This window comes from Komagataeibacter xylinus (genome assembly GCF_031081985.1).
GTDB lineage: Bacteria > Pseudomonadota > Alphaproteobacteria > Acetobacterales > Acetobacteraceae > Komagataeibacter > Komagataeibacter xylinus_E.
Genome location: NZ_JARWSK010000001.1, coordinates 282,950 through 505,918 on the forward strand (window position 1 = coordinate 282,950; position 222,969 = coordinate 505,918).

General features: G+C 61.7%; 241 protein-coding genes, 1 tRNA gene and 1 pseudogene (2 of these 243 only partly in view). 116 read left to right on the forward strand and 127 right to left on the reverse strand.

Features of this window, described 5'->3' with window-relative positions; all coding sequences use genetic code 11:
* The 19 genes from QEG70_RS01340 to QEG70_RS01430 all read left to right on the forward strand — a co-directional run.
* Positions 1-733: the 3' portion of a DUF1073 domain-containing protein gene (locus tag QEG70_RS01340; RefSeq protein ID WP_308718987.1), read on the forward strand. It extends 809 nt beyond the left edge of the window; only the last 733 of its 1,542 coding nucleotides appear in the window; the start codon falls outside the window, past its left edge; it ends in the stop codon at positions 731-733.
* 17 nt (positions 734-750) lie between these two features.
* Positions 751-1,530, forward strand: a complete 780-nt coding sequence (locus tag QEG70_RS01345; protein WP_308718988.1) for a phage head morphogenesis protein — start codon at positions 751-753, stop codon at positions 1,528-1,530.
* Between the two features lie 169 nt (positions 1,531-1,699).
* Complete coding sequence (locus QEG70_RS01350) at positions 1,700-3,223, forward strand: DUF2213 domain-containing protein (RefSeq protein WP_308718989.1); 1,524 nt, start codon at positions 1,700-1,702, stop codon at positions 3,221-3,223.
* A gap of 4 nt (positions 3,224-3,227) precedes the next feature.
* Positions 3,228-4,229 carry a gp53 minor capsid family protein gene (locus QEG70_RS01355; RefSeq protein ID WP_308718990.1) on the forward strand — a complete coding sequence of 334 codons (1,002 nt, stop codon included), beginning with the start codon at positions 3,228-3,230 and terminating at the stop codon, positions 4,227-4,229.
* Positions 4,226-5,266 (forward strand): major capsid family protein, encoded by a 1,041-nt coding sequence (locus QEG70_RS01360; RefSeq protein ID WP_374762540.1) that lies wholly within the window; start codon positions 4,226-4,228, stop codon positions 5,264-5,266. The genes QEG70_RS01355 and QEG70_RS01360 overlap by 4 nt, the downstream gene beginning before the upstream one ends.
* A 3-nt stretch (positions 5,267-5,269) precedes the next feature.
* Positions 5,270-5,590: a hypothetical protein gene (locus QEG70_RS01365; RefSeq protein ID WP_308718992.1), complete on the forward strand. Its 321-nt coding sequence runs from the start codon at positions 5,270-5,272 to the stop codon at positions 5,588-5,590.
* 7 nt (positions 5,591-5,597) lie between these two features.
* Entirely contained in the window at positions 5,598-6,020 is a 423-nt protein-coding gene (locus tag QEG70_RS01370) for a DUF4054 domain-containing protein (protein ID WP_308718993.1), read from the forward strand.
* The gene (locus QEG70_RS01375) at positions 6,011-6,547 is read left to right on the forward strand and encodes an HK97-gp10 family putative phage morphogenesis protein (protein ID WP_308718994.1); all 537 of its coding nucleotides are present in this window, start codon (positions 6,011-6,013) and stop codon (positions 6,545-6,547) included. Before QEG70_RS01370 ends, QEG70_RS01375 begins: the two co-directional genes overlap by 10 nt.
* Entirely contained in the window at positions 6,537-6,920 is a 384-nt protein-coding gene (locus QEG70_RS01380; RefSeq protein WP_159260033.1) for a hypothetical protein, read from the forward strand. Before QEG70_RS01375 ends, QEG70_RS01380 begins: the two co-directional genes overlap by 11 nt.
* Positions 6,878-7,438: a phage neck terminator protein gene (locus tag QEG70_RS01385; RefSeq protein WP_308718995.1), complete on the forward strand. Its 561-nt coding sequence runs from the start codon at positions 6,878-6,880 to the stop codon at positions 7,436-7,438. Before QEG70_RS01380 ends, QEG70_RS01385 begins: the two co-directional genes overlap by 43 nt.
* 4 nt (positions 7,439-7,442) lie before the next feature.
* Entirely contained in the window at positions 7,443-9,095 is a 1,653-nt protein-coding gene (locus QEG70_RS01390; protein ID WP_308718996.1) for a DUF3383 family protein, read from the forward strand.
* Between the two features lie 2 nt (positions 9,096-9,097).
* Positions 9,098-9,535: a phage tail fiber protein gene (locus tag QEG70_RS01395; protein WP_308718997.1), complete on the forward strand. Its 438-nt coding sequence runs from the start codon at positions 9,098-9,100 to the stop codon at positions 9,533-9,535.
* 1 nt (position 9,536) lies between these two features.
* Positions 9,537-10,013 carry a hypothetical protein gene (locus tag QEG70_RS01400; RefSeq protein WP_308718998.1) on the forward strand — a complete coding sequence of 159 codons (477 nt, stop codon included), beginning with the start codon at positions 9,537-9,539 and terminating at the stop codon, positions 10,011-10,013.
* Positions 10,014-10,137: 124 nt separating this feature from the next.
* Positions 10,138-12,405, forward strand: a complete 2,268-nt coding sequence (locus tag QEG70_RS01405; protein ID WP_308718999.1) for a hypothetical protein — start codon at positions 10,138-10,140, stop codon at positions 12,403-12,405.
* A gap of 10 nt (positions 12,406-12,415) precedes the next feature.
* On the forward strand, positions 12,416-13,153 hold the full coding sequence (locus tag QEG70_RS01410; protein WP_308719000.1) for a phage baseplate protein: 738 nt from the start codon (positions 12,416-12,418) through the stop codon (positions 13,151-13,153).
* Positions 13,150-13,458 carry a phage baseplate plug family protein gene (locus tag QEG70_RS01415; RefSeq protein ID WP_308719001.1) on the forward strand — a complete coding sequence of 103 codons (309 nt, stop codon included), beginning with the start codon at positions 13,150-13,152 and terminating at the stop codon, positions 13,456-13,458. Before QEG70_RS01410 ends, QEG70_RS01415 begins: the two co-directional genes overlap by 4 nt.
* A complete protein-coding gene (locus tag QEG70_RS01420) occupies positions 13,451-14,401 on the forward strand; it encodes a baseplate hub protein (RefSeq protein ID WP_308719002.1) in 951 nt (316 codons plus the stop codon). Before QEG70_RS01415 ends, QEG70_RS01420 begins: the two co-directional genes overlap by 8 nt.
* The gene (locus QEG70_RS01425; protein ID WP_308719003.1) at positions 14,391-15,050 is read left to right on the forward strand and encodes a Gp138 family membrane-puncturing spike protein; all 660 of its coding nucleotides are present in this window, start codon (positions 14,391-14,393) and stop codon (positions 15,048-15,050) included. The genes QEG70_RS01420 and QEG70_RS01425 overlap by 11 nt, the downstream gene beginning before the upstream one ends.
* Positions 15,047-15,634: a hypothetical protein gene (locus QEG70_RS01430; RefSeq protein WP_308719004.1), complete on the forward strand. Its 588-nt coding sequence runs from the start codon at positions 15,047-15,049 to the stop codon at positions 15,632-15,634. Before QEG70_RS01425 ends, QEG70_RS01430 begins: the two co-directional genes overlap by 4 nt.
* Before the next feature lie 294 nt (positions 15,635-15,928).
* On the opposite strand, the gene QEG70_RS01435 is transcribed toward QEG70_RS01430, so the two are convergent.
* Entirely contained in the window at positions 15,929-16,747 is an 819-nt protein-coding gene (locus QEG70_RS01435) for a hypothetical protein (RefSeq protein WP_308719005.1), read from the reverse strand.
* Positions 16,744-16,986 carry an Arc family DNA-binding protein gene (locus tag QEG70_RS01440; protein WP_308719006.1) on the reverse strand — a complete coding sequence of 81 codons (243 nt, stop codon included), beginning with the start codon at positions 16,984-16,986 and terminating at the stop codon, positions 16,744-16,746. Before QEG70_RS01440 ends, QEG70_RS01435 begins: the two co-directional genes overlap by 4 nt.
* 84 nt (positions 16,987-17,070) lie before the next feature.
* Here QEG70_RS01440 and QEG70_RS01445 point away from each other — a divergent pair, with 84 nt between their 5' ends.
* The 15 genes from QEG70_RS01445 (at position 17,071) to QEG70_RS01515 (ending at position 25,646) form a co-directional block, all read left to right on the forward strand.
* Positions 17,071-17,271, forward strand: coding sequence for an Arc family DNA-binding protein (locus QEG70_RS01445; RefSeq protein WP_308719007.1), 201 nt, complete (start codon positions 17,071-17,073; stop codon positions 17,269-17,271).
* Between the two features lie 19 nt (positions 17,272-17,290).
* Positions 17,291-18,223 carry a phage antirepressor N-terminal domain-containing protein gene (locus QEG70_RS01450; RefSeq protein ID WP_308719008.1) on the forward strand — a complete coding sequence of 311 codons (933 nt, stop codon included), beginning with the start codon at positions 17,291-17,293 and terminating at the stop codon, positions 18,221-18,223.
* A gap of 86 nt (positions 18,224-18,309) precedes the next feature.
* Complete coding sequence (locus QEG70_RS01455) at positions 18,310-18,492, forward strand: hypothetical protein (RefSeq protein WP_308719009.1); 183 nt, start codon at positions 18,310-18,312, stop codon at positions 18,490-18,492.
* Positions 18,493-18,741: 249 nt separating this feature from the next.
* Positions 18,742-19,242, forward strand: a complete 501-nt coding sequence (locus QEG70_RS01460; protein WP_308719010.1) for a hypothetical protein — start codon at positions 18,742-18,744, stop codon at positions 19,240-19,242.
* A gap of 190 nt (positions 19,243-19,432) precedes the next feature.
* Complete coding sequence (locus tag QEG70_RS01465; RefSeq protein ID WP_308719011.1) at positions 19,433-19,786, forward strand: contractile injection system sheath initiator; 354 nt, start codon at positions 19,433-19,435, stop codon at positions 19,784-19,786.
* A complete protein-coding gene (locus QEG70_RS01470; protein ID WP_308719012.1) occupies positions 19,773-20,993 on the forward strand; it encodes a baseplate J/gp47 family protein in 1,221 nt (406 codons plus the stop codon). Before QEG70_RS01465 ends, QEG70_RS01470 begins: the two co-directional genes overlap by 14 nt.
* Complete coding sequence (locus QEG70_RS01475) at positions 20,993-21,562, forward strand: DUF2612 domain-containing protein (RefSeq protein ID WP_308719013.1); 570 nt, start codon at positions 20,993-20,995, stop codon at positions 21,560-21,562. Before QEG70_RS01470 ends, QEG70_RS01475 begins: the two co-directional genes overlap by 1 nt.
* Positions 21,563-21,752: 190 nt before the next feature.
* On the forward strand, positions 21,753-22,844 hold the full coding sequence (locus QEG70_RS01480) for a glycine-rich domain-containing protein (RefSeq protein WP_308719014.1): 1,092 nt from the start codon (positions 21,753-21,755) through the stop codon (positions 22,842-22,844).
* A gap of 3 nt (positions 22,845-22,847) precedes the next feature.
* Positions 22,848-23,279 carry a hypothetical protein gene (locus tag QEG70_RS01485; protein ID WP_308719015.1) on the forward strand — a complete coding sequence of 144 codons (432 nt, stop codon included), beginning with the start codon at positions 22,848-22,850 and terminating at the stop codon, positions 23,277-23,279.
* Complete coding sequence (locus QEG70_RS01490; RefSeq protein WP_308719016.1) at positions 23,276-23,686, forward strand: structural protein; 411 nt, start codon at positions 23,276-23,278, stop codon at positions 23,684-23,686. Before QEG70_RS01485 ends, QEG70_RS01490 begins: the two co-directional genes overlap by 4 nt.
* A 63-nt stretch (positions 23,687-23,749) precedes the next feature.
* Entirely contained in the window at positions 23,750-24,178 is a 429-nt protein-coding gene (locus tag QEG70_RS01495; protein ID WP_308719017.1) for a hypothetical protein, read from the forward strand.
* 31 nt (positions 24,179-24,209) lie between these two features.
* Positions 24,210-24,548 carry a hypothetical protein gene (locus tag QEG70_RS01500; protein ID WP_308719018.1) on the forward strand — a complete coding sequence of 113 codons (339 nt, stop codon included), beginning with the start codon at positions 24,210-24,212 and terminating at the stop codon, positions 24,546-24,548.
* Between the two features lie 75 nt (positions 24,549-24,623).
* Complete coding sequence (locus tag QEG70_RS01505; protein ID WP_308719019.1) at positions 24,624-24,905, forward strand: hypothetical protein; 282 nt, start codon at positions 24,624-24,626, stop codon at positions 24,903-24,905.
* A 22-nt stretch (positions 24,906-24,927) separates the two neighbouring features.
* On the forward strand, positions 24,928-25,506 hold the full coding sequence (locus QEG70_RS01510) for a hypothetical protein (RefSeq protein WP_308719020.1): 579 nt from the start codon (positions 24,928-24,930) through the stop codon (positions 25,504-25,506).
* Positions 25,503-25,646, forward strand: a complete 144-nt coding sequence (locus QEG70_RS01515) for a hypothetical protein (RefSeq protein WP_308719021.1) — start codon at positions 25,503-25,505, stop codon at positions 25,644-25,646. Before QEG70_RS01510 ends, QEG70_RS01515 begins: the two co-directional genes overlap by 4 nt.
* Here QEG70_RS01515 and QEG70_RS01520 read toward each other — a convergent pair.
* Positions 25,643-25,942 carry an Arc family DNA-binding protein gene (locus QEG70_RS01520; RefSeq protein ID WP_308719022.1) on the reverse strand — a complete coding sequence of 100 codons (300 nt, stop codon included), beginning with the start codon at positions 25,940-25,942 and terminating at the stop codon, positions 25,643-25,645. The two genes, QEG70_RS01515 and QEG70_RS01520, sit on opposite strands and share 4 nt — an antisense overlap.
* A gap of 84 nt (positions 25,943-26,026) precedes the next feature.
* Between QEG70_RS01520 and QEG70_RS01525 the strand changes: the two genes are divergently transcribed.
* The 5 genes from QEG70_RS01525 to QEG70_RS01545 all read left to right on the forward strand — a co-directional run bounded on the left by QEG70_RS01525 (position 26,027) and on the right by QEG70_RS01545 (position 29,151).
* A complete protein-coding gene (locus tag QEG70_RS01525) occupies positions 26,027-26,212 on the forward strand; it encodes a hypothetical protein (protein WP_308719023.1) in 186 nt (61 codons plus the stop codon).
* Between the two features lie 19 nt (positions 26,213-26,231).
* Positions 26,232-26,486 (forward strand): hypothetical protein, encoded by a 255-nt coding sequence (locus QEG70_RS01530; protein WP_308719024.1) that lies wholly within the window; start codon positions 26,232-26,234, stop codon positions 26,484-26,486.
* On the forward strand, positions 26,483-27,325 hold the full coding sequence (locus QEG70_RS01535) for a BRO-N domain-containing protein (protein WP_308719025.1): 843 nt from the start codon (positions 26,483-26,485) through the stop codon (positions 27,323-27,325). Before QEG70_RS01530 ends, QEG70_RS01535 begins: the two co-directional genes overlap by 4 nt.
* A gap of 420 nt (positions 27,326-27,745) precedes the next feature.
* Entirely contained in the window at positions 27,746-28,546 is an 801-nt protein-coding gene (locus tag QEG70_RS01540; RefSeq protein WP_308719026.1) for a hypothetical protein, read from the forward strand.
* Positions 28,543-29,151, forward strand: a complete 609-nt coding sequence (locus tag QEG70_RS01545; protein WP_308719027.1) for a hypothetical protein — start codon at positions 28,543-28,545, stop codon at positions 29,149-29,151. The genes QEG70_RS01540 and QEG70_RS01545 overlap by 4 nt, the downstream gene beginning before the upstream one ends.
* Positions 29,152-29,802: 651 nt before the next feature.
* Here the strand turns inward: QEG70_RS01545 and QEG70_RS01550 are convergent.
* From QEG70_RS01550 to QEG70_RS01580, 7 genes are all read right to left on the reverse strand, one after another.
* A tRNA-Gly gene (locus QEG70_RS01550) sits at positions 29,803-29,873 on the reverse strand.
* 547 nt (positions 29,874-30,420) lie between these two features.
* Positions 30,421-30,786: a YidB family protein gene (locus QEG70_RS01555; RefSeq protein WP_308719028.1), complete on the reverse strand. Its 366-nt coding sequence runs from the start codon at positions 30,784-30,786 to the stop codon at positions 30,421-30,423.
* A gap of 215 nt (positions 30,787-31,001) precedes the next feature.
* Positions 31,002-31,679: an NUDIX domain-containing protein gene (locus tag QEG70_RS01560; protein WP_308719029.1), complete on the reverse strand. Its 678-nt coding sequence runs from the start codon at positions 31,677-31,679 to the stop codon at positions 31,002-31,004.
* A gap of 193 nt (positions 31,680-31,872) precedes the next feature.
* On the reverse strand, positions 31,873-34,827 hold the full coding sequence (locus QEG70_RS01565; RefSeq protein WP_308719425.1) for a glycosyltransferase: 2,955 nt from the start codon (positions 34,825-34,827) through the stop codon (positions 31,873-31,875).
* A gap of 102 nt (positions 34,828-34,929) precedes the next feature.
* Entirely contained in the window at positions 34,930-35,832 is a 903-nt protein-coding gene (locus QEG70_RS01570) for a DMT family transporter (RefSeq protein ID WP_308719030.1), read from the reverse strand.
* Between the two features lie 80 nt (positions 35,833-35,912).
* On the reverse strand, positions 35,913-36,407 hold the full coding sequence (locus QEG70_RS01575; RefSeq protein ID WP_308719031.1) for a YbaK/EbsC family protein: 495 nt from the start codon (positions 36,405-36,407) through the stop codon (positions 35,913-35,915).
* 102 nt (positions 36,408-36,509) lie between these two features.
* Positions 36,510-37,211, reverse strand: coding sequence for a YoaK family protein (locus QEG70_RS01580; protein WP_308719032.1), 702 nt, complete (start codon positions 37,209-37,211; stop codon positions 36,510-36,512).
* A gap of 906 nt (positions 37,212-38,117) precedes the next feature.
* Between QEG70_RS01580 and QEG70_RS01585 the strand changes: the two genes are divergently transcribed.
* Positions 38,118-39,467: an amidohydrolase family protein gene (locus tag QEG70_RS01585; protein WP_308719033.1), complete on the forward strand. Its 1,350-nt coding sequence runs from the start codon at positions 38,118-38,120 to the stop codon at positions 39,465-39,467.
* Positions 39,468-39,654: 187 nt separating this feature from the next.
* Here the strand turns inward: QEG70_RS01585 and QEG70_RS01590 are convergent, their stop codons facing one another.
* The 3 genes from QEG70_RS01590 to QEG70_RS01600 form a co-directional block, all read right to left on the reverse strand.
* The gene (locus QEG70_RS01590; protein ID WP_308719034.1) at positions 39,655-40,227 is read right to left on the reverse strand and encodes a cupin domain-containing protein; all 573 of its coding nucleotides are present in this window, start codon (positions 40,225-40,227) and stop codon (positions 39,655-39,657) included.
* 122 nt (positions 40,228-40,349) lie between these two features.
* Positions 40,350-41,489 (reverse strand): PQQ-dependent sugar dehydrogenase, encoded by a 1,140-nt coding sequence (locus QEG70_RS01595; protein WP_374762525.1) that lies wholly within the window; start codon positions 41,487-41,489, stop codon positions 40,350-40,352.
* A 36-nt stretch (positions 41,490-41,525) separates the two neighbouring features.
* The gene (locus QEG70_RS01600) at positions 41,526-44,039 is read right to left on the reverse strand and encodes an HWE histidine kinase domain-containing protein (RefSeq protein ID WP_308719035.1); all 2,514 of its coding nucleotides are present in this window, start codon (positions 44,037-44,039) and stop codon (positions 41,526-41,528) included.
* Between the two features lie 505 nt (positions 44,040-44,544).
* Between QEG70_RS01600 and QEG70_RS01605 the strand changes: the two genes are divergently transcribed.
* The 3 genes from QEG70_RS01605 (at position 44,545) to nagA (ending at position 48,985) form a co-directional block, all read left to right on the forward strand.
* Complete coding sequence (locus tag QEG70_RS01605) at positions 44,545-47,100, forward strand: EAL domain-containing protein (protein WP_308719036.1); 2,556 nt, start codon at positions 44,545-44,547, stop codon at positions 47,098-47,100.
* 209 nt (positions 47,101-47,309) lie between these two features.
* Positions 47,310-47,744 carry a hypothetical protein gene (locus tag QEG70_RS17010; RefSeq protein ID WP_308719037.1) on the forward strand — a complete coding sequence of 145 codons (435 nt, stop codon included), beginning with the start codon at positions 47,310-47,312 and terminating at the stop codon, positions 47,742-47,744.
* 137 nt (positions 47,745-47,881) lie between these two features.
* Complete coding sequence (gene nagA, locus QEG70_RS01615; RefSeq protein ID WP_308719039.1) at positions 47,882-48,985, forward strand: N-acetylglucosamine-6-phosphate deacetylase; 1,104 nt, start codon at positions 47,882-47,884, stop codon at positions 48,983-48,985.
* A 35-nt stretch (positions 48,986-49,020) separates the two neighbouring features.
* Here nagA and QEG70_RS01620 read toward each other — a convergent pair whose 3' ends face one another.
* Positions 49,021-50,247, reverse strand: coding sequence for an MFS transporter (locus QEG70_RS01620; RefSeq protein ID WP_308719040.1), 1,227 nt, complete (start codon positions 50,245-50,247; stop codon positions 49,021-49,023).
* A gap of 512 nt (positions 50,248-50,759) precedes the next feature.
* Between QEG70_RS01620 and QEG70_RS01625 the strand changes: the two genes are divergently transcribed.
* From QEG70_RS01625 to QEG70_RS01650, 6 genes are all read left to right on the forward strand, one after another.
* Complete coding sequence (locus tag QEG70_RS01625; protein WP_308719041.1) at positions 50,760-52,082, forward strand: ATP-dependent DNA helicase; 1,323 nt, start codon at positions 50,760-50,762, stop codon at positions 52,080-52,082.
* Between the two features lie 931 nt (positions 52,083-53,013).
* On the forward strand, positions 53,014-53,640 hold the full coding sequence (locus QEG70_RS01630; protein WP_308719042.1) for a Crp/Fnr family transcriptional regulator: 627 nt from the start codon (positions 53,014-53,016) through the stop codon (positions 53,638-53,640).
* Entirely contained in the window at positions 53,637-55,961 is a 2,325-nt protein-coding gene (locus tag QEG70_RS01635) for an EAL domain-containing protein (protein WP_308719043.1), read from the forward strand. Before QEG70_RS01630 ends, QEG70_RS01635 begins: the two co-directional genes overlap by 4 nt.
* A gap of 30 nt (positions 55,962-55,991) precedes the next feature.
* Positions 55,992-57,734: a putative bifunctional diguanylate cyclase/phosphodiesterase gene (locus QEG70_RS01640; RefSeq protein ID WP_308719044.1), complete on the forward strand. Its 1,743-nt coding sequence runs from the start codon at positions 55,992-55,994 to the stop codon at positions 57,732-57,734.
* Between the two features lie 6 nt (positions 57,735-57,740).
* Positions 57,741-58,157: an RrF2 family transcriptional regulator gene (locus QEG70_RS01645; protein ID WP_308719045.1), complete on the forward strand. Its 417-nt coding sequence runs from the start codon at positions 57,741-57,743 to the stop codon at positions 58,155-58,157.
* A 331-nt stretch (positions 58,158-58,488) separates the two neighbouring features.
* On the forward strand, positions 58,489-58,902 hold the full coding sequence (locus QEG70_RS01650) for an RrF2 family transcriptional regulator (RefSeq protein WP_308719046.1): 414 nt from the start codon (positions 58,489-58,491) through the stop codon (positions 58,900-58,902).
* A gap of 135 nt (positions 58,903-59,037) precedes the next feature.
* On the opposite strand, the gene QEG70_RS01655 is transcribed toward QEG70_RS01650, so the two are convergent.
* Positions 59,038-59,373, reverse strand: a complete 336-nt coding sequence (locus QEG70_RS01655) for a hypothetical protein (protein ID WP_308719047.1) — start codon at positions 59,371-59,373, stop codon at positions 59,038-59,040.
* Between the two features lie 776 nt (positions 59,374-60,149).
* On the opposite strand from QEG70_RS01655, the gene QEG70_RS01660 reads away from it, so the two are divergent.
* From QEG70_RS01660 to QEG70_RS01695, 8 genes are all read left to right on the forward strand, one after another.
* Positions 60,150-60,536, forward strand: a complete 387-nt coding sequence (locus tag QEG70_RS01660) for a glycerol dehydrogenase (protein WP_308719048.1) — start codon at positions 60,150-60,152, stop codon at positions 60,534-60,536.
* A 17-nt stretch (positions 60,537-60,553) separates the two neighbouring features.
* The gene (locus QEG70_RS01665) at positions 60,554-62,740 is read left to right on the forward strand and encodes a pyrroloquinoline quinone-dependent dehydrogenase (RefSeq protein WP_308719427.1); all 2,187 of its coding nucleotides are present in this window, start codon (positions 60,554-60,556) and stop codon (positions 62,738-62,740) included.
* A 150-nt stretch (positions 62,741-62,890) separates the two neighbouring features.
* Positions 62,891-63,484 carry an NAD(P)H-dependent oxidoreductase gene (locus tag QEG70_RS01670; protein WP_308719049.1) on the forward strand — a complete coding sequence of 198 codons (594 nt, stop codon included), beginning with the start codon at positions 62,891-62,893 and terminating at the stop codon, positions 63,482-63,484.
* A gap of 43 nt (positions 63,485-63,527) precedes the next feature.
* A complete protein-coding gene (locus tag QEG70_RS01675; protein ID WP_308719050.1) occupies positions 63,528-64,106 on the forward strand; it encodes a DNA-3-methyladenine glycosylase I in 579 nt (192 codons plus the stop codon).
* 240 nt (positions 64,107-64,346) lie between these two features.
* Positions 64,347-65,951, forward strand: a complete 1,605-nt coding sequence (locus tag QEG70_RS01680; protein WP_308719051.1) for a flavin monoamine oxidase family protein — start codon at positions 64,347-64,349, stop codon at positions 65,949-65,951.
* Complete coding sequence (locus QEG70_RS01685) at positions 65,951-66,376, forward strand: c-type cytochrome (RefSeq protein ID WP_308719052.1); 426 nt, start codon at positions 65,951-65,953, stop codon at positions 66,374-66,376. Before QEG70_RS01680 ends, QEG70_RS01685 begins: the two co-directional genes overlap by 1 nt.
* 4 nt (positions 66,377-66,380) lie before the next feature.
* Complete coding sequence (locus QEG70_RS01690; RefSeq protein WP_308719053.1) at positions 66,381-66,893, forward strand: RidA family protein; 513 nt, start codon at positions 66,381-66,383, stop codon at positions 66,891-66,893.
* Between the two features lie 297 nt (positions 66,894-67,190).
* Positions 67,191-67,595 carry a hypothetical protein gene (locus tag QEG70_RS01695; RefSeq protein ID WP_308719054.1) on the forward strand — a complete coding sequence of 135 codons (405 nt, stop codon included), beginning with the start codon at positions 67,191-67,193 and terminating at the stop codon, positions 67,593-67,595.
* Positions 67,596-67,751: 156 nt separating this feature from the next.
* On the opposite strand, the gene QEG70_RS01700 is transcribed toward QEG70_RS01695, so the two are convergent.
* Both QEG70_RS01700 and QEG70_RS01705 read right to left on the reverse strand, forming a co-directional pair.
* Positions 67,752-68,210: a c-type cytochrome gene (locus QEG70_RS01700; protein WP_308719055.1), complete on the reverse strand. Its 459-nt coding sequence runs from the start codon at positions 68,208-68,210 to the stop codon at positions 67,752-67,754.
* A 186-nt stretch (positions 68,211-68,396) separates the two neighbouring features.
* Entirely contained in the window at positions 68,397-69,251 is an 855-nt protein-coding gene (locus QEG70_RS01705; protein WP_308719056.1) for an acid phosphatase, read from the reverse strand.
* A 227-nt stretch (positions 69,252-69,478) separates the two neighbouring features.
* Between QEG70_RS01705 and QEG70_RS01710 the strand changes: the two genes are divergently transcribed.
* The 3 genes from QEG70_RS01710 to QEG70_RS01720 all read left to right on the forward strand — a co-directional run bounded on the left by QEG70_RS01710 (position 69,479) and on the right by QEG70_RS01720 (position 72,584).
* Entirely contained in the window at positions 69,479-69,952 is a 474-nt protein-coding gene (locus tag QEG70_RS01710) for an RNA polymerase sigma factor (RefSeq protein WP_308719057.1), read from the forward strand.
* A complete protein-coding gene (locus QEG70_RS01715) occupies positions 69,937-70,881 on the forward strand; it encodes a FecR family protein (protein WP_308719058.1) in 945 nt (314 codons plus the stop codon). The genes QEG70_RS01710 and QEG70_RS01715 overlap by 16 nt, the downstream gene beginning before the upstream one ends.
* A 104-nt stretch (positions 70,882-70,985) precedes the next feature.
* Positions 70,986-72,584: an alkaline phosphatase D family protein gene (locus tag QEG70_RS01720; protein WP_308719059.1), complete on the forward strand. Its 1,599-nt coding sequence runs from the start codon at positions 70,986-70,988 to the stop codon at positions 72,582-72,584.
* A gap of 153 nt (positions 72,585-72,737) precedes the next feature.
* Here the strand turns inward: QEG70_RS01720 and QEG70_RS01725 are convergent, their stop codons facing one another.
* The 5 genes from QEG70_RS01725 to QEG70_RS01745 form a co-directional block, all read right to left on the reverse strand.
* A complete protein-coding gene (locus QEG70_RS01725; protein ID WP_308719060.1) occupies positions 72,738-73,013 on the reverse strand; it encodes a hypothetical protein in 276 nt (91 codons plus the stop codon).
* 74 nt (positions 73,014-73,087) lie between these two features.
* Positions 73,088-73,450, reverse strand: a complete 363-nt coding sequence (locus QEG70_RS01730; RefSeq protein ID WP_308719061.1) for a hypothetical protein — start codon at positions 73,448-73,450, stop codon at positions 73,088-73,090.
* A 75-nt stretch (positions 73,451-73,525) separates the two neighbouring features.
* On the reverse strand, positions 73,526-75,526 hold the full coding sequence (locus QEG70_RS01735; protein ID WP_308719062.1) for an FUSC family protein: 2,001 nt from the start codon (positions 75,524-75,526) through the stop codon (positions 73,526-73,528).
* A gap of 231 nt (positions 75,527-75,757) precedes the next feature.
* Complete coding sequence (locus tag QEG70_RS01740) at positions 75,758-77,416, reverse strand: carbohydrate porin (protein WP_308719063.1); 1,659 nt, start codon at positions 77,414-77,416, stop codon at positions 75,758-75,760.
* A gap of 107 nt (positions 77,417-77,523) precedes the next feature.
* Positions 77,524-78,042, reverse strand: coding sequence for a hypothetical protein (locus QEG70_RS01745; RefSeq protein ID WP_308719064.1), 519 nt, complete (start codon positions 78,040-78,042; stop codon positions 77,524-77,526).
* A 176-nt stretch (positions 78,043-78,218) separates the two neighbouring features.
* Here QEG70_RS01745 and QEG70_RS01750 point away from each other — a divergent pair, with 176 nt between their 5' ends.
* From QEG70_RS01750 to QEG70_RS01770, 5 genes are all read left to right on the forward strand, one after another.
* Entirely contained in the window at positions 78,219-78,761 is a 543-nt protein-coding gene (locus QEG70_RS01750) for an iron transporter (RefSeq protein WP_374762527.1), read from the forward strand.
* Positions 78,762-78,774: 13 nt separating this feature from the next.
* Complete coding sequence (locus tag QEG70_RS01755; protein WP_308719066.1) at positions 78,775-79,911, forward strand: ABC transporter substrate-binding protein; 1,137 nt, start codon at positions 78,775-78,777, stop codon at positions 79,909-79,911.
* Positions 79,898-81,001 carry a FecCD family ABC transporter permease gene (locus tag QEG70_RS01760; RefSeq protein WP_308719067.1) on the forward strand — a complete coding sequence of 368 codons (1,104 nt, stop codon included), beginning with the start codon at positions 79,898-79,900 and terminating at the stop codon, positions 80,999-81,001. The genes QEG70_RS01755 and QEG70_RS01760 overlap by 14 nt, the downstream gene beginning before the upstream one ends.
* The gene (locus QEG70_RS01765; protein ID WP_308719068.1) at positions 81,001-81,780 is read left to right on the forward strand and encodes an ABC transporter ATP-binding protein; all 780 of its coding nucleotides are present in this window, start codon (positions 81,001-81,003) and stop codon (positions 81,778-81,780) included. The genes QEG70_RS01760 and QEG70_RS01765 overlap by 1 nt, the downstream gene beginning before the upstream one ends.
* A 756-nt stretch (positions 81,781-82,536) precedes the next feature.
* A complete protein-coding gene (locus tag QEG70_RS01770) occupies positions 82,537-83,046 on the forward strand; it encodes a Ros/MucR family transcriptional regulator (protein ID WP_308719069.1) in 510 nt (169 codons plus the stop codon).
* 119 nt (positions 83,047-83,165) lie between these two features.
* Here QEG70_RS01770 and QEG70_RS01775 read toward each other — a convergent pair whose 3' ends face one another.
* From QEG70_RS01775 to QEG70_RS01785, 3 genes are all read right to left on the reverse strand, one after another.
* Positions 83,166-83,951: a sulfite exporter TauE/SafE family protein gene (locus QEG70_RS01775; RefSeq protein ID WP_308719070.1), complete on the reverse strand. Its 786-nt coding sequence runs from the start codon at positions 83,949-83,951 to the stop codon at positions 83,166-83,168.
* Positions 83,952-84,143: 192 nt separating this feature from the next.
* A complete protein-coding gene (locus tag QEG70_RS01780) occupies positions 84,144-84,377 on the reverse strand; it encodes a hypothetical protein (RefSeq protein ID WP_308719071.1) in 234 nt (77 codons plus the stop codon).
* Positions 84,378-84,574: 197 nt separating this feature from the next.
* Complete coding sequence (locus tag QEG70_RS01785; RefSeq protein ID WP_374762528.1) at positions 84,575-85,522, reverse strand: nucleoside hydrolase; 948 nt, start codon at positions 85,520-85,522, stop codon at positions 84,575-84,577.
* A 254-nt stretch (positions 85,523-85,776) separates the two neighbouring features.
* On the opposite strand from QEG70_RS01785, the gene QEG70_RS01790 reads away from it, so the two are divergent.
* On the forward strand, positions 85,777-86,976 hold the full coding sequence (locus tag QEG70_RS01790; protein ID WP_308719072.1) for a cytochrome-c peroxidase: 1,200 nt from the start codon (positions 85,777-85,779) through the stop codon (positions 86,974-86,976).
* 19 nt (positions 86,977-86,995) lie between these two features.
* Here the strand turns inward: QEG70_RS01790 and acpA are convergent, their stop codons facing one another.
* Entirely contained in the window at positions 86,996-88,483 is a 1,488-nt protein-coding gene (gene acpA, locus QEG70_RS01795) for an acid phosphatase (RefSeq protein WP_308719429.1), read from the reverse strand.
* Between the two features lie 304 nt (positions 88,484-88,787).
* Between acpA and QEG70_RS01800 the strand changes: the two genes are divergently transcribed.
* Positions 88,788-89,285: a hypothetical protein gene (locus QEG70_RS01800; RefSeq protein WP_308719073.1), complete on the forward strand. Its 498-nt coding sequence runs from the start codon at positions 88,788-88,790 to the stop codon at positions 89,283-89,285.
* Between the two features lie 201 nt (positions 89,286-89,486).
* Here the strand turns inward: QEG70_RS01800 and QEG70_RS01805 are convergent, their stop codons facing one another.
* Positions 89,487-89,966, reverse strand: a complete 480-nt coding sequence (locus tag QEG70_RS01805) for a DUF3574 domain-containing protein (RefSeq protein ID WP_308719074.1) — start codon at positions 89,964-89,966, stop codon at positions 89,487-89,489.
* 100 nt (positions 89,967-90,066) lie between these two features.
* Positions 90,067-90,450 (reverse strand): VOC family protein, encoded by a 384-nt coding sequence (locus tag QEG70_RS01810; protein WP_308719075.1) that lies wholly within the window; start codon positions 90,448-90,450, stop codon positions 90,067-90,069.
* Positions 90,451-90,651: 201 nt separating this feature from the next.
* On the opposite strand from QEG70_RS01810, the gene QEG70_RS01815 reads away from it, so the two are divergent.
* A complete protein-coding gene (locus QEG70_RS01815) occupies positions 90,652-91,344 on the forward strand; it encodes a YfdX family protein (RefSeq protein WP_308719076.1) in 693 nt (230 codons plus the stop codon).
* Between the two features lie 114 nt (positions 91,345-91,458).
* Here QEG70_RS01815 and QEG70_RS01820 read toward each other — a convergent pair whose 3' ends face one another.
* The gene (locus tag QEG70_RS01820) at positions 91,459-91,929 is read right to left on the reverse strand and encodes a hypothetical protein (RefSeq protein WP_308719077.1); all 471 of its coding nucleotides are present in this window, start codon (positions 91,927-91,929) and stop codon (positions 91,459-91,461) included.
* 307 nt (positions 91,930-92,236) lie between these two features.
* Here QEG70_RS01820 and QEG70_RS01825 point away from each other — a divergent pair, with 307 nt between their 5' ends.
* The 3 genes from QEG70_RS01825 to QEG70_RS01835 all read left to right on the forward strand — a co-directional run bounded on the left by QEG70_RS01825 (position 92,237) and on the right by QEG70_RS01835 (position 93,552).
* On the forward strand, positions 92,237-92,611 hold the full coding sequence (locus tag QEG70_RS01825) for a con-10 family general stress protein (RefSeq protein ID WP_308719078.1): 375 nt from the start codon (positions 92,237-92,239) through the stop codon (positions 92,609-92,611).
* Positions 92,612-92,709: 98 nt separating this feature from the next.
* A complete protein-coding gene (locus QEG70_RS01830; protein ID WP_308719079.1) occupies positions 92,710-93,243 on the forward strand; it encodes a DUF4142 domain-containing protein in 534 nt (177 codons plus the stop codon).
* Positions 93,244-93,366: 123 nt separating this feature from the next.
* Positions 93,367-93,552 (forward strand): hypothetical protein, encoded by a 186-nt coding sequence (locus QEG70_RS01835; RefSeq protein WP_308719080.1) that lies wholly within the window; start codon positions 93,367-93,369, stop codon positions 93,550-93,552.
* A gap of 48 nt (positions 93,553-93,600) precedes the next feature.
* On the opposite strand, the gene QEG70_RS01840 is transcribed toward QEG70_RS01835, so the two are convergent.
* Positions 93,601-94,257, reverse strand: a complete 657-nt coding sequence (locus QEG70_RS01840) for an immunity protein Imm33 domain-containing protein (protein WP_308719081.1) — start codon at positions 94,255-94,257, stop codon at positions 93,601-93,603.
* Positions 94,258-94,482: 225 nt separating this feature from the next.
* On the opposite strand from QEG70_RS01840, the gene glgA reads away from it, so the two are divergent.
* From glgA to treY, 6 genes are read left to right on the forward strand one after another with little or no spacing between them, the layout of a single operon-like run.
* Positions 94,483-96,117 carry a glycogen synthase GlgA gene (gene glgA, locus QEG70_RS01845; RefSeq protein ID WP_308719082.1) on the forward strand — a complete coding sequence of 545 codons (1,635 nt, stop codon included), beginning with the start codon at positions 94,483-94,485 and terminating at the stop codon, positions 96,115-96,117.
* 57 nt (positions 96,118-96,174) lie between these two features.
* Entirely contained in the window at positions 96,175-98,394 is a 2,220-nt protein-coding gene (gene glgB / locus QEG70_RS01850; RefSeq protein ID WP_308719083.1) for a 1,4-alpha-glucan branching protein GlgB, read from the forward strand.
* A complete protein-coding gene (gene glgX, locus QEG70_RS01855; RefSeq protein ID WP_308719084.1) occupies positions 98,391-100,520 on the forward strand; it encodes a glycogen debranching protein GlgX in 2,130 nt (709 codons plus the stop codon). Before glgB ends, glgX begins: the two co-directional genes overlap by 4 nt.
* The gene (gene treZ / locus QEG70_RS01860; protein WP_308719085.1) at positions 100,517-102,298 is read left to right on the forward strand and encodes a malto-oligosyltrehalose trehalohydrolase; all 1,782 of its coding nucleotides are present in this window, start codon (positions 100,517-100,519) and stop codon (positions 102,296-102,298) included. Before glgX ends, treZ begins: the two co-directional genes overlap by 4 nt.
* A complete protein-coding gene (gene malQ / locus QEG70_RS01865) occupies positions 102,291-104,366 on the forward strand; it encodes a 4-alpha-glucanotransferase (RefSeq protein WP_308719086.1) in 2,076 nt (691 codons plus the stop codon). The genes treZ and malQ overlap by 8 nt, the downstream gene beginning before the upstream one ends.
* Positions 104,359-107,100, forward strand: coding sequence for a malto-oligosyltrehalose synthase (treY, locus tag QEG70_RS01870; RefSeq protein WP_308719087.1), 2,742 nt, complete (start codon positions 104,359-104,361; stop codon positions 107,098-107,100). Before malQ ends, treY begins: the two co-directional genes overlap by 8 nt.
* 1 nt (position 107,101) lies before the next feature.
* On the opposite strand, the gene QEG70_RS01875 is transcribed toward treY, so the two are convergent.
* Positions 107,102-107,653, reverse strand: coding sequence for a hypothetical protein (locus QEG70_RS01875; protein ID WP_308719088.1), 552 nt, complete (start codon positions 107,651-107,653; stop codon positions 107,102-107,104).
* Between the two features lie 94 nt (positions 107,654-107,747).
* Here QEG70_RS01875 and QEG70_RS01880 point away from each other — a divergent pair, with 94 nt between their 5' ends.
* From QEG70_RS01880 to QEG70_RS01890, 3 genes are all read left to right on the forward strand, one after another.
* Positions 107,748-107,927 (forward strand): hypothetical protein, encoded by a 180-nt coding sequence (locus QEG70_RS01880; protein ID WP_308719089.1) that lies wholly within the window; start codon positions 107,748-107,750, stop codon positions 107,925-107,927.
* Positions 107,928-107,997: 70 nt separating this feature from the next.
* On the forward strand, positions 107,998-109,239 hold the full coding sequence (locus QEG70_RS01885; RefSeq protein ID WP_308719430.1) for an FAD-dependent oxidoreductase: 1,242 nt from the start codon (positions 107,998-108,000) through the stop codon (positions 109,237-109,239).
* A complete protein-coding gene (locus QEG70_RS01890; protein WP_308719090.1) occupies positions 109,239-109,679 on the forward strand; it encodes a c-type cytochrome in 441 nt (146 codons plus the stop codon). Before QEG70_RS01885 ends, QEG70_RS01890 begins: the two co-directional genes overlap by 1 nt.
* Before the next feature lie 18 nt (positions 109,680-109,697).
* Here the strand turns inward: QEG70_RS01890 and QEG70_RS01895 are convergent, their stop codons facing one another.
* Positions 109,698-109,907 (reverse strand): hypothetical protein, encoded by a 210-nt coding sequence (locus tag QEG70_RS01895; protein WP_308719091.1) that lies wholly within the window; start codon positions 109,905-109,907, stop codon positions 109,698-109,700.
* A gap of 324 nt (positions 109,908-110,231) precedes the next feature.
* On the opposite strand from QEG70_RS01895, the gene QEG70_RS01900 reads away from it, so the two are divergent.
* Entirely contained in the window at positions 110,232-110,462 is a 231-nt protein-coding gene (locus tag QEG70_RS01900; RefSeq protein WP_308719092.1) for a hypothetical protein, read from the forward strand.
* A 101-nt stretch (positions 110,463-110,563) separates the two neighbouring features.
* On the opposite strand, the gene QEG70_RS01905 is transcribed toward QEG70_RS01900, so the two are convergent.
* Both QEG70_RS01905 and QEG70_RS01910 read right to left on the reverse strand, forming a co-directional pair.
* On the reverse strand, positions 110,564-110,872 hold the full coding sequence (locus tag QEG70_RS01905; RefSeq protein WP_308719093.1) for a hypothetical protein: 309 nt from the start codon (positions 110,870-110,872) through the stop codon (positions 110,564-110,566).
* Between the two features lie 260 nt (positions 110,873-111,132).
* A complete protein-coding gene (locus QEG70_RS01910; RefSeq protein ID WP_308719454.1) occupies positions 111,133-111,345 on the reverse strand; it encodes a hypothetical protein in 213 nt (70 codons plus the stop codon).
* 36 nt (positions 111,346-111,381) lie between these two features.
* On the opposite strand from QEG70_RS01910, the gene QEG70_RS01915 reads away from it, so the two are divergent.
* The 4 genes from QEG70_RS01915 to QEG70_RS01930 all read left to right on the forward strand — a co-directional run bounded on the left by QEG70_RS01915 (position 111,382) and on the right by QEG70_RS01930 (position 115,733).
* A complete protein-coding gene (locus QEG70_RS01915; RefSeq protein ID WP_374762529.1) occupies positions 111,382-112,014 on the forward strand; it encodes a hypothetical protein in 633 nt (210 codons plus the stop codon).
* 96 nt (positions 112,015-112,110) lie between these two features.
* The gene (locus tag QEG70_RS01920; protein WP_308719094.1) at positions 112,111-112,416 is read left to right on the forward strand and encodes a hypothetical protein; all 306 of its coding nucleotides are present in this window, start codon (positions 112,111-112,113) and stop codon (positions 112,414-112,416) included.
* Positions 112,417-112,509: 93 nt separating this feature from the next.
* On the forward strand, positions 112,510-112,968 hold the full coding sequence (locus QEG70_RS01925; RefSeq protein WP_308719095.1) for a hypothetical protein: 459 nt from the start codon (positions 112,510-112,512) through the stop codon (positions 112,966-112,968).
* Between the two features lie 287 nt (positions 112,969-113,255).
* Positions 113,256-115,733, forward strand: a complete 2,478-nt coding sequence (locus QEG70_RS01930; RefSeq protein WP_374762530.1) for a mechanosensitive ion channel family protein — start codon at positions 113,256-113,258, stop codon at positions 115,731-115,733.
* Between the two features lie 52 nt (positions 115,734-115,785).
* On the opposite strand, the gene QEG70_RS01935 is transcribed toward QEG70_RS01930, so the two are convergent.
* The 4 genes from QEG70_RS01935 to QEG70_RS01950 all read right to left on the reverse strand — a co-directional run bounded on the left by QEG70_RS01935 (position 115,786) and on the right by QEG70_RS01950 (position 120,376).
* Positions 115,786-116,091 (reverse strand): hypothetical protein, encoded by a 306-nt coding sequence (locus tag QEG70_RS01935; RefSeq protein ID WP_110569323.1) that lies wholly within the window; start codon positions 116,089-116,091, stop codon positions 115,786-115,788.
* 142 nt (positions 116,092-116,233) lie between these two features.
* Positions 116,234-117,601: an Nramp family divalent metal transporter gene (locus tag QEG70_RS01940; RefSeq protein WP_308719096.1), complete on the reverse strand. Its 1,368-nt coding sequence runs from the start codon at positions 117,599-117,601 to the stop codon at positions 116,234-116,236.
* Positions 117,602-118,428: 827 nt separating this feature from the next.
* Positions 118,429-118,908 (reverse strand): RcnB family protein, encoded by a 480-nt coding sequence (locus tag QEG70_RS01945; protein WP_308719097.1) that lies wholly within the window; start codon positions 118,906-118,908, stop codon positions 118,429-118,431.
* 307 nt (positions 118,909-119,215) lie between these two features.
* Complete coding sequence (locus tag QEG70_RS01950; RefSeq protein WP_308719098.1) at positions 119,216-120,376, reverse strand: acyl-CoA dehydrogenase family protein; 1,161 nt, start codon at positions 120,374-120,376, stop codon at positions 119,216-119,218.
* 489 nt (positions 120,377-120,865) lie between these two features.
* On the opposite strand from QEG70_RS01950, the gene QEG70_RS01955 reads away from it, so the two are divergent.
* Positions 120,866-122,203 carry a hemolysin family protein gene (locus QEG70_RS01955; RefSeq protein WP_308719099.1) on the forward strand — a complete coding sequence of 446 codons (1,338 nt, stop codon included), beginning with the start codon at positions 120,866-120,868 and terminating at the stop codon, positions 122,201-122,203.
* Between the two features lie 18 nt (positions 122,204-122,221).
* On the opposite strand, the gene QEG70_RS01960 is transcribed toward QEG70_RS01955, so the two are convergent.
* Positions 122,222-122,785, reverse strand: a complete 564-nt coding sequence (locus QEG70_RS01960; protein ID WP_308719100.1) for a hypothetical protein — start codon at positions 122,783-122,785, stop codon at positions 122,222-122,224.
* A 103-nt stretch (positions 122,786-122,888) separates the two neighbouring features.
* A complete protein-coding gene (locus QEG70_RS01965; RefSeq protein WP_308719101.1) occupies positions 122,889-123,869 on the reverse strand; it encodes a hydrogen peroxide-inducible genes activator in 981 nt (326 codons plus the stop codon).
* Positions 123,870-124,011: 142 nt separating this feature from the next.
* Here QEG70_RS01965 and ahpC point away from each other — a divergent pair, with 142 nt between their 5' ends.
* The 3 genes from ahpC to QEG70_RS01980 all read left to right on the forward strand — a co-directional run bounded on the left by ahpC (position 124,012) and on the right by QEG70_RS01980 (position 127,807).
* Positions 124,012-124,575, forward strand: a complete 564-nt coding sequence (gene ahpC, locus QEG70_RS01970; RefSeq protein ID WP_308719102.1) for an alkyl hydroperoxide reductase subunit C — start codon at positions 124,012-124,014, stop codon at positions 124,573-124,575.
* An 84-nt stretch (positions 124,576-124,659) separates the two neighbouring features.
* Positions 124,660-126,243 (forward strand): alkyl hydroperoxide reductase subunit F, encoded by a 1,584-nt coding sequence (gene ahpF, locus QEG70_RS01975; protein WP_308719103.1) that lies wholly within the window; start codon positions 124,660-124,662, stop codon positions 126,241-126,243.
* Positions 126,244-126,415: 172 nt separating this feature from the next.
* Complete coding sequence (locus tag QEG70_RS01980) at positions 126,416-127,807, forward strand: NAD-dependent succinate-semialdehyde dehydrogenase (RefSeq protein WP_308719104.1); 1,392 nt, start codon at positions 126,416-126,418, stop codon at positions 127,805-127,807.
* A 29-nt stretch (positions 127,808-127,836) separates the two neighbouring features.
* On the opposite strand, the gene QEG70_RS01985 is transcribed toward QEG70_RS01980, so the two are convergent.
* From QEG70_RS01985 to QEG70_RS02000, 4 genes are all read right to left on the reverse strand, one after another.
* Positions 127,837-129,327, reverse strand: a complete 1,491-nt coding sequence (locus QEG70_RS01985) for a glucoamylase family protein (RefSeq protein WP_374762541.1) — start codon at positions 129,325-129,327, stop codon at positions 127,837-127,839.
* Positions 129,328-129,541: 214 nt separating this feature from the next.
* Positions 129,542-131,050, reverse strand: coding sequence for an efflux transporter outer membrane subunit (locus tag QEG70_RS01990; protein WP_308719105.1), 1,509 nt, complete (start codon positions 131,048-131,050; stop codon positions 129,542-129,544).
* A gap of 5 nt (positions 131,051-131,055) precedes the next feature.
* Positions 131,056-132,582: an MDR family MFS transporter gene (locus QEG70_RS01995; RefSeq protein WP_308719106.1), complete on the reverse strand. Its 1,527-nt coding sequence runs from the start codon at positions 132,580-132,582 to the stop codon at positions 131,056-131,058.
* Positions 132,579-133,709, reverse strand: a complete 1,131-nt coding sequence (locus tag QEG70_RS02000; protein WP_308719107.1) for an HlyD family secretion protein — start codon at positions 133,707-133,709, stop codon at positions 132,579-132,581. The genes QEG70_RS01995 and QEG70_RS02000 overlap by 4 nt, the downstream gene beginning before the upstream one ends.
* Before the next feature lie 129 nt (positions 133,710-133,838).
* Between QEG70_RS02000 and QEG70_RS02005 the strand changes: the two genes are divergently transcribed.
* The gene (locus QEG70_RS02005; protein ID WP_308719108.1) at positions 133,839-134,480 is read left to right on the forward strand and encodes a TetR/AcrR family transcriptional regulator; all 642 of its coding nucleotides are present in this window, start codon (positions 133,839-133,841) and stop codon (positions 134,478-134,480) included.
* Here the strand turns inward: QEG70_RS02005 and QEG70_RS02010 are convergent, their stop codons facing one another.
* The 5 genes from QEG70_RS02010 to QEG70_RS02030 form a co-directional block, all read right to left on the reverse strand.
* Positions 134,481-135,089, reverse strand: coding sequence for a YceI family protein (locus QEG70_RS02010; protein ID WP_308719109.1), 609 nt, complete (start codon positions 135,087-135,089; stop codon positions 134,481-134,483).
* A 37-nt stretch (positions 135,090-135,126) separates the two neighbouring features.
* Positions 135,127-135,933, reverse strand: coding sequence for a DODA-type extradiol aromatic ring-opening family dioxygenase (locus QEG70_RS02015; RefSeq protein WP_308719110.1), 807 nt, complete (start codon positions 135,931-135,933; stop codon positions 135,127-135,129).
* 195 nt (positions 135,934-136,128) lie between these two features.
* Entirely contained in the window at positions 136,129-136,386 is a 258-nt protein-coding gene (locus QEG70_RS02020) for a hypothetical protein (protein ID WP_240906385.1), read from the reverse strand.
* Between the two features lie 135 nt (positions 136,387-136,521).
* The gene (locus QEG70_RS02025) at positions 136,522-137,694 is read right to left on the reverse strand and encodes an OprO/OprP family phosphate-selective porin (protein WP_308719434.1); all 1,173 of its coding nucleotides are present in this window, start codon (positions 137,692-137,694) and stop codon (positions 136,522-136,524) included.
* 152 nt (positions 137,695-137,846) lie between these two features.
* Positions 137,847-139,781: an N-acyl-D-amino-acid deacylase family protein gene (locus tag QEG70_RS02030; protein ID WP_308719111.1), complete on the reverse strand. Its 1,935-nt coding sequence runs from the start codon at positions 139,779-139,781 to the stop codon at positions 137,847-137,849.
* Between the two features lie 278 nt (positions 139,782-140,059).
* Between QEG70_RS02030 and panS the strand changes: the two genes are divergently transcribed.
* Positions 140,060-140,971 (forward strand): ketopantoate/pantoate/pantothenate transporter PanS, encoded by a 912-nt coding sequence (gene panS / locus QEG70_RS02035; RefSeq protein ID WP_308719112.1) that lies wholly within the window; start codon positions 140,060-140,062, stop codon positions 140,969-140,971.
* 66 nt (positions 140,972-141,037) lie between these two features.
* On the opposite strand, the gene QEG70_RS02040 is transcribed toward panS, so the two are convergent.
* From QEG70_RS02040 to QEG70_RS02080, 9 genes are all read right to left on the reverse strand, one after another.
* Positions 141,038-141,226 carry a hypothetical protein gene (locus QEG70_RS02040; protein WP_308719113.1) on the reverse strand — a complete coding sequence of 63 codons (189 nt, stop codon included), beginning with the start codon at positions 141,224-141,226 and terminating at the stop codon, positions 141,038-141,040.
* A 123-nt stretch (positions 141,227-141,349) separates the two neighbouring features.
* Entirely contained in the window at positions 141,350-142,279 is a 930-nt protein-coding gene (locus QEG70_RS02045) for a 2-hydroxyacid dehydrogenase (RefSeq protein ID WP_308719435.1), read from the reverse strand.
* 19 nt (positions 142,280-142,298) lie between these two features.
* The gene (locus QEG70_RS02050) at positions 142,299-143,060 is read right to left on the reverse strand and encodes a 2-keto-4-pentenoate hydratase (RefSeq protein ID WP_308719114.1); all 762 of its coding nucleotides are present in this window, start codon (positions 143,058-143,060) and stop codon (positions 142,299-142,301) included.
* A gap of 87 nt (positions 143,061-143,147) precedes the next feature.
* The gene (locus tag QEG70_RS02055; protein ID WP_308719115.1) at positions 143,148-144,536 is read right to left on the reverse strand and encodes a sodium:solute symporter family protein; all 1,389 of its coding nucleotides are present in this window, start codon (positions 144,534-144,536) and stop codon (positions 143,148-143,150) included.
* A 4-nt stretch (positions 144,537-144,540) separates the two neighbouring features.
* Positions 144,541-144,750 (reverse strand): DUF3311 domain-containing protein, encoded by a 210-nt coding sequence (locus tag QEG70_RS02060; protein WP_308719116.1) that lies wholly within the window; start codon positions 144,748-144,750, stop codon positions 144,541-144,543.
* Between the two features lie 48 nt (positions 144,751-144,798).
* Positions 144,799-147,252: a TonB-dependent receptor plug domain-containing protein gene (locus QEG70_RS02065; RefSeq protein ID WP_308719117.1), complete on the reverse strand. Its 2,454-nt coding sequence runs from the start codon at positions 147,250-147,252 to the stop codon at positions 144,799-144,801.
* Between the two features lie 150 nt (positions 147,253-147,402).
* Positions 147,403-148,902, reverse strand: coding sequence for an NAD(P)/FAD-dependent oxidoreductase (locus QEG70_RS02070; RefSeq protein ID WP_308719118.1), 1,500 nt, complete (start codon positions 148,900-148,902; stop codon positions 147,403-147,405).
* A 12-nt stretch (positions 148,903-148,914) separates the two neighbouring features.
* Positions 148,915-149,913 (reverse strand): LysR family transcriptional regulator, encoded by a 999-nt coding sequence (locus tag QEG70_RS02075; protein ID WP_308719119.1) that lies wholly within the window; start codon positions 149,911-149,913, stop codon positions 148,915-148,917.
* Positions 149,889-150,158: a hypothetical protein gene (locus QEG70_RS02080; RefSeq protein WP_308719120.1), complete on the reverse strand. Its 270-nt coding sequence runs from the start codon at positions 150,156-150,158 to the stop codon at positions 149,889-149,891. The genes QEG70_RS02075 and QEG70_RS02080 overlap by 25 nt, the downstream gene beginning before the upstream one ends.
* On the opposite strand from QEG70_RS02080, the gene QEG70_RS02085 reads away from it, so the two are divergent.
* Both QEG70_RS02085 and QEG70_RS02090 read left to right on the forward strand, forming a co-directional pair.
* Positions 150,157-150,564 (forward strand): hypothetical protein, encoded by a 408-nt coding sequence (locus QEG70_RS02085; protein ID WP_308719121.1) that lies wholly within the window; start codon positions 150,157-150,159, stop codon positions 150,562-150,564. The two genes, QEG70_RS02080 and QEG70_RS02085, sit on opposite strands and share 2 nt — an antisense overlap.
* Positions 150,561-151,142 carry a peroxidase-related enzyme gene (locus QEG70_RS02090; RefSeq protein ID WP_308719122.1) on the forward strand — a complete coding sequence of 194 codons (582 nt, stop codon included), beginning with the start codon at positions 150,561-150,563 and terminating at the stop codon, positions 151,140-151,142. The genes QEG70_RS02085 and QEG70_RS02090 overlap by 4 nt, the downstream gene beginning before the upstream one ends.
* A gap of 98 nt (positions 151,143-151,240) precedes the next feature.
* Here the strand turns inward: QEG70_RS02090 and QEG70_RS02095 are convergent, their stop codons facing one another.
* The 5 genes from QEG70_RS02095 to QEG70_RS02115 all read right to left on the reverse strand — a co-directional run bounded on the left by QEG70_RS02095 (position 151,241) and on the right by QEG70_RS02115 (position 155,791).
* Positions 151,241-152,230, reverse strand: a complete 990-nt coding sequence (locus tag QEG70_RS02095; protein WP_308719123.1) for an ABC transporter ATP-binding protein — start codon at positions 152,228-152,230, stop codon at positions 151,241-151,243.
* Positions 152,227-153,252, reverse strand: coding sequence for an ABC transporter ATP-binding protein (locus QEG70_RS02100; protein WP_308719124.1), 1,026 nt, complete (start codon positions 153,250-153,252; stop codon positions 152,227-152,229). The genes QEG70_RS02095 and QEG70_RS02100 overlap by 4 nt, the downstream gene beginning before the upstream one ends.
* Positions 153,242-154,216, reverse strand: coding sequence for an ABC transporter permease (locus tag QEG70_RS02105; protein WP_308719125.1), 975 nt, complete (start codon positions 154,214-154,216; stop codon positions 153,242-153,244). The genes QEG70_RS02100 and QEG70_RS02105 overlap by 11 nt, the downstream gene beginning before the upstream one ends.
* Positions 154,213-155,208: an ABC transporter permease gene (locus QEG70_RS02110; RefSeq protein ID WP_308719126.1), complete on the reverse strand. Its 996-nt coding sequence runs from the start codon at positions 155,206-155,208 to the stop codon at positions 154,213-154,215. Before QEG70_RS02110 ends, QEG70_RS02105 begins: the two co-directional genes overlap by 4 nt.
* Before the next feature lie 142 nt (positions 155,209-155,350).
* Complete coding sequence (locus tag QEG70_RS02115; RefSeq protein ID WP_308719127.1) at positions 155,351-155,791, reverse strand: hypothetical protein; 441 nt, start codon at positions 155,789-155,791, stop codon at positions 155,351-155,353.
* 108 nt (positions 155,792-155,899) lie between these two features.
* Between QEG70_RS02115 and QEG70_RS16965 the strand changes: the two genes are divergently transcribed.
* Positions 155,900-156,091 carry a CPCC family cysteine-rich protein gene (locus QEG70_RS16965; protein WP_374762531.1) on the forward strand — a complete coding sequence of 64 codons (192 nt, stop codon included), beginning with the start codon at positions 155,900-155,902 and terminating at the stop codon, positions 156,089-156,091.
* Positions 156,092-156,095: 4 nt separating this feature from the next.
* On the opposite strand, the gene QEG70_RS02120 is transcribed toward QEG70_RS16965, so the two are convergent.
* The 8 genes from QEG70_RS02120 to QEG70_RS02155 all read right to left on the reverse strand — a co-directional run bounded on the left by QEG70_RS02120 (position 156,096) and on the right by QEG70_RS02155 (position 162,284).
* Positions 156,096-156,560, reverse strand: a complete 465-nt coding sequence (locus QEG70_RS02120; protein WP_308719128.1) for an Imm30 family immunity protein — start codon at positions 156,558-156,560, stop codon at positions 156,096-156,098.
* Between the two features lie 60 nt (positions 156,561-156,620).
* On the reverse strand, positions 156,621-157,889 hold the full coding sequence (locus tag QEG70_RS02125; RefSeq protein WP_308719129.1) for a D-mannose isomerase: 1,269 nt from the start codon (positions 157,887-157,889) through the stop codon (positions 156,621-156,623).
* Positions 157,882-158,742 carry an SDR family oxidoreductase gene (locus QEG70_RS02130; RefSeq protein ID WP_308719130.1) on the reverse strand — a complete coding sequence of 287 codons (861 nt, stop codon included), beginning with the start codon at positions 158,740-158,742 and terminating at the stop codon, positions 157,882-157,884. Before QEG70_RS02130 ends, QEG70_RS02125 begins: the two co-directional genes overlap by 8 nt.
* Positions 158,743-158,847: 105 nt before the next feature.
* Entirely contained in the window at positions 158,848-159,021 is a 174-nt protein-coding gene (locus tag QEG70_RS02135; RefSeq protein WP_308719131.1) for a hypothetical protein, read from the reverse strand.
* A 167-nt stretch (positions 159,022-159,188) separates the two neighbouring features.
* A complete protein-coding gene (locus tag QEG70_RS02140; protein WP_308719132.1) occupies positions 159,189-159,323 on the reverse strand; it encodes a hypothetical protein in 135 nt (44 codons plus the stop codon).
* Between the two features lie 387 nt (positions 159,324-159,710).
* The gene (locus QEG70_RS02145; protein WP_308719133.1) at positions 159,711-160,733 is read right to left on the reverse strand and encodes an MYG1 family protein; all 1,023 of its coding nucleotides are present in this window, start codon (positions 160,731-160,733) and stop codon (positions 159,711-159,713) included.
* Between the two features lie 78 nt (positions 160,734-160,811).
* Entirely contained in the window at positions 160,812-161,498 is a 687-nt protein-coding gene (locus tag QEG70_RS02150) for a phosphoribosyltransferase (RefSeq protein ID WP_308719134.1), read from the reverse strand.
* An 84-nt stretch (positions 161,499-161,582) separates the two neighbouring features.
* Positions 161,583-162,284, reverse strand: coding sequence for a pirin family protein (locus QEG70_RS02155; protein WP_308719135.1), 702 nt, complete (start codon positions 162,282-162,284; stop codon positions 161,583-161,585).
* Between the two features lie 181 nt (positions 162,285-162,465).
* Between QEG70_RS02155 and QEG70_RS02160 the strand changes: the two genes are divergently transcribed.
* Entirely contained in the window at positions 162,466-163,392 is a 927-nt protein-coding gene (locus QEG70_RS02160) for a LysR family transcriptional regulator (RefSeq protein WP_308719136.1), read from the forward strand.
* Between the two features lie 45 nt (positions 163,393-163,437).
* On the opposite strand, the gene wrbA is transcribed toward QEG70_RS02160, so the two are convergent.
* Positions 163,438-164,037 (reverse strand): NAD(P)H:quinone oxidoreductase, encoded by a 600-nt coding sequence (gene wrbA / locus QEG70_RS02165; protein WP_308719436.1) that lies wholly within the window; start codon positions 164,035-164,037, stop codon positions 163,438-163,440.
* Between the two features lie 184 nt (positions 164,038-164,221).
* A complete protein-coding gene (locus QEG70_RS02170) occupies positions 164,222-165,187 on the reverse strand; it encodes a sensor histidine kinase (protein WP_308719137.1) in 966 nt (321 codons plus the stop codon).
* Positions 165,188-165,408: 221 nt separating this feature from the next.
* On the opposite strand from QEG70_RS02170, the gene QEG70_RS02175 reads away from it, so the two are divergent.
* Entirely contained in the window at positions 165,409-165,645 is a 237-nt protein-coding gene (locus tag QEG70_RS02175; RefSeq protein ID WP_308719138.1) for a hypothetical protein, read from the forward strand.
* A gap of 28 nt (positions 165,646-165,673) precedes the next feature.
* Here the strand turns inward: QEG70_RS02175 and tmpT are convergent, their stop codons facing one another.
* The 4 genes from tmpT to QEG70_RS02195 form a co-directional block, all read right to left on the reverse strand.
* Positions 165,674-166,315, reverse strand: coding sequence for a thiopurine S-methyltransferase (gene tmpT / locus QEG70_RS02180; RefSeq protein WP_308719437.1), 642 nt, complete (start codon positions 166,313-166,315; stop codon positions 165,674-165,676).
* A 76-nt stretch (positions 166,316-166,391) separates the two neighbouring features.
* Positions 166,392-166,709, reverse strand: coding sequence for a hypothetical protein (locus tag QEG70_RS02185; RefSeq protein WP_308719139.1), 318 nt, complete (start codon positions 166,707-166,709; stop codon positions 166,392-166,394).
* 125 nt (positions 166,710-166,834) lie between these two features.
* Positions 166,835-167,020 carry a hypothetical protein gene (locus QEG70_RS02190; protein WP_308719140.1) on the reverse strand — a complete coding sequence of 62 codons (186 nt, stop codon included), beginning with the start codon at positions 167,018-167,020 and terminating at the stop codon, positions 166,835-166,837.
* Between the two features lie 167 nt (positions 167,021-167,187).
* Positions 167,188-167,685 (reverse strand): 2-thiouracil desulfurase family protein, encoded by a 498-nt coding sequence (locus QEG70_RS02195; RefSeq protein ID WP_308719141.1) that lies wholly within the window; start codon positions 167,683-167,685, stop codon positions 167,188-167,190.
* On the opposite strand from QEG70_RS02195, the gene QEG70_RS02200 reads away from it, so the two are divergent.
* From QEG70_RS02200 to QEG70_RS02225, 6 genes are all read left to right on the forward strand, one after another.
* Complete coding sequence (locus tag QEG70_RS02200; protein ID WP_308719142.1) at positions 167,684-167,992, forward strand: hypothetical protein; 309 nt, start codon at positions 167,684-167,686, stop codon at positions 167,990-167,992. The two genes, QEG70_RS02195 and QEG70_RS02200, sit on opposite strands and share 2 nt — an antisense overlap.
* A gap of 99 nt (positions 167,993-168,091) precedes the next feature.
* Positions 168,092-168,229, forward strand: a complete 138-nt coding sequence (locus QEG70_RS02205; RefSeq protein ID WP_308719143.1) for a hypothetical protein — start codon at positions 168,092-168,094, stop codon at positions 168,227-168,229.
* Positions 168,230-168,309: 80 nt separating this feature from the next.
* Positions 168,310-169,683 (forward strand): dGTP triphosphohydrolase, encoded by a 1,374-nt coding sequence (gene dgt / locus QEG70_RS02210; protein ID WP_308719144.1) that lies wholly within the window; start codon positions 168,310-168,312, stop codon positions 169,681-169,683.
* 158 nt (positions 169,684-169,841) lie between these two features.
* The gene (locus tag QEG70_RS02215) at positions 169,842-170,951 is read left to right on the forward strand and encodes an acyl-CoA dehydrogenase family protein (RefSeq protein ID WP_308719145.1); all 1,110 of its coding nucleotides are present in this window, start codon (positions 169,842-169,844) and stop codon (positions 170,949-170,951) included.
* Complete coding sequence (locus tag QEG70_RS02220) at positions 170,948-171,676, forward strand: PIG-L deacetylase family protein (protein WP_308719146.1); 729 nt, start codon at positions 170,948-170,950, stop codon at positions 171,674-171,676. The genes QEG70_RS02215 and QEG70_RS02220 overlap by 4 nt, the downstream gene beginning before the upstream one ends.
* Complete coding sequence (locus QEG70_RS02225; protein WP_308719147.1) at positions 171,673-172,281, forward strand: class I SAM-dependent DNA methyltransferase; 609 nt, start codon at positions 171,673-171,675, stop codon at positions 172,279-172,281. The genes QEG70_RS02220 and QEG70_RS02225 overlap by 4 nt, the downstream gene beginning before the upstream one ends.
* Before the next feature lie 64 nt (positions 172,282-172,345).
* Here QEG70_RS02225 and QEG70_RS02230 read toward each other — a convergent pair whose 3' ends face one another.
* Positions 172,346-173,443 carry a glycosyltransferase family 2 protein gene (locus QEG70_RS02230; RefSeq protein WP_308719148.1) on the reverse strand — a complete coding sequence of 366 codons (1,098 nt, stop codon included), beginning with the start codon at positions 173,441-173,443 and terminating at the stop codon, positions 172,346-172,348.
* A 605-nt stretch (positions 173,444-174,048) separates the two neighbouring features.
* Between QEG70_RS02230 and QEG70_RS02235 the strand changes: the two genes are divergently transcribed.
* Positions 174,049-175,476, forward strand: a complete 1,428-nt coding sequence (locus tag QEG70_RS02235) for a sugar porter family MFS transporter (protein ID WP_308719149.1) — start codon at positions 174,049-174,051, stop codon at positions 175,474-175,476.
* A gap of 187 nt (positions 175,477-175,663) precedes the next feature.
* A pseudogene (locus tag QEG70_RS02240) lies at positions 175,664-176,418 on the forward strand (IS5 family transposase); the annotation flags it as partial.
* Positions 176,419-176,514: 96 nt separating this feature from the next.
* Here QEG70_RS02240 and QEG70_RS02245 read toward each other — a convergent pair.
* The 6 genes from QEG70_RS02245 to QEG70_RS02270 all read right to left on the reverse strand — a co-directional run bounded on the left by QEG70_RS02245 (position 176,515) and on the right by QEG70_RS02270 (position 178,821).
* On the reverse strand, positions 176,515-176,922 hold the full coding sequence (locus tag QEG70_RS02245; RefSeq protein WP_308719150.1) for a hypothetical protein: 408 nt from the start codon (positions 176,920-176,922) through the stop codon (positions 176,515-176,517).
* 66 nt (positions 176,923-176,988) lie between these two features.
* Entirely contained in the window at positions 176,989-177,222 is a 234-nt protein-coding gene (locus QEG70_RS02250; protein WP_308719151.1) for a hypothetical protein, read from the reverse strand.
* Positions 177,223-177,351: 129 nt separating this feature from the next.
* Positions 177,352-177,657, reverse strand: coding sequence for a hypothetical protein (locus QEG70_RS02255; protein ID WP_308719152.1), 306 nt, complete (start codon positions 177,655-177,657; stop codon positions 177,352-177,354).
* 171 nt (positions 177,658-177,828) lie between these two features.
* The gene (locus QEG70_RS02260; protein ID WP_308719153.1) at positions 177,829-178,053 is read right to left on the reverse strand and encodes a hypothetical protein; all 225 of its coding nucleotides are present in this window, start codon (positions 178,051-178,053) and stop codon (positions 177,829-177,831) included.
* Positions 178,050-178,331 (reverse strand): putative hemolysin, encoded by a 282-nt coding sequence (locus QEG70_RS02265; protein WP_308719154.1) that lies wholly within the window; start codon positions 178,329-178,331, stop codon positions 178,050-178,052. Before QEG70_RS02265 ends, QEG70_RS02260 begins: the two co-directional genes overlap by 4 nt.
* Positions 178,332-178,404: 73 nt before the next feature.
* Positions 178,405-178,821 carry a hypothetical protein gene (locus QEG70_RS02270; protein ID WP_308719155.1) on the reverse strand — a complete coding sequence of 139 codons (417 nt, stop codon included), beginning with the start codon at positions 178,819-178,821 and terminating at the stop codon, positions 178,405-178,407.
* Between QEG70_RS02270 and QEG70_RS02275 the strand changes: the two genes are divergently transcribed.
* From QEG70_RS02275 to QEG70_RS02305, 7 genes are all read left to right on the forward strand, one after another.
* A complete protein-coding gene (locus QEG70_RS02275; RefSeq protein ID WP_308719156.1) occupies positions 178,820-180,106 on the forward strand; it encodes an Hsp70 family protein in 1,287 nt (428 codons plus the stop codon). The two genes, QEG70_RS02270 and QEG70_RS02275, sit on opposite strands and share 2 nt — an antisense overlap.
* 8 nt (positions 180,107-180,114) lie before the next feature.
* Positions 180,115-180,531 (forward strand): hypothetical protein, encoded by a 417-nt coding sequence (locus tag QEG70_RS02280; RefSeq protein WP_308719157.1) that lies wholly within the window; start codon positions 180,115-180,117, stop codon positions 180,529-180,531.
* A gap of 153 nt (positions 180,532-180,684) precedes the next feature.
* Positions 180,685-182,748, forward strand: coding sequence for an esterase/lipase family protein (locus QEG70_RS02285; RefSeq protein ID WP_308719158.1), 2,064 nt, complete (start codon positions 180,685-180,687; stop codon positions 182,746-182,748).
* A gap of 26 nt (positions 182,749-182,774) precedes the next feature.
* Positions 182,775-183,755, forward strand: a complete 981-nt coding sequence (locus tag QEG70_RS02290) for an Lnb N-terminal periplasmic domain-containing protein (protein WP_308719159.1) — start codon at positions 182,775-182,777, stop codon at positions 183,753-183,755.
* A gap of 293 nt (positions 183,756-184,048) precedes the next feature.
* Positions 184,049-184,429: a hypothetical protein gene (locus tag QEG70_RS02295; protein ID WP_308719160.1), complete on the forward strand. Its 381-nt coding sequence runs from the start codon at positions 184,049-184,051 to the stop codon at positions 184,427-184,429.
* Positions 184,430-184,791: 362 nt separating this feature from the next.
* Positions 184,792-185,469 (forward strand): M48 family metalloprotease, encoded by a 678-nt coding sequence (locus QEG70_RS02300; RefSeq protein WP_308719161.1) that lies wholly within the window; start codon positions 184,792-184,794, stop codon positions 185,467-185,469.
* Positions 185,470-185,642: 173 nt separating this feature from the next.
* On the forward strand, positions 185,643-186,707 hold the full coding sequence (locus QEG70_RS02305) for an alkene reductase (RefSeq protein ID WP_308719162.1): 1,065 nt from the start codon (positions 185,643-185,645) through the stop codon (positions 186,705-186,707).
* 67 nt (positions 186,708-186,774) lie between these two features.
* Here QEG70_RS02305 and QEG70_RS02310 read toward each other — a convergent pair whose 3' ends face one another.
* The 5 genes from QEG70_RS02310 to QEG70_RS02330 form a co-directional block, all read right to left on the reverse strand.
* Positions 186,775-187,434: a sulfotransferase family 2 domain-containing protein gene (locus tag QEG70_RS02310; protein ID WP_308719163.1), complete on the reverse strand. Its 660-nt coding sequence runs from the start codon at positions 187,432-187,434 to the stop codon at positions 186,775-186,777.
* Between the two features lie 410 nt (positions 187,435-187,844).
* Positions 187,845-188,273 carry a DOPA 4,5-dioxygenase family protein gene (locus QEG70_RS02315; RefSeq protein ID WP_308719164.1) on the reverse strand — a complete coding sequence of 143 codons (429 nt, stop codon included), beginning with the start codon at positions 188,271-188,273 and terminating at the stop codon, positions 187,845-187,847.
* 27 nt (positions 188,274-188,300) lie between these two features.
* On the reverse strand, positions 188,301-188,912 hold the full coding sequence (locus QEG70_RS02320; RefSeq protein ID WP_308719165.1) for a YceI family protein: 612 nt from the start codon (positions 188,910-188,912) through the stop codon (positions 188,301-188,303).
* Between the two features lie 184 nt (positions 188,913-189,096).
* On the reverse strand, positions 189,097-189,555 hold the full coding sequence (locus QEG70_RS02325; RefSeq protein WP_308719166.1) for an SMI1/KNR4 family protein: 459 nt from the start codon (positions 189,553-189,555) through the stop codon (positions 189,097-189,099).
* 4 nt (positions 189,556-189,559) lie between these two features.
* The gene (locus QEG70_RS02330) at positions 189,560-190,531 is read right to left on the reverse strand and encodes a helix-turn-helix domain-containing protein (RefSeq protein ID WP_308719167.1); all 972 of its coding nucleotides are present in this window, start codon (positions 190,529-190,531) and stop codon (positions 189,560-189,562) included.
* 389 nt (positions 190,532-190,920) lie between these two features.
* Between QEG70_RS02330 and QEG70_RS02335 the strand changes: the two genes are divergently transcribed.
* The gene (locus QEG70_RS02335) at positions 190,921-191,286 is read left to right on the forward strand and encodes a hypothetical protein (protein ID WP_308719168.1); all 366 of its coding nucleotides are present in this window, start codon (positions 190,921-190,923) and stop codon (positions 191,284-191,286) included.
* Positions 191,287-191,406: 120 nt separating this feature from the next.
* Positions 191,407-191,961: a hypothetical protein gene (locus QEG70_RS02340; RefSeq protein ID WP_308719169.1), complete on the forward strand. Its 555-nt coding sequence runs from the start codon at positions 191,407-191,409 to the stop codon at positions 191,959-191,961.
* 43 nt (positions 191,962-192,004) lie between these two features.
* Here the strand turns inward: QEG70_RS02340 and comJ are convergent, their stop codons facing one another.
* Positions 192,005-193,048: a competence protein ComJ gene (gene comJ / locus QEG70_RS02345; protein ID WP_308719170.1), complete on the reverse strand. Its 1,044-nt coding sequence runs from the start codon at positions 193,046-193,048 to the stop codon at positions 192,005-192,007.
* Here comJ and QEG70_RS02350 point away from each other — a divergent pair.
* The 3 genes from QEG70_RS02350 to QEG70_RS02360 all read left to right on the forward strand — a co-directional run bounded on the left by QEG70_RS02350 (position 193,047) and on the right by QEG70_RS02360 (position 196,380).
* Positions 193,047-194,120 carry a DMT family transporter gene (locus tag QEG70_RS02350; protein ID WP_308719171.1) on the forward strand — a complete coding sequence of 358 codons (1,074 nt, stop codon included), beginning with the start codon at positions 193,047-193,049 and terminating at the stop codon, positions 194,118-194,120. The genes comJ and QEG70_RS02350 overlap by 2 nt on opposite strands.
* 23 nt (positions 194,121-194,143) lie before the next feature.
* The gene (locus tag QEG70_RS02355) at positions 194,144-195,187 is read left to right on the forward strand and encodes a DUF4272 domain-containing protein (RefSeq protein WP_308719172.1); all 1,044 of its coding nucleotides are present in this window, start codon (positions 194,144-194,146) and stop codon (positions 195,185-195,187) included.
* Between the two features lie 101 nt (positions 195,188-195,288).
* Complete coding sequence (locus QEG70_RS02360) at positions 195,289-196,380, forward strand: hypothetical protein (protein WP_308719173.1); 1,092 nt, start codon at positions 195,289-195,291, stop codon at positions 196,378-196,380.
* A gap of 172 nt (positions 196,381-196,552) precedes the next feature.
* On the opposite strand, the gene QEG70_RS02365 is transcribed toward QEG70_RS02360, so the two are convergent.
* The 37 genes from QEG70_RS02365 to QEG70_RS02545 all read right to left on the reverse strand — a co-directional run.
* Complete coding sequence (locus QEG70_RS02365) at positions 196,553-197,350, reverse strand: DNA adenine methylase (RefSeq protein WP_308719174.1); 798 nt, start codon at positions 197,348-197,350, stop codon at positions 196,553-196,555.
* A gap of 51 nt (positions 197,351-197,401) precedes the next feature.
* The gene (locus QEG70_RS02370; protein ID WP_308719175.1) at positions 197,402-197,836 is read right to left on the reverse strand and encodes a hypothetical protein; all 435 of its coding nucleotides are present in this window, start codon (positions 197,834-197,836) and stop codon (positions 197,402-197,404) included.
* Positions 197,833-198,099 (reverse strand): hypothetical protein, encoded by a 267-nt coding sequence (locus tag QEG70_RS02375; RefSeq protein WP_308719176.1) that lies wholly within the window; start codon positions 198,097-198,099, stop codon positions 197,833-197,835. Before QEG70_RS02375 ends, QEG70_RS02370 begins: the two co-directional genes overlap by 4 nt.
* Positions 198,096-198,437 (reverse strand): hypothetical protein, encoded by a 342-nt coding sequence (locus tag QEG70_RS02380; protein ID WP_308719177.1) that lies wholly within the window; start codon positions 198,435-198,437, stop codon positions 198,096-198,098. The genes QEG70_RS02375 and QEG70_RS02380 overlap by 4 nt, the downstream gene beginning before the upstream one ends.
* The gene (locus QEG70_RS02385; protein ID WP_308719178.1) at positions 198,434-198,859 is read right to left on the reverse strand and encodes a hypothetical protein; all 426 of its coding nucleotides are present in this window, start codon (positions 198,857-198,859) and stop codon (positions 198,434-198,436) included. Before QEG70_RS02385 ends, QEG70_RS02380 begins: the two co-directional genes overlap by 4 nt.
* A gap of 3 nt (positions 198,860-198,862) precedes the next feature.
* The gene (locus QEG70_RS02390; RefSeq protein WP_308719179.1) at positions 198,863-200,227 is read right to left on the reverse strand and encodes a glycine-rich domain-containing protein; all 1,365 of its coding nucleotides are present in this window, start codon (positions 200,225-200,227) and stop codon (positions 198,863-198,865) included.
* Positions 200,227-200,868, reverse strand: a complete 642-nt coding sequence (locus QEG70_RS02395) for a putative phage tail protein (protein WP_308719180.1) — start codon at positions 200,866-200,868, stop codon at positions 200,227-200,229. Before QEG70_RS02395 ends, QEG70_RS02390 begins: the two co-directional genes overlap by 1 nt.
* Entirely contained in the window at positions 200,865-201,938 is a 1,074-nt protein-coding gene (locus QEG70_RS02400; RefSeq protein ID WP_308719181.1) for a baseplate J/gp47 family protein, read from the reverse strand. Before QEG70_RS02400 ends, QEG70_RS02395 begins: the two co-directional genes overlap by 4 nt.
* The gene (locus tag QEG70_RS02405) at positions 201,935-202,402 is read right to left on the reverse strand and encodes a phage GP46 family protein (protein WP_308719182.1); all 468 of its coding nucleotides are present in this window, start codon (positions 202,400-202,402) and stop codon (positions 201,935-201,937) included. Before QEG70_RS02405 ends, QEG70_RS02400 begins: the two co-directional genes overlap by 4 nt.
* 53 nt (positions 202,403-202,455) lie before the next feature.
* Positions 202,456-203,028 carry a phage baseplate assembly protein domain-containing protein gene (locus tag QEG70_RS02410; RefSeq protein WP_308719183.1) on the reverse strand — a complete coding sequence of 191 codons (573 nt, stop codon included), beginning with the start codon at positions 203,026-203,028 and terminating at the stop codon, positions 202,456-202,458.
* Positions 203,025-204,383: a phage baseplate assembly protein gene (locus QEG70_RS02415; protein WP_308719184.1), complete on the reverse strand. Its 1,359-nt coding sequence runs from the start codon at positions 204,381-204,383 to the stop codon at positions 203,025-203,027. The genes QEG70_RS02410 and QEG70_RS02415 overlap by 4 nt, the downstream gene beginning before the upstream one ends.
* On the reverse strand, positions 204,380-205,768 hold the full coding sequence (locus tag QEG70_RS02420; RefSeq protein ID WP_308719185.1) for a DNA circularization N-terminal domain-containing protein: 1,389 nt from the start codon (positions 205,766-205,768) through the stop codon (positions 204,380-204,382). The genes QEG70_RS02415 and QEG70_RS02420 overlap by 4 nt, the downstream gene beginning before the upstream one ends.
* Positions 205,765-208,077: a phage tail tape measure protein gene (locus QEG70_RS02425; protein WP_308719186.1), complete on the reverse strand. Its 2,313-nt coding sequence runs from the start codon at positions 208,075-208,077 to the stop codon at positions 205,765-205,767. Before QEG70_RS02425 ends, QEG70_RS02420 begins: the two co-directional genes overlap by 4 nt.
* Positions 208,078-208,082: 5 nt before the next feature.
* A complete protein-coding gene (locus QEG70_RS02430) occupies positions 208,083-208,217 on the reverse strand; it encodes a hypothetical protein (RefSeq protein WP_308719187.1) in 135 nt (44 codons plus the stop codon).
* A 2-nt stretch (positions 208,218-208,219) separates the two neighbouring features.
* Positions 208,220-208,723, reverse strand: a complete 504-nt coding sequence (locus QEG70_RS02435; RefSeq protein ID WP_308719188.1) for a hypothetical protein — start codon at positions 208,721-208,723, stop codon at positions 208,220-208,222.
* Positions 208,720-209,079 (reverse strand): phage tail tube protein, encoded by a 360-nt coding sequence (locus QEG70_RS02440; protein WP_308719189.1) that lies wholly within the window; start codon positions 209,077-209,079, stop codon positions 208,720-208,722. Before QEG70_RS02440 ends, QEG70_RS02435 begins: the two co-directional genes overlap by 4 nt.
* 13 nt (positions 209,080-209,092) lie before the next feature.
* On the reverse strand, positions 209,093-210,565 hold the full coding sequence (locus QEG70_RS02445; protein WP_308719190.1) for a phage tail sheath subtilisin-like domain-containing protein: 1,473 nt from the start codon (positions 210,563-210,565) through the stop codon (positions 209,093-209,095).
* Positions 210,566-210,572: 7 nt separating this feature from the next.
* Entirely contained in the window at positions 210,573-210,800 is a 228-nt protein-coding gene (locus tag QEG70_RS02450) for a hypothetical protein (protein WP_308719191.1), read from the reverse strand.
* Positions 210,797-211,399 (reverse strand): hypothetical protein, encoded by a 603-nt coding sequence (locus QEG70_RS02455; RefSeq protein WP_308719192.1) that lies wholly within the window; start codon positions 211,397-211,399, stop codon positions 210,797-210,799. The genes QEG70_RS02450 and QEG70_RS02455 overlap by 4 nt, the downstream gene beginning before the upstream one ends.
* Positions 211,399-211,818 carry a gp436 family protein gene (locus QEG70_RS02460; RefSeq protein ID WP_308719193.1) on the reverse strand — a complete coding sequence of 140 codons (420 nt, stop codon included), beginning with the start codon at positions 211,816-211,818 and terminating at the stop codon, positions 211,399-211,401. Before QEG70_RS02460 ends, QEG70_RS02455 begins: the two co-directional genes overlap by 1 nt.
* Before the next feature lie 3 nt (positions 211,819-211,821).
* The gene (locus QEG70_RS02465; RefSeq protein WP_308719194.1) at positions 211,822-212,064 is read right to left on the reverse strand and encodes a hypothetical protein; all 243 of its coding nucleotides are present in this window, start codon (positions 212,062-212,064) and stop codon (positions 211,822-211,824) included.
* A gap of 13 nt (positions 212,065-212,077) precedes the next feature.
* A complete protein-coding gene (locus tag QEG70_RS02470) occupies positions 212,078-213,016 on the reverse strand; it encodes a Mu-like prophage major head subunit gpT family protein (protein ID WP_308719195.1) in 939 nt (312 codons plus the stop codon).
* A 12-nt stretch (positions 213,017-213,028) separates the two neighbouring features.
* Entirely contained in the window at positions 213,029-213,472 is a 444-nt protein-coding gene (locus QEG70_RS02475; RefSeq protein WP_308719196.1) for a hypothetical protein, read from the reverse strand.
* Positions 213,472-214,458 (reverse strand): phage protease, encoded by a 987-nt coding sequence (locus QEG70_RS02480; RefSeq protein ID WP_308719197.1) that lies wholly within the window; start codon positions 214,456-214,458, stop codon positions 213,472-213,474. Before QEG70_RS02480 ends, QEG70_RS02475 begins: the two co-directional genes overlap by 1 nt.
* A gap of 208 nt (positions 214,459-214,666) precedes the next feature.
* Positions 214,667-215,188 (reverse strand): phage virion morphogenesis protein, encoded by a 522-nt coding sequence (locus tag QEG70_RS02485; RefSeq protein WP_308719198.1) that lies wholly within the window; start codon positions 215,186-215,188, stop codon positions 214,667-214,669.
* 98 nt (positions 215,189-215,286) lie between these two features.
* Complete coding sequence (locus tag QEG70_RS02490; RefSeq protein WP_308719199.1) at positions 215,287-216,573, reverse strand: phage head morphogenesis protein; 1,287 nt, start codon at positions 216,571-216,573, stop codon at positions 215,287-215,289.
* The gene (locus QEG70_RS02495) at positions 216,566-218,296 is read right to left on the reverse strand and encodes a DUF935 domain-containing protein (protein ID WP_308719200.1); all 1,731 of its coding nucleotides are present in this window, start codon (positions 218,294-218,296) and stop codon (positions 216,566-216,568) included. The genes QEG70_RS02490 and QEG70_RS02495 overlap by 8 nt, the downstream gene beginning before the upstream one ends.
* Positions 218,296-218,541 carry an acyl carrier protein gene (locus QEG70_RS02500; RefSeq protein ID WP_308719201.1) on the reverse strand — a complete coding sequence of 82 codons (246 nt, stop codon included), beginning with the start codon at positions 218,539-218,541 and terminating at the stop codon, positions 218,296-218,298. Before QEG70_RS02500 ends, QEG70_RS02495 begins: the two co-directional genes overlap by 1 nt.
* Positions 218,538-218,708 carry a hypothetical protein gene (locus tag QEG70_RS02505; RefSeq protein WP_308719202.1) on the reverse strand — a complete coding sequence of 57 codons (171 nt, stop codon included), beginning with the start codon at positions 218,706-218,708 and terminating at the stop codon, positions 218,538-218,540. The genes QEG70_RS02500 and QEG70_RS02505 overlap by 4 nt, the downstream gene beginning before the upstream one ends.
* Positions 218,705-219,037 (reverse strand): hypothetical protein, encoded by a 333-nt coding sequence (locus tag QEG70_RS02510; protein WP_308719203.1) that lies wholly within the window; start codon positions 219,035-219,037, stop codon positions 218,705-218,707. The genes QEG70_RS02505 and QEG70_RS02510 overlap by 4 nt, the downstream gene beginning before the upstream one ends.
* A complete protein-coding gene (locus tag QEG70_RS02515; RefSeq protein ID WP_308719204.1) occupies positions 219,037-219,267 on the reverse strand; it encodes a hypothetical protein in 231 nt (76 codons plus the stop codon). Before QEG70_RS02515 ends, QEG70_RS02510 begins: the two co-directional genes overlap by 1 nt.
* Positions 219,267-220,841: a hypothetical protein gene (locus QEG70_RS02520; RefSeq protein WP_308719205.1), complete on the reverse strand. Its 1,575-nt coding sequence runs from the start codon at positions 220,839-220,841 to the stop codon at positions 219,267-219,269. Before QEG70_RS02520 ends, QEG70_RS02515 begins: the two co-directional genes overlap by 1 nt.
* Positions 220,838-221,413 (reverse strand): phage protein Gp27 family protein, encoded by a 576-nt coding sequence (locus tag QEG70_RS02525; protein ID WP_308719206.1) that lies wholly within the window; start codon positions 221,411-221,413, stop codon positions 220,838-220,840. Before QEG70_RS02525 ends, QEG70_RS02520 begins: the two co-directional genes overlap by 4 nt.
* A 3-nt stretch (positions 221,414-221,416) precedes the next feature.
* Positions 221,417-221,725 carry a hypothetical protein gene (locus tag QEG70_RS02530; RefSeq protein WP_308719207.1) on the reverse strand — a complete coding sequence of 103 codons (309 nt, stop codon included), beginning with the start codon at positions 221,723-221,725 and terminating at the stop codon, positions 221,417-221,419.
* Between the two features lie 2 nt (positions 221,726-221,727).
* Complete coding sequence (locus tag QEG70_RS02535; RefSeq protein WP_308719208.1) at positions 221,728-222,045, reverse strand: hypothetical protein; 318 nt, start codon at positions 222,043-222,045, stop codon at positions 221,728-221,730.
* Positions 222,046-222,053: 8 nt separating this feature from the next.
* The gene (locus tag QEG70_RS02540) at positions 222,054-222,440 is read right to left on the reverse strand and encodes a hypothetical protein (protein ID WP_308719209.1); all 387 of its coding nucleotides are present in this window, start codon (positions 222,438-222,440) and stop codon (positions 222,054-222,056) included.
* A gap of 75 nt (positions 222,441-222,515) precedes the next feature.
* Positions 222,516-222,969 carry the 3' portion of a glycosyl hydrolase 108 family protein gene (locus tag QEG70_RS02545; RefSeq protein ID WP_308719210.1) on the reverse strand. It continues 167 nt past the right edge of the window, so only the last 454 of its 621 coding nucleotides appear in the window; its start codon lies beyond the right edge, outside the window — the gene reads right to left on this strand; it ends in the stop codon at positions 222,516-222,518.

Genomic DNA, 222,969 nt, shown 5'->3' on the forward strand with positions numbered 1-222,969 from the left:
CGATAATTGGGTGCGCACACGTCAGTCCGTGAGCGACCTAATCAACGGCTGTTCGATTGTCAGTCTCAAGACTGACATGGTGTCCGTATACGAAAATGCGGGCATCGGCGGCCTGATCGATCGGGTCCAGAATTTCATCAAGTTCCGCGATAACCGTGGCGTGTTCCTGTCCGACAAGGATAGCGAAGAACTCCAGATTTTGTCTGCGCAGTTGGCCGGTCTGGACAAACTCCAAAATCAGGCGCTCGAGCAGATTTGCGTGGTCGCGCAGATGCCGCTTGTCAAGTTCTCGGGCATATCCCCGTCAGGCTTGAACGCATCGGCAGAAGGTGAAATTCGCGTTTGGTATGACCGCGTTGCGGCCTATCAGGAGGCGTTTTTCCGACCCGGCCTCACGCATGTCATGCACGCGGCCATGCTGAACATATGGGGAGAGATCGATAAAGATATCGATTTCAGGTTCATCCCCCTGTGGCAGTTGGATGAAGCCGCAAAGGCCGCGATCGCAAAGACGCGCGCTGACACGCGTGCCGTCTACGAGGAAATGGGCGCGGTCAATAACGACGAGGTGCGTTCTTCCCTGCGCACAGATGAAGATGGGTTGTTTGACGGGGCCGATCTTGGTGGCCCCGGATATGAGCCTCTGGCCGAACAGGAAGGGAAAGACCCTGAAAACGGGGGAATTCACCTGTTCAATAATCCAGCCGCCCATACGGATAATGACGGTGTTTGATGGCCGGAAGAACCAAGATGCTCAAGCCGATCCGCCCGAATGCTGGGGTGGGATCGGCTTATGAGCGGAGCCTTATCGCGCTTATTGATGAAATGGAGCGGAGCATTCGACGCTGGCTGCGAGCCAGGTATCGAAAGGTCGAGGACCGCATAACGCAGGACGCAAGCCCGGCGGCAGAATTGCAGAGCCTGATGGACAAGCTGACCGAACGTTGGCGGTCGCGGTTCGATGAACTGGCCGAAAGTCTGGCGCCACGCTTCGTGGACAGGGCCACGGCCAGTATCGATCGGACCTATAAGCGGGAACTGGACCGGGCCGCAGGGTTCACGATCCAGTTCCGGCCGACCGAGGGCGTGACCGATGCGATGAAGGCATGCGTCAATGAAAACGTATTGCTGATCAAGAGCATCGGCGAGCATCACCTGAGCGAAGTGAACCAGATGGTGATGCGCGCCGTGGCGCATGGCGGTGATCTGGGGGAACTGACAGATGGCCTGCAACAGCGTTTCGGCATCACTCGCCGCCGGGCCGCGAACATCGCACGCGACCAGAACGCCAAGGTGACAAGCGCCATCAATAAGCAGCGCCAGATTGAGACCGGTCTGTTTGAGTCGGAATGGGTTCACTCGGCAGGCGGAAAGCATCCGCGCGAAAGCCATGTGGAGGCCGGGCGCAAGCGCCTGCGTTTCGATGTGCGCGAAGGTGCGCTGATTGACGGTGAACGCATATGGCCGGGGCAACTGCCGAATTGCAGATGCTCAAGCCGGGTAATCCTTCGAGGGTTTAACGATAAATGATCCCCATAGCTGCGTTTTATTTGGTGCTCACTTATTGGGGCACGCAGATGATCACACTCCCAATGAACAGTGGGGAGTCGTGTCAGAAGGCGGCATCTGAATACATGAGGGAAAGATCATCCATGTATGAGTTTTCAGCCCGCTGCTTGCCATCTGGATTTTCTGAAAAATGACCAACATCCTCGCCTATGACCGCATGGGGACCGTCCGCACGACTGACGTGGAAGGGCGGTTGCGTGTAGCCAAGACACCGATCAGCAAAGCCAACATCTGCCCGTATATGGGAAAGGAAATCCCGGAAGGGCAGAAGCTAGGCCTTGATCCTGAACGAATATACCAGATGTTGCGCGATCCTGACGAACTGAAAAAGGCCGCGCCGAGCTTTAATGGCCTCCCTGTTCTTGAGGAGCACTTTCATGTCACGGCAGCAAATCCGCGCCGTGATCTGGTGGTGGGCACGACGGGGAATGAAGCCGCGTTTGACGCGCCCTATCTGATGAACAGCCTTGTGGTGTGGGACGGTGAAGCCATCAGCCGGATCAAAACCGGCGAACAGCGCGAACTGTCCAGTGCCTATCGCTACACGGCTGACATGACCCCCGGTGAATACGAGGGGCAGAAATACGACGGCGTGATGCGCGACATTGTCGGTTCTCACGTGGCGGTCGTTCCCACAGGACGCGCCGGACCGGACGTTCTGGTTGCAGACTCCCAAATGGAAAACACGAACATGAAGTATATCCCCCGCGCTTCGCGGCGTGCGATGTTCGCAAAACTGCGCCCGTTTCTGGCGCAGGATGCCGATATTGACGCCGCCAAGAAGGCGCTTGATTGCGATGAAATGGGCAAGGATGACGCATGCGAAACGCTGCGCAACCTGCTCGGCGGCCGCGTTCCTGACGAAATCATGGACCAGGTTCTTGCCCTGTTCGAAAATGCGTCCACTGGCGGCGCGCTGAACACGGCGCAGGATTCCGACGAAGCGGAGCGGCGCGAAAAGCTGCGCGCGGCAGGCCTGTCCGATGATGAGATCGACAAGGTGATCGCCTCCCTTGCCGATGTGGCAGAGGACGATGACGACGACTTCGCCGAAATGGCGGAGAAGATGCGCAAGGCCGGGATGTCGGAGGAGGACATCGAAGCGTGCCGCGCCCTTTGCGCACCGCAGGCCGCACAGGACACGGACCAGACCGAAGCGGATCGCGCGCGTGAGGCCGCAGGTGCGAGCGAGGCCGACAAGGCCCGTGCGGAACGTGAACGCAAGGACCGTCGCGATGAGGCGGAAGGCGCGCGTCGCGCCGATGAGGAGCGTGCGGAGCGTGAGCGGCGCGACCGTGAGCGTGAATCCGCCGGGGCCAAGGCCGCGATGGACGCCGCCATCAGCAAGGCGAAGTCGGACGCCGTGGCGGAAACGATGGCCGCCATGCGGGAGCTTCACACCGCGCAGGACGCCGTGAAGCCGTTCGTGGGCACCGTGGCGATGGACAGTGCTGAAGGCGTCTACCGCTTCACCCTGCGCCAGCTTGGCTACGACCTGTCCGGCATCCCCGCGACCGCATACCGCTCCATGTTCGATCAGCATGCGCGTCGCGCCGATAGCGCCAAGCGCCCGACCATCGCGGCGGACAGCAAGGCCGGGCTTGGGCTGCTGGACAAGTTCCCCGGCCTCAAGGCCGTGAAGATCAAGGGATAATCACATGCCTTTCCAGAATCAGGTTTATCAGGAACCCGCATATGGCGTTCCGGGCACGTATGCCTCCAACAACCCGTCGGCCAGCGTGCTGGCGGGTGAGGGCGCGCTTGTCGCGGGCACCGGCGGATGCACGATCGCGGCGTTCGGGTGGATTCAGGGGGACGGCCAGACCGTCCTGAACGCACCGCCCGGAACCAGCGTTGGCAGCGGAGCGACTGCGACCGCAACCCTCGGCACCGAGGTGATCTATACCGTTTCGGCTCTGGCTGTGAACGCGGCAGGCACCGGGTACGCTGTTGACGATACCGTGACGTTCACGGGCGGCACGGCGACGGTGTCCACCATCGGGACCGGCGGCGCAGTCACGGCGGTTACGCTCAAGACCTCCCCGGCCCAGACCACGGACCCGGCGGCGACCGGCGTTGCGACCACGACCAGCGGAAGCGGAACGGGCCTGACGCTGGATGTGACAGCGACCCCCGGCACATCGTCCAACGGCGCCGTTGCATCTGTCACGGTGTCGGCTGGCGGTTCAGGCTATACCGCTGTTCCCACCGTGACCATTTCGGGTGGTGGCGGCACGGGCGCCACGGCTACGGCCACGATCTACGGGGGCGCCGTGACAGGCGTGACCGTGACCGATGGCGGCTCTGGTTACACATCCGCCCCGACCGTGACCATCACGCAGGAGGCCGTGACGCCCGGCGCGCCCGATGGCTTCGTGTTCAATGACCGCAGCGCGTGGATTGCCGACATCTACGACGAAGCGACCATGGTCATGCCGCAGGGCTACATGCTCGATCTCAAGGCGCAGGGCGATTATTTCGCTGTGTCCACGACCGCATCCACGCGCGGCCAGAAGGTCTTTGCCTCCACCACGGATGGCACGATCAGCACGGCGGCTGCTGGAAGCACGGTTTCCGGTTCCCTTGAGACCGAATTTTACGTCGCAATCGGCGGGAATGCCGGTGAGACGATCACCATCAGCACGTGGGATCACAACTGATGCCTTTTGAAACCGAATTCGCGCTCCTTGCCGAGCGCGGTTTTGTCATGCCCGAGGGCGCACACATCCTGCCGAGCGATGATGTCATCGCGTCCGACCGGCTGGCGATGGATGCCGCCCCGACCCTGTCCACCACCGCCAATGCCGGTATCCCGGCTTTCATGGCGACCTATGTTGATCCCAAGCTGATCAATGTCGTGTTCTCCCCCATGCGGGGCGCGGAACTGAACGGAGAGAGCAAGAAGGGGGATTGGGTCACGCCGACCGCGATCTTCCCGATGATTGAAAGCACGGGTCGCGTTGCCAGCTATGGCGACTGGAACAACAACGGCGTTGTTGACCTGAACGCCAACTTCCCGGACCGGCAGTCCTATCACTACCAGGCGTTCGCGCGCTGGGGCGAGCGAGAAGTCGAAATGGCGGGGGCGGCCCGCATTTCGTGGGTGGCCGGTCTGCGTCAGGCTGCTGCCCTGAAGCTGAACAAGTTTCAGAACCAGTCCTACTTCTATGGCGTGAAGGGGCTGCGCAATTACGGATACCTGAACGACCCGCGCCTGCCCGCGTCGGAAGTGGCGGCGGCCAAGACGGCTGGCGGAACATCATGGAACAAGGCGACGCCCGAGGAAGTCACGGACGACGTGATTGACCTCATCAATCAGCTTCGTTCGCAGTCCGCCGGTTACGTGGATACGGATTCCGAAATCACCATCGGACTTTCCCCCACACGCGCTGGCATCATGACCAAGCCGAACATGTACGGCCTGTCGGCATGGGACCAGCTTAAGAAGCAGTATCCGAACCTGCGCTTCGTTCAGGCCATCGAGTTTGGCGACGCGGCGGGTATGACTGTGCAGTCCATGATCGCCATCGCCAAGGAGATCGAGGGGCAGCAGGTTGCCGAAGCAGCCTTTACCGAAAAGCTGCGCACCCATTCCGTGGTCGTGAAGGCGTCGGGCTGGGAGCAGAAGATGTCGCAGGGCACCTGGGGCGCAATCATCTACATGCCGCTGGGCGTGGCAACCATGACGGGGATCTGATCCATGACCATTGCAAACCCTGTCACGGTCGGCTGCAAGCTGCCCAACGGCCTCGTGCTGCGCTCCGGCGAGCATAAGGTGGTGCTGTCCGGCGCCAATTCCTCCCGCGTGATTGGCGGTTACGGGCTGACTTCCGTGCCGTCCGACCTGTGGGAAGATTGGGCGAAGCGCCACGCTGATACCCCGTTCATCAAGAAGCGCATCGTGTTCGCGCAGGCTACTCCGGCCAAGGCTGAGGGGCAGGCCAAGGAGCAGGAGGGCGTACGCACGGGTCTGGAACCTCTGGACCCGGACAACGAGAAGAACGGCATCAGCAAGCTGTGAGGGCACCATGGCGGTAGCGACGTTCGATTATGCCACATGGTCGGCGCGCTACCCCGACCTTGCGGCGAAGGTTCCTGAGACGCTGGCTGACCTGTATTTCGGGGAGGCCCAGCTTTATCTGGACAATACCGAGTGCAGCCCCGTGCGTAACATCATGCAGCGCACGATGCTGCTCTACATGCTGGTGGCGCACATCGCATACCTGAACCTGCCGACAGCCAGCGGCGGGAACGGGGCGGGTCTGGTGGGGCGTGTGTCGAACGCCACGCGCGGCTCTGTTTCGATTGGCACGGACATGGGCGCGCAGCCCGGTTCGGCGCAGTGGTTCCTGCAAACGCAATACGGAGCCGCGTTCTGGCAGGCCACGATATGGCTGCGCACGGCGCGATACGTCCACATCCCACGGATTCAGAGGCAGACATGGCCGTAAACTTCAATGGTGGTTCGAAACTGAAGGCGGCGCTGGAAAAGCTGTCGCAGAAGGTGAAGGACGGGGGGCATGTGAGGGTTGGCTTCCTTGAGGGTAAGTCATACCCGGACGGAACGCCTGTTGCGCAGGTGGCCGCGTGGAATGAGTTCGGAACTAAAACGGCTCCTCCCCGACCATTTATGAGAAACACAATATCTGCTCATTCTGGGCAATGGGGGGATGCGCTATCGGCGGCCTTGAAGAGCACGGATTGCGACGCGAAAAAATCGCTTGAAGTCGTGGGAATGGTTATTGAGGGGCAGATTCGCGACGAGATTTCGAACCTTAACGACCCTCCCAATGCCCCCCTGACCAACCTGCTGAAGGATCGTTTCCCAAGGGGGGATTATTCAACTGAAGATTTCCTTCAGGCGGTTCACGACCTGAAAAATGGCGAGACAGCGCCCGAAGGAAAGCCTCTGGTCTGGTCGGGCCTCATGAGGCAGGACGTATCTCACGAAGTCAAGGACGGCCCCGATGAGTCTTAACATCTTCGGAGCAGCCGGTAACGTCTGTCAGGCCGTCAACCCGCATATCACCATCCCGATCCGGTTTAGCACCGGCAGCACGGATAATGCCGATGGCTCACCCAACCCGACCTACTCAACCGCGTCTGTCGAAGTCGAGGTTCAGGCGGTCAGTTCGGAAGACCTGAAGCAGATTGAGAACATCAATCAGCAGGCGGACATGCGCTCTGTTTACGTGTTCGGCGTGCTGAATGCGCTGAACAGGCCGCTACAGATCGGCGGCGATATCCTGACATTCTACGGGTCGGACTGGCTCGTAACCCAACAGCTTGAAGAATGGGGAGACGGCGAATGGACGAAGGTTCTGGTGACACGGCAGATTACTACGTCATAAGCCCTACCGAAAGCGAGATCTACACAGCCATGCGTGCGTGGCTTCTGGAAATCCTGCCGTCTGGCATGCGGGTCATCCAGGGTCAGCAGAACCGGCAGGCCGCCCCGCGTGACCCCTTTGCGGTCATGACCATTATCGGGCGTGAGCGGATTGCCACCAACGGCTGGACCTATGACGGGACCAGTACCCGGACAGTGACGGAACAGATCCGCATCACGATGCAGATCAGCCTGTTCGGACCGGCATCCAGCAACCAGATGCAGCTTGTAACGGCCCTGTGGCGCGACATGCAGGCGGTTGATTATTTCCGCAACCAGTCCGTTCCGGTTTGCCCCCTGACCACATCAACCACCCGGCAACTCGGCTTTATCACCGGCGAACGCCAGTACGAGGACTGCTGGTCCGTTGATCTGTCCATGCAGGTCAACCTGACCGTCAAAATCCCCCAGACGTTCTCAGGCCAAATCCCATCAATAGAATTGAACGAGGCCACTACGGGCGCTCGCACAACGGAGTAATTTCATGGCATCCATCCCCATTTCCCAGGTGGTGAAGGTCACGCCCGGCGTGCTCGCCGCCGGGTCTGGCCTCGATGAACTGTCCGCCCTGTTCGTCACGTCCGCGTCGTCTGCACTGGCCGCCGGTTCGGTCCAGTCGTTCACATCCGCAAGCGATGTAGGGACGGCATTTGGCACCACGTCCGCTGTGTATAAAATGGCCGAGGTCTATTTCTCCGGCTATGAAACGGCGGTCATGACGCCCGGAACGCTGTATGTTGGGGCAATCAACTCGGCTGGCTCCGGGGCGTCCGCCACGGCTGTCCTCGGCACAACCAGCACTTACACCGTTTCTGCCGCCGCGATCGATGCCGCTGGCACCGGGTATGCCAAGGGGGATACCGTCACATTCACCGGCGGCACGGCAACCGTTTCAGCCATCGGGACCGCTGGGGCCGTTAGCTCCCTGACGCTCGGCGCGACCACGGCACAGGCAATTGACCCCGCCGGGACAGGTCTGGCCACCACGACCAGCGGCAGCGGCACAGGGCTTACGGTTACGACCACGTCCACCACGGCGAGTGCCTCGAACGGAACCGTAGCATCGATCGCGGTTTCTGCCGGTGGGTCCGGTTACGCTACGGCCCCGACCGTAACGCTGTCCGGTGGTGGCGGAACAGGGGCAACGGCTACCGCGTCTGTCTCTGGCGGTGCCGTGACCGGCTTCACCGTCGCCAACGCCGGTTCTGGCTACACATCGGCCCCGACCGTGACGCTGACGCCCGCCAGTGTTGCGGATATCGGCACCCAGCTTGACACCCTGCGCGCGGCAGAAGGTGGCTGGAACGGACTGGCATTTGACACCGAACTGTCCGCAGACGACAAGGAGGCGGCAGCACAGTGGGTCGGAACGCAGAATGACCAGGTGTTTGCGGCCATCGTGGATAGCGACAGCAGCGCCACGACCAACGATAGCCAGACTGCATTCGGGGTTTGGCTGGGCAACCAGTCCATCAACGGCGTCACGGCAATTTATTCCACATCCGTCCTGCCGGGCGCGCTGGCCATGGCATGGATGGCTTCCCTGTCTTTTGATACGGCAGACGGGCGGCAGACGCTGGCATTTGTCGAAGACGCTTCCGGCCTGATTTCCGCTGACGTGACAGATGGCGCTACGGCATCGACCCTGATCACGAATGGCTATTCGTTCTACGGGCAGTATGCCAACGGGGCCAGCCAGTTCATTTTCATGCGGCCCGGTCAGGTATCGGGCAAGTTCCTGTGGGCGGATAGCTTCGTCAATCAGATCTGGCTCAATTCCAACCTGACCAGCGATATGATTAATCTGCTGCTGACCACGGGCAATATCCCCTACAATACCGAGGGCGATACGCTGGTTGAGGCCGGTATGAAGGACACCATCACGCAGGCCATTTCCTTCGGCATGATCCGCTCGGGCGTCAACCTGACCACGCTGCAAAAGCAGCAGATCAACAATGCCGCCGGGGTCACGACCGCGGCGGATAATGTGATCAACTACGGGTATTACCTCAAGCCGGGGATCAGCACCGCTGCCGCGTCCTATCGCGTGAGCCGAACAACCCCGCCCGCACAGCTTTGGTATTCCGACGGCCAGAGCGTGCAGTCCATCAACCTGAGCAGCATTGAGGTGCAGTAATTATGGCTGATCTTGATATCACGGCGGCCAATAGCATCTTTGTGATAACCGTCACGTCGCTGCTGAACGCCCCCGTCCGGCTGGAAAACTACGCGGCTGATCGCGCGTGGGATGCGCCGGAACTGGAAATGGCAGAAACTGAGATGTCTATTGACGGATATCTCAATGCGGGCTGGGTGCCGAACCCGGTTGACCAGACCGTATCCCTGTCCGCAGCCAGTTCCAGCGTGCCGGTGTTTGAGGCGATCATCGCAGCCCAGCAGACTGCACGCTCCCTCTATCGCATCGGCGGCGAAATCACGCTGACCAGCACGGGGCGCAAGTATACCATGGTCAATGGCCTTCTGCGCGCCGCCAGTGTGCTGCCCGCCGCCGGACGCGTACTGGAAACCCGGACATTCGCCATCCGCTGGCAGTCCGTAACTGCGGCAGGGGTGTGATATGGCCCGCAAGGAAGTGACTGTCACGTGCCCGCATGAGGGCGCGGACAAGGGCAAGCGGTTCATCATCACCCGCATGTCCGCCGTGGATGCCGACCGCTGGGGGCGTCACTGCCTTCAGGCGGCAGCAGCCTCTGGTGGCGATATTCCCGGCGTGGTTCAGGGCGGCGGGGTCGCTGCCGTCGCGGCGGCGGGCATCGGCATCTTCGCTGCCATGGACCCGGTGCGCATGGACGCGCTGATTGACCGGCTCATGCAGTGCATCGAGATGCAGCCCGATCCGGGCAATCCGGCCACGCGCCTGAACTGGACCATCGCGCAAACCCAGATTGAGGAAATACCCACAATCGGCTGGCTTCAGTCCGAGGCATTCAAGCTGCATGTGGATTTTTTCAAGGGCGCAGGCCGCTTGTTCTCCCTCATATCCCTGATGCTGGGGACGGAAGAAAGCGCCCCTGTGCCCGTGTCCGAAACCTAGACGAACGGCACGCAGCCGTGATTATGGAGGGGCTGGCAACCCTCCATGAACTACAGACCATATATGATAGCGAGGACTTCGAGGACTTGCTTGAGGCCGCGATTGTGAAGAGGTTTAACGGGTAATGGCCACTGTAATTGACGCCCTTGTTGTCACGCTCGGCCTTGACCCGAAAGGGGTGCAGAAGGGGCAGAAAGAGGCTGACACTTCGTTCGGAAAGGTCAAGTCTTCTGCCCAGAATATGGGGAAGAGCGTTGACGCCGCAGCCACCAGTGGCGCGCAGGCCATACGCACCATGTCGCGCGAGGCCCTGTCGTTCTTCGCAGTCCTGACGGCGGGCAAGAGCCTGAAGGCGTTTGTGCAGGACAACACCCGATCCAACGTGGCGCTTGGCAACCTGTCGCGCAATCTGGGCGTGTCGGCGCAGTCCCTTGGTGCGTGGCAGAAAGTGGCGCAGTCGTTCGGCGGCACGGCAGAGGACGTGTCCGGCTCAATGCAGTCCCTCGTTTCGCAGTTCCAGACTGTGGAGGGGCGCACGAATCTGGCCCTGACATTTGGGCAGATGGGCGTGCGGCTACAGGGCGCCAACGGCCAGTTGCGCGACATGAACGAAATGCTGCCCGATCTGGCCCGCGCGGCACAGCGCCTGGGCCCACAGATGTTCTCTGCCCTCGGTTCTCAGGCCGGACTGTCGCAGGGATTCATCAATATGCTGGAGCAGGGGCCGCAAAAGATCGAGGCCATGTATGCGGCCCTGAAAAAATACGCCCCCACCAAGGCGGATACACAGGCATCCGGCCAGTTGATGATGGACTGGACCAAGCTGACGGCACAGTCCGAGGCATTTGGCCGCACCATCATGACCAGCCTGACGCCGGAACTGCATCATCTTCTGAGTTTGGTATCCGGTCTCGTGGACAAATATCAGGATACAATCCGAACACATATTGATGATTATGTGAAACGGATTGGTGATGCCGTTGAGGCGGTAGACTGGAAGTCTGTAGGCGACCAGATTAAGCAGATGTGGGATTATCTGCGCTCCATCGACTGGAAAGCGGTAGGGGACGGCATCAAGAGTTTTGCATCTGGTGCGAATACGGCAGCCCAAGCTGTTGGCGGCTGGTCCGAGGCAGTTCGTATCCTGTTTGATCTCTGGCTAGGGTCCAAGTTCATCAAGGTTATAGCCGCAGTTCGTCAGTTCGCCGCTCTCGGCGGGTTTGGCGCGAAAGGCGCTCAGGGAGCCTTGGGGATTGGTGGTGGAGTTTTAGGTGGAGTGCTTGCTACCGGAGCATCGGGGGCATTCGCTACCTATCAGGGTCTGAAGCTGATTCAGGAAATTGACCACGACACGTCCGACGAAGGAAAGCAGGAAAACCGCCGGAAGATCTACAATAGGCACGACCCGTATTATTCATCAAACCGATACACCGATCTGGAGCAGGCCCAGCGGCGGCAGGCACTGACGGAATACGGCACGAAAACACTGCACCTTGACCCCAAGGAAGTGGCTGATCTGATCAAGCGGATACAGGAGCAGAGCGGTTTCAACACGCAGGCCATCGGCAATAATGGCCGCACTGTCGGCATGTTCCAGTGGGGGCAGGACGAGGAAAACTGGATCGAGCAGCAGTCGGGCCAGTCCGCTATGTCAATGTCCGCAGAAGACCAGATGAAGTGGGACGTTGCAGCGCGACAGCCGGGCGGCTATGTCCCGCGCGGCGTGCGTAACAACAATCCCGGAAATCTTGAATACCAGGGGCAGCGCGGCGCGCGCATGGAAACGGGCGTTGCCAGGCCACGCTACGCTGCATTTCCCACGATGGAGGCCGGGATTCAGGCGCTCCGCGATCAATTGGTGCTGTATAAATCCCGTGGCATTGATTCGGTCGATGCCATTATCTCCAAATACGCCCCAAAGGAGGAGAACGACACCGCCGCGTATATCGCGCAACTGTCGCGGCATATGGGGGTGTCACCCGACGCTCATCTTGACCTGAGAAATCCTGCAATCCAGAAGCAGATGATCGCCGGTATTGCGGGGGTGGAGATAGGGCACGGACAGATCAGCCAGGCGCAGATAGACCGCGCCCTGTCCATGGGCCAAAATCGGGGCGGGAATTATAACGACACACTGACCGCGCAGATTTATTCCAAGGCCATGGGGAAGGCGGCGCACGACAGCGCAAGGGCGGCTGTGGATGCCACGGCACAAAACCTGCAGGCCGCGCAGGACAATTCCACATCAAACAGCACGGTGAACAACAACGCCCACATCACAGGGAATTATCATATGGTCTTTAACGGCGCAGATCCGCAAACGACGCGCCGTGCGGTAGAGGACAGCCACAGCAACCTTGCCAGACAGGCAAACAGCGCATTCCCGGCATAGGAACCCAAAAATGGTCATGACGCTGGTAGCCCAGCCCACAACGGCAAATGTCGGAACGGGCACGGGCGTTCCCAAACTGTGGTCAACGGTCATGTCGGATGCCGAGGCGGTGGCGTCCGTTGAACTGGACACCCTGCTGCAAAGCTATCTGGTCAGCAATGCTGCCACGCAATGGGGGCTGTTCAACACCTACAGCAAGCCGGTGCTGACGGCGGCGCGGGTGCGGGCGATTGATATCCGGTCACAGTATCGCAAGTCCGATGCCCCGCAGGAGAACGGCGGCTTCATGTCCTATAACAAGGTCAAGATGCCCCGACAGGTGATGCTTGAGGTGCTGTGCGATGGCACCGCCATGAGTTACGGCAACGTAAGCGCCATCACCAGCCTGCTGTCGGTGGCAGGCATAGGCGGCACGACGCAGGGCGTGACCGTGCGCAAGCAGTTCCTGGCTGCGCTGGACTCTCTTGTCGCGGACCTGAACACCTATCTGGTGGTTACGCCAGAGGCTACATACTCGAATATGAATGTGATCGGCTACGCAATCAGGCGTGAAACGCATCGCGGCGTAACCATGGTCCGGGCAGAAATCATGCTTGAGGAAGTCCGGTTGCAGCACAGCAAGTCTGTCTCTGTCACCAGCCCCTCACAGCCGTCCGGCGCCAGCCAGACAAACGGCGGCAATGTGCAGTCACAAAGCCTGACATCCGCGCAGACAGATACCTACGCCAATGGGACCACCACATCATGACCGCCGCCGTCACAATACCCGTCAGCGCAGTAGCGAGTCAGACCCTGACCGTGCCGCTGTCCAGCCACACGGCCAAGCTGAACATATACCAGCTTGATACCGGACTGTTCATGGATATCTATCTGGATGGTACCCTGATCATGGCGGGCCTGCTATGTCAGGACCGGACATGGATCATCCGCAAGGCATATTACGGCTTCCCCGGTGATCTGGTCTTTATCGACAGTCAGGGCACGACAGACCCGGACTATAGCGGCCTGAATGACCGATGGTGCCTGTATTATCAGGAGGGCAAAAATGTCTGACAGAAGTTTCACACGCAAGCGTCTGCGGGTGAAATTCCTGATTCATGAGGAGGCAGGATATTCCGCCATAACCCTGACGGATCTGCGCGTAGCCTGCCAGGTTGCCAATGCAGGTCTTGAGGGCGGCGTAATGTGCTCCCTGCGCATAGAGGGTGTAAACATCAACCACATGAATCGCCTGTCCATGGTTCAGGCTGGCGTGGTGGCCCAGAATGCAAACACCGTTACGGTGGAGGCGTGTGATACTGGTGACGATGTGTGGCAGATGGTGTTTTCCGGTGGCGTGGTCGGGGCGTTTGCAGATTTCAACAGCGCTCCGAACACCGCTTTTATGGTTACGGCCCAGAGCATGGCGCAGCCATCCGCAATGCCGATCACGCCAACGGCCTTCAAGGGCAGTGTGGCGGTGGCCGATATCATGAAAGCGATAGCCGAGAAAGTTGGCCTGTCATTTCAGAACAACGGCGTGACGGCAGTCATGAACGGCAGCGTCACGCTGAATGGGTCTGGCGCGGACCAGATTCAGGCCATCGCACAGGCTGCGCAGATAACCTATATCGTCGCCACGAATGTCCTGAGCATCTGGCCCGCAAGCGGCCCGACCAGCACGACCGCGCAGGTCACGATTTCATCTGAAACAGGCATGATAGGTTACCCGGCCTATGCGCAGTATGGCGTAACGCTGCGCACGCTGTTCAACAGCGCCATAGGCTTTCAAAGCGTCATCAAGCTGGAAAGCGAATATGCCCCGGCTGCATGGGTTAACGAAATGGGGCAGCTTAACCAGTTGGGCGGGAATAACATCTTCCCGGCATCGAATGGCATATGGGTAGCCTACCGCGTGCAGCACGACCTGCAATCTGAAATCCCCGGCGGGGAATGGACCACCTACATCGAGGCGCAGCGTCAGGATCTGGCAAAGGGGACGGTATTTGCCCGATAACACATACATAGGAACGAACCGGCCCGAGGACGCGGGCTGCACGTTCAACGTGTTCAACGCCATGATCCGCCGCGTAATGGGACGGATGGGCGCGAACCTGCCAGTCAAGGTGCTGGCGGTTAATGGCGTGGGCCTGAACCCGGTCGGGTTTGTCGATGTTCAGCCGCTTGTGCATCAGGTTGACGGGACAGGAAAGCCGACCCCGCGTGGTGTGATCTATGATGTGCCCTACATCCGCATGCAGGGTGGCAGCCGGGCCATCATCTGTGACCCGCAGGTGGGCGATATCGGATATGCAATCGTGTCTGGCCGCGACATATCCAACGTCAAGGTCAACCGGGCGGCGTCGGTTCCGGGATCATACCGGCATCATGATGTGTCAGACGCCGTGTATGTGGGCGGCCTGCTGAACGCCGCGCCGACCGAATATATCGGCTGGGTGGGCGATGACGTGCATGTCCACACGGCGGGGAAGTTCATTGTGGACGCCGCCAGCATGCAGGTGAATTGCGCCATCACCACCACCGGCGACATTACGGCGCAGGGCACCGTTACAGGCCAGACAGACGTGAAGGCCGCAGGCATTTCCGGCAAAAGCCACACGCACCCGGTCACAGACGCGCCGGGAACGACAGGAGCCCCAGAGTGAAGAAGGTCGAACCATTCACCGTCGATGTGTCGCTAGACTTTCAGCCGGATATTGCTGAGCGCGAAGACGGGTTTCATCTATGGCTAGCCAAGGAAAAACGCGCCCTTGTCGATGCGGCTTATGCCGAAAATCAGGCCGCAGCCGACCGGATGAAGGGCCGGGCGTCCTCCCTGCTGGGCTGGAGCGTCACCCTTACAACCGGGGCGCTCGCCGCAACGCAATATGACGGGCACAGGGCTATGGCATGGGCGTTTGTGGCTGGCTTTGGGGGGTGCGCTTTCTGCTGTATCCGCACGCTATATTCGACCCCATGGCACACGAAAAATGTCGCTCCCGATGTTGTGGACGACGTGCTGCGCGACATTGCCGGGCGCACCGAAGCAGCAGGGACGGAGCGGATGGCCCATGCCATTGATGCAGTCAATTTCCTGAACCGGGAGAGCCTGACTTATGATCGAAGATGGCTTAAGGCATCTTGGGTTCTAGCAGCGATAACGCCAATTGTTGCCATCGCAATTACCGCTGCGGGCTCCTCGGCTGCACTCAAGGCTTATCAGCTTCTTTCTTCAGCGATTCATCCATAGCCATAGGCGGGGTGGCTTTGGTCATGCGCTCCAGCAATTCAGTGCGAGCGGGTTGCTGCGCCTTGGCCTGACTATTCGGTACTGGATTTTTATCGCTCAAGGGTGCCTCCATAAAAAAGGCACCCTCCCACGCGCCCCAGAGTCGGGATTATAGAATATGGCGGATAGGGGCTATTCAGCCGCCACTGTATTGAACGTTAAGCGGAAGATAGCAAGAGATTAGCCGTCTTCGGACCGATCCACATCGCGTAGGCGTGTTTCATAGCTTCTTCTATTCAGTATTAATTATATATATTATTTTAATAAATAAACAGGAATTCCAGATTCTTTTAGTTGGTCATAGAAACCTTGATGAATTATTATATTGGAATAATCAACGCACAATGGAACGTATTCTCCTGATACGCTTTGTGTGCATTTAAAAATAAATTTTTGACGATACCCAATTATATTTTCATCAGAAATTGAGTTATTTACTAGGGTTGGTATTGGTGAAAAATAAACCTCTCCATGAGTTTTTTTGTATTCTAATAAATACACCTCTTTTGAGGCGTCGTATAAGTCATTGCCATATGGTGTGGATGGTGAATATGAATGTATATCTTTATACATGGCAAATAGTTTTTTATATATTTTAGACTTTTCTGGATCACCAACAAAATGAACACACGCTATTACCCTTTGTGCATATAAATCTTCAATTTCCTTACTATTGTTCTGGTCCTTATTACCTGATGATTTTATTATCTCGTAAGAGAGATTTGAACCATAAAGTAACGCATTATATATATACCAATCGTCTGAATATCTTATTGGTGCCTGAGCCTCTATTGAGAGTATCTGCTGGATTCTTTGTGCCATCTTAAGGGCGCTTCCAGGGGCTAGCGGGTCCATATTTCCCCACGCTATTTTTTCGAATACAGTTCCTTTTATGTAATCATCATACCACATAAGAGCCTTTACTATTCGGTTTTGATCTACTGAACCATCAGCGGGCCCGATTGGCTCGCAAGTTGATGTGGGCTTTAAATCAGATATTGAATCACCCGCATAAGCATGAGACGAATATGGAATAGATATTGATGCCGCCAATAACACATACCTAAATATCATTTCTCAGTTTTCCCCTGCGCATCCTTCGCCCTCTCAAGAGCCTCAAGCGCGATCTTCTTAATCTCTGCCAGTTCGCTATCCCGCGTGGCGATTTCCTTCTGATAGCCGTCGCGCATGAACTCGATCATCCAGACGAGTTCGGCATTCACAGATCTGCCGTTTCGGGCAGCCTGTTCATCAAGCCAGCGCTTTAACTCGGCTGGGAAACGGACATGGAACTGTGCAGCTTTCTCTCGCATGCAACCACAGTGTACCAAAAAGGTATTGACGACAATTCTACCTTATTGGTAGGAAGTGGTATGGGTAAACACATGAGAGAGGTCATGAAACAGAGAGACCCGCAAATTCACGTCCGCATCCCGCAGTCCATGAAGGACGCATTGGAAGCGAACGCAAAGGCAAACTGCCGATCCGTCAATTCAGAGATTGTTTTTGGATTGAAGTTTTATGCTCAACATCTTGAGCAAGCAGAAAAGGCGTTGGGCATCGCCGTGCAAAGCCAGCCCAACGCCCCTCAGAAATGACCTTACAAGGAACATCACTATGACCGCTCTTACCACAATCGACTTCCACGGTTCAAACCTTATTGCGATCCCCGGTGATCGTCCCGAAACAACGCTGGTGGCGATGAAGCCGGTGGTTGAGGGGATGGGGCTGTCATGGCAGCCACAGCACAGGAAAATTATGTCTCATTCGGTGCTTAAAAAGGGTATCACCATGACGGTGATACCTTCTGACGGCGGCGAACAGGACGGAACCTGCCTCTCCCTCGACCTCCTCAACTTCTGGCTCGCCACGATCCACCCCGACCGGATCAAGAATGAAGCAACCCGCGCGAAGGTCATTGAATACCAGACCGAATGCGCCCGCGTTCTGTTCGATCATTTCTTCGGTAAGGCGCTAGCACGTGGCGCTCAATCCGCCCCTCATCACCTGACGGCGCAGGAAGTCGGTGGCATCGTGAAGGGTATCGTCAATAAGCGTGTGTCCGAGAGCGAAAAGCGCCTGGAAGAGATGTCCAGCATGTTGGCGGCCCTCAATGTGGAAATCCGCGAGAAGCTGACACCGACACAGCGGGAACTTTCCGACCATGCCGTTGCCGTGGTGCAGGAAAAGGTTGCCGAAAAGCAGGCTCTGGTCGAAACCCGCGTGCCCGGCCAGATCGCAGCCTTTCCCATCCCGGCTAACCTGATCCCCAAGCGCCGCCCGAACACCGGAACGTGCCGTCTGCCGGTTGGTGAGATCGGTCGTCGCCTTGGCATTGGTGCTGCGAAGGTCAACGCCATGCTGGCCGATCTTGGCTTGCAGTCGACTGGCACGACAAACCAGCCATGGATGGTCACGGACAATGGCGAGTTCTTCGGCATTCATCATACCAAGCGGCAGATCCTGTGGTCGGCCCGAACCCTTGACGTGCTGCGCTGGCGCATGGAGGTGCGCCCTTTCGCCAAGGCCAAGGAGCGAGCCCCGGCGTAGCCCTGACAGAAAACCCCATCAGCGGACACCTGCCGCCAGATGAAGAGCTTCTTATCTGGATGGCGGAGTGTGAGGGATGGGAGCGTGTGAACGCGGACAAGCCACGGGATATGGAAGCGCTCATGCATATCAACCTGCTCAGGAGGTGGATCAGGGACCGCCGGGGCATCCGCTCCTATGTTGAACAGGCCCGGCAGAACTGGTTGCAGAAGCGGCGTGTGGTGACGTTGAGGGCGCGGAAGGTAGAGGAGCGTGAGTTGATCGGGTAGACAGAAGTTAACTTGACGGCTGCCCTTCAAGCAACCAATGTGCAGTCGAAGGGCAGTCGCAGACGTTAATTGATTGGGAGGGGAAAATGCTCAAGACTTATTTTGCGCGGTCGATCCTCGCCGCCTTCGGTGACCTTCTGAATTTTAGTGCACCCGTAAGGCATTACAATGTCTCAACGGCTGATGAGATCAATCGCAGCGCTTGGGAGGCAACCGGCAGATCCATGCGCTCAGCAATGCAGCAGGTTGATGGAGAAATCCACTCCGACGGTAGATTCGTCGCCAATCACTAATCCATCCCATATTCCGCAAAACCCAACATATGCTCCGACGATGATAAACGGGCAGGTGGTGGTTGCCGCTGCCCAGCGCATTTCTGGACCCATTCCGGCCGCATCTGAAATGATGGGGTATAAGGATGTTGGTGAGGATCTGCCAGACCGCATAATGAAAATGGCTGAACTCAACGCGGTAACCGAAAGGAAGCTGCGGGAGCGGAATCAGATTTTTCAGTTTGCCGATTCCGCTCTCCGGCGGCTTATCGCCCTCCTTGCGCTACTAGCGATGCTTGGCATGTCTGGATGGGTCATTCAATCCGGGCATGGTGCTGCGGGCGCGTTCCTTGGCGGCTCAACCATCGTCGCAGTGATTTACGCTTTTGTACGGAAAGACGGAAGCGAGAATGAACCGAACACGAAAAAACCAGATGCGTCGAAACAATCCGACGATAATCCATCCGGCGAAGGGTAATCGCAATAAAGCGATAGGCTGGACGTTGAGTTGATCGCGTAGGAAACACGCTGGCCGCTCTATAAAAGCGGCCAGCAAACTTCACTTGTACTTTTCGAAACAGACTGCTAGATTTCAAACACACTGCAACAAATGCGCCAAAGCCGCCCCTTATCCGGGCGGCTTTTTGCGTTTATGCCCCCGAGAAAACATGAACACGCTCCTTCTGGACCGCTCAACGTGGGATCTGCTGCTTGATGCCAGCGGCAACATAGCGGTGGCGTCGGACGTGTATGCGATCGCGCAGGACATATCGTCCGCCGTGCGCGTGTTTCTGGGGGAATGCTGGTACGACACCACTCAGGGTATGCCCTACCGGCAGAATATCCTGGGCCGCAGCCAATCCGTGGCAGCATTCGAAAAGCAGGTTGAGCAGGTGGCCTTGACCGTGACCGGCGTTGCCGACGCGCAATGCCTGGTGTCCGGCCTGACTGCATCGCGGCAGATGTCCGGAACAATTCTCTTTACCACTACCAGCGGAAGCACTGGCAATGTCAACCTCTGATACCGGAACCACGTCCGTTCCCGCGCCATCCTTTACGGATGCAGGCTTCGCAGCCCCGGCTGAGACGGATATTCTCTCCGGCGCACTGGCTGACCTCAATGCCGCCATGGGTGGAAACATGAATACGGCCCTGTCCACACCGCAGGGGCAGCTTGCCACCTCCTTCACGGCGGCGTTAGGGGATGCCTATGCGCAGATCCTCAACGTCCTGAACGGTGTTGACCCTGATCGTGCGTTTGGTCGCCTTCAGGATGCTATCGGCAACATCTATTTCATGAGCCGGAAGGGAGCGACCGCAACGGTTGTGACGGTCGTATGCACCGGCGCATCCGGCACGGTCATACCTGAGGGGACTCTGGTTCAGGATGTCAGCGGCTACTACTATGCGGCTGATGGGGCGATAACCATCGCGGCCACCGGCGCTGGAACAGGAACATTTTCCTGCACCACCCTTGGCGCGATTGACTGTGCGGCCAATAGCATCAGCGTCTATCAGGCTGTAACCGGCCTTACGTCCGCCACCAACCCCGCCGCTGGTTCAACCGGATCGGCGGAAGAGGGGCGGGCGGCATTCGAGGCAAGGCGCGCCGCCTCTGTAGCATCAAACAGCGTAGGGACGCTTGATGCTATAGCGGGGGCGGTAAGCGCGGTTGATGGTGTGACGGCCAGCTACGTCGCGGATAACAGCACATCAACCGCCGTTACGACTGGCGGTGTCAGCCTCGCCGCGAATAGCCTGTATGTGTGCGTCAATGGCGGAACGGATGAAGCCGTTGCCCTGGCTATCCTGACCAAAAAACCACCGGGCTGCGGCTATACCGGCACAACTACGGTAACGGTGGCGGACCCGAACAGCGCATATCAGACCGCTCCGACCTATAGCGTGTCGTTTACACGGGCCACTGATACCGCCCTGTATTTTGTCGTGACGATCAAAAGTGGCTCTAGCGTTCCGTCAACAGCAGCCACCGATATACAGGCCGCTATCGTGGCGGCCTTCACGGCAGATGACGGGGATGGCTCCATCATCGGCGGGACCGTCTATGCCAGCACCTATTACTCGGCTGTTGCTGCGCTCGGTTCATGGGTCAGGATTGTTGAAATAACGGTTGGCACATCGGCCAGCCCGACCGGGTTTACCGCGGCCCTTGATATCGACCAGATCCCCACGCTCGATGCGTCCGACATAACCGTGACGATTTCCTGATGGAAAACATACAGCAGACAGTTCTATCGCAATACGCGAACAGCCCGGCGCTATGCACGATTATCAACGCATGGAATCAGTGCATCGACCCGTCCAGTCTCATCGACCAGTGGTATGACCTGATATGGAACGTGCAGACGGCGCAGGGATATGGGTTGGACATATGGGGCCGGATTGTTGGCGTATCACGTGTCCTGACAATTTCATCGACGGATTATCTCGGGTGGAGGGAGGCAAACGACCTGACGGAAGTCGGGTTTAATCAGGCCCCTTGGTATTCGGGAAAGGCCGCGACTACGAACTACAGGATGTCAGATGCAGGATTTAGGCAACTGATTTATGCCAAGGCACTCGCCAATATATCCGACTGCTCCATCACCTCTACAAACGCCGTCTTGATGACTTTATTTCCAGATCAAGGGGACGTTTATGTGAAGGATAACATGGACATGACGATGACCTACGTTTTCGATTTCGTTCCTACTGATGTCCAGGTCAGCATTATTCAGAACAGTGGTGTGCTGCCTCGCGCTGCTGGTGTTGCAATCTCCTACCAAATCAAGAGCTAACATGAAAAGCACCGACAGCCTGAATAAGTTCGGCACCCTGATCGGGGCTTCCGCCTCGTCGTCTGATATTACAACAATCCCAGCCACTCAATCAACGGCGGGTGATGGATCAGCCTCAATCGCGTTAGCGTTTCCGCCTGAGTCATTTATCGCACGGGCGGCTGGGGGCGAGCCGCCGAACGGAAAGGATATGAACGGGTTCCTAAACCTGATTTCGGCGGCCATACAGCCGTTACAGGCCGGGTATCTGGGGCCGTTTGACGCAACCTTTGCCGCAGAAATAGGCGGATACCCCTCTGGAGCAATCGTTTCTGGATCTACGGTTGGCGTCTTCTGGGTTTCTACTGCCGATAACAACACGACAACGCCCGGCGATGATGGTGCGGCATGGCAATCCCTATTCAATGGATACGCATCTCAGGCGTGGGCCAATCTGCAATATTTGCGCCTGTCATATTCATCTACCCAGACCGTGACCGGCCCGGTGGCGTTCGACACATCTCCCACTGTTCCTAATGCCACGGCGGCGCAGAACCCTGTGGCCCTGGGCCAGCTTGCCACCCTGACGCCGGGGCGGCTGCTGAAAGTCCAACGCTTCAATACGGCAGGAACATCCACATTCACCCCGACATCCGGTGCAAACTTCTGGCGTGTCCACGTACAGGCAGGAGGCGGTGGTGGTGGCTCCGCCGCTTACAATGAAGGCGACAGCGTATCAGTGGCTCATGCGGGCGGTGGTGGAACATACGCCATGGCCGAATACACCGCATCCGACATGGCAAGCGCCATCGCGGCAGGCATAACCGTCACAGTGGGCGCAGGCGGTGCCCGTCTGGTCACATCTGGGGCCATCGATGGACTGCCCGGAAATAACGGTGAAGCCAGTTCGTTCGGGTCGCTTCTTACGTGTCCGGGTGGCTTAGGTGGGAATGCGGGCACATGGTCAAACTCCGGTCAGTGGGCATCGGCCAATAGCATCCAGTCCGCAGCGGCGACCGGAAGCGGCATCGTGCAGCAGATCCGGGGCGGCTCTCCCGGCGCATCCACCAGCTACGCATTCTCACAGGCGGGCCTCCTGTCGTGGCCGGGTGGCGCGAGCGCTTTTGGTCCGGGCGCTCCGGCTGTCGATGGCGCAAGCGGAAATGTCTACGACGCCATCAACCCCGGCTCGGGCGGCTCTGGCGTCTGCCTGCCTCAGAACAGCGCCAATGCGATGCCTGGAGGCGCGGGGGCGGATGGCCTCGTCTGGGTCGAGGAGTGGATACTGGATGAAAGCGAGTAACCCATGACAGCAAAAACCTATGCCTGGATCGACCCGCAGGGCCTTGTCGGGCAAACCATAACGACCGATGCCGATCTCTCAACGCTCTACGCCCCCGACTTCGTGGCGGCGTGCGTGGATGTGACCAGCGTTACCCCCCAGCCTGCCCAGCACTGGACGGCTACGAAATCGACTGCAGGGGTGTGGTCGTTTGCAACGCCTGTTGCGGCCACGGTTTCTCTGGCGACGCAGGCAAAAAACGCCCTGACCGCTGCTGCATCCGCCACATGGGAAGCCTACGGCATGTATGGGGAGACAACGCCTGCCGATGTCGTGACCTATCTCAAAGCCCTGCAGGCCATCGCCAATGGCACGGACACGACCAGTACGGCATTGCCTGCGGCTCCGACCGACCTGAACGGCACGACCACCACGACGACAGGAAGCACGACATGACCCCGCGCGGCATCCGCAACAACAACCCCGGCAACCTAAACTTTGCCCACCAGCCCGGCGCGTATCTGGAAACCGGCGTGAGCAACCCGCGCTTTGCGGCATTCCCGACCATGGCGGATGGCATCCGCGCCCTGCGCGACCAGCTTCTGCGCTACGCGGCACGCGGCCTGACCACGGTTTCCAGCATCATCTCGGTCTATGCGCCCTCAACCGAAAACGAGACCGCCGCCTACATCACCACCCTGTGCCACCACATGGGCGTGCAGGCCGATACCGTGCTGGACCTGAACGATCCGGCCACGATGGCGGCCCTGATCGGCGGCATCACGACCATCGAGAACGGCCCCGGCCACCTCACGCCAGCCCGGATTGACCAGGCGCTTGGCGTAACACCTGCCGCAACCTGACCGCCCCGCACAGTCCGCGCCTGCCATGCCGCCCACCCGGGCGTTTTTTTTATGAGAAAACGAATGAACGAAACCACACCCCTGACGCAGGGCGGCCCGGTGGCAACCGTCCGCTGTGCCACGGTCGAGGATCTGGCCCGTGTGCGCGAGCGGCTGGCCAAGGTTGAGGGCGGTCACGACAACCTGCGCGACGGGCTGAACACGCTCTCGCAGCAATTTGCCGATCTCAGGCGCGACCTCACGCAGTCCGTCACGGAAAACGCCGCCCAGACCCGCCGCGAGATCATGGAGCGCGTGGACGACATGACCGACACGGCCACCGAACGCAACAACGAGATATCGGGCAGGCTGGCCCGCATCGAAGGCGGCATCAAGCTGACGTCATGGGTCACCATGACCTTCATCGTGCTCGCCACCGGCCTGCTCGGCTGGGGGCAGATTGGCGATGCGGCGTGGTCCTTCTGCAAGCGCGCCTTCGGCTACGGCCCCTGACCGGCCACCATACATCCCATCGAGGCATGACATGATCACAACCGCAAAACTCGGCGGCCTCGGGGCCGTCATCACGCTCCTGCTGACCGAGGTGCCGGAACAATACGCGCTGTATGTTGCGATCTTCGTGTTCGCGTGCAGCGCCGCCGCCGCCATCATCCCGCCGCCGCATGCAGGCAGCCGGTGGGCCGTGGCCTACCAGCTCATGACCACCATCGGCCTGAACATCGGCTGGGCGGAGAACCACTTCAAGCCGGGGCAGTCGGGCGTGCGGGTGCCGCTGGCCGACAAGCCTGCGGCCAAGCAGGCCGTGACCGCAGCGGGCATTCCGGTCCTGAACAAGAAGGGGCGCCCTGAAACCCCTACGTGACTGGCCGGTCCCGGCTCGATCATCCTGATTCCCCGACCGCCCGCGAGGCGGTTTTTTCATATGGAGGCGGCAGACATGCCTGATACGAACATCACCACCATTCCGGCCCTTGAAGGTCTCGTTGAAACCGCGCTGGGCAAGAAGGACTCGGCCACGACGCAGGCCGATATCGCTCTGGCAGGCAACCTGTTGCAGACGCTTCTGCCGGTCATCGTCGAGAAAGCCGCACCGAACCTTGATCTGTCCGGCATCGACGCGGCTCTGACCCAGATCCTGAGCGGCATTTCCAATCTCAAGACAGCGATCGAGACGAAGCCCGCGACGACTGCGACCCCGACCGTCACCACTGTTTCCTAACTGATCAACAAAGGAAAACACCATGAACCAGAATATCTCCCGCCGGTCCCTGCTGCGTGCCGGGGCTGGAACGCTGGCGGCTGGCCTGCTGGCAGCCTGCACCGTGACCAAGAACGGCACGACCACCACGCTGACCCTCAACGTGGCCGAGGTCACAGACTACGGGAACGCGATCCTGTCATTCGCCAACACGGCCATCAATGTCTCGTTCGTGGCGAGCGCGATGGGGACCGCGAACCTGGCACTCGCAAACACGGTGATTGCGTCGCTGAAATCGGCCCTGTCCGCGTTCTCGACTGCCGCCGGGTCGAGCACGTCCGTCAGCTACGACAGCGCCAGCGTGAAAACCGCGTTCGACAGCATCCTTGCCGATGTGGAGAAGGTGGACACGCTCATCATTTCCACGATCACAGGCACGGCAGCAAACCTGTCCAGCAGCGTGGTGTCCGAGGCCAAGACGGCGGCGGGTGCGGCTGAAACGCTGATCTCGCTGCTCAAGGCCATGATCGACATGACTGGCCCGCGCCTGCGTGGTGTGTCGCCCCTGAGCGGTGATGCGGCCATCGGGCAGATTGCCGTTTTCTCGGCCTCGCAGGGATGACCACCCACACGCTCGCCGGTCTAGGCCTGTTCCTGACCGGCGCAGCGTTCTCGCAGGTGCTGGCTTTCGGCATCGCCGCGTGGCGGGAATACCGGCGCGAACGGCAGATTGACGACACGCTTGGGCCTCCTGCGCCCTAGTCTGGGTCTATATCATTTAGGTGGGTTATTTTGATCTGATGGCCCTTTGTGGGATGGTCAATAACCTTCAAACCCACGGTAATATTACCCTGCTTGTCGCGGAATGGTTTTTGGGGTGCTGGCGCATCCATACCACTCAAGGTCAGATCCATTTTTGTTGAAGGATTAACGCTTTCTTCCAGACGATAAACGACCTCGGCGTTCATGGAACGTCCGTTCGCTTTCGCTGATTTCTCAAGCGTTGCCTTTAGTTCGTCCGACATGCGGACATGAATCATGGGGTCGCGTCTAGCCATACGAACTATTTATAACACAGTGATATTGACTTCAATGATAACACGGTGTTACCTATGATTTGTAACACGGTGTTAGGGGAGAATATGGCACGCCGCGATCCAATGATCCACATTCGCTTGGCAACGGAAGTTAAAGATTTCCTTGCTTACCGAGCGAAGAATCAAGAGCGAACGATGGGCGCTCACATCACTTTCTTGCTCAAGCAGGAAATGGAAACAGAAAAGGCACCGGGCCGCCTGGCAGCTAGTCCCGATGCCTCTGAACAGTAACCGCAAGGAAACCATTCCTATGAGTGACATTATCACATCAGGCATCACGCCTGCAATGATTCCGGGCATTCGCAAGGCCATTGAGGTTTGTGAGGAATATGCAAGTGAAAATGCCTTCATCTGCATGGATGAAGTGGACCGTCTTTGCCAATCAAACGCTTGGAAAGATCCCTCAAAGCACGAATTGGCGGCGATTCATCGTCATCAGTCCAATCTATGCACACGCATAGCTGATCACTTCCGCACATTGATTGGTGAAGGAGTAGAGGTATGACCCAGAATATCATTCCCTTCGCGTTCAAGGGGCATGAAATCCGTACCGTTCTGGTTGATGGCAAACCTGCCTTTGTTGGAAAGGATGTGGGCGAACGTCTCGGATATGCCGACCCTACCAACGCTATGAAGCTGCATTGCCGTGGGGTGGTAAAACGCCACCCCATCGTTGATTCCCTTGGGCGCACCCAGAACGCACGCATCATCTTCGAGCCTGACGTACTGCGCCTTATCATCAAGAGCAAGTTGCCCGAGGCGGAAGAATTTGAGCGCTGGGTGTTTGATGAGGTTCTGCCTTCCATCCGCAAGACTGGAAGTTATGGTGCCATCAAAGCCCCGGAACAGAAGCCCAAGCGCATCCGCAAGCCTGCCTTCGATGTAGCCTTCGAGCGCTGCCTGCGTGTCGCATCGCACCTGTCCAATCTGGATGAAAACCAGCGCCTTCTGATGGCCGCTCGCGGCACGAAGGAACTGTCCGGTGTCAATCCTCTGGAATTAATGGGTGTCACGTCCGTTGCCGCGCCGACGCAGGATAATTACCTGACGCCCACGCAGATCGGCAAGGAAATCGGCCTGAGCCCGATTGCCACGAACAAGCTGATTACCACCATTGGATATCAGGTGAAGTCGGTCGGTTCCAGCGTTTCGAGCGACTATTCAATGACCGATGCAGGCGCGAAGCATGGCCGGATGTTCGACACGACGCGTCGCCACGGCAAGGGATCGCAGCAGCAGTTGAAGTGGTCGCCCAATCTGGTGGGTATTCTGCGCGCCGCCATGCTGGCGGATAAGGATGCGCCGCGCCCTTTCGCCAAGGCCAAGGAGTCGGCCCCGGTGTAGCTTCGACGGCAAAGCCCCTCACCAAATCGCACCTCGGCTTTCTCGCTGGCCGTTCATCAGATTATGCGATGGACTATCTGGCCGGGCATCGGCCTGCCGAAGTGGTCTGGCAGACCATGACCGAGTATGTGCAAGCCGTGGCGCGTATGATCGCGGACAGGGAAGGGAAGTCACGACCGCCCGCTGCAATGCGGTTGATGGTGCCGGGGTGCGACATGAAACGGCTGGAAATAGCTTAACCACAAGGCGGTTCTTCGGAGCCGCCTTTTTTATTGGAGAAATCATGACAAAACGCTTTCTCGGGTGCCTGCTTCTGGCGGCCATTTTTCTTTCGGGATGCGCGACATACAAGGATTGTCGTTCTGAAAATATCCCCAAAGGGCAGTGCATTTTTGTAACTGTGTTTGAGAACATCCAGCCATGACCAATCGCAAACTCGGCTGCCGCCCGGCTGAACACCGACCCGGCCAGCCGCATCTGTCCGCCATGCGGGGCTTCTGTACCCGGCGTGCTCCGGCGCGGCTGATCCGCGACCATATCGACCCACACCCCGGCATGCTGGGCAATGATGCTCTGGGCGATTGCACAAGTGCTGGCATCGGCAATCACCTGCACGCCACGGCAGCGCTGGGCGGGTTTGACGTGGCCGTGACGCCTGACGACGCGGTACGGTTCTACAGCCGCTCCACCGGCTACGTGCCCGGAAACCCGAACACAGACAATGGCGGCGTTGAGGTCGATGTGCTGACCGCAGCTTCCCGAGACGGATACGCGCTCGAAACCCAGACCCTGTATCCGTGCTGGGGGAGCGCCGACCCGGGCGACCTGAACGGCATCCGCAATATCACTGCTGGCCTGTCTGCCGCCTATCTGGGCGTGCAGCTCGCGCAGTCGGATATGTGGGAAGATCAGGACGGCAATCTGCCGCCAGTGTGGGACACGGACAGTCCGGCCAATCACGGCGATCCGACACCGGGCAGCGCGGGAGGCCACTGCCTGCTGCTGTGGGATTACGCGGGCACCGCCGACACCGATCTGGTCACGCTCCTGACATGGGGCAGCAAACAGAAAGCGACATGGCGATGGGTTCGGTCCCGCATCATGGAGGCGCACGGGCTGGCATGGGGGCAGTTGCACGCGCCCGGCGCCCTGTATCCGGCTGGTGACGACTGGACGGCGCTGGTCGAGGCCAATGCTGCGTATCTGCGGGGCGTGTCGTGAGGGCAGTTCTGGGGCTGCTGTGTGCTCTTGGCCTGTCTGCCTGCGCCCATCAGGTACCCGTGCAGACCACGATTCCGGCAGCTATGGCTTCCATTCAGTCCAGCCTAGCGCAGGCCGGGGTGGTGTCGGTCTCGCATGCCGGAGAATGGACGGCGGAGCAGGACGCCCGGTTCACGCGCGCCGTGCGTGCCGACCAGTGCAGGCAGCATACGCCCGACCCGGTGGTTGGCACGATTGCAGGCGATGTGACGCTGCAGCTCTCCGGCCAGTTCACGCAGGGAGGGCAGTTCAGCGTAGGTGCGGCCACCACAGTGCCCACGTTCGGGGTGCAGGCCGATGCCAGCCGGACGCGAGGGCAGGCCATCAGCCTGCCGGTGGCCTATGCGCCGCTTTCGTCCATGCCAGATGTGGAGATGGGGCGGCAGCTTGGCTACGAGGCGTCCATGTTCGCCCAGAACGATGATGCCCGGCATGCTGAGGCCAAGCGCCTTATCGCCGACCGCGAGGAACTGCGGGGAAGGGTGCAGGCGACGATTGATACCTGGACCGAGGGCGAGTGTGCCGAGCGTGCGCCGGTCGCGCCGTTCGTGGGTGTGCGGCGATGATCTGGCGCTGGCTACATCGGCTGTTCTGTTTGCGGAGAGGGTGTCGGGAAAATCCCCGAGACCATTCTGGCGATGCCACTGGAAAGGTCAGAGGAAAAGTCGTGAAAGTGATCGACAAACGCCTTTGATGTTAACGATTGATCGACAACGCTAACATGTCCGAACCTTGTGTTAGCCAGATCGGCATTCGGTTAACGCAACTGACTTTGCATTAAAAACGGCAGGAACCCGAAGGCCCTGCCGTTCTGTTGCCCCGTTGGTAGCACCGGGGCGGCGGTCTCTCCCTGCTGTCACGCCTCTGGTTCCGTATAGGTTCAGACCTTACGGCCAACTGTGCGGGCGTCCGCATCTTTGTGCCGCCGGGAGCGAACCCCAGCGTTTGTGCCGCTTTTCGCTACGGCGCGACCTGTGAATTATCCGGTATTTCCGGACAACTGAAACTGGCTCCGGCGGTTCATATGCTGAACCAGACAGGGCTTCGGACCTCTAGTGGCGTTGATAGCCAAGGCCCTACTGGCTTCCCCGTCATGCGCCTAGCACCGGAATAGTGCGGGGCTTCCACCCGCCGCTCACCGACTACTCGGCTATCTGATGGCTGCTTGAGTTCAACCAACGAGCACTCCGACTGTATACCGTCCGCCGGACGACCGTTTGCAGGGGCAGGGTTCGAACCTGCGGCTTGTGATATGGCGGTCACCTATTTTGAACTAAACTACCCTACACCAATGTGCCGCGACGGCCGGGAGCCATTCACCACCAACGGAGATAGGGACCGTCGCGGCGTGGGCATTATAGGGAAGGACGACTCAGGGTACAAGGGAAAGGTGGAGCAACCGAATCGGTGGAAAATCCGTGAACTTTCCCGATAATATGTTCTAACTATATGATTTTATTGTATAAAAAAGGATAGATAACTTCCTTGACATGGTAGGGGTCACAGGTTCAATCCCTGTTGCGCCCACCATCGTCCCTCGATCTTATCCCCTGATTTTCCTATAGAATATGTGTAACCGCTCATCGCAGCGGAGCGCGTAGGTAACACGCAAACAACACGCGTTGCGGCGTTATCAATCGGCTGGCGTATGTGTTATCGCCCTGATTTGTGGAAAATCCGTGGAGTTATTTCTGCTCCCGGCGCGCAATGTCAGGACCGTGTGCCCTGCCGTCATTTCTGGCAGCACCTTAAAAATGCAAGGCGGTTCATGCTGCATCATGATCAACTTGCCATGAAGAAGGGGTCGGTCATATGTGACCGGCCCCGTTTTGCGTTCAGGCGGTTTTAGGGGCTTCCCCGGCAGCCGCCGGGGTCTGGGCGTTGACGGCCTCGGGCAGCAGATGGGCCAGAACGGGCAGGATGGTCGCGGCGGGCAGGCCGGTCTTGTCCACCATGGCCTGAACCTGCTGGTTGCTCAGCAGCGAGCGCAGTTCATCGGTCGAGATGGGCAGGTTGTGGCCATCGCCAATCCATGAGCGCACCTTGTCGCCCAGCCCGGCCTGTTCTGCCTGGGTCAGCAGGTTGGTGATGGTGGCGGGGGTAAGAAGCTCGGCCAGGTAGGAATGCACCTGCTCCGACAGGCCCGCCGCACCGGCCAGATCGCTCAGCTTGCCCATAACATCATTGAAGATACCGCTCATTCTGCTTTGTTCCCGTCATGTCATTTGGTCTGTGCCGCATTATACTACACGACATAGAGTTATAGGAAATTTATATAAAACAGGACAAAAAAAAGCGGTGCATATGCACCGCTGAGTTTAGGGAGGAAACGTCCAAGAAGCAGTTGCACAAGGCAGGTCTGCTTCCCGCCGTTATGACAACCCTCACATTGTTGTGTCAACAAAAAAACGTATGTTCATTTTCGTGCCTGATACATGTGCCATGAAAGCAACGTTTTGGCGTCCGTCATGCCAATATGGGGCAGGTCCGCCATGTCGATCACCCGCAGGCGGATATGTTCATGCTCGCAGGCAAGCCCGGTCTGCCGGTCCGTCAGGTTCTGGGCCAAGGCCTCGTCTATGCGCAGTTCGGTATAGTACAGGCCAATCGCCTCGTCACACCCGCCCGGCGAGAGCCAGACATGCGTCAGTTCCACCAGATCTTCGGCGCGCACATGCAGGTCGGCTCCCACTTCCTCCGCCAGTTCGCGTAGTGCCGTGCTGACAAACGCGCCGCCATCAAGCATGCCCGCGGGCAGGGCAAGCAGGTCAGGTTGGGCGACCGGCACGCGGGCCTCACGCGTGAGGATGGTGCGGTCAGGGTAGCCGGGGCATTGCAGCACGACCATGACCGATACGGAATCACCCCGCAGCAGGGCGAGGCCGGGCACGGCCTTGCCTTCATGCAGGGCATCGGCCTCCACCAGTATGAAGCCCATGCGCTCCGGGCCAAAGGCCACCGCATCGCGCACCAGAACATGGCGTAACGTGAAGCGGGTGCGCATGGCCTCATGCCACCGGCGGAAATGCGGGGCGGCCAGCACGCGGGCCTGCAGGGCGGCATCAATGCCTTGAGCAAAGGAAATATCGGTCATCCGGCCTCTCCATGCCATAGGCCAGCGAAAACGGTCGGCCTCAGTGACGGTTAAAAAGTCAGTTCAGCCAGCATCCTGCAATGATGAAAAGTTTTTGGGCGCCGCCTTTTTTCAAAAAGGCGGCGTTCTGCGAAGCGTTGTGAAAAAAGCTTCACCAAAAACTTCCTTATGATTGACGGCTGTTAAAACAGTCTCAGTCTGGCGTGAACAGGCTGTGCATGATTTCAGCAATCCGTTCCTGATAGGCATCGGGGGCGTGTTCGGTGGCAATGCGGTGCAGCGCATTGTCACGCACCGTATTCCATAGCGTCTGGTCACGATACAGCCGGATGACCTGCGCTGCAAAGGCGGCGGGGTCGGTTATGTCGGCGCAGAGCATGTCATGCCCGTCCTGCCAGCCTGCCTGCTGGCACAGAAGTGGCGAACCGACCACGGGCAGGCCATTGGCTGCCGCCTCGTGCAGTTTATAGGCAATGCCCGCAGCAAAACGGGTGGGGGCGACAAACACGCGAAACCGGTCATAAATGGGGGCCGTATCCGCCACCTGGCCCAGCATGCGCACATTGGGGTGCTGGCGCAACGGGCCAAGATCGACGCGCGGGTTGACATGACCGCACACGCCAAAGCGGATATCCGGCCCGAGTTCGGCCACGAGCAGGGGCAGCACTTCGGCGCTGAACCAGGCCAGCGAGTCAAGATTGGGGGCCTGCTGGTCATGCACCGCGCCGAGGAACAGGATGTCCCGGCGCGCGTCCCACCCCGGTCCCGTGGCGCGGGGCACCTGCACGTGGCCCAGAACGGAGACATTATCAAAGCCCGCCTCACGCAGCAGGTCGGCTTCCGCTTCGTTTACCGCCACCACACGGCGGGCAAGGAACAGCGGGGCCAGTTCTGCCGCCAGCCGCGCGGCAAAGGGCTGGGGGCTGGCAAGGCCGTACAGGCGCTCGTAGGCCACGTCGCGGCAGGTTGCCAGGGCCTCGGTATCGACCACGATGCGGTCGGTGGGAATGCTGGAAGCGGCCTCGTTGAAGATGGAGGCGAGGCGGGCCGCATTATGGGTGCGGGCGATCCAGATGGCATCGAAGCAACTGCGGCGCTTGTGCAAAAATGCACCCAGTTCGGGCAGTTCGCGATCATGAATGACCTCGACCTGATCGGGGAAGGCCGCCCGGATCGTGGCCAGATCCTCAATCGGGCGGAAAATGGGGTAAACCGTGACACGGTAGCCCAAACCCGCCAGCGCCGTGATGATATCATTCGAGCGCGTGAAGCCTGAGCCCAGATAACGCAGTGGCAGCCTGTCCTCGATGAACAGCACATGCCTGCTTCGTGCATCAGCATGGCGGGCACGGGCCTGGAGCGGGTCGTGCCGCAGGGGCCTGCGCCGCAGTTCGGGGCCATGGCGGCGCGTGAACAGGGCGCTGTTGCGCGCGATCAGGCGCGCGGCACTCGTGGCGTCCGACGTGCCGCATTCATAATGCACCAGACACACGTTGGGGTCATACAGAATGCGGTAGCCCTGCGCGCGGATGCGCAGGCACAGATCCGTCTCCTCGAAATAGGCAGGGGCATAGGCTTCATCAAACCCGCCAAGGGCCTGCACCACATCGGTGCGGACCATGAGGAACACGCCCGAGCAGAAATCAACCGCGCGCACGAATCCGGCTTCAGGCACGGCGGGGTGGGCGTCGCGCATGTAGCCCTGCACCGAGCCGTCGCGCCAGACGATGCTGCCTGCCTCCTGCAATACGCCATGGGTGCGGATGATGCGCCCGCCCACGGCCCCGGTCGTTTCATCGGCCATGAGGCGGGCCAGCGCATTGGCAATCGCGCCGTATTGCAGGTCCACGTCGTTGTTGAGGAACAGCACCGCAGGGGCCGCCACCCTGGCAAGGCCCGCGTTGCACCCGCGTACGAAGCCGATATTGCCCGCAAAGCGCAGTACCTCGATGCCTTTTACATGCTGCTCGATATGGGCCACGCCATCACGCGAGCCGGAATCCACCACGATCACCTGAAGCGCGCCCGCGTAATTGGCCCGCAGCGAGGCCAGCGTGGACATGGTCATGGCAAACTGGTCATGCGCGATGATGATGACACTCAGCGCGGGCGGTCCGTCGGCACTGAAATCAATGCCCGCCGCCAGCAGCAGCGGCAGGCGCACGGCGCACATGTGGCGGAACAGGGCGCGGGCCTGCGGCTCGGTTACGGGTGGCGGCGCGGCGGGGCGCAGGTCGGGGCGGGTCGCAAGGTAGTGGCCAAAACCATCGCGCGCGCGGCCTGCGTTCACGTCGGCCTGAATGGCGGGGTCGCGCATGTACTGCGCCAAGTCCAGCATCGAGCACGGCTTGCGCAGTTCATGCACGCCGTGGCGCAGGAAGTGGGCATAGCCGTTGCGCAGTTCGCCCCGCTCCACCGCCTCGAGCACGTCAGGGTTGACGGCGCAGTAGAAAGATTCGGAAAACAGGGGGCCGGGATCAAATTCCAGTGGCGTGGCATTGCACAGGTAATGGTGCAGGGCGGATTGCCATAATCCCTCTGTAATTTCCGCCTGCACGTCGGGATAGGTGCGCGCGTACCATTCGGCATCGAAATAGGGCGAGAGCGTGCGCCACGGCAGGGCCGCCGCCCCATGCAGCAGGTAATGGGCAAAAGGGTGGGCGAGGGCGCTGCCTTCTCCCTCCGGGGCCTCGGCGAGATAGGTGGCGGGGTCAAAAAAGCACGACCCGGTGCGCATCTGTGCATCGCCCGTGCGCAGGTAATGGTCGTAGCCATTGCGGTAGCCGGCCTGCTCGAGGCTGGCCTGCGTCATGTCGGGGTAGGCGGCGCGGTAGGCGTGCTCGTCAAACAGCCAGTGGGGGTTGTGGTCGTTCAGGCCCGCGTTCAGGTAATGGTCGAACCCGCTACGCCATACGCCCTGCGCCACGAGGGCCGCCACGTCAGGGTAGGTGGCGCAGTACCATGCCTCATCAAAGAACGGGTTGGGGGCGTGGTGCAGGGCCGCGCCATGCTCGTGGTAGAAATCGCGCGCCTGTGCGGGTGTTATGCCCATAAGGTCCAGCACCGCGGCGTAGCGGGCGTGGTACCATGCGGCATCGAAACTGGCCCAGCGGGCAGCCATTTCCGCATGATCGGGGGAAACAGCCATCATCAATCCCTGTCTCGTTCCTGTTCACGGCGTTATGCCCGCAAAAGGTTAAGAGACGGTTTGAAACGCCGGTTTTTGGAACAGGCCGCCCATCATGCGGCATCAGCCCCGTGCCGCGAGCCGCCGCGCCGGGTGGCCCCATGTGTTCATGATCACGACCCCCAGCATGACCACGCCACCGCCAAGCAGCGTGCGGCCTGCGGGGACTTCCCCCGTGAGCGCAAAGGCCAGCAGCATGGTGACGGGGGGCAGGGTATAGAGCAGCGCGGAGCCACGCGCGGCCCCCATGTGGCTGATTACGAAGGTCCATGCGCCATAGCCCAGCGCCGCGGGAAAGACGGCGAGTTCCACCACCGCTGCCATGCACGACCACGGCGCATGGACAACAACCACGCAGGCGCGGGGCAGCCACGGCAGCAGCAGCAGCCCGCCTGCAATGAGGATATAGGCAATGGTGGGCAGCGCCCCATAGCGCGGCATGAGCTGGCGCAGCATGATGGTGTAGATGGCCGAGCACAGGGCGGCGCCCAGCACCAGTGTCGCTCCGGAGCCAAACGCGATGCCGCCTGCCTGCCCCCCCGCGATCAGGATCACGCCCGAGAAACTGAGCAGCGATCCCGCCCACCCCCACGCGGTCAGCCGCTCGCCCAGAACGGGCATGGCGATCAGCGCGGTCATGAGCGGACACGAACTGATGAGCAGGCTCGCCGCCCCGGCCGAGACCGTGAGCTCACCCATGTTGAACAGTACATTATAAAGTGAAATGCCAATGCCCGCGCAGGCGAGTATGCGCGGCACGTCACGCCAGGCAGGGGGCGGTATGCGCCTGCAGGCCAGCCACAGGGCCGCAAGTACTGCCGCTACCGCGTAACGGATGGCGGCCAGCGGCACCGGCGGCATGTCGCGCAACGCAATGCGCACCACAGGGTAGGCGCTGGCCCACGACAGGATGGCCGTTGCCACGGCAAGCGGCAGCATGCGGGTTGCCAGGGTCTTGTTGCTCATGCTTTCCGCATAGCAGGGTTTGAAACGCAAGGGGAATGGATTTACGCCCGGCGCTGATCTGCCCTGCCATGAGGGGCAGGTCAGTCCTTGCTGGCGGGCGGGGCCGAAATATCGGCTACCCTGGCGGCGACGGCTTTCTGGGCATCAGCCGGGGCAAGGGCTACGACCAGTCCCTGGTCGCCCGCATTGATATAGACCGTGGGTTGCGTCATGGCCGCAGCCGAGAGCACGACAGGCATGGGGCTGGCCTGGCCGAACGGACTGGTGCCACCGGAGCGGAAGCCGGTCAGCTCTGCTGATTTCTCGGGCGGCATCATGCGTGCATTGCGCCCCCCGAACAGGGCCGCCACCGCCTTGAAATTCACCTTGTGATCGGCTGGCACCACAAGGCAGACTGGTGTTGCGCGGTCCACCTCCACCACCAGCGTCTTGAGCACGCAGGCGGGGTCCGCCCCGATGGAAGATGCGGCCTGCATGCCGATCAGCCCGCCACCGGGCGCGTATTCATACTGATGCACTGAAAACGGCACGCCACTGGCGGCGAGGAATTCGGTAGCCTTTGTCTGTTGTGTCATGCTGTCTGTTTTTCATCCCCTGTGGGGCGGTCCATGCCGCCTGCTGCAACGCCAAGAATAAAATGGCACCCGCATGCCATGCAACAGCAGGTGGCCCGCGCGTTATGCCCGCCCTGCGCCCCGCACAATGGCAGGCAGCGCGAGCACGATCAGCACGGCTCCCAGCCCCATGAGCGATCGCGTGCCCCAAAACGCATAACCCAGCGCGCCTGCGCTGCCCCCCAGCACGAAGGAGGCGATGATCGCGCCATGGAGGCGCAGCCGCGTTGCCACGTCAGGCGAGGGGGGCGTGCGGTTCCCCATCCACTGGGCCAGTTCCAGCCCGAGATCGGTCAGCATGCCGGTCATGTGCGTGGTGCGCACCCGCGCGCCCGAGATATGGGTGACCGTGGCGTTCTGCATTCCCATGAGGAAACCCAGGCCATAGCCCAGCACCCCGGCGCCTGGCCCGGCAGGCAGCCAGCCCGTCATCAGCCCCAGCGCCATGAGCGCCACGCCTTCCAGCACGATGATGCGGGCATGCATGCAGGCCACGCCCCGCCTGCATCCCGCCATCAGGCGCAGCGTTGCCACAATTGCTCCCACTACGAAGGCCGCCACCAGCCCCAGGCCACGCAGCATGGTCATGACCCCGCCCGATGCCAGCCCTGTCGCCACGACAGAGAGGTTGCCGGTCATGTTCGCGGCATAGGCGCCGAACGCCAGGAAACCGGTCACATTCACGCCACCTGCCACCGCGGCGAGCGTGCAGCCCAGCCTGATGTCGGTTCTGATAGTGCGTGATGGGCCTTCGTGAACCAGCATATCCGTCTTCCGCGTGGTGCGGGACAGTCCGCGCCATGACGGTGGTATCGGCCAAGGGGCGCGGCAAATGCAACCTGCAATACCAGTACGCCCCCTTGGTTGGATCCGGCAGGATCACATGGACGCGAGACTTCAGAAAGAATTTTGCAACCTCGGGTAGTGTTTTCTGGTGGTATCAGAAACATTTCTTATCGCGGCGCTGCGTGCCCCCCACGCGCTCACGTCCCGCCATTAGGATCTGGTGCCGGGCGCATGCCCTGCCTGATTTCTGCCATATTTCCACAGTCGTTTTTAACCGGACCATTTGATTATACGATTATGGTAAGCCTGAGCGCGGACGCTTTCATGAATGTTGATAGCGTATATATGAATATATGTTCATAATTCGATAGCTTTTCAAGGTCATGATCTTGCCATTCCGAGGTATGGTCTGTGTCTATGCCAGCCTTGTCCATATTATAGGAAGATATACCTAAATGTTAATTTCCCTCTCAGAGTCTAAGTATTTTGAAAATTAATGGAGATATGTTAAGTGATTTTTATGGACTTTAATGAATAAAAATGTAAATCATAAAATTAATATATGTTAACTTAATATTTTGTTTCAGCTTTTTGCAAGAAAACTCGATTTCCGTGTTAATTCTATCCCTGTCATACAACCTGAAAGGGAAAGAGGCTGGATTTTTCAGGTCTGTTTTTGCAATCGCGGGTTGTTATTCTCATTTTGCCACTTCAATATTCTGATCTATACATATGGACAGGCACGCATGATGATGGCATGTTCCGAAAAAATACCTAATGAATTTACTTAAGTGATGATGAAGCGTTTACGCCTCCAGAAAACCGGGATGCAGCGGGTCTGTTTTGAGCCTGCGCGTATCGGCACTGGGGCAGCATGGGTAAGTAATGATCGATATCCTGATTTGTGATGCCCACCTTTATGTTGACCGTGAATGGGAAATTCCTGATGGCTGGATTGCGATCAGGGAAAACCGCGTCCATGCCGTTGGCGCGGCGGGCGATCCCCGTCCCGCAGCCCGTCGGGTCATAAGTGCGCGCGGCCGGCTGGTCACGCCCGGACTCGTCAATGCCCATCATCACATGGTCCAGAACCTGACGCGTTCATACGCGCCGGTCACGCGCTGCAAGCTCTTCACGTGGCTGCAGGGACTCTACCCCCTGTGGAGCGTGCTTGATGAGGAGGCAACCTACCTTTCCACCTACGTGGCCATGGTGGAACTGCTCCTGGGCGGGTGTACCACCTCGATGGACCATATGTATGTCCATCCCCGGCCCCGTCTGATCGATGCGCAGTTCAGCGCGGCGCGTGACATCGGGTTCCGTTTCTACGCGACACGCGGCAGCATGACCCGCTCGGTGGAAGATGGTGGCCTGCCCCCCGGCGCCCTCGTGCAGGATGAAGAGGCCATCATGGCCGATTGCGAGCGGCTGGTCGGCCTGTTCCATGACCGCGCGCCCGGTGCCATGGGGCGGGTGGCCCTTGGCCCGGCATCGCTGTTCTCGGCCTCCGAGCGCGTCATGAGGGAGTCCGTAACGCTGGCCGACCGCCATGACCTGCGCCTGCACACCCATCTGGCCGAGGACATGGAGGAAGATGATTACAGCCTGAGCGTTTATGGCTGCACCCCGACCGAGCATTTCGAGCAGATGGGCTGGGCCAGCCCGCGCTCATGGGTGGCCCATTACATCTATCCGTCTTCATCCGAGATCGACCGCCTCGCGCAGGCTGGGGTGAGCGTGGTGCAGTGCCCCGGCTCGAACATGATGATTGGCGGCGGTAGCGCCGACGTGCAGAACCTGCAGGAGCGCGGCATGCGCGTGGGGCTGGGCTGCAACGGTTCGGCCACGACCGATCATGGCTCGATGTGGATGGAAACCCGCAACGCCATGCTGCTTGGCCGCATGCGGGGTGGCCCGGAATCCATGGGTGCGCGCGAGGCGCTGGACATGGCCACGCGCGGCGGGGCCGCCTGCCTGGGGTGGGAGGACGAGATCGGTCACCTGCGCCCCGGCGCCTGCGCGGATCTTGTTATCTGGCATATGTCCGATGTGGCGCTGGCGGGTGCCCTGACCGATCCGGTCGAGGCCTGGCTGCGCTGTGGCCCCGCCGTGGCGGGCACCACGATTGTCAATGGCCGGATATTGGTTGAGAACTGCGAGCCCTGCCTGCCGGGGCTTGGCGGGATCCTGCGCGATCATGCCCGACAGGCGCGCCGCATCCAGCGCCTCGACTGACGGGGCGGCCAGCATGGAGGCAGCGCCCCCTCCATGCGTGGTCTCACCTCTGTGCGGAACGGGACCTGAAACCATACGTCCTTTTTAAAGATCGTTTATTTTAAAGCATGAATGAAAATCTTCATGTTTTTTCCACAGGGTTATCTTTCTGACTATCCCCGGAATCTGTGGATAAGGCCACGCCCCTCTAATTATAGCGGCAGGGCTGGTTCGTAACCGGCGGCGCATCGGACTGGATCACCATGAGCGTGACCGGGCCATCGCCTATATTGCCCGCATCATGGCCTTTCTTGCCGCGAAAGGGGCCATTGGCCATGGGGCGCACGGCCTGGTCCTCGCCAAACAGGATATCGCCGGGGCCCATTTCCGCCCGCGTGCCATCCATCGCCTGCACATACCACCGCCCCTGTAGCGGAATGATCCATTGTGGCCTGGGGTCGGGGTGCCAGGTGCCATTCCAGTGCGCGGGCTGCACCGTCATCATGATGGTTGCCATCTGCGGGGCCATGGGGTCCTGCCATTGCGGCCCGGCAGGCGGCGACATGCTCTTGAGAAAGAAGGCGTGCACCGGGCAGGTGGCGATGTGGCTCACGCCCCTGTCATCAGCCCAGAGATGCCGGTAAACCCGCTGCGGCGGGGCCGGTTGGGTCGTATCGGGCAGGATGGCGGGCGCTGGTGTCGTGGGGGGGCTCGCAGCCCACGCTCCCATGCCGGGCAGAATGAGCAGGGCGGCGAGCATGAGCGTTTTGCGCATGGACATGACATGCCTCCTTGGCTGGACTGGATGGGCCTGCGGCACGCCTCCGCCGGGTTGTGGCGCGCCGTTGCGCAAGGCACGGGCGCGGCATTCCTTCGGCGGAGGGGGCAGGCTGATGGTGCGGTTTACGGCGTGGGTGCGGCCCCGCCATAGCTCAGGCGATAGAGCGCGCCGGACAGGTCATCGCTGATCAGCACGCTGCCATCGGGCAGGGGCAGCACATCGGCTGGCCGCCCCCATGCATGCTGCCCCTGCCGGAACCCACCCACGAGCACCTTTGGCGTCATGGGTTTGCCATCCGCGCCAAACGCCACGTTCACGACCTGATAGCCCGCAAGCTGGCTGCGGTTCCATGATCCGTGCTCGGCAATGATCAGGTTGCCGTGATAGGCGGCAGGAAACTGGGTGCCTTCATAAAACCGCAGGCCGAGTGCCGCCACATGCGCGCCAAGCAGCAGGGCGGGCGGCGTGAATTCGGAGCAGGCATGCTGCTTGCCGAATTCGGGGTCCGGCACGTTGCCCTGATGGCAGTAGGGGTAGCCAAAGGACTGTCCGGGCGTGTCAAGCCGGTCGAGTTCATCCGATGGCATGTCATCGCCCATATTGTCGCGCCCGTTATCGGTAAACCACATGGTGCCGCTGCCGGGCTGCCATGTAAATCCGACGGTGTTGCGGATGCCGAATGCCACGTCGCGCCGGTCGGTACCATCAGGGGCCATGCTGATGATCTTGCCAAAGTCATGCCCCACGTCACAGATGTTGCAGGGCGCGCCGATGGGTACATACAGTCGGTTATCCGGCCCGAAGGCAATGAATTTCCAGGAATGGTCGCCAATGCGGTAGGGCAGGTTGCCTGCCACGGTTTCGGGCCTGGGCGGCTTGTCGAGGTGGTTTTCAATATCACGCAGCACGACAATGCGCTGTGAGTCGGACACATACAGGTCGCCATCATGGTAGGCTACGCCCACCGGCAGGGTCAGGCCCTCGGCAATGGTGCGCACCACCACCGGGCCGCCCCCATCCACGCCGGTAATGGCATAGACCTTGCCCACCGCCCTTGTGCCCGCAAAGATGGTGCCTCGCGCGCCACGGGCCAGTTCACGCGCGTTTGGCACCTGGTCCGTCACCACGCTGATGTGAAATCCCGGCGGCACCTGCAGGGACTCAGGCTGGGGGGCTGCCTCGGCGGGAACGCACAGGCTGAGTGCTGTCATGCAGGCCATGCCGGAGAACGAAGCGCGAAGAAGGCCGGAAAGACGTTTCATCAGTGGAGAATCTCCTTGAGGCGAATAACGTTCCGATCACGATACGATCTGGCGTATTCTTTCGGCAAGGGCACGCGCTGAATAGGGCTTGCGCTCGACCGGCACGTCGCGCAGTTCGGGCGGGATCATGGTGCGGTCGGCATAGCCGGTGGCGAAGATGAACGGCACGCCCCGCGCACGCAGGATGCGCGCGACCTCAAGCGAGTTTTCACCACCAAGGTTTACATCGAGTATCGCCACGTCGGGCACCCGCGAGCTGATGGCATTCATGGCTTCATAGACGGAGGCGACGGTGCGGACCTGCCCGATGTTGATTTCCTCGATCGCGCTTTCGGCTTCCATGGCGATGAGGAACTGGTCTTCCACCAGAAGGATGTCAGCATCGAGCACGGGATTCTCCTTTGGGGGCAAGGCGTGGGACGAAGCAGGGGGCGCATCCGGGGTTTCCATCTCCGGGGCGGGCCTGACATGGCGGCAGGGCAGGTGCATGACCATTTCCAGCCCGTCGGGATGAAAATGCGCATGGGTGGCCCCGCCAAGTTCATGCGGGAAGCCACGCTCCAGCAGCACCGAGCCAAAACCCCGGTGCCGGGGCCGGGTCATGGCCGGGCCGCCACTCTCGCGCCATGTGATGCACCATTCATCGCGTGCCGGGTCATGCGACCACGCCACATCAAGCCGCCCGCGCGCCTGGCCCAGCGCCCCGTATTTGACCGCGTTGGTGGCCAGTTCATGCACCACCAGCGCCAGCACCGACAGCGCCTGGCCGGTAAGCCAGATGCGCGGGCCGGTGCAGGTGATGAAGCAACGCTCGCGGTAGGGTGCAAGTTCCGCATCAAGCAGGGCGCGCAGCAGGCCGCCGCCATCGCTGCGCACGGCCTGGTCATGCGCCAGCCCCAGCGCGCGGATGCGCCCGCGCAGGCGCTCTACATGCTGGGCGGCGGTCATGTCGGGTTCCACCGGCTGGCTGACCAGCGACTGCACCACGGCAAGGATGTTCTTCACCCGGTGGTTCAGTTCCTCGTTGAGCATGCGCTGGCGCAGGTCGGCATGCGCGCGTTCACGCAACTGCAACTGGTGGTAGGCCCCCATGACCTCGATCAGTGCCGACCGGACCAGCGTTGCCGCCTCCATGTCATCGCCTGACCACGGCAGGCAGGTGCCGGTGACCTGCTGGGTCCAGACCGCAAAACTGCTGCGCGGGCCGAAATAGCCGTCTTCCTCCTCGCTCCGGGGCGGGGCGGCGGGGTCGGCGGCCCATTTCATGCTGCGTATTTCCTCGCCACGGAACACAAACAGGTAATCGCCCGGCTGCGACGAGATCGGCACGATCATCACGCCTGCCGCCTCGCGCACGTAGTCTTCGGCATCGGGGATGTAGGCGGCAAGGCAGCTTGTATGCCAGATCTGGGTGCCTGCGCGGGTGCGGGCGAGTTCCAGCACGGCCGCCATGGCGGCAGGCGGCGGGTGCTGGCCGGTATAGGTCCACTGGCCGCCCACCCACAATGCCGCGCCATCGCACTGCACGAAGGTGAGCATGTCGGTCAGGTGCGCCATGAGGTAGGCGGGCATGTCCGCCACGGGGGCGGCGCCCTTGAGAAAGGTCTCGATCAGCCCGTGGGTCTGGCGCGTCATGTCCAGCCGCTTGGTACGCAGCAGGTTGGTGATCTGGAGCGAGACGAACTCGCCAAACATGCGCGCCACGATGCGCTCGCTCATGTTGAGCACATGGGCGCTGTAGTGATGGCACACGATCATGCCCCACAGGCGGCCATCCACCATCAGCGAGACCGATGCGCAGGCGGCGATGCCCATGCCGCGCATGTAGCTGTAATGGCTTGGCGTGCCCGCGCGCAGATGGGTGTGCGACAGGTCGGGCGGCAGGGGATTGCCCGGCGAGATTACGGGCACGGGCACGGCCGCCACGTCGCCGATGACGCGGATGAGGTTGGTGCTGTACAGCCTGCGCGAGGGGGCGGGCATGTCGGAGGCGGGAAAATGCTGGCCCAGGAAACTTTCTAGGTTGGGGCCGTGATGCTCGGCCTCGACCTTGCCTGACCCGTCCTCGGCAAAACGGTAGAGCATGACGCGGTCATAGCGCAGCACGCCCGAGAGCAGGCGCACGACGGTGCGGAACAGCCGGTCGAAATCGCTGATCTCGCGTATGCGGTCGATCATGGTGCGCAGCAGCGACAGGTGCGCCCCGTCGCGTTCGCTCAGCGCTGGTTCCCATTCCAGCATGATGTCGGGGCCTGCGGTATGGATGGCCACGTCATACCGCCCGCCACCGGGCAGGGCCTGCCCGAAGACCAGGGCCGGCCTGCGATGGGCCTCGCCATGCATGGCCAGCGCGTTGCGGATGTTGTGGGTGGCGTCGCGGCCGATCACGTCGCGCAGCGGCAGGCCTGCCTCCAGCCCCTCACGCCCCAGATGCGCCGGGGCGTTGGCCGACCAGCGCACGATATGCCCCAGCCGCGCATCGCATGCCAGCAGCCAGCCATGGGGCTGGATGCCTTCGTCGCCTGCCTGAGGGGATGCCTGTTCAGTCATGCTGCGTCATTTCCCTTGTGCCCCGGCGGGTCATGCGGTGGGGGACAGAACCGGACAGGGCGGCCTGCCCGGTGGGGTAACGGGACCTTGATTGTGCCATACAGGCTCCTGCATGTGGGGCGGGGTATTATGATAGACCTGCGGTACCGGTTTTTCCAGCAATGCACGCGACCCCACCATTAAGTGAGGTGATGCGCAAAAAGGGTGGAACGCGCTGCGTGCTGCTGCCCGGGGCTGCGTCGGGCCTGTCATCCGTCGCGGTGGAGCCTGGCCGGATATTCCCGCCCTTGCATGCCGTCCTTCCTGCCTGCACGGCCCCTGTTTATTACTGCATCATTGGTACAATGTTTTATACGACGTGGCATATACTCTTTATTAATACAGTCATGGGTATGAAACATCATGCTGGCTGTCACTTATTACAGTGGCCCGGAACATAAAATCAGGTGTCACGATTTCAGCCTCACCCCCGTTCGCTTTCAGCCAGCCGGAGACCTACAGCCAGATGCCCCGCGACATGATAGACGACATGCAGGTAACCGTCCTGCCCGCGCTGGAACAGACCATTCTTGGCGTTGTCCTGATTGATGAACATAACACCGTCACCTTTTTCAACAAGGCGGCGGAAGGCCTGTGGCACTGTTCGCGGCAGGATGTGATCGGGCGCAACGTCAACGTGCTGGTGCCACGCAACATCCGCTCCACCCATGATGACCTGATCCGCCACAACCGCGAGACCGGAATCAACAAGATCGTCGGCACCAGCCGCGAGGTGTGTGTCGAGCGCTTCGATGGCACGACTTTCTGGGCCAACCTCTCGCTGTCGCGCATCGCGGTGGATGGCAAGATCGGCTACATGGCGCTGATCCGCGATATCTCGCAGGAAGTTGATGACCGCGAAAAGATCCGCCTGCTCTCGCTCGTGGTGCGCGAGACCGACCGCGGCGTGGCCATTCTCGACCCCGAATTCCGCATCATCTATGTCAACCGCGCCTTTAGCGACATGTTCGGCTTTGGCGCCGAGCGGGTGACGGGGCATGGCCTGTCGGTCATCCTTGCAGGCGATACGACCGATATCGGCATTCTCAACCAGTTGCACGAGGGCGCGCGCAACGCCAAGGGCTTCACGCTCGATATCCGCGCCCGCCACGCCAGCGGCCGCGATATCTGGGTCTCGGCGGCCATGAACCCCGTGTTCAATGATAGCGGCGAGATCGAGAACATCGTGGTGGTGCTGACCGATATTACCGAGCAGCACTTCCTTGACAGCCTGCAGCGCGACACGCTGGAAGCGATTTCAAGCGATCTGGGCCTGCATGAGGTGATGGACTTCATCTGCCGCCGCATCGAGCATTACATCCCCGATGTCATGCCCGCCATCTACCTGGTGGAGAAAGACGACCGGCTCAAATGCAAGGGCCGCGCCAGCCTGCCGCTCTCGCTGGTCAAGCTGTATGACACGCTGCCCATCGGCCTCGATGCCGCCTGCTCGGGCGTTGCCGCCAGCACCGGCTCCATTGCCGAAAGCCCGGACATTGCCCACGACCCGCGCTGGCAGCACATGCGCGAGCAGACCCTGCATAACGGCATCAAGGCCGCGCGCGCCACGCCCATCATCCTGCGCAACAACCGGGTGGCGGGCGTGTTCACCTGCTACTCGCGCACCAGTTCGCTGCCCGATGCCTCCTGCCAGAAGGCCGTGGCCACCAGTCTGCACCTGTGCACCCTGGCCATAGAGCGGCACGAGGCGAAGGAACATATCAACCGCCTGTCCGACTTTGACCTGCTGACCAGCCTGCCCAACCGCCGCTGGCTGCGCCAGAACATGCCGCGCATGCTGCGCCGCGCCGTGCGGGGCAACCTCATGCTCGTGACCGTGGGCATAGACAACTTCAAGCATATCAATGATGTGTTCGGCCATACGGCGGGCGATGACCTGATCGCCCGCATTGCCGGCCTGCTGCGTGAGGTGCTGAGCATAGACGACACGCTGGTGCGCAGCGGTGGCGACCAGTTCACCATCGTGACCAATGGCGAGCAGCAGCATGCCTCCACGCTCAGCGCCCACATCCTGCGCGTGCTGGCCGTGCCATCGCATATTGGCGATGTGCCGGTCAGCCTCTCGGCCAGCCTTGGCGTTGCAGTTCACCCGGAAAATGGCGAGGACGGCGACACCCTGCTCAAGAATGCCGAGACCGCCATGTTCCAGGCCAAGGCGAATGGCGGCGGGCATTGCTGCTTCTTCAGCCCGCGCATGAACCAGCAGGCCAGCGACCGCCTCATTCTGGCCGCCGCCCTGCGCGATGCCATTGCCCATGACCGGCTGCGCCTGTTCTACCAGCCGCAGGTTCATGCCAGCAGCGGCAAGCTGTATGGCGTGGAGGCGCTCTCGCGCTGGATCGACCCCTCGCTGGGTTTTGTCTCGCCCGCGCGCTTCATTACCGTGGCGGAGGAAACCGGGCAGATCGAGGCCATTGGCAAATGGTCGCTACGCGCGGCATGCCGCCAGATGGCGCAGTGGATTCGCGATGGTGTGGAGGTGCCGGTGGTTTCGGTCAACCTTTCGCCGCTGCATTTCCGCGATGAAACACTGCCGCAGTTCGTGACCGAACTGCTGGCCGAGACAGCCATCCCGCCCGAAAGCCTGACCATAGAAATTACCGAAAGTACCATGATCGACAATTACGAACGCACCATCCGCGTGGCCCAGAAGCTGCGTGAAATGGGAGTTGGCATGTCGATGGATGATTTTGGCACCGGTTTCTCCAGCCTGTCCAACCTTGCGGGCTTGCCGGTCAACGAGGTGAAGATCGACCGCAGCTTCATGACCGGGCTGGAAAGCATCGAGAAGGTGCGTGCGGTGGTGATGGCCGTGGTGCGTATTGGCCAGAGCCTGGGCATGACCGTGGTGGCTGAAGGCGTGGAACATGAAGAACAGCGCCGCCTGCTGGCTGACATGGATTGCGACGTGCTGCAGGGCTACATGTTCTCCAAGCCGCTGCCAGCGGAGGAATTGGCGGCCTGGTTCTCCGCCTATCAGCCAGGCGGCGTGGCCAACTGAGGGGCGCACGGGCGGGCCGCGCTGGCCCGGCCGTGGCGCGTAAAGGATAACCGGAGCGTTGCTGGCATGCGCTTCCTGCCCGCGCTGGACGGGGCGGGGTCATCGCCTTCGCGTGGCAGCAAGGCTTGTTGGGCTTGAAGTTGCCCAGGCATGGTTTGAGGCATTGGACTGTTGATTGGGGAAGATCACGGCTTTAGCCTGCTTCAATAATGACGGAATTTGTAAAAATTCTGCATTACAGCGAAGACAATATCAGGCGCGAGGCCATTTTCAGCTTTCCGGCACAATACCCTTATGAAGATCTGGTCGATTTCATGCTGTTTGACATGCCGGATCGAAAGGCCCTTCGGCCTGATGGTGACGACGGGCTACAAGGTCAGGTCTCGTATGCTGTTTCCTGCTGCCGCAAAGTCAGGGTGCTGGCGGGGGCGTGGGCACCGGATGGATCATACGGAACTGGAACCGATGGATCTATCAGGACTGCGCCATCGGGGATGTTCTGCTTGCAGGTGGATATGAAACCGGCCCGGCCGTCCTGTGTGCATGACACGCGCTTTTGTCCGTGCATTGCGCATATGGGTGGCGCATCTCATGGCGCGGGCAATATGAACCCGTCATGTAATGGCCATATTCTTTATACGTAGGAGATTTATTGTATCTGATACATATCTTATTCTGCTCCGGGGTGCGGGCTTATCACGCAACATATGGCATTTCATTGTGTAGTGGGTTAACAGAGCCATAATGTCTTCACCCCTTGCCTGATAGGGAACGCCACACCGTGAATATTGATGGCCACATCGTACTGCCAGACCGGGTCATGCCGGGGCGTGTCGTGTTTGATACGGCCATTACCGATGTGCGCCCGCTCTCGCTTGTGCCCGATCGCTACATCCTGCCCGGCTTTATCGACGGGCACGTGCATGGCGGCGGGGGGGCTGACATGATGGATGGGGTGGATGCCATCCGCCATATGGGCATGTTCCATCTGGCGCATGGCGTGACCACCCTGCTGCCCACCACCATCACGGCACCGTGGGTTGACGTGATGGCGGCGCTGCATGCCGTGGCCGATGTCATGCACATTGGCATTTATGGCGGCCCCAGCATTCCCGGCGCCCATCTGGAAGGGCCGTTCATCAACCCGCACAAGCGCGGCGCGCAGCCGCCCTTTACCGTATTGCCCACGCCCGCGCGGGTGAGTGCCGTAATCGAGACCGGCGCCATCAAGGTCGTGACGCTGGCCCCGGAACTCGAATTGGTCGATGCGGCCATCCAGAAATTCGTCAATGCGGGCATAAGGGTCAATATCGGTCATACGCTGGCCGGTTACGAGCAGGCGGAGCGGGCCATATGCCGCATATGCGGCATGGGGGGCACGGCAGGGGGCACGCATCTGTTCAACGCCATGCCGCCGGTCATGGCGCGCGCGCCGGGGGCGGCGGCGGCCCTGCTGTGCAGTGACACGGCCTATGCCGAGATGGTGTTTGACACCCACCATGTCCACCCCGCGCTGTTCCGGCTGGCGCATCGGGTCATGGGGAACCGGCTGGTCTTTGTAACCGATGCCATGCGCGCCACCGGCGCGGGCGATGGCCCGAGCGAACTTGGCGGCCAGAACGTGATGGTGGCCGATGGCGTGGCGCGGCTGCCCGATGGCACGCTGGCGGGCAGCGTGCTGACACTGGACCAGGCGCTGCGTAATGCCATGCAGGCCGGGGCTTCGCTGCCGCAGGCGGCTGCACTGGTCAGCACCCATGCCGCCAACTGGCTTGGCCTGCATGACCGTGGCGTGCTCATGCCCGGCCGCCGGGCCGATATTGTGGTGATGGGGGCTGACCTGAGCGTGCAGGAAGTGTGGGTGAACGGCCGCCGTTGCGCCTGAGGGCAATGCTGGCGAACATCCTGAAAAATTTTTGGTCACGGGTCTGTTTTTGAAATAGGCCTTTGTGCCTGCAGGCTTACCAGCACGGCAGCAAAGCCGGAGGCCGCCGCCAGTCCCAGCCCCCAGCGTGGGCCAAAATGATTGGCCACCCACCCCACGACCGGCGCGCCCACCGGCGTGCCGCCAAGGGCTACGGCCAGGCGGATGGCCATGACGCGGCCCCGCATCTCGGGTGTGGCTGAAAGCTGCATCAGGCTGTTGGTGGTTGTAGTAAAGGTCAGGGTTGCCAGTCCCACCAGCCCGAGGGCTGCGGCAAACAGTCCGTAACCGGGGGCGATGGCGGCCAGCAGGCACCCCACGCCAAACAGCAGCGCGCCCGTGCGCAGGGTTGCCATCGAGACCTTTTCGCGACCCGCTGCCAGCACGGCACCCATCATGGTGCCTACCGCCATGCACGCACTCAGCAGCCCGTACTGCCCCGCGCCGACCTGAAACACGCTGACCGCCATGGTGGAAATGAACAGTGGAAAGTTCAGGCCAAACATGCCAATGAGCAGAAGCATCAGCACGATGGTGAGCAGGTCGGGCTGCCGCCACACATAGCGGAACCCTTCCAGCAGGCCCCGTGTGCCCCGCTTTGCTGGGGGTGTCACGGCCCTGCCGTTCAGCGCCAGCAGCGACATGAGCACGGCAATGAACGAAATGCCGTTGAGCACGAACGCCCACCCCGTACCCACCGCGGCAATGCATGCCCCCGCTGCGACCGGCCCCAGCATGCGCCCGGCATTGAAGGAGACCGAATTGAGCGCCACTGCATTGGGCAGGTCATCGCGCCCGACGAGTTCCGATACGAAGGTCTGGCGTGCCGGGCCATCAAAGGCGGCCACGCTGCCAAACAGGAAGGCAAAGACATACATTTCCCACAGCCGCGCCGTGCCGCTGACCGTCAGGATGCCCAGTCCCAGCGACAGGGTACCCATCAACCCCTGTGTGAGCATAAGCAGGGCGCGGCGGTCAAAACGGTCGGCGGCATAGCCCGTCCAGGGCAGGAACAGCAGTTGCGGCGCCATCTGGAAAGCCATGGTCATGCCTACCGCCGTCGCATCATGCGCGGTCAGTTGGGTCAGTACAAGCCAGTCCTGCGCCGTGCGCTGCATCCAGGTGCCAATGTTCGACAGGACAGCCCCGCTGGCCCAGATGGCGTAATGGCGATGGCGCAGCGAGCGCAGGGCGCGGGTGCCAAAAGCGAAGGAAAGCGGCATGGCAGCTTATACGCTCGTCATGCCGGTTTTTTCGTTTTGGGCAAGTCGGCCGCGCGTGCCGTTGGCATGGATGCGGGCATTGCGGCCAGTCATGGCGTAAAGGGGCTGCGGGGAACGGGCAGGGTTATGGGCATGAGACGCCTGCATGAAAAATGAGCGGGAGGGGCCGTCAGTGTGACAGGGATGCGGCAGGCGTCGGGGCATGAAGGCGCGGAGCACGTCGCCTGCGCGACAGATGACCGCGCCGGTTTCAACATGCTGGGGGGCAGGGCACATCATGTGTCTTGTAACGCATTCCGTCAGGACCGGTTCAGCGTAACGAGGGGGATCGTGACGCGTCAAGCCATGTCCATTCTTCATGGGAGTGCCGGGGCCTTTCATCCATCAGTGATGCATTTGTGCTGGCCCGTTTGAAAGGGGCGGCTTAATACTGCCCCGGCCATGCCCTGCCCAGAAGGAACGCTTCCCCCCTTGATGCGCCCGTCCTGCTCCCCCAAAGGCTCCCGCCTGCCATGTCCCGCACGGTCCTGACCGCGTGCCAGGAGCGTGCGCTGGCTGAAATCCTGGCCGCGCGCGGGGTCTCGGCCACGCATCTTCTGACCGGTTACGCGGGCACGGGCAAGACCACGCTCATGCAGCAGGTGGCCCGCGCGCTGCACAAGCAGGGGGCGGATGTGGTGTTTACCGCCGCCACCCACAAGGCCACCGCCGTGCTCAAGGCGCGGGTGGGCAAGCTTGCGCCGTGTCGCACCATTCATAATGTGCTCTCGCTCCAGCCCGGCGCGCAGGATGGCCGTGAGGTGTTGCAGCGCGCCGATCGACCCGAGCCGATCACGGCGGATGTCATCATCATTGATGAATGTTCCATGGTCGGTTCCGAACTCATGCGCTGGGTGCGCGACCTCGTGCCAGACCGCTTCGTGCTGTTTGTGGGCGACCCGGCGCAGTTGCCACCGGTGGGCGAGGCGATCAGCCCGTCCTTCGCCATCCGCTCGGCCTCGCATCTCGAAACCGTGGTGCGGCAGGCGGCGGACAACCCGCTCGTAGCCGCCGCCACCGCCATCCGCGAAAGCCAGGGCGGCCCGCTGGACTGGTCATGGTGCCGCGCCAGCCACCATGAGGGCGCGGGTCTGTTCGTGCCACGCACGCCTGATGCATGGATGCAGCGTGCTTTCACCTCCGATGCCTTCCGCGCCGATAGCGATGCGTTCCGCTACCTGTGCTGGACCAATGCGCGGGTCGATGCCGTCAACCGCACCGTGCGCCGGTGGGTGCACGGGGGCGAGACGCCGATGCCCTTTGTGGCGGGCGAGCGCGTGATTGCCCGTGTTCCGGTCATGGATGTGGAAGGCCGCCGCGTGATGGTGGCCACCAACGAGGAGGCGGAAATTGCCGATATCCGCCCCGGCGTGCTGCGTCATGCCTTTCCCGCCACATCAAAGGTGCCCGGATGGACTACCGACCTGCCGGTGTATGATGTGGTATTGCGCACCCTGGCGGGCGATGAAACACCGGTGGCCATCCTGCGCCCCGGGGCGAATATGGGGGCGATCGAGCAGCGCCTGAAGCGCGAGGCTGTCCTTGAGCGCGCGCGCTGGCAGCACCGCTTCGTGTTCCGCCGCAATATTGGGCGGCTCCAGGCGGTTTACGCCATGACCGTGCATACCGCGCAGGGCAGTACGTTTGGTCGCGTGTTCGTGGATGTGGGTGATATCAGCCGCCGCGCCGCCACCAATGTGCTTGAAGCGCAGCAACTGCTCTATGTCGCGGCCACGCGGCCCACCACGGCCATGATTCTCACCGGCCTGCCCACAGGGGCAACAGGCCGGAAGTGACGGGCAGGGGTGGATAAAGGACTGTTCACGTCCTGTTGTTCAAAAAAAGGACCGCTGCGATACGATTTTGGAATTATGGCGGTTTTGCGCGATTTTTATAAAAATACCCGGTCTTTTCAATAAGATGCATATTATACGCCCTATATTTTATATTTTGGAAATTCCTGAAAACTTTCATAAAATCTTAAATCATCACCATGAGACTGAAGGCTCATGGTTGCACCATGGGGGAGGGGGATGAACCGCCTGACCGCTACGTCCCGGGCCGGGTTGCCCGGCATCGTGGCAGGGCTGTTTCCTTCCCGCATGCAAGACATGGCGGTGCGCTGACAGGCGCATTCGTTCCGTTGCACACTGACCACGCGGGTGTGCGCGGCCAGGCCCCCGGTCCGACAGGCCATGCAGGGGGCGGCAGAACGCCACGGGGCCCATACGCCTTGCGGCATACAGGCGAGGCAACGCATCAGGTGCCGGATAACGGGTTATGTCCCGCCCGGCCCTGACAGGAGAAGGCAGAGGCGACCCCGGTTCCTTCAGGATGATATGGACCTCATCCACCTGACAGACGGCAGCAAGCCTGTCGCAATGATAGGAATCAGTGATAACACACCCATGCTTATGGCATGCCGTGCGCGATACGGATTGGGCGCAGGCCGCACGCAAAGGCGTATCTGTTCACAATCTGGTCAGGTCGTGTCGCGTCATGCCCCCAAGGGCTATCGCGATGGGGGAAGCGAAGTCCCGGCCCATAACGGACGCTTACATCATATGCTCTGATATCCTGTTAACCATTAACTGAAAGTATAAACTGTCAGGAATGGGCCAAAATCCGGGGCGGATATTCTGTATCTATTTTACAAATTAACTTATGGCGAAAATATGTCATTAATGAGATCATTCGTAATCGCGTTGAGAACAGAAAAAAATTAACATGTCTCTTGTGCAGCCTTCTCTGTCTTCTGATGGAACGAAACGGACATTTTCCGAACGTCAGGAATTCATGACGGAAGATATGCCCGCCAGCATGCATTTCCATGTGGTGTCCGGAGGCGCGCGCCTTTTCAAATCCCTGCCTGACGGGCGGCGGCAGATTATCGGTTTTGCCCATAAAGGCGATGTGCTCCCCGCCTATCCCTGCACCCGCTACCATTACAGCGCCGAAGCCATGCGCAGCCTGCAGGTGGTGTGCGTGCCCGCGCCCTATCTGAGCCACCTGCATGAAACCTCGCCCGGTGCTTGCGCGGCTTCGCTGAATTCCGCCCGCCAGTTGCTGGTCAGCCTGCATGCCCGGCTGCTCATGCTTGGCCGCCAGACCGCGCGCGAGCGCCTGGCAACCTTCCTGCTCGGTCAGGGCACGCGCATGGGGCCGGGTGAACTCTGGCCCGTTGATCCGTCCATTTCACGTGCGGACATGGCCGATTTCCTTGGCCTGACCACCGAGACTGTCAGCCGCCTGCTCAGTGCCTTCCATCGGGAGCAGCTTATCTGCCGGGAACGGCGCGCCATCCATATTCTCGATCCTGACCGCTTGCGGGCGATCGTGGCCCACCCAGAATGACAGCGAAGAAAGACAGCACGACGATGCCCGACATCACAGCCCTCACCACAGAAATCCTTCTTCCCGCCCTTGAGCAGGCCATTGATGCAACTGTCATCATCGGGCAGGAAAACGAGATCATCTTCTATAACCAGGCGGCGGAATCCCTGTGGGGCATTCCCCGCGCCGACGTGATCGGCCGCAATGTCGACTGCCTGGTGCCCACCCGCCTGCGCCATGAGCATGACCGCTACATCGACCGCAACCGCGAGACCGGGCATAACCGCATTGTCGGCACATCGCGCGAGGTGGAGTTCACCCGCGCCGATGGGGAATACATCTGTGGCGAGCTTTCGCTCTCCAAGGTGCAGATCGGCCAGGGCGACAAGCGGCTCACCTACTACATGGGCGTGATGAAGAACGTCACGGAGGAGAGCCAGCGCCGCAAGATCCTGATCCTGCAGAACGACGTGCTGCAGGCGCTGGCCAGCGACATGCTGATCCAGGATATTGGCGAGCTGATCTGCCGCAAGGTTGAAGCCTTCGTGCCCAACTCGGTCGCGGCCTTGCTGGTGCTCGATGATGCGCAGCCTTGGCGGGTGATCTGCACCTCCGCCCTGCCGCCGCGCATCCGCAATGCGCTTGAAACCACCGTGCCGTCACCTTCGGATGTGGAAAAGCTCAAGGCCAATGCCTCCTATACCGGCCACCTAGTGTGGAACAACTACCAGTCCATGTGCCGCTCGCTGGGGCTGCAGTCGTGCTATGCGGCGCCGGTCATGGCTGGTGACGGGCGGGTAACGGGCATCTTCGCACTGTACCTGCGCGAGCCCAACCAGCTTGGCGCGTGGCCGCAGCGCCTTGTGGGGGCGTGCCTGCCCTTCTGCGCGCTGGCGCTGGAGCAGCACGCCACCAAGACCCACCTGACCCAGCTTGCCCGCTATGACAGCCTGACCGGCCTGCTCAACCGTGGCGCGCTGCATCGCGTGATGGAAGACATCATCGCCCAGCCCGGCAACCGCACGCTGGCCATCTTCATGCTCGATATCGACCGTTTCCGCGATATCAACGATGCGCTCGGCCATGTCTATGCCGACCAGTTCCTTGTCGAGATCGCAGGCCGCATCCGCTCCATCGCCAAGGACGATTACGTGCTCAGCCGCTCGGGTGGTGATGAGTTCGTGGTGGTCGTGCCGGATTGCGAAGGCAAGCAGATCGAGGAAATTGCCCACAAGCTGCTCGAAACCATCGGTCGCCCGCTCCAGATCGGGCAGAATACGCTGTCTATCTCGTGCTCGATCGGCATCAGCACTTTCCCCGCCAACGGGCCGGACAGCGAATCCCTGCTCAGCCATGCCGATACCGCCATGCGGCAGGCCAAGGAAGACGGGCGCGGCATCTTCCGCTTCGCCAATCTCGAGAAAAACCAGGTGGCGCAGGACCGGCTGGTGCTCGGCTCGGCGCTGCGTGATTCGCTGGCGCAGGGCATGCTGCAACTGCATTACCAGCCGCAGGTGCGCACCCACACGCTCGAACTCAGCGGTGTCGAGGCGCTGTCACGCTGGCATCATCCGCATCTTGGCAATATCTTCCCCTCGCGCTTCATCGCCGTGGCGGAGGAGACCGGCCAGATCGAGGCCATTGGCCGCTGGTCGCTGCTCGAGGCCTGCCGCCAGATCGTGAAGTGGGACCGCGACGGCATCCATGTGCCCACCGTGGCCGTGAACCTGTCTGCCGTGCATTTCCGCAACCGCGCGCTGCCCGAGCACATCGCGGCGCTGCTCAAGGACCATAACCTCAAGCCTTCGCGCCTGACGGTGGAAATTACCGAGAGCGTGATGATGGATAACAGCCGCGACACCGAGGAAGTGCTCCAGTCGATCCGCAATATCGGCTGTGGCCTGTCGATGGATGATTTTGGCACCGGGTATTCATCGCTCTCGCGGCTCACGCGCCTGCCACTGACCGAGATCAAGATCGACCGTAGCTTCATCAACGATTTTGAATACGACACCAACGCCCAGGCCGTGACCATGGCGGTGATCGGCATCGGCTCGCGGCTGGGCATGACGGTCGTGACCGAAGGCGTCGAGACCGAGCAGCAGCGCGACCTGCTGGAGAAACTCAACTGCGACGTGATGCAGGGCTACCTGTTCGCCAAGCCGCTGGCGCCGCAGGATCTTGAATCCTGGGTGCGCCGTGGCGGAGCGCCTGCGGTCATTCGTGAAATTGAGGCAGCCCGCGCCAAGAAGGGTGGCAAGCCCGAAAGCAGCGGCAAAAAAGACGGTGCCCCTGCAGCCAAGCCTGCTGCTGCAAGCCCCGCAACCCCCGAAAAGTCCTGATCTGCTACGGGATAGATGGAGCCATACGCCATGTCACTCAAGCACGATGATCGCCTGCGCGCGCTGACCCACCAGGATTCGGATTTCTGGGCCGATGTTGTGGACAATGTCCTGATCGTGGCCATTACCGATGTGCGTGGTGTGATTACCTATGTGAATGACCGCTTTTGCGAGATCAGCCGCTACCCGCGTGAAGAACTGCTGGGGGCGACGCATCGCATCGTCAATTCCGGGTATCATGATGCGAGCTTCTTCAGGCAGATGTACCGCACCATCCGGGGGGGCGAGATATGGCGCGGCAATATCTGCAACCGGGCCAAGGATGGCACGCTGTACTGGGTGGCCACCACCATCATGCCCAAGCACAACTCGCTTGGCGCGGTTGAGGGCTATGTCGCGACCCGTTTCGAGATTACCGAACTGATGAACACCCGCGACCGGCTCAAGTCGCTTGCCGCGACCGACCCGCTGACGGGGCTGTTCAACCGTGGTGGCTTCAACAACGTGCTCCAGACCGCAGTGGAAGATAAATCGCAGAACATTACCCGCGACATCATGCTGGTCATGTTCGATCTCGATGGCTTCAAGCAGATCAACGACATTCATGGCCACCATGCGGGCGATGTGGTGCTGAAGGTGATTTCCAACCGCCTTCTGGCGCTTGTCCACCCTGAAGATGCGGTCTGCCGGCTGGGGGGCGATGAGTTTGCGCTCATCCTCAACCATACGCTGCATAAATTTCCGCTTTCCCTCATGCTGGAGAAGCTGCTGGCCGAGCTCGAAGCGCCGATCGAGGTGGGCAACACCATGGTCAACGTGTCGGGCAGCATCGGGGTCACCCCCATCGCCAGCCAGGAAAGTGCCGAATCGCTGCAGAAAAATGCCGATATCGCGCTTTATGCCGCCAAGCGCGCGGGTGGCCACCAGGCGCGCATGTTTGACATGACCCTGCACCAGCATGCGCTGGAGCGGGCGCAGATCCTCAATGATGCGCGTGAAGGGGTGATGAAGGACCAGTTCGAGCTTTACTACCAGCCGATCATGAACTTCAGCACCGGCAAGTGCGACCAGATCGAGGCGCTGCTGCGCTGGCACCACCCGCAGCGCGGCCTGCTGGCGGCGGAAAGCTTCCGCGATGTATTCCTTGATGCGGCTCTGGCGCAGGTCATGAGCCCGCGCCTGGTCAAGTCCTTCCAGAATGACATGCGGATGTGGAATACAAGCCTCGACGCGTATCCCAACCTGACCATCAATCTCTCGCGGCTGGACCTGCTCAATATCGGCTTCCAGAATGACCTTGAGGCTGAAATAAAGCGGCAGGGTGGCAAGGCGGCCGATTACGTGCTGGAAATATCGGAAAGCGTGCTGGCGGGCAGGCGCTCCGATCGTGTGCTGCAGCGCCTGCAGGAACTGAGCGAACTCGGCTTCCAGCTAACGCTCGATGATTTCGGGCTGGCGACGCTGCCAATCTCGGTTCTGCGCACGATTTCCTTCACGCAGGCCAAGATATCACGCAAGCTGGTCAAGGACATTGAAACCAGCCCGCAGGCGCGCGGCGTGGTGGCGCATCTGATTGGTCTGGCACATGCGTTCGGGCTGAGCGTGACCGTGAGCGGCGTGGAAACCAAAGGCCAGATGGAGGTCCTGCGCGAGATGGGTGCCGACCGAATTCAGGGTTTTTATATTTCTCCCCCGATTTCTGCTGCGAATCTTGTGCTTGCGGAGCACATCATTGCGCCAGATCATACCGAGATCACGTTACAGGCGTCATGACACGCCATGCGCCTTACTTTATACACCGACTACTCCATTCGAACCCTTATCTACCTTGGGCAGAACCCGGGTAGACGGGTTGCGATCCAGGAGATTGCTGCGACGCACCGCATTTCCCAGAATCATCTGGTCAAGGTGGTGAACCGTCTGTCCAGCAACGGTGTCATTCTGGCGCGGCGCGGGCGCAGTGGCGGCCTGGAACTTGCCGGTGCGCCGCACCAGATCATTATTGGCGATATCATCCGCCTTATGGAGGCGGATATGGGCAAAATTGTGTCCTGTAATCCTGAAAACGGGCAGGCGTGCGTATTGGCTGATGCATGTCGCCTGCAAGGACTGTTTGCCAAATCGGTCAATGCCTTCATGTCGGTACTCGATCGCATTACGTTGCATGATATCCTGCATGAGCCTAAGAAACTGTAAAATCAGGCTCATGCAGGCAGGCTGAAGGCATGTGACCCGCTGTGCATGCGATGCGCATGGGATTGAAAAATCGCGCGTATCGGAATGCTCAGTGTCATCCAATGATAAGCCTGACTTATGATGAGATAATATTTATCTATAAGTCAGGAAGGCTACATTTTCTGGTTGCAATAAGGACGGCATAGGTCTTTTTTGGTGTGGCATGAGGAATTTGGCTCACACAGTGTAATAACAGGAACACCATGCCCCGCACGCCGTTGCCTTGGCCTACCGTCTGCTCCTGCATCATGCAGGCGGCCTTTAAAAGACAGGGAGCCAGAGCCGAGATACTATGCGCCTGACCCTTCATACCGACTATGCCATTCGTGTTCTGGTTTATCTGGGGCAAAACCCTGGTCGACGCGTTTCAGTGCATGAAATTTCGGAAAATCATGGCATTTCCCATAATCACCTCGTCAAGGTGGTCAATCGGCTCTCTACCAACGGGGTTGTCGATACCCGTCGGGGGCGGGCAGGGGGGCTGGAACTGCCGCGCATGCCGCATGAAATCGTCATAGGCGACATCGTGCGCATGATGGAGGCGGACATGCTCTCCATGAAAGCCTGCCAGCCAGAATACGGTCAGGCCTGCGTGCTTGCCGATATGTGCCGCCTACGCCATCTGCTGGCCCGTTCGTTGACTGCTTTCCTTGATGTGCTGGACCAGACCACGCTGCATGATCTCCTGCCCCGCAAGGCAGCCTGACATGACAGCGCATGATGAGGGACAGGTCTGGCATCGTCTATATACGTACATATATAGACGATGCTGGTCCGGCCCCGCCGCCCATGGGCCAGCCTCCGAGGGCTGGTCTGGTTTGCTGCTTCATTGGCAGCCGGGTCAGTTATTGAAGAAAAACACGATCCGCACCCTGTCGAGCCCTGAAGTGCCGCGCGCGATGTGCAGCAGGACCGGTACTGTTTCTGCCCAGAAAAAGCTGGTCGCGGCATAAGCGGGGAGATGCCATGTCGCCCGTGCGTCAGTGTCTGCATGTTCCGCCAGAAAGGACACGCGCTCCTGGCCGGGCGAAAGGGTGTGATACTGTTCAGGCAGTTTTTCCATTATGCCTGTACTGACATGGCGAATGGAGCGACCGATTATGGCGGCGCAATAGTTGCCCGGTGCTTTTGCCCTGTTATTGTCGGCCCATGTCGCCCATCCCTTAAAGTTGAGCAAGCCTCCTGGCCGCACGCTATATGTCCGGTCATAATCCAGCAATTCCCGTAGCGTGAGATAGGAATGGCCATGCCCATCCGCGCCCCGTTCGGCCACGAGCTGACGGTATTGGGTGTTGCATCATCAGGTATGCTGCGTGGGGGGGGCTGACAGGCATGATATCTGCCCCGCTGGCACGGGGATAACCCAGGATGGTGAAAAGAGTGCCGTTTCGCCCATCATAAAGGCGGGTGTCGCAGTCTATGTAAACCTGTCATAGGCCTGCCACGTGCCATCTGGCTTACGGTTATCAATAAAAAAGAAAATATTTGTACCCCTCTGCAACGCCATCCTTTGGTATCGTTTTTAATGCCTGCATCATGCAATCGGCCATCGCATGCCAGTTCTAAGGGAGGCGTTATTTGCGTTATGTCTTTGCAGAACCATTTGAAAACACCGGATTTTATCGCTCCTGACACTCCGGTGATCTGGTAGCGCAACACTGTTCCGTAACTACAGGCATGACCCGTTGATGCGGCCAATGGCGGGCGACGGTTTTACGGTAAAGCCGGAATGGTTCCATCGGGAGGCACTCCGAAGTAAAAAATATTTCTCCACTACGCTTCTCTTGCAGGGCAGGTTGCCGAAAGTGGCATGAGTCTACCGTTTTTTTGGCGGATTACTGTAGCTATTGATACAATTATAATAAATCCGTTACCAACCTCACGATTAAGTTTTTTCATGCGTGATATTAACAGGATTAGCTTCCGTTACATGATACTGGAGGAATATCCATCATGTCAGCTTTCATAAAACCACAGACCCCCGCCGCGTGGGCGATCCTAGGTCTTGCGGTTGTCATCGTTCTTCTGGGGCTGCCCCTTGCTTATATGGGTGCCGAACTCATGTTCCTTGGCGGGTCATGGTATTATGTCATTATTGGCATAGCCGTCACCGCCGCCGGGGTGCTCATGGCCATGGGCCGGGCCATGGGGGCCATGCTGTATCTGGCCGCTGTTGGCGTGACGTGGCTGTGGGCCTTCTGGGAGGTCGGGTTTGACGGCTGGGGCCTGCTGCCCCGCGTGTTCGGGCCGAGCATCCTCGCCATTGCCGTTGCTCTGTGCCTGCCCGCCCTGCGCCGCATGGAAAACGCTCACTCAACATCCGTGCGGGAGGTCGCATAATGTCCGCCAAAAGCCCCATGCTCCGCACATTGCTACTTGGCGCCACCATTATCGCGGGCACTGCGGCTTCCGTAGCACTCGCACAGGTGCCGCCGGCCGATCAGCCGCCCGGTAACGGCAATGCTACGGTTTCGCCCGGCACGCCCACGCCGCCGGCCGATGCATTTTCGCCGCCTTCAGCCAATGCGCCGCAGGCGCCTGGTGTGAACGCTGCCAACATCCCCGACGGGCCGCCTGCCGAGCCAAGCGAGGCCACCCCCATGGTGGACCAGGTCACGGCCAACCCCGCGCATGATGACTGGCCCGGCTACGGGCGTGATGACAAGGCAACCCGCTTCTCGCCGCTTGACCAGATCACGCCTGCCAATATCGGCCACCTCAAGCGCGCCTTCATCTACCACACCGGCAGCAAGCCGGGGCCGGGGCAGACCAATAAATGGGCGGCGGAGACCACGCCCATCAAGGTGGGTGACGGCCTGTACATGTGTTCCGCGCTGAACGACATGATGCGCATCGACCCGGCTACCGGTAAGGAAATCTGGCATTTCCACGCCAACGAGAAATACGAGAGCATCCCCTACACGGCGGCGTGTAAGGCGGTGGTGTATTATACCTCCTCCACCGTGCCCGAAGGCGAGCACTGCCATCACCGTATTCTTGAAGCCACGCTCGATGAACGCCTGATCGAGGTGGACAGCGAGGACGGCAAGGTGTGCGAGGGCTTTGGCTGGCACGGCATGGTCAACCTGATGAAGGGCATGGGTGAATCGGTGCCCGGCTTCGTGGCCGAGACCGCGCCGCCGCCCATCGTCAATGGCGCGATCATCACCAACCAGGAAATTCTCGATGGCCAGCGCCGCTGGGCGCCCTCGGGCGTGATCCGTGGGTATGACGCCGAGACCGGGCGCTTCCTGTGGGCGTGGGATGTCAATCGCCCGCATGAACATGGCGAGCCGAAGGAAGGCGAGCATTACAGCCGCGGCACCCCCAACTCCTGGGCCGCCATGATTGGCGATAATGCGCTGGGGCTGGTTTACGTGCCTACCGGCAACTCGGCGGCTGATTACTACAGCGCCATGCGTAGCCCGGAAGAAAACAAGGTCTCCTCCGCCGTCGTGGCGATTGACGTGAAGACCGGCGAGCCGCGCTGGGTGTTCCAGACCGTGCACAAGGATGTGTGGGACTACGACATCGGCTCGCAGCCCACGCTGATGGACTTCACCAAGCCCGATGGCTCGACGGTTCCGGCCCTGATCATGCCCACCAAGCGTGGCCAGACCTTCGTGCTCGACCGCCGCACGGGCGACCCGGTGCTGCCGGTTGAAGAACGGCCCGCGCCCTCGCCGGGCATGGTGCCGGGTGATACGCGCTCGCCCACGCAGCCCTGGTCGGTTGGCATGCCACGCCTTGGCTTTGCCCCGCTCAAGGAATCCGACATGTGGGGCATGTCGCCGATCGATCAGCTTTACTGCCGCCTGAAATACCGCCGCGCGCATTACGTGGGTGAGTTCACCCCGCCCAGCATCGACAAGCCCTGGCTGGAATATCCCGGCTATAACGGTGGCTCGGACTGGGGCAGCGTGGCCTATGACGAGAAGACCGGCATCCTGATCGCCAACTGGAACAACACGCCGATGTATGACCAGCTGGTCAGCCGCAAGAAGGCCGACAAGCTGGGTCTGATGCCGGTGGATGACCCCAACTTCAAGCCCGGCGGCGGTGGTGCCGAAGGTGCTGGCGCCATGGCGGAAACGCCCTATGGCATCGTGGTCTCGCCGTTCTGGGATGAATATACGGGCATGATGTGCAACCGCCCGCCCTATGGCATGATCACCGCCATCGACATGCACACCCAGAAAGTGCTGTGGCAGCACCCGCTTGGCAGTGCGCGCGCCAATGGTCCGTTCGGCCTGCCCACGCACCTGCCGCTGACCATCGGCACGCCCAACAATGGCGGCCCGGTCATTACCGCTGGCGGGCTGATCTTTGTTGCGGCCACGACCGACAACATGATCCATGCCTTCGATATCCATACCGGCAAGGAAGTATGGAATGACGTGCTGCCCGGTGGCGGCCAGGCCACGCCCATGACGTATGAATACAAGGGCAAGCAGTATGTCGCCATCATGGCCGGTGGCCACCACTTCATGATGACGCCGGTGACGGATGACCTTGTGGTCTATGCGCTGGATAACGTGAACTGACCGGATCTGTCATAACCTGACTGACCCGACCGGGGCCGTGTAATGCGGCCCCGGTTTTTTTGTGCGCCGTGGTGTGCAGGCTTCATCTCGCTCATTGTATGGCGCGAAAGCTGGCCCTATCCCTGATGATCGAACATGAGGGGACAGAGCATGAAAAACATCCTGCTTCTGAACGGCGGAAAAAAGTTTGCCCATTCGCATGGTCGGCTGAACGACACCCTGCAGGCTGTCGCGGCACAGACGTTGACTGCGGCAGGCTTTGTCCTGCGGCAGACCAAGATTGATTTGGGCTATGATATCGAGGCGGAGGTGCGGAACTTCCTGTGGGCCGACCTTGTGATCTACCAGATGCCGGGGTGGTGGATGGGGGCGCCGTGGATCGTCAAGAAATACATGGATGAGGTCTTTACCGCCGGTCATGGCGTGCTGTACGCCAGTGATGGCCGCAGCCGAGCTCACCCCGAGCGCAAATATGGCTCCGGCGGCCTGCTGCAGGGCAAGCATTACATGCTTTCATTGACGTGGAACGCCCCGGAAGAAGCCTTTACTGACCCCGCGCAGTTTTTTGAGGACAGGGGGATCGATGCTGTCTATTTTCCCTTCCACAAGGCCAACCAGTTTCTCGCGCTCTCGGCCCTGCCAACCTTCCTGGCGACGGACGTGATCAAGAACCCGTCCATCGAGGCGGATATCGCGCGTTATCGCCAGCATCTGGCTCACACGCTGGCATTTACCCTGCCATAGGATCGGGAGCGGACAGCATGCCATTCGGCGCATGGAATCAGACATGAACAGACCCGATCCCGCCCGCCCACGTTGCAAATGGGCGCAGGCCGATGCCATGATGATGACCTATCATGATGAGGAATGGGGCGTACCCGTGCATGATAGTCGCCAGTTATGGGAGATGCTGGTGCTTGAAAGCTTTCAGGCGGGACTGTCATGGCGCACGATCCTGCGGCGGCGTGAAGGGTTTCGCCGTGCCTTCATGAGGTTTGATCCTGATCGTGTCGCGCGGTTTACCGAGGCCGATGTGACCCGCCTCATGGCCGATCCCGGCATTATCCGCGCCCGCCCCAAGATCGTGGCGGCGATTGGCAATGCCCGTGCCTATGTTGCCATGCGGGCAGCGGGTGAGGACTTTGCCACCTTTGCCTGGGGCATGTTGCCCGGCGGCAAGCCAGTGCATGAACCGACACCTGTGGTTCAGGCACAGTCACCCCTGTCGCAGGCCATGGCATCGGCGCTGAAGGCGCGGGGCTTTCGTTTTGTCGGTCCGGTTACGGCCTATGCCTGGATGCAGGCCGCCGGCATGATCCATGACCATGAGGCAGGCTGTTTTCGTCATGCCGGGGCAGGGATGTAAGGGGTGCGGTCCCGCATGCATGCAGTGCGTCCTGATACAAGAAAATTTACGGTAATATCAGCATTATTTTCCATCTCGGTGGGAAGGGGCTGCCTGAAAGGCGCGTGGCTTCAGGCTGATGTTGCATAATGGCAACATCAATCGTTTCGATAAGAAATTATTCCGGAATGGATATGGTTAAGCCCCTGTTTGTTGGCTAAGGGTAGAGAGCTGTTTTCGTTGATTGCTTGGGATTTCTTGATGACAAACGCTCATCCGCGTAAAGCCCCCACGCGTAGGCAACTCCTTACCCGTATCGGTACGCTGGCCGGTAGCGCCGCGCTGTATCAGGCCATGACATCCATGGGGCATGCTCAGGGCACGGATTTTACCGCGCCACCTGTCCTGTCAGGTGCAAAGCGTGGCACCCGCGTGCTGGTGCTTGGTGCGGGGCTTGCGGGCATGCTCGCTGCCTACGAACTGCGCAAGGCAGGCTATCAGGTCCAGATACTGGAGTTCCAGGGCCGCGCCGGTGGCCGCAACATCAGCCTGCGTGGTGGCGACACGGTGGCCGAACTGGGCGGCGCCACCCAGAAAGTCGGTTTCGCCTCGGGCAACTACATCAATCCCGGCCCATGGCGCATTCCCTACCACCATCAGGGCCTGCTGCATTACTGCCGCGAATTTGGCGTGGAACTCGAGCCGTTTATCGAGCTCAACCACAACACCTGGCTCCATTCCAGCAAGGCATTTGGCGGCAAGGCAGTGCGCTACCGCGAATATGCCGCTGACTTCAATGGCTTTACCGCCGAATTGCTGGGCAAGGCGATCGACCAGCACAAGCTCGATGATGCGGTCTCGCCCGATGAGCGCGAGCATGTGCTCACGGCCATGCGCCAGTGGGGCAACCTTGATTCCGGTCTGAACTACCGCAAGGGCATCATCAGCTCCGAAACCCGTGGTTATGAAAAGGCGCAGGGTGGCGGCCTGAATGGCGAGCCCGTACCCTCTGATCCGTTCGACCGCAAGGATGTGCTGTCTTCGGGCCTGTGGACATGGATGGCCTTCCACGAACGCCTCGAGATGCAGACCACCATGTTCCAGCCCGTAGGCGGCATGGACATGATCGGCAAGGGCTTCAACCGTCAGGTGCATGACCTCATCACGCTCAACTGCAAGGTCACGTCCATTCACCAGGACGACAAGGGCGTGAGCGTTACCTATAACGACATGAACCATGGCGGCGCCGTGCGCGAGGCCAAGGCCGATTACTGCGTATGCACCATTCCGCTGCCCGTACTCTCGCAGCTTGACGTGCAGGTCAGTGCGCCGCTCAAGGCTGCGATCATGGCAGTGCCTTATGGCTCTTCCGTCAAGCTCGGGCTGGAGTTCAAGCGCCGCTTCTGGGAGGAAGAGGACCAGATTTACGGCGGCATCAGCTTTACCGACCAGCCGATCAGCCAGATCTCCTATCCCAGTACGGGCTACTTCTCACGCGGGCCGGCGGTGCTGCTTGGCGGCTACATGTTTGGACCGGCGGCCTACGATTTCGCGGGCATGACGCCGCAGGAGCGTATCGAGCGCGCGCTGGCGCAGGGCGAGGTGTTCCATCCCAAGCATTACCGCAAGGAATTCTCCAACGGCGTCAGCTTTGCCTGGAGCCGCGTGCCCTGGTCCATGGGCTGCTGTTCGATGTGGAGCGAGCAGGCCCGCAAGACCCACTACAAGGCGCTGTGCACCATGGATAACCGCGTGGTGCTGGCCGGTGAGCATGCATCCTATGTGGGCTGCTGGCAGGAAGGCGCCATCCTTTCCGCCCTCGATGCCGTAACCCAGTTGCACAAGCGCGCGCAGGGAGCCAGCTAATGCGTAAGATCCTTCTTCTGGCCGCCCTTTCGGCCCTGCCGCTGCTTGCCGCTCCCTCCGGCCCGGCGCGTGCCGATAGTGCCGCCGCCGTGGTGGGAAACGTGCAGCCCATGACCACGGGCGAGGATGTGTACCGTCATGTCTGCCAGGGCTGCCACATGCCTGATGGCAAGGGCGCGATGGGCGCGGGCGCGCAGTTCCCGGCTTTTGCAGGCAACACCAAGCTGCAGAGCAGCGCCTACCCGATTTATGTCATCCTGAACGGATATGGCGGCATGCAGTGGTTCTCAGGCATGCTGAAAGATGACCAGATCGCCAATGTGGTAAATTATATCCGCACCCATTTTGGCAATCATTACACCGATGCCGTCACTGCGGCTGACGTGGCCGCCCAGCGGCCCCCCGCAACACCAAAGGAGCAGTAAGAGAATGTTCGACCTCAGGAAAACCGTTGCCGCCGTGGCGGTTCTTGGCGGCATGGCGGCTGCCATGCCTGCTCATGCCGATGATGGCATCGTGCGTCATGTGGAGGGGAAATTCCCCATTTCCACCGCCATTGAGGTGCCTGCGGGGGCAACCACCGTCTATCTCAGTGGCATGGGCGCGCCGGTGCAGGACAAGAAGGCCGACCCCAAGAGCCTCGCGGCCTATGGCGATACGCAGGCCCAGACCTATGCTGCCCTGCAGCGCATTAGCGATGAGCTGAAAAAACTGGGGCTGGGCATGGGCGACGTGGTGCAGATGCATGTCTACATGGTGGAAGACCCCAAGTTGGGCAAGCTCGACTTTGAGGGCATGATGAAAGCCTACACCCAGTTCTATGGCCCCTCGGCCAAGCAGCCCAACCTGCCGGTGCGCTCGGCGTTTGGCGTGGCGCATCTGGCCAATCCGGGATGGCTGATTGAAATCGAGACCACGGCCGTGCGCGCGCCGGGTAAATAAAAAATTATTGAAAACAGTAATGGTGTCTGGGTGCCGCCGCTTTGCCAGTGGCGGCATTCTTTTTGATATTTTCAGAAAATTTTATGGGAACCGTTCTTTTTCCTGTAGCGTGTTCCCCGCCAGAGCAATTCCACTGAACTCCGGTTCAGTGGAATTAATTTAACTCATTGCTTATAGAGCATCTTCACCAGTTTGAATGTGTCCATTCAAACTGGATATGCTTCAGGCGCATGTTGTCAAAGACAATGGTGGCCATGTTTTTTCAAATATGAGAATACGCATTATATGGCAATGGTCATGAAAGTAGAGAATAAAGATCCGGTCAAAGTGGATAATTTCTCTAAAATAGAAAAATCGCTCAGGTCATTAAAAAGCTATGGGCCATGCTCTTATGCTATTTTAGAAAATGATGATGGCTCTTACATACAGGTTGCGGGTGGAAGGGTCACATGCGTTCTTGAACTTCGAGAAAAAAATCAAGACAGGCAGTTTCGGGCTTACCTGTCCGTTCCGCATGTTTGTTATACTGGCGAACAGACTTTGATGTTTGGGGCCGGACAAGTAAAAATACAGCCCGATGAAATTTTATTCATAGATGATGTTGTGGCGGCTTTTAAGGCGTTTTTTGAAAAGACACCATTTCCGCTCAATATCAAGTGGCGGGAGATGTCGCATATTTTTGGTGCGCCCTCTCTGCCATGAAGCAGGACGGTATGGTTGTCGCTTTTTTCAAAAACGTCTTTATGATTTGTGGATGTTTTCTGAGCTAACGTTTCAGACAGGCTTTAACATTGTCGTATTCAGGGCATATGCCTGAAAAAAAGGGGATCGGCTGGATCCCCTTTTTGTGTCAGTGGCTCAGGGCAGCGGGTGCTGCGCGTCAAGCGCCTTGCGCTTTTCAACCACCGCAGGCGGCGTCAGGGCTTCCTTGCGGCCTGTTGCAACGTCTTCAGCGGTAAACACGGTTGCATCAGGGCCAGAGGGCAGGCCTGCCACGTGGTTCAGCACGGCGGCGATCTGGTCATCGGGCAGCGTCTTGAACGGCGGCATGAAGCTTGCATAGGTATTGCCTGCGGCTGTAATCGGTCCCATCAGGCCATTCAGCGCCACGGCGATGACATACTGCCTGCCTTCCGGCGTGGCGGCAATCTTGCCTACGCGTCCGGCCAGCGGCGGGAACTGACCGGGCACGCCCTGGCCATCAGCCTGGTGGCAGGCGCTGCAATTGGTCTGGAACAGGGCTGCGCCATCAGCCGCAAGCGCGGGCGCTGCGGGAAGGGAAAGGGAGAAGAGAGCGGCCAGCAGTCGTTTTTTCATCGATCGTTTCCAAGTAAGGCAATTATTTGAATCCTGCCCAAAAACAGGCTTTTCAATCGTTTCCCTGTCGATCCTATTATAAAGCAGGCGCGCTGCCTATATCGCAGCCCCTGCAGGCGGCGGCTCCCGCGTGGTTTGCCTCGCGCCTGTGTTCACAAATCCACATCCGGCAAAAGACAGATTGCCTTACAGGGGCGAATGCTCGGCGGCCTCCTGCTCAAGGGCGCATGAATGCGCAGTGGCTTTGGGCGCCGTGCGGCGCAGGGCGGCAAGTTCCGTTCGAGCTGCATCCATATCCGTGCGGAAGGCAGGGCTGCCATGCAGGGCGGCAATCTCGGCCGAGCCCAGCATGTAGCCTGCCTGCACGTCACTTTCCCAATGCACGCCGCATATGATCCGGCTCTCCCCAAACACCCGGCCGCGTTGCAGGATCTGCGTGGCGCGCTCTGGCAGCAGTTCGGCCAGCACAAGTGCCGTGCTCCAGCCCAGCATGGTATGGCCCGATGGATAGGCGCCTGACGTGGCCAGATGCGCCCGATCCTTTTCGGTGCAGATGGGCTGGCTGTTGCCTACAAAGGGGCGTGGCCGGTGCCAGTAAGCCTTGCTTTTACGCATGTCGGCAATTTCCGACACATCCATCTTGTGAATGAGCGCGCTCAGTCCTGGCGCATTTGTGGTGCTCAGGGGCAGGCCCGCCGCACAGGCAAAACTGTGCAGCAGCGCGTTTTCATGCAGGTCGGCATCCGCTGTGGCCAGCGCCCAGCGCAGGCTGCCGCGTAAGGCGCGGGTGGCGGTGAAAGCCTGGTCATCATTCGCCTGCCGCACTGTACCGGGCTGAGGTGGGGGTGGCAGGTAGGCCGTTGCGTCCGGCTGGGTGGCGGGGGTGAAATATCCCGGCTCGGGTGTTGCAGGCTCAAGCGGGTCGGCCGCGCGGGCAGGCGTGCTGGCAAGTGCTGCGGCCGCAAGCAGCCCCGCCAGAAGGGGCAGGCCCATCCGTGACGCAGGGCGGAAAAAGGGGGCGGTAAGGCTGGATCGGGTCATGCTATGGCTTGGACAATTCAGGGTTGCGACGGGTGAAAGGGGTTCCTGCCCGGTGAAGATTGACAGGCGGATCATGACACAATGGCACGCGCAGGAAACGCGCGTCCCGTCATGAACATGCAATTTTCATGAAACTGTCACAAATGTTTCCTTTTAAAATCCCTTACACAGCAACGATCTTTTTCAGCAGCCCAGATGGGACGAGAAAGCCGTTGAGTGAAAAATGGTTGCCCTGCCGGCAGGAGTGGCTTCGCCTCTACCGGCGCGTACGATCCCTGACGCACCGCGATGATGCGGAAGATCACCTGCAGAGTGCCTTCGTCAATTATCTTGAACGCCCCGATGGCAGTATTGGCCACCCGGAGGCCTATATTACGCGTAGTGCCGTCAACCTGTCCCACAATGCGCGCAGGCGCGAACAGGTTGGCTGCATTGCACCTGGCGGCTGGGATGACATGCTTGGCGATGTGCGTGATACCGCGCCCACGCAGGAGGAAGCCTATCAGGCGCGTGAACGCCTGATCCGTTTTCATGCGGGCTGCCAGCGCCTGCCGCGCCGCACCCGGCAGGCTTTCGTGCTGCATCGCGTGGAAAAAATGACCTATCGCGAGATTGCCAGCCAGATGGGCATCAGTGAAAGCAGTATTGAAAAACACATTGCAAAGGCGCTGGTCTTTCTTTCCACATGGATGGAACAGTGAGCCTGTTGTGGTGGCGTGGCTCGTCCATCAGGTATCAAGCAGCACGCTGGATGGCGCGCCTGCATGCCGATGACTGCACGGATGCGGAAAGGCAGCACTTCCGCCGGTGGTTGTACAGTAACCCGCGCCATGCCCGCGCCTTCGAACAACTGACCGAATTATGGGAACTTGGCGGCAGCCGCAGCCCTGCATCCGTGCCGCATGCGCCCGCCCGCACTCTGCGGCCCACCCGGCGGCAGGTGCTGGCCGGCCTTGCGGGTGCCAGCCTGCTGCTGCCCCCCATGCCCCGCCGCGCCCAGGCCGCCCGTGTTCTGCAGACCCCGGCAGGCAGGCTTTCAGGCATTACGCTGGAAGGGGCGGTGCGCTGCGAACTTGATACCGATACAAGGCTGGTTCTCTTGCCTGACGGCCAGTGCGGCCGGTTGGAAAAAGGACAGATCGTGCTCTCGGCCCTGGGGCAGGCGCCGCCGTTATGGCTGTTCACAGGGCCGGTCAACCTGCGTCTTGGCGGGCAGGGGGTGGCCAATATCCGGCTTGATCCCGATTGCGTGCATGTCACTGCCGTGCACGACAAACTGCTGGTGCATGATCCCTCGCTGGCAGGTGGCAGGACGTGGCTGCCACCGGGGCAGAGGCTGTCCTTTTTCGCCAATGGCCCGTTACGGCAGGATACCCCGGACCTTGATGCCCTGCTGGCCTGGCAGCAGGGGCGGATTGTGTTCCGTAACTGCCCGTTGGGTGAGGTGGTGGCCGAGATCAATCGCTACATGCCGCAAAAGATCATGCTCCGCGCGCCCCTGTTGAGCGGGCGGCAGTTGAGCGGGGTCTATTACATCAGCCGTGGCGACAGTTTTCTGCAAATGCTGCCCCGCCTGCTGCCGGTCCGCCTGGTGCGCGCGCCCGACGGGCTGGAAATCGCGCCTGTATGAAACTTTGGTGACAAAATCCGCCCGGCGCACGCGCGTAAGCCCCCCTGTTTGTCATGACTCGATAGGGGCCGTGCAGTCGGCCGGGATGCAAAAGGATATGTTCCATGGTGTTTATCAGGCGCAGGCAGATGCTCGCGGGGCTTGGCACGGGGTTGCTGTTTTCGGCGCAGGTGCGGGCGCTGCGGGCGGCAACCCCGCGCAATCTGGATGAAAAACCGAAATTCGACATATCGCCCTTCCAGCTTGGCGTGGCGTCAGGCGATCCCGCGCCTGATGGATTTGTCATCTGGACCCGGCTGGCCCCGCGCCCGCTTGAACTGGAAGGTGGCATGAACCGCAATCGCCCCGTGCTGGTGGACTGGGAAGTGGCGGAGGATGAAAAACTGGGCCATGTCGTCAGGAAAGGGCAGGCGCTGGCGCATCCTGAACTGGCGCATTCGGTTCATGTCGAAGTCGCGGGACTCAGGTCGGACCGCCCGTACTGGTACCGTTTCCGCATCGCGGGGTATTACAGCCCTGTCGGCCGCAGCCACACCTTTCCGCTGCCCGGCGCATCACCTGCGCGGGTGCGCTTTGCCGCCGCAGGCTGCCAGCATTATGAGGAAGGATATTATACCGCCTGGCGCAACATCGCCAATGAGCCGATCGATTTTGTCTTTCATTATGGCGATTACATTTACGAAGGCCCCGACAGCAAGGGCCGCGTGCATGACATGAACGGCCGCCCCTTCCAGGCGCTGCGCCGCCATGTCGGGCCGGAATGCTATTCGCTTGATGAATACCGTCGCCGCTACGCCCAGTACAAGACTGACCCCGACCTGCAGGCCGCCCACGCCGCCGTGCCGTGGATCGTCACCTCCGATGACCATGAGGTGGACAATAACTGGGCAGGCGACACCGACCAGGACGGCACGCCGCCCGAGATCTTTCGCCTGCGTCGGCAGGCCGCCATGCAGGCCTATTACGAACACATGCCGCTGCGCCTTTCAGCCCTGCCCGATGGCAGCCACATGCAGCTTTATCGCAGCCTGCGCTATGGCACGCTCATGAACACCTTCGTGCTTGATACGCGCCAGTATCGTAGCGATCAGGTCTATGGTGATGGCGTGGCAGCGCAGGGGCCCGATGTCTGGTCACCCAACCGCACCATGATGGGCGCTGCGCAGGAACAATGGCTGTTTGACGGGCTGGGCAGGTCCGACACGCGGTGGAACCTGCTGGCGCATCAGGTGATGATGATGAACCTTGCCCATAGGCACGCCCCGCAGGGTGAACTGCTTTACAGCATGGACCAGTGGTCGGGCTACATGTACAGCCGCAGGCGCCTGCTTGAGTTCATTGGCACGCACTGCCCTGGCAACGTGGTGAACGTAACGGGTGATGCGCATCGGCACTTTGCGGGGGACTTGCTGGCTGATCCGGCCCGGAAGAAGCCGGTCTCGGTCGAGTTCCTGGCCACATCCGTCACGTCAGGCGCGGATGGCGTGGGCGATGATGACAGTTTCAGCCGCTCCGTCCGGCGCGAAAACCCGCACCTCAAGGCCACGACCGACCAGCGTGGCTATGTGCTGTGTGATGTAGGGCCGGATGTATGGCGCGCCGACCTCAAGGTGCTCGACAAGGTGATGGAACGCGATGGCAGATTATCCACCTATGCCAGCTTTGAGGTAGAACGCGGCCAGCCCGGCCTGCAGAAAGCCTGAACGGAAAAAGGACGTCCCGCCGGGGGGCGGGACGCCAAGTTTAGGGATTGGGAGACGTTGTGGTGTCACGAAAGCCACGCCTCATTAACTCCATTTATGGATAATGGTTTTCCTTAAATTGAGCCAATATGGAAAAATAATTGTCCCTGCCGTTCAGGCCGGGTGAATCATTACATACTGCCGCGCAAAGGGCAGCATGACGCCAATGCTCAAAAGGCCGAGCACAATGGTCATGCCCACGAAGGTGGCCATGTGGTGTGGATAATCCTCGGTGTAGAGCAGCCCGCATACCCAGAATACAACGGCTTCAACGGCCAGCGCCACGCCTAGTGTGGGCATGTGAAAGAAGGGGCCAGCCAGCCACCCTATGCAGCCTGCCACCAGCACAATGGCCAGTGTCGAGCGGAACAGGAATGTAATGGCGCGCATGGCGGTCCTTGACCGTGTGGGGCAGGGGAGCAGTATCCGCAGGCAGCATGGTGCCTGCCTGCGGACCTGGCGGTTTACATATTCGCGTTGCCCTGCGGCGCGGCGGTGGTGGCCGGGGTGTCTGGCGTCATCTTGCCCGGCGTGGTCGAGTGCTCCACGTCATAGGCTGTTGCCTTCTCCATGTAGGTCCCCTTCGAGCCGGGGTGTTCCTGATCATACAGCTTGGCTTTGGCCTTGGCTTCCTTGCGGTATTCGTGGCGCTTGTACATGCCGGTCACGCAACCAGCGGCGGCACCGAGCACGCTGTGGCCACCGGCCACATGGCCGCCCACGGCCCCCACGGCGCCATATTTCAGGCAGCCGCCGGGCTCGGCCTGCGCGGTAGCGGTGACGCATGTAATGGCCGCGATGGCGGCAGCGGTAACAATCTTACGCATGAAATGACCCCTTTTGTGCATGAATGCGCATAATGCGTTCATGGCATATCCGATACGACATGTTTTGTCACCTTGCTAGGGCACGCCCGGCTCATGTTCGTGCAGGCTTGCGTCAATGATGTGCAGGCAGGCCAGGGCCTCGGCCAGGCTGGCGCGGTCGCGCGCCGGATGGGGGCGGGCCTGTTCGTGGTGCAGCCAGGCCAGTACATGCGCGGTGGTGGGGCCAGCCTGTCCGCGCTGCCACCGTGCCAGGAAAAGGGCAATCATGCGCGTGGCCCGTGGCGGCAGGGCGCCCGTGCGTAGCATCTCGCGCAGACGGATGATGTACAGGCCCACCGTCATCGCCCCGATCTGCTGGCTCAGGCAGGCATTGACGGTGGACGGCGGCACGGCTGTGGCCTGGTGCAGGATGCGCACGAGGCTCGCGGCACAGGCGCCCAGCCAGGCCGGGGCGCTGGTGCGGTCGCGGGTCTGGGCCAGATGGCGCAGCCGCCGGTTCATGGCTGCGGCGGTGCGGCGAATATGCACGTCAAGCCGGAAAGGAATGACCAGCCGGTAGGTCAGCAGCACGAACACGATACTGGCCACGAAGGCCAGCGCGTTGTTGAGAAAGCCGACCTCGTCATACCGCCCCTGGTTCATCGGGCCGATCAGCACGGGCAGGAACATGTTGAACGAGAAGGCATAGCCCGCAAGCTGCGGCCGGCGCGCGGCCAGCCCGCCAATGGTCATGGGCACGAGCAGGGCTGCAAGCAGCATCTCGGGCGTGGTAATGGCAGGGATGACCCACAGCGCCATGACGGCGGCGATGGCCGTGCACCACAGCCCGCCCTTGAGGAAGGGAAGGGTCGCGACCAAAGGGTTCTCGCGCGTGGCCATCAACCCGTAGATCAGCGCCACGAACGAGATGAAGGCCGGGCCATGGTGCCATGCCGTGATCTCCCACAGCACGGCCGCCACCATGATGGCCACGCTGGAGCGGATGCCGTTATGCATGGCCTCACGCGCATGGCGGCGCGAGGTCAGGCTGAAACGGAAGTTGTCGCCAGGGCGGGTGGCGTGGCAGGCCAGCATTTCATCATGCACCCGTGCGGTTTCATGCGTAAGGGCCGCGGCAACCGGCTGCCAGGCGCTGGCAGCCATGCTGTCAGGCCCGGGTGGGGGCGCGTGGTCACGTAGCCATGTGGCCAGCGCGCGCTCGGGTGCTTCATGCGCGGGCAGGGCGCTGGCATCGGGGCGGGGGGAGAGGATCTGCAACGCGCGGGCATGGGCCAGCATGACCAGCATGCCCGCAAGCGCCCGGCGGGCGTGGTCGCCCACCCGGTTGCGCGGCCCGAGTTCAAGGGCCGCGAATTCGATCTGCCCGCTGAAGGCCATGATCCGGTCGAGCAGCCTGCCGGTTGCGGCCTGCCGCGCAGCGGGCGCGGTCATGCCCAGCAGGTGCGGAATGGCGGCGCAGGTGGCGCTGAATGTATCATCCAGCCGGGCCAGTAGCTGCGCGCGGGTGCGTTCGACCATGTTGGGCATGAACAGCACGGCCAGCACCGCTTCGCACAGCACGCCCAGTATGATGTAGCTGCTGCGCGCGACGCTGACGGCAAAGACATCATTCGGCTGCACGATGGCCCCGGTTGCGATGATGGCGGAGGTGAACCCTGTCAGCACCAGCCCGTAGGCGCGATACTGGTCGAGCAGGGTGGCAAGGGCGCAGCACAGCCCGATCCAGAGTGCCAGGCAGACAAAGAACATGGCCGGGGCCTGCGGGAAGGCGGCCATGAGCGTAATCGCGGCGACGCTGCCCGCCAGCGTGCCCACAATCCGCCATCGCGCCTTTGACAGGCTCTCCCCGCGTGAGGACTGCGCCACGACCCAGACGGTAAGCGGCGCCCATTGCGGGCTGTCGAGTTCCATCCACATGGCGATAAGCAGCGAGAGGATGGCGGCGCATGACGTGCGCACCGCAAAGCCCAGATCAGCCAGCGACGGCGCATATATCCACGAAAAACGCCGGATATGGCGCAGCAGGCCCGTATCAGGCGCGTCGTGCAGGGGAAATGCGGTGCTCTGTCCCCCCATTGGTCTCATACCTTTACATCATGTGCCTAGTTCAGCCTGAAGGGCTGGGTGTGGCGGAACATGAAGGCAGGCTTATGGAAGGGTCCAATCGTTTGTCATGATATTTTGATAAATCCTGCTTATGAAACGCTCCAGACACCAAAAACGCCGCCTTTTGAAAAAAGGCGGCGCTCCAGAGCGGTCTTATAGATTGAAGGCTGTTTTCAGGACTGCGTGTAAAAAAACAGGTTGTCAGAACGTAATGCTGCTGTGCAGGCCAAAAATGGCCTCGTTGCCCACACGGCGATTGTAGCTCACGCCATAATCGGGCACGCCCCCCGAGGGGTTCCACACGTACTGGAAGTCAGGCTGCATGACCATCCACGGCGTGACCTGTGCCTGGTAGGTCAGTTCAAGGTGGTTTTCATTGCCCTGCACAGGCGTGTAGGCGCTCAGGGCCGAGTTGCGGTCGAACTGGCGCTCGCCCGAACTCGCCCGGCCAATGCCCCAGCCCAGACCGATCGTGTCGTTATCGCGGCCCCTGAACGGGGCCTTGAGGTTCAGGCCCGCATCAATGGCGAAGCTGATCAGGTTGCGGTCGCCGCTATTGCCGGTAGCGCGCACGAACAGGCCCAGCGACCGCGCTGACGTGATGGAAGGCCGCCAGAGCATCTGGTCGATGATGCCATACACCATCCAGTTGCCCCGGTCCCAGCGCGGTATGCCGGTGGTGTCATTCGGGCTGCCGAGCGCCTGGCCCAGATTGTTGTAGCGGTAGTCGGCAAACTTCGCGGTATCGTAGTAGCCGCCCAGCTTGTACACGCCCGGCAGGCCGGGGTTCTTGGTCGCGTGCGCCATATCGGCGGGCTGGGGGTTGAGCGCGTATTGCAGTTCGGTGATGAGCAGCGCGCCGGTGCCCATGTTGAAGTTGGTACCGTTGGCGCCGTTATAGGTCTGGCTGGTGGGGTCGGAGTTGCTGCCGGCCGCCGAGCCGGTGGCCTGCTGGATGGGCAGGGAGTTGTAGCGGTTGCCTGGCGGGTTGTCGTCGGCTGCGGCAAACATGAAGGTGAACTTCTCGCTCGGCCGGTAGCGGATGCGGATGGCAGGCGACGACAGCGGCCATGACGGGCCGCCGCCATACAGGTTGACCGAAGGCGCCATGGGCCAGCCAAAGTTCGCGTTGAGGTAGAGCGAGGCGTAATCGCTGATCAGGAATTCGGTATCAAGATCCTGCTGGCCGATCTTCACATCAAGTTTGCCCTTGAGGAAGGACTGCTGGTACCACAGTTCGAACAGGCGGGTGGAGCGGTCGGCCTCGAACCCGCTGACGGGGTTGAAATTGGCCAGATGATCCTGCGAGATCGAGCGCCCGCGCGTCTGCAACGCGCTGACATTGAACAGGCCGCCCTTCAGCCCGAACAGCTTTTCGGTATCCACGGTGAGCGTGGGCATGGTCACGCCATCATAGGATGGTCCCGTGCCCGAGCCACTGGCGCCATCATTGCCCGATGGCGTGCCGCCGGTACCGTTGCCCCACACTTCATCGACTTCCTGAATGTCGAAGCTGATGCCGTGCTTGTACAGCCATGGCCGCGCGCCCCACATATTGCCCAGCAGGTTGCCGCTGGTGTCGAGCCTGTCGCCATCGCCTGCGGCTTTTTCCTCCGCTTCGGCGGTGGCGCGTTCTGAATCGCGCACCGTGGCGGGGTCGATCTGTTCAACGAGTGGGGTGGAGTTGCCGAGGCGTGCCCGGTCTTCCTCGATCTGGGTCTGGACCTGCGCGAAGCCGGTTGCAGGCAGCACCAGCCCGAAACAGACCAGACACGAACCCGCGCGCAGGCGGTGGCGCGTCAGGCTGGAGGGGAAAAGGGCATGTTTGGCAATGGCAGTCGCGAGGGATGAGGGGCTCATTGGGGGTCCGCCGTATTGAGAATCAATATCATTAATAATGGTTCTCAATCACATTTTGATACGAAGCCGTCAATTCAAACCGCCATGCGCGTGTTGCAATACTGCCATTATCTTAGGAATACCTTGGGCACGCCCTCGCTGTTGAGGCAGGACATGATCATCACGCCGCTCCACAGCAGCAGCGAAAGACTGGCCCCGATGCGCCCGCGCATGCTCATGGCGGCATTGCCACGCAGCACGGGCAGATAGACGCTGCGGTGGCACCACAAGGCGTTGAGCATGGCCAGCGTGATGAGCAGCAGTTTGGGGGTGAGATACGCGCGGCTGCCGATATGCACCGGATCATAGAAGAACAGCACCACGCCCGAGACCATGGCGATGGCAAACGTGACGTGCAGCGGCCGCACCATGAGCTGGGCTGCGGGGGCGATCCGGGCGGCCATGCGGGGCCTGAGCACGCCAAGGTCGAACAGCATGTCCATGCCAAAGAACATGGCCATGCTGATGATGTGCACGATGCGGATCAGGTAATGGACCGGCTGCAGCCAGAAGTGGAACATCCGGCTGTCGAGCGCCATCAGAACCGCATAGGGCAGGCGCATGAAGGCTAAGGGGTGGGTGATCATGGCGGGTGGCTCTCCGTTACCTTGAGGAGGGCATACCATCCGTTGACAATGATAACAATTATCATTAACAGAACCGGGAGATCACTCGGATGGGAAGCTGCGATCAGGCCCGTGCGCGACTGCAAATAACAACATCAATGCTAGCTGGCGCACGGACTTCACTTTTTATCGAAGTTATGGAAACCGTCATCATGAACAAGAAATATTCCATTCTGGCTCTTGCCGTAGCAGCATTGCCTGCCCTCGCTACTGCTGCACAGGCGCGTGAATACCCGATCGGTGGTCCGGTCCATGCACATGACATGGAAATTGCCTCAAGCTACCTGACCGGCATCATGGTCGACCCCATGCCCGCTGGCATGATGGACAACACCAAGCCCGACACCATCCACCTTGAAACCGACGTGCATGCCACGGCTGATAACGTGTGGGGCTACCCCGATGGCGCCTGGGTGCCGTATCTGAACATCGGCTACAAGCTGACCAAGGATGGCACGGCGTGGAAGGCCGAAGGCACCATGCACTTCATGACCGCCAAGGATGGCCCGCATTATGCCGATAACGTGCAGATGAACGGCCCGGGCCGCTATACGGTGGTGCTGACCTATTCCTCGCCCGAGCAGAACGGCTTCCTGCACCATGTGGATAAGGAAACCGGTACGCCGGGCTTCTGGCAGCCGTTCAGCGAGACCTTCAACTTCGCCTATCCCCAGAAATAATCAGGGCATCATCATGAAACGGATACTGGACGGATGGCGTGCCGTTGCCTGTGGCGCGGTCATGGCCATGGGGCTCGCGGCCCACGCGCCTGCCGCGCGGGCTGATACCGTGACCGACCTTGCAGGCCGCAAGGTGGACGTTCCGGCCAGTGTCCATCGCATCATACTGGGGGAAGGGCGGCTGATCTACGCCCTTGCCCCGCTGGAAAAACAGCACCTGTTCGACCGGATCGTGGGCTGGCAGGGCGAGTTCCGCGGTGCGGATACGCAGAGCTATGACCAGTATGTCGCCAGCTTTCCGCAGGCGGCCAATATTGCGCTGATCGGCAAGACCACGGCGGATACCGTCAGCCCCGAGCGCGTGCTCGACCTGCACCCCGACCTTGCCATCCTGACCGTGTCGGGCCACGGGCCGGGCAAGGCGAGCGAACTCGTAAGCCAGCTTGAAAGCGCGCATGTTCCGGTCATCTTTGTCGATTTCCGCGCCGACCCGGTGATGGATACCATCCGCTCCATGCAGATCCTGGGCCAGGTGCTGCACCGCGAGCACGAAGCTGCTGATTACCTTGACTTCTACCAGTCACACCTCAAGCGCATTACCGATCGTGTCGCCCCGCTGCCCGAAAGCCAGAAGCCAAAGGTGTTCATTGAAATGCTGGCCGCCATGCGCGAGAGCTGCTGCCACACGGCGGGCAAGGGCAATATGGGGGCGTTTATTGCAGCCGCTGGCGGCCAGAACATCGCGGCCCCGCTCCTGCCGGGCTATATTGGCGATATCGACCTCGAAAAAGTGATCGCCTCTGACCCCGACATCTATATTGCCGATGGCACCAAGGGGCCGAAGGCCAGCGGCCCGGGCGTGCGCATGGGGGCTGAAGTAACGCCGGACGTGGCGCGTGCCTCGCTGCTGAAAGTCATGGAACGGCCCGGCATTTCATCGCTGCGTGCCGTAACGGACGGGCATGCCCATGGCATCTGGCATTCGTTTTATGATTCACCGTACAATATTCTTGCCATCGAAGTCATGGCGAAGTGGTTCCACCCCGACCTGTTTGCCGATATCGACCCCAATGCCACGCAGAAGGAGCTGTACAGCCGCTTCCTCCCCGTAAAGCAGGAAGGGACCTTCTGGATTGATGCGCGTCCCTGATGAATCGGTTGGCACGCCGTCTGTTTCTCCTTCCGCTGGCCTGTCTGATTATGCGCGTGAGGTGCGTGGGCGCTACCAAGGCCTGCTGCGGCGGCGCATGGGGCTGCTTGGGCTGCTGCTTGCCCTGATCGTGGCCTCGGTGGTGCTTGATTTCTCGCTCGGGCCATCGGGGCTTTCGCCTTCGGCCCTTATCCGCACCCTGCTGCATCCGCATCATGTGCCCGCAGGCCAGGGCGTGATCGTGTGGCAGATCAGGCTGCCCTATGCGCTCATGGCCGTGTGCGTGGGCGCATCGCTCGGCCTGGCGGGGGCGGAAATGCAGACCGTGCTGGCCAACCCGCTGGCAAGCCCGTTTACGCTCGGGGTCTCGGCTGCGGCGGCGTTTGGCGCATCGCTCGCCATCATTCTGGGCTGGCGGCTACCCGGCGTGCCCGATGCATGGGTGGTGTCGGGCGATGCATTCGTCTTTGCCATAGGCTCTGTGCTGCTGCTCGACATGGTCTCGCGCAGGCGTAATGCGGGCACCGGCACGGTGGTGCTGTTTGGCATCGCGCTGGTTTTCGCCTTTCATGCGCTGGTGTCGCTGCTGCAGTTCGTGGCTAATGAAGATGCGTTGCAGGACCTTGTGTTCTGGACCATGGGCAGCCTGACACGGGCGACATGGCCCAAGCTGGGCCTCCTGGCGGCTGCCTGCGTGGTTGTTGCTCCCCTTTCTTTCGCGGCTTCATGGAAGCTGACCGTGCTGCGCATGGGCGAGGAACGCGCAGCAAGCCTGGGCGTGGACGTGCCGCGCGTGCGGCGTGGCGCGCTGCTGAGGGTGAGCATCCTGTCAGCCCTGGCCGTATCATTCGTGGGCACCATCGGCTTCGTGGGGCTGGTAGCCCCGCATATCGCCCGCCGCCTGCTGGGCGAGGACCACCGCTTCTACCTGCCAGGCAGCATGCTGGTGGGCGCGTTGGTCATGTCGCTCTCATCCATCGCGGCGCGTAACCTGCTGCCGGGCGTGGTCATTCCCACCGGTATTGTAACGGCGCTGGTGGGCATCCCGTTCTTTCTGGGCATCGTGCTGCGCAGGCGGAGCATGGGCTGATGGAGGGGCTGTACTGTGAGCACATGACCGTGCGCTACGGCAGGCGCACGGTGCTGGATGACATCAGTGTCGGCCCGTTTCCGCCCGGCCGGGTCTCGGCGCTGCTTGGCCCCAATGGCAGCGGCAAGTCAACGCTGCTGCGCGCGCTGGCCGGGCTGGGCGAGGCGACGGGCAGGGTCATGCTGGGCGTTGATGACCTGACACGGCTCAATCTGGCTCAGCGCACGCGGCGCTGCCTGTACCTGCCGCAGGCCCTGCCTGCCATGGTGCACCTGCAGGTGCTGGAATCCATGCTCGCGGCCCAGCATGCCACCGGTGTTGTTCCATCCGATGTACAGGGCGATGAAATCGATGCCGCCCTGCATATGCTCGATGTGTTTGGCATAGCCGATCTGTCCATGCGCTATATGGATGAACTCTCGGGCGGGCAACGGCAGCTTGTGGGGCTGGCACAGGCGCTTGGTCGCCACCCCGATGCCCTGCTGCTTGATGAACCGCTCAGCGCACTCGACCTGCACCACCAGTTTGCGGTGATGGAGATATTGCGGCGCGAAACCGCTGCACGGCAGATCGTGACCGTAATGGTGCTGCATGACCTCAATATTGCCGTGCGAATGACCGATTACGACGTAATTTTGCGCGAAGGGCTGATCATTGCCGCAGGCGCGCCCGAGGCTGTCATTACACCTGCAACACTGGCCCGCACTTATGATATTGTGGCGCGGGTGGAAAAATGCAGCCGGGGTCTTCCACACGTTATGGTTGATGGGCTGCGTTAAGCCGGGATTCGAAGCCCGATAGAAATTACAATTCGTGACATAATGGATATTTCGCCAGCCTGCCTGTGGAGGGCAGGGGTGAATCATAAGTAACGCACAGCCTGTCATAACAACATTGAAGGGCAGGCCCCGATGGGCAATGCCTGCAAGGCAGCCCATTATATTGTGCATTACAATAGCGTGAACCTGCCCAGGAAGCGGGGGGCCTGTATTACGCGCGCGGGTGTGGGTGGCATGGTGCGGTTCCGAATACTGTATTCAGGCGCGATACTGGAAAAAGTGCTGATATGTAAAAGCATTCTGGCAAGATGTGACGATGGTCGGGCAGGCGATTACAGGCGTAGCCTGCTGCGTTTCATTGCAATATAAACCATAAACACTAAAATTTGTCGTAACATCCTGTGTTTATACTCTGTTCCTGTTATTGATACGGATACAATGAAAATTCCTTAATGCAAAAGCAGTAACCTGCCCTTTGCCGGGCATGTCATGTCTGATTATTATAAACAAAATAATTGCATATGTGTTGGGAGCAGGATAATGGTTGGATTATTATGATGTAGTCATGACCTGCAAGAAAAGCATGGCACGCCCTATGCAACCTATGCAGGGGGTAAAAGCAGGCGACGCTGTAATGGGGGTGGCGTAAAAATTACGGATTAAAATGCTTTATTGTGGTTGCATAATACACGCATGATTATTACTCATAGGGTCAATCATCCCCTGATGACCCGACCACCAAGGAAAGTACCGACATTGGATAATAAAGAAATCCCGCATACCGAACTGGTATCCATGACCACCGAGATCGTGGCCGCGCACACCAATCATAATACGGTGGCTATTGACCAGATCCCCACCCTTGTCGAAACGGTTTATACTGCACTCAAGGCGCTTGGCGCTGAAAAGGCGGTTGAACCCGCACCGTTGCAGCCTGCCGTGCCCATCAAGAAGTCGGTCTTCCCCGATTACATCATCTGCCTTGAAGATGGCAAAAAGCTGAAAATGCTCAAGCGCCACCTGCAGACCGCTTATGGCATGACGCCGGAGCAGTATCGCGAGAAATGGGGCCTGCCCGCCAACTACCCCATGACCGCCCCGAGCTATGCCGCGCACCGCTCGTCGCTGGCCCAGAAGATCGGGCTTGGCCGGAAAGTCGTGGTGGAACCCGTGGCCGAGGAAGCCGAGGAAGCACCCGCTGCAAAGCCTGCCCGCAAGACCCGCACGCGCCGCAGCAAGAAGAACGCGGACGGCACACTGGTCTGAGCCAGCCCGTTACGTCAGTACAAAACACCCGCCCCGGTAACGGAGCGGGTGTTTGTTGTATTGGGGCAGAAGAAACAATCCGATTGAACCCGACATGACGCCCGGCCTGCACATGCCTGTCAGATAACTTTGAGGCCCACGGTCAGGAGGATGGCGGCGAGGATGATCCGCTGCACCCGGTCAGGCACAAGCCCGATGCACAGGCTGCCCAGTATGATGCCTGGAACAGACCCGCAGAGCAGGGAGGTCAGCAGGGGCATGTCAATATCCCCGATCCACCAGTGCCCCATGCCCGCAATGGCCGTGAGCGGCACGGCGTGAGCAATGTCGCAGCCCACGAGGCGACGGATTTCCAGTCCGGGGTAGAGAAAGATCAGTGCCGCCATGCCAATCGCGCCCGCACCGACAGAGGACAGCGTAACCATGACGCCGAGTATCGCGCCAAGCAGCGTGGTCAGGCGCGCGGTGGTGGCAGGGGCGATGGCAGCAGCCTTGCGGCGTGAAAGATCCTGCAACCTGTGCCGGAACAGCACGCTCGGCGCGGTAATGAGCAGGGCAATGCCCAGTGCGACCGAAATGACATGCGTGACCGCGGGTGAGGGGCTGCCTGCCCAGTGCAGGGCGGCAATGGTCAGCAATGTTGCCGGTATGCTGCCCAGTGCCAGGAGGCCCACCACATGCCATTCCACCGATTGCTTGCGCCCATGCACCAGCGTGCCCACCGTCTTGGTCAGGGCGGCATAGAGCAGGTCGGTGCCCACGGCGGATTGTGGATGCACCTTGAACAGCAGGATCAGCAGCGGCGTCATGAGCGAGCCGCCGCCTACTCCGGTCATGCCCACGAGGAAGCCAACGCCAAGGCCGGAGAGAACATAAAGCAGGTTGATGGATTCAAGCAGGGGCATGATGGCGGGTTATCCGTTTCTGATCGCCTGGCGCTAAAAATACGACAAAATAAAGTGAATAATTGATCGCATGATCAATTTTCTACGTGGAATTATGGCCATGCACAAGCCTGATCGTTAATAAGCTGCCCCGTCATTTTTGCAGGTATCGTGTAAAATAGAAAAAACCCGGCGCGAGGCCGGGTTCCATCATCAGTAAGGGTAGGAATAGGGCGGGGGCGGCGGTGGTGCGCGCCAGGCCCACCGGGGCGGCGGCGGGCGGTCATAACGCCAGCCACTTTCGCGCCAGTAAGGGTGGCGTGGTCCATCGCGATAGGGTGCGTGCCAGCGTGGCCGGTCATGTTCCCGCCAGGGCTGGGCCTGCGCCCCACCATGGGCACCGAGTAGAAGCAGCGCGGTAAAAACAGCCAGAATCATCTTTTTCATGCCGTCCTCCTGCTGACAGGAAAGCCCCGGATTGCGGCAGGATCACGATGGTTGTTTTACACAATGCAATAAACACGCCGGGAGGCGGCATGCGGGCAGGAGCGTGAAAAGCCGGCCCCGAGAATATCCTGAAATGATAAGGGTTTCGGGTGAAGCTTTTTTTCCAAAAGGTTCAGAAAACTGTCGCTTGCCAGACTTCAGGGCAGGCGTTCCAGATGCGCCAGCAGCAGTGCCCATAGCCCGTTACTATCCACCTCGTTGAGGAAAAGCGCGTTACGGGGCCGGTCGGTCACATGCCACCAGTCAATGGCGGTAGCGCCCTGCATGAGCGGACTGCCCACCTCAACCGACACGTTCACCTCGCGGCCTGCAAACAGGTGGGAGGCGAGCAGCCAGCCAATGGTGCAGGGGTCGTGCAGGGGCGCACCGTCCCACCCATATTTGGCCAGGTCAAACCGCCCCGAAAAACCCAGCATGGCCGCGGCCGTCCGGGCGCAGCGCCCGTTCAGCGCGCTGAGCTGCGCCATCCGGGGTGGCGTGACCAGAAAGCGATGGGTTACATCCAGCGGCACAAGCGTGTGCGCGGTGGCGTGGCGCAGCACGATATCGGCGGCATCGGGGTCGGCATAGACATTGAACTCGGCGCTCGGGGTGATGTTGCCGCCTTGCGCCCATGCACCGCCCATGGAAACGATGCCAGCCATACGCGGCGCAATATCGGGCGCCTTGACCAGCGCCATGGCCAGGTTGGTCATAGGCCCCAGTGTCACCACCGTTATGCTGCCCGGCGGGTGCGCCCTGATCGTATCGATCAGGAAATCCACGCCATGCTGCGCGCCAGGCTGCATGACGGGGTCGGGCAGGGCGGGGCCATCCATGCCGGTCTGGCCATGCACGTGCGCTGCGGTAACGGGCGTGCGGCGCAGGGGGCCAGCACAGCCTGCATGCACTGCAATGTCGGTGCGTCCGGCCAGTTCGAGCACCTTGCAGGCATTGGTGGTCGTGTGCTGCACCGACACGTTGCCCGCCACGCTGACCACGCCCAGCACGTCAAGGCCGGGGGCAGCAAGGGCGAGCATGATGGCAATTGCATCGTCCTGCCCCGGATCGGTGTCGATGATGATCTTGCGTGGGGTCACGGTCATCCGGTCCTTCATGCTCTACGGCGTTTGCCTGCCATACGTAGCCTGATTGAATCGGAATTGGCAAAGCCACGCTCATCTCTCCCCGCTTGATCCGCCCGCGCAGGAGTGAGAAAAAGAAAGCCCACTTGAAAACCGGCAGAAGCAGAGCATTGAAAAAGAAAAAAGGGTTCTGGTGCCGCTTTTTTTCAACAAGACCGCATGGTTGCGCCGTCGCCAGCCGGGCATTGTATCGTGCCAATCTGCATGGACTGGCCATGGCGGTCGCCCTGTTTGGCGGCGGGGCTGCATCATGGGGGCAGGGGGTGGATGGTACCAGCCCCGTCCTGTCGCGCCCGCAGGCAGGCGCCCGCGCGCAGGCGCTAGGCCAGTTGGGGCGTGACCTGTTTCATGATCCCAGACTGTCGGCTTCGGGGCATATGGCCTGTTCATCGTGCCATCAGGACAATGCGGCGTTTGCGCAGGGCAATGACCTGTCGGTGCAGCCAGGGGGGCACCGTGCGGTGGCATCGCTCACCTATCTGCAGGCCGTGCCGCAGTTCACCGAACATTTTCATGATTCGGAAGATGAAGCCGATGAAAGCATCGATAACGGCCCCACCGGCGGCCTGACATGGGATGGTCGGGCCGATACCGCGCAGGGTCAGGCCAGCATACCGCTGCTTTCCCCTTACGAAATGGCCAATGCCAACCCTGAAGCCGTGGTGCGCCGTGCCAATGCCGCAGGCTACGGCCTACGCCTACAGGCCCTGCTGCCGCCCCGGCCGGATGATACGGCCACCCGTTTTGCCCTGATTGCCGAGGCCCTGGCCACCTACCAGCAGGATGCCCGGCTGTTTTATCCCTATAGCAGCAAATATGATGCGGTGCTGGCGGGTAGGGCCCGTCTTACCGCGCGTGAGGCGCAGGGGCTGGCGCTGTTTGAACGGGCGGACAAGGGCAATTGCGCCTCATGCCATGTCAGCGCGCCGGGGCATGACGGCACGCCGCCGCAATTCAGTGATTACGGGCTGGTGGCCCTTGGCGTGCCGCGTAACGGCGCCATCGGCCTCAACCGCAACCCGGCCTATTACGATATGGGGTTATGTGGCCCCGATCGCACCGATTTCAGGGGGCGCGACGACTATTGCGGGCTGTTCCGCACGCCGTCGCTGCGCAACGTGGCGCTACGGCATGTATTCTTTCATAACGGGGTTATTCATACGCTGCGGCAGGCCGTGGCGTTTTACGCGCTGCGTGATGTGCGCCCCGCGCTTTGGTACCCGACTGGCCCGGATGGCAGGATACAGATCTATAACGACCTGCCTGCCCGTTATCACGCCAACATCAACATGGACCCGCCTTTCGGCCCCCGCCCCAAAGGACGGCCCGCCCTGTCGGATGATGAGATTGATGCGATCGTGGCCTTCCTCCATACCCTGACGGATGGTTACTTCAGCCTGATGTCGCGCCAGTAGAAAATTTCACCAGCAGCTTTTATTGCTTCAGGTTCAGTGCGCCCGTCAGGTTGCCAAGAGGGTGGCCGGTAGCCGCCCGTATGGCGCGCGCGCGGGTCATGGCGCCATCAAGCGGGCGCAGGCTAAAGCGTTTGGTCAGGAACATCAGGATCGAGGTTGTATCCTGCACCGTATGGTCGACATATCCGCGCCGGGCATAAGGCGAGATGATGATGGCCGGAATGCGCGAACCCGGCCCCCACCGGTCGCCTCTGGGCGGGGCCACATGGTCCCACAGACCGCCATTTTCATCGTAGGTGACAATAACGAGCATGTGCGGCCACTGGGGGCTTTTTTCCAGATGGGCCACAAGGTCGGCAATATGATGATCGCCTGACTGGATATCGGCATAGCCTGAATGTTCGTTCAGGTTGCCCTGTGGCTTGTAGAAACTGACCTGCGGCAACTGGCCGTGGTCAATGGCCGCGATAAAGCCTGCGCCAGCCAGCCCCCCATCGCGCAGGTGTTCGTCGCGCGCGGGCGTGCCGGGGGCGTAGGCGGCATAGTAATTATAGGGCTGGTGATGGTACTGAAAGTCCGGGGCAGGGTAATGATTGCCGTGCGCCAGCACATCGCCCCATGCTCCGGCGTACCATGCCCATGTGATGCCGCGCTCGCTCAGCCGGTCGCCGATGGTGGGCGCGGTCTGTGCGGGCAGGGTGGTGGCGTGTGCGGGATCGGCATAATGCGGGTCCTGCCCGGGGGCTGCGGGGTTGGCGCTGGGCTGGTAGGGGGGCTGCATGGTGTTGACGGCATAAAAATCAGGCGTGAGGTTGCCATCGCGCACGAATTTGGGAATGCCCTCCAGCGCCGAATGCGGTGAATCGGCCGCCACGAGCAGGGCCGTGCCCGATGGCGCTACGGTGGAAATGACCGGCCGCGCTGCGCTGGTATCGGCCTGCGGGTAGAACGGCGCACACGCACAGGCCAGCCACTGGTGGTTGAGGAACGAACCGCCAAACGCCCCCATGAAGAAGTGGTCGGCCAGCGTGTAACGGCGGGCGATCTGCCACATTTGCATATGCGACCCATCCCACTCGCTCATGGGGAGGGCGCCTGAATCGGCCCAGGCCACGAACCTGTCGTTACGGCCGCCGTTGATCTGCATCTGGTTCTGATAGAAGCGGTGCCACAGGTCCTGCGTGAGCGTGCTGAGCGGGCGGTTGAAGCCCTGAGGGTCATCAATGTGGAAAGGCTGGTTGGGCAGGTGCGCGCTCATGGCCTGGGTTATGGGATCGGCCGCACCGCGGGCTGTCAGGCCACCCCATACGGGCGGCAGTTCGCGCAGCACGCTGCCATCACGGTCGCGCTGGGGCCGTAACCGCGCCACTCTGGCGCCTGATGTATCCGCGCCGGGAAAGCCGTTATAGAGATTATCGAAGGACCGATTCTCGGCAAAAATGACCACGACCGTTTCGATCTGTTTCATGCCCGCAGGTCTGGCCTGACCGGTGCAGGCACCCAGCATGCCTGCCAGCAGGGCCGTAATGGGGGTGAAACGGAGCAGGGTGCGGGTCAGATGGGCCATGAAGTCTCGAATGCTGTCAGCGTAACGCCTGGTGTATATGAAAGACCTGTTGGAGGAAGGAAATGCAGGGGGGCTGCCTTTCATGAAAAATTCATATAGCGGCGCGGATCGGCTTGGCTGATGCGCACATGGCGAACTCCGCGCATGAAATGGGCCGCCCCGGGCCGGTGATGAGCCCCATGCCGCGATCCTGTAATGTCATATAAATATGTAATGTTACGGTATTCATAAATAAAATTATGATATGAACGTCGGCATAAAGGTATATATATTATTATTACTTTTCTTGACTGCAGATGCGCAGTTTTGGGAAAAGATGAAACTCTTTCCCGAAATGAGACTCCTCACAATCCTTGTCGATATGCGTGAAAAAAGCATGTATTGGCTTATCCGCGCGGCAGAATATGGCATGTGCAACGCCATGGAACAACTGGCCTATCTCTACTGCTCGGAAGGGGGGCTGTGCCTTGTCTATCATTACAAACCGGGGTTGCGCTGCAAGCCTGATCTGCCTGTTGCAGCGCTGTTTTTGATGGCGGCCCTCAATGGCATGTTGAGTATCTTTGTTCGTCCCAAGCAGGCTATGTGGCGCAATCGGGCCTATTTTGAAAGGCATGCCCATGAACTGACAACAGTTTATGAGGATGATGAGCCACTCATATTGCTCAGCTGCGTTGTGCGCCTGCGCGGGCAATGCGCCATAGCGCAGGACTATTTTGAAACAACGTTTTTCCAGTTATAGGCATGTAATCGCAATAATATATTTTTTAAAAGCAGATTATTAATAAATAAAAAAGTTTTTGGTTAAGCTTTTTTCAAAAAGCTTCAAATCATGTCGCCTTATTTGAAGCAGGGGGGCACCTGAAAAAATTTATTATTTATCAATAAATTGGTTTCAAACAATCTAAAAGAATTGCCAATCATAAAGTCCAAAAATATCGCTTCAGAACGCAGCGCAGCCCGGTGTGATGACCAGCCCCACGGAATCCTGCCCGAAGCGCTGGCGATAGGTCTGGCGTATCGCCTCAAGCCGCAACCTGAGATCGGGAGTGAGAGGGGTTGCCACCCATATGATGCGCGAAGGTTCGCGTATGATGCGCCCGCTGTGTTCATCCCGCCATTGTCCGGTCATGCGCAGGACCGAAAAACCGTCGGGAAAACGCGGGGTGACGACGTCACGCACAAAACGGGTCCAGTCATGCTGGCTGACATGGCTTCCATCAGGGCGGTTGAGACCAAACAGCAGCGAGACCTGCACCATTGGCGTTGCCTGCAATGTCGTGCAGGCGACCTGTAGCGGATCGGGGGCAGGCATCTGTGGTGCGCCTGCGTGGCCGGGTTGGCACCATGCGACCGTACTGGCCACAATGGTGGCGGCAGGCAGGCACCATCGCCTTGAAAAAACAATGGGCTGGCAACTCATGGTCTGTATTCGTCCTGCCCGTTATGGGGCGTAGCGCAGTAGAAAGATTCAAAAGAACGCCGCCTTTCAAAAAAAGCGGCGCCCGATAAGCTGGCCGGGATCAGGACTGGACGCGATAAAGCGCACACAGCTTGTTGCCGGTCGGGTCGCGCAGATAGGCCAGGTACAGGTCGCCATTGGGCATGTGGCGGATGCCCGGCGGGTCTTCGCAGGTGGTGCCGCCATTGGCCACGCCCGCGGCATGCCATGCATCGATGACTTCAGGCGAGGGGGCGGCAAAGCCGATCGTGCCCCCGTTGGCGGCCGTGGCGGGCTGGCCGTTGACCGGCTTCGTTACGAGGAAAAAACCCGTATCGCCATTATAGACCAGTTTGCCCCTGGCATTGACGGTGGCGGCGGGCACGCCAAGGGTTGCAAATATGCTATCGTAGAATTTCTTCGCGGCTTCAATGTCGTTTGCGCCAACGGCAATATGGCTGAACATGCATTTTCTCCCTGAACGATAATAGTCCGGGGCAATCATGGCACGGCGTGCTGCGGGCCGACAACCGCCCCAACGCGATGCGCGTCGTAACGATGGGAATAGTCATGGACCCCGCATGCCATTTTTTGTAACATTCCGCCCAGGCCCGGATATCCGGGCCACGGAATACATGACAGACAGATTGCTCTGAAAAGGGAAACCATGCGTTTTATCGCTTCACTGGCCGCCGTGGCGGGACTGCTCGCTGCACCACTGGGTGCCCACGCGGCATCGGTGCATACGGATTGGGAAAAGTTCAAGGCCACCCGTGCGTTCAATCATCTCTCGGCTGATGGGCAGCGCGCCATGCTCGACGTGCTCAACGCCAAGCAGGTGCTCGATGCAGGCCAGACCGATGCCGCCATTCCCGCGCTGTATGACGCGACCAAGCGCCTGACCGCCGCAGGCAAGGCCAGCACGCAGTTCATCGCCGCCGAAACCAGCCTTCACCCCGCCCCGCAGCACCCGGCGGCCCCTGGCCATGTGGCTGGCACCACGCCCGTGACCTGGATTCCGGTTGGCGGTGAAATCATTGGCAGCGAGACACTGGCCCCCGAGAAGAAGGCCGCCATTGCTACCGCCAACACCCAGCTCAAGGCAGGCCAGACCAAACAGGCTGCGCAGACGCTGCAGGTCGTGGGCGAGGATGCCGATTTCATCATGGCGCTGACCGCCCTTGAACCCACGCAGGGGGCGATTAACCGCGCCACCGTCTTTACTGAGGCCCGTCACCCGCAGGAGGCTTCCGCAGCCCTCCAGCAGGTGCTTGATAACGTCGTATTCATCTCGGAAGATGTGTCCGAGACGCTGGCCCCTCCCGGCGCCAAGGCCCCGGCGGCACCTGCGCAGAAATAACCTGCTCCGGATGTAAAGGCCGTTTGGATCATTAAGATAAAGTTTCTGGGTGCCGCCTTTTTTCAAAAAGGCGGCATTACTTTTGAAACGCTCAAGCCCCAAAGGCCAGGGTGGTTATTCCTCCCCGCCACCCACCTTTTTCTTTTCACGCTCGGCATCCACGCTCATGCGCTGGAATGCCCCAAGCGCAAGAACAATGAAGGTAGCCACCACCAGCAGGCTGGCAGGGTAGAGAATGGCAGCCGGTTCGCTTGTACTGGTCTCGAAAACGCCAACCAGCCCCTCAATGAACACCGCAATGATAATTGTGGTGATGAACTTGGTCAGGCTGGCCCGTGCCTCGCCCAGGCTTTTCTTGCCGCTGGTCTGGATTACTTCTTCTTCCACGAAGTATTTGGCCACGTCAAATACCGCCACCGCAATCACGACATAGCTGATGGCCTGCAATATGGCGTTGCGCCCCATATGCCATGATTGCCCCAGCGCCCTGAGCAGGTCGAACATGCCAAATGTCAGCAGGAAGAGGGCCAGCATCATGAGCAGCAGGCTGGCGCAGGCAAAGGCGAGGCGGGACAGGTGTTGCATGTTTCTCTTTATCCTGATGCGGTAGCCCACGGGCATGGACTTCCTATCGCATGGTGCGGAGACGGGTTGCGGGCAAAGTTGGGGCTGCCGCTTCGCTTTATTATGGATCTGGCCCATATGAGGCGTTTCTGGTCCTGAATATTTATTTTTTATTTTCCACGGTCATGCCGAAACCGCCTGCCGGTTGCCCCGTTGAACCCACCACAGCGCATATTGCCGGGATTGCTTTCTCACCACGGCCCCATGAGGCGGCGAGAAAAAACAAGGATTCCGTATCCGTGCTGTAATCTGAAAAAGGTGAATGATCATGGCTTATCGCATTCCCATGCAAGAACGCACCCGTACTGCCTCCTTCGCACCGGCTGACAGCCGGGGCGGTGGGGGTGCCGGGCATAATCCCGGCAACTTCGCCAATGACCGCAAGAAAGCCTCCGAGGCGGGGCACAAGGGTGGCCAGCACAGTTCGGGCAATTTTGCCAAGGACCCCGAGCGCGCAGCCGAAGCGGGCCATAAGGGGGGCGAGCACAGCCCCGGCAATTTTGCCCATGACCCGGCAAGGGCCGCCGAGGCAGGCCACAAGGGCGGCCAGCACAGTGACGGCAATTTTGCCAAGGACCCCGAACGTGCGGCGGAAGCCGGGCGCAAGGGCGGCCAGCATAGCCACGATCACGATAAGTCCTGACTGATGCGGGGGCGCGGAATCCCTGCCGGGTTCCGCCTCCTGTCATTGCCCGGCGGGGCCGGGATAACACGGATTTCTGATCCATCTGGAGCAAAACAATGAAAAAAAGCATGATGGTGATACTCGGGCTGATCGCCTGCGTGCCCGCGCCGGTCCTGGCCCAGTCCATACCCGAAAAGGCAGGCATCAATTCGCTGATGGGTGTTGCGCCCCGCACGGAGGACTTCATCAAGATTGCCACTATCAGCGACATGTTCGAGATCCAGTCCAGCGAACTGGCATTGCAGGGCAACGACCCCAAGCTGGCCGCCTTTGCCAACCGGATGATAGAAGACCACAAGAAAACATCCGCTGCCCTGAAAGACCTCCTCCAGAGCAGTAACGTGCAGGTCAGTCCGCCCACTGGCATTGACGAGGCGCATCAGGACAAGCTCGATCACCTCAAGACCCTGCATGGCCGCGACTTCGCCCTGCAGTACCGCGCCGACCAGATCGCGGGGCATGAAGATGCCGTCTCGCTCTTCCGCCGTTACGCGCAGAGCGGTGATAACGCAGCCCTCAAGACATGGGCAGGCAATACATTGCCCACGCTTGAAAACCACCTGCAGATGGCCAAGGATCTGCCCCAGTAAACACCTAAGTAAAGAAACCTAGGTAAAAAAAACCTCGGTCAAAACCCCCGGTAAAACATCAGGCACGCGCTTTTCCTGTTCGGGAGGCAGCCTGTATCAACGTCTGCCAAGGGAGTGTTTCCGATGCAATACGGTCAAGACAAACAGTTGCGCGGTGGGGCGGCGAGCGACCCGCGCCGTGATACGCCCCTCGCCACCCCGGCGGAAAAGCGGCATGTCTTTATTGTGGGGGGCATGGTGGTGTTTTTTGTAACGCTTATCGTGCTGACATGCCTTTTCGCGCCCCATATCCCGCTGCCACGGTTCTGATCGTGGCAGCCTTGGCTGTAAAGCCGCCTTTTTTCAATCAGGGCGGCTTTATCCTTCCTGTCCAAGCCGGCTGGCTTCAGGGTCAAAGGCAATGTCGTTCCACGCTGTATCGAACCGCCATCCGGGCGGCAGGGCCAGATACCGCGCAAGCTCAGGCCGTGCCGCGGTGACATGACAGGCGTGGACGGTTTTCAGGCTGGCGATGTCATCATCATAGCGGTCGGTGGTGATCCACCAGCCTGACATATGGGGTGGGGACGCATAGCGCACGCCCTGTACTTCATCGCCCTCATAAACCCCATCGGAGATGACGATCAACTGTTCGGGCCCAGGCGGGGTGAACACGGCCTGTACGCTGCGGCAGGTGGCGTGCTGTTCTTCCCAGTAGGTCACGCAGGCATCCACGCCGCTCTGTTCCTCCAGCCCGAAGGTGGGGCAGGCGGGCACGGGTTCATGAAAATCAAGGTAGCCGTCAGCCGCAAGCGCGCCACACGTGGCCCAGTAGCCGTAACGGATCGGGTCGTCCGGTTCTATGGGCCTGTGTTTTATGGTGATGCGCTCGATGGCGTGGCACAGGAAGTTTTCACACCCGGCAAGCAGGCGGGGCTGCGATACGGTGGCGCGTAATTCATGGCCGTTACTGTCGAGCAGTCCCGATGTGTGCAGGCTCAGGCCGTTTTTGATGATTTTTATGGTTGCGGTCATATCCTGCCATTTGCATGTGGTGCCCTGTTGGGGACAATAATAACCACATCCGTATATATTGCAAATAATGACATGAAATTGCCACTTTTATTAAACCGGGCAAGTAAAACGACTCCATGGACAGGATCACTTAACCGTGTGGGTGAGACTAGGGGTTTAATAACCCGTTAACCGATACAGATCCAGAAATGGCACCGGTTTCTCCTCCTGCAAGGAAACAGGCCGATGATGAATGCGGTTACGCCTTTTTCAACCCCGATCCGCCTGCTTTCAGTCGCGGCAGAGATGTTTCCCTTCGTCAAGACCGGCGGGCTGGGCGATGTGGTGGGTTCCCTGCCACACGCGCTGGCCCCTTATGGCGTGGAGGTGACAACCCTGCTGCCCGGCTACCCCGCCGTCATGGCGGCATTGCCTGCGCGCGTGTCCGTCATGCACCATCCTGACCTGCTGGGGCACGAGGCCACGCTGTGGTCGGCCCATGTGGCCGGGCTGGACCTGCTGGTGCTTGACGTGCCCGCCCTGTTTGATCGTCCTGGCAACCCCTATCTCGGCCCCGAGGGGCAGGACTGGCCCGATAACGGCATCCGTTTCGCCACCCTTGCCCGCATGGCGGCGGATATTGCCTCAGGCCGCACGCCGCACCCGCGCCCCGACCTTGTGCAGGCGCATGACTGGCAGGCCGGGCTTACCGCAGCCTACCTGCATCATGACCAGCAGGCGGCTGAACGTGGCGGCCTGCCCGTGGTCACCCGCGTGCCGGTGGTCCAGACCATCCACAACCTTGCTTTTCAGGGGCGGTTTCCCGCCGGGTGCCTGACCGAATTCGGCCTCCCACCCGAGGCGTTCTCGGTCGAGGGATGCGAGTGCTATGGGGCCATCAGCTTCCTCAAGGCGGGGCTGTACCATGCCGATCGCATCACCACCGTCTCGCCATCCTATGCGCAGGAAATCCAGACGCCCGAAGGCGGCATGGGCCTCGATGGCCTGCTGCGCCATCGCAGCGACCGGCTGGAGGGCATTCTCAACGGCATCAGCACCGACACATGGAACCCGGCCTCCGACCCGGCAGTGCATTTTCCCTACATGGTGGGCGATACCGTGGGCCGCGCGCCCAACAAGCGCGACCTGCAGGCCGAATTCGGCCTGTGGGCTGACCCCGATGCCTTTGTGGTGGGCGTGGTCAGCCGCCTGACCGCGCAGAAGGGTATCGACCTTCTGGCTGACGTGACCCCGCGCCTGCTGGAAGGCAACACCCAGCTTATCGTTGTGGGCGAGGGCGACCGCGAGATCGAGCGCCGCCTCGCTGGCCTGCAACGCCAGTTTCCCGGCCGGTTCGCCTGCCATCTCGGCTATAGTGAATTCCTTGGCCACCGCCTGCCTTCGGCGGTTGATGCGCTGCTCATTCCCTCGCGCTTCGAGCCCTGCGGGCTGACCCAGCTTGGCGCGCTGCGTTATGGCGCGGTGCCGATTGCCGCCCGCGTGGGCGGCCTGGCCGACACCATTGTCAACGCCAATCCCGCAGCCGTGGTCCAGGGCGCTGCGACGGGTTTCCTGTTCACGCCCGTTGATGGCGAGACCCTGCTCGCTACCGTGGCGCGCGCGCGCCAGCTCTATCGGCGCAACCGCCGCATGTGGCGCCAGCTCCAGCTTACGGGTGCGGCCTATGACGTGTCATGGAACGACAAGGCCGCCCATTATGTCAGGCTGTTTGCCGAGATGCTGGGCCTTGATGCGGGCGGCCGGGCGGATTCAAACGTGATCAGCCTGCCAGCAGGCCAACGTGGCCTGCGTGAGGGCCGCAGGCGGCGCATTGCGCGCAGGCCGCCCCGCCTGTCACGCGCGCTGGCCGTTCCCCATTGATGCGTCTGGCCCCCAACGTTCACAGCCAAACCCCTACAGCACAGTAAAGGCCCCGGCATGCGGATCAGGCACGATGCAGCCCACTATGTCCTCCCCGATGGTATTGATGATCTTGTGCATGGGCGCAGTTCTGATCCGTTTGCCATTCTTGGCCGCCACAACATGGGGCGTGTCGATGTCATCCGCGTGCTGTACCATGATGCGGCGCGCGTAAGGCTGGTGGTCGAGCGCCCGCGCGCCAGCCCGATCGAGCGCCCCATGCGGCGCATGAACGAGGCGGGGCTGCATGTCGGCACCATTCCCGCAGGGGCGCGCTATCACCTGAAAATCGTCTGGGCCGACGCGGTGGAGGAAACCGCCGACCCGTATTCATTCGGCCTGCTGCTTGATGAGGCGGAGCTGCGCCTGTTTGCCGAAGGTAGCCACCGCCAGCTTGATCACCTCATGGGCGCGCAGCCCATGGTGGTTGACGGCACGCCAGGCGTGCGCTTTGCCGTGTGGGCGCCCAATGCGCGGCGGGTTTCGGTCATCGGGGATTTCAATTTCTGGGATGGCAGGCGCCACCCCATGCGCCTGCGCCACAGTGCAGGGGTGTGGGAGCTGTTCATTCCCGGCCTCGGCCCCGGCGAGCGCTACAAATTTGAGATCATGACGCGCGAGGGCCATATCCTGCCCCACAAGGCCGATCCCTTCGCCCGGTTTGCCGAGCGCCCGCCCGCCACCGCCTCGGTCGTGGCATCGCTTGCACCTTTTGCCTGGACCGATGCGGACTGGATGGCCACGCGCGGGCGCGCTCAGGCTACCGATGCGCCGCTGGCCATATATGAACTGCACGTCCCCTCATGGCGCAGGCCCCAGGGCGACCCGGACCGCATCATGTCGTGGCGCGAACTTGCGGGCGAACTCATTCCCTACGTGCAGGCGGCGGGCTTTACGCATGTCGAACTCATGCCTGTCATGGAATATCCGTTTGGCGGCTCATGGGGCTACCAGCCGCTCGGGCTGTTCGCGCCCTCCGCCCGGCATGGCACGCCGGCTGATTTTGCGGCCTTCATCGATGCCTGCCACGCAGCGGGCATCGGCGTGATCCTGGACTGGGTGCCCGCCCATTTCCCCAATGACGTGCACGGGCTGGCCTGTTTCGATGGCTGTGCGCTGTACGAGCATCAGGACCCGCGCGAGGGGGTGCACCGTGACTGGAACACCCATATCTATAATTTCGGCCGCCACGAGGTGCGTGGCTTCCTCATCGCCAGCGCGCTGATGTGGCTGGAGCGCTTTCATATCGACGGGCTGCGTGTCGATGCCGTGGCCTCCATGCTGTACCGCGACTACAGCAGGCGGGAAGGGGAGTGGATCCCCAACATCCATGGCGGGCGTGAAAACCTTGAGGCCGTTGCCTTCCTGCGCCAACTCAACGAGACCGTGCGCGAAACCTGCCCCGATGCGATGATGATTGCCGAGGAATCCACCGCCTGGCCCGGCGTGACCCGCCCGGTGGCGCAGGGGGGGCTGGGCTTTTCCTATAAATGGAACATGGGATGGATGCATGACAGCCTGCGCTTCTTTGCGCGTGACCCGCTGTGGCGTGGCCATCACCTCAATGAAATCCTGTTCGGGCTGCATTATGCCTTCAGCGAGCATTTCATCCTGTGCCTGTCGCATGATGAAGTGACCCACGGCAAGGGCTCGCTGCTGGCCCGCATGCCCGGTGATGGCTGGCAGCGCCATGCCAATCTGCGGGTGTTTTTCGCCTTCATGTGGGCCCATCCGGGGCGCAAGCTGGTGTTCATGGGGGCCGAACTGGCGCAGGAGGCGGAATGGTCACATGAGGGCGAGCCGCCATGGCGCAGCCTGGATGATCCGCTCAAGGCGGGCATGCTGGGTCTCATCACCGATCTCAACCGCCTCTATCGCGATCTGCCCGCCCTCCATGCGCTTGACAGCGACCCCGCCGGTTTTGCGTGGGTGATTGGTGATGACACCGCCAACGCCGTGCTGGCCTGGCTGCGGCTGGCGCCGGGCCATGCCCCGGTGCTGGTGGTGCTCAACCTGACCCCCGTGGTGCGCCATGGCTACCGCGTGGGCGTGCCGGTGGGCGGGCCGTGGCGCGAGCGCCTCAATTCCGATGCTGAGGCCTATGGCGGCAGCGGCGTGGGCAATGGCGGTGGCGTCATGGCGCAGCCCGAACCTTCTCACGGCCAGCCCTGCTCGTGCGTGCTGACCCTGCCGCCGCTGGCAGCGCTTTACCTTCAGCCTGCGGGAGAAGGATCATGATGCGCTTCCCGCCCGCGCTTTCGCCCGGCAGCCCCACCCGCCTCGGCGCGTGCTGGGATGGGCTTGGCGTCAATTTCGCGGTGTTCTCGGCCAATGCGCAGCAGATCGACCTGTGCATTTTCGACCCGCGCGACCGGCGCGAGATCGCGCGCTTTCGTCTGCCCGAATATACCGATGAGATATGGCACGGCTACCTGCCCGATGCCGAGCCGGGGCTGTTATACGGCTTCCGGGCCTTCGGGCCATACGACCCCGCCAACGGCCACCGCTTCAATCCGCACAAGCTGCTGATCGACCCCTATGCCCGCAGGCTCACGGGGCCGGTTTCATGGTCGGACACGCAGTTCGGCTACCGCCTGCACTCGCCGCGCGCCGACCTGTCCTTCGACCGACGTGACAGCGCGCCCTCCATGCCCAAATGCGTGGTGGTGAACGATGCCTATGAGTGGGAGGATGACATCCTGCCCTGCGTACCGTGGGCGGATACCGTCATCATGGAGGCGCATGTCAGGGGCCTGACCATGCAGCGCGCGATGGAGCGCAACCCCCAGCCCGGTACGTTCCAGGCCCTTGGCGCGCCCGAAATGATCGCGCACCTGCACAGGCTGGGAGTGACCACGCTCGAACTGCTGCCCATCCAGTGCTTTGCCCCCGAGCGTTACCTGATCGAGCGCAGGCTGACCAATTACTGGGGCTACAACACGCTGGCGTTTTTCGTGCCGCATGCGGGCTATCTGGCCAGCGGCTCGGCGCATGAACTGCGCGCGGCCATCAGACGGTTGCACAAGGCGGGCATCGAGGTGGTGATGGACGTGGTCTACAACCACACCTGCGAGGGCAGCGAACTCGGCCCCACCCTGTGCTACCGCGGGCTGGACAACGCCACCTATTACAGCCTCGTGCCCGGTGATGAGCGGCACCTCATCAACGATACCGGCTGCGGCAACACGCTCAACCTGTCGCACCCGCGCGTGTTGCAGATGGTGCTGGACTCGCTGCGCTACTGGGCGGGCGAATTCCACATTGATGGCTTCCGCTTCGACCTCGCTCCGGTGCTCGGGCGCGAGCCCTATGGCTTCGATCAGGGATCAGGCTTTTTCGATGCCATCATCCAGGACCCCTTGCTGTCCACCCGCAAGCTGATTGCCGAGCCATGGGACCCCGGTCCCGGCGGCTACCAGTTCGGCAACTTCCCGCCCGGCTTTGCCGAATGGAATGACCGCTTCCGCGATACCACGCGGCGCTTCTGGCGCGGCGATGGCCAGCAGCAGGGCGATATCGCCGCCCGCATCGCAGGCTCGGGCGACCTGCTCGACCATAGGGGCCGCAGGCCGTGGAGTTCGGTCAACCTCATTACCGCGCATGACGGCTTCACGCTCGAGGACGTGGTCAGCTACGCCGAGCGCCATAACGAGGCCAACGGGGAAGATGGCCAGGATGGCAGCGCCGACAACAACAGCGCCAACTGGGGTGTGGAAGGCCCGACCGATGACCCCGCCATCCTCGACCTCCGCGCCCGCGTGCAGCGTGCCATGATGGCGACCCTCATGTTCTCGCACGGAACCCCCATGCTGCTGGCGGGCGATGAGTTTGGCCAGACCCAGAACGGCAATAACAACACCTACTGCCAGGACAACCCCACAAGCTGGCTGGACTGGAAGCGCGCCGCCTCGCCGCAGGGCCAGTTGATGACCGCTTTTGTCGCCCGCCTTGCCACGCTGCGCCGTGCCCACCCCTCGCTGCGGGCAGCGCGCTACATGCATGGCCGCCACAGGCCGCTGCCTGACATGCCCGATATCGGCTGGTTCGACCATGATGGCACGCCCATGGGGGTGGAGCAGTGGAATGACGAGACATTCCACCTGCTTGGCGTGCGCCGCGCCAGCACCGGGGCCGATGGCGCGGTCGACATCACCTACATGCTGCTCAACCCCGGCGGGAGCGACGTGAACGCGACCCTGCCTGCACCCGGAGGGCAGTGGACCCTGCTGCTCGACACCACGCAGCCCGAGCGGGCGGAACAGGCGCTGGGTGCGGATGTGCATGACATTACCGTGCCCGCCCACGGGCTTGTGCTGCTGGCTTTCGTGCCTGGCAGCGATGATGAGGCGGAGGATGCCGCATGAGCACCCATTTCCAGTCTGACCGCTACGTCGGGGCCACGTTGCTCGATGCCGGGCATACCCGCTTCCGGTTCTGGGCGCCCTCATGCCACACGGTCCTGCTCGAGGCGCAGGGCCACGCGCCTGTTGCCATGGCCCGCGACAGGGAGGGGTGGTTTGAATGCGTGTTCCCCTGCGGGGCGGGCACGCGCTACCGCTACCGCGTGGCCCGTGACCTTGCCGTGCCGGACCCCGCCTCATGCTACCAGCCCGACGACGTGCGCGGACCAAGCGAGGTGGTCGATCCCGCCGCCTATGACTGGCAGCACGCCGCATGGCCGGGCCGCCCATGGCATGAGGTGGTCATATACGAGGTGCATGTGGGCCTGATGGGTGGTTATGAAGGCGTAGCCCGCGACCTGCCGCGCCTTGCCGCCCTTGGCGTGACCGCCATCGAACTCATGCCGCTGGCCGAGGTGCCGGGCGGACGCAACTGGGGCTATGACGGCGTGCTGCCTTTCGCCCCGGAATCCGCCTACGGGCCGCCCGATGCGCTCAAGGCGCTGGTTGATACGGCGCACGGGTTGGGACTCATGGTGTTTCTCGACGTGGTGTACAACCATTTCGGCCCGGACGGGAATTACCTGGCTGACTACGCAACGCCCTTCTTCAGGTATGACACGGCAACGCCGTGGGGGGCGGCGATTGATTTCGGGCAGGAGGCGGTCAGCCAGTTCTTTATTGATAACGCGCTGTACTGGCTTATGGAATTCCGCTTTGACGGCCTGCGGCTCGATGCCGTGCAGGCCATTGTGGACCGGGACTGGCTGATGGCGTTGCCTGCCATCATCCGCAACCATGTCGAGCGCGGGCGGCATGTGCACCTGATCGTTGAAAATGAAAACAATGATGCCGGCCTGCTGCGTGCGGGCTATCGGGCCCAGTGGAATGATGATGCCCATAACGCCCTGCATGTGCTGCTGACCGGCGAGGACGAGGGCTATTACGGCAATTTCGCTCCCGAACCGGCGCCTGCGCTGGCGCGCGTGCTGGCCGAAGGTTTTGCCTTTCAGGGCGAGGTGCAGCCGGTCAATGGCAAGGCGAGGGGCAGCCCGAGCGCTGACCTTGCACCGGACCGCTTCATCATCTTCCTGCAAAACCATGACCAGATCGGCAACCGCGCACTAGGCGAGCGGCTGGGCGTGCTGGCCACGCCACAGGCCCTGCGCGCGGCCTACGGGCTGGTGCTCCTGTGCCCGCAGGTCCCGATGCTGTTCATGGGCGAGGAATGGGGTTCGCGCCAGCCCTTCCTGTTCTTTACCGACTACAACCCGGCGCTCGGCCGGATCGTGCGCGAAGGGCGGCGGCAGGAATTTGCCGGTTTCTCGCATTTCGCCTCGGCGGAAAAACGCGATACTATCCCCGATCCCAACGCGCCTGAAACCTATGCCGCCTCGCGCCTCGACCCCCTCGAGCGCGATAAACCGGCCCACAGGGAATGGAACGCACAGATTGCGCAGCTCCTGGCCCTGCGCCACGCCGAGATTACGCCCCGCCTGCCCGGCGCGCGTGCCATGGGGGCGCAGGTGCTGGGCAGGGGGGCGGTTTTTGCCCGGTGGCGCATGGGCGATGGGGCGGTGCTGTCCATTGCCCTCAACCTGGGCGATGCGGCAGTGCCGCTGCCAGACATGCCGCAGGGGCGCTGCCTGCATGCGGTGCTGCCGCACGGGGTGGACCTGTTCTGCGCAACCCTGCCCCCCTGTGCCATGATGGCCTGCCTGAACGAGGCCGAGGATGAATAACCGCACCCTTGTCGAGCGCGCCCGCCATGCCGGGCTGAGCCTGCGTTGGCGCGATGCCGCGGGCGAGATGCACCGCGTCTCGAACGAGAGCCTGCGCCGCCTGCTGGCCGTGCTGGAAGGTCATGCCCCGCCGCCACGCCCGCGCGGGGCGCTGCCCGCCATGGTGGTGGGCGTTGCAGGGCAGGCGACCGTGCTGCCCCTGCCACCTGCTGATGCCGGGGGCCGGTTTCGCCTCGTGCTGGAAAATGGCGCGGAAATTGAAGGCAATTTGCGCCTGATGCGTGGCCACCCTGCGCTGCCCCCCGTGGGCGTGTGCGGCTACCACCGGCTGGAAGTGGGCGACACGCCCGCAACCTTGGCCATTGCGCCCCCGTCCTGCCCGCGCGTGAGCCGGATTTGCGCAGGCGGCAGCGTGCGGGCATGGGGCCTGGGCGCGCAGGTTTATGGCCTGCGCATGGCGGGCGATGGCGGGATTGGCCATTTTGGCGCGGTTGAAACCCTGGCCCGCACGGCTGCGGCACGCGGGGCGGATGCGCTGGCCATCAGCCCGGCCCATGCCATGTTTGCAGCCCGCCCCGGGCAGTACAGCCCGTATTCGCCTTCCTCGCGCCTGTTCCTTAATGGTTTGCTGGCTGACCCGCATGCGGTGTTCGACGCGGCAACCGTGCAGGCCGCCGTGGTCAGGGAGGGGGCGGATTATGTCGATACGCTCAGGCAGCTTGAGGATGCGCCGCTGATTGACTGGGCGCGGGCCAGCACATGCCGCTACCGGTTGCTCAGGCGGCTGTATGATGAGCGGATCGCGGCCAGTCCGCCACAGGCCATGCGCGACTTCCGCGCGGCCGGGGGGCGGGCGCTCGAGCAGCATGCCCTGTTCGAGGCGCTGCATGCCTATTTCTCCACCCGTGGCGAACGCGGCGGCGACTGGCGGCGCTGGCCTGTGCCCATGCGCCAGCCAGACAGCCCGGAAGTGGCGCGGTTTGCGCAGGAATTCGCCCATGACGTGACATTCCATGTGTTCGTGCAATGGCTGGCGGCCACCAGCCTTGCCCGTGCCTGCGCAGGCGCGCGTTCAGCGGGCATGCGCATCGGCCTGATCAAGGACATGGCGGTGGGCGTGGACCCCACGGGCAGCGAATGCTGGGCGCGCCAGTCCGAGTTCCTGCTCGGTGCAGGCATTGGCGCGCCGCCCGATGCGCTCAGCCCGCTGGGGCAGGACTGGGGGCTGACCACGTTTTCCCCCGCCGGGCTGCGGGCCACGGGCTACCGCGCCTTTATCGACACGCTACGTGCGGGCTTCGCCCATGGCGGGGGCTTGCGCATCGACCATGTCATGGCGCTGGAACGGCTGTGGATCATACCGCAGGGCGGCGCTTCGGCTGAAGGGAGTTATCTGTCCTTTCCCGTGCGCGACCTCATGCGGCTCGTCGCCCTTGAGGCCATGCGGGCCGATGCCATGGTGATTGGCGAGGATCTGGGCACTGTCACCACCGCGTTTCGCAAGGCGGCGGGCGCGCATGGCATCATGGGCATGAACGTGCTGTTTTTCGAGCGCACGCCGCAAGGGGTGTTCAAACCACCCGCCACATGGTCGCCCCAGGCCACCGCCATGACCACCACCCATGACCTGCCCACGGTGGCAGGCTGGTGGCAGGGAACGGACATTGCATGGCGCGAGAAACTGCATCAGCTCCCCGTGGGCCTCGACCCCAATACCGTGCGTGACGAGCGTGAAAATGACCGCACCGCCCTGTGGTCCGCCCTGATGGACGACCGGCCTGCATCCGCCGCGCGGGGCAGGGGTGGGGAGAAGCCACCGCCAGATCCCACGGGAGCGGCAAGGGTGGTGGAGGAGGCCATCGGCTTCGTGGGCCGGGCCGCATGCCCGCTTGCCCTCATGGCGGTGGAGGACATGCTCGGCCTTGCCGAACAGCCCAACCTGCCCGGCACCACGAGCGGCCACCCCAACTGGCAGCGCCGCTACCCTGGCATGACCGCAACCCTGCTGTCAGGGCATGATACGCGCCGGCGCTTCAACCGCCTGCGCGCGGGGCGTGCCCATGAATAGCCGTGAGCCTGCCGCCCTAGTGCGGGCCACGCTGCGGCTGCAGTTCCGCGCGGGCATGACAATCGATGACGCAACCGCCCTTGTGCCGCAATTTGCCCGCCTTGGCATAAGCCATCTTTACGCCTCGCCCCTGTTTGCCGCCCGCCCCGGCTCGACCCATGGCTATGATACCGTGGCCTATGACCACATCGACCCGGCACTGGGCGGCGAGGCGGCCCTGATCCGCCTGGCTGACCGGCTGCATGCCCACGGCATGGGGCTGATCCTTGATATCGTGCCCAACCACATGGCCGTTGATGCCCATAATGCGTGGTGGATGGATGTGCTGGCCTGGGGGCAGGCTTCGGCGCATGCCACATGGTTCGACATCAACTGGCATGACCCGGATCTGCGCGGGCGGGTGCTGCTGCCCTTCCTTGATCGCCCGCTGCCCGAGGCAGTGGCGGCAGGCAGCCTTGTCCTGCGCCATGACGGGGATGGGGGACTGTTCCACATCCATCACCATGAGCACAGCTTTCCGCTCAGCCCGGCCAGCTATGCAGCCCTGCTGGCGCAGGTGGAGGCCCCCGGCGCGCTGCTTGCGGCGTTTACCACCGTGGCGCTGCGCGGCGGGCCGGGGGCGGAAGCGGATTGCGCGCTGGCGGCCCTGCGCCACTGGGCGGCAACACAGCGCGGGCAGGCGGCCATGGCGCGTCTTGCCAGCCTGCATGATGGATGCGACCCCGCAGGCCGCCTCCGGCTGGAACGCCTGCTGGCCGCGCAGCCCTGGCGTCTGGCCTGCTGGCGTGAGGCTGCGACACGGATCAACTGGCGGCGGTTTTTTGACATTACCGGCCTTGTGGGTGTGTGCGTGGAGCGCGCGGAGGTGTTCGAGGCGGTGCATGGCTATCTGTTCTCGCTGTATCAGCGCGGACTGGTTGACGGCGTGCGGGTCGATCATATTGACGGGCTGACCGCGCCTGCCGCCTACTGCCAGCGCCTGCGCACCCGACTTGACGCACTGGCCCGCCTGCGCCCCGAAAGCGCCCTGCCGGGGGCTGCCATTTACGTGGAAAAAATCCTTGCCACCGATGAGAGCCTGCCTGCTGCCTGGCCGGTTGAAGGCACCACGGGCTATGACTTCATGGATCAGGTCTCCGCCGTGCTGCATGATGCGCGCGCGGCCCCTGTGCTGGATCGGCTGTGGGCGGCGTGCGGGCCAGATGCGAAAGCCTGCGGCCTGATTGCGCGCGCAGCCCGCGCGCAACTGCTGGCCGGGGGCTTTGCCGCCGAATTCGGGCACCTGACCCGCCTGCTGGCCACGGCGCTGAAGGCGCGGGGGGCGGACTGCATGCCTGCGGCAGACCTGCGGGCCGTGCTTGAGGCCGTGCTGGTCTCCTTCGCGCTCTACCGCACCTATTTTGGCGATGAGGTGATGCATGACCATGCCGAAGATGGCGCGGCCCTGCACGCGGCCAGCACCGCCGCCCGGCCACGGCTGGCAGCCCAACTGCAACCGGTGCTTGATACGGTCGTGAGCATCCTGTCAGCCCGGCCGGAGCATGCGCCTGCGGCCTGCGTGCGCCGCGCCGAGCAGGCATTCGAGCACCTGACCGCGCCGCTGGCCGCCAAATCAACGGAAGATACGGCCTTTTACTGCTACGGGCGCCTGATCTCGCGCAACGAGGTGGGGTCCGACCCGGCACGGCTCGGCCTTGCGGTTGCGGATTTCCATGCCGGTTGCACCACCCGTGCCCGCGCGCACCCCGCCGCCATGCTCACCACCGCGACCCACGACCACAAGCGTGGCGAGGACAGCCGCGGCCGCTTGGCCGTGCTGAGCGAGATGGCGCCCGCGTGGCATGGACAGGTCAGCGCGTGGTTTGCCCAAAACGGCGCGGAAACGGCGATCGGGCCAGACCGCATTGATGAACTGATGCTGTACCAGACCATGCTCGGTGCGTGGCCACTCACCCCTTTCGCCAGCGAGGGCGTGCGTGAGGCGTGGTGCGAACGCATCGTGCAATGGCAGACCAAGGCCCTGCGCGAGGCCAAGCGCCATACGAACTGGCTCGACCCCGACATGGCGTATGAGGAAGCCTGCACGGCCTTTGTGCGCCGTCTTGTCGCCAACCCGGCTTTCATGGCGCAGATGGAGCGGGTGGTGGCGCAGATTGCCCCGGCGGGCGCGCTCAACGGGCTGGCGCAGACCCTTCTGCGGCTGACCACGCCCGGCGTGCCGGACCTGTATCAGGGCTGTGATTTATGGGATTTCAGCCTCGTTGACCCCGATAACCGCCGCCCGGTTGATTTCGGCCTGCGCCATGCGCTGCTCGAACACGCTGGCAGTTTTGATGCCTCCGCCGCCACATGGCGCACGGGCCAGGTCAAGCTTGACCTGATCCGGCGCATCCTGTCGTTTCGGGCACGCTATCCTGACCTGTTTGCCAGGGGGTACTACCAGCCGCTGGCGGTGGAAGGGGCGGACCGCGACCATGCCATTGCCTTCCTGCGGCAGCATGACGGGTTCAGCCTGCTGGTGGTGGCCCCGCGCCTGCCACTGGGCATGGAAATACAGGCCGATACGCTGGCGCTGGGGCGTGATATGGCGCTGCGCGTGACCCTGCCGCAGCCAGTCGGCCCATGGCACAGCCTGCTGGGTGCCTTACCGGTGCAGGCCGCCGTGCCGTTTACGCGCGGGCAGGTGCCCCTTGTCTGCCTCGTGCATGATGCGGGTGGTCGGGGCTTGCCCTGAATCAGGCGGTGGCGAGGGAACGCAGTTCGGTAAAGAGGATTTCCTTGCCGTCATAAACCGGCCGGTCGTAGCGGAAGCCGGTCAGGCTTTCGATCACGCTGACCGGTATGTCAAAAAACACATCCACGTTCTTGCACGTGCCCGCCTCGGCGCGGGCGGCTTCGATGATGGCGCTGCTTTCAGGGGGGAGGGTGCCGGTGCACTCAAGGTTATCGTGCCCCTTGGCGGCCTCGTGGGAAATGTTCCACCTATTGTACATTTTCCCCTGGTCGTCATAGTCATGCCCGAAGCCGACGCTCATCATGGTTGTTTCCAGCACGCAGCAGCCCACGATGCTATGCCTGCACCTGAAAGGCAGGTGAAGCGGCTCACTGTCTGGCAGGTATTCACACTGGCTGGACCACAGGATGGTCCACCCCGTTGGCATGTCGGCGATGGAAAAATCGGCCTCGCGTGCTTCGTCCTCGATCCCGGTATCCTCAAATTCCATAAGGGCCAGTATTTCTTCACGGCGCACGCCATGGAACGCCAGATAGGATGCATTAAAACCCATTACTTAAATCCTGAATATTATATTCAACATATATAAAATGCCATAATATTAATAATCACGCAACCATGCCCATTACCTGTGCCTGCATGACGTAATGAGTGCCGAGCGCGTTTTTGCCCGGCTCTGGTTTGACGGCGCGACAGGGAAAATTTACTCTGCCGCGTCATACATGTATCAGGCCATGATGACGGATTTGAAAAAGCGGCATACAGAATATTTTCAAAAACGGATTTGCATGAATGATCCTGTCATGAAACTGGTGGATTTTTCGTGACAGGCACCCGGCAAGCAGAGGTTTGAACGTGAACGGTTTTCCTGACGACCCGAAAAACATGCCCCCCCGCCTGGGCCGGAGGGGGCTGTTTGCCGGTTCCCTGGCCCTTGGCGCGCTCGCCGGTGGCCGGTGGGCGTCTGTGCCTGCCGCCGCCGCGGCCCTGCGGCGCACGGCGGTGCCCGGCACGGTGCCCCTGCTTGTGCCCATGCGCCCCCATGCCGACCAGATAACCGATATCAAGGTCTGCCTGCGCCCGTTCCGCGCCGCAGGCCCGCGGCTCGATGTCGAGCGCGTGGGCGAGAAGGTGGTCATCCACAATTACGGCCATGGCGGCAGCGGGTGGTCGCTTTCATGGGGCTCGGCCGAGATGGCGGTGGGCAAGGCGGCGGCCCTGTCGCCCCGGCGCGTGGCGGTTGTGGGGTGCGGGGTGATTGGCCTGACCACGGCGCTGACGGCGCAGCGCGCAGGGCTTGATGTCACGATCTATACGCGCGACCTGCTGCCCCATACCCGCTCGGTCCGTGCCAATGGTAGCTGGACGCCGGATTCACGCGTGGCGCTGACCGCCCCCGCAGGGTCGCAATTTGCCGACACGTGGGAGCGGATGGCCCGCTATTCATGGAAAAGCTATCGCGATTACCTTGGCCTGCCCGGCAACCCGATCGACTTCCGGGACAGTTATGTGCTGTCCGACACGCCTTTTGACGCGCCGGAACCCGAGCCTGAAAATCCGGACCACAAGGGCGACTATGCCACGACCGGCATGCCGCAGCAATCAAGCGAGTTTGCCAGTTATGGCGAACGGATACGCGATATCATTCCAGCATCCGAACTGCTCTCCGCGCAGGAAAATCCGTTTGCGGTGCCCTATGCCCGGCGCGCGCCGCTGATGATCTTTAATTTCGGGGCGTATGGGCATCTCCTGCTGTCCGAATTTTATCAGGCGGGGGGGCGGATCGTCATCCGCGAGTTCCATACACCGGCCGACATGAAGAGCCTGCCCGAGCCGGTCATCATCAATTGCCCCGGCTATGCGGCGCGTGACCTGTGGGGGGACCGCTCGCTCATTCCCGTGCGTGGCCAGACCGCGTGGCTGCCGCCGCAACCCGATGTGGCTTATGGGGTGCGTTACAAGGGGGCCTCGGCGCTTTCGAAAAGTGATGGCTTGATGATACAGGGGTTTGACATGTCGGGCTTGGGTGAAATGGACGGCGTGGGCAACAGTTTTGAACATGCCGACCGTAGCGAGGCGGAAAAGGCGATTGGCATATTTGAAAATCTTTTTGCCCGTTTTCCCGCGGGGCAGGGCTGATGCGCGGCCTGCTCGCAAGGCTGCGTGATGCCGCGCTGGGGGCAGGGCTGCTGGCGCTGAGCGTGCAGATGGCCCATGCGGCACCGGCGCGGGCTGGTACATCCTATTACACCCCCGCGCAGGCCGGGCGGGGGGCTACGGCCTACCAGCAGTTCTGCGCGGTGTGCCACGGGGCGGATCTGGGCGGGGCCTTTGACGTGCCGCCGCTTGTGGGGCGCTTTGCCGCCAACTGGTCAGGCGCACCGCTGGGCCAGTTGTTTGACTACATGTCAAAAGCCATGCCGCTTTTTGCCCCCGGCACGCTGACACCTGCGCAGAATGCGGATCTGCTGGCGTTCATGCTGCGTGAGAACGGCGCGCCCGCAGGCAGTCGTGATCTTACCCCCGAGAGGGTGAAAACCATGATATTTCCTAAAATGACTGCCGCCACCGTGAAGTAAAGACAGGGCAGGGCGCGGCTAATGGTGAAGCATGCCCATGCCCGCCTGCATGGCGGTATGCAGCATGTCAGACCACAGGCCGTTCCTGCCGCTCGGTGGCCCGCCTTCGGCCGGGGTGTCCATTTCCCGGCCGTTTGTAACGGGCAGCCCGTCATCATCAAGCGGCACGGAACGGGCAGTACAGCCGGCCACCATCATGAAACAGGCCAGCATGGCGGCAGCCCGCATTCAACCCGGCCTGTTGATCTGGCTGTCTGATACAGCCATTGTCTCTGTTGCCCTGCGAACCAGGAAAAACATGCACGCTCCACGTCATTGCCCACGATTGACGCGATCTTAACGGGTGCGGCTGCGCAACAGCCGTAACGAAACGTGATGTTTGATTGCGTCGTGTAAAAGGGGGCTGCATCACGGTACAGAGAGATTGCAGCCTCAGGCCGGAACCCGTGCTATGCTGCGACGTTGGATACGCGTGGCGGGAATACCCCACCGCACCAGCATAAACCTCGTGACAGTTCCAATACCCACAACGCAGATGCAAGGGAGATGGACATGCCGAAGTCAGATCATGATGTAAACATTCAGGAAGTTGAACTGCGGGCGATCAGCCTGTGGAACAAACAGCACCCTGACCGCCCGTGGCGGCGGCTGAGCAACCTGCATCGCTACCGCAGGACCACGCATGCCCTGCAGGGCATGCCCGCCTTTCCTGAAGAACAGGCGCAGTTCCGCTATCTCGCCACCCATGCCATGACCATGTCGCAAGCGAAAAGCTGCACGTGAAGCTGGGGCAGGGTAAACTGTTTCCTGTTTCTGATTGAAGCGTGACAAAGCGGGGCTGCGCGCAGCAGCCCCGCAAAAGGCATGTCATGATGCGTCACGCCCTATTGCAGGGCGGACGGACTGCGCAGGTTCTGGTGGTTGGAAGACATGCCGGGACTGTCCGGGCCTTTATTGGCGGCGGGTTGGCGGGTCAGGGGCTGGTCGGGCTGGTTCGTGGGGTCTGGCCGTTCGCTCTTTTCGGGCAGCGGCACGGTCTTGCGGGATTGTGGATGCGCCCGTTCTATGGATGAGGGGGAATTATCTCCCGGCAGGTCCACGCTTTTGTCGGTCGGGTGTTTCTGGGCCAGGGCCACAGGCCCGCTGGCCATGAACACCACGCCCGTTACTGCAAGGGCAGAAATAATACGCATGTTGTCCTCTTTTCTTGTGTAAAGAAGCACGCATGGGTGAAAATGGCTTCGGGGCAGGCGCCCTGCTGGTCGTATCGTGCAGGCGCGGGCACAGTTCCGGTTGCGGCCTGAATATTATGGAATATGATTTTCCCAGAAATAATTTGAAACTTCATGAATGCGATCATGTTTGTGCTGCCATATCCACGCCTTGGTGACAGCGTATGTCATCCATCGTCTGCCACCCCTGAAATGGTAATGGAGAGCAAGACATGACAATATCAGAACGGGAAAAAACGGATTTCTTTGATTCCGATTTCTGCCAGCACAAGAATTTCTGGCAAAAACGTAAGGTTTCCGTCCTGACGGATATGGTATTTGATTTTCATAACCGGAAGTATTCCCGCCATGTCAGGAATATTGCCCGCAGGCAGCCGGTGCGCAGAATTCTTGTTACATCCGTGCGGGTGCCAAAACGCGAGCGCATACTGCATGATGTGTTCAGGCGGCTGAGAAATACAAAGCACAAGGTGGATTTCGTTACAGCCCAGATGCGTGACAGGGGCAAGTTTGTCAATATCAATACAGCCCTCGCAACAGTAAAACTCCAGGATTATGACTGGGTGGTCATTACTGATGATGATGTTGCCCTGCCGCCGCGTTTTCTCGATGGGTTCATATCGCTCTGCGAGGTCATGGGGCTGAAAATATCCCAGCCCGCCCATCGTTACCATTCCTATACATCCTTTACGTTCAATTATCGCAAATGGAACAGCCTCGGGCGCATTACCCGGTATGTGGAAGATGGGCCGGTCACCGCCTTCCACCGTGATGCCATGGCCTATGTCTATCCTTTCCCCGAATTGCGCTGGGCGTGGGCGACGGACATCGCGTTCTGCAACGCGGCACGCCACAATCACCATAATGTCGGCATTGTGGATTATACGGCCATAGAGCACCTCAAGCCCGCAGGGCAGGACTACCCCATGCAGGCGGCCAAGGCCGAGGCGCGGGAATTCCTGTCGCGCCAGGCGTTGCGGCCCGACCGGCGCGAACTGTTTCGCAACGTGGAAATCCTGCGCGATATCCAGCCCGACCACCTGACCTATGATGTACCGTGTCAGACGGGCCTGCCCGCCACATGGCCTGTGGCCCGGCCCTGATGCGGCATCGGCCTTTTCAAAAATACCCTGGAATTGTAAACGTTCCTGCCAAAGCTTTTTTGCAAAAAGCCTTATGGATCAGGATATGAAACCGACATGACCCAGGGCCACGACCCGCTGCCCGCGCTCGAAAAGGAGCGTCTGGCCGTGCAGATCTGGCAGAATGCCTTTCGTGCAGCGGTGCTGGATCTTGATGAAGCCCAGCGCGCGGCGCTGCTGCGGCGGCTCGGGCAGTTCGGGCAGGTCATGACAAAAGGCCGCGACGGCGCCAGCCGCGTCAACACCCGCGCCGTGCGTGACCATGCGCTTGGCGTGCTGGCTGAAGTGACGCGGGCTGCCCGTGAGCCGGTGCCCCGCGCGCATGTGCCCCAATGGTGCCGCGATGCGCCCGATTGTGACTGATGCTGCATAACCATATGTATTCACACGGCTGTTGTCTGCCTGAGCCTGCCGGGCCATCATGGCGCGTGTAGGCATGATGAATGGAGGCAGGGCGTGATTGACCGTGAGTTGCAGGGGCAGTTGCTACGCCACATGGCCGATCAGGGCGGCATGGCCACCCTGCGGCCCGTGCAGGCGGCTGATGAAGAAAAATACGCCCGCAACCTGATGGACCTTGAATTGCAGGGCCTGTGCAAGGGCGGGGTGGGCATACGGCCCACGGGCCTTGGCATTACGGGCGAAACCAGCCTGACGCCTGCCGGGCGCGCTTACCTTGACCGGCCTGATGACATGCACGTCACGCTATCGGGGCCTGAAACGATAAAAGCGCTGCGCCAGCGCATTGTCGATGATCCCGACCTGTCTGATACGGAGCGGCGCAGCCTTGATAGCGCGGTCAAGACCATGCACCCGCTGGCGCTCAAGGCGCTGGGGCAGGACCTGCTGACGCGGGCGGTGCAGCATGACCCTGAAGCCATACCACTTATTCGCAAGCATGTGGGCAAACAGTAAAGGCACACGGGGTAGATTGATTTTGCGGATATAAGATACATTGGTATAGAATTATTGCATAACTATTATGTAAATAAAAATTAAGTATAGCAAGTAATTTTGACTGATACAAAGTATAGGACAAAAGGGTAGGGCAATTTATTGCATATCTGCCCGGCTTCCCCGAGCCTGCGCTTTTGCATGCATCTCTGCGATAAAACGCGCCATCTGTCCGGGTGGCGGCGCATTTCTCGCCGTGTCTTCCCGGCGGTATCGGCAGGATCGAGCAGTCGGGACGGAATTTTAAAATGCGCCATTCAACACAGACCGGCCAGCGGGGCGAGGCGGGGCATTTTTGCCCACGGGGCCGGTGGCGCAAGATCTGTGCAGCCCTGTTGCGCGCGGCTGTTCTGGGGCTGCTGGTCATGCTGGGAAGCTATGGGCCACACGCGGCCTGCGCGGCGGATGACGCTGCGGCACCTGCACCCACGCATGGCATGACCCCCGATCAGGCGCGGCAGGTGCTGGCAGTGATCAATGACCCTGCCCGTCGCGCCGAGTTTGAAAATACGCTTGCCGCTATTGCCTCACAGCTTCCCTCAGCACCTGCCCCGGCCCCCGCAGCCCCTGCGCACGCGGCTGCCCCGGCGCAGGAACTGACCGTGCAGCCTGACAGCCTGGGCAGCGACCTTGTGCAGGACACCGAAGCCCTGCGGGCCAGCCTGATTGTGCAGGCGCAGCATTTTGTCGCCCTGTTCGGGGACCTGGCATTCGTTGTTCACTGGACCCATACCATCTTTGCCGACCCGCAATCACGCGGCATCCTGCTTGATGCGGTGGGAAGGGCGACGCTGATCCTGCTGCTGGCGCTGGCGGCCGAGCATGGCGTGTCATTGCTGCTGCGCAAGCCGCTGCGCGGGGTGACGGCACGCGCGCTGGCAACTGAAAAACGCCTCAACCTGCCAGATGCCGCAACGACTGCGCCAGCTCCCGCCGCAACAGCCGGGCCTGACGCGGAAGGCACCGGCCAGCAGGCTGCCACCGAGCAGGACATGCAGGCCCAGCACGCCACCCTGCGCCTTTTGGCGCGCGTGCCCTATTCACTGATGCACCTGCTTATCAAGCTGGTGCCGGTGGGGCTGTTCTTTGGTCTGGGCACCGGGTTTGCCTATGTGCTGACCACCACCCACCAGGCCATGCTGGTCACACTGACGCTGACCAACGCCTATGTAGTGGCGCGGGTGGTCTACCTGCTCATGGAAACGCTGTTCGTGCCGCACTCGCCTGCCATCCGGCTGTGCGGCGCCAGTGACCAGACGGCCTTCATGGTCACGCGCTGGCTCAACTTTCTGGTCGCCGCTCCCTCGGTCGTGGTGTGCCTGTCCACGCTGGGCGGCGTGTTTGACATGCCAGCCCGCGGCACGGAGGCCATCATCCGCTCGGTCGTGCTGATCGAGCACGTGCTGGTGGCCATCTTTACGTGGCGGGTGCGCAGGCATGTCGCCTCGGCGCTGCAACCTTCGGCGCACCTGCTCCAGCAGCCGTTCTGGGCGTTCATGGGCCGCCTTGTGTACCTGTGGTGGGTGCCGGCCATGTTCTTCAACTTCGCGCTGTGGCTGATCTGGGCCACCCACATCCAGGGTGGCTATGCGTGGATCATCCGCACGGTCATCCTGACCACGGCGGTCGTGATCCTGTCGCGGCTGTTCTCGGTGCTGGCCTATAATGTGCAGAACCGGCTGTTCCAGATCTCGCCCGCCATGGAGGCGCGTTACCCCGGCCTGCAGGCGCGGGTGAATTATTATTACCCGACCGCGCGCAAGATACTGTCCTTCCTGCTGTCATTCGCCACCGCCATCCTGTTCCTGCAGGCACTCGGGCTGCCCGCCATCAACTTCCTGTTCCACGGCAAGCTGGGGCAGAAAATTATGGGCACGATCAGCTCGGTCATCATTGCCTATACGGTGGCCGTGTTCATATGGGAGGCGGTCAATGCGGTGTTGCAGGGCCAGATCGCGCGCTTCGAGAATTCATCACAGCAGGGGCGCGCGAGCCGCCTGCGCACCGTGCTGCCCATTATCAAGACCGTGCTGCTCGCGCTGATCATCATCATCGTCGCGGTGACTACGCTTTCCCAGATCGGCATCAACGTGGCGCCGCTGCTCACGGGTGCTGGCATCATGGGTGCGGCCATCGCCTTTGGCGCGCAGAGCCTGGTCAAGGATTTCATCACCGGCTTCTTCATGCTGGTGGAAAACGCCATACAGGTGGGCGACTGGGTTACGGCGGGCGGCGTGTCGGGCACGGTGGAGCATCTGTCCATCCGCACCCTGCGGCTGCGCTCGGTCAATGGCGACCTGCATATCATCCCGTTCTCCGGGGTGTCGTCCATTGCCAATACTTCGCGTGATTACAACCTTGTTGTGGTCGATGTCATGATCGACCTCAGCCAGGATACGGAGCAACTGACCAGAATACTGCAAGAAGAGCTGGCCGCCCTGCGCAAGATCCCGCGTTTTACGCACCTGATCCTGTCTGACTTCACGTTTCTGGGCATTGAACAGGCTGATGGCAATGGCGCGCGCTTTCTTGGCTCCATCCGCACGGCGCCGGGGTCGAAATGGACCGTGTACCGGCAGTATTACAGCCGTGTTGCCGTGCGCATGAATGCCGAGGGCATCAAGTTCCCCGTGCCAAGCTATCTCAACTTCGTGGATAACTGGGCAGGCAACGAACTCAAGATCGATGCCGCGCCCAAGGCGCCCCCACAGCAGGGCCAGGGCTGACAAAAAAAGCCCCTGCCACGAACCGGGCAGGGGCCTTGCAGGTTGTGCTGCGTTACGCGACGCGCAGCGTTACCTTGTGCAGTTCTTTTTCCACCTTCGCATCGGGGTGGCCTGCATGGAAGGCTTCAGCAGGCAGCAGCTTGAGGTCGGTAATGGTGTCGAGCGGCAGGACACTCCATTCACCCATGGGGGGCACGCGTTTTTCGTGGGCATCCTCGCCACGGTAGATCAGCACCTGCGGCTTGCCGTCGCGCTCGCCGAGTGCGTGGGGGGAGCCGATGTAGTTCTTGGCATCGAAAGTAAAACCGACAACGGTTTTCTTGCTGATGGCGTCACGAAGCATGTTTTCAACGGACATGGCTGTTTTCCATTCTGGCAGATATTGACACGTTCCCGCATGTTATAACGGGATGTGAGCGTTATAGCCTGTCTGGCACGGCACAGAAGAGGCAGGGGCGGTTCATTGTTGCAATACTGCCCTGCACGGGTCCGTGCCGTATTCAGGAAACCGTATCGAACAGCAGCTTGAAATTGAGTACGAGGATAACCGCCGTCACGATCCATGACAGGAGGGCCACGGGTCGCGATATGGCAAAAGGACCCATCTTGCGCCGGTCGGATACGAACATGACCAGTGGCACGACCGCAAAGGGCAGTTGCATGGACAGGACGACCTGGCTGAGCATGAGCAGCCGCCCCACGCCCTGGTCGCCATAAAGGGCGGTTACCGCCAGCACCGGGGCAATGGCCAGCCCGCGCGTGAGCAGCCGCCGCGCCCAGGGGGGCATATGAAGGCGCAGAAAGCCTTCCATGATGATCTGGCCTGCCAGCGTGCCGGTAATGGTGGAGTTGGTGCCCGCCGCCAGTAGCGCCACTGCAAACAGCGTGGACGCAATGCCCAGCCCCAGAATGGGGGAGAGCAGGCGGTAGGCATCCTCGATCTCGGCCACGTCCTGATGGCCGCTGGTGTGAAAGGCCGCTGCCGCCACGATGAGGATGGCGGCGTTGATGAACAGCGCCAGCATGAGCGCGATCGTGCTGTCCCATGTAGCCCAGCGGATTGCGTCGCGCCGCCCCGGCTCGGTACGGGGAAAGGCGCGGGTCTGCACGATGGAGGAATGCAGGTAGAGGTTATGCGGCATGACCGTCGCCCCGATGATGCCGATGGCGATATAGAGCATCTGGCTGTTGGTCACGATCGTGGTGCGGGGGATGAACCCTGCCAGCATGGCGGCGAGCGGCGGGTGGGCTGCAATAACCTGCACCGCAAAGCACAGGGCGATGATGCTGAGCAGCCCGATCACGAAGGCCTCGAGGTAACGGAAGCCCCGGTTCATGAGAAAGAGCACGATAAAGACATCAAGCACCGATATGACCGCCCCCATGAGCAGGGATAGGCCAAACAGCAGTTGCAGCGCCACTGCCGTGCCGATGACTTCCGCCAGGTCACATGCCGTGATGGCCAGTTCGCACGCTAGCCACAGCACGATGTTCACGGCAGGGGGAAAGTGATCGCGGCAGGCCTGCGCCAGATCGCGCCCGGTGGCGATGCCCAGCCGGGCCGAGAGTGATTGCAGCAGCACGGCCATGAAGTTTGACAGTCCGATAACCGCCAGCAGCGTATAGCCAAACTGTGCGCCGCCCTGCAGGTCTGTGGCCCAGTTGCCGGGGTCCATGTAGCCGACCGAGACCATATAGCCCGGCCCCATGAAGGCCAGCAGCCGCCGCAGCCATGAGGCCCCGGCCTGCGGCACCTGCACGGAGGCAAACACTTCGGGCAGGCTGTTCTGGTCGGGGCTGGATGTTTTTTCAAACCGCCAGGCGGTGTGTTGGGTGGAGCGGGGCGGGGCAGGGTGGTCAGGAGGCATGGAGTGAGCTAATCGTATCCGCTCACAATATGCAATACGCTATATTAAATAGCACAAGAAAATATTATCAGGCTATGGTATGTTTAGGGGCAGGCGATACATCCCTTGTAAAACATGGTTTTTTCTGCCTTGGCGCAGAATGAAAATCCTGCAAGGATTATATTCGGCTGAATATTGTAAATATATTTTATAGAGAGACAGAATATGAAAAAATAAATAGAAATTTTTTATCAGGAAATTAGGTCACGCACTGGTCGAGGCGGTCGGGGACGCATCAAAAAAGACGCTTTTGTATGTAGAAGGCGATGAAGGATATATTTCTGATGCCATTTACTTCCTCAATGATCATGGCACGATCGAATTGAGAATGTGCTCTGACGCATTGGAGGATTTACTGTCTGATTTCTGGTATGAATGCAAAAATAACGATACGCAAAATGTATGGAGAATAATTCTATATAAAATAGAAAATAAAAAGATAAAGTTAGAATTCAGATAACGGATGAAGTCAATATTTATGAATATAATACTTATCGTCGCGATGCAGTAAAAGATTTTTTTGGGAAATCGGACGTCGATTATTCGTATATTTTACAACAAATGGAAAAATGACAGCCATTAAGCGCATGTGGGGAGGTAAGCCCCAATCATGCTGATGAAGAAACCGGCCGTAGCAGGTCTTACGTAATGCGCGTATATTTCAAAAAATAGCTGTATTTGCGATTATTCTGTAATCAACACTTAGGGTGCTGCCAGCCTGTACGGCTAGGCATCCATATGGCCACGGGGCATGGGTCTGCCGCGTGGCCATATGCGTTCTGTTGCTTTTAGCGCATGCCACTGCCAAGCGTGGCGCTGACCACGCCCGCGATCACGCCGGTGGTGACAGCAGTCAGCAGGTACTGGTTGCCATAGCGCATCCACTGGTAGCCTGAAGGCGGGGCGGAAAGGCCACGGTGGCTCTGCCAGTCATTGACAATCCAGCGGCTGTTGCGCGGGCCATCATAACGCTCACCCTGATGCCACACGCGGTTCATGTCCGGGTTATTGTCATGCCAGCCGCCATCACGGTTGCCGCCGGGGCCTGCCATGCGGTGGTCGGGACCACCATGCGGGGCAGGGCGGGGCGCGGGGCCGCGATGATCGGGGCCTGCACGGTGTTCTTCATGCGGGCCTTCATGGCCAGCGGAGCCACCCATGCCGCCCGGACCGGGTGCCTGCGGCCCCCCAAAAGGCTGGGCCTGGGCAGATGTGGCAAAGCCCAGCAGGCATGCTGCGCCAAGCGCCAGAAAAGAGTGTTTTTTCATTATGTTTACAGGCCTGATCCTGAGTGTTGGGTCAACCCTGATCCTGCGCAGTGCAGGCAGGGTTGAAAACGATTATGATTGCCGCATGGTCATGCTGCCATGCCGTCTGCTGCCCCGTGCAGCGTCATGCGGACATCACGGCAGGCGAGAGGAACAAGGTATCAGCATTATTCACTCAATCCGTTGCCATTGCGCTAATATATACAGGTATATTCATATCTGAAATATGGCAATTTCAATAATTTTCGTAATAAGACGTGTCTGCTGTTATCATACGTGAATAAAATGGCACCCGTGCAATATCTTTTTATCGCCCCGTGTCGAGCGCGATCCGCCCAGCGGCGGCCAGCGCCACATCGGCCTGCGGGGTATGAATACGCGCGCAGAGCACATTGCGGTAATGCCGCTCGAGCGGGTTATCCTGGCTCAGCCCCGGATTGCCAATGGCGGCAAGGCCGAGTTCAACCGACTTTATGGCGTTTTCCGTGACCACGTACTTGGCCAGATTGGCCTCATGCGCGGGGTAGTTGCCGCTTTCGGCTCTGGTCAGCGCGGTTTCAATCAGGCTTTCATTGACCATCAGCAGGGCATCGATCTCGCCCAGCAGGGTCTGGAAACGCGGCAGCGTGGCCAGCGGCTTGCCCAGCGCGGTTGGCACGCGCTCATGCAGGAACGTAATCAGCCAGTCACGTGCTGCGCGGGCCACGCCATCATACAGGCTGGCAATGGCCAGTACATGCCCAAGCACCAGCGAGCCGTCGCGGTTGTGCCATTCTTCAGGCGCGCGCAGGTCCACCAGCGCCGTGTCGGGCAGTTCCACGTTATCGAACACGACCGTATGGCTGCCGGTAGCGCGCATGCCCATCTGGTTCCAACTGCGCTCTATGCTCACGCCGGGCAGGTTCAGGTCCACGAGCACCTGCCCCACGCGTGGCTCCGGCTCATCGGTCGCAGCCCAGACCGTGCCCCAGCGCAGGGCGGTGGACCCGGTGGAATAGATCTTACGCCCGTTCAGCTGGGGTTTGCCATCAACCCAGGTAATGCGCGTGCCGGGCAGCCCCCCGCGTGAGGGCGTGCCCAGTTCAGGCTCGACCCGCAATGCATTGATCAGCGCGCCCTCGCGCAGGGCGGTCTCGATCACCTGCCTGCGCGCGGCCTGAGGCCAGTTGGTGGCCTTGGCAATGACGGCATGCTGCAGGTAATGCATGCCAACAATCAGTGCCGTAGTGGGGTCGCCTTTCGCCAGCGTGCCAATCACCTCGACAATCTGCCGCAGGCCGCCCCCCTGTCCGCCATCGGCGCGGGCTATGGTCAGGTCCAGCAGGCCCGCGTCGCGCACGTCATCAAGGTTGTCGGTTGCAATCTCCCCCGACCGGTCATAAGCCGCCGCGCGCTGCGCAAAACGGGTTGCCATGTCCGTCAGGGTGGCTTTGCTCCATGCCGGGGTGGGGGCGGTTGTTGCGTTCATGGATCACCTGTTTCCTTGCTACGGCTGTTCATGCCTGCGTGTGGGTGAAAGCACGCAGATGGTACCAAATGCCCCCTTTGGCGGGGAGAAGAAGCCTGGCGTGACAAGCGCCATATCTCGTGCCTGAACAGATACGGCAGAATTATAACACTATCAATAGTGATTTTATGGTTTCACCATAATTAATGGTTCCATAAGGAGTGCCGTTTCGGCCCGGTCGGGCTGAAATCATAAAAGTATGCGGGCAGGCCGGGGGCTGCAAAGCGGAAAAAAAGATTATACGCCCAAACGACAACAGCCCGAAAACGCTTATGTTCCGGTCACTTTTCCGCCTGCCGGGTCATCAGGGCCGCAGCGCGGCAGGCTGCGGGTCTGTTGTTTTTACGATATGACAAGGCAAGTAAAAAAATATCCGTTGCGCGCATATTGTCCTGCCGATAGGGCAGGGCGCGTGTTATACAGTGCTGCATTTATTTTGTGGGTGTTCTGGTGGTCCTGTTTTTTTCTGGCCTGATTGCGCTTGTGCTTCTGGTCGCGCTCAATATATTTATTTCGCTATCGGAAATATCATTTGCTGCCGCCCGTGATGCCCGCCTGCGTTCCCGCGCCGAGGCAGGGGACGAGCGGGCTGTCGCCTTCCTGAAATTGCGGCGCAACAGCGGGCAGGTCATGACCGTGTTGCAGATATGCCTCAACGGCGTGGGCGTGCTTGGCGGCATGATCAGTTCGCAAATGCTCTCGCCCTCGCTCACGCATGGCTTTACGCAGTGGGGCCTGAGCGAGGCCACGGCCGGGACGCTGGCCTCCGTGCTGGGGTTCATGCTTGTCACCGGCCTGTTCGTGCTGTTTGCCGATCTGCTGCCCAAACGCATCGCCATGAACGCGCCCGACAAGATCGCGCTGGCCGTGGGGTGGTTTCCCGCCCTGGCCTTGCGGCTGCTCTTTCCCATCGTGTGGGTGTTTTCCAAGGTGTCGGATGCAATCCTGCGCGCGCTGCGCATTCCCGCGGCCTCGGCGGTGGAACCGGTCACGCCCGAAGACCTGCGGGCCATCCTGGCTGCCGGCACCGCCTCGGGCGTGCTGCTTGAGCAGGAGCACCAGATGATCCAGAACGTGCTGGGGTTGCAGGACCGCTCCATCACCTCCGCCATGACCCCGCGTGACGAGATCGTGTTCCTCGACCTGCAGGAAACCACCGAGATGCAGAAGGTCAAGGTACGCGCCAAGCCTTATTCCCGCTATCCTTTATGCAATGGCGGGCTGGACAACGTGGTGGGCTCCATCCGGGCGGAAGACGTGCTGGCCGCCGTGGTGGACCGCGACCCCGCCAGCCCGCTGCCGCCCGTGCGCAAGGGTGACCCTTCGGCCGGGAGCCCGATCTTTCAGGTGCGCCGCGACGTGCTCTCGGTGCCCGAAACCATCAACCTGTGGGACACGCTGGCCCAGTTCGACATCCACGGCGTGGGTTTTGCGCTGGTGGTGAATGAATACGGGCTGGTAGTGGGGCTGATCACCTTCAAGGACATCATGGGGGCGCTGATGGGGGGCGTGGCCAACCCGTTCGAGGAGCAGTTGATCGTGCGGCGCGATACCAATTCGTGGCTGATTGATGGCGCGGCCTCGATCGGGGATGTGCGGCGTGAACTCGACGCCAGCGACCTTGATGAAGCAGGGCCGTTCGATACGATCGGCGGCTTCATCATGCACCGCCTGCGGCGCATGGCGCGCAAGGCGGACCGGGTCGAGACGATGGGCTTCCGCTTTGAAGTGGTGGACGTGGAAGGCTTTCGCATCAACCAGCTTCTCGTAACCCGCCTGAACGGGTAGCGGGCCTGCCCGCAGGCGTCAGTTATCTTTCTGGAGCATGGTGATGGACTGATACTCCAGCACCGGACCGTCGTGAGGGGTTGATTTTATCTTGCCCGTCAGCGTGACCGACTGCCCCAGATAAGACGTGAACTCGCCGATTGAATTCTTCGGGTCATGTTCCGTGATCGGGAGGAACGTCGTAGGCGTTACGTTGCTGTCGTCAATGAAGTCGCCTTCTCCCGTGTTTTCAACTTCCTTGAGCCGGTAAGGCGTATCCGTTTTCAATACGGCGTATTTATAGTAAGAACCTGAGTGTTTGTCCCTGGTTTCAACAAACTCTATTGTGCCCTTGAGCGTAATATCGGCTCCGTCATCTACAGTAGTCGTGTAGTTTGGTGCGGAGTATTTAATAACCAGACTGGTGTCATTATCAGTGCCCGCATGGCTCGGGCTTGAAAAACCACAGAGAACGCAAGCAGGAATGATGAATGACGATGTGAAGATATTAGCCCATGAGACAACAGTGCGGCGCATATCAGGTTCCGGGCTTGTGTTGAAAGGAAGGGGCGAACCGAACACCGGCAGACGGCGCTCATCCACGTGGCAAAGCCTACTCTAAACGGAATTCCCTGATTGTCCAACGCGCTGGCGCCAAAGCCATGCGGCCTTTACTGCGCCTGTAGCCTGTCCCTGCATGGCCCCATCAGTCCTTCTGCGGCATGTCAGGCTCGGGGGGCTGGCAAGTTCTGGCGGGGAAATGCGGCAGCGGGGTACAGCCTTCGGGCGTGTTGTTGCGCAGGCATGTGGCGAAGTCGGCAAAGGCGGCCCCGCGCGGGTCGGATGCGCGCCAGACCAGCCCGATCGTGCGGCTTGCGGCGGGAATGGGCTGGACCGTGATCAGCCCTTCCCACTCGCCACGGTTGCGTAGGGCAAGGCGGGGAATGAGCGAATAGCCTTCGCCCGCGCCAATCATGTGCCACAACATCTCAAGGCTCGCGGCCAGGCGCTCGGGCTCGTGGCTTGTTGATGACATGCCGCACAGGGCGAGTGCCTGGTCGCGCAGGCAATGCCCGTCTTCCAGCAAAAGCAGGTCCGGCCCCTTCAGGTCGGGCATGGTCAGGTTTTTGCGCTCGGCCAAGGCATGCTCGGCGGGGAAGGCGGCGAGGAACGGCTCGCTGAACAGCGGCACGCTGTGAAAGCCCTCGCCGCTGACCGGCAGGGCCCCAAGCACGATATCGAGTTCATCATGGCGCAGCATGCGCAGCATGATGTCGGTCAGGCTGTCGGTCAGGCGCAGTTGCAACTGCGGGTAGTTGCGGCGCAGCAGCGGCAGCAGGTTGGGCACGTAATAGGGGCCAAGCGTTGCAATCACGCCAATGCGCAGCAGCCCTTCAAGCGGGCCGGTGCGCACGCGCGCGGCCTCGATCATGGCGCGGGCCGCTGCCAGCACCTCGCGCCCCATGCCGATCAGCCGCGCGCCATCGGGCGTGGGGGCGACGTGGCGGCGTGAGCGTTCGAACAGGACCACGCCCAGCAGGGCCTCGAGCTTGCGCACTTGCTCCGACAGGCCGCCCTGGCTCACGCCGCACCGCTCGGCAGCGCGTGAAAAGTTGCGCAGGTCGTCCACCGCCACAACATATTCGATATCACGCAGGGAGAGGCCGGAGAGAGGAATGTAGGTCATGCGTATAGATAGAACCTATTTTGACCCATTTGTAAAAAGGTTTTTCCTATCACAGACATTGACAGAAACTGTTTCTGCGCATTTCGTGGGCGTGGGATAAGACCCCGTCGATAACTGACACGCGAAACCAAGGAGCATTCCAATGGCACGCATCAATGACTCGCTGAAACCGTTTACGACCGACGCTTTCCATAACGGCCAGTTCATCAAGGTGACCGATGCCGACGTGAAGGGCAAATGGTCCGTCTTCTTCTTCTATCCGGCGGATTTCACCTTCGTCTGCCCGACGGAACTCGAGGACCTCGCTGATAATTACGCCGCCTTCCAGAAGCTGGGCGTGGAAATCTACTCGGTCTCGACCGACAAGCATTTCACCCACAAGGCATGGCATGACACGTCGCCCGCCATCAGCAAGATCAAGTATGTCATGCTCGGCGACCCGACGGGCCATATCGCACGTAATTTTGATGTGTATATCGAGGAAGCGGGCGTGGCCGATCGCGGCGCGTTCCTGCTCGATCCCGAAGGCAAGATCCAGTACATCGAGATCACGGCAGGCAGCGTTGGCCGCAGCGCCACCGAACTGCTCTCCAAGATCGAGGCGGCTCAGTATGTCGCCTCCCATCCCGGTGAAGTCTGCCCCGCGAAGTGGAAGGAAGGCAGTGCTACGCTGACCCCCTCGCTCGACCTCGTAGGCAAGATCTGATCCCGGCCTCTGGCCCGGCCCCGCGCAGGCGTGGACCGGGCCAGAACCCCGCACACCCTGCCTGAAAAAGTGGAGAGACGTGCCATGTTGCAAGATTCCATCAAGACGCAGCTCAAGGGTTACCTCGCCAGCCTCGCGCACCCCATCGTGCTCGAAGCCTCGCTGGATGACACCCCGCCCTCGCGTGAGATGCATGAACTGCTGCACGAGGTCGCCGCCCTTTCCGACAGGGTGCAGGTCAGTGAACAGGGCGAGGCCACGCGCAGACCCTCCTTTGTCATCAAGCAGGCCGGGGCGAAGACGGGGGGCGTGAGCTTTGCCGCCATCCCCATGGGCCATGAATTCACGTCCTTCGTGCTCGCCATGCTGCAGGTGGGGGGGCATGCGCCCAAATTCTCCGATGACATGGTGGCCCAGATCCGCGCCCTGCCGGGGGAATACAATTTCGAGACCTACGTGGCGCTGTCATGCCAGAACTGCCCCGACGTGGTGCAGGCGCTCAACGCCATGAGTGTCATCAACCCCAACATCCGCAACGTGACGATCGACGGTGCGCTGTTTCAGGATGAAGTGACGGCACGCAACATCATGTCGGTGCCGCAGGTCTACCTCAACGGCAGCCTGTTCGAGACCGGCCGCACCGATGCGGGCCAGATCCTGGCGAAGCTGGATGCGGATGCACCAAAACGCGCTGCGGCAAAACTGAAGGATATCGCACCCTTTGACGTGCTGATTATCGGCAGCGGGCCTGCCGGGGCCTCGGCGGCAATCTACGCGGCGCGCAAGGGCGTGCGCACCGGGCTTGTGGCCGAGCGTTTTGGTGGCCAGATGATGGATACCGAAGGCATCGAGAACTTCATCTCCGTGCCCGAGACCACCGGCCCCAGGCTTTCGGCAGCACTCGAAGCCCATGTCCGCGCCTATGATGTTGATGTGGTACCGGGCGAGGTTGCGACCGAACTCTTTCCCGCAGCCCACCCTGGCGGCCTGCATGGCGTGGCGCTGGAAAGTGGCGCGATCCTGCATGCCCGCACCATTATCGTGGCCACCGGTGCCCACTGGCGCCACCTTGGCGTGCCGGGTGAGGAGGAATATCGCAATAAAGGTGTTGCCTACTGCCCGCATTGCGATGGCCCGTTCTACAAGGGCAAGCGTGTGGCGGTGGCAGGCGGTGGCAATAGCGGGGTAGAGGCGGCCATCGACCTTGCCGGTATCGTGGCCCATGTCACGCTGTTGCAGCGTGGCTCGCACCTCAAGGCCGACAAGGTGCTGTGCGACAAGCTCGCCACGCTGCCCAACGTGACCGTGCTGACCGAGGCGCTGACCACCCGCATCGAGGGCAATGGCCGCAACGTGACCGGCCTGACCTATCGCGGTGGCGACGGGGCGGACCATCATGTCGATCTGGAAGGCGTGTTCGTGCAGATCGGGCTTCTGCCCAATACGGACTGGCTGAAGGACACGGTGGAGCGCAACGCGTTTGGCGAGATCGTGGTCAATGACCACGGCGCGACCTCGGTGCCGGGCGTGTTTGCCGCAGGCGATGCCACCACCACGCCCTACAAGCAGATTGTCATTGCCATAGGCGAAGGTGCCAAGGCGGCGCTCTCGGCATTTGACTACCTGATCCGCGTGCCGGCGCCGGTTGAGAAGAAGGTGCCAGCCTGAACAGGGCTGGCCCTAAAGAAGTTTCCGTTGCCAGTCATATGAAGGCAACCCGCGTAGCTGCCTGCCGTTGGGCCAGAACAGGCAGCATGCAGGGGCCATCCCGTGCCCTCTCATCGGTCAATCGGGGCGCTGCTGCACGAAAGCCTGCATCATTTCGTACGGAGGCAGAGCAATGGCCTACAGGACCGTCAATCCGTTTACCAACGAGACCCTCGCCACATTCCCTGACCTGACAGATGCCGAACTGGCGCAGAAGCTTGATTGCGCCCAGGCAACCTATAAACAGTGGTCAAAACAACCCTTCAGCGCACGGGCGGCCATTGTGGGGCGCGCGGCCCAGCTCCTGCGCCAGAACAACGACCATTACGCCCGCCTGCTCACACTCGAGATGGGCAAGCTGTACCGCGAGAGCCTGGCGGAAGTCGAACTCTCGGCTGATATCCTGCAATATTACGCCGATCATGCCGAAGAATTCCTCGCCCCCCAGAAACTGACCGAAAAAAGCGGCCGGGGCGACAACGCCATGCTGATCAGCCAGCCGCTGGGCATCGTGTTTGCCATCGAGCCGTGGAACTTCCCGTATTACCAGCTTGCCCGCGTGGTTGGCCCGCAGTTCATGGCGGGCAACGTGGTGGTGGTCAAGCATGCCTCCAACGTGCCGCAATCGGCTGCCGCTTTCGAGCAGCTTTTCCGCGATGCCGGTGCGCCGGAAGGGCTGTACACCAACCTGTATGCCACGCGCGACCAGCTTGGCGAGATCATTGCCGATGACCGGGTGATTGGCGTGGCGCTGACCGGCAGCGAGGGGGCAGGGGCCATTGTGGCGGCGCAGGCGGGCAAGGCACTGAAAAAAACCACTATGGAACTTGGCGGGAGCGACGCCTTTATCGTGCTGGATGATGCCGATATGGAGAAAGCCGTCAAATGGGCGGTGTGGGGGCGGATGAATAATGGCGGACAGTGCTGCGTTGCCTCCAAGCGCATCATCGTAGCGGATGCGATTGCCGATGAATTTCTTGACCGCTTCGAGACCGCCCTCGCCAAACTCGTGCCCGGTGACCCGATGGATGAGAAAAGTGGCGTGCCGCCCCTGTCATCCCAGGCGGCGGCAGACCAGTTGAACGATCAGGTTGCACTTGCCGTCAAGCATGGTGCCATCGCCATCCGCGTGGGCGAGGCCCCGCCCGAGACCGGCGCTTTCGTGCAGACAACCATCCTGACCGGCGTCACGCCGGAGAACCCGATCTTTCATCAGGAACTGTTTGGCCCTGTGGCCATGTTCTTCCGCGTGCGCGATGATGATGAGGCCATAGCGCTTGCCAACGACAACCCGTACGGGCTGGGCGGCTCGGTCTTCACCAGCGATACCGCGCGCGGCGTGCGGGTGGCCGAACAGATCGAGACCGGCATGGTCTATATCAACCACCCGACATGGACCACATGTGACCTGCCCTTTGGCGGCGTCAAGCGCTCGGGGTTCGGCCGCGAACTCTCCTCGCTCGGCATTCAGGAATTCGTCAACAAGAAGCTGATTGACGTGGTGCCGATTGACGCGGCCCCATGATCTCCTGACAAAAACTGCGGATGCTGCCTTTACGACGGATGGGGGGCAGCAGGCAGCACCGCACTTGCATGCGCGCCATCCATTGCCGCGGGCTGTGTCTTGGGCTGCGGGGCGGTGGCGGCAACGGGGGGCGCAGGCAGCCAGCCGCCTTCAAAGCCCGCGCGTTCAAGTCCCGTGCGGACATAGGGGCTGCGCTTCATCACGTTCCACACCAGCCCGCTGCGCCAGTTTTCAATCATGAGCAGGATCGGCCCCTGGTCGATGCCAAGATATTCGTGGTCGGTCCAGAATGTCTTTCCATCGTGAAAGCTGGGGTTGAACGCATCCACAAAACCATATTTGCCGTAAATCTGCTGGCCGTACCGCACCTTCATGTCGCGCAGGGTGGGGAGCACGATCTCGGGCGCGAAGGCTATGGAACCGGCCGCGGCAGTCGGCGCAATGGTGCCGTCATCAAGCGTGTAGTCACGCCCCGCGCCACGGGCGGAATAGGCCAGGAAATGCCGTGGCTGCCCATCAATCTGCTGCGTGGCGTCACCTGGGCCATCACACGCCGTCAGGCCCCACATCGTGGCGCTGTAGCCCTGCCATTTGCCAGGGTTGGCAATGGCATAGGCCTGCTGGGCATAGACCGCGCGGCGGCTGTTCTCGAAATAGTCGATCTGCTTTTCGCGCGTCCAGGCATCATGCAACCCGCGAAAGTCGATCCATGCATGGGTGTACTGGTGGCCGAATAGCGGGGCGAAGTTGAGAAAGGTCTGGCCGTAATAATCGCCCCAGCGCTGGTTGTTGGTGGCAAGCCAGGCCTGCCACGAGGCGGGTTCCAGCCCGTGGGTTGGCGCGCCGAGGGCAAGGATATAGGCCATCATGCCCTCGCTGTAGCCTTCCCAGTAATTGGGGATGAACTGGTGCTCGGGACTCCAGCCCATGCTCAGACGGTTATCGGGCCTGCGCATCCACTGCCAGTCCACGCGCGTGTACAGTCTATCCGCCAGGGTGCGGATTTCACGCTCGGGGGCGGTATCGCGGGTGTAATAGGCCTGCGCGAACAGCACGCCCTGCATGAGCAGTGATGTGTCGATGCTGGAGAGTTCGATATCGCGGTTGAAGCGCAGGCCGGTCGTGCGGTCGAGGAAGTGGTAGTAAAAGCCGTGATAGCCAGCGGCCCTGTCCGGGCTGTCATTCTGCGGGCTCTGCATCAGGTAGCGCAGGGTGGCAAGCGTGCGCTGCACCGCCTGCGTGCGGGTGATATAGCCACGCTCGGCCCCGATGCCATAGGCCGTCAGCCCGAAACCCACGGACGCGACACTGCTCAGGGTCTGGGGCGAGGGGTAGCGGTCGGGTATGAGGCCGGTGCGCGGGTCGCCTGAATCCCAGAACCACTGGAAGGTGCGCCGTTCAAGGTCATTGACCATGATGGTGTCGGCATTCCCGGTCGTGGCGGGCGTGGGGGCGGCGGTCTGTGCAGGGACTGCAGGCGTCGTGGCCCAGAGGGGAGGAGTGGACGCGCAGCACAGCATTGCCGAGAGGGCTACGGCTGCATAGCCCCGCATGTGGGTAAATCGCAAAGCCCGGTCTCCTGCCTGGTGCTATTGCATGCCGTTATGAATTCAGATCAGGCATGCTGGCAAGATGCGGGCATGGCTTTCGGTGCCGGAGTTGCATTGCAAATTGTAACGACTTGCCACGTGCTTCATGCATGCCCCGGCATGAAGCACGCAACAGGCACATCCATCAATGCGTGGTGGCCGGGGCGGCAGGTGCTGCCTGCCAGCCCAGGCCGAGTGCCTTCTGCACGGCGATGTAATCCGTGGTCATGCTGGCGCGCGCCTGCGCCTGCTGCTGTTCGATCTGGATGCGCTGGCGTTCAACATCCAGCGCGTCGATGACCGAGAGCGTGCCCGCGCGCTGGCGCTGCTGGGCCAGTGTCCATGACTGGTCGGAAGCGGCGCGGGCCTCATCGAGCTTGAGCACGTATTCGCGCTGGTGACCAAAGCGCGACAGGCTGCCTTCCGCATCCTGCAGGGCCGCGAGCACGACGCTCTGGTAATGCGCCAATGCCGCGTCACGCCCGCCCTTCGCCTGCCCCACGCGCGAATTGGTGCGGGCAAAGTTCAGGATGCTCCATTCCAGTGTCGGCCCGCCCATGTAGGAAAAACTGTCACCCGAGAAGAACCGCTGCCCGTTCGCCCCGGTAAAGCCCACCGTGCCAAACAGGCTGATTTTGGGAAAATACTGGCCAATAGCCTGACCGATCTGGGCATTATTGGCGGCAATGTCGCGCTCGGCCACGCGAATGTCAGGCCGCCTGCGAATCATGTCGGCAGGGTTGCCCACCGGCACGACCGCAGGCGGCACCGGCACGGGGGCCGGGCTGGCCAGCATGGCGTCAAGCTGGCCGGGCTCGCGGCCCACAAGGGTGGCGAGCGCATCCATATAGCTGGCCTGCTGGGCCTTCATCGGGGCAATGGCGCCCTCGACCTGCGCAAGCTGGCCTGCAAAGCGGGCCACGTCCTCCTGCGATACGGTGCCCTGCGCGCGGCGCTGGCGGGTCAGGTCGAGCATCTGGCGCTCGATCGTGATCGTGCGCTCCATCAGCGCCAGACGGTTCTGCACATCACGCAGGCTGACATAGTTGCGGGCCACATCGGCCACGAGCCGCAGCCTTGTATCGGCCATCTGCGCCAGTTGCGCCTCGCTTTGGGCGCGCGCGCCTTCATAGCCGCGCCGGTTGCCGCCAAAGGGGTCGATTTCCCAACTGGCGTCAAAACCAGCGCCATAGGAATCGGACTTGATGGCCGGTGGCAGCGTCATGGCCTGTTCGGCCCCGCTGCCGCCCAGCACGGAGGTGATATCGCCGGTGGGGATGCGCGTGCGGTCCCAGAAGGCGGCCGCCCCGCCACCGGGGAAGAAGCCCGCAAAGCGCTCGCGCTGGGTAGCGCGGGCCGTGTGCAGGCGGGCTGCGGCCTGCTTCACGTCCGGGCTGTTATGCAGCGCGGTGGTGATGAGCGTGTTCAGGATCGGGTCATTGAGTCCGGTCCACCACTGCGCCAGCGGCTCCTGCGCCGGGGTGCGCGTGGGGTCAGCGCGGTTGAAGGCCCGTGCGTGTTCCGCCACGGGGGCCACATGGGGCGGCCCCTTGTAGTCCGGCCCGACCGAGCAGGCGGCAAGGGGGAGGCTGGCAGCAACACCCAGCGCGAGGCAGCGTGGCGTGCGGCACAGGGAGGGGAAAAGGCGCGTCATATCTATCATCCCACCGTCATGCCGGCGTCTTTGGGGAGGGGTTTGATCAGCATGACCAGCGGCAGCATGGCCAGCAATGCGATGCCAAATATCCAGAACAGGTCGCTATAGGTCATGACCGTGGCCTGCCGGGTAATGAGCGCGCTGAGGCGGGCAAGGCCAAAATGCTGCACGAAGTCCTGCCCGACCAGGGAGTTGGCGGTGACTGTTTCCTCGAGGCGGGCGGTGTGCAGGTCCAGCCTGCGGTCATGCAGGGTGGCGACCGCCGCCAGCCCGAACGAGCCGCCAAGATTGCGCGCGGCGTTGAACAGGCCCGATGCATCCTCGGCATACTGTATGGGCACGGCACTGGTCGCGGCCTGGTTGAGGAACAGCAGCGAGAAGAACTGGGCAAACCCGCGCACGATCTGTGACCAGAAGAAGTGCTCGCCCGCGCTGTCTGGCGAGAGATGGGCGTTCATGAAACAGCTCACCACATACAGGAACATGCCAAAGCCGATGGCGAAGCGGATGTCGAGCTTGCGCACCAGAATGGGAAACACCGCCAGCATGAGCAGCGTGGGCACGCCGCTGATGGCCGCGACCATGCCCGATTGCTCGGAATTGTAGTCCGGCACGGCGGCAAGGAACTGCGGTATGAGGTACAGGATGCCGTAAAGCGCCCCACCTACGCCCAGGCTGAGGATGAAAACGCCAAAAAAGCTTTTTTGCAGCAGTATTTTAAGGTGAATGACCGGCCGGGGCGAACGGAATTGCCCAATGACCAGCAGCACCATGCCGATGGCGCACATGACGCTGAGTTCACGGATCATGTCGGATTCAAACCAGCGTTCGCGCTGCCCTTCCTCCAGCACCACGGTCAGGCCGCCAAGGCCCATGATCAGGCCAGCCAGCCCGTAATAATCCGTCTCGCGAAACGCGCCCCAGTCGATCTTGCCCGCAGGCAGGCCCACGAACAGCAGCACGCCAAGCCCGATGCTGATGGGCAGGTTGAGGAAGAAGGCATAATGCCAGCTCAGGTTCTCGGTCAGCCAGCCGCCAATCACCGGCCCGATCACGGGGCCAAGCACGGCGGTCATGCCAAACAGCGCAATGCCCACCGGGCGCTGGGCGGGCGGCAGGCGGGTGGCCACGATGGTCATGGCGGTGGGGATCATGGCACCCCCCGTAAAGCCCTGGCCCACGCGGCCGATGATCATGTGCAAAAGATTGGGCGACAGCCCGCACCACATGGAAAAGATGGTGAACAGCACGGCGGCGATGAGCAGGAAGTTGCGCAGCTTGAAAATACGCTCGAACCAGCCCGCCAGCGGAATCATGACAATCTCGGCCACCAGATAGGCGGTGGTGACCCATGTGCCCTCGCTGCTGCTGGCCCCGATCTCGCCCTGGATGGTGGGCAGAGCAGAGTTGACGATGGAGGTGTCAAGCGTTGCCATGAGCGCGCCGATGGTGCCTGCCGCAACCGCAAGCCAGGCGGCAGCATCCGCCTTTTCGGGCGGGGCCTGCTCTTCAGCCGGGGCGGCGGTCATGGCCCGCCATCCGCCGCAGGCTCGACCAGCGTATCAACCGCGGCGGTAACCGACAGGCCGGGCACCAGCACGGCGCGTTCGCTGCCTTCAGGCTGGATGCGGATGCGCACCGGCACGCGCTGCACCACCTTGGTGAAGTTACCGGTGGCGTTATCGGGCGGCAGCAGCGCAAACTGCGCGCCGGTGCCCGGCGCGAAACTCTCGACCGTGCCCTTGATTTTCGTGCCACCCAGCGCATCGACCGAGACTTCAACCGGCTGGCCGGGCCGCATGCGGCGGATCTGCGTTTCCTTGAAGTTGGCCACGAGGTAGAGGTCCTGCACCGGCACGATGGTCATCATGCGCGTGCCCACGGTGGCGTACTGCCCCACGCGGGCGGTCTTGTCGCCCACGCGGCCATCAATGGCGGCGCGGATGGTGGTGGCGTCAAGATCAACCTGGGCCGTGCGCTGCTGGGCAATGGCCTGCTCGATGCGGGCCTGCGCCTGAAGGATCTCGGCGCTGTAGGTGGCAAGCTGGCGCTGGGCCGATTGCAGGCCCGCCGTGGCCTGGGCAAGCTGGGCATGGGCCTGCGCGCTGCTGTTGCGCAACTGGTCGTAATGTTCGCTGGTTTCGGCGCCGGTTGCGGCAAGGGCGCGGTAGCGGGCCACCTCGCGGTCGGCAAAATCGGCCTGCGCCTGGGCCGCCTGCACGCGGGCCTGCGCCTGCGCGATCTGGGCATCCTGCGCATCGATCTGGGCCTTGGTCTGGGTAATCGCGGCCTGTCCCTGATCGGCGAGCGCGCGGGCCTGCTCGAAGCGCGCGCGGGGGTCGCGCTCATCAAGGCGCAACAGGACCTGGCCCTTGCTCACCTTCTGGTTCTCGGCCACCAGCACCTCATCCACAAATCCCGCCACACGGGTGGAAACCGTGACCTGGTCGGCCTGCAGGTAGGCATCATTGGTGGACTCGATGAAGCGCCCATGCATCCACCAATGCACCAGCCATATGGCAAAGGCGATGAGTGCCACGCCGCCAATACCGGCGAGCACCATCTTGCGCATGGTGGCCTTGCGCGGGTCTGCCGGTTTTTTGGGTGTGGCAGGCTGGCCTGCGGGGGAAGGATCGGTCGGGGGGGTGTCAGGCATGCGCCACCATTTATGGAACGGGTCGGTACGGTTCTGTTAGGATGGACAATACGCTCCGGTCAAGCCACATAAAGCGCGGAGCCTTTGCCCTGACCGCCGCAGACCGGAAGTTTCACGATGTCAAACGCCATGACCCGACCGCGCCGTTCAGGCCGCCCCACGCCTGCGGATTCAGCCCAGCTTGACCGTTACCTGCTTGAAGTGGCGGGCGGCCTGTTCATCGCCCATGGCTATGCGGGCACGTCAATGGGGCAGATCGCGCGCGCGGCAGGGGCAAGCAAACAGACGCTGTATCATCGCTATGCCTCGAAGGAGGCGCTGTTCAAGGCGGTGATTACCCATTTATGCGCGCAGCTTCTGGAGCACGATACGCAGGTTTCGCTGCGTGATCCGCTTCAGGCCCTGCATGCGGTCTGCCGCATGCTGCTCGACTTCATCATGCAGGAAGACGTGATCGCGACCTACCGCATGATGATTGCCGATGGCTACCGCTACCCGGCCCTGATCGACCATGCGATGAATGAAATCGTGGCGCCCTTTCACCGCCGCATCATCAACCTGCTACGCGCGGCGGGGGCGGCGGGGCAGATCCCGCCCGGCCATGATACTGAACACACCGCCCGCCTGCTGACCGGCCTCATGACCGGCTGGGCCATACAGCAGCGCCTGCTCGGGCGTAACCCGCTGCCCGATACGGCCACGCGCGCGGCTTATGTTGATGAAACGTGGCAATTCTTCCTGCACGGCCTGGGCGGGCGGGCAGGGGCATGATCAGTCCTGTTTTTCAAATGCGCCAGCGATGGACAGCGTGACCTCGTCGCCCACCATGGGAAGGTAGGTATTCATGCCGAACGCGCTGCGCTGGATGGTGGCTGTAGCCTGGAAGCCGACCGTATAGGCCTTGTCGAGCGGGTTGATGCCCGCACCCACATACTGCACCTGCAATACCACGGGGTGGGTGACGCCATGCAGCGTCAGGTCGCCGGTAACGCTGGCATGGTCGGCGCCGACCGGCACCACGCGGCTCGAAACAAAGGTGGCGGTGGGGTAGCGGGCGGTATCGAACCAGTCCTGCCCCTTGAGTTCGGTGGTCAGCACGGGGCTAGTGGTGATGATGCTGTCTATCGGGACGGTTACGTTCAGGCGTGAGGCGGCGGGCAGGGCGGGGTCAAGCCGCAATGTGCCCGATGCCCCCGCAAGCAGGCCCGCATACGGCGTAAAGCCCATATGCAGCAGCGAGAAAGCAATCTGCGTGTGGTCTGGCTCGACGCGGTACTGGCCGGGGCGCACATCGGCCGCAGGGGTTGCGGCGGCAAGCGGGGCAGAGGGCAGGGCAATGGCCAGCGCCGTGAGCAGGCAGAGGGGGAATTTCAGGCTCATGGGCATCCTGTCCTTACAGGCGAAGGGGAAGCACGCCTTAGCCAAAGCGGAAGCCGGACAGTGCCTTGCCCATGATCGTATCACTGTAGTCACGCCTGCCAAGGTCATTTCCTGCCGCCCCGGCGGCGAAGACCAGCGGCAGAAGGTGCTCTGGCGTGGGGTGGCAGATACGCGCGCCCGGTGCCTGCGCCCAGTGGGTCAGGGCCTCGGCGCGGATGGGGGGCGGGGATTCCACCGCCCGCGCAAGCCATGTGTCGAACGCGCGCGAAGGGGCATCGGATTGCGGGTCGCGCCCCATCAGGTGGCGCACGTTGTGGTAGCTCATGCCGGTGCCCACGATCAGGATATTGCGCGCCCGCAGTGGCTGCACGGCGGCCCCCATGTGCAGGGTATGGGCCGCGCTGCATTCACGCGGGAGCGAGAGTTCCACCACGGGAATATCCGCCTGCGCGAAGGCCAGCATGAAGGGAATGAACACCCCATGGTCAAACCCGCGCCCGGCATCGGCCTCACCGGGCATGCCCGCGCGGGCCAGCAGGTCAAGCACCTCGGCAGCGAGCGCGGGTGCGCCGGGGGCGGGGTATTGCAGGTGGTAGGTGTGGGGTGGAAAGCCGTCATAATCATAGATCAGCGGCGGGTGCGCGGCTGAAGTCACCGTTGGCACCCCCGTCTGCCAGTGGCCGGACATGACCACGATGCCATCGGGCCGGGCAGGCAGGGTGGCGGCAATGCCGCGCAGATGGGCGGCCATGTGGTCCCACGTATCGGGCCAGTCCATGAAAAAGCACGGTCCACCGCCATGCGGCACGAACAGCACCGGCTGGCGGGGTGGGGATGGTTCCATGAGGGCGTTCTCCCGCTGTCGGGTCATGACAGGATGCTGTTTGAAAATAACCTGTTTCGGAAAAAAGTCTCAGGTGGCGCGTCTGTTCACCAGAAACGTTTTTGACACCATGCAGGTTCTCTCAACGGCAGGCCATGCGGAGCGCACTCATGGCAGACAGGGCCGGATAAGCAATACCGGCCCTGTCACGGGATTTTACTTGCCGCAGCTTTTTTCGAACTCGTTATGCACGTCCTGCTCGTTGATTTTTATTTCTCCGCGATAGACCGACTGGGGCTTGAGGTCCACGCGCGCGCCGCCAACCGTGACGGTGGTGTCGGAATTGATTTTCCACTCTCCCGAAGGCTCCTTGGACACGGACTTGCAGTAATCGGGGTGGCCCTGTGCGAAGGCCGGGGTGGCCAGCGCGATGGCTGCTACGGTGGCGAGAATGGAAGCAGAGCGGATCATCATGGTCAGTCTTCCTCATTTATTTGCTGGTTATTGTCGATTCATCGACCTGATGAGTGTGCATGGGTAAATGTGGCGAGTGTTTGGCAACAAAAAGTTACAAACCTCATATTCAGGATAGGGCCGTCCCGCTACCGCTCAGAATTTGATCTGGAAAAGCGACATGACGGCATGAAAATGCTCAGGCGCCCTGCCGCCGTTTTCCTGCCCGTATTCATACTGCACGGTGGTGCGGATGATGGCGGTGGGCCACCAGTTCAGGGCGAGCGAGCCAGTCTGCTGGCTGCCGCCATGCACGGTGGCTGAATCCAGATTGACCTCGGAATAGCGGGCCGCGACTTCCAACACGCCATAGCCGTTGCACAATACATCCTGCCCCCGCGCGCATGTGGGGGAGGAAAAGGCGGCGCTACGCCCTTTCCACTGGCGCGGCGCGCCATTGATCGTATAGGCCAGCATGCCATACCAGCCATGAAAATTCAGGTTCTGGCTGCCAGCAGCAGGGCTGGTGTCGAGCATGATGTCATAACCCTCGCCCTGAAACAGCAGCCGCTTCCACGCCACGGCGACCTCCGCGCCAAAGGCCCCGGCGGATGTGGCGGCAAGGCGGCCGGTATTGAGGTATTTCGAGACCGTGCCGGTATTGAGTTCAGGGTTGTCAGATAAGGCAATGGCCGGGGGGCTATGCGTCATGGAAGCCGGGCGGAACACCCATTCCCCCGAAATGCCGGCATGCACCACCACGTCATGGCTGCGCACCGGCAGCCCCACAAGGCGGAAGGCCATGGCGCGCTGGTTGCCATCCTCGCCCGGGCCTGCGGTGCCAGCCGTGGCGGAAAGGGCAAAATGGTAGCGCCTGCCATAGGCCTCCGCCTGCACGGCCTGGCGTTCGATACCGGTGGCGAGGTTGCGGGTAATGGTGGAAATGCTGGAGCGCTCGACAAAAACCGTATCGCCCTGCGCCTGCATGGATTCAAGGCCAAAGCTGGGTTTGAAGATACCGGCGGTAAAGACGAAATGCCTCAGCCCCGTATAGGAGACCTGCCCCTCGAACAGCCGCATGGGGCCATTGGGGGCTGGCCCGAAATCCCATATCGCGCCAATTTCCACCTGGTCATGGATATTGACGCGCACGCCGTTGCGCAGCCGCGCCCCGCGCGCGCCGGTGCCGGGGTGGGCGGGGCCAGCCGAGACAAAGCCCCCCGTATCAAGCTGGTCGGTGGCATAGGGCCGGATTGTCACGCCATGCAGCCTGACCACGGGCACGCTCTGGGCATGCGGGGCCGCCACCGGCACACAAGCTGCCGCCATTGCCACCGAGAGGGATGCCAAGCATCCGGTTTGCAGCCGACATGCCAAGGTGCGTGCTTTCTCCAGCCATGACCGATGGGGCGGGATAGCATGACAGGCAGGGCAGGGTATCTATCAAAAAATTGCGTGGACGGCCCGCGCGTGGGTGAAGGTTACGTGATGACCGGCCTGTCATTGACCACGCGCCCGTCCACCGCGCAGGCCTGCTGATGCTCGAGCGGGTGGTCACTGGCGCGCAGCACCCTGCCGTGGCGTGTCGTGCCAAAACCGGGCTCATAACGGCCTTCGGTCCACACGGGCTGGCCCGCAATCATGACGTGGCGCACCACGCCTGTGGGGCGGTTGATGACCTGTCGGCAGCCAAATTCGGAGCGGTGCACGAATTCATAGGTTTCCTCCGGGTTCCATCGCCGCAGGGCCTCGGGGTCGATCACGCACAGATCGGCCTGCGCGCCCACCCGCAACCTGCCTGCGTTGAGGTTGAAAAAGTCAGCCGGCAGGCCGGTCAGGCGGTGGATGGCAAGCGCCACCTTTTCGGGCCCGTCAGGCTCGGCGATCTTGAGGAAGCGCAGGTTACCATCATAAAACGCGATATTGGCCAGATGCGCCCCGCTATCGTTGAATCCGGGCAGGGTCTGCGGGTTGAACAGCAGCTTTTTCAGTTGCGCGGGATTGCGGTTGGCGAAAGTGGTTTCCCACCGCAGGTCCGTATCCCACTGCCGCAGCAGGTGCAGGAGGAAGGTGGCATCATCGCGCACGGGGTCGGGGAAGGTGGCGAAGAATGCAGCCTCCGCCGTATTGGCGGCACCCTGGCGGCCCTTGGTGTGCTGCCAGCGCACAAGGCGCTCATAGGGGGCAAGCAGCGTCTCGCCCTGCCAGTTGGCAAGCGGGCATTCGGCCACTTTCATGTCGGCCAGGCTGCGGGTCAGCACGGTTTCTTCCTGGCGCATCAGGCGGCGCAGGCGGTCGAATGTCCAGCCAGACTTGCCCTTGAGCCACATCTCGCGAAAGCCCGCGATCCATTCCGGGTCGTTGAGAATGCGCGCCCGCCCCGCGCGGTCATCAAGTTCGAGTTCATTCAGGGCGCGCAGTTGCGGTATTTCATCGGCAATGGGGTTGATCGCCCCGTCACTCCAGATGCGGAACGAGGCGGCCAGCACCTGAAAGCGGAACATGCCGCCGAGCAGCCTTGAATTGAGTATGGCCGAGAGCATGAGACACATCGAGACGGCAGCGCGGTTGGTCTGCAGGTCGATCGCGGCGAGCACCGTGGTCTTGAGCGGGCGGCCAAACAGCCTGCCGCTGGTGAGCAGGAAGCTGCGCACGGCATCGACAATATCATCCTTGGGCGGTGTGGCCTGCCACACGCGCCCGTAGCGGCGCACGACCCCGGTCAACTGCTTCAGTTCGCGGAAGCTGGCATATTGCGTGGGAATCTTGCGTTTCTTGTGCGGGTCGTTCGCCAGGAAATGAAAGGGCAGGGCATCGGTTGAAAAACCGGCATAACCCTGCGCCATGCCCGCATCGACCAGCCGCTCCATGCGCGCGCGCTCGCGCCGTGTCGGGCGGCGCGAGATGGAATCGCGCAGGCCCATCACTTCGATGCGCAGCATGGAATGCGGAATGAGCGGTACCACGTTGGGGCCAAGCTTCAGGCCCGAAAGATGATCGAGATAGCTTTGTGAATCCGACCAGTCACATGCATCGGCCACCTTGGCCAGCACGCTCTTGGGCATGTTCTCCACGCGGGCAAAGCAGTCCACGATCGGGTCTTCACCCTCGCGGCGCTGGTTGCCATAGGTCACGCCAATGGAGCAGTTGCCGATCACGACCGTGGTGGTGCCGTGGCGCACGACTTCGGGCAGGGCGGGGTCGAGTTCAAGCTCGAGGTCGAGATGGGTGTGAATGTCGAGCAGGCCGGGCATGAGCCACAGGCCGTCGCAGTCGATCTCGGTCGTGTGGCTGTCGGCAACCAGCATATGGCCTATGGCGGAGATCCTGCCCGCTGATACGGCGATGTCGGTTCGGGTGGGGCTTGCGCCCGTGCCATCGAAAAACAGCGCATTGCGGTAGATGGTATCGGGCACGCAGGTCTCCAGGGGGATAAAAGGCAGATAACATGACGGGACAGTATTGCGGCGTATTGATGGCATTGCCCCGGCTCATACCCCTGTTTCAACCGCCAGCGGGGCGCAGGGTTGCACGCCGGGGTGCTTGCGTAAACCACCGTAACGTCAGGATCGGCGCAATACAGGCTGTTCACGCGCAGGGCGGGCCGCTATGCACACCCCCTTGGTCGATGGGCGTGGGGCAGGACAATGATGGCGATGGATGTCGGGACAGGGCGAACGTACGGGGTAGGCGCATGCTGACGCGGCTTTTTCCCGTCTGGGCGGTGCTGGTTTCGCTCGCGGCCGTTCTGGTGCCCGGCCCCTTTTTGCGCGTAACGCCCGCCATTACCCCGTTGCTGGCCTTCATCATGTTCACCATGGGGGTCACCCTCACGCCTGCTGATTTCGCACGCATCGCGCGCAGGCCCGCGCCGGTGCTGGCGGGGGTGGGGCTGCATTACCTTGTCATGCCACTTGCGGCATGGGGTATTGCGCACATGCTGCGCATGCCGCCCATGATTGCCACGGGCATGGTGCTGGTGGGCTGTGTCTCGAGCGGCACGGCATCGAATGTCATGATCTATCTTTCACGCGGCGATGTGGCGCTTTCGGTCAGTATCAGCACGCTGTCCACGCTGGTGGGCATCATCGCAACCCCGCTTCTGACCCGGCTTTATGTTTCGGCGGGCGTGAGCGTGGATAGCTGGGGCCTGTTTCGTAGCATCATGGAGATGGTGGCCCTGCCGGTGTGCGGCGGTGTTGCGGTCAATACGCTGTGCCCGCGCTTCATCCGCCGCATCTCGCCCGCGTTGCCGCTGGTGGCCATGGTGTCGATCATGATCATCATTGGCAGCATCGTGGCTGGCGTGCGGCCCGCCCTGGCCAGTGTCGGCCCCATCGTGCTGCTGGGCGTGATACTGCATAACGCCATCGGGCTTGCGGGCGGTTACTGGGGGGGCAGGCTGCTGGGCTTTGATGAAAGCGTATGCCGCACGCTGGCGCTGGAAGTGGGCATGCAGAACTCGGGCCTGGCCGCGACACTGGGGCGGGTCTATTTCTCGCCGCTGGCAGCGTTGCCCGGCGCGGTCTTTTCGGTCTGGCACAACATATCCGGCTCGGCGCTGGCGGCTTTGTGGGCCGGGCGGCCGCCCCGCAAGTCGGAATAACCTTCCGGGTGCAGGCCGCGACAGGGCGGAGCATGCCGCAACACATGCCCCGCCCGTATGGGATGGTCAGGGCATGGGTGTTGTGTTCGGCGTGTGGAACAGCAGGAACAGTGCTACGATCAGGATGATGATGGGCAACAGCCCCAGCCCGTTGAACCCCGTACTTCGGGGGCCGCCGTACCAGCCGGAGCGATAGCCATACCCACCCCCGCCAATGGCGAAGATGATGAGTGCGATGATAAGAAGAGTCAGCATGGGATGTACTCCGCAAAATGCCTGCTGACCCAACGTGGTCCCATATGGATGGTTCCGCCAAGCTGCCGGTGGCACAGGGGCGTTTTCCGTTTTTCAGTACTGCATGCCTGTTGGGCAACCGGCTCAGACAACAGGGGTAGGCAGGGGTTTGCCAGTAAAGTGGGCGGCAAGGTTGGCTACCACCAGTTGCCCCATGGCCAGCCGGGTTTCGACCGTGGCGCTGGCGCGGTGGGGTTGCAGCACGGTGCGCGGTGATGCGCGCAGGGCCTCGGGCACGTCGGGTTCATGCGCAAAGACATCCAGCCCCGCGCCGCCCAGCGTGCCTGCCGCCAACGCGGCCACCAGTGCTGCTTCATCCACGATCGACCCGCGCGCGATATTGATCAGCACGCCATCCGGCCCAAGGGCCGCGAGCACGGGCGCATTGACCAGATTGCGCGATCCTGCGCCCCCTGATGCCGCCACAACCAGCGTATCCACGCCCTGTGCAAGCGTGAGCAGGTCCGGCACGAACACGCAGCCCGGCAGGTGCATGTCATGGCGGTCGGTATAGGCAATGGCCATGTTGAATGCCCGTGCCCGCGCGGCTATGGCCTGGCCCACATGCCCCATGCCAAAAATGCCCATGCGGCGGCCCGATACCCTGTGGCCCAGCGGCGGGGCCGGGTCGTGGCCCCATGCGCCCGCGCGCACGTAGCGATCCGATTCAGGCAGGCCGCGCAGCAGCGACAGCAGCAGCCCCATGGCCATGTCCGCCACGTCATCGGTCAGCACGCCCGGCGTGGTGGTGACCCGGATGCCCCGCCTGCGGGCTTCAACCAGATCGACCGCATCGGTGCCAATGCCGTTGATGGCGATGATTTCAAGCCCCGGCAGGCTGTCCATCACCGCACGGGGCACGCCCGTGCCGCCCCCGGTGGCAATGCCGCGTATGCGCCCGGCCACATCCGCCGCCACCCCGGCAGGCCCAGGCCGGTACACGACATAAGCGGCCTCAAGCTGTTTCTCGATGGCGTCCATCATGGGTTCAAGCAGCAGGATTTCGGGCTTCATGGCCATGTCTTCCGCAGGGTCAGGCAAGGTGGGCATGCACCGTGCCAATGGAGGGAAAGCTTGCGCGCACATCGGTGTCATGCACCACGAACATCGTGCCGGTTGTCGAGCCGGTCGTGACCAGGCACCCCGCCTCGATGCCCGGCCCACGCCGCGCGGCATGATTGGCCAGCCACACCAGCAGGCGCAGCGGGTCACCCGCACTGTTGCCGCCCACATGCTCGACCACCGTGCGCCCGTTTATGGTCAGGCTGACGGGCTCGCCGGTGGGGTTGACGCCGCGCCAGTCCGCAAGGCCGGGGCCTGCGATCAGCGCGCCATGGCTTTGGTGGTCGGCGGTGTGGAGCAATTTGTGCTGCGAGCCGGGTTTTTCAAACCGCGTATCTACAATCTCGATCATGGGGTGGATCGAGCCGATGGCCGCCATGACCTCATCCGCCGTCCATTCCGCCGCGCGTGGGGGGAGGGCCTTGGCAAAGCGGTAACCGATTTCGGCTTCCACGCCCAGGTGGCGGCAGACATAGGCGGGCACGGTATCGCCATCTTCAAAGATCGTGGCGGCATGGATGGGGGCTGCGAACGGCTCGGACTGCGGGGTTTCGGCGCCCACCTTCCACCCCCGTATTGGCCCGAGATGCAGCCCCACCGCATCCTGCACCGCATAGGCATCGGCCAGGGTGCGCGGGGTCAGCGCTTCATGCACGCTGGCGAGAGGATCGGTTTTGCGCTGCCTGACCGCAAGAAACAGGTCGGCCAGACTGGTCGGGGCAGAAGGGGGCATGGGGTCTCTTTTCCGGGTCGCCGTTATGTTTGTGACCGGCATGGTGGCATATCGCCCCGCGCAAGACCATACATCCCCCCCGTCCGTTTACTTTTGCAGGCACACGGGCAACGGTGCCCTTGTGCGCATGAGCATGGAACCTGCCACCATCACGGCCATATTGACCGCCACGCCAATAAAGCCCGGATTCATACCCCACAGGTCCAGCGGCCACGCCATCAGCCCGACACTGACAATAACCCCCGCGATCAGGCCCGCCACAACGGCCTCGCCCTTGATGCCCCTGAAGAACAGGAAAGCCAGGACCACCGGAATAAGCTGGCTCTGTGCTGCGTAATACAGGTTGATGACATGCGAAACCAGTTGTGAGGAAAGTGATGCCCCTGCAACCGAAAGCAGCAGGTAAACCGCAACCGTAAGGCGCGTGCCGCGTCGCTGCTGGTCTTCATTGAGGTTCTTGAGCAGGTTGCGGGTCATGATGGGCCCGATGGCGATGCACAGCCCCGCCAGCAGCACCAGCCCTGACAGCGCCGCCCCTGCCACCACGATGCCGACCAGCCAGGGTGAGAAGAGCGCACGCGCCAGCGCCATGAACACGTCATTGGCGGAATTGACGGGGATGTTGCTCCATTTGGCGAAACATGTGGCAATGATAAGCACGGGAAACATGAGCATGTGCAGCGGCATCAGGATCTGGTTGCGCCGGATGGTCCGGTCCGAGCGCGCGGTAAACAGGAAGGTGAAGCTCTTGGGCGCAATATTGAACGCCACGGCCTGCATGATGATGGTGGTGATGGCAAAGACCTGCTCATGCGCGTCAAGGCTTGTGGCATGGAATGCGGTAGGTTTTACATGGCCCGTCGCCAGGTTCCAGATCGCCACGCCGCCCACTGCGATGACCGAAAGCAGCAGGATCCCGTCCTTCATCACCGATACATAGGCAGGGGCGCGAATACCGGCAAACGCCACGTAACAGAAGGCAAGCAGGGCGGCGCAGCCCAGCACGCTCCATTGCGGCAGGTGAATATCAAGGCTCTGCAACGCCAGGATGAGCCCGGTAAACTGCATCTGGCCCACCGGTAGCATGATCAGCAGACAGAAAATGCCGAAGATAATCTCGAGCGCCCGGCTGTTGAAATGCGCACGGATCAGGTCGGGCAGGGTAATGGCGTCGTACTGCCTGCCAGCGCGCCATATCCATGGGTTCAGAAAATAGCCCACGCAGTAACCCAGTAGCATGTAGCCCAGAAACCACACCATGGAAGCCGGGCCATGCGCATAGATGCCACCGGGCAGGCCAATGACGGTGCCAATGCCGTAACTTTCACCCACCGACAGGAAGAACAGCAGGAAACCGCCAAAGCCGCCCGATGCAATGAAAAACTCCTTCGCGCTCGCATGCCCATGCCCGCGGGCAGCAAACAGGGCGAGCGCCAGTGAAAGCGCGATAACGATGGAAAAGGTCAGTAAAGCCATGGTGTCAGCCTTTTTCGTCGGTGCGCGCGTCAATGAAATACCAACTGACCGCCATGCACAGGCTGGACAGGAAAAGCCATGCGAACACCCACCACATGATGATCGGCAGCCCGATGAACACCCGGGTGCTGTTGCCCAGCATGGGAATGGCGCCAAGCACCGCGACAGAGGGCAGGACCAGGCCGCACAGCACCGAGAGTATGTTTTTCAGCATGGCATGTTTCCCGCCAGTTGCATGTGAAGGTATTGCCTTATTTCAAAATCAGAACCGGATCGATGACTTTATGTAATAATATCCGCCAAAGAACCCGTAAGGCGACGAATAGGGATAGATGAAGGCTCCGGAATAGGATGCCGCCGCCGCCTGTGACGTATGGTTGGGATAATAATTGAACAGGTTGTTGGCACCCGCCGCGATATGCCACCGGTCAAATACGTTGTAACCGACCTCAAGGTTGGTGATGTAGCCCGGCCGTGTCAGCGTCCAGTCCTTGGTGGCAAGCGAGGGAGAGGCGATGAACACGGTCTGCCCGTAACGCTGCTCCTGCACCGAGACCGACAGCCTGCCGATATTCCACAGCACGCCCAGCGTTTCACGGTTGCGGGGCGAGGAATCCAGCAGCACGCTTTTCGCCACGTTGTTGAAATAGCTCAGGTTGAGGTTCTGCAGCACCGAGGGCGTGGCATTATAGCTGCCGATCTCGGTATCCGAGAAATTCACGCCAACGTTCACGCGCACCGTGCCCGCGTGCCTGGGGTGGAAAGTATAGTCGAGATTGACATCGCCACCATTGGTGACTGTATTGACCGGATTGGCGAAATACTGGACATACTGCACCCCGTTGATGCCCTGGCCTGCAAGGATGTTCTCCACTGCGCTGCCGCCGAATTTGGTTGTATTGGCGATACGGTCATTGATGGCGATACGGTACAGATTGGCGGTAATATGCATGTTGTTGACGGGCGTTGAATCAATACCGATGCTGTAGCTGCGCGAATACTCGCCAGACAGGCCGCTGGAACCGAGCGCGCGCGCACCATTGCTGTTGCTGGGCAACTGGGCCGAGGCATAGGTGGGCGAGGTAATGGTCAGGTAATAATTCATCTCGCCAAGCGTAGGCGGCCTGTATCCGGTGTTGAAATTGGCGCGTATGGCAAACCGTCTGGTAAAATTGTAGCGCGTCGCAACAGAACCGGTCTCGACCGTGGCCATGCTGGAATAGCTGGCCACGCGCCCGCCGAGCGACCATTCCCATTTCGGGGTGAGGTAAAAGTCGAGGTTGGCATGCCCCTCATAGATATCGCGTGAGGTGGCGCTGGCATTTTCAGGCGATGTGCCGATATGGCCCGATGCGCCTGCCGTGGTCGGGTTGCCGGCATGGGGGCCATCAAGGATGGCCACGCCACCATTGGCCCAGGACTGTGTCTCGCCCGCGATCAACTGGTAGCTTTCATGGCGGTAGTCGCCGCCAAATTCGAAGTTGATGGGCTTGGGCAGCAGCGCGGTATTGAAATTGCGCGAGATCTTGAAACCTGAATCGAATTCCGAGTTGACGTAGGAGCCATCATAAAAATTCTTCTGCGAGGCCAGGCCGTAGGTCGGATTATCAGAGTTGAGGGTGCTGTCGCGCTCGTCATCGCGGCCGAAGGTCACAAACGCATCCCAGTGCCATGCCTTGCGAAAGCTGCCCCGCACGCCACCCGTTACCTCGAAATCGTTTTCCGTCATGCCCATCTGCGGCGCGAAACCAAGCGGATAAAGGGCCCGCACGGTGGAATCATTGGACTGGGTCCGTACGGCCTGGGGAGTGGTGACATCACGGTGGGAATATGTGTCGGTGGTGTAGAGTTCCATGTTGTGGCCCAGCGGCAGTGCACCGTTCATGCTGAATGTTTCGAGCATGGTGCGGCCCGAGCCGAGAATGCGGTTGATGTCCGTGCCCATTGCCGCAGCCCGGGGGTCGGGGCTGCCATTGGCCAGTGGCAGGAAGGTCGATCCGGTATAGGGGCCCGAGCGGTTTGCAGGCTGGGTGTGGGTGACCTGCCCTGCGAAGTCGAGGTAACCGCCGGAATGCCCCAGCTTTACGGCATAATCTGCCGCACCATCCACGCCCACGCCATCACCGGCATAATAACCGCTATCCTGTATGGAAAATGAGCCGCCCGAGGTATTGTGCTTGAGCACGATATTGACCGCGCCCGCAATCGCATCCTGCCCGTACAGCGCGGTTGCCCCTTCCTCGATGACTTCCACATGATCGATGGCGCTCATGGGAATAAGGGCGAGGTCGGCCGGTTCCGTTCCGTAATTGGGGCCTGAGTTGATGTTGACGTTGGAACTGCGGTGGCGGCGCTTGCCGTTGACGAGGATCAGCGTCTGGTCGGCCGAGAGGTTGCGCAACTGCATGGTGCGCACGAACCCGTTGGCACCAATGCCGCTGAAAGAGGGCGAACTGACCGAGGGCGCAAGCTGTTCAAGTGCCGCAATCACATTCGTCTGGCCGGTATTTTTCAGTTCATCGGCTGAAATGACCTGCACGCTCGTGGTGCTGTGCTGGCGGGTGCTGACCGATCCCGCGCGGTTGACCGTCTGGCTGCCCGTAACGGAAATGCTTTCCGCCTTTGCGGACGGGCTGGCCTGCAGCGCCTGTGCCCTGGCCTGTGTGCCCGTCGTGGCCGTGGCGGCTCGGGCAGTGGCGCCCTCCGTGGCGACCATGCCAGCCAGGACAGTAGTTGTAAGAACAGTTATGCGATACCCTGACATCCCGGCCTCCTGTTATCCAGACTTCATGACTGTGATGAATTTGCAAGTTATTACAGTATCGTAATGATGTGGGCGCAAAAATATGCAGCCGTAGCCATGGGTTCAGGATGAACCCATGGCTGCCGTTTCCGTAACGGGGGCGTCCGCATCCGTCCATTCATCGCCCTGCAGGTCCGGCACGGCAAAGTTGCGCAGGTTTTCAAAATGGATGGCGCGATCTTCAACAAACAGGCTGCGCACCACCCCGCGCGCCAGACGGTCGGCGCCATCACTGATGGCGGGAATGTCACCACTCACCTTGCCATGTGACAGTGTTGCGGGGAACGTGAAGCAATAGACATGCTTCAGGCCGGGGCAGGCACCGGGCACGTTTTCCTGAAACGAGAAATCGGGCGCCAGGTCCGGCGAGGCCTTGAGTTCCATATCGGCCTTTCCCTCAAGCGACCCATCGGCAGGCGGCACGAAGCGCTCTCCCCAGAAGCGGATGAAGGGGGCGATCTTCTCCAGTTCCGGGCGGGATTTGATATCGACCCAGAAACCGGTTGCGAAGATGATGAAATCCTCATCATACGTGCCTTTGGGCGTGGTCAGGCGCACATGCCCGCCTTCCTCGGCCAGCGTGCGGATCGGGCTGCCCAGATGGAAATGGGCGTTCGCATGCCGTGACACGCGCAGCACGCTGGCGCGTGGCGGCGGCGTCTGGGCCGAGAGCGTGTAATCAAGGAAGCGCCATTTCCATTCATCAGGCAACCCGGCAAAGCCATGCACCACGCCCTGGCTGCCGATGCCGTTGAACTTGTGCACGCGCGGGAAGTCGGGGCGGCGCACAAACATGTCCAGCCGCCCGCAGCCGGTCTCGAGTGCCGTGGCGGCGTTATCCATGGCCGATGCGCCCCCCCCGATTACGGCAACCCGCTTGCCCTTCAGCGCCGCGAAGTCGATGTTTTCCATCGAATGGGCCCAGTAGCGCTTGGGTATGGTCCGGGCGATGGCGGGAATATAGGCCCCGCCCATGCCATCACGCCCGTTGGCCAGAACAACCCGGCGTGCCAGCATCGTTTCTTCCCCGGTGCCGGTTGTAATCGTCAGGCGCACATAATCGGGGTTGCCTGCATCGATCATTTTAACTGTCGTGTCGTTGCGCACCGGCAGTTCCAGAACCTTGCGCACCCAGACCAGATACTCCATCCACATCGCGCGCGGAATCTTGTCGAGCGCGCGCCATGCCTCCAGCCCGAACCGGGCTTCATACCAAGCCCGGAAGGTCAGCGCGGGCAGGCCCATGGCGGGCCCGGTCAGGTCCTTGGGCGAGCGCAGGGTTTCCATGCGGGCGTAGGTGATCCACGGACCTTCCCGGCCTGCGGGCGCGCGGTCAAGCACCACCTGGTTATGAATACCGTAGCGTTTGAGCATCGCGCTGGCCGTAATGCCTGCCATGCCGCCGCCAATCACCACGACATCCCATATCCGTTCGCCGTCCACCGTGCGGGGGGGCACCCATTCCTTTGCCGGGATCTGGAGCCATTCCATATCCTGCCGCAGGCGCGCTTCAAGCGCGGGCAGGCCGGATGGGGAGGCGGGTTTGTGTGCCGTATCGTGCATGAGCAATTCCTTTTACAAGGTCACGTTGGTGCCGGAGCAGGCATCGGGGTCAAACTGGCGGCGCATGATTTCTTCGAGGCGGGAGAGGGGGTGTTCCATGAAATCAGGCAGCATGGCGGCGGCTGTCTCGCGCAGGGCATCGGACAGGCGCGCCAGCAGGGGCGAGAGTGGCCGCCCGCCCGAAGAAATGGCGCCAAAGTAAAAGGGGATGTCGATATCAAGGGGCCTGATCACGACCCCTTCAATCGGCAGGCCCCAGGCCGAGACCGGATCAATGACCGCCACACCCAGCCCGGCGCGCACGGCCGCGAGGGCAGTCACGCTGGCGTTCGTGTCGATCATGGAATCAGCTGAAAGGCCTGCAGCGCGAAACGCGGCATTAATGCGCGGCCGCAGGCGGAACGGGTTGGCCGTGGCGATGAGGTGGTGGTGCTGCAGATCGAGCAGGCGCACCTTCTTGCGTTTGGCCAGCGGGGCATTGGCGGGAAGGGCCGCGACGCAGGCTGCTTCCCCGATCCACTGAATATCGACGCCGGGATTATCGATAGGCAGGCTGGAGACGCCAAAATCGGAATTGCGCGAACTGACCGCCTGGACCACGCTTTCGGCGAGCATGGAATGGATCTGTATCTTGCGCGGAACGACGTCGCCATCTGTCATCCGCACCAGTGCCTGCGGCACCAGTGAGGCGCAGATGGCGGGAATGGCGGCGATGTCGATGGGACTGACCTCGCTCAGGGCAATGGCTTCGGCACGTTCCTTGATGTGGTTCAGCCCCATGAGGAAGCGTTCGACCTCGGCATGGAACTGCACCCCCTGATCGGTGGGGAAGATGCGCGGACCATTACGGTACAGCAGCGGAAAGCCAAGGTTGGTTTCCAGGTCCTGTATGGCCCGGCTCATTGTGGATTGCGAACGCCCCAGCAGGCGGGCAGCATTGGTGATGCTGCCGGTGGACATGACCGCCGCAAACGCATCGAGCTGTTTTATGTCGAGAGTCTCAATATCCATATTTGCATAGTAAGATGCGCATCATGATAATCAATAATAAAATGCAGCATGCGGGCATTTAATGTATTGCGATGCAGGAAGCGCATGATAGCCTGCGCCCATACCCCACTGTCGCTCGCCTGCGGGCAGCGGCCCATCAAGAAGTGGAAAGCAATGTCCAACCCATTCTCGACATTCGGTTCTTTGTCGGAACGATCCTGTTCCGCTGAGGTAAAGGCGGCGCTGGCGGAACGCGCGAAGATCATGCAGTTGTGTGATGCCAGCGGGCAGGCCGTCGTCACCCCCGCCGCGTGCGGCAACCTGCCCCATGCCCAGCGCTGCGCCATTGCCATCCGCATTGCGCGGGCCAATGGCAGTGAAGAACTGGCCACGACATACGCTACCCTGCTCGCCACCATGCAGCCCGCCCCCGCGGTCGCGGCCATTGCGGATGGTGCCGGGGGTGCGGATGCGCGGGAGGCGGCCATCCTGTCCTATGTTGATACGGTTACGCTCACGCCAGCCAAGGCCAGCCGTGCGCATATTGATGCCCTGCTGGGCGCGGGCCTGACCGATAGCGACGTGGTCAGCCTGGCCGAACTGGTCGCGTGCATCAATTTCCAGGCCCGCGTGCTGGCAGGCGTCCGCCTGGTCGAGGAGACATTCGCATGAAGCCCGTTACCCGCTTTACCACCGACACGCTTGGCTGGGAGCCGTACATCACCCCGGTGGATTATGACACGGCAACCCCTGCGCAGCGCGAGGCTCTGCAGGAAACCCCTTCGCACCGCAAGGTCTCGAAATACACGCTCACGCTCGCGCATGACCCCGAGAGCCTGAAATACCGCTCGCCGCTGTTCAACCTGATCATGTACGGCAAGGCCGGCCTGCCACGCGCGGAGCGCGAACTTGCAGCGGTGGCGACATCGGTGGTGAACCACTGCATTTACTGTGGCTCGGTCCATGCCGCGCGTTATATCGAGCTGACAAAACGCCCTGAGGTGATGGATGCGATCTTTACCGATGGCACCAAGGCTGAAATCGATGAATATTCACAGGGCCTGTTCGACTTCGCGGTTGCCCTGTCCAAAACGCCGGTTGCGGCCACGCAGGCTGACATGAACCATGTGCGCGATCTGGGCTTTACCGCCCTGCAGGCGCTCGACCTTGTGCTGGCCAGCGCCATTTTTGGCTGGGCCAACCGGCTCATGCACACGCTGGGGCAGGCAGTGGAACCTGCCGAATCCTGAAAAAAACGGATAGAAGTTTTTGGGTGCCGCCTTTTTTCAAAAAGGCGGCATTATTTGAAGCTTTTTGAAAAAAGTCTCACCAGAAACCTTGTTCTGTTTCAAACCTTCCGGTGTTCCCCGCCAAGCGGGTAGTGGCAGGCCACTTCATGGCCGGGGCGGATGGCGCGCAGCAGGGGTTCCTCCACGCCACACCGCACCTGCGCCTGCGGGCAGCGCGTGTGAAACCGGCAGCCCGCAGGCCGGTTGACGGGGCTGGGCACGTCGCCGCGCAGCAGCATGGCAGGGGCGGCTCCCACCACGGGGCGCGGCACGGCGGCGGTCAGGGCTGCGGTGTAGGGGTGGGCGGGTGCATGCAGCACGGCGTCCGTCTCGCCACATTCCACAATCGCACCAAGATACATGACCGCGACACGCGTGGAGATCTGCCGCACCACCGCAAGGTCATGCGCCACGAACACATAGGTCAGCCCCAGCCGCGCACGCAGGTCGGCAAACAGGTTGACGATCTGGGCCTGCACCGAAACATCAAGCGCCGAGACCGGTTCATCGGCCACCACCAGCCGGGGCGAGAGCGCAAGCGCGCGGGCAATATTGATGCGCTGGCGCTGCCCGCCCGAGAAGGCATGCGGATACCGCGCAAGCGCCGAGGCAGGCAGGCCGACCAGCGCCATGAGTTCGTGCAGCCGCGCGGTGATCGTGGCCGCCGTGCGTCTGCGCCCGTCGGGACCAGGGTGCACGCGCAGCGGCTCGGCCAGCAGGTCGCCAACGCGTCGGCGCGGGTTAAGCGCTGCGGTGGAGTTCTGGAACACCATCTGCATGCCCGGACGCAGCGGGCGCAGCTTTCGTTCGCTCAGGGTGGTGATGTCGCGGCCTTCAAACAGCACCTGCCCTGATGAAACATCATCGAGGCGCAGCATGCACCGCCCCAGCGTGGATTTGCCGCAGCCTGACTCGCCCACCAGCCCCAGCATCTCGCCGGGCATGACGCGCAGCGATATGCCATCAACCGCCTTGAGCTTCTGCCCACGCGGCAGGCGGTAGGTCTTGCGCACGTCGCGCAGTTCCAGCACGGGGGTGAATGGGGTCATGGTTGCGTGGCCTGTGCGGTGGCGCGGGGTGGCAGGGGCGTGCCCTCGGCGGGGAGTACGCAGGCCGCCTGCTGCCCCGGCCCGATGCTGGCCAGGGCTGGCGGGGCAGGCAGGCAGGTGGCATGCACATGCGCGCAGCGCGGGCCGAAGGCGCAGCCTGCCGGGCGCTCCCGCGGCGTGGGCGGCAGGCCCGCAATGGCGGGCAGGCGGTGCGGGCGCGGGCCGTAAAGCGGGGGGATGGAGTCCAGCAGGGCTGCGGTATAGGGGTGGGCAGGCCGGGCGAACAGGGTGGCGGTCGGGCCGCTTTCCGCCATGCGGCCGGAATAGAGCACGAGCGTGCGCGCGCAGGTCTGGGCCACCACGCCCATATCGTGTGTGATGAGCAGCACGGAGGAGCCGTGGCTGTGGCGCAGGCCACGCAGCAGCTCAAGGATCTGGGCCTGCACGGTTACGTCAAGGGCGGTGGTTGGTTCATCGGCAATCAGCAATGTGGGGTTGCATGACAGCGCCATGGCAATCATGGCACGCTGGCGCAACCCGCCGGAGAGCTGGTGCGGGTAACGCTGCGCCGTGCGGGCGGGGTCGGGCACGCCCATCTCGGCCAGCAGTTGCACCGTGCGTGCCCGCGCGGCCCGGCGCGAGAGGCGCTCATGTGCGCGGATCTGCTCATCAATCTGCCAGCCAATGGTATAGACCGGCGTGAACGCCGTCATGGGGTCCTGAAAGATCATGGCGATGTCACGCCCGCGCAAGGCCCGCAGGGCGCGCGGGGCCATGCCCACCAGTTCCTGCCCGCGAAAGCGCGCCGAGCCACGGACCTGCACCCCCGGGCTGTCGATCAGCCCCATCAGCGCCATGGCAGTGACCGACTTGCCCGAGCCGGATTCACCCACCAGCCCCACGATTTCGGCTTCATCCACGCAAAAGGACACGTTCTCCACCAGCCTGATCATGCCGCCATTGGCGGGCACGCTCACGCACAGGTTGCGCACATCAAGCAGGGGCATGGGATCAGCGGGCATCACGCACCCTCGGGTCAAGGAGTAAATAGACCATGTCCACCACCGCATTGGCCACCACCACGAAAATGGCGGAATACATGACCGTGGCCATGATGACCGGCAGGTCGAGATTGGTGAGCGCCCGATAGGTCAGCCGCCCTACGCCGGGCAGGCCGAACACCACCTCGGTCAGCAATGCGCCGCCGCCCACAAGCTGCGCGAAATCCAGCCCGAACAGCGAGACGAACGTGACAAGTGCTGTGCGCAGCCCGTGGCGCAGCATGACCCGCGTGGGCGATAGCCCCTTGGCCCGGGCCGTGCGCATGAAGTCCTCGCCTGCAAGGGCTACGAGATCAGCCCGGAGCACCCGGCTGTAGATGCCGATGAACATGACCGCAAGCACCACCCACGGAATGACCAGCGCGCGGAACCAGCCGCCCGGGTCCTCGCTGAACGGCACATAGCCCAGACCTGGCACCCATGAGAACAGCCATGTGTCATGATAGCGGCTCTGCGTTATCAGGTTGGTGACCTGCCCCAGCCAGAACACGGGTATGGAAATGCCCACCAGCCCCGCCAGCATGAGCGTGCGGTCCACCCATGTGTCCCTGAAGGCCGCAGCCAGCGTGCCCATGATGATGGAAGCACTCACCCAGATGAACGCGGCCCCGCACACCAGGCAGGCCGTGACCGGGGCGGCCTGCTCGATCTGGGGCACCACAAGCTCGCCCCGGTCGGCATAGGAGGCGAGATCGCGGGTGATGAACAGCTTTTTCATCATGGTCATGTACTGCACCGGCAGAGCGCGGTCGAAGCCGTATTCACGGCGCACTTTTTCCATGATCTGCGGCGAGGCGTTACGGCCTGCGATGCGCGCGGTCGGGTCGGCCCCCGGTGTTGCAAAAAACACCGCGAAGACCAGCACCGACACGCCAAACAGCACGAACAGCGTCTGGCCCAGCCGACGGAGCAGGGTAGGGATCATCGTGCGCCCTCGCGCCCGTCAAGCGCATCACGCAGGCCATCGGCCACGATATTGAGCGCCAGCACAACCGCCACGATGGCAAGCCCCGGGGCTACGGCCACCAGCGGGCGGGTATAGATCAGGCCCTCGCCATCCTGAATGATGGTGCCCCATGAGGCCTGTGGCGCCTGCACGCCCAGCGAGAGGAAGGACAGCGCGCTCTCCGCCAGCAGGGCCAGCGCCATGAGCAGCGGGCCGAGCGTTGCCAGAGTGGTGCTGATATTGGGCACGATGTCCAGCAGCATGATGCGCCATCCCGGCACGCCAAGGCTGCGCGCGGCAAGGACGAATTCCGCCTGCCGCAGCGCCAGCACCCGCCCGCGTATGGGCCGGGCGGCATAGGGCACATAAACCAGCGCTATGATGAAGATGGGAATGAGCAGGCTGTCCGCCCCCAGCGTAAACGGGCCAAGATGGATGGTCTGGCTGACCATGACGATGGAAAGCGAGATGGCAAACAGATAGACCGGCACTGCCCACATGATGTCCATGATGCGTGACAGGACAGCATCGACCACCCCGCCGCAGAAACCGGCCACGATGCCCGTCACTGTTGCCGCTACAAGGCACAGCACGGCGGCGCAGGCTGCAATGAGCAGGGAGTTACGCCCGCCATAGAGCAGGCGGGCGGCAAGGTCGCGCCCCTGGCTGTCAGCACCCAGCAGGTAGGCTGCATGCCCCGTGGGGCCTATGGGGCTGAGGCCGAGATGCAGCGGGTTGTCATTGGGCTGCATGATGTCCACCTCCTGCCCGCCCAGCACGATGCTGCCCGCCACGTTTGAGGCGAACGGATCGCTGTGGGCCACGTCATGGGCATAAAGCGGGGCCAGCAGGCAGGCGCAGGTGATGAACGCCAGCACACCCAGCGCGCCCATTGCCGACCTGTTGCGCCCGAACGCACGCACGGCCTGCCGCCACGGGCCGGATGGAAGCGGGGGGGAAGACGAAGACATGGTTGGCGGCGCACCCCGATGGCTTGCAGGACTGGTCCTGCCACTATAACCCGACCTGACCCGCATGCGGGAGTGCCTGCCATGATTTTATGTCACGCGCGCTTCTGCGGCCTCGGACCGGGGCAGGGCGTGAACGCCGTTTTCAGGCCAGAAGGCGGCGCATTTCCGTGCTGAACTGCTGCATGGCGTGCAGGTCTGTCTGCCATGTGGAAATCTTTTGTCCGTCTTCATCAGTAAATTCCATCTCTTCCAGATCGGTATGGAAAGAGAGAATGTCATTCAGGCAATGCCGATCGGCAGAAATGATTTCATTTTGGATATAAACTGTTCCATCAATTACGGAACAGGGCCAGGACATAAAGAAATTGGCCATGTCGGGGTCATAAACATTTACCAGAAAATACGATTTCCCGTTTGTCAGCACCCTTTCCGCTGCCGCAAGCCACTGTTCCTGATACTGGCGTGCATTGAAAAATATATTATTGGAGAAGAAATTTTCAGAGAAAGTGCCAATTTTTATGGTGCCATAATATCCTGTTTCACCGAACATATGGCCTTCGCCGGTAAAAGAAAGATCAAACATGACTGCGCCCTTGTATATGACCTGAAAATATCTTTCAGAAAGTATCCTGTTATCATAAAACCGACCCTGCTAACAAAACGGTTTCTGCTTTATTGATAGGAACAGGCCATGACGGAACTGCTACCATGCCCGTGCTGTAAATCATTGGAAATTTCAGGGTATGGGGATTATGAAATCTGTCGCGTCTGTAATTGGGAAGATAACCCCGTGCAGTCAGCAGACCCGGACTATTCAGGCGGGGCCAATAAACTCAGCCTGAACCAGGCAAGGGCCTGTCATCAGGCTGAAGCACAGATTTAACTTTTCAGACTTCGCAACAGGCGATGACAGCGCGGGTTCTTTCCATAAAATCAGGCGATTCATCATTTATCCGTCTGCATGTGGCAAATACTGTTTCCTTGATGCTTTTTGAGGCCAGGCTGAGCTGAGATAGGAGTATTTTCTTGCACTTCTGGTTATTTATCACTCTTAATAACGGCAATGTAGACCACTCAGGGGCAATTTTTATTAATTCAGGGAAGAATTCCAGAAGTTTTTTTATATAAACATGCTCATCCAGATCTTCTGCGGCTTTGAGTATCAGGAAACTGGCTTCATCCCTTTCGTCTTTGTCTGACAGTAACCCCAACATATCTGGAACAAATTCAGGAACGGTGATAAAGTTTTTATGAAGTTCCGTAACCAGTTGATCTACAGCCAATGTATCCGGATTCTCCACTTCAAGCTGCTTCTTCAATGCAGCTGTGGTTGATCCGTAAGTTCCGTTCATATGCTCATTTCCTGAAAATCGCCAGCAAAGGGCTTTATGGCATGGCGTGCCTTTCAGGCCCTAATTTTCCAGTAATGATATGGCTGTAGCAAAGCTTGGCGCAAGCGGCAGCAGCGGAGTGATGGTGGCCTGCCAGGCGTGGTACAGGTCGGCCTTGCCTGCATAGACCACGGCGGATGGCCGGTTGTTACGGTCAAGTTCCTGTATCCAGCCACCCCGTTTGCGGTCGATCATGTAAAGGTCGATATAATCCCATATCGTGCGGTACCACTGTTCATACTGCGCGTGCCCCGTGCGCTTGAGCAGGGCGGCGGCGGCGGTCATGGCCTCGGCCTGGCACCAGTGGGGGCGGTTATGCACCACGGGCTGGTGGTTCCAGTCGATGGTATAGACCAGCCCCGGCGCGCCATCGCGCGCCCAGCCTGTTTTCATGCCACGGTGGAACAGGGCCACGGCATCATCCAGCAGCCACGATGGCGCATTGCCCTGCGTGCGCAGCAGGGCGGCTTCCAGCTTGAGCAGAAGGTGCGACCACTCCACAAAATGCCCCGGCGTCATGCCATAGGGGCGCAGGGCGTCAGTTGGGGTGTCGCGGTGGTAGTCGGGCAGGCGTGTCCAGTTCCGGTCGTAATGTTCGGGCAGGAAATAGTCGGCCTCGCGGGCCAGTGTGTGAATGAAGCGCTCCACCACGCGCAGCGCGCGCTGCCGCCACACGGGGTTGCCCGTTACGTCAGCCACCGCCATGCAGGCCTCGACCGAGTGCATGTTGGCGTTGGCGCCGCGATAGTTTTCCTCATCCGACCAGTCAGCGGCAAAACTTTCACGAAAGACGCCTTCCGCCTCGCTCCAGAAATGTTCTTCCCATACTTTCAATGCCGCATCGAGCAGCGCGCGTCCCTCCGGCACGCCCGCAACGGTTGCGGATGAGGCGGCAAGCGCCACGAAGGCGTGCAGATAGGCCTGCTTGCGGGCATCTTCTGGCTGTGCGCCATCGGTGGGGGGCGTAAGGAACCATCCATCATGCCCATGGTCGCGCAGGGGGCCGAGCAGGCACGCCACGCCATGGGCAGCAAGCGGGCCGCAGCCCGGCAGGCCACGCCCTGAAGCCACGGCATAGACATGGGTCATGCGTGCGCTGAGCGTGCTGTCCGCCGTGGCGGGGGGCGGCAGGTTGCCGTCGTCATCAAGGGCGGCAAACCCCTGCGCCACGCGTGATGGCTTGGAGAAATCAAGCAGGCGCTGGCCCTGCATGTCGAGCCAGCGGCGATGGGGCGAGAGGCGCAGCCATGATGCGGCAGGCAGCATCAGGGCGGGCAGCGGCTCAGCCATTGACGATCATGCCGCCATTGACGTGCAGGGTCTGCCCGGTCACGAACGATGAATCCTGCGCGGCCAGATACACATAGGCTGGCCCCAGCTCGCTGGGCTCGCCCACGCGGCCAAGGGCGGTCTTGTCACCCAGATGGGCAACCGAGTCCGGGTCAACCGGCCCCCAGCTTGCCGGTTGCAGCGGGGTCCAAACCGGGCCGGGGGCCACCGCATTCACCCTTATGCCTTTCGGCGCAAGCTGCAGGGCCAGCGCGCGGGTAAAGCCCATTTCCGCGGCCTTGGTGGTGGTATAGGCCACGAGCGAGGCATTGCCTGCAAACGCGTTGACCGAGGATGTGTTGATGATGGTGCTGTCACGCCCCAGATGCGGCAGGGCGGCGCGGGTGAGGTAGAAATAACCGTTGATGTTCACATCCATGTGGTGCTGCCACACATCATCGGTAATATCGGTCAGATCCTCGCTGACATACTGCACGCCTGCGTTGTTCACCAATATGTCGAGGCCGCCCAGCGTATCGACGGTCTGCTTGACCGCATCATCGCACACGGCGCTGTTGGCCACATTGCCGCGTATGGCCAGCGCCCGCACGCCCTCGGCCTTGGCCAGGCGCACTGTCTCGTGCGCGTCTTCATCTTCTTCAAGGTAGAGAATGGCAACATCGGCACCCTCGCGGGCAAAATGCAGCACGGCGGCCCGCCCGATGCCGCTATCACCGCCGCTGACCAGGGCGCGGCGTCCCTTCAGCTTGCCGCTGCCGCGATAGCTCTCGCGGATATGCTCGGCCTGCGGGTTCATCAACCGCTCGACGCCGGGCTGGTGGGGCTGGCTCTGGGGGGGAATGGTGGTGGTCATGCACGCGCTCCGTTGTGGTGGAGGAAAGGCAGGGCCATGCCCCGCCTCCACCTAACGCATGCACCGTGCAGGATGTTGCCTGCCTTCTGTCCGTCCGGCGTGGTGCTACCACCGCCCGCCGGGGCCGCCGCGCATGCGCGCGCCATGCGGGCCGTAGCCATCATCGTAATGACCATCCTGCCATTCCCGATGGTGGCGGTGATGATGCCGCCCATCGGCGCAACTGGTCATGGACAGGGTAAGGGAAAGGATCGCGAGGATCTGTAGGGTCCGGCTCATGGGGATCTCCTGTGACTGCCGGATGGCAACGTGGCAGGAGGCGGAAGGTTTGAGCCGGTGCGAAGGAATATCGGGCACACCCGCTATCCTGCACTTGGGCAAACCAACGCAAAACGGGCCTGCCCGGCTTTTCCTGACCCGGCAAGCCCGTTGTAGAGACCTTTTGCCTAAAGCAAGAAGATCATCGCCGTCGAGAGCGCGAAGGCGATGGCCAGCAGGGCAGGACCCATGATGTCCCACCGGCTGGCATGACCGGGGTTATCCGTGCCGGTAGAAAAGGCACGACGGAGATGAAGCTGCATTGACGCCTCCTGTATCCGGGGCATGCGGATGATCAGGCATGCCTGTCGGCCTGCGTGTTCAGATGAAGATAAAGGACAGCCATAACGCCAAGGTCAGCAGGACCATGCCAAGGCCAACCAGATCCATGACACCGGGGTTTGTGCGGTACCGTGTTCCCATATTCATGGCAACCTCCCTTGCGGGGGGACATGTCCCACCCGCTGGAGATCACGTGGGATGCGCCGGGGCTGCCGGAAAGAGGGGGAAAGGCCGGATGACAGGCCCATTCCATCACGTTTGCGGCATCATCTGGTGCAGGCGCGTGGCCTGTGTCCGCCGCCTTTTTCAACAGGGCGGCGGATGGCCGCAAAAGGCCGTGCCCCTGTGGTTCAGGGGCACGTGCTGGTTCAGCTTTTTGCCTGTGCGGCGTCGATTTCAAGGGCAAGCTGCGCCATTTTCAACGCGCCCGCGCGGCTTGCGGCCCCGCAGATGAAGCGGGCCGGATGGGCGAAGACCGCATCGGCCACGCCTGATACGCTGGCCAGCGTTGCGCCATCAAGGCCGCGCCACGCCTCAGGCAGGGAGACGCGCTGGCCAAAGTCACCACGCACGGGCGGGATGGCCTTGACGTTCCAGCGATCGGGTGCGGCGGGGGAAACCACATAGACCACCGGCAGGTCGTGGTCGAAAATGACCTTCTCGGTCGGCATGCCGGTTTCCATGAGCAGGATGCGCTTGTCTTCCGCCTGCGCGTAGGCGGCCAGCACGCGGCTTTCCGCCTTGAGGCTGGCGCGCACGCGGTCGATCATGTTGACGAGATGCCCCGCCACCGCCACCGCCGCGTTGGCGAAGCCTTCGGTCTCGCGGGTTTTGGCGGCATCGGGGCCGTACAGTTCTACCGTATCCCATGTGGGGCGGCAGGCGGAGACGATATCGGCCAGCGAGAGCTTGCCCATCTTGGTCACGCCATTATCATCAAGGTCGATGGGCAGCACGAGCGAGCGGTCAAGGCTCTGCCAGATGGCGGCAACCTCTGGTTCCGGCACCGGGTTTTTGAGGATGCTGCGGATCGCGGCCATGCCGTAATCCTTCCACAACAGCCCGGCAGCACTATAGGGCGTGCCATCCTCGCGCAGGGGCTTTTCCTTCATGTGGTGGTCGTAGCGGCCCGTGGCGGGGTCGTATTTACCGCCCACGTCAAAGACGATATCGGCTGCGGCAATGCGCTCGGGCGAGCGGGTGCGCGCAAACGCCAGCCGCCCGTCGGGGCCGGTGCCCGTCACGCGCCCGCGCAGGTCGCCATCGGGTGCAAGCGCGTAATGCAGGATCACATAGCCCAGCGTCTCATCAAGGTGGAAGTTACCTGAATGCGTCACCGCGCTGACGGGAGCGGTGGGGTTTTCAAGACCGATGGGCGTATGTTCTGACATAAGGCGACCTGCTGCGGGCAAAAGTGAATTTGATAGTGTCGTCATGCCGCAAACCCCCCGGCAAGACAATGGGCAGTTTCAGGTGCCGGGCAGGGGATGCCAGCCATCGGCCTGCCTGCCAAAGAGCGGAATATGGCCCAGCGCGTGCACCGGTGGCACGGGGGCAGGGCAGGCTGCCACCAGTGCCGCCCGCCAGGCCCAGCCTTCGGTCAGCACGGCTGCAATGGCCACCACGGATGCCCCCGCGCGCTCGAGCAGTTGCACGGCAGCCGCCGCCGTGCGCCCGGTGTTGAGCACATCATCAATCACCACCACGCGCCTGCCGCGCACGCGGTCCACCAGCGCGGGGTCAATGTAAAGATGCTTGGTCTGGTCAGGGCTGGTTGATGAGGTGAGCGGAATGGCAAGGCTGTCATCATACCAGAATTTGCGTGAGTGCCCCAGCGCCACGTAGTCACCCATGCCAAGCTTTTCCGCCACGGGCCGGGCATAGGCCAGCCCCATGGTGGGCACGCCAACAATCGCCTCGGGCGCCAGCGGACTGACCATTTCAGCCAGCAGGCGGATGAGATGGTGCTCGACGGCAAAACTGGTCTGGTTGGCCATGAGCAGGGCAATGGCCTGCGCGTCGCCGGGCAGGGGCCGCAGCGGCAGGGTCAGGGTAGAGCCATCATGCAGTCGCACCGGATAGGATGCATCATAAGGCGGAGTGGCAGCGGGCGCGCCATCAGGCGACCATGTGGCGTGGTAGGCGGGAAGGGTCACGGATCAATTGGTCCCGGTCATGGAGTGAAACAGTCCGGGGCATGATACCGCGCCCCGGACTGCATGATACACACCCCTGGCGGTTCAGGCGATGGTATCGACCAGAATGATCTCGGCATCCTCCAGCGCGCGCACATGCACGGTCTCGATGTCGGACAGGGCCGCGCCGTCACGCTCGCTTACCCGCACGCCGTCTATTTCCACTGCGCCGCGCGCAGGCACGAGGTAGCCCAGCCGATCGGCACCCAGCCTGTAGGTGGCTGTCTGCCCCTTGGCGAGGGTGGCGCCAAGCACGCGGGCGTCGGCGTTGATGGGCAGGGCATCGTCATCGCCCGCCCGCCCCGAGGCCAGCACCACGAACTGCCCGGCACGCTCATGCCGCGGGAAGGCGCGCGTGCCCCATGAGGGGGCATGGCCCGTGCGGTCGGGCATGATCCAGATCTGGAACAGGCGCGTGGCGACAGTGTCGCGGTTGTATTCGCTATGGCGGATGCCGGTGCCAGCCGACATCACCTGCACGTCACCCGCCTCGGTGCGCCCGGTATTGCCCAGGCTGTCGGTATGGGTAATGGCACCTTCGCGCACGAAGGTGATGATTTCCATATCCCGGTGCGGATGGGTGCCAAAGCCGGTGCCGGGTGCGATCATGTCATCATTCCATACCCGCAGCGCGCCCCAGTGCATGCGGGCGGGATCATGATACCCCGCAAACGAGAAATGATGCCGTGCATCGAGCCAGCCATGGTCGGCGTGGCCCAGTTGGCCAAAGGGTCGGACTTCGATCATCGGGTTTCTTCCTTTCTGTTGCCCTCATGGTATCGGACCGGGTCCGGTGTTGATATGGAAATGAATGAAACATTTCATTTCCCATTTTTGCATCATCAACGCACGACAGGGCGGGGTAGAGACAGGAGCATGCAGATAGGTTAGGGAAACACATGGCCCGCACCCTTTACCGAGTTTGCCGATGAGACTGCCGGATTTCGAGGCCTGGGCCATTTTTGCAAAAGTGGCGGAACGCGGCTCGTTTGCCCGCGCGGCGGAGGATATACAGCTCTCCAAGCCCACCGTATCAAAAGCCATCAGCCGGCTTGAGCAGTCGCTTGGCGTGGCCCTGTTCAACCGCAATTCGCGCCAGATGTCGCTGACCGAAACCGGTCGCCTGCTGCTCGGCCATGCCAACACCATCGTGGCCGAAGCCGAGGCCGCCGAGACACAGGCCCGCGGCGGCACGCGCGTGCCTTCGGGGCTGATCCGCATGGCGGCCCCCATGACCTTTGGCATACAGCACCTTGCCCCCGTGCTGCCCGAATTCCTGCGGCGCTACCCTGAAATCGATCTCACCATCGATTACAGCGATGCGCTGGTCGATCTGGTGGCGGGTGGCTACGATCTGGCGCTGCGGATTGCGGCGCTGGCCGATTCATCGCTGCGTGCCCGGCGGCTGTGCAGCGTGCGGCTGGCGCTGGTGTGCACGCCAGCCTATCTGGCGCGGATTGGCGCGCCCGATGATCCGCATGCGCTCGAGGGGCACAAGAGCTTTGTCTATACCAATACCGCTGCCCCCGGCATGATCCGCCTACGCCATGAAGGCGATGGGCGGGAGTTCGTGCTCTCGCAAACCGCGCGGCTGCGGGCTGATAATGCGGCGGGCTTCCTGCCCGCGCTCGAGGCGGGGCTGGGGTTCGGGCTGTTCCCCGAATTCATGGTGTGGGAGGGGCTGAAGGCGGGCCGCTTCGTGCGCATGCTGCCCGGCTGGGAAGCGCCGCCGGTGGGCCTGTACCTGATCACACCCGCAAGCGGGCTGCGGCCCATACGGGTCAATGCCTTTATTGATTATCTGGTAGGCGCTTTTGGCCACCCGCCCTGGGCACAGGATGGGGACTGCGCTTAGGCGGCAGGAGCTCCCCCCGGCGCAGCAGGCCGGGGGAAGGGAAGATCAGGCGGAAAGCTTGCGTGCAAGTCCTGCCACGTGCTGGCCAAGATAATGGGCGCCATCAAGCTCGGTGGGGCTGGGCTGGCGCGAGCCGTCGCCTGCCGCGATGGTGGTGGCGCCATAAGGGGCGCCGCCAGTCACTTCATCGAGCCGCATCTGGCCCTGAAAGCTGTAGGGCAGGCCGGTAATGACCATGCCATGATGCAAAAGGTTCGTTATCAACGAAAACAGCGTGGTTTCCTGCCCGCCATGCTGTGTTGCGGTGGAGGTGAACACCGCGCCCACCTTGCCGACCAGCGCGCCCTTGAGCCACAGCCCGCCGGTCTGGTCCCAGAAATTGGCCATCTGCGAAGGCAGGCGGCCAAAGCGGGTGGGTGCGCCTACGATGATCGCATCATATTCCGGCAGTTCCGCCGTGGTGGCCAGCGGGGCGGACTGCTCGGTCTTGAAATGATGGTTTTTGGCAACATCCTCGGGCACGAGTTCCGGCACGCGCTTGACCACGGCTTCCAGCCCGGCCTCGCGCACGCCTTCGGCCACGGCATGGGCCATCGTTTCCACGTGGCCGTAGGATGAGTAATACAGTACGAGAACCTTGGGCATCGTCATGACCTTCCGCTATGTTGCACGTAGCACTACCGGCTGAGTCCGGCAGGAGCCTCGACAATACGGCCCTGTGGGCCTGCCGATACGCCAAAATTGGAAACGCTTCATTTCCGGGAAGTGAAGGGTGCCGTTGGGCAGAAATATATTTCCTAATAAATTGCTGATAATAAACAATAAATTTTCATGACGGCAGGGGCAGGAACATGGTGGCCGTGACCCCGTCCTTACGCCAGTGCATGTCGAACGTGCCCGCACAGGCCTTGACGATGCGGCCGATCAAACGCAGGCCCTGGCCGCGCGCATCAGGTGTTGCCAGGGGGGCGGGCAGGGCTGGATGTTCCACCCATTCCAGCCGCACTTCGCCCGGCTCGCCCCGCCAGTGCAGGCTGATGCGCCCGCCTGTGCTGACCGCGCCGTATTTGGCTGAATTGACGCATAATTCCCCGACCACCAGCGCCACGGCATCGGCCGTGCGCCGGTCGAGGGCAAGCCCGGGGGGAATATCCAACGTGAAACAGTCTTCCGCCGCGCCGCAGAAGGGGGTGACCAGCACCTCGATCAGTTCCCGCAGGTCGGCTGCCGTCGTGTCATCATCAAACAGGGACTGCGCGCGGGCCAGCGCCATGATGCGCTGCTCCATATCCGCCACGAATTCACCAAGCCGGGGGTCATTGCCAGAAAAGCGGCGCAGCAGGCTGCACACGATGGTGTAGCTGTTGCGCAGGCGGTGGCGCATTTCCCCGATCATGACCCGCAGGGCTTCGCGGTCGTTCTCGGCCTGGGTCACATCGCGTGATATGCTCAGGAAACCGATTGGCCTGCCGCCATCATCGCATACCTGCGTTATGCTGACTTCCCACCAGCGCGGGTCGTTTTTGGCCGTGGGGCACGCCCCGCGAAAACGGGCGGTCTCGCCTGTGCGGGCGGCGCGCAAGGCGCTGTCTATATCGGCCTGGAGCGCATCGGGCCATAGCGCGGCCCATTGCATGCCCGCAACCTGTGTAAAGGAGTCAATCTCCATGGCGCACAGGCCATTGGCATTCATCCAGATCAGGTTGCCATTGCAGTCAAGCAGTTTGACGCAATCCGTGCTCTGTTCAAGAACGCGAGCCAGATCCGTAGCCGTAAGCGAAGCGCGTGTTAACATCCCCGCACGCTACAGCAAAAAAATCAGTGGCGGAAGGCACGCCACCGGGGGAAACGGTTTTTACACGGGCCTGTTCATGGAAGTGACTTCCGGCCCCGCGGGCTTTATAGAAAGGGGCAACACGGGGGCCGGGCGTGGGTGGCACGCACCATCAGGGTTTCTGGCCTTCATCTGGCCCGGTCGGATACGACCCCGGCACCCATACGGATACAGGCGGAATCATGCGATCGATTATAGAACACGTCAGGCAGATCAACGCGGAGCGCACACCGGTGATGAATCTGTGTGCCTGCCTGTGCGTTGTGGTCATGCTGGGGCTTGCCAATCTGGTTTGTCACTACGTGCTGCATACGGACATGTCTTTCCTCATGCCCTGGATGCTGGCGGCCACGGCGCTGTATTTCTTCATACCCGCGCTGGTGTTGTGGATTGCAACGGGCAACCCCTCGGGCAAGTAAGGATGGATGGCAGCCCCCCGGTGCAGACTCAGGGCCGGGGCGTGAGGGTCCATACGCTTTCCCAGGCCGGGCAGGCGCCTTTCAGGCCGCCGGGCACGGCGTGCCGGACCACAAGGGTTGGCAGGAATGTCGTGGCGTAATACTGGCGCACCATCGTTTCATCCACCGCGAAGGGTGGCCCCGCCCGGCATGACGGCTCATATTCCAGGCAGATGAGCAATTGCGGCGCGGCATGGGTCAGGGCAACGAGGTGGCGGGCATAGGCCACCCGCATGGGAGCGGGCAGGGCGATCAGTGCCGCGCGATCATAAACGGCATCCACCGCCCCAAGCCGTGCCGGGGTGAGGTCAAGGATATTGCCAACAAAAACGCAGAGCTTACCTGCCTCGAAGCGTTCAAGTGGGCCAAGGGGCGTGACATGCGGCTCCAGGCCGAGTGCCGCAAAAAGGCGTGTGACGGCAATGCGGCTGAGTTCGCAGCCCACCACCGCGTATCCCTGGGCGAGCAGCCAGTGAATATCGAGGCTCATGCCGCACAGGGGCACGAAAACCTGCGCGCCCGCAGGCAGGTGCAGGGTGGGCAGGTAGCGGGTCAGCAGGGCATTGGGGCGGGGTTCATGAAAGCCGGTCTCGCCGCGTTCCCACTTCGCCTGCCAGAAAGCTTCGTCCATCATATGCGCCTTTGTGCCAGCAATAATGCTGCCTGTGGTAGCGCGTTCCCTCCGGCGTGAACAGACAGGCCCTGCCTTATTGCCATGCGCCGGCCTGTGTCATGCATTCTGCAAAAAAGTTGCGGTGCGATGCCTGGCTGACCCCGACGGTCGTTGCCGTATAGTCACTGCCAAGCGAACGGCCCTCGCATCTGGCCTCGGCGTTACGGTAACGGCTGCTGTCTGTCGGGATGGCGGCCCGGTGCCCCGTCATGTACCCATAAACTGAATTGGCATGGTTATGGGCGCGCAAGCGCGCGGGCAGGCCGATATGATAGCTGTGGCTGGCCGCGGGCCGGGGCAGGGCGGCAAGCATCGTGACGGACAGCGCCACGACGGTGATCCTTTTGAGCATGAGCAATACCTCGATTGGGTTTGCACCACTTGTAAGGAAGCAATGTTACGGAATTATATGCCGGTATCGCTTTTTTGTTTCAAATGGATTATATATTATTCATCTTGCAGCAATAAAAGCCGGTCCTACCAGCCCATATTACCCGGTCCGCTCCAGCCACCGCCCAGACTGCCCCATTCGCCCTGCGGGCCGCCATTGCCGTGATCCGATGCCGCGCGCGCATTGTCATCAAGGCGCGGATTGTTGTCCGCGCAGGCAGTCAGTGCGGCAAGACAGGCAAGGAGCAGGAAAAAGCGCGGGGCCAGACGCATGGCAGTTGCTACTGGCTTGTCCCGCGCACCGGACGCAACCGGCGGGTGCGACCCCGGCGCAGGTGGATGGCCGGGCAAGCCGGGGCCGCGGGCAGCATGATACGTCATGCCTGTGCGGCACTGTGTGAATAAACCTGACCAAACGTAACAGACTGTAGGCCCTATCATCATGGCAGCGCGCAATCCATCCTGGCGGCGACAAGCGCAAATTGCGCGGGTGCATAGACACTCACCCCGTGCTGGCGCAGGAGGGCTGCGGTCACTCCCGCCCCGGCATGGCGCGTGCCGCTGAATGTACCGTCATAAATAAAACTGCTGCCACATGAAGGGCTGCCATCCATAAGCAGCGCGAGGGTACAGTGATGCCTCCGGGCCAGGGCCAGTGCAAGATGAGCACCCGCCACAAACGCGGCCGATACATCCTGCCCTGTCGCTTCATGAACCTGGCCCAACCCCTCCAGCACGGCGGCGCCATCGCGGCCCTGCACAATTTCAGCCGGGGGCCGGGGGGTCATGAGGCCTGCCTGCGTTTCAGGACAGCAGACCGTTACGCGCCCTTCCGCCTGCCATCGCGCCAGGCCACGCTCCATCAGGGGGCGGGCCGAGCCATCATACCGCACGGGCAGCCCCGCCAGGCAGCCGCTGATCAACAGGTTGGGTTTCATGCGCCCCACCGTGCCACGAACGGGCGGCAAGGAAAACCGCCATAGGGCACGTGGGCAGGGGCAGGGTGGAAAAACAGAAACGGCAGGAGCCGAAACTCCTGCCGCATGGTCTTTCTTCATCACGGATGTGTCGACCAACACATACCATTTAGTTTATGGTTGTTATGACATGATGTCATATGAAAAAAATGCAGCCCTACCATCCGTTAAGGCCTTGTTGGAAAAGCGCATCCTTGTCTTGCGCACCAGTCGTTCCGATTCAGGAACATATACTTTTGCAGATACAACCTGTAGCCTGATAAGGTAGCATTGCTTGCGCGGGGCAATAAATGCTGGCAAATCAAGGCGTGAGGGTGCACACGCATATCACGAAGCAAGAATTCCTGGCTCGAAGGAACAATGACGCGTGACCCAATGGAATATGATTTATCAGATTTCCATCGTAATCCGTAACGGCATCCTGCTGTGTTTTTTAACATGGGCGGTGATGCGGCTGGCCATGTGGGCAATCGAATTCCTGTTCGGCTCGGGTGGTGATGAGTAAAGGCCGTGCGCCTGCTTCTTGACCGGGGCAGGGGCAGCACGGATGATGGCGCGCATATTGCCACCAGGGATTGACCGGGCATGCAGTGGAACACGCTTCTCAGGACCGAACGCCTCAACGACCCTGACTACAGGCAGGAAAAGCACCGCCCCGCCTATATGCAGGACATGGACCGCATCCTGTTCTCACCGCCTTTCCGCAGGCTGGCGAACAAGACCCAGGTGCATCCGCTTTATGATAATGACCATGTGCATCATCGCCTGATCCACAGCCTGGAGGCCGCAACCGTGGGGCACTCGCTGGGCACCGAAGTAGGGTCATGGCTGGCCGATGACCTCAAGGCGCTTACGGCCGATCAGGTCAAGGTCGTGGCGGGCCTCGTGCAGACGGCGTGCATGGCGCACGACATTGGCAACCCACCTTTTGGCCATTCCGGTGAAGAAGCCATCGGATCATGGTTCAAGGAAAAATTTGCAGCAGATCACGATATCATGGGCGATATCCCGCCCCTGCAGCGTGTTGAATTCGAAGCCTTTGAGGGCAATGCGCAGGGTTTTCGCATCCTTACCCGTACCGAGATGTACAGGAACAAAGGCGGCATGCGGCTTGCGCTCGGCTCGCTTGGGGCTTTTACCAAATATCCGGTTTCAGCGCCTGTGCGGCTTGAGGCAGGGGCTGAGGGGCTGGTGAAAGGCACGCCCTATATCGGCCTCAAGAAATATGGATTTTTTGAAAATGACGTGCCCACCTTCGCGCATGTCGCAACTGAACTTGGCCTGCGGCGCACGGATATGCGCGACGGCAGCGGGCAGGTTATCGGCTCATGGTGGCGGCGGCACCCGCTGGCCTTCCTGATGGAGGCGGCGGACGATATCTGCTACAACATCATGGACCTTGAAGATGCCTTCCTTTCGGAAGATATCAGCTTCGAGGTAGCAACCGGCCTGCTTGGCGCGCTCACCGCCCGCTCGGGCAAGGAATACCCTGAACGCAGCCGTGCCGACATCGTGTCCATTTACCGCGCCAAGGCCATCAGCGGCGCGATTGCCGCCTGCGTGGACGCCTTTCGTGAGAATTACGCGGCCATCATGGATGGCACTTTCCCGCGTTCACTGGTCGAAGCCTCACGGCTGGGCGAAGAATTCCAAGCCATAAGGCAGGTGGCGCGAACCGAGATTTTCAATGCGGCGCGCAAGACGGAACTTGAGGTTTACGGGCGCAATGTCGTCTACCGCATTCTTGATGGCCTGCTGCCACTCTTCAATGAACTGCGCGCCGTGGAATGGGACTGCACCCGGCTGAGGGCCTATCACGCGCAACTGGTGCGCGCCCTGCGGTTGCCGGTCGCCCATGTCACCAACGCCTATGATGCGCTGCATGCGCTGACCGATTTCGTATCGGGCATGATCGATCGCTATGCCGTGAAAGTGGCGGACATGATCGGGCGGCGCTAGCCTGACTGGCGCGGCCGGGCATTGGCAAAGCCTGCGCGCATGATCTGAGGGGAACCAATCACGCTTTGGCGCTGTTCTGCAGGCAGGGAAGAGGGCTGACGGGTTGATCCGGTTGCTGCGTTTTCCTGTTTTTTTTCGGGAATACGGAGCATGCCTGCATGAGTTTTCCCTTTGAGGCCCTCGCGGCCTGTCGTGCTGAACTCGAGGCAGAAGCCAGCACGAATGACGCGCAGGCAATTTTCCCCACGCACGGGCTGGCGCGGCTGCAAGCGCTTGGTGTCCTTTCAGCAGCGCTGCCAGTCGCACTGGGTGGCAAATGGCCCGATGCAACGCCTGCGGCTGCTAACGGCCTGCTGCGCCTGTTGCGTTTGGTGGGGCAGGGCAGCCTGGCGCTTGGCCGGGTAGTGGAGGGGCATGTCAACGCGCTGCGCCTTGTCAGCCGGTATGGTTCTGCGGCCCAATGCGCTGCTGTTGCAGCCGATGTGCGCAGCGGCGCCCTGCTTGGCGTGTGGGTGACGGATGGCGCGCATCCCCTGCATCTTGAACAGACAGCACAGGGCCTGATCTTGCGGGGGCAGAAAGCCTTTGCCTCAGGCGCGGGGCATGTGACACAGGCGCTGGTTACAGCCCGCACGCAGGCGGATACGACGGTGATGCTGCGTGTTGCTGTAAGGCAGGGCTGTGTCATTCATCCTTCTGTCGGCGGGTTGAGCGGCATGCGGGGGGCAGGCACGGGGCAGTGCGATTTCGCGGGGGTGGCCGTCACTCCCGAGAACCTTATCGGGCAGGATGGGGACTATCTGCGCCAGCCGGAATTTTCAGCCGGAGCCTGGCGGGCCATGGCCGTGGCCCTTGGCGGGATTGAACGGCTCACCACCGTGCTGCGCGCGCAGCTTGCCGCGCGCGGGCGGGCACAGGCCCCGGCCCAGCTCGCGCGCATTGGCCAGGCGCTGATTGCTGCCCAGACCGCCATGGACTGGACGCGCAGGGCCGCTCATGTCGCCACCATGCAGGACCGCTACGAGGCGGGTGATGTCACCGCCACCGTCAATCTGGCGCGCATTGCGGTGGAGCGGGCAGGGCTGGAGGTGATCGGGCTGGCCCAGCGCGGTCTGGGGCTTTCGGCCTTCATCAAGACAAACGTGGCCGAACGGCTGACCCGCGACCTGGCCACCTATTTGCGCCAGCCCGCCCCGGATGAAGCATTGTGCGAGGCGGCTGCATGGTTCACGCAGCGCGACCTGCCCCCCACGGAGGCATGTGCATGAAAGCCGCCAGCATGCATGCGGCGTGGCGCAACCTGCCGCTGGCCCCTCTGGCCACCATCGCACCCGGCAGGGCACTGATCCTCGCCCCGCATGCCGATGATGAAAGCCTGGGCTGTGGAGGACTGATTGCCGCATGTTGCCAGGCCGGGCGGCCGCCCATTGTCGTTATCGTGACCGATGGCGCGGCCTCGCACCCCCATTCACGCCAGTGGCCTGCCGCAAGGCTGCGGCAACAGCGCCGGCAGGAGGCCGTGCGCGCGCTGGCCTGCCTGGGGCTGGAGGCCGGGCGCGTGGTGTTCCTCAACCAGCCCGATGCCGCCACCGCGCATGAGGGGCCGGTTTTTGACCATCTTGTGCGGGAACTGGCCCGTCTGGCTGTGCTGCATGGTTGCAGCACGGTTTTTGCGCCATCGCCGCTTGATCCACATTGCGATCATGAAGCCGTATGGAAAATGGGCTTGGCCCTGCGCCACCGCCATGCCCTGCCGCTGCTGGCCTATCCGGTCTGGGGCTGGCTTGTTGCGGCGGAGACGGCGCTTGACCTTGGCCCGCCCGTGGGCGTGCGGCTGGACATTACGCCCTACCGCGCGCTGAAGGCCCGTGCCGTCAGCGCGCATGAAAGCCAGTATGGCGGCCTGATTACCGATGACCCCACCGGATTCAGCCTGCCCGCCAGCCTGCTGGCGGCGCTGATAACGGATTTTGAAGTGTTTCTTGCGCCATGAGCGGGGCAAGCTGGCCGCGTGCCGTATTCGAGCGCATTCATGCACGGAGCACCGACCCGTGGGGCGTGGGAAGCCGCCCGTATGAGCGCAATAAATACCGCCACACCCTTGCGCTGCTGGCGGGCCAGCGGTTTCATCATGCGCTGGAACTCGGGTGTTCCATTGGTGTCATGACCGCCCGCCTGGCGCGGCAATGCGACCACCTGCTGGCCGTGGATGTGGCCGAAGCCGCCCTTGCGCAGGCACGGCGCCGCTGCGCGGAGATGGAAGGGGTGAGGTTTTATCGCGGGCAATTGCCTGATGACTTTCCTGACCTGCCAGCAGCGTCATGTGACCTGATCATTATTTCGGAACTGCTGTATTTCCTTTCACGCGCCGATATTGCGCGGCTTGCGACCCATTGCCTGCATGTGCGGCAGGCCGCAGCGCCTATCGTGCTGGTCAACTGGACCGGGCCGACCGACACGCCATGCAATGGCAACGAAGCCGCCCGCTATTTCATAGCGACCTGCCTTACCGCCGGGCTGCAGGTGATGCATGCCCAGCATCATGCACATTACCGGCTGGACATGCTGGGCCCTGTTGCAAAAGCGGATAATCAATAAAACAGCAGTGTGTAGTGCAGCTTTTTTTCAAAAAAGCTTCAAAAAATGCCGCCTTAAACCGCCATCACCCACCAAGCGCGGGCAGAACCGGAGCCTGTGCCGGTAACAGGCGCTGCACAATCCGGGCCGCCTGCTGGTGCTCGGCTGCAAGATCGGTACGCCGGACGGGGCGGCGGCGCAGAAGGGGGCTTGCTGCCTCAATTCTGTGCCATGCCAGGCCAAAAAATGGTTCAGCACAGGTCGCGATCAGCGTGGCGGAGGGCAGCATCAACTGGCGTGCAAGCGTTTCAGCCCGTGCCCGCCAGGAACCATGACGGCCCCATAATGGGCGCAGGGCCGCGCGGGCCTGGGCGCGGTGCAGGCAGGTCATGGCCGGTTCAAGGCTTTCATCGAGCATTTCGTCCTGACGGATCATGCGGCGGGCCATGGTATCGGCCATGCCGCCGCGCGCGCGTCCCGCAATCCGGCCTGATACGCTCACCCATACATCAGGCGCGTGGCGGATGGCGGCGTCCACGCGGCGCAGGGCCGCCAGAAATTCCCGGTCCTCGCCAAGTGGCACGGCGGGAATGCCGCCTGCGCGGTGGTACAGGCCAACCCGCACCGCAATACTGGCCCCCGAATGCTCGACATGGCGTGGCCACGGATCATGCGGATCAGGGTCGGCAAGGTCATGAATCCGGTCAAGCATGGTGGCATAGGCAGTTTCCGCCCGGTCATCATCATGCAGGCAGGCGGGCAGGCAGGCAGCTTCCACCGGGTCGATCAATGCGCGGCCACACACGGCATCGGCCCCTTTGGCAAAGGCGGCAAGCGTCTTGGCCAGCCAGTCCGGCGCCACCACGGCATCGGCATCAGTCGTGAGCACGATGCCCTGCTGCCCCGCAAGTTCAGCCGCGCGGGCCATGGCTGCGCGCCGTGCGGTGCCGGCATGGGCCATCGCGGGCGGATAGGTGCGTTCAAGCACATGCAGGCCGAAAGGCAGCCTGCTGCCCAGCGCCTTTACGTTGGGTAATGTCGCATCGGTGCAGTTGTTGAGCAGCAGCACCACATGGCTCAGGCGGGCTGCGTGCTGGCGGGTGAGCGCAAGCAGGCAGGGGCCGATGCGCTCAGCCTCGTTCCGCACGGGAATGGCCGCGACAAGAGGGCAGTCAGGCTGCATGGGTCACCTGTGGGTAAGGAGAACGCTCAACGCCCGATGGACCTGCCCGGTTTCATATGCGCAGATCGCGACCATGCGGAATGGAAGCCGCCCGGTCAAACGCGGACACGGCGGCCGCGCGGCTGATTCTACTGACCTGCAAGGTTATAATTGATTGTCAGATCAATATGAAACACGGTGCCCTTTAGGGGCGGGTTGTCAGGGAGGCGAAAAAAATCAATAAAGATGTTTTTATAACCTTTTATTTTTACGATTTACTTTAACATTATGATAATTACTATTTTAATATTATTATTAATAAAATATAAAATAAATCATAAAATAGAACAAGTTGTTTTAAACGTGTAAAAATACGGGGCCCATTTTCGGTCAAGCCGACATGCCCGGCGTGAACCGACGTCATGACAGGCCTGTATTGCCAGATCTAATGTGCCTGCCTGTAAGAATCATTGTTTTCTGGCACTCTCATAACACTATATTCAAGGCAGAGCACAACAGAGTACCTCGCGCCTTGCCGATCATGGATGAGTGACCACATTCAATAGAACTATTTTTTATAAGGAGCGTTTTATATTGTAACTATAACGATAAAAAGGCTTTTCATCGTGAATGACGATACATTGAAGCATGATGACCTGTCCTATCGGGACAGCGTGCAACAAGGACGCCGGAACGCCTTTCTTTTTGCAGGGGCCGCCGGGCTTGCCGGGCTTATGTTTGGCCTCGACACCGGTGTCATTGCCGGTGCGCTCAAATTCATGGGCATTGACCTCGGGGCCAATGAGCGCGCGCAGGAATGGATTGTCTCCTCGCTCATGCTGGGTGCCGCAGGGGGTTCGCTGCTGGCCATCCCGGTTTCGCATTACCGGGGGCGGCGGGGGGCCATGTTCTATGCTGGCCTGCTGTTCCTGCTTGGCACCGCCCTGTGTTCGCTGGCCCCGTCCATTCCCGTCATGATTTCAGGGCGTGTCTGCCTTGGCATTGGCGTTGGTTTCGCGTCTTTTTCAGCACCGCTCTACATTGCCGAAATTACGGAAAAGAGCCAGCGCGGCACCATGATCTCGCTCTACCAGCTTGTCATTACCGCAGGCATGCTCCTGGCCCTGCTGTCAGACAGCCTGCTTTCTTATGGCGGGCACTGGCGGTGGATGCTGGGCATTCTGGCCGTGCCCACGGTGTTCTTTATCCTGGCAACGACGCGGGTGCCTTATTCACCGCGCTGGCTGGCCATGCATGGGCGCAGGCGCGAAGCCCGTGGCGTGCTGCAAAAAGTGCGTGGCTCCCGCGAACGCGCCAATAACGAACTTGACCGGATTGAACAGAACCTTCGCAAAACCGAGGGAAATGGCTTCCAACTCCTCAAAACCTCAAGGGGTTTTCGCAAGACACTGGCCCTAGGCATGGCGCTCCAGATGTTCCAGCAACTCGCGGGCATCAATATCTTGCTGTATTACGCCCCGCATCTGCTTGAACATCTTGGTTTTTCGGCGCAGGCAGCAGTATGGTGCACGACATTGCTCGGCCTTGCCAACATGGTGGCGACCGGTGCTGCCATTGTGCTGATCGACCGCTGGGGGCGCAGGCCGTTGCTGCTGCTCAGCACGCTCATGGCCTCGCTCAGCCTGTGTGCGTTCGGGTTCGTGCTGTTCGCGCATGTGGGGGGCAGCATGGGCAGTATTGCCATCATCGGGCTGCTGGTGCTGTTCACGCTGGGCTATGCCCTGGGTGAAGGGCCGGTACCGTGGACCATGTGCACCGAAATCCAGCCCCTGCAGGGGCGCGGGCTGGCCATAGCGTGCTCCACCTTCGCCAACTGGATGACCAACTGGCTCATCAGCAACGTTTTCCTGTCCGTGATGAGTCTGATCGGGGATTACGGTATCTTCTGGCTTCTGGCTGGTTTCAATGCGGTTTTCTTCCTGATTGGTTACTTCCTTGTGCCTGAAACGCGCAGCTGCTCGCTTGAAGAGATCGAGCAGCGTGTCAACGCGGGTTACCCCTTGCGTGAAATCGGGCAGCCGCGAGGCTCATGAAAAAATTAAGGACTGATATAAGTTTTTGGGTGCCGCCTTTTTTAAAGGCGGCGTTCTTTGAAGCTTTTTGAAAAAAGCTTCACCAAAAACTTCTGTCTTTTAAATTCCAACCTAGGCTCAGGACCTATTAATTTATTGAACTGAGCGAGACATTGTGATTCACAGGCTTACCGATGGAGGTGAGGCTGTGAGTGAGGTATTTTTACTATCTGAGAGCCAGATGGAGCGGATTGAGCCGTTTTTCCCTCTGGCGCACGGAGTGCCACGGGTGGATGACCGGCGTGTTCTGAGCGGGATCGTTTATGTGATCCGCAACGGCCTTCAGTGGAAAGACGCCCCGAAAGCGTATGGTCCGCACAAGACTTTGTATAATCGCTTCATCCGGTGGAGCCGCCTGGGTGTCTTTGACCGGATCTTCGTCGCCCTGACAGAACAGGCTGGCCGTTCGAAGCGCCTGATGATTGATGCAACACATCTCAAGGCGCATCGGACATCGGCCTCCCTGCTCAAAAAGGGGCTTTTCCCCGCCATATCGGACGGACAAAAGGCGACCTGAACTCAAAACTTCATGCCGTGTGCGATGGTCAGGGTCGGCCTGTTCGCCTGCATCTGACAGCAGGCCAGGTCAGTGACTTCAAGGGCGCAGACGTGCTGCTGGCAGTTCTCCCCGACGAGACAGAAGAAGTCATCGGGGACAGAGGCTATGACAGCAACCGGATCAGGTTATCGCTTGCAGAACGCAATATCACTGCCTGTATTCCTCCGAAAAAGAACCGGAAAATAAAGCTGCCTTACAACTGGCATCTGTATAAAAAGCGTCATCTGATCGAAAACATGTCCGCAAAGCTGAAAGACTGGCGACGTGTGGCGACCAGATACGACCGCTGCGCACATACATTCATGTCTGCAATCCATATCGCAGCAAGCTTCATCTTCTATCTTAAAATGAGTCCTGAGCCTAAAAAAAAGCCTGCCCACCGGGAGGAAAACATCCCGGTGGGCAGGCTGAAAAACCAGTGGCCCTGAGTGCCGCGTGTGTCAGTGCAGGTTGGGGTCAGCCGTGTTTTCAGGCTGCCAGCCTGCGCGGGCGTTCACTGCCCGGTGGCGGATGGCCGAAGGCAGCATCTCGCGCAAAATCTTCATCGCGGCCTGTGAGGAGAGCCCTGTCTGGGTGGAGAAACGCTCGAGTTCCGTCGGGCGGAACAGGGCAATGATCGTGCTTTCATCGGCATGCGGGGCCGTGTCGTGCTCCTGCCATGTACGGATTAGCGGCAGCATGCCTGCTTCCTCCGCACGATGCTCGAGCATGCTGGGCTCGTCTGGCGCGGGCAGGGGGCCAAGAATGTCATTGAGCACCGACAGTGCGCCAGAACGGTCGCCCTGCGCGCCTGTCAGGAAATCACCGATGCGGGTGGTCATGTCGGTTACGTTACGTGAAATCGTCATGTGAACCTCCGGGAAACGGTAGCGGGGCGTCGCCAGGCCATGGCGTGCCCCGGTCACGGGACGGTGTTATTTACCCTGCACGGTGTCCCGGCATGCAGGCGACAGACGGGTGACCTTGCGGTGCATGCAGGCTTCAACCTGTCTTGTATCCGGTATGTCCAGCGGGCAAAGCCGCAGGGCATCGGCCTTGCAGGCCGCGACCTGCTGCGGTGTTGCCGGATCATCGGCATAGACTTGTGTAGCCATCCCGATCCCCAACCCTAATGCGATGGGGAGGGCGGGAAGAACGGTAAACCGCATCCTGTATCCTCCTTAAGTTTTTTCAATAGGGTGGCAAGGGTCAAACGCGCCCGGCTTCAGGGGGTTTGCCCCGCCTGAAGGGATAAAAAACACGTTGCCGTGAATAATCGCGCAGCCCTCGCCACGGTATTACATGCCCGGCGCGCTGGCGGCACCGGGGCTTTGATCCTGTCCTGCCTGCTGGGGCGAGCCGGTGGGACCGCCCACGCCTTCACCCACGGCATTGCCTGAGGGGGCTGCGGAATCGCGCGGAGGCGCTTGCGTTTTCTCTTCCGATTTTTCCGCCGAGCAGGAAATGCAGGCATCCTCCCCAATGCGGCCACTACAGGCCGTGAGCGGCAAGGCAAACCCGATGCCCACCACAAGCGCGCATGAACGGGCAATAACCCCAAGGGACATGAAGCGGGGCGGGTTGCTGGTCGCGGCTACGGGCACGGGTTCCTCCTTGTTGCTTCAGGAGGCTGTTTCACAAAATACCCTGCCGGGCCATGAACAGCTCAGTCCTGCCACAGACAGGGACCGGCCAGCAGGGGACTTTATGAAACAGCCTGTCTAATTCACAACGGGTAACCCGGGGCACAGTTGCATGCGGCGTGCCCGCAGCGGTTATGGCGTGCTGCGATGGCGTGGCACGATGCGCGCGCCAGCCACGCCTGTGCCCGGCGGCAGGGTGCACAGCCCGGTGCGGCCATCAGGCGTTACGCGCCATGTTCCGCCGCGCTGTCTGCAGTCCTGGGCGGGTGGCAGGTTGCGCGCCATCAACGCATCGCCACAGCCCGCAAGCCCGAGCAGGCCCAGCAGGGCGAGACAGGCAGGGCTGCGTGATTTCACTGCGGCCGGGCGGAATGATGGCTGCGGAACAGGGTCCATTCCTCCATCACGGTACCATCAGGCAGGTGGCACCAGCCCGTTGTGCCCTGTGGGGACGTGCGCAGTTCAAGCCTGCCACCCAGATGCACGCAATAGGCGGAAGCCGGGTTGGGCATGCCGATCCGCGCCGCATGCGCCGGGTCATGACGGGCAGTGCAGGCCCCCAGCACAACAGTTGCGCCAAGGGCTGCAAGCCGCATCAGGGCGCTGCGGACCGGGGTGGGGAAGAGGTTCATCATCTCGTTTCGTGCCACATGCAGCAAAAAATGGTTGGGGTGTTGATAACAGGCCCAGGCCCATTGGCCAAACCGGTCAGGGCGCGTGGGCGGCGGGCGGCAGGGCGGCCTGCACCGCGCCGAGTGCCGCGCCATGGCCTAAGGCGCGCAGCATGACGGCCAGGTTGGCATGGTCCATCACCGCGCTGTTGGTCAGGCGCGGCAGGCCATGGGCGTCATACCACATGAGCCAGAACCGCGCACCTTCCGGCCCGCGCACATATTCCAGCCACAGCGTATCGCCGGTATCTGCCTGTGTGACCAGTGGCGCGGGCAGCACGCTGCCACGGACCTGCCCCGGGCCGTGCGGGTGGCCGTGGCGGGTATCGGTGCGATAGCGGGCGTTGGCGCAGGTAAACGGCTCGGTCATGATGCCAACCCCTACGCCACCCCACGCAAAATGTGAATGACCCCGATGGACACGGCCCGCATCGGCGCGTATGGGAGGCCGCATGTCTTCCATAAAGCCCCCCCATGGCGTGCGGCTTGGCATAGATTTCGGCACGACCAATACCGTTGTGGTGGTGCTCGACGCCAAGGGCCAGCCGCAGCCCGCGCGCTTCCATTTTCCCCATCATCCGCCCACCGAGACATGCCGCACGCTGCTATGCCTGTGGCATGACGAGATGCAGTCCCGTGGCGCCGCGCTACAGGAAGCCATTGGGGCAGCGGCGGTGGATGCCTACCTTGAAGACCCGGCGGAAAGCCGCCTCATCATGTCCATGAAGTCTTATCTGGCGCAGTCGTCCTTTCGCCAGACGCGGCTTTTGGGCCAGGTGATGACGCTGGAATCACTGGTGGCGCGTTTTCTGTCATGCCTGATGCGTACGCTCGATATCGACCCGGCCCAGGTCAGCGCCACCGTGGGGCGGCCGGTGCATTTTGCCGGTGTCCGCGCCGATGACGCCTTTGGCGAGGACCGCCTGCGGGCAGGCTTTGCGCAGGCGGGCTTCCATCATGTTGACGTAGCCCTCGAGCCTGAAGCGGCAGGCTGGCACTTTGCCCAGCGCCTCACGGCCCCTGCCACCGTTCTGGTTGGCGATTTTGGCGGCGGCACGAGCGATTTTTCCATCCTGCGTTTCGACCCCGCAAACGGGCAGGGGGCGACCCCGCTGGGCTATGCGGGCGTGGGCATTGCAGGCGACCAGCTTGACTACCGCATCATCGACAACGTGATCGCCCCCGAACTGGGCCGCAACACCACCTACCGCGTCATGGGTGGCCAGCCGCTGCCGGTGCCCGCCGAATGGTATGCAGCCCTTGGCCGGTGGCACCGGCTGGCGCTGATGCGCACACCCCAGACATTGCGCGACATGGCGGATGTGGCCCGCACCGCCGCCGAGCCAGAAAAGATACAGGCGCTGATCGATATCATCGAGGCCCAGCAGGGCCAGGCGCTGTACCGCGCCGTAGGCCAGGCCAAGCGGGACCTGTCCAGCGCGCAGAGTGCCATGCTGGATTACGAATATGGCGATGTGCGCATTCACCGCACCATAACCCGTGCGGAATTCGAGGGCTGGATCGCGCCTGACCTCGCGCGGTTTGATGAGGCGGTGCAGGCAGCACTCGAACGCGCAAATCTGCCCGCAAGCGCCATTGACCGCGTGTTCCTGACCGGCGGCACATCATTCGTTCCCGCCGTACGCGCGCTGTTCACCCGCCGCTTTGGCGCAGACAGGGTGGACATGGGCGGTGAGTTCGTATCCGTGGCGGAAGGGCTGGCGCTGATGAACGGGTGAGGGCACCCATGGTGCCCATGACATCGCAGGGCGGCAGCGTGAAGCACATCAAGGTCATGGCGGATTATGCATGCTACCCGCTATGGCATGCTGGCCCCCGCGCGGGGGACGGCGATTTTGATCCCGCTACCCTGCCGATTTCCGATGATCTGAAGCAGGCTCTCGATGCATGGCAGCGTGCGTTCGATGCCATTCTGGACTGGGACGACCCCGGTGGCCCCAATACCGGGTTTGAAACGCCAGACGCCCGTGATGCTTTTGACCAGCAGGGGATTGAACTGGCCGCGTGGCTGCAACGCGAACTGGGCACGCAATATCAGGTGAGCATAGTGACCTGCGGGGCGGGTTATGTCAGGAGCCCTTCAAGGGGTTCGGGGCGTGGGTCCACCCCTGATTTCACCGAATTCCTGATGGTCAGATGGTAAAAGGCGGATCCTGCCCCGATTTTACGCGCAGGCCGAGTGCATCTCCTGCAGGATTGACCCTGTCGGGCAGGTAGGGCCGAAATATGTGTCTCGAAGGGCATGCATGGCGATTGTCTGTTCCCTGCAAGCCGAAGGGGTGCTTAACCTGCGGAGATGAAACCGATTGCCCCCGGCCTGCCGCCTGCAGCCCCCGCCCGTATCAACCGCCGCCTGCGTTGCGCCAGCCTGCTGGCCGCAGCCCTGCTTGCAGGGTGTGCCGGGCCGGTCAGCGTGCGGCAGGTCTCGCTGGTGCACAGCTATCGTGCCGCCACGCGCACGGCGCTGGCGGGGCGCGAAGCAAGCGATACCACGCTGATCGTGCTGCGCCGCCACGGGCTGTTGCCGCTGTGGCGCCGCAGGCCCGACAGCGCCATAGCCACCCTGCGCACGCAGGCGGCGGGCCGCGATGATGAGGCCGATGTGCTGTTTGCGTTAGCCGAACTGAGTTACCGGCAGGGCCTGCGCCACCACCATGCACAGGATTTTCTGGCAGCCAGCCTCTATGCCTATGCCTTTTTGCAGCCGGGGCAGGCGGATGGTCCCAGCCCGTATGACTTACGTTTCCGGCAGGCCTGCGATCTGTACAATCTTGGTCTCGCGGCAGCTTTTCCGGCCCCGGTCAATATTGCCAGCCAGAGCCGCGCGCTGCCATTTGGCACGCTCGAGTTGAGTGCTGACCCCGCCCAGTTGCGCTGGCATGGGCGCGTGCTGGACAATATCCGCCCCACCGCGACCCTTGGGGTGGGCGGCATCAATAACGTCTATCACACCCCCGGCCTTGGCGAGGCCCTGACCGTGCTGGCCCGCGCCACGCCCGATGCGCCCGCCCGCCCGGCCAGCAGCGGCCAGACGCTGCAGCACGCAGGCGCGCACGCGCCATCCGCCGTGGCTGACATCGCGGCACCGGCGCAGGATGACGCGACGCGCAACCGCGCCGTGCCCCAGAACCAGCCAGAGCCTGAAGGCACGCCTGATGGCAGCTTCGTCATATCAGAAAAGCTGCGCCTGCCCGCAAGTCTGGTGCTGGAAATGGATAACCCGCGCGCGCAGGTGCTGGGCGAACACCCCAGCGGGCGGCTCATGCTGCGCATAATGGATGAAAGCCCCGATACCCCCATAGCCCATGCCCGCGTGCCCGCCGCCTATGACCAGACCACCGCGCGCGCCCTGAGCCTGGTGGATACCGCGCTGGGCACCAAGGAATACCGGGGGTTCTTTGACGGCACGACCTATGACGGCACCCGCCCGCGCCTGATCGCCATGAACCCGCACCACCATGGCAGCATGCCGGTGGTGTTCATACACGGCACCGCCTCCAGCCCGTACCGCTGGGCCAGCATGGTCAATGACCTGCTGGAGGACAGGCGCATCCGCGACCATTTTGATTTCTGGTTCTTCTCCTATGCCACGGCCAATCCCATCCCGTATTCGGCGTGGCAGTTGCGCCATACCATTACCGAGGCCGTGATCAGCCTGGGCGGCGTGCAGGCCGACCCCGCGCTGGGGCACATTACGCTGATCGGTCACAGCCAGGGCGGGCTTCTGGCGCGCATGCTGGTCATCAACCCCGGTGACAGGCTGTGGGATGGCACGGCGGGCCGACCGCTTTCCAGCTTCCACCTCAATGCCGATACCATGGCGCTGATCCGCCAGACCATGTTTCCCACCCCCATGCCCGAGATCGACCGGGTGGTGTTCATCTCCACCCCGCAGCATGGCAGTTACCTTGCGGGCAAGTCGATCGCGCAGTTCGTGGGCGGCATGGCCAGCCTGCCGTTGCGGGTGACTGAAACGGCGCGTGAGATCGTGACCGGGTCGGGTGACAGCACGCATGTCGATAACCGCATTCCCCGCCTGGGCAGCGTCTATGCCATGTCGCCGCACAGCGCGTTCATGCGCACGTTGCCCACCATTCCGATCATGCCCGATGTGCATGTGCATTCCATCATTCCCGTATGCGGGGCAGGGCGGGATCTGGCTCATGCCGATGATGGCGTGGTCTCCTATGCCAGCGCGCATATTCCTGATGTGGAATCAGAACTGGTCGTGCGGCATTCGGAACATTCCACGCAGTCCAATCCCTTCACCATAGCCGAAGTGCAGCGCATCCTGCTTGAACAGCTTGCCCAGTATCCGCCGCCTGCGCCCCAGGGCGCGCGCAGCGCCGTACTGCCATGAGTGTGCCTGTGCCGCACCGATGGCGCATGATTGGCCTGCGGTCCGTTCTGGGCGTGGCAACCGTGCTGGGCACGGGGGCGCTGTACTATTCCACCCTCATGCCCGATGCACTGCGGCTGGGCCTGAGTGCTGCGTTTCCCGCTCTGATGGTGGGGGCAGGGTGGCTGCGTCCGGCCCGGCTCGGGCATGCGGCGCGGGGTGTTGCGGTCGTGGCACTCACGGGCTGGTACGTGACCGACCCGCCGCGCAATGACCGGGTCTGGGCGGAGGAATACGCCATACCGGCCGATGCATGGCGTGAGGGCAATATGGTGCATGTTCGTAACGTGCGCAATTTCCGTTACCGCTCGGTCACCGATTACCTGCCTGCATGGTATGACGCGACATATGACCTGGGTAAACTCGATCGGGTCGATCTGGTAACCTCCTATTGGGCAGGTGAAAATATTGCCCATGTCTTCCTGAGCTTTGGCTTCAGCGACGGGCAGCATCTTGCCATGTCGATTGAAACCCGCAGGCAGGCGCGTTTTTCCTATTCCACCATTGCGGGTTTCTTCCATCATTATGAACTGTTCTATGTAACAGCCGATGAGCGTGACCTGATTGGCGTGCGCACGGATGTGCGCCGCGAGCGGGTCTATCTGTACCGGCTTGACCTTTCGCCTGCCGTGCGTGAGCGTCTGTTCCTGAGCTATGTGGGTGCGATCCATGACATTATTCGCCATCCGCTATGGTACAACACGCTGAGCGATAACTGTACCACGGGTATTCTGGCGCGCGCGGGTGCAAAACTGCGCTACCGTTTTGACTGGCGCATCATACTGAGCGGGCACACCGCCAGCATGGCCTATGACATGAACCTGCTTGGCCCCTATGACCCGAAGCGCTACCCCGATTTTGCCGCAGTCCATGATGCCAGCCGCATCAGACGGCCCGAACATGCGGTGATCGGACCGGATTATTCCACTGCCATCCGCGCTACCCTGCCACCACCGGCAGGACCGTAGATTATATAAGCTTTGACGTAATTGTTACGAACTGTGGCAAAAATGTGGCATGCCTGATTGTGATGCGCCTGAGAGATTTTGAAAATTTCTTTATTATTACTGAATTTTTTTAAATAAAACGTAAAAAATATATATGTTTAAAGATAAATGCGTCATTTTTCCTGAAAATTCTGTAGTAGTGCATTTTTTTGCTCTGGATTTTTATCGTCCAGACCTATATTTCAGGAAAAAGAATATCTTGATGTAAGTCAAAGATACAATTTACTTTTGTTAAGTTAATGGAAAAATTATTAATGAATAAATTCGCCATTGCGGGCTGCCTTACCGCTGTTCTTCTGGTTTCCGGTTGTGCTTCCTCCGGCAATACTTCCATCAAGAACGAAACGGCCGACACCATCGACCAGAAGATTCATGACAACGTGACAACCAAGCAGCAGGTACGGGCCATGTTTGGTGATCCGATGAGCACCCACTTTACGGATAGCGGGCATGAAGAGTGGCAGTACAGCTTCGCTACCACCAAGGCAAACGGCACGAATTTCATTCCCTATTACGGCGCGTTCTCCAATGGGTCGCATGGCAAGGAAAAAACCCTGGATATCATCTATAACGGAGATGTGGTCTGGCATCACGTCATGTCATCCTCCAACGTCAAGACGCATGAAGGCCTGTAAAATGCCTGTAATGTCAGACATGGTAATCTGACTTACACATAAAACATGACGGATCACTTATGGCACGGCTCCCGAAAGGGCCGTGCCATAGGCGTTCAGACCACCGCTCTGATAAAATTCCTGATATGGTTTTATTGTAAATAATGGGAACAATTAATGGACTATATTGTTAATTTTAATATGAAATAAAAATACAGATGCGATTGCGGTAATTAATTTTTCGGTATACTGACATGGCCAGCGCAGAGAGGGATGAACTGGGTCGCCTGCGCATGCGCCATATTGGTAGCATTTCCTGTGCTTCCCCGCGCTCTGGCTGCCGCTGCTGGCGGCACAGGCTATTCCCGCGCGAAGGAAAGCACGTGCGACCGCCATGGCGCGGCATGTTCCACCAAGCCAGAAAATGCAGCCCGCGCCCTGTGGCGCTCGCTGCCGGGCGGGCGCGGTGGAAGGACATCAACCTTGAGCGTTACGGCACGCAGGTGTCCGAGACCGCAGGCTTCTGGATGTCCTTTCATGACCTGACGGGCGGCTATCCGTGGCTGACCAAGCGCGTGGCCCGTGTCATGGGGCATGAGGCCAGCCTGCCGCGCCGTAACCGCTGGGCTGGCGTGCTGGTCGCCATGGTGCCCTATGGCGGCAGAATTGGCGGGGCAGGGGTGATGATCCTCTATTTTTACATCATCTTTTTCATCATAATGGTCGGCCTGCCCATCTATCGTGACCAGCTGCCCGGTTTGCGCGCGCACTTCATGTATGGCGAAACAGCCATGGCCCGCTCCGCGCTGGAGGATTACTACATCAATAATCATGATGTTCCCGCTTCGCTGGCCCAGATTGGCCAGAAAGACCATCTGGATAATGGCAACACCCTGACGCTGAATGACTACAACATGGCCATTACGGTGACATCCCACAACAAAAGCATGTTGATCATGCCCCGCATCAACAAACAGAAACATATTTCGTGGTACTGCACGCCGGGCCGGGGCATGCAGGCCGCCCAAATGCCCGCTACATGCGTGAACGGCGGCCACTAGACGCCCCTTCCAGCCGGAACGGGCGCTCATGATGCAGCCCGCCCGTTTCCCGCCCACCTGCCTTCAACCATTGCTGGGTGCAAGATTCGTGTGCTCCGCCATGCGGCACCGTACTCTTGCGACAGGCTGGCTATGCGCCCATCATTGCCTCTACTGAACCGTGGAGACGTGACATGCCAACTCTGTTCACACCGCTTAAGGTCGGTGCCCTTACGCTGCCCAACCGCATTATCATGGCGCCGCTGACGCGCCTGCGCGCGGGGCCTGATCATATTCCCAACGATCTGATGGCCGAGTATTATGCCCAGCGCGCGCTCGCGGGGCTGATCCTGTCGGAGGCAACCCCGGTTACGCCCCAGGGCATCGGCTATGAGGATGTGCCGGGCATCTGGTCGGAAGAGCAGGCGGAAGGGTGGAAAAAGGTGACTGCCGCCGTGCATGCGGTGGGTGGGCGCATCTTCATGCAGCTATGGCATGTTGGCCGCATTTCAGACCCGTATTTTCTCAATGGCGAGGCCCCGGTGGCCCCAAGCGCGATTGCCGCCAAGGGCCATGTCAGCCTGCTGCGCCCCAAGCGTGGTTATGTTACGCCGCGCGCGCTGCGCACCGATGAAATACCGGGCATTGTCGCAGCTTTCCGCCGTGGGGCGGAACTGGCCAAAATTGCCGGTTTTGATGGCGTGGAAATTCATGGCGCCAATGGCTACCTGCTTGATCAGTTCCTGCAGGATTCCACCAACCACCGCACCGACCAGTACGGCGGCCCGATCGAGAACCGGGCGCGGCTCATGCTTGAAGTGACCGATGCGGCGATTGATGTATGGGGACCAGACCGGGTGGGCATGCATCTCTCGCCGCGCTGCGACCTGCACGACATGGGGGATTCCGACCCCGCCGCCACTTTTGGCTATGTGGCGCGTGAACTCGGCCGGCGTGGCATTGCGTTCATCTGCGCGCGTGAGGCGGAAGGGCCGGACAGCCTTGGCCCGCAACTCAAAAAACAGTTCGGGGGCGTCTATATTGCCAACGAAAAATTCACGCCCGCCAGCGCGGAAAAAGCTGTTGAGGCAGGCTGGGCCGATGCCATCGCCTTTGGCCAGGCCTTTATTGCCAACCCCGACCTGCCGGAGCGCCTGCGCACGGGCGCGGAACTGACGCCGCCAGACCCCAGCACTTTCTACACTCATGGCCCGGAAGGCTATATCGACTACCCAACGCTTGGCGCGGCGGGCGACTGAACCCGCTTCAACCGGCCTCCTCCCGTCATGGTGGGGGCCAATGCATCAAGGCAGGATGAAATCTGCCTTAATGGCGCTGCCGGGCCCGGTCGATCAGGTCATAATCGGCGTGGTAAAGCTGCCTGATCCGCCGGATCTGCTCAGGGGTCGGCACTTCACTTTTGTCACTGGCTGCGGTGGCATTGACATGCGCAATCGGCCCGCTACCAAACGGTGCGATGAAGCGCTCGATGCGCGCCATTTCATCAAGCATGAACAGATGGTTGACCGCAATGGTGCCATCGTGCCCGGTGAGGTACCATGTCTGTGCCCGGAAAATATGGTCGATATGGTAGGGATTGCGTGCCTGCGCCACCAGATCGAGCGCATCATCAAGGTCACGGAGCGCCATATATGATGCGCGGAACCCTTGCGCCACCTGCCGCGCCCCGCTACCGCCCGCGCGGGCATAGCGATACGCCGAAAGAAAACGCTGGACCGGATCACGCAGGATGGCAAATGACGGAAAACGCACCAGATCGGGCAGGCGGCGTTGGAAATAGCGTATGGTTTCATGCCCCACATCCATGCCGTACAGGGCGCGGGTTATGGATGTGCCGGCATTTTTGGGCACATGAATGAACAGAAGGCCGCGCGCGCGCACCATTGCCGCGCGCCGTTGCCGTTTGGGGCCTGGCGGGTAGGCAATACGGAGTTCACTCAGGCGCTCATGCACATCGCTGGACATTTTGACACGAAGCACAGGCTGCAACAGCGTTTGCATGGGAAACGGATCCGATAATGATGCAGTCATTATCCTGCAGGATAATGTTACGGTGCGTTACCAAGGTGAACCGATTGCAACAATGCCTGCGACACGGCTGCACGATTTTGCAAAACAACGGCCAGGGCCATCCATTTAGAAGTCGATGGCGATGCCCGATAATAACATTCCTGATACCGCCTTTTACAAATAAGGCCGTATCAGGAAAACTGTATCAATAGGTCGTTTCTCAGTTCCGGCTCTCAAGAAGCGCGTGAAAAGTCAGCTCTGAAAACATCCAGCCATCATAAGGAAGTTTTGGGTGAAGCTTTTTGAAAAAGGCGGCACCCAAAAACTTTTATTATTTCCATCAATGACTTGTTCCAAACGATCTTTCAGATCGCCTTGCTGCCATCGGGCCGTGTATTGACCTCGCCCGCGCGATCGGGGGCATCGGTCAGTTCGGGCAGGCGGTCGGCAAGGAGGGCGCGGGGGCGACCGATCCACATGCCGTCGCGCAGATGGTCGCGGCGGGGATTGGTTGTGTTCGGGTGCACAAGAAGGCTCAACCCGCCATGATTGAGCATGAGCCAGGGCACGAAGGTTGCGAATAATCCTGTCTCGAACGCGATCTGGTACATAGGCGCCACATGCGGGCCGACCGCCACATCATGCCAGCGCCCCAGCCTGACGGCAAAGCGCTCGGCAATACGGTCTCGCAACTGGCTTGCAGCCTGCCGTGTCGTGGCATCGTCAAAATAGACATGCACATGATAGCTTGCAATCTCGGCCAGGGTGCGGGGGGCGGTCGTCTCATCGGTCATGTGTCGTGCACTTTCTGCGCGGCGGGGTTAGTGGGGTGAATTGGGCAGGGTGATGCGCGTTTCGGTGCGCATGGGCTGCCTTACGGTATGCAGCATGGTGGACATGCCCCATTTGCGCCCATCGAACGTGCCGGTACTGTCAAGCACGCTGAGCGTGTTGCCGGTAAAGTCCATCCGGGTTTCAAATGTCATGGGGTGGGTCTGGCCGCGCAGGGTCAGTTGCCCCACCATGCGCGAGGCCACGCCGCCATTGACGATGTGCGGCCTGCAGTCACCAACGTAACGCGCGGTGGGCCAGCGATCCGTGCCCAGCATGCCGCCTGATTTCGCGGCCTTGCGCTCCAGTATGGTGTCCATGTGCACGGTGGTGGCATCCATGCTCAGATCCACATGGCAGGTCTGGCGCGACAGGTCATAGTCCAGCGTGCCGGAGACCTTGCCAAACTGCCCGTCCATCGCACCGATGACACTGCTCGCGTGCAGCAGCACGGCGGTATTGTCAGGCGTAAGCGTGAGATGCTGGGGCGTGGCATGGGCCTGGCGCGCAAGGGTGGGGAGCCCGAGGCAACCCAGCATTACTGCAAGGAAGGCAAAGGGACGCGCCCGGCGCGGGGCAGGGCGTTGTGCATGTTCTGTCATGGCAGGCTTAACGCACGGTGCCGCGTGAGGTTGTGCGAACATGGATCACCAGCCCCCGATGGGGCCGTGACCACGCGCGGGGCGAGGCGTGACAGGATGCATGAACGCCTGTCTACAACCCGAATGCGGCGCCAGTAGGGCAAGGGGGCGTAGGCAGGATTTATGTCAGGGCACGCGCCCGCTGTCAGGCCATGACATCGTGGCTGTATTTTACAATAAAATCAGCAAATGTGGGTGCGTACAGGGTGGATTCATCACCGACCGTGCGCAGAACCGGGTATTCACCCCGTGCATCGGCACGGGTTGTGTCAAACACGAATATTTCCGCGAAATCCGTCCGGCACAGAACGATTTCCGTAGGTTTTATGGCGTTCTGGCGGCGGTAGAGTACGGTGCGTTCGGCAATGTCACCGCTGGGCGTGTTGCGATCGAACCCAGGGTAGATGGAAAATATTTCATCGCCAAAAATAGATGCGTAGCCATAATGCTCGGCAAGGAACAGGTAGCTTGGCGGCAGTTTCTGGCCCAATATGCTTTCGACCTCGGCAATATCTTCAGGGGTCGGGGCAAGGCTTTCATCACCAACCTCAAGAGAATTACACGAATTGTTTTTTATGCAGGCTACCAGATCATGAAAAGGCATATTTTTACTTCCAAACCCATTTACCAACCACGCGCCCATTGATCACGAGGTCAGAGGCATCAACCTCATCCACCGGATAGGTCGGGTTGACGCTGATGATGCGGATGCGCGGCGGGCGGGAATTGGGCACCAGCATCAACTGCTTGATGACCACCCCCATGCCGTTCCACAGCACATACACGCCGTCGGGCGAGGGAATACGGTGGCCCGTATCGACCAGCACGCGATCACCTGCCACGAATTCCGGCTCCATGGAATTGCCCGCCACGCGGATGATGGCAAGCCCCCCGGTATCAGGCAGGTAGGTGCGAATGAAATCACGCGGGATGCGCCATGAATCCAGCGTGGGATGGCCTTCACCATCCCCACAGGCCGTGTGGTCAACGATTGCGCCAGCACCGGCCTGGGGCGAAATATCGTATTCGTGCACGGTTACCGCACCATCTTCGTTATGCACCGGCATGCTTGCGCGTTCGGCGCGGCTTATGCTCTCGTTCAGGTCCGTAGCGCCTGGCACGATGCCACACAGGGCCCAGACTTCGGATGCAGCAATGGGTGGGTCGCCACGATCAGTCAGCAGGGGCACCAGCTTGCGCACCAGTTCAACGGGAATGAAGTCCTTTTTCAGCTTGTTCTCATAAAAAGCATAGCTGGAAAATTTCTCCCCCATGCCCAGGTCGCGCGCCAGCGCCCGCACGGTGTAACCCGCCCGCTCCCGCAGGGCCTTGAGTCGCGAGGCTGCGGCACCTGCCCCCCCGCTACTGCCGCCACGCAGCAGATCGCTTGCGGTGCAGCCCAGAATGGCGGCTACTTTTTCCAGGCGGTCGCCTCCGGGATTGCGGGATTTGCCGCGCAGGATGTCATGCACGTAGGTTTCGTTCAGCCCAGCCAGATCGGCCAGACGTTTTTTATTGAGGTTAAGCCGCTCCATGCGGCGTTCAATCTCGACGGCGGCGGGGGAGCGTGTATCATCCATAATGGGAAATATCCCACAACATTGGCACAAAAGGTAGGGGGGATATATCCCATTATGTTAAATTGATGGGAATTATCCCGCTTTTTGGCTTTGTCCGCCCTTCCGTGGCATTGCGTGAGCCCGCATTTCTGGATGGCGACGCATCGGTGGGGCCAGCCACAAACCCCACAAGCGGTACATCCATCATATAAACGGACGCCCTACGGCAGGCTGAATAACACCGTGTCACGATGTGTGCATCATCATGATGACAGCAGGAGGCATGGACGGCAAGCTGCCATGTGTGTGGCGCGATTTTTTCCATTACGGAAATTCCGCTTTCCGTCTCTAAAAAATCTTCACCAAATATGTTCTCATGGTTATACGCAATTTCCTGAAAGGACATCTGCATGCGTAAGGGTCTGTTCATGGGGACCCTGCTGCTGGCCTGCCCCCTCTATGCCCATGCCGCGCAGCGGGAATGGAAAGGCACGACCGAGGGCACCACTTCCGCTACAATCAAGTATGATACGATCGCGGGCACCGGCTCGGTACAGGCCATGGGGCAGATGTGCTTCGCCAGCCTTGAGGGCAAGGCGGTACCCACGGCCAACGGCTTCGCAATAGTCGCACATGACGGGAATACAAACTGCAAGCTTGGTATTACGCTCAATGCCCAGGGCGATATCACGTCCAGCGATGAAGGGCCGGGCTGCATAACCTATCATGGGGCCTCGTGCTCGTTTGATGTCATGAGCGCCCACGCCACGCATTGAGGCATGGGGCGGGTAACCTGACGGGCTGGTGTTAAGCGGCGGAGCAGGCGGGTGAAACTGCCTGCCTGCATATTGTGGCGATAGTATGGCTTTGTTGCACAAAGTCGTACAGGAATTGCCATGCCCACCCCACGCACTCCTTTTTCACCCGCGCCTGTCCATGCTGCCGCCGTGCTGCGGGCTGAACGCCGTGCCCGGTTGCGCATGCGTGATATTGCAGCAGGACTGCAACCGGACATGGGCACCGATGGCCCTGCGGCCCTGATGCGCCCGGTGGAGCAGGTCCGCGTGCAACATGCACCCGGCGCGCGGCCGCATACCGTACGCCGCCTGACGGATACATGCGAACTCGACCGGCTGTTCTATCGCGCCAACGCTGCCCTGAGCGCCGAGCAGCATGCGGTTGGGCTGCGCTTCAGGGCCTGCTGGCAGCGTTGCACACGCACGGGGCGGCTGGTGCAGCGTTACAGCCCGCAAACCGGGCAGGGTGGTGGCACGCTGGAAGAAACTGAAATCAGCGTAAACGCCCGGCACGCCATTGACCGTGCGCTGGCCCTGCTCACGCCTGCCCGGGCGCGCGTGGTCTGCGCCGTGTGCGGCCTGGATGAACACCCCGGCACCCGCATCCGCACCCTGCATAGGGCACTGGACCTGCTGCATGAAAAATGGCGGTGACCTTTTATAATTCTTGCCGAACAGCCTGACCCGGAACTGTCTATCAGGTGCCCGATACTGACCCGATCGGCTGCCGGTGCAGATCGAGCAGGTCAGGATCAAGACGGTCAAGTTCCTCCTCGAACCGGCGCCGGCCATGCGTCTTGATATAGGCTTTCTCGCATTCATAAACCGGGATCAGCCAGATCATGATAATCGGCGCCCCGCCATCTGCCGGTTCAAGGCTGGCAAAGCCAGGGAGGCAAAAAACAGGCATCGTGCAATAAAGACCGGTCAACTGCGTGCCGGGCAGGATGGAGGCCGTGAATTTGATTACATCGCCCGCCAGCAGGGCGTCTTTTGATCGGCCAACAAGTTCGGACACACCCAGCATCATCCGCACGACATCATCCATCGGGGCATCCTGATGGGTCGCGAAGATGAGTTCGCAGTGCAGGTTGCAGCCATCAGGCATCCGGGCGTCATGTTGCCCCAGCCCGCAGGTGGCAAAAAAGCGCTCATTGCGTGCAGGCGTTCCGTCAAATGCGACAAGCCGCATGGGCCAGCCGGGCGTGCGGTCGCGCCAGTCCTGCGCCACAGGGCCAAGGTAGCGGGTATAATGATCCAGCATGCGTGCCTCAAAGGCATCGGCATCACGGATCACCTCTGGCGTGGGCAGGGTGCTCGTGGCCGGCACGAAAATCAACGTGACCATGCTGCCGTCATATTCAAAATAGAGGTCATAATTCCCCGGCGGGACGGGCAATGCAGGCGTGCTGCCATGACTGCCCAGCACCAGCGTCGCGCCCTCCTCAACCTTGAAAGGCACGGCAATGATGGTGCGGGCGGCCGGGTCGGGCCTGTAGCTTTTATCCACTTCCACCACGAAAGCCATCTCGGCATTCTCGGGCAGGTAGAACGAAACGCTGCCCGGTTGCCAGGCAAAGCCCTGTTTGCGTTGCGTGGCATTCCAATCCTGTGATGGCAGGCCGGAGCGACTGTCGAACAGGCTGATCTGGTGCCCCGCAATCCTGATACGCCCCTCGAACATCTGTTGTCTTTCCCCCGGCATGACAGGGGTGGTTATGACATGATATGTCTGGCGCATGAAGACCACCGGCCTCTGCCTTGCCCTGCTTTCTGCCGTGCTGTTTGGCGCAAGCACGCCTTTTGCCAAGCTGCTGCTTGGCGACATGTCGGCCCAGATGGCGGCGGGCCTGCTCTATCTTGGCTCCGGCCTGGGGCTGGCACTGGTGCTGGCCGCGCGCGCTGGCCTGCGGCTACCCACGCATGATGAAGCCCCCCTTGCACGCCGCGACCTGCCCTGGCTGCTGGGGGTGATCGCGACCGGGGGCGTGGCTGGCCCGCTGCTGCTCATGCTTGGCCTTGCCCGCACGGATGCGGCGAGCGCCTCGCTTCTGCTCAATGTCGAGAGCATTGCAACGCTGCTGATCGCATGGGTGGTATTTCGTGAAAATGTGGATCGCAGGTTACTGTTCGGTGCTGCGTGCATCGTACTGGGGGCGGGCGTGCTGTCATGGCAGGGCCATGCGGTGCTGGCGCCGGGGGCGCTTTACATCGTTGCGGCATGCGTGTGCTGGGGCATTGATAACAACCTGAGCAATCGCCTCTCGGCAGTTGATCCCGTGCGCATCGCCATGCTCAAGGGCATTGTGGCGGGTAGTGTCAACCTGCTCGCGGCCCTTGTGCTGCAACACGCGCATCTGCCGGGGCCAGCGCTGGTGGCAGGGGCGGCAGTCGTGGGGTTTCTTGGTTATGGGGTAAGCCTCGTGGCCTTCATGTTGGGGCTGCGCCATCTGGGGGCGGCGCGTACGGGGGCATATTTTGCGCTGGCGCCATTTGTGGGGGCAGTGGTGTCACTCGCGCTGTTCCCGGCGCAGGGCGTGGTGCGGCTGCTTGTGGCGGCAGTGCTCATGGGCATTGGTCTGTGGCTGCACCTGACCGAACGCCATGACCACCCGCATGTGCATGAGCAAATGGCCCATACCCATCGCCACGTGCATGACGCGCACCACCAGCACGATCACGGCCCCGATGACCCGCCGGGCGAGCCGCACACCCATTACCACGTGCACACGCGGCTCGAGCACAGTCACGCCCATTATCCCGACCTGCATCATCGCCACGACCATGAGGACGGGCACAGCCACGCCGCCTGACAGCAAGAGAAAAAAGACCCGTCATGACCCTGCCTGATGCGTCACGTCCACAGCCCGCCCTCAAGATTGATGTCTACGCCACGCTGCGCGACCTGCCGCCACTGGTTTTTCCCCATGAACTGATGGACAGCCGCGACCTGTCCGACCCCGCGCTGCGCACCCAGTTGCGCGGGCTGGGCCATTACATCATGACGCATGGCGCAGGCGGCCCCATGCAGGCACAGCGCTACCACCTGTGGCGGCATGTGCAGCGCGTGTGGCATAATGTCCGCCTTGAGGTTGATGTGCAGGACATGGCGGCCCTGTCGGCCTGGGCGCTGGCAGCCAATGCCGTGCTGGTCATGCCCGATATCACGATCTGCACGCCTGACCTGACCATCATCATGGCACCCGATGGCACGATCAATGAAGCGGCGCAACTGCCCTATCCGCCCGATGCCATTGCCCGGCGGCAACGGAGCCTCGATGCACTTGCGGGGCTGGCGCTTGCGGCCCTGCCCATCATGCCGCCCGTGCTGGGGGAAGGGGAGGTGGTATTCCGCGACGTAGCTGAAATGGAACACCGCCTGCTGGGCCTGTTCCGTGTCGGAGCGGAAGGGGTTGCCCTGTGTGGCACGCCCGACAATATCCTGAGCGAGACCTGCCGCACCCTGCCGATAGATGCCAGCATTCTGACGCCACAAGAAAAAGCATTTATCGATGCCCCGACGCCGGTCATGGCCGAGCAGATGTCATGGCGCGTGGAAGCGGCGAGCACGCTGGCCTGGGCGCTTTCGCCATCATCCGTATCACTCGGGCCTGCCGAGGGCGCGCTGGATGTGGATAATCTCGTGCATGTTCGCAAGGCCATCGGGGCAGGGGAAAGACTTGCGCTGCGCCCGGCAGGCGAGATCCTTGACCTGCTCGACATGACATGGCGGCAGCACTGGATCACCCGGCAGGCGGGCGGGGCTGCCTGCGGCTTCAGCCCCGACATCATGATGGAGCGGCACGCGGCGCTGAACTGGCTGACCGGCTTCGATAACATGCCCGATACGGCGTGGGATGAGATCGCCACGCCGACCTGACAAGGTCGTGCCCATACCCCGCCCATGCATGGAAGCCGGATTGACAGGTTTCGCATGCCAAACGTAGCCTGAACGCCGCTACAGGCAGCAAGGACGGCGCAATGGATCAGTATGACGTTGGGGATGACGCGGATCGGCCCTACTGGCTCAGCGTGCCGCCGCAGGACTTCACCGCGCTTGTCGACTTCATCATGCCGGAAATAGAAGCCAAGCTGGGGCGCGATGGCGTTTTTGCCCCCCTGGGCGCGCTGATGGCGCGCGAACCGTATCGCGGCGCCATTGAACTGTTCGATGAACCAATGCCGGACAAAAAGGACGGCAACACCCAGCTTGACCATCTCAAGCAGGCCCTGCGTAACAGGGTGGCCTGTAGCCACCAGCGCGCGGCGGTGGTGGCGGCCAACTGCACCGTGCTGCTGCCCGGTAGTGGCAAGCAGGCCGAGGCTGCCGTGCTCATGTGCACGCATCGCGATGGCACGGCGGCGCATTACGTCTATCCCTACACCATAACCAACGGCAGGGTCACATTCGCGCCGCTTGAAATGACGGAAGGCACGCAGGACATCTTTCCGCCCATCCGCCTGCGCCCGTGGATACGCGAAACATGCCCGCCGCGCCCGGTTGGCTACCAGGTGGGCCTGTTCCTGTTCCACGGTATCGACCGCGAGACCGTGCTGCACCGCATGCACCTTGCTGATACCGGCAGGCCAGAGGCCGACTGTCCGGCACCTGCCGCCATTGCCAGCCTGGCTGATGGATGGACGGTGGTATGGTTCAATGATTCTGCCGCAGCCCTTCATCATGCCACGCATATGGAACACTATGCGGCGGGGTGCACAGCCCTTGCCTTATGTGTCGATGAACCGGATTATGTGACGGAAGCCACCGGCTATGCCAACGGCGCATGGTTGTGGACCGTGCGCCATGTTGGTACGTCACGCACCCGCTCGCTACCCGGTGGCCCGCATGACCTGCACGTCACCGGCACGCCGCCTGCGCAACTGGCCGCGATTGTCACGGCCATGCGCAAGGAGGAGGCGGATAGCGGCTACCTGCCGGATATGATTGATTTCTACTTCGACATACCTGTGGAACTCATTTACGCACTCACCGGGTTTCGATACTGCCAGCGGGACTATGATAGGGCGCGCGTGACTTTTAATACGCTCCTATTGGCCATGCCGACAGGTTGAGCCATGCATCTGTTTACCGTGTGTGACATGATCTATGCTTGTGGGCCAGCGATTGCGTTTTTCAGACGGTTGTAGCGCGCCATCAGGTTTGGAACTGCGGGACATAGGAAATGGAACCCCACACAAGGGGGTTCCTCCTCTTCTAAGACGCGTCTAAGCGGCCTCTCATCCACTAGTTAGAGATCAGCACTTCCCCACGTCGCCCGCGAGCATGCGCCTCTCTGCTTAACGAGTAGGACACGTCAACAGCCTCGATATCAAACCGACCGAACAACTGACGCACCTCTGGCGTATCATTCAGAGACATGATGAACCTGCCCTTCAGTCCTGCCAGCCCATCCAGCAGCACCTGAAAGTCCTCACGCCGGAACGGCGCACCGTAATCGTCCTCACAATTCCAATACGGCGGATCGAGGTAGAACAGCGCATCAGGCCGGTCATACCGACGCAAAACGTCAGCAAATGGCAGGCACTCAATCGTCACCCGACTTAGGCGCGCATGAATATCCGCCAGGACAGGTTCCAGCGTGTGGACATCGAACCGGGCTGGACGGAGCGACACCCCGAAGTTCTGCCCATTGACCTTTCCACCAAAAGCGAGGCGCTGCAGGTAAAGGAACCGCACTGCACGCTCCAGATCAGTCAGGCTCTCTGCCTCTGCCGCTTTCAACCGCTCGAATTCATCACGGCTGGTCACCTGCCAGCGCAACATATCCATCAGCGGCACATAATGACGCTGCAGGATACGGAACAGATTCGCCACGTCGCGGCTGTAGTCGTTGATCACCTCGACTTCTGCCCGGAATGGCCGCTTGAGGAACACACCTCCCATGCCCACGAAAGGCTCGACATAAATGCGGTGTTCAATGCCTCCAATCCGCGCGACGAGTCGACGGGCCAGGTTGCGTTTTCCACCGATATAAGGCGCTGCCGGTTTTACAGGCCGACAGGCTTCCAGTCTGGACTCCATAGGTAACAGTCACCGATATAGCCCACGCCGCTGCAGCGGTGGCGGGGCGGTTTATCCGTGCGTGCTTCCGGCACGCGGTTCAGGTGCATCAACACCTGCAACCCCCGCCGTCTCAGCCGCGTCCGGCGTCTCGGCGGAGATAGGATAGGACGGCAGCGGCTCAAACTGCCGGAGTGGCCGCCCGTCTTGTGCATCCAGTTTATGCACCACCAGCCGCGCTGCGATGGCCTGCGCATAGACTTCCTGCAATGTGTCATCCTGCGCCCACCGCTGCTGGGTCAGCACGTCAACACGGTGCATATGATCGACCAGCAGTTCATGGGTCTGGGCAACCAACTCCAGCGCCTGCTGCCCTGCGGATAGCTGCTCCTGCCGTTTGGCCAGACGGTTCTTGGCCACATTGCCATACCAGCCGCTAATCAGCCCCAGTCCGCCCTCGATCAGGCCAGACCAGGCATTCACTACATCGAAAAAATGCCCGATCACGATGCTGTCGCCTGACCGATCTGCTTGCCTCCAGCCCACAACCTGCCACTGTCATCCACCGCCACCAGATTTTTGCCTCCGGCCGCCGCAGCCAGCAGCGCGCCACAAGCTACCGGCGGCAGCACGGTTCCATCGCTCAGGGTCACGGTCATCTGCCCCTCCTGGTCAAATGCCACGGACTGGATCGACACGGGGGTCGTAGCTGCGCCACCGGGGCTGATTTCCACCACCATGGGGCTGTTGGTCAGCAGATCGGCACTCATGCCTGTGCTCCTGTCGGCTGCTCCGGCTGCGTGATGGCCGGAACCACAAACACACGCCATGTGCCAGTCTGGCTGACCACGCCGTTCGGCCATGTGGTCTGGAGATCGACAAAATAGGCTCCGGCAGCCCAGCCAGCCGTATCGCCAGCCGTCATCTGGATCACGCCTGTGCGGCCTGCCACGGGTTTGACCGTAACCGTGGCCACCAGATTGTTCAGGCTGTCACGCATCTGGCAGGCAAATGTGCAGCCGGTCAGGTCGGCCGGGCCGCCTGCGCCATCACGGATCGCGGCAGCCAGCAGGAACGTAGTGCCCTGTTTCAGGATAAACCCGTTCACGTTGCCGCCACAGCAGCCGTGCTGGCCGTCATCACATCCGTGGGCTGGGCAGGCAGCGCCGTTCTGGTGGTGTCGGTGCCACTGGCGATCGCTGTGACGGCCGTCACGTAGGCTTTCATGTCCGCCGTAAAGGTCTCGCCCATCGCAGTGGCAAGGTTGGCCTGCTGGATGATCCATGCCTGCGCACCCTGCGCCTGCGTTGCCAGAGAAACCGTGGCCGCAACAGGCGCTGCAAATGCCCACGCTCCTGCAGCCGATTTTGTGGCCGTCCAGTGCTGGTCAGGCACTGGCGTCACGCCAGTCACATCCACACATGCCGCCACGAAGTCGGGGGCGTAGAGCGTTGAGAGATCAGCCTCGGTCGTGATGATCTGCCCGACCGTGCCCTGCGGGCTGATCCAGGCATAGGTTTTTGCTGTCATGGGTTACGCGCTTTCATCCACAAGCCATTCCTCGATCTCGACAAGGCCATCCGCCCCTGCGCCGCCGGGCATCGCGCTGGCCTGATTCTGGGGCAGACAGATGCCTGACCCGCCCGTGCCGGGGTTGGTGGCGTCCCATGCATTCTGGCTCGCGCCATCAACAGCGGGCGCGCCGTCGCCGTAGGCGCTGCCGCCGCCGGGGAATGACAGCAGACCGGCCGACGACATGGCAAAACACATGGCGGCACCGGGAGAGCCGCCACGAATGCATCTTTTTATGTTCGTGCCTGTGGCGACCGCCGACTGGATGCTGTTGGACGATGACCAGCCCGCGCTATTGGACCACGTGCCCGCGTTGCCGCCGTAACCGCCAACGCAGGTGAGCAGGGAGCCAAAGGAACTGGCACCCCCGTTATTGCCGGGCAGCCCATTGATCGCGCCTGACGTGACCAGGCGCGGGGCACCTGCCCCGACCGTGACGGGAATGGACCCGTCTGTCAGTGCCGCCTCGATATCAGCCAATGAATACTCGGCCTCGGCGAATGTTCCGCCGCCGCCCGAATGCGCCACGGATACGCTGGCACCCTCGTTGTATGCTGCCGATCCGCCGCTTCCCCCGGCACCCTGCACCCGGACGCGCCAGAAATTTGCGCCGGGCGTAGGGGTGAACGTGAATGTTCCGGCCGTATCGAAGCGCTGGATTTTCAGCAGCCGTCCCGGTGTCAGGGTGGCAACCTGCCCCATCACAACCGGCTGCTGGGGCAGCGTGGCGTTCGGGAGCAGCGTCGACTTGACCCCGGACAGATCGAGCGTGCCGGTCTGTAACGCCAGCGTGCCCGCGTTCGCAGTGCCCGGCGTGCCGCCCGTTACGGTCAGGGTGGCATCCGGCGTGGCGTCACCCGTGGCAGGCGGCCCTGCCGACCAGAACCGCTGCGTGACCGTGCCCGCAGCGGCCTTGCTGCCCCAGTCCATATCGCCAGCCACGTTGCCGCCGCCCAGTGTCAGCAGACCCACCGTTTTCTGCCCGTCACCCGTCCCATACGTGAACACGGGCGAGGACAGTGCGGTGGACCAGTACAGCGCCACCCCGGCCAGATCGGTCGAAGCCTTGCCCAGCGTGCCCGATACACCTGCCGCCGCAGCAGCGGCTGCCAGTTCCTGCACCGCCTTGCCCACCTGCGTGTGGTCCGACCCGTTGGGCACAAGACCGGCCAGCAGCACCAGATTGACCAGCTCGTTGCGGTTCATGTTGAAATCGGCTTCGACCAGGTCCGTGCCCTGCACGCCGGATTGCAGGTTACGATCCACGAACTGGCGACGGCCCTGCGCGTCCGTCACGAAACCACTGGCTGTTGTGTAATCGACCATCAGGCACTCACAAAATTGAAGACAACATCGGTATCGGCCTGATGCTGGCGGGTGATCGGGCACATGATCATCGCGGCCGCATCGGTATCGACAGGCGGGGTCACATCCCCGCAGACAGACGCGCCGCACACCGCTTCCGCGCATATCGCGGCATCGGGCACGAGGCTGGGGGAGCCGGTATGGATGTTCACCACCCACACGAAATAATCGTCCAGCGTGCTGCACACGGCCGCGCCACAGACCGCCTCGCCGCAGATGGCGGGTTGCGGCTCGTCAATGGTGATGGTCACACCCAGTTGGGCCGCCATCTGCACGTAATCGGCAATCCGCTGCCCACCCCTGCCGAGCCACCGCTGGGCCGCAAGCGCCTGGCGCTGGTCCACGGTCTCGGCCAGCGCATCACGGCCGCACGGATCAGGCCCCAGAACGGCCTCATAATCCGCCAGCAGCAGGGTTGATGTGCCAGGACCGATTTCCTTGACCATCGCCTCGATGGCCGTTTCCAGATCAGCCACCGTGCCCGCAAACGGGGCCATGAAACCGGCATTGTTGCTGTCCGCCCGTTTCGACCACGCCCAGCCAGATGGCTGCAACCCGTGCAGCCATTCATCGAGCACCTGCTGCGTGTCGCGCGCCATCATGTGGGGGCCGTCCACGACACGGTGCCCACCACCAGCTTGACGTTGTTCGCAGGGGTCACGTCAGCTGCGGGCGCATAGATGCGGTGGCTGGTCTCGCCCGCCACGGCCGAGACATTGTCGGAAATCCGGCTCTTGTAAGCCGTATCGCCAATGTCCAGCTGCTCGAAATAGGTGGCCAGCTGCGCCAGAACGTCAGCACGGGCGGTCTGGGTGTCCGGGTTCAGCACAATCGCCATATCCACAGCCTGCGTCTGCCCTGCCACCACATAGGCATTTCCACGCACCGGGCGCTGGCTGTCGATATATGCCTGTATCTGGGCCAGTTCGGCCGCGTTGGGCGCAACAGCACCCGCCATCAGCACGATGATGCCCACCGTGCCCGTGCCAACCCAGTTGGCCACCACGTTCACATAGGTGGCACCCCCGGCAATGGCCCATTTACGGTAGTCAGCCGCATTGCCGCCCGCAGGCGGGTTACGGATCGCATCAATGATGCGGGCACGCCATACCTCGACAGCCTCAAGGTCGGCGCCACCCTCAATGCCGCCCTGGTCAACGGCAAGGCTCACCACGCCAGCCAGAGGGGAAACAAGGGTGAGCGTGGTCCCGGCAGTCAGATTGCCTGCGGTGCCCGCATCCTCGGCCTGCACCGGCAGCGACCCGGTCGCCCCGGCTGCAATGGCCACGGCCGCCGTGGTCTTCCAGCGCATGTTGCCCTGGCACAGCTCGGTGCCCTCGGGCACGGTCAGGTCGGCCGAGGCCGTGCAGTTCACGTTGCCTACGGCATAGGTGGCGGATGCGCGCGGCATCCCCCACTGGGTGGCATGCTGCGACAGCAGCCCATCCTCCGTCGCGGTCGTGACCATCAGCTCGGCCGCCACCTGCCGCAGGAAGGTATAGACCTCATACAGGCCAGAAGCATGCGCTGCCGCGATGACGTTTTCATAGGTGTTGGGCTGGCGGGCATCGAGCGTCACCAGCGTGCCATCCGTAGCCGTGAAGGTCTGCCCATCCAGAAACGCCGCGAACCGGGCGAATATCTGGTCAGGCGTCGGGATCGCCAGCGTCATGACGGCGTCACCGCCGTTGCCACCCGCGTGCCGTTCACGGCGTAGGTGATGCCGATCATGCCCGGCCGGACATACTGCGCCGCAATGTCCACGCTCACATTATGCCGCGCCTCAAGCGCCGCCATGCTCTCGGCGGCATAGGACAGGGCATTGAGCCGGGTCTGCTCGGTGCTGTTGGCCCGCACCAGCAGCCACATGCGTGATCCTGCCCGCTGCCCGGCCGGGAGGTAAACATCGCCCTGAAAGCCCCGGCGCGACAGCGGGGCCGTGCCCCCACCGGGCAGGTCATCATCCGCCCGCGCGCGCCGGTCGGTTCCGGCTGCGAGCAGCATTTCCGATGCCGGGGTGGTGTCGATGGCCACCGTGCCACGGCCCGCAGCCGTGGGCGCGATCTGGAGATCGCACGAACGGTGGGACGCCCGATAGGCGACCTGCGTGGTGGAAAAGGGAACGATTGCGGCCATGTCCCGCATCATCCCGAAATACCGCTCAGGTTTTCAGGGCGAAGGATTTCCCCCTATCCGGCAGGCGGTCCAGACTGGTCGGACCCGGCTGTCACGCCACCATGCGGGTGCTCGTTCAGCGAGACCGTCGCGGTCTTCACGTCGCCCTGGGTGGTGATGTCTTCGGTGGCCGTAATCGTGCCCTTGACCGATAGCGGCACATTGAGCTGCGCGCCCTTGGCCGTCAGGTCCAGTATCAGCGCGCCGCCGATGTTGACCTGCAATTCCTGCGCCGCGTCAATGGCCACGATCTTCCCGCCAATCATGTGGATGCGCTGGCCCCACGCGTCGTACATGACCGTCTCGCCCTCGGCCAGAGCGCCAAAACGCGCCACGGACGGGTTGGCAGGCGGCAGCGCCACAAGGTCGGCATGGTCGCCGCCCACGGCCACCACATGCGTCACCGCGCCATCGAGCGGCGCGTGCGAGGAAAAGCCGAACGGCTGATGCACCGGTATCTGGCTGCGGCCGCCACCGGCATGGGCCTGCGCGCTCACCACCTGCTCGCCGCCAGTGTCATCAATGGCCTGCACCACGGCGCGCACATGCATGCCGCGATAGGCCATCCACAGATGGTCATAGCTCATGAGCGTTTCCCCGCCGATCCGCTCCACGTGCTCAGATGGGCGGCGTGCTTGCGGCCCATGTGCGATCCATCCTCATCGCCCTGAAGGTCGTAGGAAAGCGGGTCCACCGTCGACAGCCGCGTGCGCACCCCGTCCTGCCCGCACATGAAACCCACCCCGCCGATCAGCCGGTCGGCACAGACAGCGCCATACCCGTCATTCACCCACACGATGGTGTTGCCCCGCCACGGCGTGCCGTCTGACTGGGTCAGGCCGGGCATGGCATATTCGCGCCGGGTGGATAGCGCCAGCCCCGAGCGCATGCGCCACATGGCCTGATCCTGCAATGTCCACGGGCTGGAATCGGTGCGGGCTTTCTGCGCCTTGCGCCGCACGATCCGCCGCCGCGCCTGATGCTGGCGCGCCACGGCACCACCGGCCGAGACCGCAGCCAGCGGCTCCACGCTCGAATCAAGCGGCGGGTTGGGCGCTGCCTGCGTCTCGGCCGAGCCGCCGCTCTGGGTCGCGGCCAGCCACACGCGCGGGCGATACCGCCCCACGGACGGGTCATAGGCATGCCCCCAGCGGATGATGGATGCCGCCTCATTCTGCGCGGGCGTCGGGGCTGATGCCTGCTGCGGCGGCAGTTCCGCCAGAGGCTCCACGCTCGAATCAAGAGTGGCTTTGGCGGGTCTTAAGAGGCTCTTGAACTGCCCCTTCACATACACGTCGCTATAGCGTTCACGGCTGGATAGCTGGAAGCGCGTGCCCAGGCAGTTACCGGGCAGCTGGATGGAATCAACGGCACGGCTGCGCCCCGCCTGTGTCAGCACCAGCCCGCCAATGCCGTTGGACGTGACCAGCACGCCGCGCTGGCGCGACAGCTTCTCGATGGTCGCCATGACCGGCTCGGCCGGATCGACCGCCACCACGCCGAACGGCGCGCCCAGATCGGTATCCTGCGTCACGGTGATGCCGAACGGCGCGCACAGCCGGGTCACGATCTCAAGCAGCCCCAGCCCGCGATATTCGTATGGCCCCATGGCATTGGCCGAGCAGTCCACAAGGTCGCCCGTCACGTCACGGCCCATGATCTCGCACCGCGCCATGTTGCCATCAATCTCGCCATCCACCTCATCCACCCAGCCGAGCATGACCGGGTGGCCGTTGATCAGGATGGTCACCGGATCATTCTCGCGGATCGGTCCCCATTCCGGCATCAGCCCTTCAATGGGCGCAAGTCGGCCCTGATCGCTGTAGTCGATGCGGAAGGAACCGGTGATGTCCATCAGGTCGGTCATGGTCTCGGCCGTGACGTAGCTGGTCAGCGTGCGGTTGTTCACGATCACGGTCATGATGTCGGTGGTGTCGGTCACGAGGGGTTCTCCAGCACGTCGATATTCCCGCCGCCCGTCAGCGCGGGCTGGATGATGCCATTACGGGTCACCATGTCATCAAACAGCGCCTGCACCTGATCAGGGCTGTCTCCCGCCAGCGCATAGGCCAGCGCCCATCCGCTCATCTGGCGCGCCACCGGCACGGACACGACCACGGGCAGACGCCCCAGCCGCGATGAAATATCGGCAATCACCGCAGCCCGCAGGTCGCGGATCGCGGCATACAGGTCGGCCAGCATGGGCATCGGGGCCGTGGTTGCCGCCACGGCCGTGGCATCGCCCGCAAGGCTGTCCAGTGCGGCCACCATCCGGTCGCGCCATGCCAGCGCATCGGTCTGGCTGGCAAAGGCAATGGCGGCCATCGTGCCCACCGCCTGCACCAGCATCTGCATCCGCGCCACCAGCCCCACGCTGCGTACGGCAGGCGCGGACATGGCGCTATTCGCCGCTGCCGCCGTCACGCTTTCCATCTGGCTTGCAGCCGTCAGCAGGGCCGTGGTCGCGGTGGCCGGGTCCACGGTCGCGGTCACGGCGTTATTGATCCTGCCCGATGAGGCCACGGCCGGGCTGTCCTGCGGTGCCATGGCGCTGGCGACCGCCTGCGGCACCGCCCCGATGCCGGTGGTGACCTGATCGGCATAGGTCGTGTCGGTGTTCTGCTGCGGCACGGGGAACCCGGCCGTGAGTGTGGCCAGCGGCGCGGCCACGGCGGCCTGCACCGGCTGGGACTGGGCTGCGGTCACCGCATCCCACATGCCTGCGGTCTGGGCCACGACCGTGTTCAGCCCCTCGGCCATCGCCAGCGGGATCACCAGCGGAGACAGCAGCTGGCGCATGGTCAGGATACCTGCGTCCCATAGCGCATCCGCCTTCTGCAATACGGCCGAGAGCGTATCGGACACGCCCGGCGTGTCCTGGTCGCGGATGAACGTGGCCTCGACCCGCGCCACCTCGTAATGCCGGTCGGAAAACGTGATGGAGGACGTGCCCAGCACGCGGCAGGTCAGTTCCCCCCACCACGGATGCACCAGCGTGCCCCGTCCGGGTGCCATCAGGGCCGCGCGCAGCCGCTGGGCACGGATCACATAATCCTCGCCCATGATCAGGCAGGTCACGCGCATCGGGCCTTCCAGCGCGCCCATGTCCTGATACTGCGCCTGGTCAACACCGGGGAACAGCAGCTGGATCACACGGCGGCCGACCGTATCCTGTGAATCCACCATGTCGAACGTGACGCCACGCCACGCCGCTGCCGACAGGATCGACTGCAATTCAGGGAAGGCAAGACTGCCCACCATGCCAGCAGCACCCGGCAGCGCGCCCGTGCCCATGCCCAGCATGGACGTGATATCCAGCCCACTCATGGCCGCGCCACCATCCGGCCGCGATCCGTGCGGGTGCTGGTGGTCACGGCACCCTGCGGGCCGTCCACCTGCTTGGCCTTCACGCCCTCGGGCAGCTCCAGCTGTATGACCGACCTGCTCTGGCCTGCGGTCGCGACCGTAGCAGGCCCCGGCGCGGCGGCATGCGCGGCAGGCGCACCGCCAGACATGCCCAGGTGGCGGCCCACCCAGCTATTGGCGATCTCTTTCTCAAAGTCCTGCCAGGGCGCTTTCAGCCGCGCGATCAGCGCCGTGAACTGGCCCACCAGCGCACCCCATGCGCTCGTCATCTTGGACATGAGGCGCGAGACAAAGCCGCCGGTCCAGCCATCAATCCAGCCTGTGAAGTCAGCGAACAGCTGGCGCACCACGCTCCACATGCCTCGCCAGTATTCTACCAATCCCCGACCGGCCTGCTGAATGCCCGCGATTGCGCGCTTCCAGTTGCCGGTGAACACGCCAGCAATAAAATTGCCGACACCACGCAGCATATCCTGAATCCCGTGGGTGCTCTGGCGGAAACTCGCGGCAAACCGGTCCCAGTGCCGCACGATGTCCATAATGCACGCAGTCACGATTACGGCCAGCAGCGTGAACGGGCCACCCAGCCCGGCTATCACGGTCTTCAGCAGCCCGAAGCCCGCCACCAGCGGCGGCCAGATGGCCCCGAGCGCGCCCAGAATGGTCGCCATGGCCAGCATGGCTCCCACGGTGCCGATAATGCCGGTGGTGGCACCGGGCACATGCTTGTCCAGCCAGTCGAACGCCTCGATCACATGGTTCAGCCCATGGGTCAGCACCACAAGGATCGGCGCGAACCCGGTGCCGATCCGGCGCTCGAGCTGGGCCAGCGTTTCCTCGAACGATTGCAGCTCGATGGACATGGACTTGCTGCCCGTGGCGAAGTCCTGGTTGACCATGTTGGGGTCGGCTCCCGCAACCTTGCCCCGGATCGAGAAATACTGGTCCAGATGGCCCAGCAGCGCATTCACGAACCCGCGGTCCTGCTCGTTGTGGAACAGCTCGCCGATCACCTTCATGTCCCGGCCGCCATTGCTGATGCGGTTCACCTTCTGCAGTACTTCGATCATGGGATCGACGCCCGCATCGCGGGCATGCTTGACCGTGTCCAGCAGATCAACGCCATACTTGGCGAAGTTCTTCGCTGCGGAAGGCGAGGTAATGGCCTGAAGGAAGGCGCGCATGTCGGTCACGGCTTCGCCTTCCGTGCCGGTGTTCTTGCGCATCACGGCCAGTGCGGCCGCCATGTCGTTCACGCCCTCGCGCCCATGCACGCCAATCGCGCCAGCCTGCGCCGCCACCTGCGGAAACAGCGGGGCCAGTTTCTCGAACGGGATATCCGCCTGCTTGCCCGCCAGCGCCATGGCCGACAGCGCGCCGGGCATGTCCTGCGCGCCTACATGCAGGTTCTCCTGCATGGCAAACGTGGTGCGGGCCACGGCATCGGGCTGGGCATTATAGGCCGTTGAGATATGGGCGACGGTTGGCATGACCGCGCGGATTTCGTCCAGGCTGTAGCCTTCGCGGGAGAAATACCCGGCTGCTTCGGCCAGGTCCGTGCCCCGCTGGCCGGTCTGGCGTGCCAGGGCGTCAATCTCGCGGCCGAAACTGGCGGTAAAATTGTCGTTCGCCGCACCATGCATATCCAGCCCGATGCCGATATGCCGCAGCGTGTTGTCGAACTCGGATGCCGCCTTGACCGGCTCGATCAGGCCAAAGCCCGCCATGGCAGCGCCCATGGCGTTTCCCATGCCTTTCTCGATCGATTCCTTGAAATTGGTCGCCGCCCCATGCACCGACGACATGAAGCCGCCCACCGGCCCGTCGCGCAGGGCGGCCATTGCCCCTCTGATCCGCCCCAGCGCGGATACGGACTGCGCCGCCGCCGCCTCGGTCGCGGTGCCGATGGTCTCGATCCCGGCCGTGCTGGCCTTCGCGGCCTGCCCGGTCTCGATAATGGCCTCGTTCAGGACTTCGGTAGCCTCGGCAGCGCCGGTCACCGCAGCGGCCCCGCTCTCGCCCAGCACGTCCAGCCCTTCGGTCGCCTTGGTCGCTGCGGCGGCGGTCTCGTTCAGGGCCGCGTTGAGTTCTTCGGTACCGGTCGTGGCAGCTGCCACCGGCTCCAGCATCCCCGCAAACGGGTCAGCCACGGCCGCGATCTGCCGGATGGTCTCGTGTATTTCCTGCAGCAGCTTTTCCAGCCCGGCCAGCGGGCTGGAGAGTTCATCCTGCATGCGGAGCCGGAAGGAGGCTGTCAGCGCTTCAGACATCGTTACTACCTGTTTTCCGTCTGCGCCCTGATCAGCTCCGCCAGTTCGGCATTGGCATGTGACCAGAACGCCAGCCTGCGGGGCGTCATGGCCAGCAGTTCATGCTCGCCCCAGTGCAGGCTGGATGCGAGCGCTGCCATTCTTACTGGCCAGTCTTCTGGCCACTCCCGGTAAAAACCTGAATGATCTTGCTCGCCTTGAAGAAGTCGCGGGCATCCATGTTGCGCACGATGGCATCGGCACGGGTGGATACAATGCGCAGGCTGGATACCATCAGGGCCTGCGTGGTCTTGGCCGCGTTGCCCTTGCCGATGGCGTCCAGCATCTGCGAGCCTGTCAGCGGGTGGAACGTCACCTCGTTGTAAGGCACGTCCTGCACGCCGTCCTGCGTTTTCACCCGCAGCACGACCGGCGTGGACAGGATCAGGCGGATCGTGCCGTTATCCAGCTTCTCCGCGCCTTCGGGCAGTTCCCGCGTGGCATCCTTCGGCCTGGTCTCGTCAACCACCACGCCAGCCTCACCGGCATCATCGGCCGACAGGGAAACCGCGCCGCCATCGACCAGCACGGATGACGCGCCAGCCCCTTCGCCCGCATGTTCGGGGATCATGATCACGTGCTCGGCCGCGTTCTCGGGGGTGTTCAATTCAGTATCTCCTCATAGGTCGCGAAATTCCACGTAATCGGCATCTTGCCGCCGTCATCGGTCATGGTCGGCGCGGACAGGATGTAGGCCGCAGGGATCACCCATTTCTGGCCGGTATCGGCCACGATCTGGAGTTCGCCACGGTCACGCGGCGTGAAGGCGGCAAGGCTCATGCCCTCCAGCAGCAGGGGCGTGGCCTTGGCTTCGCCAATCTGGAACTGCTTGCTGGGGTAGCCCGTAGCCCCCGCAATCTGGGTTACGTTCTGCATGTCCGGCAGGCGCAGCGATGACCCCTTGATGGCGTCATATTTCTGCCCCTGCCAGATGAAGGAAACTATGCCAACGGCATCGGTCATTTACTCAAAATCCTCAGCTCTGGATCTGGAAGGAATACGCCTGCACGATCAGTGATCCCGCGATCTGCATGGGCAGCGCGCCGTTCAGCCGGTTGGGCTTGGTGTCGTCAATCGCGGCACTGGCGAGCTTCGACAGGGTGGACGTGTTCTCCAGCCAGACCTGCTGCTCATACAGCTTGGTGCGCGACACCCAGCTGCCCACGGCCATGGATGGCGTCATCACGCCGGGCTGGGCCGCTGCAATGTCGGACGTGTCCGGCACCAGGTTGAAGCGCGGATACGTGTCACGCATGTAGGTCAGGAAGTCGTAGCGCACCCGGGTTGCCGTCTTGGGCACCATGATGTCCTGCCAGCTGGTATCGGGGTTGCCCTCGGCATCCTGCTGGTAGTTCGTGACCACGCGCTCGAGTTCCACCGTGCCGTCCTGCAGCACGCGGATGGTGCTCATCCCGCTTTCCAGCAGGATGTTGCGCTCGTCATCATCGAACAGGTCGGCCTCATCCGGCGCGCAGCCGGTCAGCCCGGTCAGCACCACCGTGTTCATCTGCCGCGACGGCTTGGCATTAAGCGAGGTGGCGCACACCGCGCACAGCACGGCCGCGACCTCGGACGGATGCCAGCGCGGGTTCTGCGCGGGCAGGCAGGACATGAACCGGCTGTTCAGCGTGCCCGCCAGCGTCAGGATTTCGCCATACGTGCCCCGGAAGCCGTAATACACATGCGTATCCAGCCGGGTCATGGCCTGATACCGGCGCGCGGTTTCCGTGCCCAGCCATGACAGGTTCGCCGCGTCGTTCAGGCAGGTGTACATGTCGGTGTACCATGTGCTGGACACCATGTTCACCGCAGCCGAGATATCGGGCGTGCCCGCGCCACCGGCCATGGCCGTGACGGCAACCGACACACCGGCCGCAACATCGCCCAGCAGCGTGCTCATGCGCAGGTCGATGTCGTTGGCAAACACGCCCTTTTCCACGGACGTGAACGTCACCGCTCCCAGCGCAGCCGCAGCCGTCAGGCCGGTTTTGAGCTGCACGGCAGGCGTCCACGCGGCCACCACGGCAGCCGCCATATCACCCACCGCCATCTGCGGGGTCACCACGAACGGCACCCTCACGCCCTTGGCCACCACCGCCATGGTCGCGTTGACCGCAGGCGTGCCGGTAAAGGTCAGGGTGCCGGTGGCCGCCGTCGCATCCGCTTCGGGGTCCACCATGATCAGGTCAAGCTGCACATAGGGCGCGGCCCCGACCAGGAGCGCTACCGAACGGGCCAGCATGGTATTGGCACCGGCCAGCATCTTCGCCTGGGAAGGCGAGACATTCCGGTAGCACACCAGCGATGTGCCAGCGCCGTCGCCCTTCTGCCCGATGGCAAGGATGCGCAGCGGCATGACCGTCAGCTGGTTGCCGGACGGCACCATCGTGACCTCGCCATACGCGCCGGGCACGTTCCATTCGGTCGGGATTTCCGTAAAATCTACCATTTACCGCTCACTTCGTGCTGGCTGGTTTGGCTGCGGCCGCAGGCGCTGCCGCACTGGGGGCAGCGGCCGGAGCCGTCGCCGTGGGTTCGGGGGCAACAATGTCGCCGCTGCGCGCGCGCTTGGCCCAGAACGGGTTGCGCAGGTCCACGGGGAACGGTTTGTCCTTGGGCGTGTAGGTGCGCCGGTTGGGGTCGATGATGCGGCGGCCCTCGGCCACCACCCTCTGCACGGTCATGTCTGGCTTCCCGTTGTGTCGATGCCCGTGGTGGCGACTTTCTCGCCATTCACCGGCATGCTCATGTTCATGCTGACAAAGCGGTTCAGCGTGGCGATGTAGGTGGCATCATCGAACGCGACGTTGCGCACCACGACCTCGATGGCGACAATGCCCTGGCCGTCATCCACCCAGTTCGCCACCTCGGCCGTGGTGCATTGCCGCACGTGGCAGGTGCCGATGCCCGCGATCTTCCAGCCCTGGAGCAGGTGCAGGCACATCGCGGCCTCGCCCATGATCCCGGCCACATTGGCATCCCCGGTGTAGATGTCCTCGAGTTCCCGCGCCTCGCTCAGGCAGAAGATCACGAAGACGAGGTCGCCCCGGTAAATCTTCCCGCAGTCGCGGTCTGGCGTGAAACCGGCCCAGCCCAGCCCGATCATGGGGGCGGTGCGGATCAGGTCTTTCCACATGGCGGGCGAGGACTTGGGCGGCACCACACGATGGCTGTAATAGGTGTCAGGGAAGATTTCCCCCAGCTTCCCGCGCAGCGCACGGAATGCCTGCGTGATGACATTGCCACCCCGCAGCGCCTCCAGCAGGGCCTGTCTCGTATCCATCAGAACGCCCCGCCGTTATAGGCCGGTCGGCGGCCCTGCACGCGGGAGAACGATGTGCCCAGGTTCGGGGCCTCATCGCCATCCAGCGTGGCATTGCCCTTGCCAATGTCGGACAGCCACGCCATGGCCCGCTTCACGTCCGTATCCATCTGCTCGGTCGGCTTTGTCTCACTGGTCGAGTTCAGGCTGTAGCGGGCCAGCACGCAGCACACGCGCACCAGCGCCGGAGAAGGAGTTGACAGCGGCAGCGCATACTGGCGGCGCAGGTAGCTGTCGATCACGTCCGATGCATCGGACAGCGCAGCCTGCACCTTGTCGGTGTCGATCCGCTCGCGCGGCTGGCCCTTGGGCGTGGTGACTGCGATCAGCTCGCTTTCCCCAAAGCGCTGCACCATGTCCGACAGCTGGGCATAGGGCATGGGTCAGTCCACCGCGATCAGGCACAGGTTGGTGTCAGCCCGCATGAGCCGCATCTGCTCGGGCGTGAAATGCCCGGCCGGATAGACCGCGAATGCGGGGTGCGCCACGCCCGCGCGGCGCTGGCCGGGGTCGCGGCTCATCACGATCAGGCTTTCCGGCCCGATGTCGCGCGCGCAGTCATTGGACAGCACATGCACGCACGCCTTGGCTGTGGCGGCGTTGCCGCCCTTGGGAGCGGTAGTCATTCAGGCGGTCTCCTTACGAGAGGTAGGTGCAGCGGACAGGCGTTGCGGTGCCCTTCCACTCGTTGCCGGTGGTGGTGTAGGTCGTGCCATCCGCGTTCAGGGACGCGATCAGGTCATTCTTCATGAGCGAGTTCGCCTGACCTTCCAGCGCCGGGGGCACCATCAGGATGTTCGGCGTGATCCCGTAGGAAATGCCATCCTTCCGGCGCAGGGCCGCCATGGCCGCGCGGGCCGCCCCATAGGTCACACCATTGAGCGGGCGGGTCGAGCGGTAGGCCAGCTGCCACATGCCAAAGCCCGCATTGCAGCGGCCGTCCACGCCCCATTCAAACCGCTTCTGGCGGAACACGTTCTCGTCCGACAGGCTGGTCTTGGGGGTGATCACGAACGGCCGCCGCTTCTGGAAGATCATCGGCTTGAGCGGGCGCTGGGTGTCGAACAGATACCACGCCGGGCCTGCCGTCTCGCCCTGCGCGGGGCCTGCATTGTTGCTGTAGGACACGACCTTGCCCGACTGGTCATAGTTGACATGGTCGGTGTCGAAGAAGTTCTGCCCGTCATAGCATTTGGTGGACGCGCCCTGGGCCAGCAGGCTGAAGATCAGCTGGTCAGGTAGCACACCGGCATTGTAGCCAAGCTGCTGGATGGCGATGTTGAAGATGCCGAAGACATCGTCCTCAAAGTCATCGCGGTCGATGCCGATCGTTTCCTCGAACGGCTCGTTGATGATGGTGAAGTTGCTGGCCGACAGGTCATGAACGACGCGGTCACCAGCCCATTTCCGCAGGCCGGGGATTTCGTCCATCTTCGGATAGAAGCTCTCGCGGGACGTGGAACTGGTCACCATGGAGATCAGCTCGAACTGCGAAGGCGCGACTTCCAGATACCGGTTATAGGCCGTGTTGACGTTGGCGTTCAGAATCTGAAGATTCGCCGCATTGATTTCGGGCATGTGTGCTTAACCTCAGATTTCTACGTAGGGAGTGCCGTCAGCGTCGAGACCGCACAGGGTGCCGACCAGCAGCCGTGCCGTGCCGCCTTCGGGCGTCTGGGTGAGGGAGACGGTCTCGTCATCGACCGCGTAAACCGGCTTGTCGAAGTCGGCCCAGGTGGGAGCCACATCGAACGGCAGCGCCCATGTGCCCTTGCGGCAGCGCACCGTGCCGCCGCCATAGAAGGCATCGGTGCCCGGCGCGCCTGCCGTATTGATCTGCTGGTGCTGGGCAATGCCCAGAATGCCGACCATGGGCGAAGGGGGTGCCGCAGCACCTGCCTGCACCAGCGTGCCGTCCTGGCACACGGCGGTGATTGACCCACGGAACACGCTGCAACCGGCCGCCACGGGCTGGGCGAACTCGACCGCAACAGGCCCCATCTTGTATTTGAGAACGCGATCAGCACTCAGCATCAGGCGGCTCCCTGCTTGCGGATCATGTCCTTCACCGCCTTGGGGTCATTGCCGAAGGCGGCGGACATGCTGTCCACCTCACCACCACCGGCATCAGGTTCCTGCGTGTGCAGGGTGGGCGTCTTGCCCATGCGGGGCAGCCCGGTGATCAGCTCCTGCGCCAGTTCGGGGCTGGTGGAATGCAGCGTGATGAACTTGTCGCGCATCGGCTGCGTGATCACGGCACCCTCGGCGGCCGCCCTGTTCATCAGGTCTTCCACGTCACGGCGCGACAGCTGCGCCGTCAGCGCCGCCACCTGTCCCTCCAGTGTGACGACCTGCGGCAGGGCGGAATGGGTGCTGGCCTCGATCCGTGCGCGCAGGCCGGTCACCAGTTCGGCAGCCGGGGCCGCAGCCTCCAGCCCGAGCACCTGGGCAACCTGCGTGTGCAGCGTGATATTCTCGCGTGCTGTGGCGAGTGCGCGATTGACATCGTCGGACGACGCGGTCGGAGACAGACCGAGCGCCTGACGGAGTTCTTCAGGCGTCATGCCCGGCTCCTGACTGTGAATGTGGGTAAGGGTGAGGTTTGGCGTGTTGGTGAGCGATGCGCGCACCAGCTGCGTCACGGTGCCATCCGGTCCGACCGTGAAAGCGGGCGACAGCCCCCGATAGGCCCGGTCCTGCATCAGGGCAGCGCCCAAGCGGTTCCAGTCCACGCGGCCCCAGATGCCGTCTGCGCGGCTCTGTAGCTCGACAATGTAGCCGGCGGCCGGAGCCGGGCCGCCCATCATCATCGCGCGGTCGGTGGCGTGGTTCTCATCCAGCGGCAGCTTGCCGTCAGCAGCCTGCATGCTGTGCAGGATCAGGGCTTTCGGGTCTGCCACATGATACGGCCCGCGCCCGTCAGTTCCCTTGAAGGTTCCGGCGGGCAGCAGGTGCAGCCATTCGGGTAGTTTGTCCTTGGCGTCTTCCGGCAGTGCGGTATGGCAATGGAGCAGTGTCATCCCCGGCACGATGCCGGATCAGGGCTGCCGGTTTCAGGGAGAACGATTTCCCCCTAACCGGCCGGGCGGGGCCTTCCCGATTTTTACGCCGCAGGAGGGCCGCAGGGTCATCATGCGCATGATCGGACGCGAGCGCGCCAAAAACGCCTGTGCCCCCCTCTTAAACCCTCTTACGGCCCTCTTAAAAATCAGCGGGGCCTTGCAGATGTCATCCGCGCATGGCGCGGGCGAGAAATGCCTCCAGTTCGCCCACGACCAGGTCGCGCTCCTTCGGCCCGAAACCAAGGTAGGGCCGTGCGGGTATCTTCACGCTGGCAAGGTGCCACAACCTGCCGCCCATCATGAACGACAGCTGGCCTGCCTCACGCGGCACGATGGTCGCCCCGCTCTGGTGGACCCCGGCATATTTCAGGTCAGAACCCACCCATGCCTCCTGATCTGTAGCCCCGCCACGGATCGAACTGGCCAGCCCGTAGCTGAAGCCACCCCGGCCGATCAGGATGGATGGCCCTTCCTTGTCCTGGGCATAGAGGGGGTTGAGCGGGGCGTAAGAGTCCCATTTGACGCCCTGTGGGTCTTCCCCGTTGCGGAAGCGGTCGCGCACAAGGTCAACCATGCCATCGGCCACGGCGGCAAGGATCGGCCCCGGCCTGCGACCGATGGCGGCAATGGCCGAGAGCGCGCCCTGCATGCGTTCGGAATCAAATTCGATGCTGAACATGGATGACATAGTGGAAATACTCGCTGGTCTGTCTTATAATGCCGATGCGACGCGCCGCGACACGGTGCTATTCTCCCAGCCGTAGGACCGCCCTTGTGGCGGGATCGCTATGGGGGGTTGTCGGGAGGCCCCTCCGGCGCGTCGTCTTCCAGATCAGCCAGACTGCCCTTGACGAACGTCAGCTTCGAGGCTGCGGCCCGTGCCTTGCCGGGTTCCGTGCGATGGAAGGATTGCAGCCAGATTTCCTTCCCGTCTCCCGTCACCTTGATCACTGCACGGTAAAGTCGCCCCGCCCATGAGAACATCATGAGGTGCCGCGTGCGACTGCGGGCAATGACGACCGGATGGGCCAGAACCTCTGGCACCGCACGGTAATCTGCCTCGGTCAGGTCGGGATGATTCCTGATCTGCTTTTCCATGGTGGCGCCAGACAGCAGCACGCTGCTGGTTGTGGTGCCCAGCTCCCTGCTAATTTCAGCAGATACCGTGCCCGCTTCCACCGTGCCGACCGGCTTGTGCAGCAGCTGCACGACATTGCGCTGCTGGACCTTCTGGCGCGCGACAGCCGCGATGGATGTGGTGGTGGCCGTGGTTTTTTCGGCCGGTGCAACCGGAGCACGGGCAGGTCGGTGCGCCGCTCCCGCATCCTGCGCGGGCGGCAGCACCGGGCCAAAGCGTTCGCCCGGCAGGCCCACCTGTGCCGCCTGCCCACGCGCCCATGCCTGTCCGGGGTTGTAGGCGAAGCCGGGGTCGATGCCTTTGGGCACGTCCACCACTTCGCCCGTCCGCCTGTTCCGCCAGGGCCGTGTCTCGACAGGCGGGGCTTCCGACACCGTCCAGCCGTTCTGGCGCAGCATCCGCTCGGACACCAGCCGCACGGTGCAGTGGCAGTGCCAGCCATTGGGCGGGAAATGCGTGTTCCACCACGGGTCATCCGCCCGCAGCACCTTGCCGCTCCACGCCACATGCTCTGCGCGCGGGTGCTGGCAGGCGTTATGCTCGTACATCCAGTACGGGAACATCTCGCGCGCTTCGGGCGTGGTCATGCGCCGGTAGCGCCCGGCGCTGTTCGCCATGGCGATGTTGGTGGAATAGATGATTTCCGACCGCCAGCCCGGCGTGCCGGTATGCTGCCAGCCGTAACGGGCCACGATGCCGTCAAAGTCCTGGCGGAAGTCCTTCAGCGTGGACCCGCCCGATATGGCCCTGTCCACTGCCTTGCGGAAATCCGCCAGCATCGCATCAGATGCCGCACCGGCCACGGTAAAGGCGCGGGCGTGGGTCTCCTGCCACAGCTCGTCCCACGTGGCGGATGGCACGTTGGTCTTCTGGCGGAAGTATTGCAGGGCCTCGCTGGGCGGCAGGGCTGCCGCCTGGGCGATGGTGTCAGCCATTATGCTGCCCGGCCTGGACCTGCTCCATCATGGCCGCATCGCCCGCAAGGTTCGCCACCAGCATGGCCTGTGCCATGGCATTGGCAAACTCGGCATGCGGCAGGTCCAGTTTTTCAAGCCGGGCGCGGAAGTCCGGCAGGTCATGGGCCTGCATCATGGCCTGACGCACCGGCTCGCTCATCTGGCCCAGTGCGCGGGCGGCATGCTGTGCCGTTGCATCCGTCATGATGCTGATGATGTCCGCCCCGCCATCCGCCTTCGCCACATGCTGGAGCACGCGGCCAAGCTGCGTGTGCAGGGTCAGCGTGGCGGACTGGGGCACGGCCGCCGGATCGGGCGGCGTGTGGATGGTCGCCCCCGGCGCATGGCCCGGCAAGGTCTCGGGCGGCTGGGTGCGCGCGGGCAGTTCGTGGGGTGGTGAGGCGACCGGCGGTGGCGCGATCACGCCGCCCACCACCTCATCACCCGGTTCCGGCTCGGACAGGTTCAGGCGCTGGCGCAGTTCGGTTGCCTTCGCCTTCAGTCCCTGCGGCCCCAGCCACTGCAATGCCTGCGTGACTTCCTGATTGCTGGCCTCATCCGGCCGGCCGATGGAAATGACGGGATAATTCTGCTGTGGCCCGAAGGTGTAGGCGACCATCGGCATGATGACCTGCTCGTTGCACGTCACCCCCAGCAGGGAGCAGTCCGCGCGCTCGATGTCATCTTGCACCATGCGATGGATCGCGCCCGAGGCATGGGCACCCGCCTTGCTGTCGGTCGTGCCGGTCTGGCCCAGCACCAGCTTGCTGATCTGTTCGTCCAGATAGCGCAGGCGCTGTTCATGCAGCTCGGCCGATCCGCTGAACTTCGGCTCGATGAACTCGATGCCCATGCCCACAGGAATGATGCATGCCAGGCCGCCCGCGATGTCGTTCACCGCGCTCCACAGCACATCCTTGTCTTCCTCGCTGGCGCCGGGTCCATACCGGCCCACGCGCATGGGCAGCCCATAGTTCTGCACGAAGATCGCCCAGTCACGCATGGTGAACATCTTGAACATGACCAGGAACGCCAGCGTGCGCATCAGGCCGGACTCAATGGTCAGGCCCGACCAGCTGGGGTGGCGATGGATCACGAATTTTTCCGCCGGGATATTGACCAGCCCGGCCAGCGGCGGCGCGTCCGATACCGCAGACGTGGCGGGCGGGCCTTCCAGCGAGCGCATGAGGATCTGTTCACCGTCGCGGTAATCGACCTCGAACCACTTGCGGGGCCTGAAATTCAGGGCGCGCGGGCGGTTGTTGCCCGGCTCCAGCTGCCAGTCGATTTCATGCACTGAAAAGCCGCTGGTGATGGCATCGAGCATGTCATACAGGCTGCGGGCAAGGATGCCCTTGCGCAGCCAGTCGCGCACGAACTGCCCGGCCGCCTTTTCGGCCGGGCTGTCACCGCCGTCATCAACCGTGATGGGGTTCTGGGCCACGACGCGCTTGCGGGTGTTCAGCACCGACAGCACATGGGGATCGCGGCGTTCCAGTTCCTTGGACAGGATCGCCCAGTAGTAGCTGTTCCCCTGATCAGCCTCGCGGATCATCATGCCCATGCGCGCCGGGTCCATGCCCGGCAGCATGGACAGCGGGGTAACGGCGGGGCGCATGCCCACGATATCGGCCGTGGCGACCGGGGTAGTCAGTGTCTTGGCGCGCAGGGGATTGCCCCACTGGTCGATCAGTCCGGCCATCAGGGCACATCCCCATACATCACGGCGGTACGGCAGGCGGCGACAATGTCGGCCACCGTGCGCCAGTCGTCTTCGCCCGCCACGCGGGCATCGGTCGCCTTTTCACACGCGACCACGATCTCGATCCGGTCGATCCTGTCCAGGCACAGGTCATCCTCCAGCCGCATGTTCGGCTGGACTGCCCTGCGGGGGATTGCGCCCACTTCCGCCACGATCCGCCGCACCTTGCGCGAAATGCGGCTCATGACCGGCGCGCGCCTTTTTTCTTCTTCCGGCGGCCGGTCTTTTTCTTGAACAGGATGCGCGGGTCTGCCGGATTTGGCTGGGGGTAGTGCGCAGGTTCACGCCTAACCATGGACAGCATCAAGCCGTAGTGCCGCGCACTCATGCTCTGAATGATGCCGAAGATCATGACTGCGCCGCCTTGAGGCACACCCGGTCCGCATCACGCATGCCCATGTAATCGCCCACCACACGGTGCGTGACCGGCGTATCGGTATGCGCGTCCAGTTCGGTCCTGAGCGCCGTCTGATCGGCCGCTGAGTAGGTCTTGAGCGGCAGGCAGACCGGACGCACGGGCGGCGTGGCGCAGCCGGACAGGCACAGCACGGCGGCAGCGGTCAGGGCCAGCGCCAGCAGGGCTGCGGCAATGCGCGGGCCACGCGGTGGCTCGGGGGCCTGCGGGCAGCTTACGTCACGGTGGAACAGGTCCGTGACGGAGCGTAGGGAAAGCCAGTTCATCACAGGCCCCCCGCTGCCAGGCGCGCATCAATGGCGGCATCGGTTGCCGGAGCATCAGCCTCGGCCTGCGCCATGGCGGTTTCCGTCCTGGTCACGGCATTGGCCTCAGCCACCTGCGTGCTGTCATCCTTGGCGGTCTGCGCCTTGGCCGACAGGCGGCTGACATAGTAGGCACCGCCCAGCAGGCCACCAAAAACAAGCACGGTTGCAATCGGGATGATGTAATCCATCAGTATAGTTTTCCTCTGATACCAAAATTGTCGGGGTTGATGCCGGAGCGCTCGGCCGCGATTTCCTGTTCAATCGACCAGCCGCCCGCACTGGACGGCGCGCCACCGGCTGAAAGGGATGTGTCAGCCGAGCGGTATTCGTAGATTTCCGGGTCGGACCTGCTGGCGGCATAGGCCAGCGCACCGGCTATGGCGGCATCGCCATGGCGTTTCGCGCCGCCCTTCTGGGTGACACGCTGTTCCGGCACGCGGATCACGCCGCGCACGATCTTCAGAGACCGGATATCGTCCTGCACGCCGCTATCGGCTGGCACGGTGATGTTGCCATCCTCGAACGCCGCCTTGAACGGCGGCATGTTGTCCCGATACCAGGCTTCGGACAGCATGACCGCCTCGATCCGGCTGCCGTATTTCTGGACGGTTACTTCGGCCAGCCACTGGCCATTGCCGCGCGCATCCAGCTTGCCCGCACGGAAGCAGGGCAGCCGGTCAATGATGTACCAGAGGATCTGGCGCTGCTGGTCGAACGGGATGTTGTGCAGTTCGACAATGAACGGCGTGCGGCGCAGCAGGGAGCGTTCAATGGCAAGTGGCCAGATCACGCTAAGGTCGCCATTGCGGGCAAAGTCCTGCCCCAGCGCATGGGGAGCCTTCGGGTCCAGTTCTTCCAGCAACGGCAGCAGTTCGGTTTCACAGAACCGCAGTGCCTCGCTTTTACGCACATGCTCGTCCAGCAGTGTGAATTCCGTCGTCTGCGCCCAGCGGACAACCGGAGTGCCCCGAACCTGCCGCGCCTCGATCAGCGCCAGCGGGATCGCGCTGCCGGTGCTGGGTGATGGAATGCAGAACAGTTCCTCGTCCGCCGCATCGCCATAGGCATCAATGATTTCCTGACGCCATGTCGCTTCTTTCGCGGCGGTCCATTCCTCGCCCTTGCGTTCGCATATCTTGCGGTAAAGGCCAGCCTTCAGCGCATCGTCGAACGTGACGCGCAGCAGCTTGTATGGCTTGCGCCCGGCGCGGATGTCCTGCACCAGCTTGTTGAACGGGTTGGTGTCGCCATCATGCGTGCTGATGACCAGGACGCGGCCACCCCACATCAGCAGGGCCAGCGCCGCTTTCAGCAGTTCTTCCAGATCATCGTGGAAGGCCGCTTCATCAATGATGACCAGCCCCTGCATGCCGCGCAGGGCGCGCGGGACGGACGGCAGGGCCAGTATCTTGAACCCGGATGCCAGATCAATGCGGAAGACTTTGCAGTCCTTGTCCGGGTTGTCAGGATCGCGGAATACGCTTTCCTGAACCGTGGCGACAATACCGTCGATCTGTTTCAGGTGTTCGGCGCAGTAATCAATGAACTCCCGCGCCATTTCCAGATTATAGCCGACATAGAACACGTCCATGCCGCCAGCATCCGCGCCTGCTGCCGCCGTAAGGGCCGCGCGATAGGATGCTGCCCAGGAGTAACCGATACGGCGCGATTTTTCGGCAACCGTGACGGCCTCGATAGCCGTGGTGGCCATCAGTTCCGTCTGGTAGGACAGGAACAGGGCGGAGAATTCCTCCTTGTTCATTTCTTGACCCCGAACATCCCGGCGGATAGCGCTGCGACCTGTTCAGCCGTCAGGCCCTGTTTTTTGCCTTCACGACGGATGTTGGTTTCGGCCTCGCGGCGCAGGCGCGCTTCCGTGCGTTCCTCGATCTGCGCCACGAAATCGGCGTCCGTCTTGCTCGCCTTGGTCAGGTGATCCAGCGCCTTTGACAGCAGCATCAGCCCTTCCGGGTTGCCCTGAAGGGCTGCCAGACCATCGGAATTGATCTTTCCGTCTTCATCCTCGCCCGCCATGAACAGGTCGAGAATGGCCGTGTGCATCATCTCCACGTTCGCGCGCAGCATACGCGATACCGATGCATCACCCATCTGACGCGCCAGCGCCTCGGCCACCATGCGCGAACGGCGGGCCTTCTGCCCCAGCTTGTCCAGCTTCTGGCAGTGACGGCCCATTGCCGACCGGCTGAAATCCTTGCCGTAGCCTTCCCGCAGGAGGGCAAGGATTTCATCAATCGTCATGCCGTGCGCGCGGGCTTTCGCGATTTCCTCGCGGATTTCCTCGTCTTCGCGCTCGATGGATGAAGGGCGCGCCATCGGTCAGAACATCAGCCCATGGGCAACGCCCGCAATCTTTTGCAGGCCATCTGCCGCGCGGACACCGGCATCGGTCAGGTGGGCGAGCCACATATCGGTGCTGGGCGTGCGGGGCATCTTCTCGATGCGCACGCATCCGGCGTGCTCAAGGAATGCGAGGTCCGCGCGCATGGTGTCGAAATCGGTGGCGCGACCGGATGCCACGACGACGCGCAGCAGCACTTCCTCGTTCAGCATGCGGTTTCCCATCTCGTTGATGGATTTCAGGACACGCAGGCGGCGGTCTTCAATAATGGCGGCAGCGGCGCTCATGATTACTTCCCGGTGGCGGACGCGATTGTTCCGCGAATGATTGTGTGGAGCAGTTCGTTATTGTTCTTGCCGTCCTTGCGTATCTCGCTCAGTTCGGCGTGGATGCTGGTCATGCTGGCGCGGATCACGTTCACGTCCGACGCCAGCCCCTCATGCTTCACCGCCAGTGCCTCGTGCCGGATGACCAGACTGTCATGCCGGGCGGCAAGGTTGCGCTGGCGGCTGACCAGGAGGGCAAAGCCCAGCACGATGATGACCCCGACCAGCGCCAGACAGAGCAGCATCAGCGGCGACATGACCGGCGCGGCCGGGGTCATCATCAGCACGGTCAGGCGGTCGCGGCTGCGGGGGTTGCAGTCGCGGCGGAAGCCGTGGCCGTGGTGCTGTCCGGCGTGACATAGATGCCCGCCAGATCGGCAATCGCCGCCTGCACGTGGGTCACCACGCTATCCTCGGTCGGAACCGTGAAGCCGAGGTTGCGCAGCATGGACACGGTGCCTGCAATGGCTTCCTGCGCCAGCGGGTTGGCCGCATCCCACGTGTCGAACAGGGACTGAAGGTGGGTCACACCCCCATCCACCTTGGTCAGGGCGGATTTCACGGCCGTCTGGGCCGTGGCGTTGTAGGTGGCAAGGGTGCCACCGGTTGCCGTTGCAATAACGGTCCCCACCAGCGGGAACACGGTCGCAAGAAGGCTTTTCCAGTTGACTGCCATCAGGCTCTCTCTGGTTGTGGCGCTGCGTCCTCGCCATGATGAAAACGGCCATGCGCGCCCGCATGACCGTATGGGTCATGCGGCGGCCGGAGCCACTGCATCGATCAGGGCAAGGGCGGCGCTGGTGCGCCACTCAAGGCGTCTGAGCCAGCCCGCGCCAAACGCGTCAAAACCTTCAAAAGAGCGATAGGCTGTCTCTTGCAGGGTATTGAGCCTGCGCACGATGGCGCGGGCAGCGTTGGCCTCGCTGCTGTGCGGGGGGAACGTCAGTTCCTTCTCCAGCGCATCCAGCGTGACGGGGCCGATATCGCCATCCACCTGCCTGCCGGTCAGGCCGATGGCCTGCTGCAACAGCCAGATGGAACGGCCGTTGCCGCTGTTGAAACCGAAGTCGAACACCATCTGGTCCACGCCTGCGGGCAGGGCCGCGCAGTCCATGGCGTTCCAGTAATAGGCGCGGGCAATCGCGGCAAAGGTGGGCACGTCAATGGCCTGCATCACGGCCCTGGTCACCCGCGCGGGGTTGCCG

Coding starts and splice junctions, on each gene's coding strand:
- QEG70_RS02500 (WP_308719201.1), bottom strand. CDS start 218,541: ATGAGCCGCATTTCGCGCAAGGTGCGGCGGATCGTGGCGGAAGTGGGC.
- QEG70_RS02510 (WP_308719203.1), bottom strand. CDS start 219,037: ATGAACTGGCTTTCCCTACGCTCCGTCACGGACCTGTTCCACCGTGAC.
- QEG70_RS02350 (WP_308719171.1), top strand. CDS start 193,047: ATGAAGACCACCGGCCTCTGCCTTGCCCTGCTTTCTGCCGTGCTGTTT.
- QEG70_RS02125 (WP_308719129.1), bottom strand. CDS start 157,889: ATGGCTGAGCCGCTGCCCGCCCTGATGCTGCCTGCCGCATCATGGCTG.
- QEG70_RS02460 (WP_308719193.1), bottom strand. CDS start 211,818: ATGCCCTATGCCCAGCTGTCGGACATGGTGCAGCGCTTTGGGGAAAGC.
- QEG70_RS02000 (WP_308719107.1), bottom strand. CDS start 133,709: ATGCCTGACACCCCCCCGACCGATCCTTCCCCCGCAGGCCAGCCTGCC.
- QEG70_RS01785 (WP_374762528.1), bottom strand. CDS start 85,522: ATGACCGTGACCCCACGCAAGATCATCATCGACACCGATCCGGGGCAG.
- QEG70_RS01635 (WP_308719043.1), top strand. CDS start 53,637: ATGACAGCGAAGAAAGACAGCACGACGATGCCCGACATCACAGCCCTC.
- QEG70_RS01985 (WP_374762541.1), bottom strand. CDS start 129,327: ATGCTGTGCTGCGCGTCCACTCCTCCCCTCTGGGCCACGACGCCTGCA.
- QEG70_RS02405 (WP_308719182.1), bottom strand. CDS start 202,402: ATGGCCGCAATCGTTCCCTTTTCCACCACGCAGGTCGCCTATCGGGCG.
- QEG70_RS02475 (WP_308719196.1), bottom strand. CDS start 213,472: ATGCTGAGTGCTGATCGCGTTCTCAAATACAAGATGGGGCCTGTTGCG.
- QEG70_RS01525 (WP_308719023.1), top strand. CDS start 26,027: ATGGCACGCCGCGATCCAATGATCCACATTCGCTTGGCAACGGAAGTT.
- QEG70_RS17010 (WP_308719037.1), top strand. CDS start 47,310: ATGACGGAATTTGTAAAAATTCTGCATTACAGCGAAGACAATATCAGG.
- QEG70_RS01365 (WP_308718992.1), top strand. CDS start 5,270: ATGACCATTGCAAACCCTGTCACGGTCGGCTGCAAGCTGCCCAACGGC.
- QEG70_RS02155 (WP_308719135.1), bottom strand. CDS start 162,284: ATGATCGAAGTCCGACCCTTTGGCCAACTGGGCCACGCCGACCATGGC.
- QEG70_RS01515 (WP_308719021.1), top strand. CDS start 25,503: ATGACCACCCACACGCTCGCCGGTCTAGGCCTGTTCCTGACCGGCGCA.
- QEG70_RS01810 (WP_308719075.1), bottom strand. CDS start 90,450: ATGTTCAGCCATATTGCCGTTGGCGCAAACGACATTGAAGCCGCGAAG.
- QEG70_RS01570 (WP_308719030.1), bottom strand. CDS start 35,832: ATGAGCAACAAGACCCTGGCAACCCGCATGCTGCCGCTTGCCGTGGCA.
- QEG70_RS01880 (WP_308719089.1), top strand. CDS start 107,748: ATGAGTGCCGAGCGCGTTTTTGCCCGGCTCTGGTTTGACGGCGCGACA.
- QEG70_RS01645 (WP_308719045.1), top strand. CDS start 57,741: ATGCGCCTTACTTTATACACCGACTACTCCATTCGAACCCTTATCTAC.
- wrbA (WP_308719436.1), bottom strand. CDS start 164,037: ATGCCCAAGGTTCTCGTACTGTATTACTCATCCTACGGCCACGTGGAA.
- QEG70_RS02100 (WP_308719124.1), bottom strand. CDS start 153,252: ATGCCCGCTGATCCCATGCCCCTGCTTGATGTGCGCAACCTGTGCGTG.
- QEG70_RS16965 (WP_374762531.1), top strand. CDS start 155,900: ATGACGGAACTGCTACCATGCCCGTGCTGTAAATCATTGGAAATTTCA.
- QEG70_RS01705 (WP_308719056.1), bottom strand. CDS start 69,251: ATGACCCGATCCAGCCTTACCGCCCCCTTTTTCCGCCCTGCGTCACGG.
- QEG70_RS02250 (WP_308719151.1), bottom strand. CDS start 177,222: ATGCGGTTTACCGTTCTTCCCGCCCTCCCCATCGCATTAGGGTTGGGG.
- QEG70_RS02025 (WP_308719434.1), bottom strand. CDS start 137,694: ATGGCGGCAGCTTGTGTGCCGGTGGCGGCCCCGCATGCCCAGAGCGTG.
- QEG70_RS02295 (WP_308719160.1), top strand. CDS start 184,049: ATGAATAAATTCGCCATTGCGGGCTGCCTTACCGCTGTTCTTCTGGTT.
- QEG70_RS02230 (WP_308719148.1), bottom strand. CDS start 173,443: ATGCAGCCTGACTGCCCTCTTGTCGCGGCCATTCCCGTGCGGAACGAG.
- QEG70_RS01440 (WP_308719006.1), bottom strand. CDS start 16,986: ATGCGAGAGAAAGCTGCACAGTTCCATGTCCGTTTCCCAGCCGAGTTA.
- QEG70_RS01675 (WP_308719050.1), top strand. CDS start 63,528: ATGAACAGACCCGATCCCGCCCGCCCACGTTGCAAATGGGCGCAGGCC.
- QEG70_RS02175 (WP_308719138.1), top strand. CDS start 165,409: ATGCGATCGATTATAGAACACGTCAGGCAGATCAACGCGGAGCGCACA.
- comJ (WP_308719170.1), bottom strand. CDS start 193,048: ATGCGCCAGACATATCATGTCATAACCACCCCTGTCATGCCGGGGGAA.
- QEG70_RS01625 (WP_308719041.1), top strand. CDS start 50,760: ATGTCCCGCACGGTCCTGACCGCGTGCCAGGAGCGTGCGCTGGCTGAA.
- QEG70_RS02470 (WP_308719195.1), bottom strand. CDS start 213,016: ATGCCCGAAATCAATGCGGCGAATCTTCAGATTCTGAACGCCAACGTC.
- QEG70_RS01505 (WP_308719019.1), top strand. CDS start 24,624: ATGCCTGATACGAACATCACCACCATTCCGGCCCTTGAAGGTCTCGTT.
- QEG70_RS02320 (WP_308719165.1), bottom strand. CDS start 188,912: ATGACAGAACATGCACAACGCCCTGCCCCGCGCCGGGCGCGTCCCTTT.
- QEG70_RS02040 (WP_308719113.1), bottom strand. CDS start 141,226: ATGCTGACTCTTCTTATCATCGCACTCATCATCTTCGCCATTGGCGGG.
- QEG70_RS02005 (WP_308719108.1), top strand. CDS start 133,839: ATGACCCGACCGCGCCGTTCAGGCCGCCCCACGCCTGCGGATTCAGCC.
- QEG70_RS02315 (WP_308719164.1), bottom strand. CDS start 188,273: ATGACCGATGAGACGACCGCCCCCCGCACCCTGGCCGAGATTGCAAGC.
- QEG70_RS01890 (WP_308719090.1), top strand. CDS start 109,239: ATGCGCGGCCTGCTCGCAAGGCTGCGTGATGCCGCGCTGGGGGCAGGG.
- QEG70_RS02540 (WP_308719209.1), bottom strand. CDS start 222,440: ATGGCAGTCAACTGGAAAAGCCTTCTTGCGACCGTGTTCCCGCTGGTG.
- QEG70_RS02520 (WP_308719205.1), bottom strand. CDS start 220,841: ATGAACAAGGAGGAATTCTCCGCCCTGTTCCTGTCCTACCAGACGGAA.
- QEG70_RS01900 (WP_308719092.1), top strand. CDS start 110,232: ATGCCGAAGTCAGATCATGATGTAAACATTCAGGAAGTTGAACTGCGG.
- QEG70_RS01995 (WP_308719106.1), bottom strand. CDS start 132,582: ATGACCGCCGCCCCGGCTGAAGAGCAGGCCCCGCCCGAAAAGGCGGAT.
- QEG70_RS02385 (WP_308719178.1), bottom strand. CDS start 198,859: ATGACAGCAAAAACCTATGCCTGGATCAGCCCGCAGGGCACGGTCGGG.
- QEG70_RS02275 (WP_308719156.1), top strand. CDS start 178,820: ATGTCTTCCATAAAGCCCCCCCATGGCGTGCGGCTTGGCATAGATTTC.
- QEG70_RS01940 (WP_308719096.1), bottom strand. CDS start 117,601: ATGCCTCCTGACCACCCTGCCCCGCCCCGCTCCACCCAACACACCGCC.
- QEG70_RS02440 (WP_308719189.1), bottom strand. CDS start 209,079: ATGACCGATGCCGTTGGCATAGTTTCCTTCATCTGGCAGGGGCAGAAA.
- QEG70_RS02280 (WP_308719157.1), top strand. CDS start 180,115: ATGGTGCCCATGACATCGCAGGGCGGCAGCGTGAAGCACATCAAGGTC.
- QEG70_RS01715 (WP_308719058.1), top strand. CDS start 69,937: ATGGATGGAACAGTGAGCCTGTTGTGGTGGCGTGGCTCGTCCATCAGG.
- QEG70_RS01585 (WP_308719033.1), top strand. CDS start 38,118: ATGATCGATATCCTGATTTGTGATGCCCACCTTTATGTTGACCGTGAA.
- QEG70_RS01775 (WP_308719070.1), bottom strand. CDS start 83,951: ATGCCCCTGCTTGAATCCATCAACCTGCTTTATGTTCTCTCCGGCCTT.
- QEG70_RS02190 (WP_308719140.1), bottom strand. CDS start 167,020: ATGCGTCTGGCCCCGCGCTTTTTCCTGCTCCTTGCCTGTCTTGCCGCA.
- QEG70_RS01920 (WP_308719094.1), top strand. CDS start 112,111: ATGACCCAGGGCCACGACCCGCTGCCCGCGCTCGAAAAGGAGCGTCTG.
- QEG70_RS02515 (WP_308719204.1), bottom strand. CDS start 219,267: ATGGATTACATCATCCCGATTGCAACCGTGCTTGTTTTTGGTGGCCTG.
- QEG70_RS02490 (WP_308719199.1), bottom strand. CDS start 216,573: ATGGCTGACACCATCGCCCAGGCGGCAGCCCTGCCGCCCAGCGAGGCC.
- QEG70_RS01555 (WP_308719028.1), bottom strand. CDS start 30,786: ATGAGCGGTATCTTCAATGATGTTATGGGCAAGCTGAGCGATCTGGCC.
- QEG70_RS01510 (WP_308719020.1), top strand. CDS start 24,928: ATGAACCAGAATATCTCCCGCCGGTCCCTGCTGCGTGCCGGGGCTGGA.
- QEG70_RS02105 (WP_308719125.1), bottom strand. CDS start 154,216: ATGATCCCTACCCTGCTCCGTCGGCTGGGCCAGACGCTGTTCGTGCTG.
- QEG70_RS01415 (WP_308719001.1), top strand. CDS start 13,150: ATGACCGCCGCCGTCACAATACCCGTCAGCGCAGTAGCGAGTCAGACC.
- QEG70_RS02465 (WP_308719194.1), bottom strand. CDS start 212,064: ATGACTACCGCTCCCAAGGGCGGCAACGCCGCCACAGCCAAGGCGTGC.
- QEG70_RS02430 (WP_308719187.1), bottom strand. CDS start 208,217: ATGGCAGCGCTCGCATCCAGCCTGCACTGGGGCGAGCATGAACTGCTG.
- QEG70_RS02360 (WP_308719173.1), top strand. CDS start 195,289: ATGGATCAGTATGACGTTGGGGATGACGCGGATCGGCCCTACTGGCTC.
- QEG70_RS01695 (WP_308719054.1), top strand. CDS start 67,191: ATGAAAGTAGAGAATAAAGATCCGGTCAAAGTGGATAATTTCTCTAAA.
- QEG70_RS01670 (WP_308719049.1), top strand. CDS start 62,891: ATGAAAAACATCCTGCTTCTGAACGGCGGAAAAAAGTTTGCCCATTCG.
- QEG70_RS01820 (WP_308719077.1), bottom strand. CDS start 91,929: ATGCAACACCTGTCCCGCCTCGCCTTTGCCTGCGCCAGCCTGCTGCTC.
- QEG70_RS01935 (WP_110569323.1), bottom strand. CDS start 116,091: ATGTCCGTTGAAAACATGCTTCGTGACGCCATCAGCAAGAAAACCGTT.
- QEG70_RS01385 (WP_308718995.1), top strand. CDS start 6,878: ATGGACGAAGGTTCTGGTGACACGGCAGATTACTACGTCATAAGCCCT.
- QEG70_RS01605 (WP_308719036.1), top strand. CDS start 44,545: ATGCCCCGCGACATGATAGACGACATGCAGGTAACCGTCCTGCCCGCG.
- QEG70_RS02420 (WP_308719185.1), bottom strand. CDS start 205,768: ATGAGTGGGCTGGATATCACGTCCATGCTGGGCATGGGCACGGGCGCG.
- treY (WP_308719087.1), top strand. CDS start 104,359: ATGAATAGCCGTGAGCCTGCCGCCCTAGTGCGGGCCACGCTGCGGCTG.
- QEG70_RS02085 (WP_308719121.1), top strand. CDS start 150,157: ATGCAGTTGTGTGATGCCAGCGGGCAGGCCGTCGTCACCCCCGCCGCG.
- QEG70_RS02065 (WP_308719117.1), bottom strand. CDS start 147,252: ATGGTCGCCACGGAGGGCGCCACTGCCCGAGCCGCCACGGCCACGACG.
- QEG70_RS01965 (WP_308719101.1), bottom strand. CDS start 123,869: ATGACCTACATTCCTCTCTCCGGCCTCTCCCTGCGTGATATCGAATAT.
- QEG70_RS01950 (WP_308719098.1), bottom strand. CDS start 120,376: ATGAACGCAACAACCGCCCCCACCCCGGCATGGAGCAAAGCCACCCTG.
- QEG70_RS01485 (WP_308719015.1), top strand. CDS start 22,848: ATGACAGCAAAAACCTATGCCTGGATCGACCCGCAGGGCCTTGTCGGG.
- QEG70_RS01825 (WP_308719078.1), top strand. CDS start 92,237: ATGGCTTATCGCATTCCCATGCAAGAACGCACCCGTACTGCCTCCTTC.
- QEG70_RS02375 (WP_308719176.1), bottom strand. CDS start 198,099: ATGAGTGCCGATCTGCTGACCAACAGCCCCATGGTGGTGGAAATCAGC.
- QEG70_RS01690 (WP_308719053.1), top strand. CDS start 66,381: ATGTTCGACCTCAGGAAAACCGTTGCCGCCGTGGCGGTTCTTGGCGGC.
- treZ (WP_308719085.1), top strand. CDS start 100,517: ATGAGCACCCATTTCCAGTCTGACCGCTACGTCGGGGCCACGTTGCTC.
- glgX (WP_308719084.1), top strand. CDS start 98,391: ATGATGCGCTTCCCGCCCGCGCTTTCGCCCGGCAGCCCCACCCGCCTC.
- QEG70_RS01680 (WP_308719051.1), top strand. CDS start 64,347: ATGACAAACGCTCATCCGCGTAAAGCCCCCACGCGTAGGCAACTCCTT.
- QEG70_RS02355 (WP_308719172.1), top strand. CDS start 194,144: ATGACCCTGCCTGATGCGTCACGTCCACAGCCCGCCCTCAAGATTGAT.
- QEG70_RS01835 (WP_308719080.1), top strand. CDS start 93,367: ATGCAATACGGTCAAGACAAACAGTTGCGCGGTGGGGCGGCGAGCGAC.
- QEG70_RS01500 (WP_308719018.1), top strand. CDS start 24,210: ATGATCACAACCGCAAAACTCGGCGGCCTCGGGGCCGTCATCACGCTC.
- QEG70_RS01815 (WP_308719076.1), top strand. CDS start 90,652: ATGCGTTTTATCGCTTCACTGGCCGCCGTGGCGGGACTGCTCGCTGCA.
- QEG70_RS02045 (WP_308719435.1), bottom strand. CDS start 142,279: ATGAAGCCCGAAATCCTGCTGCTTGAACCCATGATGGACGCCATCGAG.
- QEG70_RS01580 (WP_308719032.1), bottom strand. CDS start 37,211: ATGCTGGTTCACGAAGGCCCATCACGCACTATCAGAACCGACATCAGG.
- QEG70_RS02390 (WP_308719179.1), bottom strand. CDS start 200,227: ATGGTCGATTACACAACAGCCAGTGGTTTCGTGACGGACGCGCAGGGC.
- QEG70_RS02120 (WP_308719128.1), bottom strand. CDS start 156,560: ATGAACGGAACTTACGGATCAACCACAGCTGCATTGAAGAAGCAGCTT.
- QEG70_RS01595 (WP_374762525.1), bottom strand. CDS start 41,489: ATGAAACGTCTTTCCGGCCTTCTTCGCGCTTCGTTCTCCGGCATGGCC.
- QEG70_RS02525 (WP_308719206.1), bottom strand. CDS start 221,413: ATGGCGCGCCCTTCATCCATCGAGCGCGAAGACGAGGAAATCCGCGAG.
- QEG70_RS02285 (WP_308719158.1), top strand. CDS start 180,685: ATGAAACCGATTGCCCCCGGCCTGCCGCCTGCAGCCCCCGCCCGTATC.
- QEG70_RS01530 (WP_308719024.1), top strand. CDS start 26,232: ATGAGTGACATTATCACATCAGGCATCACGCCTGCAATGATTCCGGGC.
- QEG70_RS01790 (WP_308719072.1), top strand. CDS start 85,777: ATGGCGGTCGCCCTGTTTGGCGGCGGGGCTGCATCATGGGGGCAGGGG.
- QEG70_RS02195 (WP_308719141.1), bottom strand. CDS start 167,685: ATGAAACCCAACCTGTTGATCAGCGGCTGCCTGGCGGGGCTGCCCGTG.
- QEG70_RS02070 (WP_308719118.1), bottom strand. CDS start 148,902: ATGCACGATACGGCACACAAACCCGCCTCCCCATCCGGCCTGCCCGCG.
- dgt (WP_308719144.1), top strand. CDS start 168,310: ATGCAGTGGAACACGCTTCTCAGGACCGAACGCCTCAACGACCCTGAC.
- QEG70_RS01630 (WP_308719042.1), top strand. CDS start 53,014: ATGTCTCTTGTGCAGCCTTCTCTGTCTTCTGATGGAACGAAACGGACA.
- QEG70_RS01650 (WP_308719046.1), top strand. CDS start 58,489: ATGCGCCTGACCCTTCATACCGACTATGCCATTCGTGTTCTGGTTTAT.
- QEG70_RS01755 (WP_308719066.1), top strand. CDS start 78,775: ATGAAACGGATACTGGACGGATGGCGTGCCGTTGCCTGTGGCGCGGTC.
- QEG70_RS01465 (WP_308719011.1), top strand. CDS start 19,433: ATGAACACGCTCCTTCTGGACCGCTCAACGTGGGATCTGCTGCTTGAT.
- QEG70_RS01390 (WP_308718996.1), top strand. CDS start 7,443: ATGGCATCCATCCCCATTTCCCAGGTGGTGAAGGTCACGCCCGGCGTG.
- QEG70_RS01450 (WP_308719008.1), top strand. CDS start 17,291: ATGACCGCTCTTACCACAATCGACTTCCACGGTTCAAACCTTATTGCG.
- QEG70_RS02455 (WP_308719192.1), bottom strand. CDS start 211,399: ATGGATACGAGACAGGCCCTGCTGGAGGCGCTGCGGGGTGGCAATGTC.
- QEG70_RS01600 (WP_308719035.1), bottom strand. CDS start 44,039: ATGACTGAACAGGCATCCCCTCAGGCAGGCGACGAAGGCATCCAGCCC.
- QEG70_RS01405 (WP_308718999.1), top strand. CDS start 10,138: ATGGCCACTGTAATTGACGCCCTTGTTGTCACGCTCGGCCTTGACCCG.
- QEG70_RS01805 (WP_308719074.1), bottom strand. CDS start 89,966: ATGAGTTGCCAGCCCATTGTTTTTTCAAGGCGATGGTGCCTGCCTGCC.
- QEG70_RS01980 (WP_308719104.1), top strand. CDS start 126,416: ATGGCCTACAGGACCGTCAATCCGTTTACCAACGAGACCCTCGCCACA.
- QEG70_RS01780 (WP_308719071.1), bottom strand. CDS start 84,377: ATGAAAAAGATGATTCTGGCTGTTTTTACCGCGCTGCTTCTACTCGGT.
- QEG70_RS02200 (WP_308719142.1), top strand. CDS start 167,684: ATGCGCCCCACCGTGCCACGAACGGGCGGCAAGGAAAACCGCCATAGG.
- QEG70_RS02410 (WP_308719183.1), bottom strand. CDS start 203,028: ATGAGCTATGACCATCTGTGGATGGCCTATCGCGGCATGCATGTGCGC.
- QEG70_RS01435 (WP_308719005.1), bottom strand. CDS start 16,747: ATGATATTTAGGTATGTGTTATTGGCGGCATCAATATCTATTCCATAT.
- QEG70_RS01475 (WP_308719013.1), top strand. CDS start 20,993: ATGGAAAACATACAGCAGACAGTTCTATCGCAATACGCGAACAGCCCG.
- QEG70_RS01700 (WP_308719055.1), bottom strand. CDS start 68,210: ATGAAAAAACGACTGCTGGCCGCTCTCTTCTCCCTTTCCCTTCCCGCA.
- QEG70_RS01640 (WP_308719044.1), top strand. CDS start 55,992: ATGTCACTCAAGCACGATGATCGCCTGCGCGCGCTGACCCACCAGGAT.
- QEG70_RS02265 (WP_308719154.1), bottom strand. CDS start 178,331: ATGATGAACCTCTTCCCCACCCCGGTCCGCAGCGCCCTGATGCGGCTT.
- QEG70_RS02010 (WP_308719109.1), bottom strand. CDS start 135,089: ATGAGCCTGAAATTCCCCCTCTGCCTGCTCACGGCGCTGGCCATTGCC.
- QEG70_RS02395 (WP_308719180.1), bottom strand. CDS start 200,868: ATGATGGCGCGCGACACGCAGCAGGTGCTCGATGAATGGCTGCACGGG.
- QEG70_RS01370 (WP_308718993.1), top strand. CDS start 5,598: ATGGCGGTAGCGACGTTCGATTATGCCACATGGTCGGCGCGCTACCCC.
- QEG70_RS01945 (WP_308719097.1), bottom strand. CDS start 118,908: ATGAAAAAACACTCTTTTCTGGCGCTTGGCGCAGCATGCCTGCTGGGC.
- QEG70_RS02270 (WP_308719155.1), bottom strand. CDS start 178,821: ATGCGGCCTCCCATACGCGCCGATGCGGGCCGTGTCCATCGGGGTCAT.
- QEG70_RS02020 (WP_240906385.1), bottom strand. CDS start 136,386: ATGATGATCCGCTCTGCTTCCATTCTCGCCACCGTAGCAGCCATCGCG.
- QEG70_RS02050 (WP_308719114.1), bottom strand. CDS start 143,060: ATGCCCCCTTCTGCCCCGACCAGTCTGGCCGACCTGTTTCTTGCGGTC.
- QEG70_RS02145 (WP_308719133.1), bottom strand. CDS start 160,733: ATGTCAGAACATACGCCCATCGGTCTTGAAAACCCCACCGCTCCCGTC.
- ahpF (WP_308719103.1), top strand. CDS start 124,660: ATGTTGCAAGATTCCATCAAGACGCAGCTCAAGGGTTACCTCGCCAGC.
- glgA (WP_308719082.1), top strand. CDS start 94,483: ATGATGAATGCGGTTACGCCTTTTTCAACCCCGATCCGCCTGCTTTCA.
- QEG70_RS02160 (WP_308719136.1), top strand. CDS start 162,466: ATGAGACTGCCGGATTTCGAGGCCTGGGCCATTTTTGCAAAAGTGGCG.
- QEG70_RS01840 (WP_308719081.1), bottom strand. CDS start 94,257: ATGACCGCAACCATAAAAATCATCAAAAACGGCCTGAGCCTGCACACA.
- QEG70_RS02115 (WP_308719127.1), bottom strand. CDS start 155,791: ATGTTTGATCTTTCTTTTACCGGCGAAGGCCATATGTTCGGTGAAACA.
- QEG70_RS02330 (WP_308719167.1), bottom strand. CDS start 190,531: ATGGATGATACACGCTCCCCCGCCGCCGTCGAGATTGAACGCCGCATG.
- QEG70_RS01875 (WP_308719088.1), bottom strand. CDS start 107,653: ATGGGTTTTAATGCATCCTATCTGGCGTTCCATGGCGTGCGCCGTGAA.
- QEG70_RS01720 (WP_308719059.1), top strand. CDS start 70,986: ATGGTGTTTATCAGGCGCAGGCAGATGCTCGCGGGGCTTGGCACGGGG.
- QEG70_RS01560 (WP_308719029.1), bottom strand. CDS start 31,679: ATGACCGATATTTCCTTTGCTCAAGGCATTGATGCCGCCCTGCAGGCC.
- QEG70_RS01910 (WP_308719454.1), bottom strand. CDS start 111,345: ATGCAGTATGCGCTCGCGTTTTGGCACCCGCACGGATGTAACAAGAAT.
- QEG70_RS02135 (WP_308719131.1), bottom strand. CDS start 159,021: ATGAGCCGGACCCTACAGATCCTCGCGATCCTTTCCCTTACCCTGTCC.
- QEG70_RS02075 (WP_308719119.1), bottom strand. CDS start 149,913: ATGGATATTGAGACTCTCGACATAAAACAGCTCGATGCGTTTGCGGCG.
- QEG70_RS02400 (WP_308719181.1), bottom strand. CDS start 201,938: ATGACGCTGGCGATCCCGACGCCTGACCAGATATTCGCCCGGTTCGCG.
- QEG70_RS02480 (WP_308719197.1), bottom strand. CDS start 214,458: ATGACACTGCTCCATTGCCATACCGCACTGCCGGAAGACGCCAAGGAC.
- QEG70_RS01400 (WP_308718998.1), top strand. CDS start 9,537: ATGGCCCGCAAGGAAGTGACTGTCACGTGCCCGCATGAGGGCGCGGAC.
- QEG70_RS02055 (WP_308719115.1), bottom strand. CDS start 144,536: ATGGCTTTACTGACCTTTTCCATCGTTATCGCGCTTTCACTGGCGCTC.
- QEG70_RS02245 (WP_308719150.1), bottom strand. CDS start 176,922: ATGACGATTTCACGTAACGTAACCGACATGACCACCCGCATCGGTGAT.
- QEG70_RS02015 (WP_308719110.1), bottom strand. CDS start 135,933: ATGGAACCATCCCCACCCCGCCAGCCGGTGCTGTTCGTGCCGCATGGC.
- QEG70_RS02290 (WP_308719159.1), top strand. CDS start 182,775: ATGATTGGCCTGCGGTCCGTTCTGGGCGTGGCAACCGTGCTGGGCACG.
- QEG70_RS02530 (WP_308719207.1), bottom strand. CDS start 221,725: ATGAGCGCCGCTGCCGCCATTATTGAAGACCGCCGCCTGCGTGTCCTG.
- QEG70_RS01345 (WP_308718988.1), top strand. CDS start 751: ATGCTCAAGCCGATCCGCCCGAATGCTGGGGTGGGATCGGCTTATGAG.
- malQ (WP_308719086.1), top strand. CDS start 102,291: ATGAATAACCGCACCCTTGTCGAGCGCGCCCGCCATGCCGGGCTGAGC.
- QEG70_RS02110 (WP_308719126.1), bottom strand. CDS start 155,208: ATGTCTTCGTCTTCCCCCCCGCTTCCATCCGGCCCGTGGCGGCAGGCC.
- QEG70_RS01575 (WP_308719031.1), bottom strand. CDS start 36,407: ATGACACAACAGACAAAGGCTACCGAATTCCTCGCCGCCAGTGGCGTG.
- QEG70_RS01800 (WP_308719073.1), top strand. CDS start 88,788: ATGAACGTCGGCATAAAGGTATATATATTATTATTACTTTTCTTGACT.
- QEG70_RS01470 (WP_308719012.1), top strand. CDS start 19,773: ATGTCAACCTCTGATACCGGAACCACGTCCGTTCCCGCGCCATCCTTT.
- QEG70_RS01830 (WP_308719079.1), top strand. CDS start 92,710: ATGAAAAAAAGCATGATGGTGATACTCGGGCTGATCGCCTGCGTGCCC.
- QEG70_RS01410 (WP_308719000.1), top strand. CDS start 12,416: ATGGTCATGACGCTGGTAGCCCAGCCCACAACGGCAAATGTCGGAACG.
- QEG70_RS01395 (WP_308718997.1), top strand. CDS start 9,098: ATGGCTGATCTTGATATCACGGCGGCCAATAGCATCTTTGTGATAACC.
- QEG70_RS01375 (WP_308718994.1), top strand. CDS start 6,011: ATGGCCGTAAACTTCAATGGTGGTTCGAAACTGAAGGCGGCGCTGGAA.
- QEG70_RS02095 (WP_308719123.1), bottom strand. CDS start 152,230: ATGACCCCATTCACCCCCGTGCTGGAACTGCGCGACGTGCGCAAGACC.
- QEG70_RS02340 (WP_308719169.1), top strand. CDS start 191,407: ATGCCCACCCCACGCACTCCTTTTTCACCCGCGCCTGTCCATGCTGCC.
- QEG70_RS01350 (WP_308718989.1), top strand. CDS start 1,700: ATGACCAACATCCTCGCCTATGACCGCATGGGGACCGTCCGCACGACT.
- QEG70_RS02170 (WP_308719137.1), bottom strand. CDS start 165,187: ATGTTAACACGCGCTTCGCTTACGGCTACGGATCTGGCTCGCGTTCTT.
- QEG70_RS01520 (WP_308719022.1), bottom strand. CDS start 25,942: ATGGCTAGACGCGACCCCATGATTCATGTCCGCATGTCGGACGAACTA.
- QEG70_RS01445 (WP_308719007.1), top strand. CDS start 17,071: ATGAAACAGAGAGACCCGCAAATTCACGTCCGCATCCCGCAGTCCATG.
- QEG70_RS01750 (WP_374762527.1), top strand. CDS start 78,219: ATGGAAACCGTCATCATGAACAAGAAATATTCCATTCTGGCTCTTGCC.
- QEG70_RS01490 (WP_308719016.1), top strand. CDS start 23,276: ATGACCCCGCGCGGCATCCGCAACAACAACCCCGGCAACCTAAACTTT.
- QEG70_RS01730 (WP_308719061.1), bottom strand. CDS start 73,450: ATGCGTAAGATTGTTACCGCTGCCGCCATCGCGGCCATTACATGCGTC.
- QEG70_RS02485 (WP_308719198.1), bottom strand. CDS start 215,188: ATGTCATCCATGTTCAGCATCGAATTTGATTCCGAACGCATGCAGGGC.
- QEG70_RS01565 (WP_308719425.1), bottom strand. CDS start 34,827: ATGGCTGTTTCCCCCGATCATGCGGAAATGGCTGCCCGCTGGGCCAGT.
- QEG70_RS02080 (WP_308719120.1), bottom strand. CDS start 150,158: ATGATCTTCGCGCGTTCCGCCAGCGCCGCCTTTACCTCAGCGGAACAG.
- QEG70_RS01355 (WP_308718990.1), top strand. CDS start 3,228: ATGCCTTTCCAGAATCAGGTTTATCAGGAACCCGCATATGGCGTTCCG.
- QEG70_RS02495 (WP_308719200.1), bottom strand. CDS start 218,296: ATGGCCGGACTGATCGACCAGTGGGGCAATCCCCTGCGCGCCAAGACA.
- QEG70_RS02445 (WP_308719190.1), bottom strand. CDS start 210,565: ATGGTAGATTTTACGGAAATCCCGACCGAATGGAACGTGCCCGGCGCG.
- QEG70_RS02215 (WP_308719145.1), top strand. CDS start 169,842: ATGAGTTTTCCCTTTGAGGCCCTCGCGGCCTGTCGTGCTGAACTCGAG.
- QEG70_RS02305 (WP_308719162.1), top strand. CDS start 185,643: ATGCCAACTCTGTTCACACCGCTTAAGGTCGGTGCCCTTACGCTGCCC.
- QEG70_RS01725 (WP_308719060.1), bottom strand. CDS start 73,013: ATGCGCGCCATTACATTCCTGTTCCGCTCGACACTGGCCATTGTGCTG.
- QEG70_RS01380 (WP_159260033.1), top strand. CDS start 6,537: ATGAGTCTTAACATCTTCGGAGCAGCCGGTAACGTCTGTCAGGCCGTC.
- QEG70_RS01460 (WP_308719010.1), top strand. CDS start 18,742: ATGGAGAAATCCACTCCGACGGTAGATTCGTCGCCAATCACTAATCCA.
- QEG70_RS01930 (WP_374762530.1), top strand. CDS start 113,256: ATGCGCCATTCAACACAGACCGGCCAGCGGGGCGAGGCGGGGCATTTT.
- QEG70_RS02185 (WP_308719139.1), bottom strand. CDS start 166,709: ATGCTCAAAAGGATCACCGTCGTGGCGCTGTCCGTCACGATGCTTGCC.
- QEG70_RS02450 (WP_308719191.1), bottom strand. CDS start 210,800: ATGACCGTGCAGAGGGTGGTGGCCGAGGGCCGCCGCATCATCGACCCC.
- acpA (WP_308719429.1), bottom strand. CDS start 88,483: ATGCTGGGTGCCTGCACCGGTCAGGCCAGACCTGCGGGCATGAAACAG.
- QEG70_RS01540 (WP_308719026.1), top strand. CDS start 27,746: ATGACCAATCGCAAACTCGGCTGCCGCCCGGCTGAACACCGACCCGGC.
- QEG70_RS01735 (WP_308719062.1), bottom strand. CDS start 75,526: ATGGGGGGACAGAGCACCGCATTTCCCCTGCACGACGCGCCTGATACG.
- QEG70_RS01535 (WP_308719025.1), top strand. CDS start 26,483: ATGACCCAGAATATCATTCCCTTCGCGTTCAAGGGGCATGAAATCCGT.
- QEG70_RS02310 (WP_308719163.1), bottom strand. CDS start 187,434: ATGTCCAGCGATGTGCATGAGCGCCTGAGTGAACTCCGTATTGCCTAC.
- QEG70_RS02535 (WP_308719208.1), bottom strand. CDS start 222,045: ATGATGACCCCGGCCGCGCCGGTCATGTCGCCGCTGATGCTGCTCTGT.
- QEG70_RS02225 (WP_308719147.1), top strand. CDS start 171,673: ATGAGCGGGGCAAGCTGGCCGCGTGCCGTATTCGAGCGCATTCATGCA.
- QEG70_RS01745 (WP_308719064.1), bottom strand. CDS start 78,042: ATGATCACCCACCCCTTAGCCTTCATGCGCCTGCCCTATGCGGTTCTG.
- QEG70_RS01660 (WP_308719048.1), top strand. CDS start 60,150: ATGTCAGCTTTCATAAAACCACAGACCCCCGCCGCGTGGGCGATCCTA.
- QEG70_RS01480 (WP_308719014.1), top strand. CDS start 21,753: ATGAACGGGTTCCTAAACCTGATTTCGGCGGCCATACAGCCGTTACAG.
- QEG70_RS01990 (WP_308719105.1), bottom strand. CDS start 131,050: ATGACGCGCCTTTTCCCCTCCCTGTGCCGCACGCCACGCTGCCTCGCG.
- tmpT (WP_308719437.1), bottom strand. CDS start 166,315: ATGGACGAAGCTTTCTGGCAGGCGAAGTGGGAACGCGGCGAGACCGGC.
- QEG70_RS01620 (WP_308719040.1), bottom strand. CDS start 50,247: ATGCCGCTTTCCTTCGCTTTTGGCACCCGCGCCCTGCGCTCGCTGCGC.
- QEG70_RS01495 (WP_308719017.1), top strand. CDS start 23,750: ATGAACGAAACCACACCCCTGACGCAGGGCGGCCCGGTGGCAACCGTC.
- QEG70_RS02335 (WP_308719168.1), top strand. CDS start 190,921: ATGCGTAAGGGTCTGTTCATGGGGACCCTGCTGCTGGCCTGCCCCCTC.
- QEG70_RS02130 (WP_308719130.1), bottom strand. CDS start 158,742: ATGACCACCACCATTCCCCCCCAGAGCCAGCCCCACCAGCCCGGCGTC.
- QEG70_RS01590 (WP_308719034.1), bottom strand. CDS start 40,227: ATGTCCATGCGCAAAACGCTCATGCTCGCCGCCCTGCTCATTCTGCCC.
- QEG70_RS01895 (WP_308719091.1), bottom strand. CDS start 109,907: ATGCGGGCTGCCGCCATGCTGGCCTGTTTCATGATGGTGGCCGGCTGT.
- panS (WP_308719112.1), top strand. CDS start 140,060: ATGCTGACGCGGCTTTTTCCCGTCTGGGCGGTGCTGGTTTCGCTCGCG.
- QEG70_RS02140 (WP_308719132.1), bottom strand. CDS start 159,323: ATGCAGCTTCATCTCCGTCGTGCCTTTTCTACCGGCACGGATAACCCC.
- QEG70_RS01905 (WP_308719093.1), bottom strand. CDS start 110,872: ATGCGTATTATTTCTGCCCTTGCAGTAACGGGCGTGGTGTTCATGGCC.
- QEG70_RS01765 (WP_308719068.1), top strand. CDS start 81,001: ATGGAGGGGCTGTACTGTGAGCACATGACCGTGCGCTACGGCAGGCGC.
- QEG70_RS02365 (WP_308719174.1), bottom strand. CDS start 197,350: ATGGAGTCCAGACTGGAAGCCTGTCGGCCTGTAAAACCGGCAGCGCCT.
- glgB (WP_308719083.1), top strand. CDS start 96,175: ATGCGGATCAGGCACGATGCAGCCCACTATGTCCTCCCCGATGGTATT.
- QEG70_RS02425 (WP_308719186.1), bottom strand. CDS start 208,077: ATGTCTGAAGCGCTGACAGCCTCCTTCCGGCTCCGCATGCAGGATGAA.
- QEG70_RS01760 (WP_308719067.1), top strand. CDS start 79,898: ATGCGCGTCCCTGATGAATCGGTTGGCACGCCGTCTGTTTCTCCTTCC.
- QEG70_RS02505 (WP_308719202.1), bottom strand. CDS start 218,708: ATGATCTTCGGCATCATTCAGAGCATGAGTGCGCGGCACTACGGCTTG.
- QEG70_RS02060 (WP_308719116.1), bottom strand. CDS start 144,750: ATGCTGAAAAACATACTCTCGGTGCTGTGCGGCCTGGTCCTGCCCTCT.
- QEG70_RS02220 (WP_308719146.1), top strand. CDS start 170,948: ATGAAAGCCGCCAGCATGCATGCGGCGTGGCGCAACCTGCCGCTGGCC.
- QEG70_RS01740 (WP_308719063.1), bottom strand. CDS start 77,416: ATGAGCCCCTCATCCCTCGCGACTGCCATTGCCAAACATGCCCTTTTC.
- QEG70_RS01665 (WP_308719427.1), top strand. CDS start 60,554: ATGCTCCGCACATTGCTACTTGGCGCCACCATTATCGCGGGCACTGCG.
- QEG70_RS01685 (WP_308719052.1), top strand. CDS start 65,951: ATGCGTAAGATCCTTCTTCTGGCCGCCCTTTCGGCCCTGCCGCTGCTT.
- QEG70_RS01420 (WP_308719002.1), top strand. CDS start 13,451: ATGTCTGACAGAAGTTTCACACGCAAGCGTCTGCGGGTGAAATTCCTG.
- ahpC (WP_308719102.1), top strand. CDS start 124,012: ATGGCACGCATCAATGACTCGCTGAAACCGTTTACGACCGACGCTTTC.
- QEG70_RS02325 (WP_308719166.1), bottom strand. CDS start 189,555: ATGCCTTTTCATGATCTGGTAGCCTGCATAAAAAACAATTCGTGTAAT.
- QEG70_RS02090 (WP_308719122.1), top strand. CDS start 150,561: ATGAAGCCCGTTACCCGCTTTACCACCGACACGCTTGGCTGGGAGCCG.